169 protein-coding genes, 6 tRNA genes, 1 rRNA gene, 1 other RNA gene and 9 pseudogenes (1 of these 186 cut by a window edge) are annotated in these 205,666 nt (G+C 57.5%); 71 read left to right on the forward strand and 115 right to left on the reverse strand.

Translation table 11 applies throughout. From position 1 onward, the window contains the following. From K5I40_RS03510 to K5I40_RS03550, 9 genes are all read right to left on the reverse strand, one after another. Window positions 1-1,287, reverse strand: partial view of an HlyD family type I secretion periplasmic adaptor subunit gene (locus K5I40_RS03510; RefSeq protein ID WP_138369819.1) — the 5' portion only. The gene continues 78 nt to the left of window position 1, outside the view; 1,287 of the gene's 1,365 nt are visible here — the first part of the coding sequence; its start codon is at window positions 1,285-1,287; the stop codon falls past the left edge of the window. Further along, window positions 1,274-3,460 carry a type I secretion system permease/ATPase gene (locus K5I40_RS03515; protein WP_138369818.1) on the reverse strand — a complete coding sequence of 729 codons (2,187 nt, stop codon included), beginning with the start codon at window positions 3,458-3,460 and terminating at the stop codon, window positions 1,274-1,276. The genes K5I40_RS03510 and K5I40_RS03515 overlap by 14 nt, the downstream gene beginning before the upstream one ends. A gap of 103 nt (window positions 3,461-3,563) precedes the next feature. Then, complete coding sequence (locus K5I40_RS03520; RefSeq protein ID WP_039032033.1) at window positions 3,564-4,913, reverse strand: TolC family outer membrane protein; 1,350 nt, start codon at window positions 4,911-4,913, stop codon at window positions 3,564-3,566. A 171-nt stretch (window positions 4,914-5,084) separates the two neighbouring features. After that, window positions 5,085-7,400, reverse strand: a complete 2,316-nt coding sequence (locus K5I40_RS03525; protein WP_251929484.1) for a retention module-containing protein — start codon at window positions 7,398-7,400, stop codon at window positions 5,085-5,087. 279 nt (window positions 7,401-7,679) lie between these two features. Further along, window positions 7,680-8,021: a hypothetical protein gene (locus tag K5I40_RS03530; RefSeq protein ID WP_039032618.1), complete on the reverse strand. Its 342-nt coding sequence runs from the start codon at window positions 8,019-8,021 to the stop codon at window positions 7,680-7,682. 26 nt (window positions 8,022-8,047) lie between these two features. Continuing rightward, window positions 8,048-9,994 (reverse strand): cyclic di-GMP receptor LapD, encoded by a 1,947-nt coding sequence (gene lapD, locus K5I40_RS03535; RefSeq protein ID WP_223073691.1) that lies wholly within the window; start codon window positions 9,992-9,994, stop codon window positions 8,048-8,050. 9 nt (window positions 9,995-10,003) lie between these two features. Next, window positions 10,004-10,438, reverse strand: a complete 435-nt coding sequence (locus K5I40_RS03540) for a transglutaminase-like cysteine peptidase (RefSeq protein WP_251929482.1) — start codon at window positions 10,436-10,438, stop codon at window positions 10,004-10,006. Window positions 10,439-10,467: 29 nt separating this feature from the next. Then, the gene (locus K5I40_RS03545; RefSeq protein WP_251929480.1) at window positions 10,468-10,695 is read right to left on the reverse strand and encodes a hypothetical protein; all 228 of its coding nucleotides are present in this window, start codon (window positions 10,693-10,695) and stop codon (window positions 10,468-10,470) included. Window positions 10,696-10,704: 9 nt separating this feature from the next. Continuing rightward, a complete protein-coding gene (locus K5I40_RS03550) occupies window positions 10,705-12,366 on the reverse strand; it encodes a Mur ligase (protein WP_223073690.1) in 1,662 nt (553 codons plus the stop codon). 115 nt (window positions 12,367-12,481) lie between these two features. Here K5I40_RS03550 and K5I40_RS03555 point away from each other — a divergent pair, with 115 nt between their 5' ends. From K5I40_RS03555 to ypdK, 6 genes are all read left to right on the forward strand, one after another. Further along, window positions 12,482-13,387: a S9 family peptidase gene (locus K5I40_RS03555; protein ID WP_223073689.1), complete on the forward strand. Its 906-nt coding sequence runs from the start codon at window positions 12,482-12,484 to the stop codon at window positions 13,385-13,387. Beyond that, on the forward strand, window positions 13,384-16,701 hold the full coding sequence (locus K5I40_RS03560) for a CapA family protein (RefSeq protein WP_223073688.1): 3,318 nt from the start codon (window positions 13,384-13,386) through the stop codon (window positions 16,699-16,701). Before K5I40_RS03555 ends, K5I40_RS03560 begins: the two co-directional genes overlap by 4 nt. A 94-nt stretch (window positions 16,702-16,795) precedes the next feature. Further along, window positions 16,796-17,140 carry a hypothetical protein gene (locus K5I40_RS03565; protein WP_223073687.1) on the forward strand — a complete coding sequence of 115 codons (345 nt, stop codon included), beginning with the start codon at window positions 16,796-16,798 and terminating at the stop codon, window positions 17,138-17,140. Next, entirely contained in the window at window positions 17,137-18,582 is a 1,446-nt protein-coding gene (locus K5I40_RS03570) for a hypothetical protein (protein WP_223073686.1), read from the forward strand. Before K5I40_RS03565 ends, K5I40_RS03570 begins: the two co-directional genes overlap by 4 nt. A 247-nt stretch (window positions 18,583-18,829) precedes the next feature. Then, on the forward strand, window positions 18,830-19,750 hold the full coding sequence (gene lpxP / locus K5I40_RS03575; RefSeq protein WP_223073986.1) for a kdo(2)-lipid IV(A) palmitoleoyltransferase: 921 nt from the start codon (window positions 18,830-18,832) through the stop codon (window positions 19,748-19,750). 352 nt (window positions 19,751-20,102) lie between these two features. Beyond that, on the forward strand, window positions 20,103-20,183 hold the full coding sequence (gene ypdK / locus K5I40_RS24065) for a membrane protein YpdK (protein WP_353620503.1): 81 nt from the start codon (window positions 20,103-20,105) through the stop codon (window positions 20,181-20,183). Between the two features lie 52 nt (window positions 20,184-20,235). Here the strand turns inward: ypdK and alaC are convergent, their stop codons facing one another. Continuing rightward, entirely contained in the window at window positions 20,236-21,468 is a 1,233-nt protein-coding gene (gene alaC, locus K5I40_RS03580; RefSeq protein ID WP_139563323.1) for an alanine transaminase, read from the reverse strand. A gap of 386 nt (window positions 21,469-21,854) precedes the next feature. On the opposite strand from alaC, the gene K5I40_RS03585 reads away from it, so the two are divergent. Together K5I40_RS03585 and K5I40_RS03590 are read left to right on the forward strand one after the other, a co-directional pair. Continuing rightward, a complete protein-coding gene (locus tag K5I40_RS03585) occupies window positions 21,855-23,552 on the forward strand; it encodes a sensor histidine kinase (protein ID WP_223073685.1) in 1,698 nt (565 codons plus the stop codon). A 12-nt stretch (window positions 23,553-23,564) separates the two neighbouring features. Further along, the gene (locus tag K5I40_RS03590; RefSeq protein ID WP_139563324.1) at window positions 23,565-24,302 is read left to right on the forward strand and encodes a LytTR family DNA-binding domain-containing protein; all 738 of its coding nucleotides are present in this window, start codon (window positions 23,565-23,567) and stop codon (window positions 24,300-24,302) included. 40 nt (window positions 24,303-24,342) lie between these two features. On the opposite strand, the gene glk is transcribed toward K5I40_RS03590, so the two are convergent. Beyond that, window positions 24,343-25,308, reverse strand: coding sequence for a glucokinase (gene glk, locus K5I40_RS03595; protein ID WP_039032608.1), 966 nt, complete (start codon window positions 25,306-25,308; stop codon window positions 24,343-24,345). A gap of 204 nt (window positions 25,309-25,512) precedes the next feature. Here glk and K5I40_RS03600 point away from each other — a divergent pair, with 204 nt between their 5' ends. Beyond that, complete coding sequence (locus K5I40_RS03600; RefSeq protein WP_223073684.1) at window positions 25,513-26,748, forward strand: ion channel protein; 1,236 nt, start codon at window positions 25,513-25,515, stop codon at window positions 26,746-26,748. Here K5I40_RS03600 and ipdC read toward each other — a convergent pair whose 3' ends face one another. Beyond that, window positions 26,749-28,404 carry an indolepyruvate decarboxylase gene (gene ipdC / locus K5I40_RS03605; protein ID WP_039032606.1) on the reverse strand — a complete coding sequence of 552 codons (1,656 nt, stop codon included), beginning with the start codon at window positions 28,402-28,404 and terminating at the stop codon, window positions 26,749-26,751. A 184-nt stretch (window positions 28,405-28,588) separates the two neighbouring features. On the opposite strand from ipdC, the gene mgrA reads away from it, so the two are divergent. Together mgrA and K5I40_RS03615 are read left to right on the forward strand one after the other, a co-directional pair. Beyond that, on the forward strand, window positions 28,589-29,587 hold the full coding sequence (gene mgrA / locus K5I40_RS03610; RefSeq protein WP_223073683.1) for an L-glyceraldehyde 3-phosphate reductase: 999 nt from the start codon (window positions 28,589-28,591) through the stop codon (window positions 29,585-29,587). Window positions 29,588-29,713: 126 nt separating this feature from the next. Next, window positions 29,714-30,058: a DUF2502 domain-containing protein gene (locus tag K5I40_RS03615; protein WP_039032604.1), complete on the forward strand. Its 345-nt coding sequence runs from the start codon at window positions 29,714-29,716 to the stop codon at window positions 30,056-30,058. Between the two features lie 29 nt (window positions 30,059-30,087). Here K5I40_RS03615 and K5I40_RS03620 read toward each other — a convergent pair whose 3' ends face one another. After that, the gene (locus K5I40_RS03620) at window positions 30,088-31,329 is read right to left on the reverse strand and encodes an Nramp family divalent metal transporter (protein WP_223073682.1); all 1,242 of its coding nucleotides are present in this window, start codon (window positions 31,327-31,329) and stop codon (window positions 30,088-30,090) included. Window positions 31,330-31,673: 344 nt separating this feature from the next. On the opposite strand from K5I40_RS03620, the gene K5I40_RS03625 reads away from it, so the two are divergent. After that, window positions 31,674-32,861: a NupC/NupG family nucleoside CNT transporter gene (locus tag K5I40_RS03625; RefSeq protein ID WP_039032602.1), complete on the forward strand. Its 1,188-nt coding sequence runs from the start codon at window positions 31,674-31,676 to the stop codon at window positions 32,859-32,861. A 52-nt stretch (window positions 32,862-32,913) separates the two neighbouring features. On the opposite strand, the gene K5I40_RS03630 is transcribed toward K5I40_RS03625, so the two are convergent. The 3 genes from K5I40_RS03630 to K5I40_RS03640 form a co-directional block, all read right to left on the reverse strand. Beyond that, on the reverse strand, window positions 32,914-35,097 hold the full coding sequence (locus K5I40_RS03630) for an EAL domain-containing protein (protein ID WP_223073681.1): 2,184 nt from the start codon (window positions 35,095-35,097) through the stop codon (window positions 32,914-32,916). A 202-nt stretch (window positions 35,098-35,299) separates the two neighbouring features. Continuing rightward, a tRNA-Ala gene (locus tag K5I40_RS03635) sits at window positions 35,300-35,375 on the reverse strand. 41 nt (window positions 35,376-35,416) lie between these two features. Further along, window positions 35,417-35,492, reverse strand: a tRNA-Ala gene (locus K5I40_RS03640). A 220-nt stretch (window positions 35,493-35,712) separates the two neighbouring features. Between K5I40_RS03640 and K5I40_RS03645 the strand changes: the two genes are divergently transcribed. Beyond that, window positions 35,713-36,072 carry a YfeC-like transcriptional regulator gene (locus tag K5I40_RS03645; RefSeq protein WP_039032600.1) on the forward strand — a complete coding sequence of 120 codons (360 nt, stop codon included), beginning with the start codon at window positions 35,713-35,715 and terminating at the stop codon, window positions 36,070-36,072. Window position 36,073: 1 nt separating this feature from the next. Further along, window positions 36,074-36,460: a YfeC-like transcriptional regulator gene (locus K5I40_RS03650; protein ID WP_039032599.1), complete on the forward strand. Its 387-nt coding sequence runs from the start codon at window positions 36,074-36,076 to the stop codon at window positions 36,458-36,460. A gap of 41 nt (window positions 36,461-36,501) precedes the next feature. Here the strand turns inward: K5I40_RS03650 and gltX are convergent, their stop codons facing one another. Beyond that, the gene (gltX, locus tag K5I40_RS03655; RefSeq protein WP_039032598.1) at window positions 36,502-37,917 is read right to left on the reverse strand and encodes a glutamate--tRNA ligase; all 1,416 of its coding nucleotides are present in this window, start codon (window positions 37,915-37,917) and stop codon (window positions 36,502-36,504) included. Between the two features lie 257 nt (window positions 37,918-38,174). Between gltX and K5I40_RS03660 the strand changes: the two genes are divergently transcribed. From K5I40_RS03660 to K5I40_RS03685, 6 genes are all read left to right on the forward strand, one after another. Further along, window positions 38,175-38,250: transfer RNA gene (locus tag K5I40_RS03660), tRNA-Val, on the forward strand. A gap of 44 nt (window positions 38,251-38,294) precedes the next feature. Beyond that, window positions 38,295-38,370, forward strand: a tRNA-Val gene (locus tag K5I40_RS03665). A gap of 48 nt (window positions 38,371-38,418) precedes the next feature. Continuing rightward, window positions 38,419-38,494, forward strand: a tRNA-Val gene (locus K5I40_RS03670). A gap of 3 nt (window positions 38,495-38,497) precedes the next feature. Continuing rightward, window positions 38,498-38,573: transfer RNA gene (locus tag K5I40_RS03675), tRNA-Lys, on the forward strand. 29 nt (window positions 38,574-38,602) lie between these two features. Then, a non-coding RNA gene (locus tag K5I40_RS03680) (RtT sRNA) lies at window positions 38,603-38,727 on the forward strand. Window positions 38,728-38,847: 120 nt separating this feature from the next. Further along, on the forward strand, window positions 38,848-39,192 hold the full coding sequence (locus K5I40_RS03685; RefSeq protein ID WP_039029645.1) for a FlxA-like family protein: 345 nt from the start codon (window positions 38,848-38,850) through the stop codon (window positions 39,190-39,192). A gap of 49 nt (window positions 39,193-39,241) precedes the next feature. Here the strand turns inward: K5I40_RS03685 and K5I40_RS03690 are convergent, their stop codons facing one another. From K5I40_RS03690 to K5I40_RS03710, 5 genes and pseudogenes are all read right to left on the reverse strand, one after another. Continuing rightward, window positions 39,242-40,126 carry a LysR family transcriptional regulator gene (locus K5I40_RS03690; protein WP_223073680.1) on the reverse strand — a complete coding sequence of 295 codons (885 nt, stop codon included), beginning with the start codon at window positions 40,124-40,126 and terminating at the stop codon, window positions 39,242-39,244. Between the two features lie 45 nt (window positions 40,127-40,171). Continuing rightward, a complete protein-coding gene (locus K5I40_RS03695) occupies window positions 40,172-40,339 on the reverse strand; it encodes a XapX domain-containing protein (protein ID WP_039029647.1) in 168 nt (55 codons plus the stop codon). 57 nt (window positions 40,340-40,396) lie between these two features. Then, the gene (locus tag K5I40_RS03700; protein WP_223073679.1) at window positions 40,397-41,653 is read right to left on the reverse strand and encodes a nucleoside permease; all 1,257 of its coding nucleotides are present in this window, start codon (window positions 41,651-41,653) and stop codon (window positions 40,397-40,399) included. Between the two features lie 49 nt (window positions 41,654-41,702). Further along, a complete protein-coding gene (xapA, locus tag K5I40_RS03705; protein WP_223073678.1) occupies window positions 41,703-42,536 on the reverse strand; it encodes a xanthosine phosphorylase in 834 nt (277 codons plus the stop codon). Window positions 42,537-42,695: 159 nt separating this feature from the next. Continuing rightward, window positions 42,696-43,627: pseudogene (locus K5I40_RS03710) on the reverse strand (LysR family transcriptional regulator). An 89-nt stretch (window positions 43,628-43,716) separates the two neighbouring features. Here K5I40_RS03710 and K5I40_RS03715 point away from each other — a divergent pair. After that, a complete protein-coding gene (locus tag K5I40_RS03715) occupies window positions 43,717-44,715 on the forward strand; it encodes a bile acid:sodium symporter family protein (protein WP_039029651.1) in 999 nt (332 codons plus the stop codon). Here K5I40_RS03715 and K5I40_RS03720 read toward each other — a convergent pair. The 3 genes from K5I40_RS03720 to zipA form a co-directional block, all read right to left on the reverse strand. Then, a complete protein-coding gene (locus K5I40_RS03720) occupies window positions 44,712-44,927 on the reverse strand; it encodes a DUF3820 family protein (RefSeq protein WP_039029652.1) in 216 nt (71 codons plus the stop codon). The genes K5I40_RS03715 and K5I40_RS03720 overlap by 4 nt on opposite strands. A 1-nt stretch (window position 44,928) precedes the next feature. Beyond that, entirely contained in the window at window positions 44,929-46,944 is a 2,016-nt protein-coding gene (ligA, locus tag K5I40_RS03725; protein WP_223073677.1) for an NAD-dependent DNA ligase LigA, read from the reverse strand. Window positions 46,945-47,013: 69 nt separating this feature from the next. Continuing rightward, on the reverse strand, window positions 47,014-47,997 hold the full coding sequence (zipA, locus tag K5I40_RS03730; RefSeq protein ID WP_139563333.1) for a cell division protein ZipA: 984 nt from the start codon (window positions 47,995-47,997) through the stop codon (window positions 47,014-47,016). Window positions 47,998-48,227: 230 nt separating this feature from the next. Between zipA and cysZ the strand changes: the two genes are divergently transcribed. The 5 genes and pseudogenes from cysZ to crr all read left to right on the forward strand — a co-directional run bounded on the left by cysZ (window position 48,228) and on the right by crr (window position 53,069). Then, window positions 48,228-48,989 carry a sulfate transporter CysZ gene (cysZ, locus tag K5I40_RS03735; RefSeq protein WP_039029655.1) on the forward strand — a complete coding sequence of 254 codons (762 nt, stop codon included), beginning with the start codon at window positions 48,228-48,230 and terminating at the stop codon, window positions 48,987-48,989. Between the two features lie 154 nt (window positions 48,990-49,143). Further along, entirely contained in the window at window positions 49,144-50,115 is a 972-nt protein-coding gene (gene cysK / locus K5I40_RS03740; protein ID WP_039029656.1) for a cysteine synthase A, read from the forward strand. 378 nt (window positions 50,116-50,493) lie between these two features. Continuing rightward, window positions 50,494-50,751 carry a phosphocarrier protein Hpr gene (gene ptsH / locus K5I40_RS03745; protein WP_000487600.1) on the forward strand — a complete coding sequence of 86 codons (258 nt, stop codon included), beginning with the start codon at window positions 50,494-50,496 and terminating at the stop codon, window positions 50,749-50,751. A gap of 44 nt (window positions 50,752-50,795) precedes the next feature. Further along, window positions 50,796-52,522, forward strand: a pseudogene (ptsI, locus tag K5I40_RS03750) (phosphoenolpyruvate-protein phosphotransferase PtsI). A 43-nt stretch (window positions 52,523-52,565) separates the two neighbouring features. Further along, window positions 52,566-53,069 (forward strand): PTS glucose transporter subunit IIA, encoded by a 504-nt coding sequence (gene crr / locus K5I40_RS03755; protein WP_039029658.1) that lies wholly within the window; start codon window positions 52,566-52,568, stop codon window positions 53,067-53,069. A 48-nt stretch (window positions 53,070-53,117) separates the two neighbouring features. On the opposite strand, the gene pdxK is transcribed toward crr, so the two are convergent. The 10 genes and pseudogenes from pdxK to K5I40_RS03805 form a co-directional block, all read right to left on the reverse strand. Continuing rightward, window positions 53,118-53,954 carry a pyridoxine/pyridoxal/pyridoxamine kinase gene (pdxK, locus tag K5I40_RS03760; RefSeq protein WP_138369794.1) on the reverse strand — a complete coding sequence of 279 codons (837 nt, stop codon included), beginning with the start codon at window positions 53,952-53,954 and terminating at the stop codon, window positions 53,118-53,120. Between the two features lie 5 nt (window positions 53,955-53,959). Further along, window positions 53,960-54,871, reverse strand: a complete 912-nt coding sequence (gene cysM, locus K5I40_RS03765; RefSeq protein ID WP_039029660.1) for a cysteine synthase CysM — start codon at window positions 54,869-54,871, stop codon at window positions 53,960-53,962. Between the two features lie 114 nt (window positions 54,872-54,985). After that, window positions 54,986-56,080, reverse strand: coding sequence for a sulfate/thiosulfate ABC transporter ATP-binding protein CysA (cysA, locus tag K5I40_RS03770; RefSeq protein ID WP_039029661.1), 1,095 nt, complete (start codon window positions 56,078-56,080; stop codon window positions 54,986-54,988). After that, entirely contained in the window at window positions 56,070-56,945 is an 876-nt protein-coding gene (gene cysW, locus K5I40_RS03775; protein ID WP_039029662.1) for a sulfate/thiosulfate ABC transporter permease CysW, read from the reverse strand. Before cysW ends, cysA begins: the two co-directional genes overlap by 11 nt. Further along, a pseudogene (gene cysT / locus K5I40_RS03780) lies at window positions 56,945-57,777 on the reverse strand (sulfate/thiosulfate ABC transporter permease CysT). The gene cysW and the pseudogene cysT overlap by 1 nt, the downstream one beginning before the upstream one ends. Then, entirely contained in the window at window positions 57,777-58,793 is a 1,017-nt protein-coding gene (locus tag K5I40_RS03785; RefSeq protein ID WP_223073676.1) for a sulfate ABC transporter substrate-binding protein, read from the reverse strand. The pseudogene cysT and the gene K5I40_RS03785 overlap by 1 nt, the downstream one beginning before the upstream one ends. Before the next feature lie 162 nt (window positions 58,794-58,955). Continuing rightward, window positions 58,956-59,855, reverse strand: a complete 900-nt coding sequence (locus K5I40_RS03790) for a Dyp-type peroxidase (RefSeq protein ID WP_223073675.1) — start codon at window positions 59,853-59,855, stop codon at window positions 58,956-58,958. A gap of 93 nt (window positions 59,856-59,948) precedes the next feature. After that, window positions 59,949-60,524: an RpoE-regulated lipoprotein gene (locus K5I40_RS03795; RefSeq protein WP_223073674.1), complete on the reverse strand. Its 576-nt coding sequence runs from the start codon at window positions 60,522-60,524 to the stop codon at window positions 59,949-59,951. A 62-nt stretch (window positions 60,525-60,586) separates the two neighbouring features. After that, complete coding sequence (locus K5I40_RS03800) at window positions 60,587-61,036, reverse strand: DUF2919 domain-containing protein (protein ID WP_223073673.1); 450 nt, start codon at window positions 61,034-61,036, stop codon at window positions 60,587-60,589. Further along, complete coding sequence (locus K5I40_RS03805; protein ID WP_032613000.1) at window positions 61,023-61,448, reverse strand: GNAT family acetyltransferase; 426 nt, start codon at window positions 61,446-61,448, stop codon at window positions 61,023-61,025. The genes K5I40_RS03800 and K5I40_RS03805 overlap by 14 nt, the downstream gene beginning before the upstream one ends. A gap of 212 nt (window positions 61,449-61,660) precedes the next feature. Here K5I40_RS03805 and amiA point away from each other — a divergent pair, with 212 nt between their 5' ends. Together amiA and hemF are read left to right on the forward strand one after the other, a co-directional pair. Next, the gene (amiA, locus tag K5I40_RS03810) at window positions 61,661-62,536 is read left to right on the forward strand and encodes an N-acetylmuramoyl-L-alanine amidase AmiA (RefSeq protein ID WP_223073672.1); all 876 of its coding nucleotides are present in this window, start codon (window positions 61,661-61,663) and stop codon (window positions 62,534-62,536) included. Next, window positions 62,536-63,435, forward strand: a complete 900-nt coding sequence (gene hemF, locus K5I40_RS03815) for an oxygen-dependent coproporphyrinogen oxidase (RefSeq protein ID WP_223073671.1) — start codon at window positions 62,536-62,538, stop codon at window positions 63,433-63,435. The genes amiA and hemF overlap by 1 nt, the downstream gene beginning before the upstream one ends. Window positions 63,436-63,513: 78 nt before the next feature. Here hemF and maeB read toward each other — a convergent pair whose 3' ends face one another. Continuing rightward, the gene (gene maeB, locus K5I40_RS03820; protein ID WP_039029670.1) at window positions 63,514-65,793 is read right to left on the reverse strand and encodes an NADP-dependent oxaloacetate-decarboxylating malate dehydrogenase; all 2,280 of its coding nucleotides are present in this window, start codon (window positions 65,791-65,793) and stop codon (window positions 63,514-63,516) included. A gap of 292 nt (window positions 65,794-66,085) precedes the next feature. Between maeB and tal the strand changes: the two genes are divergently transcribed. Beyond that, a complete protein-coding gene (tal, locus tag K5I40_RS03825; protein WP_039029671.1) occupies window positions 66,086-67,036 on the forward strand; it encodes a transaldolase in 951 nt (316 codons plus the stop codon). A gap of 19 nt (window positions 67,037-67,055) precedes the next feature. Then, window positions 67,056-69,044 carry a transketolase gene (gene tkt, locus K5I40_RS03830; RefSeq protein ID WP_039029672.1) on the forward strand — a complete coding sequence of 663 codons (1,989 nt, stop codon included), beginning with the start codon at window positions 67,056-67,058 and terminating at the stop codon, window positions 69,042-69,044. 87 nt (window positions 69,045-69,131) lie between these two features. On the opposite strand, the gene K5I40_RS03835 is transcribed toward tkt, so the two are convergent. The 3 genes from K5I40_RS03835 to aegA form a co-directional block, all read right to left on the reverse strand. Then, window positions 69,132-70,175, reverse strand: coding sequence for a DUF1176 domain-containing protein (locus K5I40_RS03835; RefSeq protein WP_138369787.1), 1,044 nt, complete (start codon window positions 70,173-70,175; stop codon window positions 69,132-69,134). Window positions 70,176-70,300: 125 nt separating this feature from the next. Further along, window positions 70,301-70,876, reverse strand: coding sequence for a GDP-mannose pyrophosphatase NudK (gene nudK, locus K5I40_RS03840; RefSeq protein ID WP_039029780.1), 576 nt, complete (start codon window positions 70,874-70,876; stop codon window positions 70,301-70,303). 65 nt (window positions 70,877-70,941) lie between these two features. After that, a complete protein-coding gene (gene aegA / locus K5I40_RS03845; RefSeq protein ID WP_223073670.1) occupies window positions 70,942-72,891 on the reverse strand; it encodes a formate-dependent uric acid utilization protein AegA in 1,950 nt (649 codons plus the stop codon). Window positions 72,892-73,088: 197 nt separating this feature from the next. On the opposite strand from aegA, the pseudogene narQ reads away from it, so the two are divergent. Continuing rightward, window positions 73,089-74,782: pseudogene (gene narQ / locus K5I40_RS03850) on the forward strand (nitrate/nitrite two-component system sensor histidine kinase NarQ). Between the two features lie 200 nt (window positions 74,783-74,982). Beyond that, the gene (gene acrD, locus K5I40_RS03855; protein ID WP_138369784.1) at window positions 74,983-78,096 is read left to right on the forward strand and encodes a multidrug efflux RND transporter permease AcrD; all 3,114 of its coding nucleotides are present in this window, start codon (window positions 74,983-74,985) and stop codon (window positions 78,094-78,096) included. Between the two features lie 111 nt (window positions 78,097-78,207). Here the strand turns inward: acrD and ypfM are convergent. Continuing rightward, a pseudogene (gene ypfM, locus K5I40_RS03860) lies at window positions 78,208-78,261 on the reverse strand (protein YpfM); the annotation flags it as partial. A gap of 389 nt (window positions 78,262-78,650) precedes the next feature. On the opposite strand from ypfM, the gene K5I40_RS03865 reads away from it, so the two are divergent. From K5I40_RS03865 to K5I40_RS03875, 3 genes are read left to right on the forward strand one after another with little or no spacing between them, the layout of a single operon-like run. Beyond that, the gene (locus K5I40_RS03865) at window positions 78,651-79,007 is read left to right on the forward strand and encodes an ArsC family reductase (protein ID WP_039029677.1); all 357 of its coding nucleotides are present in this window, start codon (window positions 78,651-78,653) and stop codon (window positions 79,005-79,007) included. 3 nt (window positions 79,008-79,010) lie between these two features. Beyond that, window positions 79,011-80,138, forward strand: coding sequence for a succinyl-diaminopimelate desuccinylase (gene dapE / locus K5I40_RS03870; RefSeq protein ID WP_039029678.1), 1,128 nt, complete (start codon window positions 79,011-79,013; stop codon window positions 80,136-80,138). Window positions 80,139-80,164: 26 nt separating this feature from the next. Then, window positions 80,165-80,362 carry a YpfN family protein gene (locus tag K5I40_RS03875; RefSeq protein WP_039029679.1) on the forward strand — a complete coding sequence of 66 codons (198 nt, stop codon included), beginning with the start codon at window positions 80,165-80,167 and terminating at the stop codon, window positions 80,360-80,362. Between the two features lie 38 nt (window positions 80,363-80,400). Here K5I40_RS03875 and ypfH read toward each other — a convergent pair whose 3' ends face one another. From ypfH to dapA, 6 genes are all read right to left on the reverse strand, one after another. Beyond that, the gene (ypfH, locus tag K5I40_RS03880; RefSeq protein WP_039029680.1) at window positions 80,401-81,096 is read right to left on the reverse strand and encodes an esterase; all 696 of its coding nucleotides are present in this window, start codon (window positions 81,094-81,096) and stop codon (window positions 80,401-80,403) included. 73 nt (window positions 81,097-81,169) lie between these two features. Beyond that, window positions 81,170-83,170 (reverse strand): tRNA(Met) cytidine acetyltransferase TmcA, encoded by a 2,001-nt coding sequence (locus K5I40_RS03885; RefSeq protein WP_286011590.1) that lies wholly within the window; start codon window positions 83,168-83,170, stop codon window positions 81,170-81,172. A gap of 15 nt (window positions 83,171-83,185) precedes the next feature. Beyond that, a complete protein-coding gene (locus K5I40_RS03890) occupies window positions 83,186-84,055 on the reverse strand; it encodes a neutral zinc metallopeptidase (protein ID WP_223073667.1) in 870 nt (289 codons plus the stop codon). Between the two features lie 123 nt (window positions 84,056-84,178). Beyond that, window positions 84,179-84,892, reverse strand: coding sequence for a phosphoribosylaminoimidazolesuccinocarboxamide synthase (purC, locus tag K5I40_RS03895; RefSeq protein WP_139563344.1), 714 nt, complete (start codon window positions 84,890-84,892; stop codon window positions 84,179-84,181). 109 nt (window positions 84,893-85,001) lie between these two features. Next, entirely contained in the window at window positions 85,002-86,036 is a 1,035-nt protein-coding gene (gene bamC / locus K5I40_RS03900; RefSeq protein ID WP_223073666.1) for an outer membrane protein assembly factor BamC, read from the reverse strand. A 16-nt stretch (window positions 86,037-86,052) separates the two neighbouring features. Continuing rightward, entirely contained in the window at window positions 86,053-86,931 is an 879-nt protein-coding gene (dapA, locus tag K5I40_RS03905; RefSeq protein WP_138369780.1) for a 4-hydroxy-tetrahydrodipicolinate synthase, read from the reverse strand. Between the two features lie 145 nt (window positions 86,932-87,076). Here dapA and K5I40_RS03910 point away from each other — a divergent pair, with 145 nt between their 5' ends. Next, window positions 87,077-87,646 (forward strand): glycine cleavage system transcriptional repressor, encoded by a 570-nt coding sequence (locus tag K5I40_RS03910; RefSeq protein ID WP_039029686.1) that lies wholly within the window; start codon window positions 87,077-87,079, stop codon window positions 87,644-87,646. Continuing rightward, the gene (bcp, locus tag K5I40_RS03915; RefSeq protein WP_039029687.1) at window positions 87,646-88,116 is read left to right on the forward strand and encodes a thioredoxin-dependent thiol peroxidase; all 471 of its coding nucleotides are present in this window, start codon (window positions 87,646-87,648) and stop codon (window positions 88,114-88,116) included. Before K5I40_RS03910 ends, bcp begins: the two co-directional genes overlap by 1 nt. Window positions 88,117-88,251: 135 nt before the next feature. On the opposite strand, the gene K5I40_RS03920 is transcribed toward bcp, so the two are convergent. Beyond that, window positions 88,252-89,313, reverse strand: coding sequence for an AI-2E family transporter (locus tag K5I40_RS03920; RefSeq protein WP_138369778.1), 1,062 nt, complete (start codon window positions 89,311-89,313; stop codon window positions 88,252-88,254). A gap of 222 nt (window positions 89,314-89,535) precedes the next feature. On the opposite strand from K5I40_RS03920, the gene bepA reads away from it, so the two are divergent. Both bepA and arsC read left to right on the forward strand, forming a co-directional pair. Next, window positions 89,536-90,999: a beta-barrel assembly-enhancing protease gene (gene bepA / locus K5I40_RS03925; RefSeq protein ID WP_223073665.1), complete on the forward strand. Its 1,464-nt coding sequence runs from the start codon at window positions 89,536-89,538 to the stop codon at window positions 90,997-90,999. 11 nt (window positions 91,000-91,010) lie between these two features. Next, window positions 91,011-91,370, forward strand: coding sequence for an arsenate reductase (glutaredoxin) (gene arsC, locus K5I40_RS03930; protein ID WP_039029690.1), 360 nt, complete (start codon window positions 91,011-91,013; stop codon window positions 91,368-91,370). Window positions 91,371-91,403: 33 nt separating this feature from the next. Here the strand turns inward: arsC and K5I40_RS03935 are convergent, their stop codons facing one another. From K5I40_RS03935 to K5I40_RS03950, 4 genes are all read right to left on the reverse strand, one after another. After that, window positions 91,404-92,105: a DnaA inactivator Hda gene (locus tag K5I40_RS03935; protein WP_071886429.1), complete on the reverse strand. Its 702-nt coding sequence runs from the start codon at window positions 92,103-92,105 to the stop codon at window positions 91,404-91,406. A gap of 95 nt (window positions 92,106-92,200) precedes the next feature. Beyond that, window positions 92,201-93,490 (reverse strand): uracil permease, encoded by a 1,290-nt coding sequence (gene uraA / locus K5I40_RS03940; protein ID WP_039029691.1) that lies wholly within the window; start codon window positions 93,488-93,490, stop codon window positions 92,201-92,203. 93 nt (window positions 93,491-93,583) lie between these two features. Next, entirely contained in the window at window positions 93,584-94,210 is a 627-nt protein-coding gene (upp, locus tag K5I40_RS03945) for a uracil phosphoribosyltransferase (protein ID WP_032613066.1), read from the reverse strand. A gap of 227 nt (window positions 94,211-94,437) precedes the next feature. Further along, a complete protein-coding gene (locus K5I40_RS03950; RefSeq protein ID WP_223073664.1) occupies window positions 94,438-95,868 on the reverse strand; it encodes a 6-phospho-beta-glucosidase in 1,431 nt (476 codons plus the stop codon). A 278-nt stretch (window positions 95,869-96,146) separates the two neighbouring features. Here K5I40_RS03950 and purM point away from each other — a divergent pair, with 278 nt between their 5' ends. The 4 genes and pseudogenes from purM to ppx all read left to right on the forward strand — a co-directional run bounded on the left by purM (window position 96,147) and on the right by ppx (window position 101,608). After that, window positions 96,147-97,184 carry a phosphoribosylformylglycinamidine cyclo-ligase gene (gene purM / locus K5I40_RS03955; RefSeq protein WP_039029693.1) on the forward strand — a complete coding sequence of 346 codons (1,038 nt, stop codon included), beginning with the start codon at window positions 96,147-96,149 and terminating at the stop codon, window positions 97,182-97,184. After that, on the forward strand, window positions 97,181-97,822 hold the full coding sequence (purN, locus tag K5I40_RS03960; protein WP_039029694.1) for a phosphoribosylglycinamide formyltransferase: 642 nt from the start codon (window positions 97,181-97,183) through the stop codon (window positions 97,820-97,822). Before purM ends, purN begins: the two co-directional genes overlap by 4 nt. Window positions 97,823-98,003: 181 nt before the next feature. Then, window positions 98,004-100,063 (forward strand): annotated as a pseudogene (ppk1, locus tag K5I40_RS03965) (polyphosphate kinase 1). Window positions 100,064-100,066: 3 nt separating this feature from the next. Beyond that, complete coding sequence (gene ppx, locus K5I40_RS03970; protein ID WP_039029696.1) at window positions 100,067-101,608, forward strand: exopolyphosphatase; 1,542 nt, start codon at window positions 100,067-100,069, stop codon at window positions 101,606-101,608. Between the two features lie 8 nt (window positions 101,609-101,616). On the opposite strand, the gene K5I40_RS03975 is transcribed toward ppx, so the two are convergent. Beyond that, a complete protein-coding gene (locus K5I40_RS03975) occupies window positions 101,617-103,857 on the reverse strand; it encodes an EAL domain-containing protein (RefSeq protein WP_223073985.1) in 2,241 nt (746 codons plus the stop codon). A gap of 348 nt (window positions 103,858-104,205) precedes the next feature. Between K5I40_RS03975 and K5I40_RS03980 the strand changes: the two genes are divergently transcribed. Next, the gene (locus K5I40_RS03980; RefSeq protein WP_039029698.1) at window positions 104,206-104,412 is read left to right on the forward strand and encodes a YfgG family protein; all 207 of its coding nucleotides are present in this window, start codon (window positions 104,206-104,208) and stop codon (window positions 104,410-104,412) included. Window positions 104,413-104,439: 27 nt separating this feature from the next. On the opposite strand, the gene K5I40_RS03985 is transcribed toward K5I40_RS03980, so the two are convergent. Next, entirely contained in the window at window positions 104,440-105,324 is an 885-nt protein-coding gene (locus K5I40_RS03985) for a LysR family transcriptional regulator (protein WP_138369773.1), read from the reverse strand. 98 nt (window positions 105,325-105,422) lie between these two features. Between K5I40_RS03985 and K5I40_RS03990 the strand changes: the two genes are divergently transcribed. Beyond that, window positions 105,423-106,604, forward strand: coding sequence for an MFS transporter (locus K5I40_RS03990; RefSeq protein WP_223073663.1), 1,182 nt, complete (start codon window positions 105,423-105,425; stop codon window positions 106,602-106,604). Here the strand turns inward: K5I40_RS03990 and K5I40_RS03995 are convergent. After that, a complete protein-coding gene (locus K5I40_RS03995; RefSeq protein WP_139563349.1) occupies window positions 106,601-107,326 on the reverse strand; it encodes an SDR family NAD(P)-dependent oxidoreductase in 726 nt (241 codons plus the stop codon). The two genes, K5I40_RS03990 and K5I40_RS03995, sit on opposite strands and share 4 nt — an antisense overlap. Window positions 107,327-107,546: 220 nt before the next feature. Here K5I40_RS03995 and K5I40_RS04000 point away from each other — a divergent pair, with 220 nt between their 5' ends. From K5I40_RS04000 to K5I40_RS04010, 3 genes are read left to right on the forward strand one after another with little or no spacing between them, the layout of a single operon-like run. Next, window positions 107,547-108,008, forward strand: coding sequence for a DUF6130 family protein (locus K5I40_RS04000; protein WP_223073662.1), 462 nt, complete (start codon window positions 107,547-107,549; stop codon window positions 108,006-108,008). Window positions 108,009-108,043: 35 nt separating this feature from the next. Next, window positions 108,044-108,298 (forward strand): DUF1471 domain-containing protein, encoded by a 255-nt coding sequence (locus K5I40_RS04005; RefSeq protein WP_039029703.1) that lies wholly within the window; start codon window positions 108,044-108,046, stop codon window positions 108,296-108,298. A gap of 9 nt (window positions 108,299-108,307) precedes the next feature. Then, the gene (locus tag K5I40_RS04010) at window positions 108,308-109,057 is read left to right on the forward strand and encodes an alpha/beta hydrolase (protein WP_223073661.1); all 750 of its coding nucleotides are present in this window, start codon (window positions 108,308-108,310) and stop codon (window positions 109,055-109,057) included. 60 nt (window positions 109,058-109,117) lie between these two features. Here the strand turns inward: K5I40_RS04010 and guaA are convergent, their stop codons facing one another. After that, window positions 109,118-110,695 (reverse strand): glutamine-hydrolyzing GMP synthase, encoded by a 1,578-nt coding sequence (gene guaA, locus K5I40_RS04015; RefSeq protein WP_138369767.1) that lies wholly within the window; start codon window positions 110,693-110,695, stop codon window positions 109,118-109,120. Between the two features lie 68 nt (window positions 110,696-110,763). Then, entirely contained in the window at window positions 110,764-112,230 is a 1,467-nt protein-coding gene (guaB, locus tag K5I40_RS04020) for an IMP dehydrogenase (RefSeq protein ID WP_039029706.1), read from the reverse strand. A gap of 159 nt (window positions 112,231-112,389) precedes the next feature. On the opposite strand from guaB, the gene xseA reads away from it, so the two are divergent. After that, entirely contained in the window at window positions 112,390-113,763 is a 1,374-nt protein-coding gene (xseA, locus tag K5I40_RS04025) for an exodeoxyribonuclease VII large subunit (RefSeq protein ID WP_223073660.1), read from the forward strand. Here the strand turns inward: xseA and K5I40_RS04030 are convergent, their stop codons facing one another. Next, complete coding sequence (locus K5I40_RS04030; protein WP_039029708.1) at window positions 113,764-114,897, reverse strand: MFS transporter; 1,134 nt, start codon at window positions 114,895-114,897, stop codon at window positions 113,764-113,766. 158 nt (window positions 114,898-115,055) lie between these two features. Between K5I40_RS04030 and K5I40_RS04035 the strand changes: the two are divergent. Beyond that, window positions 115,056-116,074 (forward strand): annotated as a pseudogene (locus K5I40_RS04035) (M4 family metallopeptidase). Further along, entirely contained in the window at window positions 116,075-116,425 is a 351-nt protein-coding gene (locus K5I40_RS04040) for a protealysin inhibitor emfourin (RefSeq protein ID WP_039029710.1), read from the forward strand. Here the strand turns inward: K5I40_RS04040 and K5I40_RS04045 are convergent. The 13 genes and pseudogenes from K5I40_RS04045 to K5I40_RS04105 form a co-directional block, all read right to left on the reverse strand. Continuing rightward, window positions 116,422-116,640, reverse strand: a complete 219-nt coding sequence (locus K5I40_RS04045; RefSeq protein WP_223073659.1) for a zinc ribbon domain-containing protein — start codon at window positions 116,638-116,640, stop codon at window positions 116,422-116,424. The genes K5I40_RS04040 and K5I40_RS04045 overlap by 4 nt on opposite strands. 52 nt (window positions 116,641-116,692) lie before the next feature. Beyond that, window positions 116,693-117,727 (reverse strand): Gfo/Idh/MocA family oxidoreductase, encoded by a 1,035-nt coding sequence (locus tag K5I40_RS04050; RefSeq protein WP_223073658.1) that lies wholly within the window; start codon window positions 117,725-117,727, stop codon window positions 116,693-116,695. A 59-nt stretch (window positions 117,728-117,786) separates the two neighbouring features. Continuing rightward, a complete protein-coding gene (locus K5I40_RS04055; RefSeq protein WP_138369762.1) occupies window positions 117,787-119,340 on the reverse strand; it encodes a peptide MFS transporter in 1,554 nt (517 codons plus the stop codon). A gap of 308 nt (window positions 119,341-119,648) precedes the next feature. Beyond that, window positions 119,649-121,120 (reverse strand): annotated as a pseudogene (der, locus tag K5I40_RS04060) (ribosome biogenesis GTPase Der). A 110-nt stretch (window positions 121,121-121,230) separates the two neighbouring features. Next, complete coding sequence (bamB, locus tag K5I40_RS04065) at window positions 121,231-122,409, reverse strand: outer membrane protein assembly factor BamB (RefSeq protein WP_039029715.1); 1,179 nt, start codon at window positions 122,407-122,409, stop codon at window positions 121,231-121,233. A 10-nt stretch (window positions 122,410-122,419) separates the two neighbouring features. Further along, the gene (locus K5I40_RS04070) at window positions 122,420-123,040 is read right to left on the reverse strand and encodes a YfgM family protein (protein WP_039029716.1); all 621 of its coding nucleotides are present in this window, start codon (window positions 123,038-123,040) and stop codon (window positions 122,420-122,422) included. 13 nt (window positions 123,041-123,053) lie between these two features. Further along, window positions 123,054-124,328: a histidine--tRNA ligase gene (gene hisS / locus K5I40_RS04075; RefSeq protein WP_223073657.1), complete on the reverse strand. Its 1,275-nt coding sequence runs from the start codon at window positions 124,326-124,328 to the stop codon at window positions 123,054-123,056. Between the two features lie 91 nt (window positions 124,329-124,419). Beyond that, window positions 124,420-125,538: a flavodoxin-dependent (E)-4-hydroxy-3-methylbut-2-enyl-diphosphate synthase gene (gene ispG / locus K5I40_RS04080; protein WP_039029718.1), complete on the reverse strand. Its 1,119-nt coding sequence runs from the start codon at window positions 125,536-125,538 to the stop codon at window positions 124,420-124,422. Window positions 125,539-125,568: 30 nt separating this feature from the next. After that, window positions 125,569-126,576 carry a cytoskeleton protein RodZ gene (gene rodZ, locus K5I40_RS04085; protein WP_223073656.1) on the reverse strand — a complete coding sequence of 336 codons (1,008 nt, stop codon included), beginning with the start codon at window positions 126,574-126,576 and terminating at the stop codon, window positions 125,569-125,571. Window positions 126,577-126,868: 292 nt separating this feature from the next. Next, window positions 126,869-128,035 (reverse strand): bifunctional tRNA (adenosine(37)-C2)-methyltransferase TrmG/ribosomal RNA large subunit methyltransferase RlmN, encoded by a 1,167-nt coding sequence (locus tag K5I40_RS04090; RefSeq protein ID WP_139563359.1) that lies wholly within the window; start codon window positions 128,033-128,035, stop codon window positions 126,869-126,871. Window positions 128,036-128,204: 169 nt separating this feature from the next. Beyond that, the gene (ndk, locus tag K5I40_RS04095) at window positions 128,205-128,636 is read right to left on the reverse strand and encodes a nucleoside-diphosphate kinase (RefSeq protein WP_039029721.1); all 432 of its coding nucleotides are present in this window, start codon (window positions 128,634-128,636) and stop codon (window positions 128,205-128,207) included. Window positions 128,637-128,791: 155 nt separating this feature from the next. Beyond that, window positions 128,792-131,131 (reverse strand): peptidoglycan glycosyltransferase PbpC, encoded by a 2,340-nt coding sequence (gene pbpC / locus K5I40_RS04100; protein WP_255588836.1) that lies wholly within the window; start codon window positions 131,129-131,131, stop codon window positions 128,792-128,794. Further along, window positions 131,118-136,076 (reverse strand): alpha-2-macroglobulin, encoded by a 4,959-nt coding sequence (locus K5I40_RS04105; protein WP_223073655.1) that lies wholly within the window; start codon window positions 136,074-136,076, stop codon window positions 131,118-131,120. The genes pbpC and K5I40_RS04105 overlap by 14 nt, the downstream gene beginning before the upstream one ends. Before the next feature lie 284 nt (window positions 136,077-136,360). On the opposite strand from K5I40_RS04105, the gene K5I40_RS04110 reads away from it, so the two are divergent. The 4 genes and pseudogenes from K5I40_RS04110 (at window position 136,361) to K5I40_RS04125 (ending at window position 142,039) form a co-directional block, all read left to right on the forward strand. Next, window positions 136,361-137,905: a PTS transporter subunit EIIC gene (locus tag K5I40_RS04110; RefSeq protein ID WP_223073654.1), complete on the forward strand. Its 1,545-nt coding sequence runs from the start codon at window positions 136,361-136,363 to the stop codon at window positions 137,903-137,905. An 11-nt stretch (window positions 137,906-137,916) separates the two neighbouring features. Next, the gene (locus tag K5I40_RS04115) at window positions 137,917-139,284 is read left to right on the forward strand and encodes a 6-phospho-alpha-glucosidase (RefSeq protein ID WP_039029724.1); all 1,368 of its coding nucleotides are present in this window, start codon (window positions 137,917-137,919) and stop codon (window positions 139,282-139,284) included. Window positions 139,285-140,424: 1,140 nt separating this feature from the next. Beyond that, window positions 140,425-141,266, forward strand: a pseudogene (sseA, locus tag K5I40_RS04120) (3-mercaptopyruvate sulfurtransferase). Between the two features lie 2 nt (window positions 141,267-141,268). Next, on the forward strand, window positions 141,269-142,039 hold the full coding sequence (locus K5I40_RS04125; RefSeq protein ID WP_223073652.1) for a MurR/RpiR family transcriptional regulator: 771 nt from the start codon (window positions 141,269-141,271) through the stop codon (window positions 142,037-142,039). 19 nt (window positions 142,040-142,058) lie between these two features. On the opposite strand, the gene sseB is transcribed toward K5I40_RS04125, so the two are convergent. From sseB to trmJ, 11 genes are all read right to left on the reverse strand, one after another. Further along, entirely contained in the window at window positions 142,059-142,835 is a 777-nt protein-coding gene (sseB, locus tag K5I40_RS04130) for an enhanced serine sensitivity protein SseB (RefSeq protein WP_223073651.1), read from the reverse strand. Between the two features lie 94 nt (window positions 142,836-142,929). Next, entirely contained in the window at window positions 142,930-144,216 is a 1,287-nt protein-coding gene (pepB, locus tag K5I40_RS04135) for an aminopeptidase PepB (protein WP_039029727.1), read from the reverse strand. A 59-nt stretch (window positions 144,217-144,275) separates the two neighbouring features. Next, complete coding sequence (gene iscX, locus K5I40_RS04140; protein ID WP_032613119.1) at window positions 144,276-144,476, reverse strand: Fe-S cluster assembly protein IscX; 201 nt, start codon at window positions 144,474-144,476, stop codon at window positions 144,276-144,278. Between the two features lies 1 nt (window position 144,477). After that, on the reverse strand, window positions 144,478-144,813 hold the full coding sequence (gene fdx, locus K5I40_RS04145) for an ISC system 2Fe-2S type ferredoxin (RefSeq protein ID WP_039029728.1): 336 nt from the start codon (window positions 144,811-144,813) through the stop codon (window positions 144,478-144,480). Window position 144,814: 1 nt separating this feature from the next. Beyond that, a complete protein-coding gene (gene hscA / locus K5I40_RS04150; protein ID WP_223073650.1) occupies window positions 144,815-146,665 on the reverse strand; it encodes a Fe-S protein assembly chaperone HscA in 1,851 nt (616 codons plus the stop codon). Between the two features lie 14 nt (window positions 146,666-146,679). Beyond that, window positions 146,680-147,195, reverse strand: coding sequence for a co-chaperone HscB (gene hscB, locus K5I40_RS04155; RefSeq protein WP_138369753.1), 516 nt, complete (start codon window positions 147,193-147,195; stop codon window positions 146,680-146,682). A 77-nt stretch (window positions 147,196-147,272) separates the two neighbouring features. Beyond that, on the reverse strand, window positions 147,273-147,596 hold the full coding sequence (iscA, locus tag K5I40_RS04160; RefSeq protein WP_039029731.1) for an iron-sulfur cluster assembly protein IscA: 324 nt from the start codon (window positions 147,594-147,596) through the stop codon (window positions 147,273-147,275). A gap of 15 nt (window positions 147,597-147,611) precedes the next feature. Next, window positions 147,612-147,998, reverse strand: coding sequence for a Fe-S cluster assembly scaffold IscU (gene iscU, locus K5I40_RS04165; RefSeq protein WP_032613127.1), 387 nt, complete (start codon window positions 147,996-147,998; stop codon window positions 147,612-147,614). Window positions 147,999-148,021: 23 nt separating this feature from the next. Further along, window positions 148,022-149,236, reverse strand: a complete 1,215-nt coding sequence (iscS, locus tag K5I40_RS04170) for a cysteine desulfurase (RefSeq protein WP_039029732.1) — start codon at window positions 149,234-149,236, stop codon at window positions 148,022-148,024. Window positions 149,237-149,476: 240 nt separating this feature from the next. Then, window positions 149,477-149,968, reverse strand: coding sequence for a Fe-S cluster assembly transcriptional regulator IscR (gene iscR, locus K5I40_RS04175; RefSeq protein WP_008502158.1), 492 nt, complete (start codon window positions 149,966-149,968; stop codon window positions 149,477-149,479). A gap of 235 nt (window positions 149,969-150,203) precedes the next feature. After that, entirely contained in the window at window positions 150,204-150,932 is a 729-nt protein-coding gene (gene trmJ / locus K5I40_RS04180) for a tRNA (cytosine(32)/uridine(32)-2'-O)-methyltransferase TrmJ (RefSeq protein ID WP_039029733.1), read from the reverse strand. Window positions 150,933-151,056: 124 nt separating this feature from the next. On the opposite strand from trmJ, the gene suhB reads away from it, so the two are divergent. Continuing rightward, window positions 151,057-151,863, forward strand: coding sequence for an inositol-1-monophosphatase (gene suhB, locus K5I40_RS04185; RefSeq protein WP_138369752.1), 807 nt, complete (start codon window positions 151,057-151,059; stop codon window positions 151,861-151,863). Between the two features lie 62 nt (window positions 151,864-151,925). On the opposite strand, the gene K5I40_RS04190 is transcribed toward suhB, so the two are convergent. Both K5I40_RS04190 and K5I40_RS04195 read right to left on the reverse strand, forming a co-directional pair. Continuing rightward, window positions 151,926-152,891 (reverse strand): nickel/cobalt transporter, encoded by a 966-nt coding sequence (locus K5I40_RS04190; RefSeq protein WP_223073649.1) that lies wholly within the window; start codon window positions 152,889-152,891, stop codon window positions 151,926-151,928. Beyond that, the gene (locus K5I40_RS04195; RefSeq protein WP_223073648.1) at window positions 152,882-153,520 is read right to left on the reverse strand and encodes a DUF1007 family protein; all 639 of its coding nucleotides are present in this window, start codon (window positions 153,518-153,520) and stop codon (window positions 152,882-152,884) included. Before K5I40_RS04195 ends, K5I40_RS04190 begins: the two co-directional genes overlap by 10 nt. A gap of 123 nt (window positions 153,521-153,643) precedes the next feature. Between K5I40_RS04195 and csiE the strand changes: the two genes are divergently transcribed. Beyond that, complete coding sequence (gene csiE / locus K5I40_RS04200; protein WP_223073647.1) at window positions 153,644-154,921, forward strand: stationary phase inducible protein CsiE; 1,278 nt, start codon at window positions 153,644-153,646, stop codon at window positions 154,919-154,921. On the opposite strand, the gene K5I40_RS04205 is transcribed toward csiE, so the two are convergent. From K5I40_RS04205 to K5I40_RS04220, 4 genes are all read right to left on the reverse strand, one after another. Beyond that, window positions 154,918-156,054 carry a 3-phenylpropionate MFS transporter gene (locus K5I40_RS04205; RefSeq protein ID WP_138369749.1) on the reverse strand — a complete coding sequence of 379 codons (1,137 nt, stop codon included), beginning with the start codon at window positions 156,052-156,054 and terminating at the stop codon, window positions 154,918-154,920. The genes csiE and K5I40_RS04205 overlap by 4 nt on opposite strands. A gap of 72 nt (window positions 156,055-156,126) precedes the next feature. Next, window positions 156,127-156,972 carry an aldose 1-epimerase gene (locus K5I40_RS04210; RefSeq protein WP_223073982.1) on the reverse strand — a complete coding sequence of 282 codons (846 nt, stop codon included), beginning with the start codon at window positions 156,970-156,972 and terminating at the stop codon, window positions 156,127-156,129. Further along, a complete protein-coding gene (locus K5I40_RS04215) occupies window positions 156,969-158,411 on the reverse strand; it encodes a sugar porter family MFS transporter (protein ID WP_223073646.1) in 1,443 nt (480 codons plus the stop codon). The genes K5I40_RS04210 and K5I40_RS04215 overlap by 4 nt, the downstream gene beginning before the upstream one ends. Window positions 158,412-158,481: 70 nt before the next feature. Beyond that, window positions 158,482-161,757 (reverse strand): DUF5107 domain-containing protein, encoded by a 3,276-nt coding sequence (locus K5I40_RS04220; protein WP_223073645.1) that lies wholly within the window; start codon window positions 161,755-161,757, stop codon window positions 158,482-158,484. Between the two features lie 114 nt (window positions 161,758-161,871). Between K5I40_RS04220 and K5I40_RS04225 the strand changes: the two genes are divergently transcribed. Continuing rightward, window positions 161,872-163,068: an ROK family protein gene (locus K5I40_RS04225; RefSeq protein ID WP_223073644.1), complete on the forward strand. Its 1,197-nt coding sequence runs from the start codon at window positions 161,872-161,874 to the stop codon at window positions 163,066-163,068. A 127-nt stretch (window positions 163,069-163,195) separates the two neighbouring features. Continuing rightward, on the forward strand, window positions 163,196-163,618 hold the full coding sequence (locus K5I40_RS04230) for a DoxX family protein (RefSeq protein WP_039029743.1): 423 nt from the start codon (window positions 163,196-163,198) through the stop codon (window positions 163,616-163,618). A 48-nt stretch (window positions 163,619-163,666) separates the two neighbouring features. On the opposite strand, the gene glyA is transcribed toward K5I40_RS04230, so the two are convergent. Then, window positions 163,667-164,920, reverse strand: a complete 1,254-nt coding sequence (gene glyA, locus K5I40_RS04235; protein WP_223073643.1) for a serine hydroxymethyltransferase — start codon at window positions 164,918-164,920, stop codon at window positions 163,667-163,669. A 303-nt stretch (window positions 164,921-165,223) separates the two neighbouring features. Between glyA and hmpA the strand changes: the two genes are divergently transcribed. After that, the gene (gene hmpA, locus K5I40_RS04240; protein ID WP_223073642.1) at window positions 165,224-166,414 is read left to right on the forward strand and encodes an NO-inducible flavohemoprotein; all 1,191 of its coding nucleotides are present in this window, start codon (window positions 165,224-165,226) and stop codon (window positions 166,412-166,414) included. An 86-nt stretch (window positions 166,415-166,500) separates the two neighbouring features. On the opposite strand, the gene glnB is transcribed toward hmpA, so the two are convergent. From glnB to purL, 5 genes are all read right to left on the reverse strand, one after another. Further along, the gene (gene glnB / locus K5I40_RS04245; RefSeq protein WP_039029746.1) at window positions 166,501-166,839 is read right to left on the reverse strand and encodes a nitrogen regulatory protein P-II; all 339 of its coding nucleotides are present in this window, start codon (window positions 166,837-166,839) and stop codon (window positions 166,501-166,503) included. A 79-nt stretch (window positions 166,840-166,918) separates the two neighbouring features. After that, a complete protein-coding gene (glrR, locus tag K5I40_RS04250; protein WP_223073641.1) occupies window positions 166,919-168,256 on the reverse strand; it encodes a two-component system response regulator GlrR in 1,338 nt (445 codons plus the stop codon). After that, complete coding sequence (gene qseG, locus K5I40_RS04255) at window positions 168,253-169,029, reverse strand: two-component system QseEF-associated lipoprotein QseG (protein ID WP_039029748.1); 777 nt, start codon at window positions 169,027-169,029, stop codon at window positions 168,253-168,255. The genes glrR and qseG overlap by 4 nt, the downstream gene beginning before the upstream one ends. After that, window positions 169,026-170,459 (reverse strand): two component system sensor histidine kinase QseE/GlrK, encoded by a 1,434-nt coding sequence (gene qseE, locus K5I40_RS04260; protein ID WP_176556469.1) that lies wholly within the window; start codon window positions 170,457-170,459, stop codon window positions 169,026-169,028. The genes qseG and qseE overlap by 4 nt, the downstream gene beginning before the upstream one ends. Before the next feature lie 579 nt (window positions 170,460-171,038). Continuing rightward, window positions 171,039-174,926, reverse strand: a complete 3,888-nt coding sequence (gene purL / locus K5I40_RS04265) for a phosphoribosylformylglycinamidine synthase (RefSeq protein WP_223073640.1) — start codon at window positions 174,924-174,926, stop codon at window positions 171,039-171,041. Window positions 174,927-175,193: 267 nt separating this feature from the next. Here purL and mltF point away from each other — a divergent pair, with 267 nt between their 5' ends. Further along, complete coding sequence (gene mltF / locus K5I40_RS04270) at window positions 175,194-176,744, forward strand: membrane-bound lytic murein transglycosylase MltF (RefSeq protein ID WP_251931000.1); 1,551 nt, start codon at window positions 175,194-175,196, stop codon at window positions 176,742-176,744. Here mltF and tadA read toward each other — a convergent pair. Genes tadA through murQ form a run of 4 tightly spaced genes read right to left on the reverse strand, consistent with a single transcriptional unit; the run spans window position 176,632 to window position 180,097 of the window. After that, entirely contained in the window at window positions 176,632-177,171 is a 540-nt protein-coding gene (gene tadA / locus K5I40_RS04275; protein WP_072036654.1) for a tRNA adenosine(34) deaminase TadA, read from the reverse strand. The genes mltF and tadA overlap by 113 nt on opposite strands. A gap of 30 nt (window positions 177,172-177,201) precedes the next feature. Beyond that, entirely contained in the window at window positions 177,202-177,837 is a 636-nt protein-coding gene (yfhb, locus tag K5I40_RS04280; protein ID WP_039029753.1) for a phosphatidylglycerophosphatase C, read from the reverse strand. A 3-nt stretch (window positions 177,838-177,840) separates the two neighbouring features. Next, on the reverse strand, window positions 177,841-179,193 hold the full coding sequence (locus K5I40_RS04285; RefSeq protein WP_138369740.1) for a PTS transporter subunit EIIC: 1,353 nt from the start codon (window positions 179,191-179,193) through the stop codon (window positions 177,841-177,843). 10 nt (window positions 179,194-179,203) lie between these two features. Next, complete coding sequence (gene murQ, locus K5I40_RS04290; RefSeq protein ID WP_138369739.1) at window positions 179,204-180,097, reverse strand: N-acetylmuramic acid 6-phosphate etherase; 894 nt, start codon at window positions 180,095-180,097, stop codon at window positions 179,204-179,206. Window positions 180,098-180,214: 117 nt separating this feature from the next. Here murQ and K5I40_RS04295 point away from each other — a divergent pair, with 117 nt between their 5' ends. Next, the gene (locus K5I40_RS04295) at window positions 180,215-181,063 is read left to right on the forward strand and encodes a MurR/RpiR family transcriptional regulator (RefSeq protein WP_039029756.1); all 849 of its coding nucleotides are present in this window, start codon (window positions 180,215-180,217) and stop codon (window positions 181,061-181,063) included. Between the two features lie 56 nt (window positions 181,064-181,119). Then, a complete protein-coding gene (locus K5I40_RS04300; protein WP_039029757.1) occupies window positions 181,120-181,380 on the forward strand; it encodes a YfhL family 4Fe-4S dicluster ferredoxin in 261 nt (86 codons plus the stop codon). On the opposite strand, the gene acpS is transcribed toward K5I40_RS04300, so the two are convergent. The 12 genes from acpS to rseD form a co-directional block, all read right to left on the reverse strand. Continuing rightward, window positions 181,377-181,757: a holo-ACP synthase gene (gene acpS / locus K5I40_RS04305; protein WP_139563378.1), complete on the reverse strand. Its 381-nt coding sequence runs from the start codon at window positions 181,755-181,757 to the stop codon at window positions 181,377-181,379. The genes K5I40_RS04300 and acpS overlap by 4 nt on opposite strands. Then, complete coding sequence (gene pdxJ / locus K5I40_RS04310) at window positions 181,757-182,488, reverse strand: pyridoxine 5'-phosphate synthase (RefSeq protein WP_039029759.1); 732 nt, start codon at window positions 182,486-182,488, stop codon at window positions 181,757-181,759. The genes acpS and pdxJ overlap by 1 nt, the downstream gene beginning before the upstream one ends. A 61-nt stretch (window positions 182,489-182,549) precedes the next feature. Further along, window positions 182,550-183,257 (reverse strand): DNA repair protein RecO, encoded by a 708-nt coding sequence (recO, locus tag K5I40_RS04315; RefSeq protein ID WP_039029760.1) that lies wholly within the window; start codon window positions 183,255-183,257, stop codon window positions 182,550-182,552. An 11-nt stretch (window positions 183,258-183,268) separates the two neighbouring features. Further along, window positions 183,269-184,174: a GTPase Era gene (gene era, locus K5I40_RS04320; RefSeq protein ID WP_039029761.1), complete on the reverse strand. Its 906-nt coding sequence runs from the start codon at window positions 184,172-184,174 to the stop codon at window positions 183,269-183,271. Next, window positions 184,171-184,851 (reverse strand): ribonuclease III, encoded by a 681-nt coding sequence (gene rnc, locus K5I40_RS04325; protein ID WP_039029762.1) that lies wholly within the window; start codon window positions 184,849-184,851, stop codon window positions 184,171-184,173. Before rnc ends, era begins: the two co-directional genes overlap by 4 nt. A 223-nt stretch (window positions 184,852-185,074) precedes the next feature. Further along, a complete protein-coding gene (gene lepB / locus K5I40_RS04330; RefSeq protein WP_138369736.1) occupies window positions 185,075-186,049 on the reverse strand; it encodes a signal peptidase I in 975 nt (324 codons plus the stop codon). Window positions 186,050-186,065: 16 nt separating this feature from the next. Then, window positions 186,066-187,865, reverse strand: a complete 1,800-nt coding sequence (gene lepA / locus K5I40_RS04335) for a translation elongation factor 4 (RefSeq protein ID WP_039029764.1) — start codon at window positions 187,863-187,865, stop codon at window positions 186,066-186,068. A 183-nt stretch (window positions 187,866-188,048) separates the two neighbouring features. Then, on the reverse strand, window positions 188,049-188,525 hold the full coding sequence (gene rseC / locus K5I40_RS04340) for a SoxR-reducing system protein RseC (protein WP_223073639.1): 477 nt from the start codon (window positions 188,523-188,525) through the stop codon (window positions 188,049-188,051). Beyond that, window positions 188,522-189,475: a sigma-E factor regulatory protein RseB gene (rseB, locus tag K5I40_RS04345; RefSeq protein ID WP_138369734.1), complete on the reverse strand. Its 954-nt coding sequence runs from the start codon at window positions 189,473-189,475 to the stop codon at window positions 188,522-188,524. The genes rseC and rseB overlap by 4 nt, the downstream gene beginning before the upstream one ends. Further along, window positions 189,475-190,125 (reverse strand): anti-sigma-E factor RseA, encoded by a 651-nt coding sequence (gene rseA, locus K5I40_RS04350; protein WP_039029767.1) that lies wholly within the window; start codon window positions 190,123-190,125, stop codon window positions 189,475-189,477. Before rseA ends, rseB begins: the two co-directional genes overlap by 1 nt. Window positions 190,126-190,156: 31 nt before the next feature. After that, the gene (gene rpoE / locus K5I40_RS04355) at window positions 190,157-190,732 is read right to left on the reverse strand and encodes an RNA polymerase sigma factor RpoE (RefSeq protein ID WP_032613187.1); all 576 of its coding nucleotides are present in this window, start codon (window positions 190,730-190,732) and stop codon (window positions 190,157-190,159) included. Continuing rightward, window positions 190,729-190,797: a rpoE leader peptide RseD gene (rseD, locus tag K5I40_RS24070; RefSeq protein ID WP_231313890.1), complete on the reverse strand. Its 69-nt coding sequence runs from the start codon at window positions 190,795-190,797 to the stop codon at window positions 190,729-190,731. Before rseD ends, rpoE begins: the two co-directional genes overlap by 4 nt. A gap of 358 nt (window positions 190,798-191,155) precedes the next feature. Here rseD and nadB point away from each other — a divergent pair, with 358 nt between their 5' ends. Continuing rightward, on the forward strand, window positions 191,156-192,775 hold the full coding sequence (gene nadB, locus K5I40_RS04360) for an L-aspartate oxidase (RefSeq protein WP_139563383.1): 1,620 nt from the start codon (window positions 191,156-191,158) through the stop codon (window positions 192,773-192,775). Here nadB and K5I40_RS04365 read toward each other — a convergent pair. Beyond that, complete coding sequence (locus tag K5I40_RS04365; protein ID WP_223073638.1) at window positions 192,760-193,497, reverse strand: tRNA(1)(Val) (adenine(37)-N(6))-methyltransferase TrmN; 738 nt, start codon at window positions 193,495-193,497, stop codon at window positions 192,760-192,762. The two genes, nadB and K5I40_RS04365, sit on opposite strands and share 16 nt — an antisense overlap. 132 nt (window positions 193,498-193,629) lie before the next feature. Here K5I40_RS04365 and srmB point away from each other — a divergent pair, with 132 nt between their 5' ends. Beyond that, entirely contained in the window at window positions 193,630-194,958 is a 1,329-nt protein-coding gene (gene srmB / locus K5I40_RS04370) for an ATP-dependent RNA helicase SrmB (RefSeq protein ID WP_223073637.1), read from the forward strand. Window positions 194,959-195,006: 48 nt separating this feature from the next. Here the strand turns inward: srmB and grcA are convergent, their stop codons facing one another. Beyond that, complete coding sequence (gene grcA, locus K5I40_RS04375; RefSeq protein WP_039029771.1) at window positions 195,007-195,390, reverse strand: autonomous glycyl radical cofactor GrcA; 384 nt, start codon at window positions 195,388-195,390, stop codon at window positions 195,007-195,009. Between the two features lie 314 nt (window positions 195,391-195,704). On the opposite strand from grcA, the gene ung reads away from it, so the two are divergent. Then, a complete protein-coding gene (gene ung / locus K5I40_RS04380) occupies window positions 195,705-196,394 on the forward strand; it encodes a uracil-DNA glycosylase (RefSeq protein WP_223073636.1) in 690 nt (229 codons plus the stop codon). An 88-nt stretch (window positions 196,395-196,482) separates the two neighbouring features. Here ung and K5I40_RS04385 read toward each other — a convergent pair whose 3' ends face one another. Beyond that, window positions 196,483-197,583 (reverse strand): tRNA/rRNA methyltransferase, encoded by a 1,101-nt coding sequence (locus K5I40_RS04385; protein WP_039029773.1) that lies wholly within the window; start codon window positions 197,581-197,583, stop codon window positions 196,483-196,485. Window positions 197,584-197,789: 206 nt separating this feature from the next. Between K5I40_RS04385 and trxC the strand changes: the two genes are divergently transcribed. The 5 genes from trxC (at window position 197,790) to K5I40_RS04415 (ending at window position 203,511) form a co-directional block, all read left to right on the forward strand. Beyond that, window positions 197,790-198,209, forward strand: coding sequence for a thioredoxin TrxC (trxC, locus tag K5I40_RS04390; protein WP_039029774.1), 420 nt, complete (start codon window positions 197,790-197,792; stop codon window positions 198,207-198,209). Window positions 198,210-198,280: 71 nt separating this feature from the next. Next, entirely contained in the window at window positions 198,281-198,979 is a 699-nt protein-coding gene (tapT, locus tag K5I40_RS04395) for a tRNA-uridine aminocarboxypropyltransferase (RefSeq protein WP_223073635.1), read from the forward strand. Window positions 198,980-199,014: 35 nt separating this feature from the next. Next, window positions 199,015-201,678 (forward strand): bifunctional acetate--CoA ligase family protein/GNAT family N-acetyltransferase, encoded by a 2,664-nt coding sequence (gene pat, locus K5I40_RS04400; RefSeq protein WP_223073634.1) that lies wholly within the window; start codon window positions 199,015-199,017, stop codon window positions 201,676-201,678. A gap of 110 nt (window positions 201,679-201,788) precedes the next feature. Then, on the forward strand, window positions 201,789-203,144 hold the full coding sequence (gene pssA, locus K5I40_RS04410; protein WP_039029777.1) for a CDP-diacylglycerol--serine O-phosphatidyltransferase: 1,356 nt from the start codon (window positions 201,789-201,791) through the stop codon (window positions 203,142-203,144). Window positions 203,145-203,175: 31 nt separating this feature from the next. Then, the gene (locus K5I40_RS04415) at window positions 203,176-203,511 is read left to right on the forward strand and encodes a YfiM family lipoprotein (RefSeq protein WP_171029952.1); all 336 of its coding nucleotides are present in this window, start codon (window positions 203,176-203,178) and stop codon (window positions 203,509-203,511) included. Here the strand turns inward: K5I40_RS04415 and K5I40_RS04420 are convergent. The 3 genes from K5I40_RS04420 to rrf form a co-directional block, all read right to left on the reverse strand. Then, window positions 203,508-204,815 carry an MFS transporter gene (locus K5I40_RS04420; protein WP_139563387.1) on the reverse strand — a complete coding sequence of 436 codons (1,308 nt, stop codon included), beginning with the start codon at window positions 204,813-204,815 and terminating at the stop codon, window positions 203,508-203,510. The two genes, K5I40_RS04415 and K5I40_RS04420, sit on opposite strands and share 4 nt — an antisense overlap. A 151-nt stretch (window positions 204,816-204,966) precedes the next feature. After that, entirely contained in the window at window positions 204,967-205,407 is a 441-nt protein-coding gene (locus tag K5I40_RS04425; protein WP_251929516.1) for a DUF4385 domain-containing protein, read from the reverse strand. A 128-nt stretch (window positions 205,408-205,535) separates the two neighbouring features. Further along, a 5S ribosomal RNA gene (gene rrf / locus K5I40_RS04430) occupies window positions 205,536-205,651 on the reverse strand. Window positions 205,652-205,666: the final 15 nt, after the last annotated feature.

The following is a 205,666-nucleotide window of genomic DNA, read 5'->3' on the forward strand; positions in this document are numbered from 1 at the left end:
AATGATATCCACCGACGCCACCATCCCCGGAATAATCAACAGCGGCTTTTCATCCGTGCCGAGGTGGTTTTTGTCGGTACGCAGACGAATCACATAAAAACTCTTCCCGTCTTTGTCGGTCACCGTATCGGGGCTGATCTGCTCCAGCGTACCCTTCAGGCCGCCATAGATGGTGTAGTCGTAGGCGGTGAACTTCACCGTCGCCTCCTGTCCCGGACGTAAAAACGCGATGTCCTGCGGACGGATTTTTGCTTCCACCAGCAGTTTGTCGTCCAGAGGAACAATCTCCACCAGGTCGTTGCCCGGCTGGATCACGCCACCGATGGTGTTTACCATCAGCTGCTGCACCACGCCCCGCACCGGTGAGGTCACCAGAGTACGGTTCACCCGGTCGGAAATCGCCTTGCCCGAGGCCTCGATTTTACTGAGATCGGTTCGCGCCTCGTTGAGCTGCCCCAGCGCTTCGCTGCGATAACGCCCGCGCGTTTCGCCGACCTTGCTCTCAATCTCCTTGATGGCCGCTTCCGCCCGGGGAATGGCGAGGGTCACGGAGTCGAGCTGTCCCTGGGTTTCCACCACGCCGCGACGCAGGCGGAGCACTTCAACTTTTGAAATTGCCCCTTTAGCCACCAGCGGTTCAGACATGGCGACCTCCTGCTGCTGCAGCGCCAGGCTGCGGCGGTACTGGCTGGCCTTGCCCTGGAAGTCGAGCAGTTCCTGCTTCTTCTGAATAAGCTGTTCGTTAAGCCCGGCCAGTTCGCTCTGAATGCGTTTGTTGACGCTGGCGAACAGCTCCATCTCGCCGCTGGCGATATCCGGCGCCTGCTTCACAATCTCCGGCGCCAGGGTCAGGGTTGTGGCATCGTTCAGCTGCGCGGTCAGACGCTGGATGCGCGCCTGCAGCGCCAGCCTGTCGGCCTCGCTCTCTCCGGCGTTGGAACGAAACTGGGTATCATCCAGACGCAGCAGCGGCGCGCCGGCTTTCACCACCTCGCCTTCGTGGACAAAGACCTCCGCAACGATCCCCCCTTCGAGGTTCTGTACTTTTTGCAGGCGGGAGGAAGGAATAGCCCGCCCTTCCCCGCGCGTCACCTCGTCGATACTGGCCAGCGACGCCCAGAGGATCATGGCGATAAAGAAGGCGAAGATAGCCCAGAGCGTGACGCGCACCACCCGCGGGGCATCGTCCAGCAGGGCTTTGTTAACCTCGTTGGTGGTAAAGGGCGCGGGCTGTTTATCTCCTGACAGCCAGCTCATCAGGCGGCTAAGCGTCTCAACGATTCGCATGAATTTGTCCTTTTTTCAGCGCACTCATGACGCTCTCTTTCGGACCGTCGGCAATGATTTTGCCGTTGTCGACGATAATCAGACGATCCACCAGCGTCAGCAGCGACGCACGGTGGGTGACCATCAGCAGCGTTTTGTTGGCGATCGCCGGCACAAGCGCCTTTTTGATCAGATCTTCGCTGGTGTTATCCATTGAACTGGTCGGTTCGTCCATCAGCAGCACCGGCGGGTCGAGCAGCAGCGCCCTCGCCAGCGCGACAGCCTGCCGCTGACCGCCGGAAAGACTCATCCCCCGTTCGCCCACCTGCATGTTGTAGCCGGACGGGTGACGACGGGCAAACTCGTGTACGCCGGTCAGGGTGGCCACCCGCAGCATGGTTTCCTCGTCAACGTAGCTGGCGCCGTAGACCAGATTGTCGCGCAGGGTGCCGCTGAACAGATGGATATCCTGCGGCGCGTAGCCAATGTTATGGCGCAGATCGTGAACATCAATCTGGCGGGCATCGATACCGTCAATCAGCACATTGCCGCTGTTCGGCTGGTAAAAACCGACCAGCAGTTTCGCCAGGGAGCTTTTACCCGACCCGCTGCGCCCGATGATGCCCACCTTTTCTCCGGGCTGGATCGTCAGAGAGACATTGATGAGCGAAGCATACTGATTGCCAGGGTAGATAAAGGTCACATCGCGCAGCTCAATCGCGCCGGAGAGGGTTTCCCGCTTCAGCGGCACTTCGTCGTCCTGCACTTCCTGCTCAAGATCCATCATCCGGTCGATGGTGGCTTTGGTCATCCGCGCGCGCTGGTAGCGGGTGATCAGGCTGCACAGCTGGCCGATGGGCATCATGGCGCGACGGTGCAGCAGATAGCAGGCGATCAGCCCGCCCATGCTCAGGTTGCCGCCAATAATGATGTAGACCCCGGCCACGATCAGGGCCACGCCGCTGAACTGCTGCAGCCAGGCGGTAAAGTTTACCGCCACGTACGAGAGCGACTTCACCCGCAGCTCCAGCTTGCTCAGCTGGCCGGTAAGGTGCTCCCACTGATACTGGCGCTCGCTCTGGGCGTTGTTGATCTTGATGGCATCCAGTCCGGTGAGCGTCTCCACCAGCATCGCCTGACGTTCGTTGGAGAGCTGATAGGTTTTCTTCACCCGCGACATCAGCGGGCGCTGGATCAGCCAGTTCACCAGCAGGGCCAGCGGATAGGAGAGCAGCGGGATAAACACCAGCGGGCCGCCGATGATGCCAATCACCAGCAGGATCAGCAGGGTAAACGGAAAGTCGATAAAGGCGGTGAGCGTCAGGGAAGAGAGGAAGTCACGAATCGACTGGAACTCCTGAAAGTTCTGCGCGAAGCTCCCCACCCGCTGCGGGCGAAGCTTCATCTTCATGCCCAGCAGCCGCTCGAACAGCGCCGAGGAGACCACCAGATCGGTTTTCTTACCGGCCAGATCGAGACAGATGCCCCGCAGGATCTTCAGCACAAAGTCGAACACAAAGGCGATGCTGACGCCGATGGCCAGCACCCACAGGGTAGCGGTGGCCTGATTAGGCACGACCCGGTCATAGACGTTCATCACAAACAGCGGGGCGCTGAGCGCCACGAGGTTGACCAGGAAACTGGCGACCACCGCATCCAGATAGAGGAATTTCGACAGCCTGAGCGTGTCCTGGAACCAGGATTTGGTGCGCGGCAGCGTAGCCGTCGGCTGGGCGTCAAACTCATGCTCCGGGGAGATAAAAATCGCCCGGCCGCTGTAATTCTCCGCCAGCGTCTCTGGCGAGACGGTGATTTCACCGCCCTCCGTTTCGCTGGGCAGCAGGCGCGCGCGCTGCTGTTCATCCCAGCCAATGAGCACTGCGGCCTGGTTGTTCTTCAGCAGCAGAATGGCAGGCAGAGAGAGCGCGGTGATGTTTTCCAGCCCGCGCTGCACCACCCGCGCCTTGAGCCCGGCCCGGCCGGCGGCGCGCGGAAAGGTCTCCGTCGTCAGGGTGTAGGCGTCCAGCGGCAGCCCGGCGGTCAGCACATTACGGCTGGTGACGACGTTGTGCAATTTACAGACGATCATCAGCGCGTCCAGCAGCGGATCGTCATGGCTTTGCCGCGGATCCTGTCTGCCCTGCGCCTGCGGGGTCATCTCTATGCGATCGGAGGAGTCAATATCAGGCGTCATTCTCTGCCTCAGTGTTCTGCAGACGGCGGTCGCAGATGTAAAAAAGAGAGGGTTGTTGCCGTTTATCCTGCCAGCAACAACCCCGTCAGCCTTTCAGGGCGCCTTACTTTAATTCAGGCAGTTCTGCCTGGGAAGATTTCGCTTGATCGAGCGGCTCGGCGGCCGACGGAGCCTGAATATTCAGGTTCTTGAGCAGTTCACCGGTACGGGCGCTGATGCGATAGGTGGTAAACATATCGACGAACTGCAGCTCGACGTAGCGGCGCTGGGCGCTGAACACTTCGTTTTCGCTGTCCAGCATATCGAGCAGGGTACGGTCGCCAAGGCTGAACTGCTCCTGATAGGCGCTACGCACCTGCACGCTGCGATCGGCGTACTCTTTGGCGATCGGCACCTGCTGACCGGCATTTTTCAGGGCGTTCCAGGCCAGACGCAGATCTTCGTTCAGCTGACGCTGGGCGTTGTTTTTCACATCCTGCGCCTCTTTCATTTTGTAGGCGTATGAGGTGAGCGTCGCCTGGTCGCTGCCGCCGTTGTAAAGGTTGTAGCGCATGCGCAGCATCGCCTGCCACTCCTGGCTGTGGCCGCGGGTACCATCGATGTTGTTATCCATGGTACGCCCGACTTCGACGTTCACATCCGGATAGAAGCGCGATTTGGCCGCCTCATACTGCTGGCGGGTCGCTTCCACGTCGGCATCAGCCTGTTTCAGCAGCGGGTTATTTTCCAGCATCACGGTACGCGCGGCATCCAGGGAAGCGGGAACGGCGATTTTAGCGGGCATCACCAGGGTGTCAGGCTCTTTGCCGGTGATGCTCTGATAGTTGGCGCGGGAGTCTTCGAGGTTGGTTTGCTCGGTCAGCAGGTTGTTGCGCGCCTGTGCCAGACGGGCCTGGGCCTGCTCGAAGTCCGCCTGACGGCCGACGCCCTGCTCGGTACGCAGGCGGATCTGGTCGAACACGCGCTCGTGGTTTTTGAGGTTATCTTCCGCCAGCGCCACCATCTTCTGGCGCATCAGCACATCGAGATAGGTCTGGATCGCCTGCAACGCGGTAGATTCGCTGGTATTCAGCACCGTCCAGGCCCGGGAATTGACCGTGGCTTTCTGGCGGCCGACTTCGCTGGTGGTGGCAAAACCGTTGAACACATTCTGGCGCAGGTTGATAGCGGACTCGCTGCGATGCAGATCGCGCAGGTGGTCGCCTGCGGCGCGGGTGCTGGCATTATCGGTCTGCTCCCAACCGGTGCCTGCGGTGAGATCCAGCGTCGGGAGATAGCCGCCTTTAGCTGCGCGGAGATCCTGATCGGCGGAGTATCGGCTGTTAACCGAGGCGTTAACTTCCGGGTGCCATAGCAGGCTATCTTTCACCGCCTGCTCAAGCGTCGTGGCCTGGCTGTGTGTGGCGCTCAGCACCAGAGCTGCGCCCATAACGAACTGACTATACTGTTTCATCTTGTCGACTTTCCTTCATATCCCTTGATTGTTGGTCAATATCCACCAGAGAAAATCCCATTAGACCGAGGGAAAAAATGCGTCCTGCGATTTTGCGGTCAGACGGGATCCGTCGTCTGATCTGAATAATGTGTGCCGCGCAGAGCCAGACTGCCCCTGCGCGGCGACCTGTCAGGCATGATCTTCCGGTTTGGCGATCAGGTTATCGAGCATCGCGTCGTTACCGCCGTCATAGCCATCGGTTCCGGCGATCTCGCTGCCTTCAGCGGGAACATGCTCGACTTCCGCCGGGCCATCCGCCGTGTCGCTCTGCGGCCCCGCCTGGATCAGCGTGCTGAGATCGTTGTGCTCCTCGTCATGGATCAGATCGCTGAAGTTCAGCTGCTCCTGCTGATCCGTACTCTGGAGCGTGAGGGTCTCGCTTTGCGCAGCATCCGCGTGATCGGCCGAGGCCGTCGGCATGCTGCTATTATCCGCCGCCGTGGTGCTGAGCAGCAGATTGTCGTCATCGATTAACGATGCGGCGTGCTCCGCGCTCGCCAGACTGTGGTCTGCGTCATGGTCATCAGCCGTCAGGCTGCTGTGCGCCTGCTTCTGATTGTCTTCGTCGCTATCCGCATGATGCTCCTCAACGCTGTGTGCGGCCATCAGCGGATGATCGTCCACGTTGTCATCGGCGTGCTCTTCCCCGCCGTGTGACCCGCTGACAAAGGTCCCGCCCTCTTTGCCGTCGACGGTAAAGTCGGTGTCATGATGCTCGGCGGCGGATGAGTCTACTACCAGGCCAATCTCCCCGAAATCGCTCTGGCCGTTTGGCAGCTCAACGCTTACCTGGCCGTTGAAGTGCGAGGTGTCGTTATCAAAGGTCAGGGTGTAGGTCTTATCCTCAGCGTTGTAACTGACGTCCGCATAGTTGCCGGTAAAGGTCGCGTTTTCCGGGATCCCGCTCAGCGTGATGCTGTTAAGGTGGTCGCTGCTGTCCGACGTTTCGAGATTGACATCCAGGTTCAGCGTTACCGTGTAGCTGACGGTGGTATTGCCGCCGAGCTCAGAAGACGGGCCATCACCAAATACGACCCCTTCGATACCGTTGGCATTATGGAACGGTGATTTCCCGGTCTCGTTATCGACAATATGCAGGTTATCTATGTCATTGTTCTTACCATTCTGTGGATGTTCGACCCCGGTAACGGTGTAGTCAGCCTCATTACCCTGAACAAAGATATAGTCCTTACCCGCCTCGCTTTGCGGTACGCCCTGGTTGCCGGTAATACCGTTGACCGGCCTGAACTCATATTTATCCTCCGGCCAGTCGCCCTGCTGGTAGTAACCCCCGGTGTGATCTCCGACCACAAAAATATCGGTGTAGGTTTTGTCGCCGTTGTTGGCGTTGGCGTTACCCTGGCTGTTGTAGTAGTGGATCTGATCCGGGCTATCGGCCTTAGGCACGAAGTCGCCAGGGATCTTGCCATCCGGGCTATCCGGAGTCAGCCAGACGTGCACGTTGCTGCCGATGGCCACAATCACGCCGTTCTGGATGTCGTAACCGTTAGGATCGCCGCTACCGCCGTTAACGTGGATGATCTTGTCGTCCGTTGTCTCGGAGGTTTTATTGCCCGGGGTGACGGTGACGGTTAGTTTGACGTCGGCGTCGGCGTCGGCGTCTGAATCGGCGTCGGCGTCAGCATCGGCGTCAGCATCCGCATCGGCATCCGCGTCGGCGTCAGAATCTGCGTCGGCATCGGCATCTGCGTCAGAATCCGCATCCGCATCCGCATCCGCATCGGCATCAGCATCAGAATCCGCATCGGCGTCTGCATCAGCATCCGCGTCGGCATCAGCATCTGCATCGGCATCCGCGTCCGCATCGGCGTCCGCATCCGCATCCGCATCGGCGTCGGCATCGGCATCTGCGTCAGCGTCAGCGTCTGCATCAGAATCGGAGTCCGCATCCGCATCCGCGTCCGCATCAGAATCCGCGTCCGCATCAGAATCGTCAGTGTCGAGCAGCGTTAACTCTTCCGGGGGTTCGTCGTCGGGGAAATCAAGCCCGACCGTTGGGTAGCCCGCATTGGGGTCAACAATTTCAGCGGTAAGATCGAGCACGACGTGGGTATGTGACCCGCCGCCGCTGCCGCCTGGCTCGCCGCCAGTGTTACCGGATTGTGGACCTGCAGCTGGTGCCTCCAGGGTTTGCGTCGGGTCCTGCCCGTCGGCAATTGCCTGCTGGATGGCAGCAATATCTTGCTGCTGGGCCGCCGCGTCTGGCGTGACGACGTGCCCTGAGCTGTCCCACTGGGTGTCACGGCCCAGATCCAGCTGTTTACCGTCCGCCAGAGATAAGGTAATTGCGCCAGTCGCTCCCGTCTGGACTTGTTCTCCTTCGAGAACGCGGTCGCCTTCGGTCAGTAAACGCTTGCTGCCGTCAGGGCTGACGGCAAATACTTGTCCGATTACGGCTTTGACGATCCCGGATACGCCACTCATATATTGTCTCCCTCAATCTTTTTCTCGCCCAATTCATCCATTGCTCAGGCTCAGAATGCGAAAAGAGTATTTAATCTGTATTGATAATTCGCTGTGCAACTATAACTACGATACGCCTTTCTGCCGCTGATTTATTGATTCAGATTCAGGTCAGAGCAGGATATTAATAGATGCCATGAATAAACAGGAATCGAAAAAGGTCAGCACTATCAAAATAGGGGAGTCTGAAAAATAACCCTCTATTTCGTGCTGATTAATTTAGTCACGTAATAATAACGGCTAAATAAGGCCTTCATCGTCATCGGCAATTAATCCCTCCAGCCCACTCAGCGAGCGACGCGCCTGCGCACGGCTGGTGAGTTTGGCCTGTGCGGCTGGCGGCAGGTCGGTGATGGTGATCACCCCTTTGCTCATCAGCACCTCGATCAGATCCTCCAGCACACGCACCATCTCAAGGTCGCTTTGCCGCAGCTGATACAGCGTGGCTTCTCGGGTATCGCGCTGGCGCAACCACTCGTCAATCTCAGGCGTACAGAGATCGTGCTGTTCCGTCATTGCGGGAAAAGGTGTCAGTTCCACCCGAATTATTCGTCTTTCCGTATCGCGTTCTAAGTAATACATTTTCAGCCTCTCATTAGCCTTTGCGGTTAATTTCCACCCAGCGTACTGGCATCAGCGAAATAGCGCCCCATCGCGCCATATAACCCCATTTTTTCGAGGGTCGCCAGTTCGCCCGCTGTTTCCACGCGCTCGGCAATTAAGGGAAGATTAATCTGGCGGGCGGCCCAGTAAATTGCCTCAATAAACAGTTTTTTATCGTCTTCGCTGTCTAAATCGCGAATATAACTGCCATCAACTTTAATCCAGGCCAGACCCCATTGCGGTAAATTGCCGATAAGGTGGAAGCGTCCTCCAAAATGCTGGATCCCCAGACGACAACCCAGCGCCTTCAGGCGACTGACCAGCACGTTCACCCGCTCGACGTCGGGCAGTTCATTCTCATCCAGCTCAAACGTCAGCCAGTTTGCCAGCTGCGGCGCGCTTTTCAACGGCTGCAACAGGGCGTTGAGGCTCTGGTCGTCCGCGACGCTGGCACCGCTGATGCTGAGCGCCAGCGGGCGCGGCGATTTTGCCAGCTCACCCAGGGTCTGCTGGAGCATCACGATGTCCATGCGACGGCTGAGGTCGAGGCGGTGGATCCACGGCATAAAGCGCCCCGCTGGCACCAACTCACCCTCCTCGGTTTTGATGCGGGCGAGGATCTTATGGTGCAGCACCACATGCCGGTTATTGCACTCGTAAACCGGCTGCGAGAAGAGCTCGAAGCCACCGCGGGTCAGCACCGCATCAAGACGGGTGTACCAGCTGTGATGATCCTCTTCGCTCCCGGTATCCGCTGCGGTATCGGGCGTGGCAAAGATGCGCATCTCGGTTTCGGCTCTCGCCAGCGCCTGGTCCGCCTGGGTCAGCACCGCCTGCGGGGTATCGCCAACGTTAAACGGCACCAGCGCGAAGTGCGCCACCGGCGTCACGTCGCTCATGCCCATCTCAGAAAGCGCCTTCAGCTGCGTGCTGAGGGTGTTGCGCAGATTATCGAGATCCTGGCCCAGGATCTGCGGGGCGATAATGGCAAACTCCCCGCCGCGCACGCGGGCTAAAAAGCCCTCGTTGTGGAAATAGTTGCGCTGCAGGCCGCTCAGAATATCCGCCACCGCCACCAGCAGCTGGTCAGATTTGGCTCCGCCAAGACGCTGGTTCAGGCCCATCAGATCCTGCACCCGCAGCAGCATAATATGACCGGCAGCGTTCTCTTCATCGCTCAGGCGAGACTGCAACTGCATGTCAAATGCCCGGCGGTTGCTCAGGCCGGTCAGGCTGTCGTGATAGGCCTCCTGACGCAGCGCTTCGGTGCGCCGGGCCTGCTCGCTGAATAATACCTTGAGCTGCGTCACCATCATGTTGGTGGCATCCACCACCCGGCGCAGTTCGGGGGTTTTCGGCAACGCCTGAATGTTGAGGAACTCGCGACGGCAGATAGCCATCGCCTGTCCGGCAATATAGTTAAGCGGACGCAGGGCGCGGCTTAACATCAGCGTAGCCGCCAGCACAAACAGCAGGCTGCAGCCGATCAGCCATAAAAAGCTGGCGACGATGCTGTTCCACAGGCGGGCCAGGGCGAACATCGGATGGCTGACCACCTCCACCCGGGCGGCCTGGGTCCAGCCCCGCATCACTATGGCATCGCCTTCACCGGGGCTGAGGTTCACCATCCGCACAAACCACTGCGGCACGCGGGTGCTCTGGGGAATGTCGCTGCGCTCGAAGATCGGTTTATTGGTTTTAATGTCCACCACGCGAATGCGATAGAAATAGCCGCTGTCGAAGATGGAGTTCACCATCAGCTCGGTCATGGTCGGATCGTCGATATGGGTCGTCAGGGAGAGGCCCAGCGCCGTCGCCGCGTCCTGCGCGTGGGCGCTGAGCTGATTGCGGTACTGATCCCGTGAGCTTTCCAGGGTAACGAAAAAGTTGCCGCAGAAAATGACGAGCGTAAATAAACAGATGCCTATCAGTAGCTGTTTATAAAGAGACATGGCCCTATCCTATTCATTAATTACAAATCCTTCTGCACGCATTCGGGTGAGAAGATCCTGCCAGCGGGAGAGCCTTTTGCTGTCACCCACGCGTTTGTTGCCGCCGGACTGCGGCAGCCACAGCCCTTCGCCGTTAAACGCATAAACCGGAAGCAGGTCGGTTCGCTGTGTGGCCGGCAAGATGGCGGTTTTCAGATTATCCAGAACCAGCGGGATCGCCGTGGGGGTGGAATACCATGTCACCACCATGTGCGCCTGGTTCAGTTCAAGTGCCTTAACATAGGTAATACGTAACTGGTTTGCCGGAACGCCCATTTCGCGCAGGGTGAAATATTTCGCCAGCGCAAAGTCCTCGCAGTCCCCTGCCCCCTTACGTAAAAACTCAATCGGCGTGGCCCAGTAATCCTGCTGCTTCCAGACGACGATATCATCGCGAAACGCCATGCGGGCGTTAAAAAACTGGTTAACCCGGTTTAGCCTGTCCTGGATCGATCCTGAGACGGCTGCTTAAGCAAGGCGGCCCACTCGTCAATCCGCTGCCGGGCGGCCGGGGTCGCCGGGCCATACAGCCGTTCGGTACGGGTGCTGATGGCGCTGAAATCCCACCCGGCGCCAAGCCCGGGGGAGATAACCAGCAATACCACCAGCCAGAGCGACAGCCAGCGTCGACAGCTCACGAAACGGGAACGAGAAAGCCGCATGGCGCTGGCTTACTTCTCGCCTGACCGGGCAAGCCAGCGCTTAAGGTACGCGACATAGCCGGAAAGGTAGTGCTCAACGTCGTCGATCCGCACCCGGTAGCTATGGTGACGAATGAAAAAGCTGCCGACAATGCGTGGCGGATTTTTGAAGAACATCGCCAGTTCCGGCCAGAAAAAGCCGTTCGCCAGATAGCGGGCGCGGGTCTCCAGCGCCTCGTTGAATACCGCCATATCAAAACCCGCCAGCAGATGCTTATGCGGCGATGTTTCAAGCCGCGTAATCATCCCCGACGCCGCCATCATCAGCTCCAGCAGGGTGGGATACGTGGTGACGCGGTTCTGCACGAAGTCGAGGTGGTCGCGCACGTTATCCAGCCCAAACCGGTAGTAGCGCTCCAGCGGCCGGTAGAGCGTCAGCTCGTTGACGCAGTAGCTGAGCCAGTGATCGTGGGCCTGCCAGTGCTTTTGCGCAATAAAATGATCCATCGCCCGCTCGACCATCTCCAGCCAGCGCGGGGCCTGAGTCAGGCCGTAAAGACGCATCAGGGCAAACGCCGCTTCACCGTCGTAATAGATAATGCGGTGTGCCGCCTTCAGGGAGAGATCCCCGGCGTTCAGTATGTGGACAAACCCGCCCGTCTTACGGTCCTGCATATAGCCGATCCCGTTCGCCAGCCGCGCCATCTGCGCCAGATACTGATTATCGCCGGTCAGCTCGCTGTATTTCGCCATCGCCAGAATGCACACCGCGTTGCCGCCAAGCTTAATTTCATCCCCGGTATCCACCAGGAAATCGGCGTCACTGCCATCGGGAAGCCGGTAAGTGCGAATAAAGCTGCGGCAAAGATCCTGGAGCGCCCGTTCGATGGCCGCTCGTTGTTCCGGCTGCTGCGTCACCTCCCACCCTTCAAGTAGCGCATAGGTGGAGCTGGCGTGACGCAGGGCGTTATAGGTCGGAATAGCGCGATCGAAGCAGGGGAACCAGCCGTACTGGTAGCGCCCGGAAGGGGTAATCTGGCGTGCGAGATAGTCGGTGGCGGAGGCGATCATCGGCTCCAGCGCCATCGCCTGCCAGTCGGGAAGCTGGCGGTAGCCGCTGTTACGCCCGGTTGATTCAATGGGCAGCAACCGTTCGCCGTCGCAAAACAGCGCCTGAGTGGTAAAGCGCCAGAGCGTCTGGTCAGGCTGCTCCGGCCATGTCAGCAGCGCGCCGAAGCGGCGGCGGGAAAAATGGGCCAGGTTGTTGGCATTGGGCGTAGCGACACCGTGGTCGCCGTGATAGAGCAGCGCGTTGGCTGCGATCTCCTGCTCCAGCATCGCGTAGCGAAACGCCGGATCCAGGCTCAGGCCAAAGCGAAAATAGTTACGTTTGGTTTTGGCTAAACGCGCCTGCAGGTTATCCCAGCGCAGGGCCTGTACCTTATCGACAAGATCTACCCGCAGCCAGCAAACCTCGGTGCCGCTCTTTCGCTGCCACTGCTGCAGCGCCTGTGCGCCCTGCTGCCAGGCCTGATCGAAGGTGTCGCCGCACCCCTGCACAATATGCGCACGGCTCTGGCTGTCGGAAGCACTAAAAAAGATCGCCCAGGCGGGGCAGATCGACGGTTTGGGCGCGACGTCCAGCAATTCCATCGCCGGGCGGGTTTGCGCCAGTAATTGGCTGAGCGGCATTTGTACTCCTGATAACGCCTGAGGAAACCCTGTCAGAAAAATCTTAATCGATGATACCATTATGTATGACAAGATGTGTATTCTGTATGTCTATTGTTTCTCCCGGGGCGGTGTTTTGAGTCGATGTTTCGCGGTGTGGATCCTGCTGCTGGTCAGCGTTTTTGCTTACGCTGATACGCCGCTGCTGTGGAACCAACCGGCCTCCCGACAGCACTGCCCGACCGGTAACGATGCCCTGTGGGTACAGACTCCGAACGGCAACGCCTGTATGCGCTATTTCAGCGCAGGAAACCTTCAGGCCGCCCCGCTGGTGGTGGTGATACTGAAAGGCGATCGCGTCTCGCAGATTGAGCGCCCACCCGAATCCATTCCCGGCAATACCGCAGCCGATCAGCGCCGTCAGGCCCGGGCCATCCTGCGCCAGACCGGGTTGCCCACGATTATTATCGCCCGCCCCGGCACCTACGGCTCCAGCGGCAACCATTATCACCGTCGTCAGGCTGAAGAGTTCCAGGCGATAGATGCCGCCCTCGATGCCATCAAAGCCCGCTACGGTATCCAGCGCTTTATTCTGAGCGGACACAGCGGGGGCGCAACCGCCGCGTCGGCGCTGTTAGCCACCGGTCGCCGGGATATCGACTGCGCGGTGCTTACCTCCGGCGCCTGGGGAATACTGGAGCGGGCGCAGCGCATCCGCCAGCGGCGCGGTGAAGCCCCTGCCCCTGGGCTGGACAATACCGGACTTCCTCACCCCTGGGACCCGCTCGACCATATCAGCGGGATCGCCGCAGATCCCTTCCGGCTGATCCTGGTGATCGGTAATCCGCAGGATCGCACTACGCCTTTCGATCTGCAGGCACGCTTTGCCGCTGCGCTGCGCGAGCATGGTCACCGGGTGGAACTGCTCGAACGCCCCGCTGTCCCGCCGCACTACCACGATCTGAAGGGTAACGCCGGGATCACCGCCATTCATCTTTGTCCGCAACGCGGATACGCCACAAAAGCAGGAATAAGCTCATGAGTCAGCAAGGTGCTGAGACGCCACCCCGGGGATGGACCGCCGCCGACCTCGAAAAATTGCCCGGTGGCGTCTGGCACAATCGACCGGAGGCAGGCTGGCAGGCCTGCGACATCGCCATTTTTCATGACAAGACGCCGCCCACCCGTCCCTGCCTGTTTATTGCCATGGATACCGACACCTGGCTGCAGGGCTCCGGCAATACCGGCATTTACGCGGGCTGGAACGATACTCATCTTTCGCTTTCCCGCCACGCCTCGCGCTACTGCGGGGCGATTGTTCAGCGCAGGCTCGACGGGCTGCCGCCAGACTTCCCCCAGCTGGTGGTCGGCAATAGCTATGAGGCGCTGCAGTGGCTGGGGGAAGAGGCGCGGCGACGGCTGGACGGTAAGCTGGTGGCGATCACCGGTACGGTAGGGAAAACCTCCACCAAAGAGATGCTGGAGAGCATTCTTGCAACCCGCATGTCGGTGGTGGCGAGTCACGGCAACCACAACACCCGCACCGGCGCCTCGGTGACTCTGGCCCGGACCGTCTGCAACCCGCAGGCGGTGGTGATGGAAGTGGCGATCTCGGCCCTGTGGATGCGCAACGGCGGGCTCGGCCCGCGCATCAAGCCGCATATCGTCATCATCACTGAAATCGGCATGACCCAAGTGGGGAAGAACGTTACCTCTTTAGATGACGTGGCGCGCTTTAAAGCACGCATCAGCCACGGCCTGATCCCGGGCGGCTACGCCATTTTGAACCGCGATATGGCCGGGTATGAGACCCTGGCCGCGAGCGTCACCCGCGACGGGGCCCGCATCATCAGCTACGGTTTTCACCCTGATGCAGACGCGCGCATTACGGCGTTTACCCCGGATGGCAACGGCAGCCTGGTTACCCTCAACTTTCGCCAGCAGAGCCTGAGTTACCGGCTGGCCGTGCCGGGCAAGGGGGCTGCACTTAACTCGGTGGCCTCGCTTATCGCCGCCGACCTGCTCGGGGTGAGCCTGCCGGAGATCGTCACCAACCTTGAAGCCTGGCACAGCGACGGCCAGCATATGGGTATTACCTGCCTCACGCTGCCGGAGGGCGGGGCCGTCACGCTGATTGACGACAGCTACAACGCCGAATACCTCTCCATGCTCAACGCCTTCGAGGTGGCCGGGCAGCGCGCCCGGGATAGCGGTGGTCGGGTGGTTGCCCTGCTGGGGCGGATCGTCAACCTCGGCGACCAGTCCGACGCGATCCACCGCTCGCTGGCGGAGCCGTTGCTGGCGGCGGGCTGCGGGAAAGCATTTTTGCACGGTGAGGAGATGGCAGCCCTGCACGGTGCCCTGCCGGAGACGATTCGCGGCGGCCACTTCCGCACTGCGCAGACGCTGGTGGATGCCGCGGCACCGACGCTACGCGACGGCGATATCGTGCTGGTCAAAGGCAGCGTGCGCAACTCTGACTTCAACCGGGTCATCAGCCTGCTGAAAACCCGTCTCGCTGCGCCACCAGCCCTGAAAAAAGAGCAGACCGCCCGCCTGCTGGTGAATCTCGCCACCGGCGAAACGCGGGTATCCGAACTGAGCGACAGCATCTTTGCGCCGACCTATCTCAGCCAGCTGTTGCTGACCACCTGCGTGGCGGAGCGGCTGCTGATAAAAGAGATGACCCTCGAAACGCCTGTTGAAATGCACGGCATCGCCGCCCACGTCCTGAAAGGTAATCCGGCGCTAGGCCTGCCGCGGGGCAGCACGGTGACCCTGAAGTCGCTGTTGCAGGGGATGCTGATTCATAACGCCTGCGACGCTGCCATTCACATCGCGGAACAGCTGGCAGGCAGCAGCGCCGGGGCGTTGACGCAGCTCCGTGAGCTGATGGGTGAGCGGGCGATGGCGCATACCCACATCAATAACGTCTCCGGCCGCCCGCGTCCCGGCCAGCGCACCACGCTCAGGGATGTCGCCAGGCTGCTGTACCATTTCTACCTGCGCTACCCGCACCTGCTGTCGTGGTTTGCTGAGCACGAGGCGGCCATCGGCGAGCACGTGTACCGTAAAACCGCCAACCTGTACAGCAACGGCAGCGCCTGGGGACAATTCAGTGCCGGACGCTGGGGCTTTGCGCTGCAGTGGATCGCGGGCGATCTCTGGCTGGCCTGCGCCGCCGGGGCGGATGACGCCTTTCATCTTGACTATCTGCTGGATGAGCTGCTCTCCCGGGCGGATGGCGCGCAGCCTGCACCGGTCCCCGTCGAACGCCAGATCGACAAACCCGCAGCGACAATTACCCTGCTGGGGGACACCTATTTTGGCGAGTGGTACACCCGCAAGCGTCAGCGGCGCGGTATCGATGATGCCCTGCAACGCTACGGATACGATCACAGCTTTGCGGGCATCGCCCCGCTGCTGCGCGGCAGCGATTTTACCCTTGCCAACTTCGAAGCGGCCCTTGCCACCGACCTGAGCGCCAGCCCGGAAGGCCGAAAAACATTCTGCCTGGCCGGGGATCCGCAGGCCTCTGTTGCGGCCCTGCGCAAACAGGGCATCGACGCGGTGGCGCTGGGCAACAATCATGCCATGGACGCCGGACTGCCGGGTCTGCACAGCACGCTGGCGGCGTTTAGCGACGGGGGCATCGCCACAATCGGGGCCGGACTCAATGCCCAGCAGGCGCACGCCCCGCTGGTGCTGACGGTAGGCGACAGGCAGTACAAGATTTTTAGCGCCTACTGGTACCGACGCTTTATGGAGCAGGAGTGCGCCTTCTATGCCCGCCCGCGCCGGGCGGGCGTCGCCTGTCTGAGCGGTGGGCTGACGGAACAGCTGCGTCTGGAAAAAACGAGCGCACGCCCGTCCACCACCATCGTGCTCGCCCACTGGGGGCTCGACTACCGCTGGACGACGGCGGGACAGCGTGCGCTGGCGCAACGCCTGAGCGAGGCCGGAGCGGATCTGATTATCGGTTCCGGGCCGCATATGCCCGGCGAAGCGGCCCGCCTCGGCGAAAGCCTGGTGCTCTACAGCATCGGCAACGGGGTGTTTAACAGTAACGGCGAGTATCGGGAACGCGGTATGCCGCCGTATGGTTTTATCGTCCGCCTGCTGCTTGGCGAACAGGTGCCGCAGATCCAACTCCTGCCGATCCTGACCGACAATAAAAAGACCTTCTGGCAGCCCCGCCCGGTTAACGAGGCTGAATTCACCGATCTGATCGCACACCTGACCGCTCAGGGAATGCCCATTATCCGGGAGGAAGCCTCCGGCGCGGGCTGGCGCGCGGTATGTGAAGAAGGAGAGTACAAGCTGATCATGACGCTGGATGCGTATGTAGAACAGTAAGCAGAATTTTTAAGCGATACAGCTACCTGAATGAAAATTCCCGATTACAGTTAAAAGACGTCACTCCGCTGTGCGACAGAGTCAGGACCTACTGATGAGCGTGCCACTGCAAAAAATGCCCCGCTGTGGGATGGTGTTGTTAGCGCTGCTGCTGGGCGTAAGCGGTTGTGCTTCCCATGATAAAAACCCCAGCCGGGCGCGCGTGGCGCCGAAGTATGTTCTTCCCGCACCTGTGCAGCCCGCCTATAGCGCACCTGAACCTTTCCTCAGCGCGCCAGAAGAAGCCCCCTCGCCGCCGGTAAAAGTCAAAAAACGGCCGTCGGTTAAAGCCGCAGAACAGTCAGCGCCACGGGCGTTGCCGGTGCTGGACAATTCATTGCCAGAGCAGATCTGGCAGCCGGCTGTTACCCGTCAGACCAGCTTGGAGCTTAAATCATGACGGAACGCGCTGTCGGTGAACTGGAAAGCCGGACGGATATCAAGCGCCCGACGCTGCCGCTGTGGCAAAACGCGCTGGTTATTCTCCTTACCCTCACCTACCTCATCTGCGAGCTGGCGTTTAACTCGCGCCTGCTCGATCTGGTGGGCAGTCTTTCCACACCCGATGACATCCACAGCATGGAGCGCTACGGGCGGGCATTAACCGCCATCGCCGCTGCCCTGCTGGTGTTTCAGCTGGTGCTGGCGGGTAACGCCTGGCTGAAAAAACGCGGCGTTGAGTTTCCCGCCCCCTGGGTGACCGGCATGGTGTTTTCGCTGTGCCTGCTCACCGGCGTGGTGACCTGGCAGATGGTGGAGTGGGTGATTGAGCGCCAGGTCGCGCAGAGCACCGGCGAGTTTCGCCAGAAGTCGATGCTGGCCCAGCTCTATCAACAATCGTTAATTGACGGACACCAGACGCTGGAGGGGATCCCGCTTGACGACGACGGCAGCCAGCGTGACACCTGGACCAGCCCCTCCGGGAAAGCGTTTCTGGCGATGCTGCCGCTGCTGATGAGCTCGGTCAGCCGCTATCACGAGCTGCTTGAGCGGGAGGCCGGGCAAAACCTGCGCGACAGCATCAGCGTCCAGGAGGGCGGTCTCCTCGGCTATTACAAGCTCTGGCTGGCCGTGCGTGGGGAAATTTATAAAGACTATCTCGGCTATAACAGCGCCACAGAGACAAAGGGGCTTTATAACGGCGTGGCGATCCCGGCCCGGCTCGACTGGGAATCGTTTTTTATGCTGGAGGTCGTGCAAAACACGCTGCGTGATAAGCTGGCTCTCCCCCGGGACACCCGGGTCAGGCCTGAATACCCGAAAGATGACGCCCTTAAACAGTTTGCGCAGGATCTACAGGCCCCCCATCTTGATCACGCCATGCATCAGCAGCTCCCTCGCCTGCAGGCAGCGCTGGCCAGCTACGGCGTGGGCGGGGAAAATGAAAAACGGGGTGAGGATGCGGCGCGGGCGGTGATTGTTCCCCCCATTGCGCTGATGTTCTCCCTGCTTGGGGCTCTCACCCACCTGGCAAAACTGCTCTACCTGCTGCTTCTGCCCTTAAGTGCCGCCCTGCTGTATATCGCCCCCTGGCGCCCGGTTCGTCTGGTCAACCGCCATCCGCTGATCTTTCCGGTAATGTTGATCTGCCTGCTGCTCGGCCTGTGCAGCGTGATGAATAACAGCATCACCGCCTCTCCGGCCTATCAGTCTTTGCGGCATGCGTTGCAGGGGGCGGAGGTGACCATTACCGACGCGCCCTCCTCCCTGCGTGGCGACACGCTGCTGCGGGTGATCCACGCCGTCAGCATCGGGCAAAGTTACAGCTATCCGCTGAATCACGCCCTACGCCAAAACGTGCTGCTCGACTTTGATTTTGGATATGAAACACGTAATGAATAAGTCTCCATCAGGATAAAAACGGGCCTCTGTTTTGGTTATTTTAATGCTGGTTTTTTGAGCAAAAAGTAGTGTTAGCAGTTAAGATATATCAGTGCTACATTACGCCGCCCAAAGGCGTCAGCCGTTTTTCAGACCATGAGTATGTACGGCAACAGCCCGGAACCATTAGTATTTACGCGAGTCATAAAAGCAGTACGGCGTAACGCCACTCTGGCGCTACCTACACACTCTTCATAAAGGTCGTTTTATCTTGTCTCAATGCAAATTCACACTCACCCTTTTGCACCCCCGTTACTGGTTTACGTGGTTTGGTCTGGGTGTCCTGTGGCTGCTCGTACAACTCCCCTACCCGGCGCTGAGCTGGCTGGGTGCTACTCTCGGGAGTATTTCACGTCGTTTTCTGAAACGCCGGGAGTCCATCGGCCGCAGAAACCTCGAACTCTGCTTTCCGGCGCTCTCCCCCGAAGAGCGCGAACGTCTGATTACTGAGAATTTTAAATCCATCGGCATGGCGTTGCTGGAAACGGGGATGGCCTGGTTCTGGCCGGATCGCCGGGTACGCAAGCTGTTTGATGTTGAAGGGCTGGAAAATTTGCAGCGCGCGCAGGCTAAAAACCGCGGCGTGATGGTCATCGGCGTTCACTTTATGTCGCTGGAGCTGGGTGGCCGGGTGATGGGCTTGTGCCAGCCGATGATGGCGACCTACCGTCCGCATAACAGCGCCCTGATGGATTGGGTGCAGACGCGCGGGCGCATGCGCTCCAATAAAGCGATGATCAGCCGCAACAACCTGCGCGGGCTGGTCAGCGCCCTGAAAAAAGGGGAAGCGGTCTGGTTTGCGCCGGATCAGGACTATGGCCGCAATGGCAGCAGCTTCGCCCCCTTCTTTGCGGTGAAGGATGTGGCGACCACTAACGGCACATTCGTGATTCAGCGCCTCTCAAAGGCGGCGATGCTCACCGTCACGATGGTCAGAAAAGCCGATAAGAGCGGCTATCGCCTGTTCATCATGCCGGAGATGGAAAACTATCCGCAGGAAGAGGTGGCCGCCGCGGCTTACATCAACAAGGCGATCGAGAACGAGATCATGCGTGCCCCGGAGCAGTATTTATGGGTGCATCGCCGCTTCAAAACCCGCCCTGTCGGTGAACCTTCCCTCTACCGTTAGCCCCAAAACAGAGGTTAGTTTCTGCGTGAAACTAACCTTTTCAATCACCTGTAATCACCCTGATTTATCGTTAGCAGGCTATGTTGCCGAAGGGCAATTTATTACGCCGCGAAATCAATCTGTCGCCGTTCCACGACACTCGTAAGTCGTGGAAATTATTTAAAAAAATGCCCCTTGTCACTCCTGAAATTTAGGCGTACATTAGCGCCGTCTGGCTACCTGAAAGCACAGAATTCTGAGCTGGAGTCGCTGCCAAAACGGGGATAATTCTCATTTCCGCCCTGGACCGACTTCACCTCTCTATAATCAGTTGGACTCTGTTTTTAATGCGTATCACGAAATACGCGGAGCGATGAACGTGAAATATTTCTTGATGGGTTTTTCAGTGATTTTGTTCGCCTGGGTCGGCACGTTTGCCCTGATGATGAACTGAGCAAAGAAAATGTAGTCAAAAAACAGGCGCCTGAGGCGCCTGTTTTTTTTGGTTACTGTTCCGGCGCGGTCTTTGCGGCCTGCGGCAGCAGCCCGTCGGCGCGGAACATGCCCTTAATGCCCCTCACCGCCTGACGAATACGGTCGCTGTTCTCAATCAGCGCGAAACGCACGTGCGTGTCGCCGTAGTCGCCAAAGCCAACGCCCGGGGAGACGCACACTTTCGCGTCCTGCAGGAGTTTTTTGGCAAACTCCAGCGATCCCATCGCGGCGTAAGCCTCCGGGATCTTCGCCCAGACGTACATTGAGGCTTTCGGCATCTCGACCATCCAGCCTGCTTCATGCAGCCCTTTGACCAGCACATCACGACGACGCTTGTACTGGGCGGCAATGTCCTTCACGCACTGCTGATCGCCTTCCAGCGCTGCAATCGCCGCCACCTGCAGCGGGGTGAAGGTGCCGTAGTCGTGGTAGCTTTTGATGCGCGCCAGGGCGTTCACCAGGGTCTTGTTGCCGACCATAAAGCCGATACGCCAGCCCGCCATGTTGTAGCTTTTCGACAGGGTGAAGAACTCCACCGCCACGTCGCGCGCGCCGGGAACCTGCATGATCGACGGCGCTTTCCAGCCGTCATAGACGATATCGGCATAGGCCAGGTCATGCACCACCAGCACGTCATAGCGCTTCGCCAGCGCCACGACCTTCTCAAAGAACTCGAGTTCGACACACTGGGCGGTCGGGTTTGACGGAAAACCGAGGATCATCATCTTCGGCTTCGGATAGCTTTCGCGGATGGCGCGTTCCAGCTCGTTAAAGAAGTCGACGCCTTCCACCAGCGGAACAGAGCGCACCTGCGCCCCGGCGATGACCGCGCCGTAAATATGGATCGGGTAGCTGGGGTTCGGCACCAGTACGGTGTCGCCGTGGTCCAGGGTCGCCAGCATCAGATGCGCCAGCCCCTCTTTCGACCCAATGGTGACAATGGCTTCGCTCTCGGGGTCGATCTCAACCTGATAGCGGTCCTGATACCAGCGCGAAATGGCGCGGCGCAGGCGCGGAATGCCTTTGGAAGTCGAGTAGCCGTGGGTGTCCGGGCGCTGGGCGACGGTACAGAGCTTTTCCACGATATGCGGTGGCGTAGCGCCGTCGGGGTTACCCATGCTGAAATCAATAATGTCTTCGCCGCGCCGACGCGCAGCCATTTTCAGTTCAGCGGTGATGTTAAATACATACGGGGGAAGACGATCGATACGCGAAAAACGGCGTTCAGGACTGGAGTCAGCCATAAATTCCTCAGATTACGTTAGCGCCCGGACCGTCCGAGCGACGTCGCCACGAATGTGGCGTGCTTAGAAAATAACCTGAAAAAATTCGTCTTGTCGAGAGGGGAGAAATAAAAAAATAACGTAGCGCTAAAACAGGAACTCTGCTCGGGTAAAAACGGGAAGCGATTATGAAAAGAGGCATTTTCAATGCCATTTAGTTAACATTTTAATATCAGTACAGTTACGACTTTTGGATTATTTTTTCCCTTCAGACCCCTTTGCGCGGCAACGAAGTCAATCCCCTTTCATTTTTATGGTTTATCCCCATTTGATAAAAAGGACGGATAACTGGTCATTGGGCGTCAGGTTTTTTATCATGGTTCTTTCCCGTTTTCCCAGGTTTCCCCGTGCACGAAATATTCAATATGCTGCTGGCGGTTTTCGATCGCGCGGCATTAATGCTGATTTGCCTGTTCTTCCTCATCCGCATCCGCCTGTTCCGCGAGCTGCTGCATAAGTCTGCCCACTCGCCGCGAGAGCTGCTGGCGGTCACCGCCATCTTCTCGATGTTTGCCCTGTTCAGCACCTGGTCCGGGGTGCCGGTAGAGGGATCGCTGGTCAACGTGCGGATCATTGCCGTGATGTCCGGCGGGATCCTGTTTGGCCCGTGGGTGGGGATCATCACCGGGGTTATTGCCGGGACGCACCGCTATCTGATTGATATCGGCGGCGTGACGGCGATCCCCTGCCTGATCACCAGCATCATTGCCGGCGTGCTGTCGGGGGTGATTAACCGTAAGATCCCAAAAAAGCAGCACTGGAAAGCGGGCATTATCGCCGGGATGGTCTGCGAAACCCTGACCATGATCCTGGTGGTAGCGTGGGCGCCGACCGTTGAGCTTGGGCTGGATATCGTCTCGAAGATCGGCATCCCGATGATTCTCGGCAGCGTCTGCGTGGGCTTTATCGTGCTGCTGGTGCAGAGCGTGGAGGGCGAAAAAGAGGCCAGCGCTGCCCGGCAGGCCAAGCTGGCGCTGGATATCGCCAATAAAACGCTGCCGCTGTTTCGCGATATTAATGCCGAATCCCTGCGCCAGGTGTGCGACATCATCCGCCGCGATATTGACGCCGATGCGGTGGCGATCACCAACATCGACCGGGTGCTGGCCTACGTGGGCGTAGGGGAAGCTAACTACCGGGATAACGACGATACCGTCAGCCCCACCACCCGCCAGGCGATCAGCGGCGGTAAGATCATCATCAAGAACAACGATGAAGCCCACCGCACCCCGGAGATCCACTCCATGCTGGTGATCCCGCTGTGGGAAAAAGGGGTGGTCACCGGCACGCTCAAAATTTACTACTGCCACGCGCACCAGATTACCTCCTCCTTACAGGAGATGGCGGTCGGGCTGTCGCAGATTATCTCCACCCAGCTGGAGGTCTCCCGAGCCGAGCAGCTGCGGGAGATGGCAAACAAGGCAGAGCTGCGCGCCCTGCAGAGCAAAATTAATCCCCATTTCCTGTTCAATGCCCTGAACGCGATCTCCTCGTCGATCCGCCTGAATCCGGACACCGCCCGCCAGCTGATCTTCAATCTCTCGCGCTATCTGCGCTACAACATTGAGCTGAAAGACGACGAGCAGATCGACATCAAAAAAGAGCTCTATCAGATCAAGGATTACATCGCCATCGAGCAGGCGCGGTTTGGCGATAAGCTCACCGTCATCTACGACATCGATGAAGAGGTGAACTGCGTGATCCCGAGCCTGCTGATCCAGCCTCTGGTGGAGAATGCCATTGTTCACGGCATTCAGCCGCGCAAGGGCAAAGGCGTGGTGACGATAAGCGTGGCCGAGTGCGGTAACCGCGTGCGGGTGGCGGTGCGCGATACCGGACACGGGATCGACCCGAAAGTGATTGAGCGGGTGGAGTCCAACGAGATGCCCGGCAATAAAATTGGTCTGCTGAATGTCCATCACCGCGTTAAGCTGCTCTATGGTGAAGGGCTGCACATCCGCCGCCTTGAGCCGGGAACCGAGATCGCGTTTTATGTGCCGAATGAACGCTCCGCCGTTCATGCCCAGCCGTTGTTGTTGCCTTAGAGGGAGTGACGCATGAAAGTCATCATTGTGGAAGATGAAATACTCGCTCAACAGGAGCTGAGCTGGCTGATTAAAGAACACAGCCAGATGGAGATTGTCGGCACCTTTGAGGACGGCCTGGACGTGCTGAAATTTTTGCAGCACAACCGGGTCGACGCCATTTTTCTGGATATCAACATTCCGTCCCTGGACGGCGTACTGCTGGCGCAGAACATCAGCCAGTTTGCCAGCAAGCCGTTTATCGTCTTTGTCACCGCGTGGAAAGAGCATGCGGTGGAGGCCTTCGAGCTGGAGGCGTTCGACTACATTCTGAAGCCTTATCAGGAGTCGCGGATCGTCACCATGCTGCAGAAGCTGGAACACGCCTGGCAGCAGCAATCCGGCGCGGAGCAGGTCGCGGCCTCACCGGTGACGCGTGAAAATGACACCATCAATTTGATCAAGGACGAGCGCATCATCGTGACGCCGATGGACGACATCTATTACGCCGAAGCGCACGAGAAGATGACCTTCGTCTATACCCGCCGCGAGTCGTTCGTCATGCCGATGAACATCACCGAATTTTGCGCCAGACTGCCGACGAGCCACTTCTTCCGCTGCCATCGTTCGTTTTGCGTGAATCTGAACAAGATCCGCGAGATCGAACCCTGGTTCAATAACACCTACATTTTGCGGCTGAAGGATCTGGATTTTCAGGTGCCGGTAAGTCGCAGCAAGGTGAAAGAGTTTCGCCAGCTGATGCACCTGTGAAGGGAGTGCCCCGGTGACGGACGTCACCGGGGACGGGCTGTTACAGTACCTGGCCCAGCGTCTGACGCAGATGCGCACCAGAGCCCAGCAGGCCCGGGTTGTCATGGACGATCAGGTACACCGGGATATCCCGGACGTAATCGCGGAAGCGGCCTTTATCTTCAAATCCGCCGCGGAAACCGGATGATTTAAAGAAGTCGAGGAAGCGCGGCACGATCCCGCCCGCGATATAAACCCCGCCAAAGGTGCTGAGATTCAGCGCCAGGTTGCCGCCAAAACGCCCCATGATGACGCAGAACAGCGACAGCGCGCGACGACAATCGGTACAGGAATCTTCCAGCGCGCGTTCGGTGACGTCTTTCGGCTGCAGATTTTCCGGCAGACGGCCGTCAGATTTCACGATTGCCCGGTAGAGATTCACCAGGCCCGGGCCGGAGAGCACGCGCTCTGCGGATACGTGGCCGATCTCCGCGCGCAACTCTTCAAGGATAATGCCCTCTTCTTCGCTGTTTGGCGCGAAATCCACGTGTCCGCCTTCGCCCGGCAGGCTGATCCAGCGTTTGTCGACGTGCACCAGATGCGAGACGCCAAGGCCGGTGCCTGCGCCATAGACGGCAATTGGCTTACCTTCAACCGGCTCAGTACCGCCGAACTGGATCAGATGCTCCGGCTTTAACATCGGGATCGCCATCGATACCGCGGTAAAGTCGTTAATAATTTCCAGATGGGCGAAACCGAGGTTGGCTTTCATTTCGGCAATAGAGAATGCCCAGGTGTGGTTGGTCATCGCCACCCAGTCGCCGGTAATCGGGCAGGCAATAGCGATACAACCATCCTCAACGCTGACCTCATGCTCCGTCAGATAGACACGAACCACCGCTTCCAGGCTGGGATAATCCAGCCCGGAATAGGTTTTGGCGCGGGAGATTTCGCCGGTATTGACGTCACATAACGCCAGACGCGCGTTAGTCCCCCCTACATCACCTACCAAAGCATACTTTGTCATTCTTCTACTGCTCCGCTAAAGTCAAAATAACTGATTGGCACACTCTAAATTCAAGGCCCGAGAACAACAACGACCTGAATAAAAGCACCCCAGGATTATCGATCTTCGTCACAGAATAACTTTACCGTTTCAGCACCATTTGCACTATTACCATAAGGCTGAGAGTGCAAAGTAAAGACAGCCATTTTCTACAAGGAAATCATCATGCTCCATCCGCGAGCCAGAACGATGCTGCTGCTGGCCCCTCCTGCCCTGATTATTGGCGTGGCATCCAGTCTGATTCTGATAATCATCATGAAGGTTGCCTCGGTGCTGCAGTCGCTTTTGTGGACCTCTTTACCCTCCACAATCGGTCTTAGCGCGAACTCCCCGACGTGGATTATTCTGACCCTGACCCTGACCGGTATCGCCGTGGGGCTGGTGATCCGTTATACCCCGGGCCATGCCGGGCCCGACCCGGCCACAGAGCCGTTGATTGGCGCGCCGGTCAACGCCGCCGCCCTGCCGGGGCTGATAATCGCCCTGATTATCGGTCTAGCGGGGGGCGTCAGCCTCGGGCCTGAGCATCCGGTGATGGCAGTAAACATCGCCCTGGCCGTCGCCGTAGGCGCGCGCGTCTTTCCCCGGGTGAACGCCCTGGACTGGACCATTCTTGCCTCTGCCGGCACCATCGGCGCGCTGTTCGGCACCCCCGTCGCGGCGGCGCTGATTTTTTCCCAGACCCTGAGCGGCAACGCGGAGATCCCGCTCTGGGATCGGCTGTTCGCCCCGCTGCTCGCCGCCGCAGCGGGCGCGCTGACCACCAGCCTGTTCTTCCATCCCAACTTCTCGCTGCCCATTGCCCACTACAGCCAGATGCAGCTGGTCGATATATTTAGCGGCGCAATTGTTGCCGCCATCGCCATCGCGCTGGGTATGGTGGCGGTGTGGTGTCTGCCACGCCTGCACCGGCTGATGCATCGTCTGAAGCATCCGGTACTTATTCTCGGGGTCGGCGGATTTATTCTGGGGATCCTGGGCGCCATCGGGGGCAACATCACCCTGTTTAAGGGGCTGGACGAGATGCAGCAGATGGCTTTCAGCCAGATCTTCAGCGTGTCGGATTATCTGCTCTTTGCGCTGATCAAACTGGCGGCGCTGGTGGTGGCGGCGGCATGCGGTTTTCGCGGCGGGCGCATTTTCCCGGCGGTGTTTGTTGGCGTCGCGCTGGGATTGATGCTGCACGAGCACGTTGATGCGGTTCCGCTGGCGATCACCATCTCCTGTTCCATTCTGGGCTTGGTTCTGGTTGTCACCCGGGATGCGTGGCTGAGCCTGTTTATGGCGGCAGTGGTGGTGCCGGACACCAGCCTGCTGCCGCTGCTCTGTATTGTGATGCTGCCCGCCTGGCTGTTGCTGGCGGGCAGACCAATGATGATTGCCGGGCGTCAGGAGAAATAATCAGGCGCTTTTACGCGCCTCCAGCGCCTGGAGAATGCCGCTCAGCAGCGGCGGAACGTCGGCTTTCGGCAGCATGACCTCAATCAGCGACAGCCGTTCCGGGTGCCCCACTCTCTCCAGCACCTCCTCCAGCTGCACCGTCTCGCTGACCCGCCAGCACTCGGCCTGACAATTCAGGCTGAGGGCCTGCGGGATCTGCGTCCAGTTCCACAGCGCAATGTCGTTATAGCGCTGGTTCGGACCGTGAATGGCGCGCTCCACCGTATACCCTTCGTTATTGAGCACCATGATCACCGGGCGCTGCTTGTCACGCAGCATCGAGCCCAGCTCCTGAATGGTGAGCTGTGCCGCGCCGTCGCCGGTAATCGCAATCACGCGGCGATCCGGGCAGGCAGTCTGGGCACCGTAGGCGGCGGCCAGGGTGTAACCAATCGAGCCCCAGATCGGCTGCACGATAAAGTTCACCTCATCCGGCAGCCTCAGCGCGCCCGCACCAAACGCCGAGGTGCCCTGGTCGGCCAGAATAATATCCCCCGGACGAATATAGGTTTGCAGGGTTTTCCAGAAGCTGTCCTGGGTCAATGAGCCTGGATGAACCGCATGCAGCTGGCGTGCCGGGCGTGGCGTGCTGCTGGTGTTGGCATACTGGTGGCACAGGCTGGAGAGCACTTCAATGGCCTGGGTCATCGGGATGCCGGTGTACCAGACATCGCCGATGCGCGAGGCGTGCGGCTGCACGTCGATGGTCTGCTGAGGAGTGAGTTTGTGGGTGAAGCCGGCGGTGAGCGTATCGGTGAAGCGCGTGCCCACGCAGATCACGGTGTCAGCGCCTTCAATGGCCTCGTTGACGTCGGCCGCGCTGGCGGAGCCGCTGTAGGTTCCCGCAAAGCCTGCTTTGCGCTCGTCAAAAATGCCTTTCCCCATCAGCATGGTGGCGTGGGCGACGGGCGTCTGGTCCACCCAGCGCTGCATCTGGTTTTTCAGGCCGTAGCGCAGGACCAGGAAGTCGGCCAGCAGCGCGATGCGATCGCTTGCGGCCAGCCGTTTTTCCGCCGCCTGACGGAATGCATCCAGGCGGAAACTGTCACTTTCATAAATTCGGTCAATGAGCGCGCTTACTGGCGGAGTGGCAGGTTTCTTTGCCACGTCGGCAGGCAGCATGATGTAGCCAGGGCGGCGCTCACGGAGCATTTCGGTCAACACCCGGTCAATTTCATAGCAGGCGTTCTGTTCGGTCAGGTGCGCCTGCGCCACGGTCACGGGCTCACTCATCTTATAGAAATGACGAAACTCACCGTCACCGAGGGTATGGTGCAACAACTCCCCTTTTTTCTGCGAGGCGCTGCCCGGTGCGCCGACGATATGCAGTACCGGAACATGTTCAGCGAAACTGCCCGCGATGCCGTTCATGGCACTGAGCTCGCCAACCCCAAACGTCGTCAGCAGCGCGGCAAAACCCTTGCAGCGCGCATATCCATCAGCGGCGTAGGCCGCATTCAGTTCGTTGGCACAACCTACCCAGCCAATATCCGGGCTGGCGATAACGTGATCGAGAAACTGCAGATTGTAGTCGCCCGGCACGCCAAACAGATGATCGGCACCACAATCTGTAAGACGGTCCAGCAGGTAATCGGCGACGGTGTAGGGGGTATGCATGACAGTTATCCTTATAATGTTGACTTCAATTTGAGTATTGAAGAAGCGTGATAGCTGTCCAGGAATGGCGATAATCAGCGCTTGGAAATAATGCTTTACGTATTTTCGCGGGGTAATCTGCTTGCCTGACGTTTAGTGTAAACGTATACACTGAATGACATTCTGACGCAGAGGGGCAAGACTCATGGTTTATCAGGCGGATCAAAACCGTTATCAGTCAATGGTGTATCAACGATGCGGGCAAAGCGGTCTTAAGCTCCCTGCTATCTCCCTGGGGCTGTGGCACAACTTCGGCGATGCCACGCTGATTGAAAACAGCCGTCAACTTTTACATCGTGCCTTTGACCTGGGCATTACGCACTTCGACCTTGCCAATAACTACGGTCCACCGCCGGGTTCGGCAGAGCGTAATTTCGGACGGATTTTACAGGAAGATTTCAGCGCCTGGCGCGATGAGCTGATCATCTCAACCAAGGCGGGCTACACCATGTGGGACGGCCCCTACGGCGACTGGGGCTCGCGTAAGTATCTGATCGCCAGCCTCGATCAGAGCCTGAAACGGATGGGGCTGGAGTATGTCGACATCTTCTATCACCACCGTCCCGATCCGGAAACGCCGTTACAGGAGACGATGAAAGCGCTCGACCATATCGTACGTCAGGGCAAGGCGCTGTACGTCGGGCTGTCCAACTATCCGGCAGAACTGGCGCGTCAGGCCGCTGAAATCCTCGATGACCTGGGCACCCCCTGCCTTATCCACCAGCCGAAATACTCCATGTTTGAACGCGCGCCGGAGGCGGGTTTGCTGGACGTGCTTAAGGATAAAGGGGTGGGCTGCATTGCCTTTTCTCCGCTTGCGGGCGGCCAGCTAACCGACCGTTATCTGAACGGCATTCCGGCAGATTCCCGCGCCGCCAGCACCAGCCGCTTCCTGAACCCGGACCAGATAACCGATGAGAAGCTGGCGAAAGTGCGTCAGCTCAACGCCCTGGCCGAACGCCGGAACCAGAAGCTGTCGCAAATGGCGCTGGCGTGGGTGCTCCATCAGGAGCCCGTCACCTCGGTCTTAATTGGTGCCAGCAAAACGGCGCAAATTGACGATGCGGTGGGGATGCTGGCGAATCGCCATTTCACGCCTGAGGAACTTCAGGAAATAGAATTAATTCTGAAAAGCACAAATTAAACGCGCTTTTAGCAAAAAGTGCTACGCCTTCTGAATTAGGAGTTAAAGCGATTATCCGGGCCTTTACCGCCCCTTAAAATTGCGTTAACAAGCCGATTACGGCTCCGATCGTGAAGGAGAATAACCATGTTCAGGTCCCTGATTCTGGCAGCAGTATTAATGGCTTCAGCCCCGCTGGTCGCTAATGCTGGCGAAATCACCCTGTTGCCATCCATAAAATTACAAATTGGCGATCGTGATAATTATGGTAACTACTGGGACGGCGGCGGCTGGCGTGACCGCGACTACTGGCGTCGTCATTATGAATGGCGTGATAATCGCTGGCACAGACATGATAACGGCTACCACCGTGGCTGGGATAAACGTAACGCCTACGAGCGCGGCTATCGCGCAGGCTGGAGCGATCGTGATGACCATCGCGGCCCTAAAGGTCACGGGCGTGGTCATGGCGGACACGGCCATCGTCACTAATATAAAAAAGGCGCCTTACGGCGCCTTTTTTACAATCCTAATGCAGTCCCGATAAGCAACCACAGATTCAGGGCCACCACCAGCACCACTATTGCCCACCCGGTCCGTTTCACCGTCACACTGTTCACCAGATCGCCCATCAACTTTTTGTCGCTGGTAAAGACCAGCAGCGGCACCAGCGCCAGAGCAATACCGAAGCTCAACAGCACCTGGCTCATCACCAGAATGCGCGTCGGATCCAGCCCCATCAGGATCACAATAAACGACGGCAGCATGGTGATCGAGCGGCGCACCCACAGAGGAATGTGGAAGCGCACAAAGCCCTGCATCACCACCTGCCCCGCCAGCGTGCCCACGACGGTAGAAGAGAGACCCGCCGCCACCAGACTCAGACCAAAAATAGTGGCTGCCGCATGGCTGAGTAGCGGTTCCAGCGTCAGGTAGGCCTGGTCGAGATCGGCAATACCGGTATGGCCGTTGAAATGGAACGCCGCTGCGGCGGTAGCCATCATCGCCAGATTGACAAACCCGGCGATGGTCATGGCGATCGCCACGTCCCATTTTGTCGCAGAGTAGCGCTCATGCCGCGAGCCTCCGTGCAGGTTCTGGGTCAGCGACGAGTGCAGATAAATGACGTGCGGCATAATGGTCGCACCCAGCACCCCGGCCGCAAGGAACACCGCTTCGGTGCCAGGAAGGCTCGGGATCGCCATCCCTTTCGCTAACTGTGCAAAGTCAGGCCGGGAGAAGATCAGCTCCACGATATAGGCCGCCGCCACGAACAGCAGCAGGCCGCCAATCACTTTCTCCAGCGGCTTTTGCCCGCGTCGTTGCAGCATCAGAATAAGGAAAGTGGCAATACCGGTTAATACCGCACCCTGCAACAGCGACACGCCGAGGATCAGCTTAAAGCCGATGGCCGCCCCGATAAACTCCGCGAGGTCGGTCGCCATGGCAATAATTTCAGCCTGCACCCAGTAAAACCAGACCAGCGGACGCGGATAGTGGTCGCGGATCTGCTCCGCGAGGTTTTTCCCGGTAGCGATACCCAGTTTTGCCGACAGCACCTGGATCATCATCGCCATCAGGTTGGCCCAGACAACCACCCACAGCAGTTTGTAGCCAAAGCTGGCCCCGGCCTGGATGTTGGTCGCAAAGTTACCGGGATCGATATAGCCAATGGCGGCAATAAACGCAGGTCCCATTAATGCGAACCGCATTTTGCGTGCTGCTCTGCCACTGCTACTCTCATCAACGCGACTATTGCTCATTTTTGCCTCAGAAATATAGCCTTTGCTATGTTTAATGCTATCAAAATGCGAATGATTATCAAGTTCATTTAAAAGGGTTATAGTGATTGCACCGATAGCGAAGAACGATAAGCAGGCTGAGTCGTGGATAAGTTGACGGCGAAAATGCACGCAACCTTTGTGAAGCGTAGCACACAAACTTAACTTTTAATTCATTTACACAACATAACGAAAATGTATCGTATGTCACTATTTTTGAGACTCGTCACAGGACTCAACGATAGTGTGGCTTTGATCTCGTTTTCTTTACGCTTGTTTCATAGAATGTGCAGCGAAATTAAACCTGCCTCATATTTGGAGCAAATATGGACCGCGTCCTACATTTTGTCCTGGCACTTGTTGTCGTTGCCGTGCTTGCGTTGCTGGTCAGCAGCGATCGCAAAAAGATCCGCATTCGCTATGTTGTTCAGTTACTCGTTATTGAAGTATTGCTCGCCTGGTTCTTCCTGAACTCAGACGTGGGGCTGGGCTTCGTAAAAGGCTTCTCCGAGATGTTCGAAAAACTCCTCGGATTCGCTAATGAAGGGACCAACTTCGTGTTCGGTAAGATGAACGACGAAGGTCTGGCGTTCTTCTTCCTGAAAGTGCTGTGCCCAATTGTCTTTATCTCTGCCCTGATCGGTATCCTGCAGCACATTCGCATTCTGCCGATTGTGATCCGCGCTATCGGTACCGTGCTGTCTAAAGTGAACGGCATGGGCAAACTGGAGTCTTTCAACGCCGTAAGTTCCCTGATCCTCGGTCAGTCTGAGAACTTCATCGCCTATAAAGATATCCTCGGCAAAATGTCCCGCAACCGCATGTACACCATGGCGGCCACGGCAATGTCTACCGTTTCCATGTCTATCGTGGGCGCGTATATGACCATGCTGGAGCCAAAATACGTGGTTGCTGCGCTGGTTCTGAACATGTTCAGCACCTTTATCGTTCTGTCACTGATCAACCCGTACCGCGTGGATGAGAGTGAAGAGAACCTGCAGATGGCTAACCTGCACGAAGGCCAGAGCTTCTTTGAAATGCTGGGTGAATACATCCTGGCAGGCTTCAAGGTTGCGGTTATCGTTGCGGCGATGCTGATCGGCTTTATCGCGCTGATCTCCGCGCTGAACGCCCTGTTTGCTGCCGTGCTGGGTATCTCCTTCCAGGGCATTCTGGGTTACATCTTCTACCCGGTAGCCTGGGTGATGGGTGTGCCTGCAAGCGAAGCGCTGCAGGTGGGCAGTATTATGGCAACCAAACTGGTGTCTAACGAATTCGTCGCAATGATGGATCTGCAGAAAATCGCCGGTTCCCTCTCCCCGCGCGCCGAAGGCATTCTGTCCGTCTTCCTGGTCTCTTTCGCTAACTTCTCTTCCATCGGCATCATCGCCGGTGCGATTAAAGGTCTGAACGAAGAGCAGGGTAACGTGGTTTCCCGCTTCGGCCTGAAACTGGTTTACGGTTCTACGCTGGTCAGCGTCCTGTCTGCGTCTATCGCCGCACTGGTACTGTAATCAGCATAAAAAAACCGGGGATGATAAGTCCCCGGTTTTTTTCGCCTGTCATTTACTGAAGCGGTTGCGGTTTGCCGACCAGATATCCCTGCAGATAGTCCACCCCCGAGGCGAGCAACTTTTCGCGCTGCTCCTCCGTTTCGACAAATTCCGCCACCACGCACAGGGAGCGGGTCTTCGCCAGATTGCAGATGGATTTCACAATCATCGCATCCATGCTGTCGCTGCAGATATCCTTGACGAAGCAGCCATCAATTTTAATGACGTCCGCCTCCAGGCGCTTGAGCCGCTCGTAGTTGGCGTAGCCGGTACCGAAATCGTCGATGGCGATTTTAAAGCCGTACTGACGCAGCTGCTGAATGTTGGCGATACTGACTTCCGAGTTGGAGAACGCCTGCTCTTCGGTCACCTCGATAATCACCGACTGCGGCCTCACCCCGTAACGTTCAAACAGAGTAATGATCTCTGCCGCCACCTCTTTTTGCATCAGCGTCAAGGGCATCAGATTCACGGAAAAACGCGCGCAGCAATCGTCTGAGGGATGCTCCTGCAGCCAGGCCAACAATGATTCAACCACGCCGATATCGAAGCGGCGGCTCAGGTTAAACTGCGCTACCAGCGGCAAGAACTTATCAGGCGTTAAGAGCTCACCCTCACTTTCCAGGCGAGACAGGATTTCGTGATAACCCGCGCCATCGGCTTGCTGAATGGGTTGCGCGTACAGGCGTAATCCCCCCTCATCCAGCGCCCGCTTGATGCGACTCAGCATCAGCACGCGCTCTGTCGTCTGGCCTGAAACCGTTTCAAGGCTGTTATTCAGGGAGAGAACCTGATTCGCCGAGCAGGCTTTTTCCGCCAGCCAGCTTAACTGGCCCAGCGTGTGATACAGGCTTTCTCCGCCGTTAGACTCCACGCCGCCCCAGGCGCCGCCAAATTCAATATCCAGACCGATATTGTTCCAGTAAATTTTGCGGCTGTTCATGTAATCAATGATGTGCTGCAAGCGCGCCCCGGTTTCCGGCCCGCTGAGCACCACCACCAGCTCATTACCCGGGATCTGGAAAACCTGCTCATTGGCCATCAGCAGCGGCTGGAGCTGGCGAATGATGGCCCGTTTGCACTGCACGCGCATCATCAGGCCATAGTGACGGCTCAGGAACTCCAGATTATCCATCCGTAAACAGCACAGGGTGACCTCTCTGTTATCACTCAGGAAGCACTCCAGCGCGCGCAGGTTACGCAGTCCCGTCAGGGGATCGATCAACGCCCTCTCCTGCCAGCCACGTTTAAGCCATTCGCTGCGCTGAAAAATACGAGACATATAAACCAGACAGATAGCGAAGGAGATCAGCACCGACAGCACGAACGCCAGTGAGTAGCCGTTCTGCACGCCCTGTAAAAAATTGCTGTTATAGGTGAGCAGCAGCAGTGTGCTCAACGCCCAGCCCAGCGAGATGAAAGGATAGCGGAATCGACTCACGCCTAAGGTGAACAGAATGAATATCACCGGTACCAGGTAGCCCGCAATAATATCGGAAGTAAAAGGCAAACAGAGCAGAAGCAAGAAAGCGGCAAGCAACAGAAGTAATACGGATGTAAATATTTGGTTGCGAAATGAAAATGAATTATTAATATTCCGCCGCCAGAAAGCGCGCGCATAATTCGGATTAATAATCATTCTTAAAGGATAATAGAACAGCATGGTGAAAATCAGAACGGCGCAAATCAGGCTCTGAATATCCACGATGTGATATATGACGGAACCTCTGTCAGAGAAATTAGCAAGGGTAACAGGGAAGTCACAAAAATAACCGGCAAGAAACATTGAGAGTTTTATTGCCAGGGGTAAGGCAAATCCTAACCAGAAAATGCGCGCCCCAAGAAAGCGGCTGGGTATCTGATAGCGCCAGCGCGAACCAAGCAGCCAGCGCAGGATCCCGCAGACCAGCAGCGTGCTAAACACCTGACAAAACAGCAAAATAACATCCTGCTCCGGCGATAATTGAAGGTTCCACTGGTTAATTATGGCGAAACTAATAACGATCGGAATAATTGCCTGGCGACCAAATAATAATATTATCGCCAGCATGACGCTCAGCGGCATCCATGCCAGATAAACCTCAAAACCATCGATAACAGATTTCGGTGAAATAAGACGGGAGAAAGGGACGAAGACGAGGCATAACGCCAGGGCGAGCGTGAAGCTCTTTAAGTTAATATTAATTTTAGTATTCATTAATTTTGTTAAACTATTTACCTGGCGATATTAATTTCACATAAATACTATTTCCTTTAAAAAGGCAATTCAAGTTCAAGGCCGGGAAATAGCATTTCCTGACTAAGAATTTACCTAAACAAGATTTATTTACAGGAAAAAGAGATAAACGGTTTATTGCAGGCATAAAAAAACCCCCGCCATTCGGCGAGGGTTTAAATTTTGGTGGAGCTAAGCGGGATCGAACCGCTGACCTCTTGCATGCCATGCAAGCGCTCTCCCAGCTGAGCTATAGCCCCACAGTTTTCTTTACGCACCAGACTCTGTTGGGTTCAGAGTTTGGTGGAGCTAAGCGGGATCGAACCGCTGACCTCTTGCATGCCATGCAAGCGCTCTCCCAGCTGAGCTATAGCCCCATCGCGTAAAGCGTGTCGTGTTGACGGGCGGCATAATATGAATTCCATTGCTGAGTGTCAACGGCAAAATCTCACACTGTGGTTCAACCGCTGAAAATTCATGCAAATGAATCACATTGCGAGGGTGCTCGCAGCCATGAGTTAATCTTGTCACGTTTTCCAGTAAAACGGTGTTATAAAATGAGCCACTAATTACCCACACTCTTACTCAGGAAATTGCATGATCAAGGAACGAATGACGCCGGAAGAGCTGGCCCGGCTCACAGGCTACAGCCGACAGACCATCAATAAATGGGTGCGGAAAGAGGGTTGGTCCACATCGCCAAAACCCGGTGTTCAGGGCGGTAAAGCGCGGCTGGTGCATGTGAATGAGAAAGTTCGGGAGTTTATTCGCAACGCACGCAGAGCCCCGGATGTGGTGCCCTCACCTGACGTTTATGCAGATAACTCGCTGCAGGCCCTGCTGATCACGCTGGCCAACGAAATGACACCCACGGAACAGAAACAACTGACCTCTTTATTACTCCGGGAAGGGATCACCGGATTGTTGCAACGCTTAGGGATCCGCGAGCAAAAATAATATGAAAAAATTACGTAGCAAAATGACCACCGAAGAGCTGTCGGATACGCTGGGGGTCGCCAGGCAAACCGTTAACCGCTGGGTACGCAAGAATAACTGGAAAACGGAAGGCATTAATGGCGTTAAAGGCGGTAAGGCGCGTCTCATTCATATTGATGCACAGGTGCGCGAGCACATCATGAACATCCCCGCCATTCGTAAACGACAGGCTAACTATCAGCTTGCTGAAACCGCGGCCAGCTATGAGCCCGTTGCCGTGCTGCGACAGATTATCGATGCGCTGGAAAATATGACTCCGCCTGAACAGGAGCGGCTTGCCGTTTTGCTGGCTCGGGAAGGGATACAGGGTTTTCTGGTGCGGCTGAACATTCATCAGCCAGAGGAATAAAAAACGGCAGGGAAACCTGCCGTTTTGTTTTTGCTTTCTGATTACTGCTGGCTTTCGCGCTCAGCAATAAAATCGAGCGCTCTGTTGATACGCGCCACGCTGCGGGTTTTACCAATCGCGTGTACGGTAACGTCCAGCGCCGGGGACTGACCGGCACCGGTAACAGCGACACGCAGCGGCATGCCCACTTTACCCATCCCGACTTCCAGCTCATCTGCTGTCGCCTGAATGGCATTATGGACATTCTCAGCGCTCCAGTCGGTAATGGCAGCCAGTTTATCGCGAACCACTTCCAGCGGCTGACGCGCAACCGGGCGCAGGTGTTTCTTCGCGGCGTCGGCGTCAAACTCATCGTATTCTTCATAGAAGTAACGGCAGTTTTCCGCGATCTCTTTCAGGGTTTTACAGCGCTCGCCCAGCAGTTTGATCAGATCGGCCAGCTGTGGACCGTTGCGGGTATCGATGTTCGCCTGCTCAATATGCCACTGCAGCTGGGTCGCAACGTACTCTGGCGGCAGAGTATTGATGTAATGATGGTTCAGCCACAGCAGTTTATCGGTGTTGAACGCACTCGCAGACTTACCTACCGCGCTCAGGGTAAAGAGCTTGATCATCTCTTCACGGCTGAAGATCTCCTGATCGCCATGGGACCAGCCCAGACGCACCAGATAGTTCAGCAGCGCTTCCGGCAGGTAGCCGTCATCGCGATACTGCATCACGCTGACCGCGCCGTGGCGTTTGGACAGTTTTTTACCGTCGTCACCGTTGATCATTGAAACGTGCGCATAAACCGGTACAGGTGCATTCAGCGCTTTAAGGATGTTGATCTGACGTGGGGTGTTGTTGATATGGTCTTCGCCACGCACCACGTGGGTGATCGCCATATCCCAGTCATCAACCACAACACAGAAGTTATAGGTTGGTGAGCCGTCGGTACGGCGGATAATCAGATCGTCCAGCTCCTGATTGCTGAATTCGATCGGGCCGCGGATCTGATCGTCAAAAATGACCGAGCCTTCCTGCGGGTTAGCGAAACGCACTACGCAGGGTTCGTCCGCCGCGTGGTGTGAATGATCGTGACGGCAGCGGCCGTCGTAGCGTGGCTTTTCGTTATTCGCCATCTGCTCTTCGCGCAGCGCTTCCAGACGCTCTTTCGAGCAGTAGCACTTATAGGCAGTGCCCGCTTCCAGCATGTCATCAATAACGGCGTTGTAGCGATCAAAACGTTTGGTCTGGAAATAAGGGCCTTCGTCCCACTCCAGATTAAGCCAGTTCATACCATCCATAATGGCTTCGATTGCTTCCGGCGTGGAGCGTTCAAGATCGGTATCTTCGATACGCAGCACAAACTCACCGCCCTGGTTGCGAGCAAACAGCCAGGAATAGAGAGCAGTACGCGCACCGCCGACGTGCAGGTAGCCTGTCGGGCTTGGCGCGAAGCGAGTTTTGATTTTCATGAAGTGGCCTTACAGTGATAAAGATGCCGACAACCGGCATATCCTGGAAACTAAAGTGGGCAATATTCTATCACTCCAGCCTGATTCCTCAATCTTGTTGCTGTCAGATCGTTCTTTGTAGCCGTTTTTGTTTAGAAATCATGCATCACAGGTGGTTTTGCGATCGTTTTGTTTAATTTTACGACGAACGAACAAAATCTTTAGAAAAGGCGTTGACTCATTTTCAACTCTCCCTATAATGCGACTCCACACAGCGGGGGTGATTAGCTCAGCTGGGAGAGCACCTCCCTTACAAGGAGGGGGTCGGCGGTTCGAACCCGTCATCACCCACCAACTACTTTATGTAGTCTCCGCCGTGTAGCAAGAAATTGAGAAGTGGGTGATTAGCTCAGCTGGGAGAGCACCTCCCTTACAAGGAGGGGGTCGGCGGTTCGATCCCGTCATCACCCACCACTTTCTCGCCAGCTGGATTTCTTGCAGTAGTAAATGAAGTACCGAAGTGGGTGATTAGCTCAGCTGGGAGAGCACCTCCCTTACAAGGAGGGGGTCGGCGGTTCGATCCCGTCATCACCCACCACTCGGGTCGTTAGCTCAGTTGGTAGAGCAGTTGACTTTTAATCAATTGGTCGCAGGTTCGAATCCTGCACGACCCACCAATGTAAAAAAGCGCCCTAAAGGCGCTTTTTTGCTATCTGCGATATGGAAGATTCGAACCTGCTGCAGGTTCGAGCCGAACAGAGTGAGGCACCGGAGCCGTTACGGCGACGGCCCGAAGGGCGAGCGAAGCGAGTCATCCTGCACGACCCACCAATGTAAAAAAGCGCCCTAAAGGCGCTTTTTTGCTATCTGCAATCCCTACCAGTTCAGGTAGATATTCTCAAGTCCTTCAATTTTCTGCCGATACCTCTTCTTTAGGCAGAGGAAATCAGCATGACAACCATTCAGGCATCCACACCCTCAATACAAACAAAAAGCAGCGGCAGCAGCAGTGGCTCCGCCGGTAGCGACATTGCATCGCAAATTAGCCGCCTCACCTCACAAATTACTAAACTGACCAAACAGCTGAAAGACGTAGCTAACGGCAGCGGCACGGCGGAAGAGAAACAAACCCAGCAGGACCTGCTGCAGGCGCAGATCAGAATGCTGCAGGCGCAGTTGGAGCAGCTGCAGCGTCGTCAGGCGGAAGAAGCCCAGCAGAAGCAGGACAAACAGCAAGGTAAGGTGGAAGGCGTTAACTCCCCTTCCGCTGAGCATCAGATTGATATCTACGTCTGACGCAGCTTAAAACTGTGCAGGCCAGATGCAGCGCCTGCACAATTTCTGTTTACGCGGTCAGCGCCGCGATCAGTTTTGCCATCGCCCCCGTCAACTGCTGCTCTTCGTAAACGACATACAAATCCGCCGGAATACGCTCCTCAAGCGGACGGAACACCACGCCGGGCCAGTTCATCTGCGCATAGCTGTCGGCGATAAGCGTAATCCCCAGACCCATGCTGATCATAGCGAGTACGGTTTGCGGCTCCATCACTTCACGCACCACCCTGGGTGAGAAGCCAGCGCTCTGACAAACCCGCTGCAAAAAGGCCCAGTCGGTGTGCATGGCGGGCATGGTAACAAAACACTCATACCGTAACGCCTCTAGCGGCACGACGTCACGGGCGGTCAGAGCATGATCCTCCGGCATCGCTACCAGAAATGACGACTCGTGCAAGCGTACACGGGTAAATCCCGCCATCGGCTCCGTCGCCATTCGCCAGATGCCCGCATCCAGCTCGCGTCTTTCCAGCAGCGCCATCTGCTTTGCAGGCATTTTTTCCCGGAAAATCACCTCGATGTCAGGATGCGTTTTCAGAAACTGGTGCATAACAGGGCGCATCTTTCCCCACATCGCCGTGCCCACCACGCCAAGCTCAATTCGCCCTGCTTCACCCCGCCCAATCTGCTCTACCCGCGCCAGAATCTGGTTCGCACTGGAGAGCAAGCGACGTGACTCTTCCATCAGGATTTTACCGGCATGGGTTAATGTCACACTGCGGGAGTGGCGAAGAAACAACAGCGTACCGAGCTGCTGTTCCAGCTCTTTGATATGCATACTTAAGGGGGGCTGGGACATGTTAAGACGGGCCGCAGCCCGTCCAAAATGCAGTTCTTCTGCCACGGCGAGAAAGTAACGCAGCAGCTTTAGATCGATGCGGGTTGTTCGTTCCATCACCCCTGCGCTCCTTACAGAAAAGAGAGTAACGGAACGAATTTATCACACCGCCTGGCGAAAAATGAATTGAACCGCAATGTAACCAAGGTACATAAATACGATAGAAAGCACGCCGGGTAAAACATTGGGCGCCGGAATAGGTAACCGGCATAAGGTGAATAACGCCCCGATACCGAAACCAATGCCCGATGAGAAAAGAATGTCTTTCATACACTGTCCCTGCTGATTAAATGGACTGGCGAGCATCCCCTCGCCAGTAAAAATGCCCTAGTGGGTCAAAGACTGAGCCGCTAACGCTTCAGGCTTATGCTGATATTTGAAGCACACCGCAAAGATCGCTGCCAGCGCCAGGGTATAGGCCGCAAACAGCAACCAGATGGTTTGCCAGTCTTTAACGCCCTCCACCGAGAAGTAATCCACCGCCATTCCGCTCAAAATGGAGCCGACCCAGGCGCCGACGCCATTCACCATGGTCATAAACAGCCCTTGCGCGCTGGCGCGAATGGTGGAGCTCACCTCCTGTTCGACGAATACCGAGCCCGAAATATTGAAGAAATCGAACGCGCAGCCATACACAATCATCGACATCAGCAGCAGAACCACGCCTGTTGGAGACGGATCGCCAAAGGCAAAGAAACCAAAGCGTAAGGTCCAGGCTAGCATGCTCATCAGCATCACGGTTTTGATGCCATAACGCTTCAGGAAGAACGGGATGGTCAGGATGAAGCCCACCTCTGCCATCTGCGAAACGGAGAGCAAAATGGAGGGATACTTAACGACAAAGCTCTCAGCAAACGCCGGGTCGCGGGCAAAATCGTGGAGAAACGGGTTGCCAAAGACATTGGTGATTTGCAGCACCGCGCCAAGCATCATCGCGAACAGAAAGAAGATGGCCATCCGCGGATTTTTAAACAGCACGAAAGCATCCAGACCGAGCTTGCTGATGAGCGTGGTCGCCACTCTCTTTTCAGCAACCGGGATCTTCGGTAGCGTCAGCGCGTAGGAAGACAGCAGCAATGAGGCACCCGCGGCGATAAACAGCTGCGTGCTGCTCAGCTCGAGGCCCATCAGACTCACCGTCCACATGGCGAGAATAAACCCTAACGTGCCAAACACCCGCACAGGCGGAAAGGCCGTAACAGGATCCTTTCCTGCCTGGGCAAGACACGAATAGGAGATGCTGTTCGAGAGCGCAATGGTCGGCATATAGGCCATGGCGTTAATCAGCATCACCCAGAACATAGTGTCCGGATCGGTCACGGTCGTCGCATACAGCAGCATTCCGGCGCAGACCAGATGACACAGCATGTAGGCCCGTTCGGCACGCAGCCATTTGTCGGCAATAATTCCCATAATGCCGGGCATGATAATCGCCGCCAGCCCTTTGGAGCTGTATACCATGCCGACGTTGGCACCGCTAAAATGGAGGGTGTTAATCATGTATGACCCCAGGGTGACAAGCCAGCTTCCCCAGATGAAATACTGCAAAAACGACATGATCTTCAGTCGAGAGGTTATACCCATTTTTTATTCCTTGCCGCAGAGGCTAAGCCCCTTTTCAGGGGCATGGGTATCAGGCCAATTTGCGTAAGAAGCCGCAAATCAGGTTGATAAAGTTTTGCCGGGAGAGTTCAGCGGCGGCCAGGGTTTGCGCATGGGAAAGCTTAATGTCGCCCAGCCCTTCCGCCAGGTTGGTAATGGCCGACACGGCAACCACCTTAAGCCCGCAATGGCGAGCGGCAATCACCTCCGGCACCACGGACATTCCTACCACATCCCCGCCAAGGATCTGCATCATGCGGATCTCTGCCGCCGTTTCGAAGTTTGGTCCCGGATACGAGACAAACACCCCTTCGGTAAGCGGGAAGCCCTCTTCAGCGGCCACCGCCTGGAGCAGCGCGCGATAATCGGCGTCATAGGCATTCGCCAGGGAGAAGAAACGCTCGCCATAACGATCGTCGTTCAGACCCACCATCGGCGTTCCTGGCATAGTGTTGATGTGATCGCTTAACGCCACCAGGCTGCCTGGGCCCACGTTGGGGCGCAACGAGCCTGCGGCATTGGTGCAAAACAGCATCTCGCAGCCCAGCAGTTTGAGCGTGCGGATCGCATCGGTCATCACGCTCATCCCACGCCCTTCATAGAAATGTCCGCGCCCTTTCATGCACGCCACCGGAACACCTGCCAGATGACCGAGCACCAGCTCGCCGGCATGCCCGTGGACCGTACTTACCGGGAACCCGGGCAGCTTCTCGTAAGAGATGGCCACTGCGCCTTCAATTTGCTCTGCCAGGGCACCTAAACCCGAGCCGAGGATCAATGCCACACGTGGCGTAAAGCCGGGTTTGTAACCGCGAATAATGTCTGCGCTATAGCCGGGATTTGGCGAGAAATGAGAGTGGCTCATGGGAAGTCCTTATTATGAGTAAATGTGGGTACCGCCTTTTTATAGCGAGAGGGAGGGGCCCTTTACCAATACACTTTTCCGTGTCGATCGATACAGGTTCTGTATTGATTCAAAAGAGAATTCAGCATCGCCAGCCGGGAGGCTGGCGAAGAAGAAGTATTACGAAGAGATCTGATACAGCGGGTTTTGCACGCGCCCGGCGGTGAGTTCACAGGCCTGCATCCGCACCACGTCCCACAGCGCCTGAGCTGCGGTGGAGAGCGAACGATTTTACGTCGCACCAGCATCAACTGTCGCTCCACCACCGGGGTGAGGCGTTTTACCTGCAAATGGCTTCCCTGCGGCAGGGGCAGCGCCAGGGCGGGTAATACGCTGATGCCAATCCCCGCCTCGACCATCGGAAACAAGGTCGCCGGATGGCCGATCTCCTGCACAATATCCGCCTCAACCGCAAAACCCGCCAGCGCGGCGTCAATCAGCGGTCGGCTCCCGGAGGCGTAATCCTGTAAGACCAGCCGCTGGGCATGAAGCTCCTGCCAGCCCACCGATTCTCGCCCGGCGAAGGGGTGATCGTCGCGGCACAGCAGCAGGAAAGGCTCCGACAGCACCGTCTCACACTCAAGATCGGTTGCCGCACCGGGATCGATAACGATGCCAAAATCCACCTCCCCCTGGCGAATGCTCTCCAGTACCCACTGCTGGGGGCGGTCGTGGAGAACAAATTTGATATCCGGGTAGAGGTGATTGCTCCGGGCAATACAGTGGGGGATGAGATGCGCTGAAATGGTCTGGCTGGCGGCCACCCGCACGGTGCCGGAGAGCTGCTGCCCTACCCGGCCCGCATCCCGTAGCGTGCTGCTCAGCTCATCCAGCAGTCTTTCGAGACGCGCGGCCAGCTGCTGGCCCGCCTCCGTCAGCACCACTTCCCGCGTAGTACGATCGAGTAGCCGCACGCCGGCCTGCAACTCCAGCTCTTTCACGCTGTGGCTCACCGCCGACTGGCTCAGGCCAATCATCTCTCCCGCGCGGCTGAAACTCTTCGCCTGCGCGACGGTGACAAATACACGAAGTTGCCGCAGAGAGTAATTCATCTGTTTTACTCATGAATTGATGCAATAAATCAATTTTATTTCTCAAACAGATAAAAGCACAATAGCGCTATCTGTTTTCAGGAGCGTTTATGAAACTTTTCCGCATTCTCGATCCATTCACTATCACCCTTATCGTCGTGGTACTGCTCGCCTCCTTCTTCCCTGCCCAGGGTGGCTTTGTCCCCTTTTTTGAAGGTTTGACTACCGCCGCCATCGCGCTGCTGTTTTTTATGCATGGGGCAAAACTCTCCCGCGAGGCGATTATCGCGGGGGGGAGCCACTGGCGACTGCATCTGTGGGTGATGTGCAGCACCTTTGTTGTCTTCCCCGTGTTAGGCGTGCTGTTTGCCTGGTGGGCGCCGGTTAACGTCGATCCGGCGATCTATACCGGCTTCCTGTACCTCTGCATATTGCCGGCGACGGTGCAGTCGGCGATCGCCTTTACCTCCATGGCGGGGGGCAACGTGGCGGCCGCCGTCTGCTCGGCGTCAGCCTCCAGCCTGTTGGGGATTTTCCTGTCGCCGCTGCTGGTTGGGCTGGTGATGAATATGCACGGCGCGGAAGGAAGCCTGGATCAGGTGGGCAAAATCATGCTCCAGCTGCTGCTGCCGTTTGTGCTGGGTCATCTTTCCCGTCCGTGGACCGGGGCCTTTGTGGCGAAGCATAAGAAGTGGATTGCCAAAACCGATCAGTCATCGATTCTGCTGGTGGTCTATTCCGCGTTCAGCGAAGCCGTGGTGAATGGTATCTGGAATAAGGTGGGGGTTGGTTCGCTGCTGTTTATTGTGGTGGTCAGCCTGGTACTGCTGGGGATTATCATTGCCATCAACGTCTTTGCCGCCCGCCGCTTTGGCTTTAACAAAGCCGATGAAATCACCATTGTCTTCTGCGGTTCGAAAAAGAGCCTGGCAAACGGTATCCCGATGGCCAACATTCTGTTCCCGACCTCGGTGATCGGGATGATGGTGCTGCCGCTGATGATCTTCCACCAGCTGCAGCTGATGATTTGCGCGGTGCTGGCACGTCGCTACAAACGCCAGACCGAGGAGTTGCAGGCCCGGGAGCAGGCCCGCACGGCAAAAGTTTAAGGACGTCTCAGGGGCTGAACCAGCTGGGTCAGCCCTTCGGTTTTAATCAGTAACGTTAGCGCCATCAGCTCGCCAAGATGCCCGGCAGGAAATTGATCCTTACGGGCAAACCACAGCAAATACTCTTCCGGCACATCAATCAGCCGTCGGCCTTTGTACTTGCCGAACGGCATTTCGGTGTTGGCTATCTCGATAAGCTGCGCTTTATCCACGTTACTCTCCTAACAGACGCAGCATTTCGGCTTCGTCAATCACGTCAATCCCCAGCTCCTGCGCTTTGGCCAGCTTGGATCCCGCCGCTTCACCGGCAATCACCAGGTCGGTTTTCTTCGACACGCTGCCTGCCACTTTGGCCCCCAGCGCGACCATCCGCGCTTTAGCATCATCGCGGGAAAGCTGGCTCAGGCTGCCGGTCAGCACCACGGTTTTACCGGCAAACGGGCTGTCGATCTCTTCGGCGTTGATAACCTGCGGCGCAGGCCAGCGAATACCTTCGTTCAGCAGCTGGCCGATAACCTCGCGGTTGCTCTCTTCCGAGAAGAAGTTAAAGACGTGGGTCGCAACCACGATGCCGACGTCCGGCACCTTTTGCAGCTCGTCGATGGAGGCCTTCTCAAGCGCCTCAAGCGTACCGAAATACCCGGCCAGCCCGGCAGCGGTTGCCTCGCCCACTTCGCGAATACCTAACGCATAGAGGAAACGGGCAAAGGTGGTCTCTTTGGCTTTTTCCAGCGCGTCGGCCACGTTCTGTGCGGACTTCGGCCCCATGCGATCCAGGCCGGTCAGCTTGCCCGGCGTCAGGCGGAACAGGTCGGCAGGCGTATGGACGTACTCTTTCTCCACCAGCTGATCGATGATTTTGTCGCCCATGCCGTCAACGTCCATCGCCCGGCGGGAGACGAAGTGTTTCAGCGACTCTTTGCGCTGGGCACCGCAGACTAATCCGCCGGTACAGCGGGCAACGGCTTCGCCTTCGACGCGCTCAACGTCGGAACCACACACCGGACAGTGGGTCGGGAACTCTACGGCGCGCGTATCGTCAGGGCGTTCTGACTCCACCACGTTCACCACCTGCGGGATCACGTCCCCGGCGCGGCGGATCACCACTTTATCGCCGATACGCAGCCCCAGACGGTCGATTTCGTCAGCGTTATGCAGGGTCGCATTGCTGACCAGCACCCCGGCCACCTGAACGGGCTCCAGACGCGCGACCGGCGTTATCGCCCCGGTACGGCCCACCTGAAACTCCACATCGCGCACGAAGGTCATCTGCTCCTGCGCCGGGAACTTAAAGGCTACCGCCCAGCGCGGCGCGCGGGCGACAAAGCCTAACTGCTCCTGCAGCGCGAGGGAGTTCACTTTGATGACCACGCCGTCGATATCAAAACCCAGCGTCGGGCGATCGGCTTCGACCTGACGGTAAAACGCCAGCACCGCTTCCGGCGAGTCGCACAGCTGAACGCGGTTACTGACCGGCAGGCCCCAGGCCTTAAACTGCAGCAGGCGGCCCAGGTGGGTATCAGGCAGCTCGCCCCCCTCCAGGATGCCGACGCCGTAGCAAAAGAAAGTGAGCGGTCGCTTCGCGGTGATGCGCGGATCCAGCTGGCGTAGCGAGCCTGCGGCGGCGTTGCGGGGGTTAGCGAAGATTTTGCCCCCGGTGCGGCGCGCCTCTTCGTTGATTTTTTCAAAGCCCGCCTGTGGGAGGAACACTTCGCCGCGCACTTCGAGACGGGCCGGAATGTTCTCGCCATGTAACTTGAGCGGAATAGCGCGGATGGTGCGCACGTTGGCGGTAATGTCCTCGCCGGTGGTGCCGTCGCCGCGGGTAGCCGCGCGGATCATCACCCCGTTTTCGTACAGAATGCTGACGGCCAGGCCATCCAGCTTCAGTTCGCAGCACCAGCTCAGGGCATCGGTCTGCTTCAGGCGATCCTGCACGCGTTTGTTGAAGGCGAGGAAGCTCTCTTCGTCGAAGACGTTATCCAGCGACAGCATCGGCACTTCGTGACGTACCTGGCTGAAAAAGGCCAGCGGTGCCGCCCCGACGCGCTGGGTAGGCGAGTCCGGCGTGATTAGCTCCGGGTGCTGCGCTTCAAGCTCACGCAGCTCACGCATCAGACGGTCATACTCCGCGTCCGGCACTTCTGGCGCATCCATCACATGATAAAGATATTCATGGTGGCGAAGCGTGGTTCGCAGTTCGGTAAGTTGTTGTTCGATTGAGTCCATGTCGCACCATTAATGAGAAAAACCCCCGACATGCGGGGGTTGAGGAGGTGTGAAACAAAACGCGGACGTTTACGCGTTAGCTTCTTTAACTTCGCGGATGCGGTCCTGATATTCGCGCAGTTTCTGCGGCGTCATCATTCGACGCTGATCGTCGAGCACCATACCGCCGACTTCATCGGCGATGTGCTGGGCAGACTGCAGCATCAGCTTAAAGTTTTGCAGTTCATCGCCATAAGACGGCACCTGCATAAAGATCGTAATACCCGGCGTGGTGAAATCACCGGTCATCTCAGGATCAAAGGTTCCCGGATTAACCATGTTCGCCAGGCTGAACAGCGAAGGACCGCTGCCATCAGGGCTGAGATGGCGATGGAAAATATTCATGTCGCCAAATTTAAAGCCAGCCTGATGAATGCTGTTGAGCAGCACTTCACCGTTAATGGTCGTGCCCTGGTGGGCCGCCACGCTCATGACAATCACCGTCTCTTTACGCTGCGGTTTTTCAACCACTGGCGCAGCTTCGACAACCGGCTCTGGCTCTGCGACAGGCGCTGGGGCGGGTTGCGGCGCAGGAGCTACCGGCTGTGGAGCCTGCTGCACGACGGGTTGAGGCTGCGGCTGAGGTTCAGGCTGAGCGGCATACTGCGGCTGTTGCACCGGCTGCTGACGCACAGGTTCATGCTGCTGCGGTTGCTGCTGCGGCTGGTGTACCGGTTCGGCCACAGGCTGCGGCGCAGCCGGACGTGGCTGAGCAGATGCGTAAGGCGGCTGGTACTGATGCTGCGGAGGCTGACGAGGCGCTTCATGCTCCCCATGGCCTGCGCCGGGCGCAGTATTAGCCCGATGAACGCGTACTTCACCCACACCCTCGTCTTCCGTCTCGTCGATATCGTCATCGCTATCGTCGTCACGGTTAGACTTCATGCGCTTCAGTGGGCGATCGCGAAACATAGAAGAGCGCTCTTTACGGCTGGTCCAGAAACCATGTACCAGTAAAGCGATTATGGCGATCGCGCCAACAATGATTAATATCAGACGCAAATCCTGCATCATTATATTCTCTGTTGTTCTAACACCTTGCCACCACGGCAAACATTTACTCACTAAGAGTATTTGCCGATTACGTCAAGTGCAAGTGCGTGCAGAGCATTCGCAGCATAAAGATGAACTAAATCGTGCTTTTTGCTGTTTTTTCGAACATTTCTGAACTGGTCAACGTGCCGCAACTGGCTAATATAGGCAGGCAATTTCACTGGTTGTGATAAAAGGAGCTCAACCTGGTTATGGTTTCATCGACATCTTCCCCTCCACGCAGCGGCGTCTGGTACTTTTCCCAGGGCTGGAAACTGGTTTCATTGCCCGGCATCAGACGTTTTGTAATCCTGCCTCTGCTGATCAACATTCTGCTGATGGGTGGCGCCTTCTGGTGGCTGTTTACCCGCCTCGACACCTGGATCCCGGCGCTGATGAGCCATGTTCCCGACTGGCTGCAGTGGCTGAGCTATCTGCTGTGGCCAATCGTCATCATTTCGGTTCTGCTGGTGTTTGGCTATTTCTTCTCGACCATTGCCAACTGGATTGCGGCCCCCTTTAACGGTCTGCTGGCCGAACAGCTTGAGGCCCGGCTGACGGGCGCCACGCCGCCTGACACCGGCGTGCTGGGTATCATGAAAGATCTGCCGCGCATCATGAAGCGCGAGTGGCAGAAGCTGGCGTGGTATCTGCCGCGCGCCATCGTGCTGCTGCTTCTCTACTTTATACCGGGGATCGGCCAGACCGTTGCGCCCGTGCTGTGGTTCCTGTTCAGCGCCTGGATGCTGGCCATTCAGTATTGCGACTACCCGTTCGATAACCATAAGGTACCGTTTAAAGAGATGCGCACTGCCTTGCGCAGCCGTAAGGTGGCCAATATGCAGTTTGGCGCGCTGACCAGCCTGTTCACCATGATTCCGTTCCTGAATCTTTTCATCATGCCGGTGGCGGTCTGCGGCGCGACGGCGATGTGGGTCGACTGTTATCGAGACAAACACGCGTTGTGGAAATAAGTTAAAAAAAGGGGTGGCTTATGCCATCCCTTATTCCATACTGATCCCCATTATTTCCTTGCAGCATATAGATATGCGAATTCCTTACTTCCCCATACTTTTGCAACAGGTATGCTGGGTCGGTATCCCAATTTCAAACAGTTAAGGACAGGCCATGAGTAAGATTTTTGAAGACAACTCGCTGACTATCGGTCACACGCCCCTGGTTCGACTGAACCGTATCGGTAATGGACGCATTCTGGCTAAGGTGGAATCTCGTAACCCAAGCTTCAGCGTAAAATGCCGTATCGGTGCCAATATGATTTGGGATGCGGAAAAGCGTGGCGTGTTGAAGCCTGGCGTCGAGCTGGTTGAGCCAACCAGCGGTAACACCGGGATCGCGCTGGCCTATGTTGCCGCAGCGCGCGGTTATAAGCTGACGCTGACCATGCCTGAGACCATGAGTATTGAACGTCGCAAGCTGCTGAAAGCTCTGGGCGCAAATCTGGTCTTAACCGAAGGCGCTAAAGGTATGAAAGGCGCTATTCAGAAAGCCGAAGAAATTGTTGCCAGCGATCCGGCAAAATATCTGCTGCTCCAGCAGTTCAGCAACCCGGCTAACCCGGAAATTCATGAGAAAACCACCGGTCCGGAAATCTGGGAAGATACCGACGGTCAGGTTGATGTCTTTATTTCAGGTGTGGGTACCGGCGGTACGCTGACTGGCGTTAGCCGCTATATTAAAGGCACAAAAGGTAAAAAGGATCTGATTACCGTTGCCGTTGAACCAACCGATTCTCCGGTAATTGCCCAGGCGCTGGCCGGTGAAGAGCTGAAGCCAGGCCCGCATAAAATTCAGGGTATCGGCGCGGGCTTTATTCCGGGCAACCTGGATCTGAAACTGATTGATAAAGTGGTGGCTATCACTAACGATGAAGCTATCTCTACCGCACGTCGCCTGATGGAAGAAGAAGGCATTCTGGCAGGTATCTCTTCCGGTGCTGCCGTCGCCGCCGCGCTGAAATTACTCGAAGATGAAACCTTTACCAATAAGAATATCGTGGTTATTCTTCCATCGTCGGGTGAGCGTTATTTAAGTACTGCACTGTTTGCCGATCTCTTTACCGAGAAAGAACTGCAACAGTAGTGCCAGAATGTAAATATCGCGTAAAAAAGCACCCATATGGGTGCTTTTTTGTGGCCTGCTTCAAACTTTTATCTCTTCCGGCATTGCTCAACCCCGTTGGCTCTGGTATTTAAGCTGACAATTATTTTGAAGCACGAAATTAATCGTTGCAGGAATTCCCGCTGCTGAATCGATTTTATGATTTGGTTCAAGTCTTGCTTTCGCGGCATAATGTTTAATGTCGAGCGAGACGTCAGCAGCCTGACATGCCAGCACCGGATATGTTTGACACTTTGGTGTCACGTGCCGTTGAGCCGGTGCTAACAATACAGGCTAAAGTCCTGCCGCCAGGCTAGACTTTAGTTCCACAACACTAAACCAATAAGTTGGGGAAATACAATGTTCCAGCAAGAAGTTACCATTACCGCTCCGAACGGTCTGCACACCCGCCCTGCTGCTCAGTTTGTTAAAGAAGCAAAAGGCTTCACTTCTGAGATCACTGTGACTTCCAACGGCAAAAGCGCGAGCGCAAAAAGCCTGTTCAAACTGCAGACTCTGGGTCTGACTCAGGGCACCGTTGTGACCATCTCCGCTGAAGGCGAAGACGAGCAGAAAGCAGTTGAGCATCTGGTAAAACTGATGGCTGAGCTCGAGTAAGTTTCCGGGTTCTTTTAAATATCAGTCACAAGTAAGGTAGGGTTATGATTTCAGGCATTTTAGCATCCCCGGGTATCGCTTTCGGCAAAGCACTGCTGCTGAAAGAAGACGAGATCGTCATCGACCGGAAAAAAATTTCTGCTGATAAGGTAAATCAGGAAGTTGAACGTTTTCTGAGCGGCCGTGCAAAAGCATCTGCGCAGCTGGAAACGATCAAAACTAAAGCTGGCGAAACTTTCGGTGAAGAAAAAGAAGCCATCTTCGAAGGGCACATCATGTTGCTCGAAGATGAGGAGCTTGAGCAGGAAATCATAGCCCTGATTAAAGATAAAGGCATGACGGCGGATGCCGCTGCGCATGAAGTTATCGAAGGTCAGGCAACTGCCCTGGAAGAGCTGGACGATGAATACCTGAAAGAGCGTGCGGCTGACGTGCGTGATATCGGTAAGCGCCTGCTGCGCAACATCCTCGGCCTTGCCATCATCGATCTGAGCGCCATTCAGGATGAAGTTATCCTGGTTGCTGCTGACCTGACCCCGTCAGAAACCGCACAGCTGAACCTGAACAAGGTGCTGGGTTTCATCACTGATGCCGGTGGCCGTACCTCCCACACCTCTATCATGGCGCGTTCTCTGGAGCTGCCAGCCATCGTGGGTACCGGTAGCGTCACCGCTCAGGTTAAAAACGACGACTATCTGATTCTGGATGCCGTAAACAATCTGGTTTACGTCAACCCAACTAACGAAGAGATCGAAAAACTGCGCGCGGTTCAGGAGCAGGTTGCGACTGAAAAAGCGGAGCTGGCTAAGCTGAAAGATCTGCCAGCCATCACCCTGGATGGTCATCAGGTTGAAGTGTGCGCAAACATCGGTACCGTTCGCGACGTCGATGGCGCTGAGCGCAACGGCGCGGAAGGTGTTGGTCTCTATCGTACTGAATTCCTGTTCATGGACCGTGACGCCCTGCCAACCGAAGAAGAGCAGTTCGCTGCCTATAAAGCGGTTGCTGAAGCCTGTGGCTCCCAGGCCGTTATCGTCCGTACCATGGACATCGGTGGCGACAAAGAGCTGCCGTACATGAACTTCCCGAAAGAAGAGAACCCGTTCCTGGGCTGGCGTGCCGTGCGTATCGCGATGGATCGTAAAGAGATCCTGCGCGACCAGGTCCGCGCTATCCTGCGTGCGTCCGCTTTCGGTAAGCTGCGCATCATGTTCCCGATGATCATCTCTGTTGAAGAAGTGCGCGCACTGAAGAAAGAGATTGAGATCTACAAACAGGAACTGCGTGACGAAGGTAAAGCATTCGATGAATCCATCGAAGTTGGCGTGATGGTGGAAACCCCAGCCGCAGCAACGATTGCCCGTCATTAGCGAAAGAAGTCGATTTCTTTAGTATTGGTACCAACGATTTAACCCAGTACACCCTGGCAGTTGACCGTGGTAATGATATGATTTCACATCTTTACCAGCCAATGTCACCGTCCGTCCTGACGCTTATCAAGCAAGTTATTGATGCTTCTCATGCGGAAGGCAAATGGACTGGTATGTGTGGTGAGCTTGCAGGCGACGAACGTGCTACACTTCTGTTGCTGGGTATGGGTCTGGACGAATTCTCTATGAGCGCCATTTCCATCCCGCGCATTAAGAAGATCATCCGTAACACGAACTTCGAAGATGCGAAGGTATTAGCAGAGCAGGCTCTTGCTCAACCGACAACGGACGAGTTAATGACGCTGGTTAACAAGTTCATTGAAGAAAAAACAATCTGCTAATCCACGAGATGCGGCCCAATTTACTGCTTAGGAGAGATGGCTAATGGGGTTATTTAGTAAACTGTTCGGTGACAAAGGCAACAACGACACCGGAACTATTGAGATTGTTGCTCCGCTGTCTGGTGAAATCGTCAACATCGAAGACGTGCCGGATGTCGTGTTTGCAGAGAAAATCGTGGGTGATGGCATTGCTATCAAACCAACCGGTAACAAAATGGTTGCACCGGTAGATGGTACCATCGGTAAGATCTTTGAAACCAACCACGCATTCTCTATCGAATCTGATAGCGGTATTGAGCTGTTCGTTCACTTCGGTATCGACACCGTCGAGCTGAAAGGCGAAGGCTTCAAGCGTATCGCTGAAGAAGGCCAGCGCGTTAAAGTTGGCGACCCGGTTATTGAATTCGATCTGCCACTGCTGGAAGAGAAAGCCAAGTCTACCCTGACTCCGGTTGTTATCTCCAACATGGACGAAATCAAAGAACTGATCAAACTGTCCGGCAGCGTTACCGTGGGTGAAACCCCGGTTATCCGCATCAAAAAGTAATTTTTAGCCGCACAGAGAAATGGCGCCTTCGGGCGCCATTTTTGTTTGTTACGCGGGTAAAACCAGCTCGTCGTAACCCTTCTCCTGGGTGTACTGCATGACCTGCGTCACCCTGTCCCCTGCCCGGCTTATCGCCGCCGCCACGCTCTCCTGCTGTACCAGCGCACTCACCAGCTCAGAACAGAAGAGATCGCCGGTGCCTTTCAGATCGGCTTTGATACGTGGGTGCGCGCTGACCGTCACGTTATCGTGGGAAACCAGCACCACATGAATAGCGTCCGCATCGCCACTTACAGGGGCGCTGGTGATCGCCACCCACTGCAGGGTATCGGAAAGCAGCCCTTTTGCGGCGGCAATGGCGCTGTCGTTATCGCGACAGGTTTTTCCGCTGAGCACTTCCAGCTCGTAGACGTTCGGCGTAATCCCCTGCGCCAGCGGCAGCAGATGCTGGCGGTAGGCTTCCGGGATTTCGGGTTTAACGTAGGTTCCGCTGTCGGTGTCGCCAATCACCGGATCGACCAGAATAAGCAGGTCGGGATGCTGCACCTTCACCGCGCGCAGCCAGTTTGCCAGCAGGATAATCTGGCTGGCGCTGCCCATATAGCCGGTAGTGACCGCCTTCAGCTCGCGCAAAATGTCACGCTCTTCCAGCGCTTTCAGGTAACCGCTGAACCATTCGTCGGGGATCACCCCGCCGTAAAAGGTGTCGTAGTGCGGAGTATTACTGAACAGCACCGTCGGGACCGCCGTCACGTTAAGACGATGCTGGCGGATATTGGGTACCGCAATGCTGTTACCCACGCTGCCGTACACCACCTGGGACTGAACCGCCACAATATCGCTCTGCTGCGCCCGGGTTTTATCCCGGAATAAAATCATCTCCATCGCGTTTAGATCCCTGCGCCCTGCGCATAGCTCTCCTCACCAAAGACGCCGGTAGATAAATAGCGATCGCCGCGATCGCAGATGATCGCCACGACTACCGCGCCGGGCACTGCCTCTGCAATCCGCAGTGCACCCGCTACCGCGCCGCCAGAACTGACGCCGCAGAAAACGCCTTCGCGCACGGCCAGTTCACGCATGGTATTTTCCGCCTCGCGCTGGTGAATATCCAGCACCTGGTCCACAAGCTGGGCATTAAAGATGCCCGGCATGTACTCCGCAGGCCAGCGGCGAATACCCGGGATGCTGCTGCCCTCTTCCGGCTGCAGGCCGACAATGGTGACCGCCTTTTCCTGCTCGCGCAGAAAACGGGAGACACCGGTGATGGTGCCCGTGGTGCCCATGCTGGAGACGAAATGGGTGATGCGCCCTTCGGTCTGCTGCCAGATCTCCGGCCCGGTGGTGGTGTAATGCGCGTAGGGGTTATCAGGATTATTGAACTGATCGAGCAGCTTGCCTTCACCGCGCTCAGCCATCGCTTGCGCTAAATCGCGCGCCCCTTCCATGCCCTGCTCTTTGGTCACCAGAATCAGCTCGGCACCGTAAGCGCGCATCGCGGCACGGCGCTCCTGGCTCATGTTGTCCGGCATCAGCAGCTTCATGCGGTAGCCTTTAAGCGCGGCAATCATCGCCAGCGCAATGCCGGTATTCCCGCTGGTCGCCTCGATCAGCACATCGCCCGGTTTGATTTCTCCGCGCTTTTCCGCCTGGACAATCATCGACAGCGCAGCCCGATCCTTGACCGAACCCGCCGGGTTGTTGCCTTCCAGTTTGATCCAGATTTCGCTGCCGTTGTCCGGCCCCATGCGCTGCAGTTTGATCAGGGGGGTGTTGCCGATGGTTTGTTCGAGTGTATTCACGATTTTTACTCAATAAAAAAGCCGGGTGGCGCTTCGCTTACCCGGCCTACATCCGTATTTTTGTAGGCCCGGTAAGCGTAGCGCCACCGGGCGATAAACATGGTCAATAAACTATCAGGCAGATTCCGCCAGAGCAAGATCTCCCCGCGTCTCGATGCGATCATTATCGTGATAAATACGCGCGTGTTGCAGACCGACAAACAGGCGTTCACCGCGGTATGGCGGCTCTTCGTCGCGCATCACCACCGTCAGCGGTTCGCTGTACCAGCCGAGCGGCTGCACCACCAGCTGGGTATAGTGACCTTTCGGGCTGGCTTCCAGCACCTGTACCGGCAGCGGCGAGTCGAGGCTGGTGCGGCGGCTGACGTCCACTTCCCACGGGCGCAGGAAGAGATCCACCGGCCCCTGATACGCAGGCGTATAGCCGAGCGGCCAGCGGTGGGCGCCGACGTGGAACTGACCGCCGCGGATGTTGCCGTGCAGACGGTTCACTTCGCCCATAAACTCCAGCACGAAGCGGGTTGCCGGCTCGCGCCACAGTTGATCGGGTTCATCGACCTGTTCGATATTCCCCTGGCTCATCACCACCACCCGGTCGGCCACTTCCATCGCCTCTTCCTGATCGTGGGTGACGAAGACGCTGGTGAACTTCAGCTCTTCGTGCAGCTGACGCAGCCAGCGGCGCAGCTCTTTACGCACCTGCGCATCCAGCGCGCCAAAAGGTTCATCAAGCAGCAGAATTTGCGGCTCAACCGCCAGGGCACGGGCCAGGGCCACGCGCTGTTTCTGGCCACCGGACAGCTGCGCCGGATAGCGATCTGCCAGGTGAGCCAGCTGTACCATCTCCAGCAGTTTGGTGACTTTCGCCTTGATGGTCGCGGCGTCCGGGCGTTCACGACGCGGCAGCACCGTCAGGCCGAAGGCGATATTGTCGAACACCGTCATATGGCGGAACAGGGCGTAATGCTGGAACACGAATCCCACCTTACGATCGCGCGCGTGCAGGCGGCTGACGTCGGTGCCGTGGAAACGTATGTGCCCGCTGGTCTGGTGCTCCAGACCAGCGATAATACGCAGCAGCGTGGTTTTCCCGGAGCCAGACGGCCCCAGCAGCGCCACCATTTGTCCGGAAGGGATATCCAGCGAGATATCGTTCAGCACCTGGGTGCGACCAAAGGACTTCTTAATATTGGCAATCTCAATGCTCATGATTTCCCTCCTGATGCTGGCGTTTGGCCTGATTCTCTAAACGCCACTGCACCATACTCTTTAAAAACAGGGTCAAAATAGCCATCAGCGTCAGCAGGGCTGCGGCGGTAAAGGAACCGACGGTGTTATAGTCCTGCTCCAGCAATTCAATTTGTAACGGCAGCGACAGGGTTTCGCCGCGGATCGAGCCGGACACTACCGACACCGCGCCAAACTCGCCAATCGCGCGGGCGTTGGTCAATACCACGCCATACAGCAGCGCCCAGCGGATGTTTGGCAGGGTGACGCGGCGGAACATCTGCCAGCCGGATGCGCCCAGCAGAACCGCCGCTTCATCTTCGTTGCTGCCCTGACTTAACATCACCGGCACCAGCTCACGCACTACAAACGGACAGGTGACAAAGACCGTGACCAGCACCATGCCCGGCCAGGCGAACATGATCTGCAGGTTATGTTCATCCAGCCAGCCGCCCAGCGGGCCATTGGAGCCGTAGAACAGCAGATAAACCAGACCGGCGACCACCGGCGAGACCGCGAACGGAATGTCCAGCAGGGTCAGCAGCAGCTGGCGGCCCGGGAAGTCAAAGCGCGTCACCAGCCAGGCCAGCAGGATGCCAAACACCAGGTTCACCGGCACGGTAATAAGGGCAATCATGACCGTCAGCCAGATCGCATGCAGCATATCCGGATCGGCCAGGTTTTGCAGCGCGGGCATAATCCCCTTGCTGAACGCCTGGACAAAGATGTAGACCATCGGCACGACCAGAATGAAGGCCGATACCAGCACGCCGGTGCCGATCAGCACCCACTTTCCCCAGTTAATGCGGGGGGCGTCGTAGCGTTTCAATTGAGTAACTTCCGCCATTAGTGACCTACCACGCGTCGACCAAAGCGACTTTGCAGAGTGTTAATCGAGAACAGCAGCAGCAGCGAGGCTGCGAGGATCACCGAGGCAATGGCGCTCGCCGCCGGGTAATCAAACTCCTGCAAACGGACAAAAATCATCAGCGAGGTCACTTCAGTTTTCCACGCGATGTTACCGGCGATAAAAATTACCGCGCCGAACTCACCGAGGCTCCGGGTGAATGACAGCGCCACGCCTGCCAGCAGGGCCGGAGAGAGCTCGGGCATAACCACTTTGCGGAAACTCTGCCAGCGCGTCGCGCCCAGGGTCTCTGCCGCTTCTTCGTATTCCGGACCTAACTCTTCCAGCACCGGCTGCACGGTACGCACCACAAACGGGATGCTGGTAAAGGCCATCGCCACCGCAATGCCGAGCCAGGTGTAGGTCACTTTGATATCAAACTTCGCCAGCCACTCGCCGTAAAAACCGTTAACGGAGAACAGCGAAGCGAGCGTTAAGCCCGCCACCGCCGTCGGCAGCGCGAAGGGTAAATCCATCAGCGCATCCAGCAGCGTGCGGCCCGGGAAGCGGTAGCGGGTTAAGATCCACGCCATCAGCAGGCCGAATACGCCATTGAAGATGGACGCGACAAACGCCGACAGCAGCGTCACTTTATAGGCCGCCACCACCTGCGGGTTGCTGATCACCTCCCAGTACTGGACCAGCTCATCTCAGAGAGCTGAACCACCAGCGCGCTGAGCGGTAATAACAAAATCAGACAGACGAACAGCAGGCTGGTCCCGAGGCTTAAGGTAAAGCCCGGCAGCACACGTCTGGAGGAAACTGCAAACATTACTTACGCCCCGCCGCCAACAGTTTGTCTAACTCACCGCCGCTGACGAAATGGGTTTTCATCACTTCAGGCCAGCCGCCAAAATGGTCTTCCACACGGAACAGGTCGGTCTGCGGGAATTTATCTTTCAGCTTGTTCATCACGTCCGGGTTGTTCACGCGATAGTAATAATCGGTGATCACCGTCTGGGCCTGCGGGCTGTAGAGATAGTTCAGATAGGCTTTCGCCGCCTTCTCTGTGCCGTTGGCTTCGACGTTTTTATCCACCCACGCCACCGGGAACTCCGCCAGCACGTTGGTTTTCGGGATCACCACTTCAAAGCCCTGGGCTTCGTACTGCTTACGGATGTTGTTCACTTCCGATTCAAAGCTGATCAGCACATCACCCAGACCGCGCTCCGCGAAGGTGGTGGTCGCCCCGCGCCCGCCGGTATCGAACACTTCGACGTTTTTCAGGAACTGGGTCATGAACTGTTCGGTTTTGGCTTTATCGTTGCCGTCCGCTTTGTCCGCGGCGCCCCAGGCGGCCAGATAGGTGTAACGGGCGTTGCCGGAGGTTTTCGGGTTCGGGAAAATCAGCTTCACGTCTGAACGCACGAGGTCGTTCCAGTCGTGAATGTTCTTCGGGTTCCCCTTACGCACCAGGAAGCCCATGGTGGAGTAGAACGGCGAGCTGTTGTTCGGCAGACGGCTCTGCCAGTCGGCAGGGATCAGCTTGCCTTTGTCGTGCAGGATCTGCACGTCGGTAATCTGATTATAGGTGACCACATCGGCCTTCAGCCCCTGCAGAATGGCCAGCGCCTGCTTCGACGAGCCGGCATGGGACTGCTTGATCGTCAGTTTGTCGCCGTTATTGTCTTTCGCCCACTGCTGTTCGAATGGCGGGTTCAGGGCGGCAAAGAGCTCACGCGAGACGTCATAAGAGCTGTTCAACAGCTCGGTTGCCTGCGCCTGCGCGGCCAGCAACACGGAAGCTGCCAGCACCAGAGATCCTTTTTTCAGTACAGTAACGGCCATTGCGCACCCTTAAGATGTGATGATTTTCTAAGGGTCATCATATTTATAACGAGTACTAAAGGAGTAACGGTTTTATATACCGTTTAGTGATTTGGAAGCAGAAAAGAGAATAAGCATTAATCCCCTCTCCCCACAGGGGAGAGGGTCAGGGTGAGGGGGCTTTTATAACGCCAGCAGACGCTCGATGGACGGTGCAAAGTAGTAGCCGCCGGTCACCGGTTTGGTGAAGCGCAGCATTGCGTCGCGCTTGCCGTCGGTGTCGCCAAACATGCTCAGCAGCTGCTGTTCGATGTTGTACAGGCGTGCGCAGTAGGCGCAGAAGTAGAGGCCATTTGTCCCGCTGGCGGTGCCGTACGGCAGGCTCTGGCGGACAATCTTCAGTCCTTTGCCGTCCTCTTTCAGATCCACGCGGCTCAGGTGTGAGGTCGCCGGGCGGTCGTCGCCGTCGATCTCTTCGTTGGCCTCTTTGGTGCGGCCAATCATCATCTCCTGGTCGTGCACGCTCATGCGGTTAAGCTGCTTGAGGTTGTGCTCCCAGCGCTGAACGAACACGTAGCTGCCTCCCGCATCCACGCCCTCTTTGATCACCGCCACTTCACGGCGGGTCTCATCCCCTACCGGGTTTTCGGTGCCGTCAACGAAGCCGCTCAGATCGCGCTCTTCCACCCAGCGGAAACCGTGGATCTCTTCTTTTACCTCAACGCAGTCGCCAAAGGCAGCCATCGCGGCCTGGGCAATGGAGAAGTTTACATCGTGACGCAGAGAGAGAATATGGATCAGCACGTCGTACTGGGTGGCCGGGGCCAGACCTTTACCGTAAGGGACAAAGTCCTTCAGCTCTTCTGCCCCTTCCCCGCCGCTCAGCTGACGCCAGACGTCGTGGCCAAACGCCACCACCGCGCCGCAGTGCGCATCCGGGAATTTGGCCTGGAAGGTGGCCACGTTATCAATAAAGACTTTGCTGGCCGCACGCAGGGCATCGGTATCCCCTTTGACATTGGCTTCGATCCAAATCGCCGCGCGGCAATGTTCTGGCAAAATGCCACTCTGAACCTGAGACATCGCTCCTCCTGAAAAAAAGATGCCACGAAGTCGTGGCATTGTTGGCGGCGATTATACCCGCTTTTTTAACGAGGCGGCTTGTCCAGGCGCAATTTACTGCTGCCAGATAATTTTGCTGACTTTCCAGTTTTTCAGCGCGTCGTCAGAAGGCATCAACCCTTCCGGGCCGTTCCAGGTTCCGCTGAACTGATAGCTGATGTGCTGGCTGCCTTCCGCCTTACACTCCACCGCCACGCTCTCTTCGTTCGGGGCGCTGGCGCAGTTGCCGTAGGCCTTCTGATACAGGTCGCTGAACGGGGTACCGACCTTCACGCCGCTGTCGGTTTCAACGTCGCTGTCCAGCACTTCGATGCGCGTCACCGTGTTTTTGTCACCGTTAATTACCATCGCCAGCTGGTCATCTTTCAGCGCTTCGAAATAGTGCACGATGTTGCCGTTCTGTGTTTTCATGCCGCTGCGCAGCCGGTAATCACCGCCCAGTGCCGATTCGATGGCGCTCTGTTCCAGCGGCGTGGCGGCGGTGAGATTTCCGACGCCCTGCTCGGTCACGTCGGTGGAGGAGCCGAACCAGTTCCAGGGATAGGCCGCAGACCAGTTAACGGCGGAGAGCGTTGAACAGCCCGTCAGGACAACGGGGAGCGCGCATAACAGTAAACGCAGCGATTTCATCGGGAGTTCCTTTCTGGTTATTTGAACGCTTGTTGGAGTACAGCATCGCTAAAAAGTGCCGTTTAATCTTTCTCAGGCGTAAAACAGGCGCGCAGACGGGGGTTGGTCAGCAGCCACAGCAGCGCCACAATATCGGCCACCACCAGTGTAATCCCCACGCCGCTCAGGGCTTCCCCTTTCAGCCACAGCAGGGGCTGCCAGCACAGCAGAACGCACTGGGCAAGGATCAGCAGCCCGCGAAGAGCCTGCCACAGGCGCGGCCAGAGATGCCGCCGCCCGCTCAGCATAAAGGCCAGCACCGCCGGGATCCCCGGCAGCAGCCCCAGCCAGAAGTTATCGTGATCGGGATAAAACAGGTTCAGCAGGGTGTTGCCCTGATCGCGGGAAGCCCCGGCCATCACGAACAGCACCCAGGTACGGGCCTGAAGCAGCAGCACGCACCAGAACAGAAACGGCAGGCGGACCCGGCCGTGGCTGTCGTAGTCGCCCGGGTGGAAATCAATACTCTTCATCTTCTATCAGGCGCTTGCCCAGCGTCAGTACGTCGGCATGTTCATAGTTAAGACGCTCGTACATGCCCAGCACCATGTCATTATCTTCCCGCACCATGATCTGAATTTTTGGACAGCCGCGGGCGATCAGTTTCTTTTCCAGACGATTAAGCAGCGCGTTAGCGATGCCGCGTCCGCGAAATTCCGGGTGCACGCCCAGGTAGTACGCCGAGCCGCGATGCCCGTCGTAGCCGCCCATCACGGTGCCCACCACTTCACCGTTGACCTCCGCCACCAGGAACAGACTGACGTCATGATTGAGTTTGCGCTCGATGTCCATCTCCGGATCGTTCCACGGTCGCAGTAGCTCGCAGCGCTCCCAAAGGGTGATGACCTCTTCGAAGTCTGCCTGGCGAAAAACGCGTATCTCCATGGTATTAACCGCCTTTTTGGGTTCAAAAACAGTGATTATGACGCGAACGCCCTCTTTCGCCAATATCCAGCGAAAAACGCCTGAAAATTTGGCATAATGGCACTTTGTCACGTATTGAAATGAAAAGTAAAACAATTCGCCACATGGACTGTCGTAACGGAAAAGACGATACGATATAACACCAGGACCCCAATTTTTACAATTCAGGCCGCATGAGCACATTCAAACCATTAAAAGCACTCACATCGCGTCGTCAGGTTCTCAAAGCGGGGCTGGCGGCCTTAACGTTAACAGGCATCGCAAAGCAGGCTCAGGCAAAAGAAGAGAGCACGCTCAAAACCAGTAACGGACACAGCAAGCCTAAAACCAAAAAAGCCGGGGCGAAGCGTCTGGTGATGCTCGATCCGGGCCACGGCGGCATTGATACCGGCGCCATTGGCAAAAACGGTTCGAAAGAAAAACACGTTGTGCTGGCGATTGCAAAAAATGTCCGGTCGATTTTACGCAGCAACGGCATTGACGCCCGCCTGACGCGCTCCGGCGATACCTTTATTCCGCTGTACGACCGCGTGGAGATCGCCCACCAACACGGCGCGGATCTGTTTATGTCGATCCACGCGGACGGCTTTACTAACCCCTCGGCGGCCGGCGCATCGGTGTTTGCCCTCTCGAACCGTGGCGCCAGTAGCGCCATGGCAAAATACCTCTCCGACCGGGAAAACCGCGCGGATGAGGTGGCCGGGAAGAAAACCACCGACAAAGATCATCTCCTGCAGCAGGTGCTGTTTGACCTGGTCCAGACCGATACCATCAAAAACAGCCTGACGCTCGGGTCGCACCTTCTGAAGAAGATTAAGCCGGTGCACCGTCTGCACAGCAAAGGCACCGAGCAGGCGGCGTTTGTGGTCCTGAAATCGCCGTCGATCCCGTCCGTGCTGGTGGAAACCTCCTTTATTACCAACCCGGAAGAAGAGCGTCTGCTCGGCACAACGGCGTTTCGTCAGAAGATCGCCAACGCGATTGCCTCCGGCATTATCAGTTACTTCAACTGGTTCGATAACCAGAAAGCGCACTCCAGGAAACGTTGATGAAACCCAATGCACATCTGGTCAAAGCCTTCCTGCTGCAACTGCAGGATGACATTTGCCAGAAACTGAGCGCCGTCGATGGCGGTGAATTCCAGCAGGATGAGTGGCAGCGCGAAACCGGCGGCGGCGGGCGCAGCCGCGTACTGCGCAACGGCGGCGTATTCGAGCAGGCCGGGGTTAACTTTTCCCACGTGCACGGCGACGCGATGCCCGCCTCTGCGACCGCGCACCGCCCGGAACTGGCAGGCCGCAGCTTTGAGGCGATGGGCGTCTCGCTGGTAGTCCATCCTCATAACCCGTTCGTACCCACCAGCCACGCTAACGTGCGCTTTTTTATCGCCGAAAAACCGGGTGCTGACCCGGTGTGGTGGTTTGGCGGCGGCTTCGACTTAACGCCTTTCTACGGGTTTGAAGAGGACGCGGTGCACTGGCACCAGACCGCCCACGACCTGTGCCAGCCCTTTGGCGAAGAGGTCTACCCGAAGTACAAAAAGTGGTGCGATGACTATTTTTACCTCAAGCACCGCGACGAGCAGCGCGGCATTGGCGGCCTGTTCTTTGACGATCTGAACACCCCGGACTTCGATACCGCCTTCAGCTTTATGCAGGCGGTCGGCAATGGCTACACCGACGCCTACCTGCCGATTGTCGAACGGCGCAAGAACCACGATTACGGCGTGCGCGAGCGCGAGTTCCAGCTCTATCGCCGCGGGCGTTACGTGGAGTTTAATCTGGTGTGGGATCGCGGCACGCTGTTCGGCCTGCAGACCGGCGGACGCACGGAGTCGATTCTGATGTCGATGCCGCCGCTGGTGCGCTGGGAGTACAGCTTTGAACCGAAAGAAGGCAGCCGCGAGGCTGCCCTGAAAGAGTTTATTAAGGTTCGGGACTGGATTTAATGCCGGGCGGCGCTACGCTTGCCCGGCCTACTAAACCCGTAGGTCGGGTAAGCGAAAGCGCCACCCGACAAACAGCGCTTACAGCGGCTGCGTCTGCGCCTCTACCACCGCCAGCGCCACCATGTTCACAATACGACGCACAGAGGCAATCGGGGTTAACACATGCACCGGTTTCGCCACGCCCATCAGCACCGGCCCCACGGTCACCCCTTCAGAACTGGAGACGCGCAGCAGGTTGTAGCTGATACGCGCCGCTTCCACATTCGGCATGATCAGCACGTTGGCTGAGCCTTTCAGCGGGCTGTCCGGCATGCGTTCGTTGCGAATGCTCTCCACCAGCGCGGCGTCGCCGTGCATTTCCCCGTCGATCATCAGCTCCGGCGCGCGCTCGCGTACCAGTTCCAGGGTCTGGCGCATTTTGCAGGCGGCAGCCGATTTGGATGAGCCGAAGTTGGAGTGCGACAACAGGGCCACTTTCGGTTCGATACCAAAGCGACGCACCGTTTCCGCCGCCATCACGGTGATCTCCGCCAGCTGTTCCGGGGTTGGATCGTCGTTGACGTAGGTGTCGGCAATGAAGGTGTTGCCGCTTGGCAGCAGCAGCGCGTTCATCGCCCCGGCGGTATGCACGTTTTCGCGATAGCCGAAGATCTCCTGTACCACGCTGAAGTGCTCGTGATAGTCACCAATGGTGCCGCAGATCAGCGCGTCAGCCTCGCCGCGGTGAACCATGATCGCCCCGATCACCGTAGTGTTGCTGATCACCGCCCGCTGGGCCTGCTCCTGGGTGATCCCCCGGCGCTTCATGATTGCGTAGTACTCGTTCCAGTACTCTTTAAAGCGCGGATCGGACTCATTGTTGACGATCTCAAAGTCCACGCCCGGCTTGATCTGCAGCCCCAGCTTCTGGATACGCATCTCGATCACGCTCGGACGGCCAATCAGGATCGGCTTCGCCAGCCCCAGGCTCACCAGCTCCTGAGTGGCGTGCAGGACGCGCGCCTCTTCCCCTTCCGCCAGCACCACGCGTTTTGCGTCCGTGCGCGCCTGGGAGAAGATCGGCTTCATAAACAGGTTGGTTTTGTAGACGAATTCGGTGAGTTTATCGACGTAGGCGTCAAAGTCCTGAATCGGGCGCGTCGCCACGCCGGAGTCCATCGCCGCCTTCGCAACCGCCGGAGCGATCTTCACGATCAGGCGCGGATCGAACGGTTTAGGAATGATGTAGTCCGGGCCGAAGCTCAGATCCTGATCGCCATAGGCCGAGGCCACCACTTCGCTCTGCTCGGCGTGGGCCAGTTCGGCAATGGCGTGAACCGCAGCCAGCTTCATCTCTTCGTTGATGGCGGTGGCGCCGACGTCCAGCGCGCCGCGGAAGATGAACGGGAAGCAGAGAACGTTGTTCACCTGGTTCGGATAGTCAGAGCGGCCGGTACAGATAATGGCATCCGGGCGCACCGCTTTTGCCAGCGGCGGCAGGATCTCCGGCTCCGGGTTGGCCAGGGCGAGGATTAACGGCGCGCGCGCCATCTTCATCACCATCTCTTCGCTGAGCACTTTCGGGCCCGAGCAGCCGAGGAAGATATCCGCCCCGTCCATCACTTCTGCCAGGCTGCGCTTGCCGTCGTCTTCCACGGCGTAGGCGGCTTTGGTCTCCGCCATATTGGCTTCGCGGCCCTTGTAGATCACCCCTTTGGAGTCGCAGACCACGATGTTGTGCTTCTGCATGCCCAGCGCCACCAGCAGGTTCATACAGGCGATGGCTGCCGCACCTGCGCCGGAGACCACCATGCGCACGTCAGAGAGGTTTTTCTCCACCACCCGCAGGCCGTTGAGGATGGCGGCGGTGCTGATGATGGCCGTCCCGTGCTGATCGTCGTGGAACACCGGAATGTTCATGCGCTCACGCAGCTTCTGCTCGATATAGAAACATTCCGGCGCTTTGATGTCTTCGAGGTTGATGCCGCCAAAGGTCGGCTCCAGCGCGGCCACCACGTTGATGAATTTGTCCGGGTCGAGCTCGTCCACTTCAATATCAAACACGTCGATACCGGCGAATTTCTTGAACAGTACGCCTTTCCCTTCCATTACCGGTTTACCGGCCAGCGCCCCGATATTGCCCAGCCCCAGTACCGCCGTACCGTTGGAGATCACCGCCACCAGGTTGCCGCGGGCGGTGTATTTGTAGGCCGCCAGCGGATCTTTTTCGATTTCGAGACAGGGCGCGGCGACGCCAGGCGAGTAGGCCAGCGCCAGGTCGCGCTGGGTGGCGAGAGGTTTGGTCGGAGAAACCTGAATTTTGCCTGGTACGGGGAATTCATGAAAATCGAGGGCACTTTGTTTCAACTGCTCATCCATTGTAGGGTTCCTTTCACTTATCGTTAAAAAGGGTGATGTAGTTATGGTCCTGATGTTCACCCTGGCGTGGCGGACAGTATCGCCGTTGACCGCCGTTCAAACTTTGAAGGCTGCCAAACTCTGACCATCCAGAAACAAAAATTGTTATCAATTTATAACAATCATGTTACCTGCCCAACGAAGCAAGACCATGCTCGTCTGCTATGCTTTTTTGTTAAGTACGTCGCGAAATTCACAGAAGTGTGTTTCTAAGCACTCCATCAACTCTTTTATTTATAAGGAGTAATCATTTATGAACCAACTAGACGGCATCAAACAATTCACCACGGTCGTTGCAGACAGTGGTGATATCGAATCCATCCGCCACTACCAGCCCCAGGATGCGACCACCAACCCGTCGCTGCTGCTGAAAGCCGCCGGCCTGGCGCACTTCTCGCACCTGATTGACGACGCCATCGCGTACGGTAAAGGACGCGGTAAAACCAAAGAACAACAGGTTGCCGAGGCCAGCGACAAGCTGGCGGTGAATATTGGTAGCGAAATTCTGAAAAGCATTCCGGGGCGCGTCTCCACCGAAGTGGACGCCCGCCTCTCCTTTGACCAGGAGAAAAGCATCGCCAAAGCGCGGCACCTGGTGCAGCTCTACGAGGCGCAGGATGTCGAGAAGTCGCGCATTCTGATCAAGTTGGCCTCCACCTGGGAGGGGATCCGCGCCGCCGAAGTGCTGGAAAAAGAGGGGATCAACTGCAACCTTACCCTGCTGTTCTCCTTCGCTCAGGCACGCGCCTGCGCCGAAGCCGGTGTGCATCTGGTTTCCCCGTTCGTCGGGCGTATCTATGACTGGTATCAGGCCCGCCAGCCGATGGACCCTTACGTGGTGGAAGAAGATCCCGGCGTGAAATCCGTTCGTAATATCTACGATTACTACAAGCAACACCGCTATGAAACCATCGTGATGGGTGCCAGCTTCCGCCGCACCGAGCAGATCCTCGCCCTCACCGGCTGCGACCGCCTGACCATCTCCCCTAACCTGCTGAAAGAGCTGCAGGACAAAGATGAGCCGGTTATCCGCCGCCTGGTGCCGTCCTCGACGGTGCTGCCAAAACCAAAACCCATGACCGAAGCCGAATTCCGCTGGGAGCATAATCAGGACGCCATGGCGGTCGAGAAGCTGTCAGAAGGGATCCGTCTTTTCGCGGTCGACCAACGCAAACTTGAAGATCTGCTCGCCGCCAAACTGTAACCTTGCCATGGAGTGAACTATGTCCCGTAAAGAGTTAGCCAATGCCATTCGCGCCCTCAGCATGGATGCCGTGCAAAAAGCCAATTCCGGCCATCCAGGCGCACCTATGGGCATGGCCGATATCGCCGAAGTGTTGTGGAACGACTTCCTGAAACATAACCCCAACGACCCGACGTGGTACGACCGCGACCGCTTTATTCTCTCTAACGGTCACGCCTCGATGCTGCTCTACAGCCTGCTGCATCTCTCCGGCTATAACCTGCCGCTGGAAGAGCTGAAAAATTTCCGTCAGCTGCACTCGAAAACGCCGGGACACCCGGAGCTGGGGTATACGCCAGGCGTCGAAACCACCACCGGGCCACTCGGTCAGGGGCTGGCGAATGCGGTTGGGCTGGCGATTGCCGAGCGCACGCTGGCGGCGCAGTTTAACCAGCCGGGACATGAAATTGTCGATCACCATACTTATGTGTTTATGGGCGACGGCTGTCTGATGGAGGGGATCTCTCACGAGGTCTGCTCTCTGGCGGGCACGCTGGGTCTGGGCAAGCTGATTGGTTTCTACGATCACAACGGCATCTCCATTGACGGCGAAACCGAGGGCTGGTTCACCGACGACACCGCCAAACGCTTTGAAGCCTACCACTGGCACGTGGTGCATGAGATTGACGGCCACGATCCCGAGGCGCTGAAAGCGGCTATTCAGGAAGCGCAAAGCGTGACGGACAAACCGTCGCTGATTATCTGTCGTACGGTCATCGGATTTGGTTCCCCGAACAAAGCCGGGAAGGAAGAGGCCCACGGCGCGGCGCTGGGCGAAGAGGAAGTGGCCCTGACCCGGCAGAAGCTGGGCTGGAAATACCCGGCCTTCGAAGTGCCAAAAGAGATCTACCAGGCCTGGGATGCCCGCGAGGCGGGCGAAAAAGCCCAGAAAGAGTGGAACGACAAATTCGCGGCCTACCAGAAGGCGCACCCGGAGCTGGCCGCTGAGTTCAGCCGTCGCATGAGCGGCGGCCTGCCTGAGGACTGGGAAGAGACCACCCAGGCGCTGATTGAGAATCTACAGGCTAACCCGGCGAAAATCGCCACCCGTAAGGCGTCGCAAAACGTCCTTAACGCCATCGGCCCGAGCCTGCCGGAGCTGCTGGGCGGCTCGGCGGACCTGGCGCCCAGTAACCTGACGATCTGGTCGGGTTCCACCTCGATCAAAGAGGATCTTGCCGGGAACTACATTCACTACGGGGTGCGCGAGTTCGGGATGACCGCCATTGCCAACGGTATCGCCCATCACGGCGGGTTTGTACCTTATACCGCCACCTTCCTGATGTTCGTGGAGTATGCGCGTAACGCCGCGCGTATGGCGGCGCTGATGAAGGCCCGGCAGATCATGGTCTATACCCACGACTCCATTGGTCTCGGGGAAGATGGCCCGACTCACCAGGCGGTGGAACAGCTGGCCAGCCTGCGTCTGACGCCGAACTTCAGCACCTGGCGTCCTTGCGATCAGGTCGAAGCAGCGGTGGGCTGGAAGCTGGCGGTGGAACGTCATAACGGCCCGACGGCGCTGATCCTCTCCCGTCAGAACCTGGCGCAGATCGAACGTACCCCGGAGCAGGTGAAAAACATTGCCCGCGGGGGGTATATCCTCAAAGACAGCGGCGGCAAGCCGGACGTGATTTTGATTGCCACCGGTTCGGAGATGGAGATCACCGTCAAGGCGGCCGAGAAACTCACCGCCGAAGGCCATGCGGTGCGGGTGGTGTCGCTGCCTTCCACGGATATCTTTGATGCCCAGGATGAAGCCTACCGCGAGTCGGTGCTGCCTTCAGACGTGACGGCGCGTGTGGCCGTTGAAGCGGGGATCGCGGATTACTGGTACAAGTACGTCGGGCTGAAGGGGGCAATCGTCGGGATGACCGGCTACGGTGAATCCGCTCCGGCCGACAAGCTGTTCCCGTTCTTCGGCTTTACCGTGGAGAACGTGGTAGAGAAGGCGCAGAATTTGCTTTAAGTGCCTCGCCCGGCGGCGCTATGCTTGCCGGGCCTACAAGGTCAACGTCATTTCGTAGGCCGGGTAAGCGCAGCGCCACCCGGCTTTTTAACGCGTAATCCACAGCGTCGGCCATGAATCCGGGCCATGCCAGTTATCGCAGCTTGGCTCTTCGGCATAGCGCACCAGACGGAAGCGCTGCCCGCTAAAACGCCAGCGCGTCTGGATACCGCAGTCTGCAATGCCCCGGCCCAGCGCCAGGGTGGTCAGCTCGCGGCTCTTCTCATCAAAACTGGCGTTCATTAACTCCATCTCGCTGCTGTCGCTCGACGGCACAAAAGGCAGGCGCAGGCGCACCACGTGTGAAGCGAACGGCTTTTTACGCGAGACCAGCCAGGCTAAATCGACGGTGTTGTATGCCCCCGCCTCGCAGCTGACTATCAGCAGCGCTTTGTCATCCGTTAAGGCGGTGACCCGCACTTCACGACGCGCCGGGTCGAGGGAACACTGGCTGTTATTGATGCGCCAGGTGCCATAGTCCAGTAGATCGCTGCGCTCCTCGCGGGTAAGCGGCGTCGGGGTCGGGTTCACCACGGCCACCTCTTTCAGCGCAGGTGCGGGCGGCACGCTCAGCGGCGGCTGCGCGCCTTTGTTGATCCACGCTGTTTCACTCCCGCCACGCTTTTGCTGGGCGTCGATAAACTGCAGCGCCTCTTTCAGCCCATCCAGAGAGATCGTCTGCTTGCCGTCGGCAAGGGTGATGGCCCTTTTTTGCTGCAGGGTGGTCAACAGGGCGGTAATGGTGGCGGCATGGTCAGTGGTCAAGCGCCACGGGGTAATTTTCCAGTGCGGGGGATCGAGGCGCAAGGGCTCGCCGTCAAGCAGCAAGCGGGGCGCGATGGCGGGCTGTTTAGGATCGGGCGTTTCCAGCCCACCGAGATCGATACGCAGCACCGCATCGGTTTTCGCCCCGGCGCTGCGGCTTAAGGTCATCACCAGCCCGTTGTGCTCGCCGGTGTTGCGCGCGATGCAAAAGTTCTGGTTATTGCAGGTCACCTGCCAGTCAGTGAACGACTGCTGTGCAGGTGCCGCCCGGGCCAAAGACGCAGGCAGCACGCTGAGCATGAAAACAAGTAAAAGGCAGTGACGCATGAATAGCAGGATCCCGGAAGCAATGACTGGACAGACAGACCGTATCTTCCTGCTCATAACGGGGTAGCTCAATCAGATTTATCGGATAGATTTATATAAAATACATCTTATTAACGGTAATAAGATCAAGCCATTAACCCGGAACTTTGCAAATATTGCAATAATATCACCGTTTTGCCGTCCCGTATTTCACCCGATTGTATCATCGCAAGTGCCTGAACGAAGGGCAGTTCCAGCACCTCAATCTCTTCATCTTCAATCCCGCCGCCCTCCCCGGCGCGCCGGGCGTCGCTGTATTCCGCCACGAAGAAATGGACGATCTCTGTTACTCCGCCCGGGGACATATAGAGCTCAAACACTTTACGCGCCTCGCCGACCACAAAGCCGGTCTCTTCAACCGCCTCTTTGCGAATGCATACTTCCGGCTCGTCGTTGTCCAGCAGCCCGGCGCAGGCTTCAATCAGGCGTCCGTCGGGGTTGCCGTTCACCCAGGTGGCGATGCGGAACTGGCGGATCAGCACCACGCTCTTCTTCTCACGGTTATAGAGCAGGACCGTGGCACCGTTGCCGCGATCGTAAACTTCGCGTTTGTGGCGTACCACTTCGCCGTTACGCCGCGTCAGGTCGTAGGTAAGGTTACGCAGGATGAAATAGTTATCCGAAAGGCACTTGTCTTTAATTAGTTCAATTTTCACGGTAATACGGGCTCCGTTGCGCATCATGCCGGTCATACTACGCTGCGAAGCCCGCATTGTCGCCCGTCGGGTTAATGGACGACTCCAAGCCAGTCGGCGATCCCCTGGGCGGCATGTCGCCCTTCGGCCATCGCCGTCACCACCAGGTCGGCGCCGCGCACCGCGTCGCCACCGGCAAAGATCTGCGGGTTGCTGGTCTGATAGCGGTAGCGTGATTCGATGCTGGCGGCAATCCGCCCCCAGTCATCCACCTCCACACCCTGCGCCTGCAGCCAGGGCATCGCATGGGGGTTAAAGCCGAAGGCCATAATCACCGCATCGGCAGGCATGACAAACTCGCTACCCTCAACCGGCACCGGACGGCGGCGGCCCTGGGCGTCGGGTTCACCCAGTCGGGTGCGCAGCAGGCGGATGCCGTTTACCCGGCCATTATCATCAAGGGTCAACTCCACCGGCTGGACGTTGAATTCAAAAGTCGCGCCTTCTTCTTTAGCGTTCTTAACCTCTTTCTTCGAGCCCGGCATGTTGGCTTCATCCCGGCGATAGGCGCAGGTGACGTTTGCCGCCCCGTGACGCAGGGCGGTACGCACGCAGTCCATCGCCGTATCGCCGCCCCCCAGCACCACCACGTTCAGCCCGGCGGTATCAACAAAGGGTTCATCCGCTGATGACGGCAGTCCCATCAGCTGGCGGGTATTGCCCACCAGGAACGGCAAGGCATCGTAGACCCCCGGGGCATCCTCATGAGGAATGCCCGCTTTCATCGAGCGGTAGGTGCCCACGCCGACAAACAGGGCGTCGTAATCGCTGAGCAACTGCGTAAGCCGGATGTCTTTGCCCACCTCGCAGTTGAGCTCAAAGCGGATGCCCATGGCGGTGAAGATCTCCCGGCGGCGGGCCAGCAGGGATTTATCCAGCTTAAAGGCCGGAATGCCGAAGGTGAGCAGGCCGCCGATTTCCGGATGACGGTCAAATACCGTGACGCCGATCCCGCGGCGGATCAACGCGTCGGCGCAGGCCAGCCCGGCAGGTCCGGCCCCGATAATCGCCACCTTTTTATTGACCGGCGCGACCTGGCTCAGATCCGGCCGCCAGCCTTTGGCCAGCGCCTGATCCGAAATATAGCGCTCGATGTTGCCGATGGTCACCGACCCGGCCACGTCGCGCACCGTGCAGGCCCCTTCGCAGAGTTTGTCCTGCGGGCAGACCCGGCCCGTGATTTCCGGCAGGCAGTTGGTCTGATGGGATAACTCTACCGCAGCGTCGATATCCCCCGCTTTTACCCGCTCGATCCACTGGGGAATATGGTTGTGCAGCGGGCAGGTCCATTCGCAGATCGAATGCTCGCCACACTTCAGGCAGCGGTCTGCCTCCCGCTGCGCCTGCGCCGGGCGGAACGGCAGATAGATTTCGTCAAAATTACCCGCCCGCGCTTCGGGGGTGAGCTTATCCGGCTCGCCGCGCGCTGGCAGCGCGTTCATCTGCTCGCGTTTGCTAAAGGTTTTGCTCACGCTCGCCGACCGGGTCTGCCACGGCTGGGCCTCTTGCCGCGCGGTGCGCAGTCGCCTGGCACGAGCCAGCTGGTTCAGGTTTTCGGGGGTGACCAGCGACAGGGCATCTGCCGGGCAACTCTCCACGCAGGCGGGGCCCTGCGGGCGTTCAGGGCAGAGATCGCACTTCTGGGCAGTGGCCGCAAGGGGCGTGGTGACGATCTCCATGGTGCCAAACGGGCAGGCAACCACGCAGGCTTTACAGCCGATACATTTGTGTCCCTCCACCTGCACGCTGGCATCCACCCGGCTGATGGCCCCGTTCGGGCAGCTCTGCATACAAGGGGCGTTTTCACAGTGATGGCAGGTGACGGCGCTACGCTTACTGCCCTCTTTCACCACCGTGATGCGAGGGGTAAACTGGCGCTGGCTGAGGACGTGTTGCTCATTATTATGTGCCATGACGCAAGCGACCTCGCAGGCATAGCATCCAATACATTGCTGGCTATTTGCCATAATAAAACGGTTCATGACGATTCCCTTGCAGGCTCTGATAACCTTATTCTTTTAATGGAATAGTGTATTTACCCACCGCAACGGTAACAGGCAATGTTCATTTGCCCAGGAACGGGAAATATTTCGCCTGAACCTGTGTCAGATCAATTAATTTCATCACGAGTGAAATTACGTTTCATTCCTTTAAGACAAGGCTTATCAGGACGCGATTAGTGAGAGTTAAACAACCTGTTTCACGCAGCCTTGCCCGGGCCTTTTTCTCCATCATCGCCCTCTCTCTGCTGACCAGCGCCATCGCGCTGTTTACCCTCGCCAGCGGGCAGCGTGATGCCGAGGCGATCAACCTGGCCGGCTCGTTGCGAATGCAGAGCTATCGCCTGGGATACGATATCCAGCGGGGCAGCGTCGACCTGCTGCCGCATCGCAAAATCTGGCAGCAAACCCTCAACGCCCCTGCCCTGCTCACCCTGAAAAGCTGGTATGTGCCGGACGAGGTAAAGGAGCGCTATCGCCAGCTGCAGATCTCATGGCAGGCGGTGGATCAGAAACTCGCTCAGGGTGATTACGTCTGGTATCAGGGCCAGATGGACGCATACGTGGCGCGTATCGACGCTTTTGTTCTCTCCCTGCAGCACTACGCCGAACACAAGATCCGGCTGGTGTTCGCCATCTCCCTGGCGGGCGGGACGGGTATTTTCCTGCTGGTGTTTATCACCCTGCGCCGGATCCGCCGGCAGGTGGTCGCCCCGCTCAATCACCTGGTGACCTCCAGCCTGCAAATCGAGCAAGGCCACTTTGATACCCCGGTGCCGGATACCGATCTGCCCAACGAGCTTGGCCTGCTCTCCCGCACCTTCAATCATATGTCGACGGAACTGCACAGCCTGTACCGCTCGCTGGAGAGTTCGGTTGAGGAGAAGACGCACCATCTGCACGAAGCCCACCAGCAGCTGGAGATGCTGTTTACCTGCTCCCAGGCGCTGAATACCGGCAAGATAGACAGCCACTGCTTCCGCAACATCCTGCACATAGTCTGCGAATATACCGGGATAAATTATCTGGCCCTGCACACCAGCGACGGCTGGCAGATGCAGGAGGGCGAAGCCGCAGCGCATCTCGACACCCAGGTGCTGCCGGTGGTGATGCTGGAGACCCGCTTCGGCGAACTGCGCTGGCAAAGCGAACAGCGCGCCGTTCCGGTGCCGCTGATGAAGAGCGTCGCGACGATGCTTGGCCGGGGCCTGTTTTCCAACCAGGCGCAGAAGCACTATCACCAGCTGCTGCTGATGGAGGAGCGCGCCACCATCGCCCGCGAGCTGCATGATTCCCTGGCGCAGATGCTCTCTTATCTGCGTATCCAGCTGACGCTGCTCAAACATGCGGTGCCGGAGGAGAACGAAACGGCGCAGGCGATCATCACCGATTTCTCCCGGGCGCTGAATGCCGCCTACCGCCAGCTGCGTGAACTGCTCACCACCTTCCGCCTGACGCTGAACCAGGCCAATCTGCCGGCCGCGCTGCAGGAGACGCTGGAGGATTTACAAAAACAGACCGCCGCCCGGCTGAGCCTCGACTGCCAGCTTTCGTCGCTGGCGCTGGATGCGCAGATGCAGGTGCACCTGCTGCAGATTGTCCGGGAGGCGGTGCTGAACGCCATCAAGCATGCGCAGGCCAGCGAGATTACGGTCAGCTGCGTCACCGACCCGGACGGCAGCCACAGGGTGACGATCTGCGATAACGGCATCGGGATTGGCGATGCCAGCGAGCCGCCGGGTCACTACGGCCTGAACATTATGCGCGAGCGCGCCGAACGCCTGGGGGAACCCTGAGCTTCTCGCAGCCGCCGGACGGCGGTACCCAGGTCAGCGTCAACTTTCGATCTTCAACTACCATCGAGGGTAAATAACGGTAAAAACAGGCGGGGAGTCATCTTTCAGCCGCGCGGATGAACAATACTCACCGCTGCACAACGGGCGATGGCGCGGAGAAAGCGCATGATAATTTACATTATCTCCTTTATTTCTCCACGTTTGACATCCCCCTTACCGCTAGAGTTATGCGGGCTATAAACCATTACGACGCGCAGCAAAACGAGGTCCTACTTTAATGGCGAATTTTTTCATCGATCGCCCCATTTTTGCCTGGGTGCTGGCAATTCTGTTGTGTCTGACCGGCACGCTGGCTATTTTTTCCCTTCCCGTTGAGCAGTATCCCGATCTGGCTCCGCCTAACGTGCGGATCACGGCCAACTATCCGGGAGCATCCGCGCAAACCCTGGAGAACACCGTCACCCAGGTGATTGAGCAGAACATGACGGGCCTCGACAACCTGATGTACATGTCGTCCCAGAGCAGCGCCACCGGCCAGGCGTCGATAACCCTGAGCTTTACCGCGGGCGCCGACCCGGATGAAGCGGTGCAACAGGTGCAGAACCAGCTGCAGTCGGCCATGCGTAAGCTGCCGCAGGCGGTACAGAATCAGGGCGTGACGGTGCGTAAAACCGGCGATACCAACATCCTGACCATTGCGTTTGTCTCCACTGACGGCTCAATGGATAAGCAGGATATCGCCGACTATGTCGCCAGTAATATTCAGGATCCGCTGAGCCGTATCAACGGCGTGGGGGATATCGACGCCTACGGGTCGCAATACTCGATGCGTATCTGGCTCGACCCGGCGAAGCTCAACAGCTTCCAGATGACCGCGAAAGACGTCACCGACGCCATCGAATCACAGAACGCGCAGATTGCGGTGGGCCAGCTGGGCGGAACACCGTCCGTGGACAAGCAGGCGCTGAACGCCACCATCAACTCCCAGTCGCTGTTACAAACCCCGCAGCAGTTCCGCGATATCACCCTGCGCGTCAATCAGGATGGATCCGAGGTGCGTCTGGGGGATGTCGCCACCGTGGAGATGGGGGCCGAGAAGTACGATTACCTGAGCCGCTTTAACGGCAAAGCGGCCTCCGGGCTGGGCGTTAAGCTGGCCTCCGGCGCTAACGAGATGGCCACCGCGGAGCTGGTGATCGACCGTCTCGATGAGCTGTCGCACTATTTCCCCCACGGGCTGGAATACAAAATCGCCTACGAGACCACCTCGTTCGTGAAGGCCTCCATTGAAGATGTGGTGAAAACCCTGCTGGAAGCCATCGCCCTGGTATTCCTGGTGATGTATCTGTTCCTGCAAAACTTCCGCGCAACGTTGATCCCGACCATCGCCGTCCCGGTGGTGTTGATGGGCACCTTCACGGTGCTCTACGCCTTTGGCTACAGCATTAACACCCTCACCATGTTCGCGATGGTGCTGGCGATAGGCCTGCTGGTGGATGACGCCATCGTGGTGGTGGAGAACGTCGAACGTATCATGAGCGAAGAGGGACTCTCGCCCCGTGAAGCCACACGGAAATCGATGAAGCAGATCCAGGGCGCGCTGGTGGGTATCGCCATGGTGCTGTCGGCGGTCTTTGTGCCGATGGCCTTCTTCGGCGGCACCACCGGGGCGATCTACCGCCAGTTCTCAATAACCATCGTTGCGGCGATGGTGCTGTCGGTGCTGGTGGCGATGATCCTCACCCCGGCGCTGTGCGCCACCCTGCTTAAGCCGCTGCATAAGGGCGAGCAGCACGGTCAGAAGGGGTTCTTCGGCTGGTTCAACCGCATGTTTAACCGCAACGCAGCGCGCTACGAAGCGGGCGTGGGGCGGATCCTGCAACGCAGCCTGCGCTGGATGCTGATCTACGTTCTGCTGCTGGGGGGCATGGTCTTTATGTTCCTGCGCCTGCCCACCTCGTTCCTGCCGCTGGAAGACCGGGGCATGTTTATCACCTCGGTACAGCTACCGAGCGGCTCGACCCAACAGCAGACCCTGAAGGTGGTGCAGCAGGTGGAGTCGTACTTCTTTAACAAAGAGAAAGACAACGTGCTGTCGGTCTTTGCCACCGTGGGCTCCGGCCCCGGCGGGAACGGGCAGAACGTGGCGCGTATGTTTGTCCGCCTGAAAGACTGGGATGAGCGTGATGCCAAAACCGGGAGCTCGTTCGCCATTATCGAGCGCGCCACTAAAGCCTTCAGCCACATTAAAGAGGCGCGGGTCTTTGCCAGCAGCCCTCCGGCCATCAGCGGGCTCGGCAGCTCGGCAGGCTTTGACATGGAGCTGCAGGATCACGCCGGAGCCGGTCATGACGCCCTGATGGCCGCCCGCGACCGGCTGCTGGAGCTGGCCGGGGAAGAGCCTTCCCTGACCCGCGTGCGCCACAACGGTCTGGACGACAGCCCGCAGCTGCAAATCGATATCGATCAGCGCAAAGCGCAGGCGCTGGGCGTCTCCATCGACGACATCAACGACACCCTGCAAACCGCGTGGGGCTCAAGCTACGTGAACGACTTTATGGATCGTGGCCGCGTGAAGAAGGTCTATGTCCAGTCGGCGGCTAAATACCGCATGCTGCCGGACGATATCAACCTGTGGTATGTGCGCAATAAAGACGGCGGCATGGTGCCCTTCTCGGCCTTTGCCACCTCGCGCTGGGAGACCGGTTCACCGCGTCTGGAGCGCTATAACGGCTACGCTGCGGTAGAGATTGTCGGGGAAGCCGCGCCGGGCGTCAGCACCGGTACCGCCATGGATACGATGGAAAATCTGGTGCAGCAGCTGCCTGCCGGGTTTGGCCTCGAGTGGACCGCCATGTCCTATCAGGAGCGCCTCTCGGGTGCCCAGGCTCCGGCATTGTATGCCCTGTCGCTGCTGGTGGTGTTCCTGTGTCTGGCCGCGCTGTATGAGAGCTGGTCGGTGCCGTTCTCGGTAATGCTGGTGGTTCCGCTGGGGGTGATCGGCGCTCTGCTCGCCACCTGGATGCGCGGCCTGGAAAATGACGTCTACTTCCAGGTGGGGCTGTTAACGGTCATCGGCCTGTCGGCGAAGAACGCCATTCTGATTGTCGAGTTCGCCAACGAGATGAATGAAAAAGGTCACGACCTGATGGCCGCGACCCTCGAAGCCTGTCGCCAGCGTCTGCGGCCTATTCTGATGACCTCCCTGGCGTTCGTCTTTGGCGTGCTGCCGATGGCAACCAGCTCCGGTGCGGGGTCCAGCAGCCAGCATGCGGTGGGTACCGGGGTGATGGGCGGGATGATCTCGGCGACGATCCTCGCCATTTACTTCGTGCCGCTGTTCTTTGTTCTGGTGCGTCGACGTTTCCCGTTAAAGGAACGACAGAAATAAGCTACTGAAAATAAAAAAGGCGTCCTTACCGGACGCCTTTTTTGTGTGTTTATTTTCACACTATTGTTATTAACTAATTAAGTGCTCTTGCAATTCTTGCTGAATGTCATTACGAAGCATGCCTTCGATAAAATCTTTCCAGTTCCCCAGTTCACGTTCAATCATAACTACCTCTCTTATTATTATGGGCCATTCTACGAGAATATATCATCATTGTGAAGACTTTTTAATCAGTGGTACTGCTCTACCCCCGTTGGTACGACTGGCTTGTAGATAATATGGGTCCTTCTCCATAAATTTTATGTGACCAACTGCAATATTTTGAAATAACCTTGATCGAGGGTGAGATGTTTATTTACTCCCTATTCTTACTAAACTTTTTCGCCGTTGGACTTCTATGCGATAAAGATGAAATAATATTCATGACCTGTGCACTTTTTATGCCGCAGTTGAATATTCAATAATGTAATAAAACAAATGTGTTATATTTCCGCAAACCTTTAATCATCGAAAATACTGAGCAACTGCCCACTTTTAAGACAAAAGGATTCACCATGACCACCCTGTACGGCATCAAAAATTGCGACACCATTAAAAAAGCCCGCCGCTGGCTGGAGCAGAACAACGTTGACTACCGTTTTCACGACTATCGCGCTGACGGCCTTGATGCTGATTTGATGCAGAAATTCATCGCCGAGCTCGGCTGGGAAGCCCTGCTGAACACCCGCGGCACCACCTGGCGTAAACTGGATGAATCCCTGCGCGCCAGCATCAACAATGCGGACAGCGCCGCGGCGTTAATGCTTGAAATGCCAGCAATCATCAAACGCCCATTGCTCTGGGCGCCCGGTAAGCCTATGCTGCTGGGTTTCAACGAAAATCAATACCAAACCTATTTTATTGAGGTGTAGTCTATGTCATGCCCGGTCATTGAGCTGACTCAGCAGCTTATTCGCCGCCCTTCCCTGAGCCCCGATGATGCGGGTTGTCAGGCTCTGATGATCGAACGCCTGCGGGCGATTGGTTTTACCGTCGAACCGATGGATTTTGGCGACACGCAAAATTTCTGGGCCTGGCGCGGTCAGGGTGAAACACTGGCGTTTGCCGGCCATACCGATGTGGTGCCAGCCGGGGATGCCGACCGCTGGATCAATCCGCCTTTCGAACCGACCATCCGCGACGGCATGCTGTTTGGCCGCGGCGCGGCGGACATGAAAGGCTCCCTGGCGGCGATGGTGGTTGCCGCCGAACGTTTCGTGGCGCAATACCCGAACCATAAAGGCCGTCTGGCGTTCTTGATCACCTCTGATGAAGAGGCCAGCGCTAAAAACGGCACCGTGAAGGTGGTTGAAACGCTGATGGCGCGCAACGAACGTCTGGATTACTGCCTGGTGGGCGAGCCGTCCAGCACCGAAGTGGTGGGTGACGTGGTCAAAAATGGCCGTCGCGGCTCCATCACCTGTAACCTGACCATTCACGGCGTGCAGGGTCATGTGGCCTATCCGCATCTGGCCGATAACCCGGTACATCGCGCCGCCCCGATGCTCAACGAGCTGGTCGGGATCGAATGGGATAAGGGCAACGACTATTTCCCGCCAACCAGCATGCAGATTGCCAACATTCAGGCCGGTACCGGCAGCAACAACGTTATCCCTGGCGATCTGTTTGTGCAGTTTAACTTCCGCTTCAGCACCGAGCTGACGGACGAGATGATCAAAGCCCGCGTGGTGGCCCTGCTGGAGAAACACCAGCTGCGCTACAGCATCGACTGGTGGCTGTCCGGCCAGCCGTTCCTGACCGGACGCGGTAAGCTGGTGGATGCGGTGGTTAACGCTATCGCGCACTATAATGAAATTAAACCGCAACTGCTGACCACTGGCGGAACCTCTGACGGACGCTTTATTGCCCGCATGGGTGCACAGGTGGTCGAACTTGGGCCGGTGAACGCCACGATTCATAAAATCAATGAATGCGTGAACGCCGCAGATTTGCAACTGCTGGCCCGTATGTATCAACGTATCATGGAGCAGCTCGTCGCCTGACGGTTGCCCCAAAGAAGGATAAGCGAATGGACTGGCTGGCTAAATACTGGTGGATCCTGGTACTGGTTTTTCTGGTAGGCGTGCTGCTGAACGTGATCAAGGATCTCAAGCGCGTTGACCATAAGAAATTCCTCGCCAACAAACCTGAACTCCCTCCCCACCGTGATTTTAATGACAAGTGGGATGATGAAGACGACTGGCCGAAGAAAGACCAGAAAAAGTAACGCCTTCACCCTCTCCCCGACGGGGAGAGGGTTATCCGCTAAAAGAATTCAACAATATCGTCATCATTCGGCTTGCCGCCGCTGAGCGCTTCATCGAAGTAGTGTTTCGGCACGGTATACCGCAGGTGATCCAGCGCAAACTGAACGCTGCGATCGTCAATGGCGTGGCCCAGATCGTCGACAATATCCAGCGTCACATCGCCCCCTGCGCGGATCAGCGCTTCCTGAGCGGCAACCGCATGGGAAAGCTCGATCACGCGATCTTCCCCGCCGTGGATCAGATGGATAGTGGTTTTCGTGGTCGCCTGCTCGGGCAAGGTCGCATAGCGACCGTTGAAAGCAATCACCCGAGAGACCAGGCCCGGCTCCGCCTTTACGCTCTCCAGCGCCATGATCGCGCCCTGAGAAAAACCAATCAGCGCGGTGGCATCTGACTTCACCCCGCTCTGCTGCTGCCAGTAACGCACCGTTTCGACAAAGGTCGGCATGATGGCATCCACCCGCCCCTGACGGCTCTCTTCGGTCACGTCCTGCACCGAAAACCACTGGCGACCGTTCGGGCCGCACGGCTGAGGACCGCCCACGCTGACCACCAGAGCGTCGGGAAACAGCGGCGCAAACCAGCTGCCAATCTGCCCCATATTGACCGGGTTATCGCCGACGCCATGAAACAGCAGCAGCAGCTGTTTGGCCGGTTTATCGGGGCTCTGGACAACAAAATGGTCATGTTTCATGGCAGTCTCCTTAATTGATAAGCGGGATTCTACGCCTGACAGGCAGAATGAACATGCCAGTTTACTGATGAAGTCATTGAAAAAATTGCCATTGCAAAACAGTCTGTTTCAGCTCCTGACAGCGTGGGTTGTCCAGCTGGGCCAGCGCCTGACCCGCCTCGCTGCGCAGATAGCTCAGCAACGCCTTGCGCCCGCTCAGCCCCAATATCTGGCTGAGGTCGCTGTCATCCATGCCCCGCTCGATTTTGCCCCGCAGGCCGGCGAGCGGCAGATCGATCGTGTGCAGCAATCGCGTCAGACTGGCGAGCGACGCGGTGAGCGGGCGGTGCGCAAAAGCAAACCCGGCCAGCTCCAGCCAGTCATCATCATTAAGGGTAGCTTCCCCTGCAGGCTGTACCGGGATCTTTTCACCGTTCCAGCGCTCAATTACCGCAGCATCGCGGCACAGCCGATGATGCTCACGCTGGCACAGCGCCTGCCCCGCCGCGCTGAGCGGCAGGATCGCCATCGCGGTGAAGCAGCCACTGCTGGCTTCGCGGTGACTTCCCATGCGTACCAGCACAAATCCACAGCGCTGCCAGAAGCGCCACAGCTCGTCGGTGTAGCCGAAGCTGACGGAAAGGTAGTCGAGGCTCTCCTGCTGGCGGCTACTGGCCACCAGCGCCTGACCAATGCCTTCACGCTGGCGGGCAGGATGGACGGCCACCCGGGTTACCCGTCGGGCGGTGAGCGTCGCCGCCTGAGGTGAGCCGCCGTGGGCTGCTAAAGATTGCGCCACCAGATTGCCGCGCGGACGCCGGTAGCCCGCCCACACCGCCTGGCTGAGCGTCGGGCTCAGACCGCCCTCCTCCACCAGCCACAGCGCGCCGCAGACGCTCTCCCCGGCGCGGGCGACGGCAAAATGCTGCCCGGGGGCATCCATCATGCGCCGCAGATCCAAGGGTGACGTTCGGTAGTGGGCGGCGCAGAGCAGTTTGTAGACGGCGGTCGGCAGCGCGGGCTCGCGGCTCCAGGCCTCATGCTCCAGCGGCATATAACTGATTCCGCCCTGCGGAACGCGGTCGTCGGGCTCATCATCAAACAGCAGGACATCCGCAATAATGCGCTCCAGCGGACAGCCTGCGGCCCAGCGCACCGGGGCGGAGAGCGTGAAGTAACGCAGCCCGGCAAAACGGGCGCAGAATTTCAGTAAAAAGCCCCGGCCGGTGCCTTCGTAGCCCTGCACCGTAGTGGTGAGCAGAACGCGGGGGAAGCGCGTCACCAGCCGCTCCAGCAGCGGGCCGGGAATGGCTGCCGCCTCATCGACAATCAGCCAGTCGGCGTGCAGATCCGAAGCCAGCAGCGCATCCGGGGCTATAAAGTGGTAGCGCTCGCCGCCAAAGCGGGCAATGACCTCCGTCGCCGCTCTGGCGGGGGCGGTGACAATGGCGTTGCCGGCAATGCGCTGCAACAGCATGCCCGCCAGCGCCGATTTGCCGCGCCCGCGCGGGGCGGTCACGGCGGCGACGCCTTCGGGCATCGTCATGAGTTGGTCGAGAACAGCCGCCTGCTCGCTCTGCGGTTCGCCGCTGGCCGGGTGCCAGGCGGGTGCCGGTGCGGATGGCGTAAAGCTAAAAGGCTCGCCCTGCTGCCAGCGTAATACCAGCGGATCGCGCAGGATGTGGCGGCAGAAGCGGTGAATAAAACGCGGCGTGGGGATGGGCTCCGGGCTGTCGCTCCAGCGCAGTGAATCCTGGTCGGATTCCTGCGGCCAGCGCGCCAGATCGGGCGTGAGTAATACCAGCACGCTTCCGGCACGCAGCGTGCCCGCCACGGCGGCAAACGCCGAGACGTCAAAGCCCTGTCGGGCATCGAAGATAGCGTGCAGAAACTCGCGGCCCAGCAGTTGATGCAGCGCCTGCGGCGCGCAGGAAGGCAATTGCGGAGCGTCAGGGCCAATCCACAGCCAGTCCCCGGGATAGTGTCCTTTCAGCAGCAGCGCCTGCTGCTGCGTCCAGATGTCATCTCCGCTCAGCACCAGCAGCCGCCGGTGCCCCTCCCGCGCCAGTTGTTCAGGCAGGCCTGATAAATTCATCCCTGACATTGAGGATCAGATTGCCTTGCCGAAGGTATTGCATTGCGCCGGATCGCCGCCGTCAAAACCTTTTTTGAACCAGCTGTAGCGCTGTTCCGACGTGCCGTGGGTAAAGCTGTCCGGCACGACGTGACCCTGACTTTGCTTTTGCAAACGGTCATCGCCAATGGCGTGGGCGGCGTTAAGTGCCTCTTCCAGATCGCCCGCTTCCAGCACCCCCTCCTGCTGCATACTGTGGCCCCAGACGCCGGCAAAGCAGTCGGCCTGCAGTTCCATGCGCACTGACAGGGCGTTCACTTCTTCCTCGCTGGCATTCTGCTGGAGCTGGCGGACTTTAGGCTCAATCCCGAGCAGTTTTTGCACGTGATGACCCACTTCATGGGCGATGACGTAGCCCTGGGCAAAGTCGCCGTCGGCGCCCAGTTTGCGTTTCATGTCATCGTAGAAGGAGAGATCGATATAGACGGTAGAATCAGCAGGACAGTAGAACGGCCCCATCACCGATTGCCCGGTACCGCAGCCGGTGCGCGTGGCGCCGCGATACATCACCAGCTTCGGCTGCTGGTAGGTCCGGCCCATTTTGTCGAACAGCTGGCCCCAGGTATCTTCCGTTGTAGCGAGGATCACCGAGGTAAACTTCGCCGCTTCATCTTCGTTCGGGCTGATGGATCGCGGAGACTGATACTGTTGCTGCTGCATCGGTTGCCCGGTCAGCAGCCCGCTGAGGTCGACGCCGTAGTAGCCCGCCACCACCACAACCAGCAGGATAATGATGCCGCCCTTGCCGCCAGGTAAACGAAAACCCGGGCCGCCCATGGATGGGCCACCGCCGCCACTACGTCTGTCTTCTACATTGTCGCTTTCGCGACGTCCTTGCCAACGCATAACCACCTCGAAAAATATCATCCTAATAATAGGTAGATCGTAGGCGGTTCGGGACAAGATTACCACTGGAAACAGGGGTGAGATGCCAGAGGACCTTTCGCTCCCCTGGCAGAAAAGGCAGGATTAGTCGAGATTGACGCCCAGACGGTGGGCAACGGCTTCATACGCTTCGATTACGCCGCCGAGGCTTTGGCGGAAGCGGTCTTTGTCCATTTTATCCAGGGTCTCTTTGTCCCACAGGCGGCTGCCGTCCGGGGAGAATTCATCACCCAGCACCACCTCGCCTTTATACAGTCCGAATTCCAGTTTGAAGTCGACCAGGATCAGGCCCGCGTCGTCAAACAGCTTCTTCAGCACGTCGTTGGCTTTGTAGGTCAGTTCCTGCATGCGCGCCAGGTTCTCTTTGCTCACCCAGCCAAAGGTTTCGCAGTAAGATTCGTTGACCATCGGATCGTGCATGGCGTCGTTTTTCAGGAACAGGTCGAACAGCGGCGGATTCAGCTCGATACCCTCTTCGATACCCAGACGCTTCACCAGGGAGCCCGCGGCGCGGTTACGAACGACACATTCGACCGGCACCATATCCAGCTTCTTCACCAGACACTCCGTATCGGACAGCAACGCTTCCATCTGCGTCGGGATGCCCGCTTCTTCCAGCTTGCTCATAATGAAGTGGTTGAACTTGTTGTTCACCATCCCTTTACGGTCAAACTGCTCAATGCGCGCGCCATCTCCTGCTGACGTATCATTGCGGAACTCGAGCACCAACAGATCCGGGTTTTCCGTGCTGTATACGGTTTTCGCTTTGCCACGATACAACTCAGCTTGCTTCTGCATCTTCATTACTCCTGGTGTGATGATTTGTGTTCAAAACTGGAGATATTATGCCACGCACACGTTTGCGTAGCACGAAAATTAAAAGGGCTGGAGTAACCAGCCCTTTTTTTTACTTGCTGAAGGCTGCCTGGAGGACAGCGACCAGCGCATCGTTCTGCGACTGGGTCAGCGTATGGCCTTTCGGATCGATAAACTGCAGGCTGCTACGGTTATCCAGATCGCCGACCTGAAGTTTGTAATCGCCAGAGGACAGTCCCGGATCGCGTACGCCCAGCGCTTCCCAACTGCTGTCAGACAGCGGCTTGTAGGTGAGCGTCATGCTGCCGGTTGAACGGGTGCTGTCGGTTACTTTCATGCCGACGCGCTCAAGGGTGGATGGCAGGCGCTGCCAGACCTGGTTGAACGGGCCACGCACCACCAGCATTGGCAGACCAGTATCGTCGGCAGCGCTCTGCACGTCGAAGGTCGCGCCATTGCGGCTCTGAGCGGCATTAGCAGCGTCGGTGGCGTTCTTGTCGAGCCCCGCAGCAATGACGTTAAGCAGTTCGGTGCTGTAACGCTGCATGGATGCCGCGTCTGCAACCGGTTTGCCCGCCTGCTCCAGGTTCAGCAGTTTAACCACCACCGCCTGCTGATAACCCTGAGGTTTAACAGAGACTTGATAGCGTCCACGGTACTGTTGATCTTCGTCCAGACGGTTCCATTCGATCCAGTCTGTCGACAGCGTCTGGCTGGCGTCGTCGCGCTGAGTAATCGCGTAGTTCTTCGACTGAAGGACGCTAACCACCTGCGGCCACAGCGTGGCGTTACGCGCGCTTTCAACCTGCAGCGTTGCGGTATCGCCAGTGAACTGAGTACGCGCCCCGCTCACCAGCGCCAGAGGCTGTGCTGGCGGACGAATATCAAGCGCTTTGCCTACCGCGCCGCTGCCGTTGGTGACCGGAATGTTGTAGTCGCCATTCTGAATCGGCAGGATCATGCCAGCAGGTGCATGAAGTTCAGCAAGCGGCGCGGCATCCAGATAGGATTCGTCACCACTCACCTGGCGCTTGTAGCGTGAATCTGAGCTACAGGCCGCGAGCAGCATAACAAGCGAAACACCCGCAACCTTCGCCAGGCGCGACTTCTGTACTGAGTAAGCCATCAAATCTCCCTAAACTTTACAGCAGACCGGCATGCTTAAGCGCGCTCGTGACCGTTTCGCGACCGTGGTCGGTAATCGGGGTCATTGGCAGGCGCAGCGTATCGGTCGCTACAAGTCCCAACTCCTTACATGCCCATTTCACTGGGATCGGATTGGGTTCGACAAATAATTTGTTGTGCAGCGGCATCAGACGCTGGTTAATCAAGCGCGCTTCATGGAAATGACCGGCCGCAGCCAGTTTACACATTTCAGCCATATCGCGGGCTGCAACGTTGGAGGTCACGGAAATCACGCCGTGGCCACCGAGCTGCATAAAGTCCAGCGAGGTCGCATCATCGCCACTCAGCAGAATAAAGTCGTCTGAAACCAGCTCTTTGATCTGATGAACGCGGCTTAAGTTCCCGGTCGCCTCTTTAATACCGATAATATTTTTTACTTTCGCGAGGCGGCCTACCGTTTCTGGCAGCATATCGCAGCCAGTGCGCGACGGCACATTATACAGAATTTGTGGCAAGTCAGTATGTTCAGCGATGGCTTTGAAATGCTGGAACAAACCTTCCTGGGTCGGGCGGTTGTAGTATGGCGTGACCGTCAGGCAACCTACCACACCACTGTCGTTGAAACGCTGGGTCAGGCTGATGGCTTCCGCGGTCGCGTTGGCGCCCGTACCGGCGATAACCGGGATACGCCCGTCAGCCAGTTCGAGAGTCATCATGACCACTTCGCCATGCTCTTCATGGCTCAACGTTGCAGATTCACCGGTAGTCCCTACCGAAACAATCGCCGAGGTTCCGCTGGCGACATGATAATCAATCAGTTTCTTCAGGCTTGACCGGCAGACATTACCTTTCTCATCCATCGGTGTTACAAGCGCGACAATACTTCCCGTGAACATGGGCCATCCTCTGTGCGTACAAGAGCCTCAATGGTACGTTTGGTGCTGTAATAAAAGCAAGCGACGTGAGGCCTCCAGGTTATTGTATGCCGGTTTTTTTTATGCTTTCCTTAGAAAGACTAAACCACGCAAAGGAAGAACAGGTTTGACAACCTCATCACAACATTACCTGGTTATCACTGCGCTGGGTGCCGACAGGCCGGGGATTGTGAACACCATCACCCGCCACGTCAGTAGCTGCGGCTGCAATATCGAAGACAGCCGCCTGGCGATGCTGGGTGAAGAGTTTACCTTCATCATGCTGCTTTCCGGGTCGTGGAATGCGATCACCTTAATTGAATCGACCCTGCCGTTAAAAGGCGCAGAGTTGGATCTGCTGATCGTGATGAAGCGCACCACCGCGCGCCCGCAGCCGGCCCTGCCCGCCACCGTATGGGTGCAGGTGGAAGTGACGGACTCCCCGCATTTAATCGAACGCTTTACCGCCCTGTTTGACAGCCACCAGATGAATATCGCTGAGCTGGTTTCGCGTACTCAGCCGGGTGAAGTCGGCACCGTGCCTAAACTGTTTATTCAGATCACCGCGCACAGCCCGGCGTCGCGCGATGCGTCAAATATCGAGCAAGCGTTCAAAGCCCTCTGTACAGAACTGAATGCGCAAGGCAGTATTAACGTCGTCAATTATTCCCAGCATGAACAGGATGGAGTTGAGTAATGAATCCACTGAAAGCCGGTGACATCGCACCGAAATTTAGCTTGCCCGATCAAGACGGTGAGCAAGTAAATTTAACCGACTTCCAGGGACAGCGTGTACTGGTCTATTTCTACCCGAAAGCCATGACCCCAGGCTGTACCGTACAAGCCTGCGGCTTACGCGATAACATGGACGAGTTGAAAACTGCTGGCGTTGAAGTGCTGGGTATCAGCACCGACAAGCCGGAAAAACTGTCTCGCTTCGCCGAAAAAGAGCTGCTGAACTTCACGCTGCTGTCCGACGAAGATCACCAGGTCTGCAACGCGTTTGGCGTCTGGGGTGAGAAAACCTTTATGGGTAAAACCTATGACGGTATTCACCGCATCAGCTTCCTGATCGACGCTGACGGCAAGGTCGAACACGTGTTTGATGATTTCAAAACCAGCAATCACCATGATGTGGTGCTGGAATGGGTTAAAGCGAACGCCTGAAGGTAAATGCAAAACGGCAACCTGAGTTGCCGTTTTTAGTGTTTGCTCCCTCTCCACGTGGGAGAGGGTCGGGGTGAGGGCGTCAGCCCGCACAAAACCTTAGGCCGGGTAAGCGTAGCGCCACCCGGCAAAAAACTACTCCTCTACCGCCGGCACATCCGGCCATGCGTGAACCACCGCTTTAATCAGCGTTGCCAGCGGGATCGCAAAGAACACGCCCCAGAATCCCCATAATCCGCCAAAAATGACCACCGACAGGATAATGACCAGCGGGTGCAGGTTCACCGCTTCCGAGAACAGCACCGGCACCAGCAGATTTCCGTCCAGCCCCTGAATGATCAGATAAACAACGAAACAGCTCCAGAACTCCGTACCCAACCCAAACTGGAACAGCGCCACGCCCACCACCGGAATGGTGACCACAAAGGCTCCGATATAGGGGATCAGCACCGAGAAGCCGACCAGTACCGCCAGCAGCAGGGAGTAGTTCAGGCCGAAGATCAGGAAACCAATCCAGGTGGCGACCCCAACGACAATCATCTCCAGCACCTTGCCGCGGATGTAATTGGTGATCTGCTGGTTCATCTCCTTCCACACCTGCCCTGCCAGGCCACGGTTACGCGGCAGAACGCGACGCACCGCGTTAAGCATCTGCTCTTTATCTTTAACCAGGAAGAAGACCATCAGCGGCACCAGCACCAGATAGACCGCCAGCGTCAGCAGGCCCACCAGCGACGCGAGGGAGAATTTCACCACCGTATCCCCCATCGTCATGATGCGGGTACGCATGTTTTCAGCCATCGCATCAATAATGCCCGCGTCCATCAGGGCCGGATAGCGGCGCGGCAGGGTGGCGGAAAAGTCAGACAGTTTGCTCAGCATCCCCGGCATGTCGCGGATCAGGTTTATCCCCTGCTGCCAGGCGATAGGCAGAACCACAAAGGACATCACCATTAATATGCCGACAAAAAAGACCAGCACGATGATGCTGGCCCAGCGGCGGGAGCAGCCAATATTTTCCAGCCGGACGGTAGGCCACTCCAGCAGATAGGCGAGCACAATCGCCACCAGCAGCGGTGCCAGCAGCCCGCTAAAGAAGAAGAGGATGCCAAATCCGGCAACCAGAATAACCAGTAAAGCAATGGCTTCGGGATCGCTAAAGCGTCGGCGGTACCACTGCATTAATAACTCGAGCATACAACCCTTCCCTGAAGATGTTGGCTGGACGTAAAGGGTGAATTGTATCGAAGAGTTAATGAAAAGACTTTCGCTTTTTCGTGCTCTGTCACAAAACGCAAAAGCCTGAAAAGAGGGATTTTCTTATCGCCCTGACGCGAATACACTGGCAGAGCAGCCGCAGATGAACGATATGCGGGTTCTTCGGTCAAATTAGCACACCCACCAGACAGGACAGAGGTTATGTTCAGGCAGTTGAAAAAAACGTTGGTTGCGACGCTCATCGCTGCGCTGACCGCTGGCCAGATGATGCCAGCCTTCGCTGACTCTGCAGACTCATTGCCGGATATGGGCACCTCGGCAGGAAGCACGCTCTCCATTGGTCAGGAGATGCAAATGGGCGACTTCTATGTGCGCCAGCTGCGCGGCAGCGCGCCGCTGATTAACGATCCGCTGCTGGTGCAGTACATCAATTCGCTGGGGATGCGTCTTGTCTCCCATGCGAATTCGGTCAAGACGCCTTTCCACTTCTATTTAATCAATAACGACGAGATCAACGCCTTCGCCTTCTTCGGCGGCAACGTGGTGCTGCACTCGGCGTTATTCCGCTATGCCGATAACGAAAGCCAGCTGGCCTCGGTCATGGCGCACGAAATCTCCCACGTCACCCAGCGCCACCTGGCGCGAGCGATGGAAGATCAGAAGCGCAGCGCCCCGCTCACCTGGGTGGGCGCGCTGGGCTCTATCCTGCTGGCGATGGCCAGCCCGCAGGCGGGTATGGCGGCGCTGACCGGTACTCTGGCGGGAACCCGTCAGGGGATGATCAGCTTTACCCAGCAAAACGAACAGGAAGCCGACCGCATCGGTATTCAGGTGCTGCAGCGCTCCGGGTTTGACCCGCAGGCGATGCCGGGCTTCCTCGAAAAATTACTCGATCAGGCGCGCTACTCTTCACGCCCGCCGGAAATTTTGCTCACCCACCCGCTGCCGGAAAGCCGTCTTTCGGATGCGCGCAACCGCGCCAACCAGATGCGTCCGGTGGTGGTGCAGTCTTCGCAAGATTTCTACATGGCGAAGGTCAGAACCCTCGGCATGTATAACTCCGGGCGTAACCAGCTGACCAACGATCTGCTGGATGCCCTGAACAAAGGCAACGTCCGTGAGCAGCGGGCGGCCCAGTATGGGCGTGCGCTACAGGCGATGGAAGCCAGCAACTACGACGAAGCCCGCAAGAACCTGCAGCCGCTGCTGACCGCTGAGTCAGGGAACGCCTGGTATCTCGATCTCGCGACCGATATCGATTTAGGGCAGAAAAAAGCCCAGGATGCGATTAACCGCCTGAAAGGTGCCCGCGATCTGCGCAACAACCCGGTACTGCAGCTCAACCTGGCGAACGCTTACTTACAGGGTGGACAGCCGCAGGACGCCGCCACGCTCCTCAACCGCTACACCTTCAGTAATAAGGATGACCCTAACGGTTGGGATCTGTTGGCCCAGGCAGAAGCCGCGCTTGGCCATCGCGATCAGGAGCTGGCTGCCCGGGCCGAAGGTTTTGCCCTTGCCGGACGCCTGGATCAGGCCATCTCCCTGCTGAGCAGCGCCAGCTCGCAGGTAAAACTCGGCAGTCTGCAACAGGCCCGTTACGATGCCCGCATCGATCAGCTGCGCCAGCTGCAGGAGCGCTATCGCCCGTATGAAAAGATGTAAAAGGAGAAAAGATGTCTGACGCGGTTACGATCTACCATAACCCTCGCTGCTCAAAGAGCCGTGAAACCCTGAACCTGCTCAAGGATAACGGCGTTGAGCCGCAGGTGGTGCTCTATCTGGAGACGCCGCCGGATGCCGACACCTTGCGCACGTTGCTTGGCCAACTGGGGATGTCCAGCGCCCGGGAGTTAATGCGCCAGAAAGAGGAGCTTTACAAAGAGCTGGGCCTGGCGGACAGCGCGCTCAGCGAAGCGCAACTGATCCAGGCGATGGTGGAAAATCCGAAGCTGATTGAGCGCCCGATTGTGGTGGCGAACGGTCAGGCACGGATTGGTCGTCCGCCTGAACAGGTACTTGAGATTGTGAAGTAAGCATGAAGTGGCCCGGTAGCCTGTGCGCCGGGCCTACAGATTGAGGATGTCTTTTACAAAAGGAATGGTTAATTTCCGCTGGGCGGTGATGGAGGCTTTATCCAGCTGATCGAGGGTCATAAACAGCGTACGCATCTCGCGATCCAGACGTTTTAACAGAAAACGCCCCACGTCTTCCGGCAGTTCAAACCCACGTAACCGCGCCCGCAGCTGCAAAGCCTGCAGCTTATCTTCATCGGAGAGCGGCTGTAATTTGTAGATTTGTCCCCAGTCGAGTCGTGAAGCCAGATCGGCCAGCCCGAGATTCAGCTGACGCGGAGGACGATCGCCGGTGATCAGCAGCCGGGTTTTCCCGGACTCCAGAATGCGGTTATAGAGATCAAAAATCGCCATTTCCCACAGTTCATCCCCCGCCACGCATTCGATATTGTCGATGCAGACCAGCGACAGCTGCTCCATCCCATCAAGGACTTCCGGCACAAACCAGGTGCGTTTATCCAGCGGCACATAGCCGACCGCATCCCCGCGCTGGGAAAGCTCGGCACAGGCAGCGTGCAGCAGATGGCTGCGTCCCGCGCCTTCGCGCGACCAGATATAGATGTAACCGCTGTGCTCCTGGCGCAGCACGTTTTGCAGTGCAGCCAGTAAAGAGGGGTTATCGCCCGGCCAGAAACTCGCGAAAGTTTCGTCGTCGGGAAGATAAAGTGGCAAAGAGAGCTGTGCCGGTGCGTTCAGAAATACCTCAACCAGGTCTTACTCGGAATCGGCCCAGAGTTTAACACGGAACAAGCGGGGAGAGAACCGGGCGGATCGGCCGCCCGGTTAGACGATCAATGAGAGACTTTTTCGCTCTCTTCCGCGTCCAGGACCACTTCTTCCGGGCGCAGAACGGAGATCAGTTTGAAGATCAGGGCCAGGCCTACACCGACGATGGTCGCCAGCGCCATGCCCTTCAGCTCGGCTGCGCCAATGTGAACCTTCGCGCCGCTCACGCCGATGATCAGGATAACGGAGGTCAGGATCAGGTTCTGCGCTTTGCTGTAGTCCACTTTGGACTCAATCAGCACGCGGATACCGGAAGCACCAATTACCCCGTACAGCAGCAGAGAAACACCGCCCATCACCGGCACCGGGATGATCTGGATGGCTGCAGCCAGTTTACCCACGCAGGAGAGCAGGATGGCGATGATCGCCGCGCCGCCGATAACCCAGGTGCTGTACACGCGGGTAATAGCCATCACGCCGATGTTTTCACCGTAGGTGGTGTTTGGCGTAGAGCCAAAGAAGCCGGAGATGATGGTCGAGAAACCGTTGGCAAACATCGAGCGGTGCAGGCCCGGGTCGCGGATCAGGTCGCGCTTGACGATGTTCGCCGTCACCACCAGGTGACCAACGTGCTCGGCAATGACCACCAGCGCCGCAGGCAGAATGGTGAAGATGGCAAACCACTCAAAGCGCGGGGTGTAGAAGGTAGGCAGCGCGAACCAGTGGGCCTGGGCAATTGGCGTGGTATCCACAACGCCCATGGCGAAGGAGAGCGCATAGCCCGCCAGCACGCCAATCAGGATCGGGATAATCGCCATAAAGCCGCGGAACAGCACGGAGCCAAAGACCGTCACGCCCAGCGTCACCAGCGAGATGATAATGGTTTTGGTGTCCGGCGCCTGGCCGTCGGCAGGCAGCAGCCCCGCCATGTTTGCCGCAACGCCCGCCAGCTCAAGGCCGATGACGGCAACGATTGCGCCCATCGCCGCAGGCGGGAACATCACGTCCAGCCAGCCGGTACCCGCTTTCTTCACAATGAAAGCCACCAGGCAGAACAGCACGCCGCACATGATGAAACCGCCCAGCGCCACTTCATAACCTAACGGCAGCAGCAGCAGGACCGGAGAAATAAATGCAAAGCTGGAACCCAGATAGGCAGGGATTTTGCCTTTACAGATAATGAGATACAGCAGCGTCCCGATGCCATTAAACAGCAGCACGGTGGCCGGGTTAATGTGGAACAGAATAGGCACCAGCACGGTTGCGCCAAACATCGCAAACAGGTGCTGCAAACTAAGCGGGATAGTCTGTAAAAGTGGCGGTCTTTCACTCACCCCGATAGCACGGCGCGTCATAGATTCTTCCTCAAGTGTTGTTTGTTTTAAGCGGTTGGGTTTTTTATTCAAAAAAAGCCGACTATCAAAGTCGGCTTCTTTTTCGTTATTCACTTATTTAGTACCAAAAATCTTATCGCCAGCATCGCCGAGGCCCGGGATGATGTACCCGTGCTCGTTCAGCCCCTGATCGACAGACGCGGTGTACAGCTCAACGTCCGGATGCGCTTTTTCCAGCGCGGCAATACCTTCCGGCGCGGCAACCAGCACCAGCACCTTGATGCTGCTGCAGCCGGCGTTTTTCAGCAGGTCGATAGTGGCGATCATGGAACCACCGGTCGCCAGCATTGGGTCAACGACCAGCGCCATACGCTCGTCGATGTTGGACACCAGCTTCTGGAAATACGGAACCGGCTCCAGCGTCTCTTCGTTACGGTAGATACCCACCACGCTGATACGCGCGCTTGGCACGTGCTCCAGCACGCCTTCCATCATGCCCAGACCCGCACGCAGGATTGGCACAACGGTAATTTTTTTGCCTTTGATCTGCTCAACCTGTACCGGGCCGTTCCAGCCTTCAATGGTCACCGTTTCGGTTTCCAGATCGGAGGTTGCTTCATAGGTCAGTAAGCTGCCAACTTCAGAGGCCAGTTCACGAAAGCGCTTAGTGCTGATGTCATGCTCACGCATCAGGCCCAGCTTGTGTTTAACGAGTGGGTGTTTCACTTCCACAATCTTCATTCTCTTTCTCCTTCGGGTGGCAGCCACAAAAAAAATCGCCGGATTATACCGCTTTTTGCGGACAGCGCCATACCCATCTTGCTTGACGTACATCAAGCAAAGTGATTTAGAGACAAAAAAAGCCGGAGACAGGGCTCCGGCTTGGGTGCGGGATCTGCCCGGTGGCGCTACGCTTAAGCGGGCCTACGTGTAGTGTAGGCCGGGTAAGCGTTAGCGCCACCCGGCAACTAAAGGTTCTCTCCGTTGCTGGCGATCACCTTCTGATACCAGGCGAACGACTTTTTCTTGCTGCGATTCAGCGTGCCGTTGCCTTCGTTGTCTTTATCCACGTAGATAAAGCCATAGCGTTTTTTCATCTCGCCCGTTCCGGCAGAGACCAGATCGATGCAGCCCCACGGGGTGTAGCCCATCAGATCCACGCCATCCTCCTCCACCGCTTTTTTCATCTCGCGGATATGGGCGCTGAGATAGTCGATGCGGTACTGGTCGTTCACCGTGCCGTCGCTCTCCAGCACGTCGATGGCGCCAAAACCGTTCTCGACAATAAACAGCGGCAGCTGGTAGTGATCCCAGAACCAGTTCAGGGAGTAGCGCAGCCCCACCGGGTCAATCTGCCAGCCCCAGTCCGACTTCTGCACGTATGGGTTGGAGACCAGGCTTTTGCTTTCGTCATAATCCAGCTGCGGGTTGTCGTCCGTCGCTTTGGTGGCAAACGACATGTAATAGCTGAAGCCAATGTAGTCCACACAGCCCTGCTTCAGCGCCGCTTTATCCTCTTCGGTGATATCCAGCTCAAAGCCGCGACGGGCGAAGTAGTTGAGCAGATGCTGCGGATAGGCTCCGCGCACGTGCACGTCGGTGAACCAGTAGCGGCGGTGCATGGCATTCATCGCCATCATCATATCGTTCGGGGCGCAGGTCAGCGGATAGATTGGGCACATGGCGATCATACAGCCGATACGCAGGGACGGGTTGATGTCGCGTCCGGCGTTCACCGCCAGGGCGCTCGCCACTAGCTCATAGTGCGCCGCCTGGAACATCACCGGCTCGCGATCTTCACCCGGCTGATAGTGCAGGCCGGAGTTAGTAAAGGGTGCGAAATCCTCGTGGAAGTTGGCCTGGTTGTTGATCTCGTTAAAGGTCATCCAGTACTTCACTTTGTGCTGATAGCGCTCGAACACGACGCTGGCAAAGCGCACAAAAAAGTCGATCAGCTTGCGGTTACGCCAGCCGCCGTACTCTTTCACCAGGTGATAAGGCATTTCGAAGTGCGAGAGGGTGATCACCGGTTCGATGCCGTGCTTCAGACACTCATCAAACAGATCGTCGTAAAACTTCAGCCCCGCCTCGTTAGGTTGCAGCTCGTCGCCTTTGGGGAAAATACGCGTCCAGGCAATGGAGGTGCGGAAGCATTTAAAGCCCATCTCCGCGAACAGCTGGATATCTTCTTTGTACCGGTGATAGAAATCGATGGCTTCGTGGTTGGGGTAGTTTTTGCCCGGCAGCACGCCGTCGGTGATTTCGCGGGGGACGCCGTGTGCGCCAGCGGTCATCACGTCTGCAACGCTCGCGCCCTTCCCGCCCTCCTGCCAGCCGCCTTCAAGTTGATGCGCCGCCACCGCGCCGCCCCACAGAAAACCCTCTTTGAATCCTGACATGCGATATCCCTCATTCAGCGTTAATTATCGGCAAAAAGAGTACAGAAACCGGTTTCAGTGAAATGATGTGCATTCCCTGGCAGGGTTGCAAGAATAAGAATGTACCCGGTTTCATTTTCGTGAACGAGTTCATGTTTGCGTGCTAAGGCGTGATTTTTACTGGATTTTCACGGGCGCTATTTTCTGTTGCAGAATGGGCTCGCAAACGTTTGCCTGGACTGTTAGAATTGCGCCGATTTTTCTTACTATCGCAATGCAATCGCGTGGGGACTTGAGCCGTGACCAACAAAACTTCTCTCAGCTACAAAGATGCCGGTGTTGATATTGACGCAGGTAATGCGCTGGTTGACCGTATCAAAGGTGTGGTGAAAAAGACCCGCCGCCCGGAAGTGATGGGAGGTCTGGGAGGATTCGGCGCACTGTGCGCGCTGCCGCAAAAATACCGTGAACCGGTTCTGGTCTCAGGCACCGACGGCGTGGGCACCAAGCTGCGTCTGGCGATGGATCTGAAACGCCACGACACCATCGGCGTTGACCTGGTCGCGATGTGCGTCAATGACCTGGTTGTTCAGGGCGCTGAGCCGCTGTTCTTCCTCGACTACTACGCGACCGGCAAGCTGGACGTGGATACCGCAGCCAGCGTAATCAGCGGCATCGCCGAAGGCTGTCTGCAGTCTGGCTGTGCGCTGGTGGGCGGTGAAACTGCCGAAATGCCGGGCATGTACCACGGCGAAGATTACGACGTTGCTGGCTTCTGCGTGGGCGTTGTCGAAAAATCAGAGATCGTTGACGGCAGCAAAGTGACCGACGGCGACGTGCTGATCGCCCTGGCGTCCAGCGGACCACACTCTAACGGCTACTCCCTGGTGCGCAAAATTGTCGAAGTGAGCGGCTGCGACCCCCTCACCACCGAGCTGGAAGGGAAACCGCTGGCCGATCACCTGCTCGAACCTACCCGTATCTACGTGAAATCGGTTCTGGAGCTGATTGAGAACGTGGACGTTCACGCTATCGCCCACCTGACCGGCGGCGGCTTCTGGGAAAACATCCCGCGCGTACTGCCGGACAACACCCAGGCAGTGATCGACGAGTCTTCATGGCAGTGGCCTGCGGTATTTAACTGGCTGCAGGATGCCGGTAACGTCAGCAATCACGAGATGTATCGCACCTTCAACTGCGGCGTGGGGATGGTTATTGCCCTGCCGGCAAGCGAAGTGGACAAAGCCCTGGCGCTGCTGCAGGCGAAAGGTGAAAACGCGTGGAAAATCGGTATCATCAAAGCGTCTGATTCCGAAGAGCGTGTGGTCATTGAATGAAAAATATAGTGGTGCTCATTTCCGGTAACGGAAGTAATTTGCAGGCTATCATCGATGCCTGCAAACAGCAGAAGATCAACGGCACCCTCCGCGCAGTATTCAGTAACAAGGCCGATGCGTACGGCCTTGAGCGTGCCCGCGATGCGGGCATTGCCGCGCATGCGCTCAGCGCCTCCCAGTTTGCCAGCCGCGAGGCCTTTGACCGCGAGCTGGTGCAGGAGATAGACGCCTACGCCCCGGACGTGGTGGTACTTGCCGGCTATATGCGCATCCTCAGCCCGGCGTTTGTTGCGCACTATGCCGGGCGACTACTGAACATCCACCCTTCCCTGCTGCCAAAATATCCTGGCCTGAACACCCATCGTCAGGTGCTGGATAACGGCGATGAAGAGCACGGTACCTCGGTCCATTTCGTCACTGACGAGCTGGATGGCGGCCCGGTTATTCTGCAGGCGAAAGTGCCGGTATTTGCAGGCGACAGCGAAGAGGATGTCACCGCCCGGGTGCAGGCCCAGGAGCACGCCATCTACCCGCTGGTGGTCAGCTGGTTTGTTGACGGTCGTCTGGAAATGCGCGACGGCGCCGCCTGGCTGGACGGCGCGCCGTTACCCCCGCAAGGACATGCGGCAGAAGAATAGTATATTTGTCGGGTGGCGCTTCGCTTACCCGACCTACTTAACTAACTCTCTATTTTGCCTCAAAAAATAATTTAACTGTCATACTTTTCTGACACAGTTGGACATATTGTGGAAATGCTCGCCATAATAAAGGCGAGACGGATTTACCACGTCCTGTGATTGAACTGGAGTGTGAGTAGTAATGGGTCAGGAAAAGTTATACATCGAGAAAGAGCTAAGCTGGTTAGCATTCAACGAGCGCGTGCTTCAGGAAGCGGCGGATAAAACTAACCCGCTGATTGAGCGCATGCGTTTTCTGGGGATTTACTCCAATAACCTGGACGAGTTCTATAAAGTTCGCTTTGCTGAACTGAAGCGCCGAATCATCATTAGCGAAGAGCAGGGTTTAAACTCGAACTCGCGTCATCTGCTGGGCAAGATCCAGTCCCGCGTACTGAAAGCCGATCAAGAGTTTGATAGCCTCTATAACGAATTGCTGCTGGAGATGGCGCGCAATCAAATCTTCCTGATCAACGAGCGTCAGCTCTCGGTCAACCAGCAGAGCTGGCTGCGTCACTATTTCAAACATTATCTGCGCCAGCACATCACCCCGATCCTGATTAACCGCGAAACCGATCTGGTGCAGTTCCTGAAGGATGACTACACCTATCTGGCGGTAGAGATTATCCGCGGCGACAGCATCCGCTATGCGCTGCTGGAGATCCCGTCAGATAAAGTCCCGCGCTTTGTCAATCTGCCGCCGGAAACGCCGCGTCGCCGCAAGCCGATGATCCTGCTGGATAACATTCTGCGCTACTGCCTGGACGACATCTTTAAAGGCTTCTTCGACTACGATGCGCTGAACGCCTACTCCATGAAGATGACCCGCGACGCGGAGTACGATCTGGTGCACGAGATGGAGGCCAGCCTGATGGAGCTGATGTCCTCCAGCCTCAAGCAGCGTCTGACGGCCGAGCCGGTGCGCTTTGTCTATCAGCGCGATATGCCCGATGCTATGGTCGAGATGCTTCGCGAGAAGCTGACTATCTCCCGCTACGACTCCATCGTGCCGGGCGGTCGCTACCATAACTTCAAAGACTTTATCGGCTTCCCGAACGTTGGCAAAGCCAACCTGGTGAACAAGCCGCTGCCGCGCCTGCGCCACATCTGGTTTGATAAGTTCCGCAACGGCTTCGACGCCATTCGCGAGCGCGACGTCCTGCTCTACTATCCGTACCACACCTTTGAGCACGTGCTGGAACTGATGCGTCAGGCGTCGTTCGACCCCAACGTGCTGGCGATTAAAATCAACATCTACCGAGTGGCGAAAGATTCCCGCATCATCGATGCGATGATCCACGCTGCCCACAACGGCAAGAAAGTGACCGTGGTCGTTGAACTGCAGGCGCGTTTCGACGAAGAGGCCAACATCCACTGGGCCCGTCGTCTCACCGAAGCGGGCGTGCACGTGATCTTCTCCGCCCCTGGCCTGAAGATCCACGCCAAGCTGTTCCTCATCTCCCGTAAAGAGGGCGATGACGTGGTGCGTTATGCCCACATCGGCACCGGTAACTTCAACGAAAAAACCGCACGCATTTATACCGACTACTCGCTGCTGACCGCCGATGCGCGGATCACCAACGAGGTGCGTCGGGTGTTTAACTTTATTGAAAACCCGTATCGCCCGGTCAGCTTCGACTATCTGCTGGTCTCCCCGCAGAACTCCCGTCGCCTGCTGTATGACATGATCGACCGTGAGATCGCCAATGCGCAGAAGGGCCTGCCTTCTGGCATCACGCTGAAGCTCAATAACCTGGTCGATAAAGGGCTGGTGGATCGCCTGTATGCTGCGTCCAGCTCAGGGGTGATGGTTAACCTGCTGATCCGCGGTATGTGCTCCCTGATCCCCGATCTCGAAGGGATTAGTGAAAATATTCGCGTCATCAGTATCGTCGACCGCTATCTCGAGCACGATCGCATCTATATTTTTGAGAACGGTGGCGATAAACGCGTCTACCTCTCCTCAGCCGACTGGATGACGCGTAATATCGATTACCGTATTGAAGTGGCGGCACCGCTGCTTGATCCACGGCTGAAGCAACAAATTCTTGATATCATTGACTTATTGTTAAGTGATACTGTAAAAGCACGCTATATCGATAAAGAACTGAGTAACCGCTATGTGCCGCGCGCAACCGCCGTAAGGTGCGCGCACAGCTGGCGATTTACGACTATATCAAATCACTCGAGCAACCCGATTAACCTATGCCGATAAACGACAAGACCCCACGACCGCAGGAGTTTGCTGCGGTCGACCTAGGTTCTAACAGCTTCCACATGGTCATCGCCCGTGAGGTGGATGGCGCAATGCAGATCATCGGTCGTCTGAAGCAGCGCGTCCACCTGGCTGACGGCCTGGGTGCGGACAATATGCTCAGCGAAGAGGCGATGGAGCGCGGGCTGAACTGCCTGTCATTGTTCGCCGAACGTTTGCAGGGCTTCACCGCATCAAGCGTCTGCATTGTCGGAACCCATACCCTGCGCCAGGCGTCGAACGCCACGGAATTTTTAAAACGCGCTGAAAAGGTGATCCCCTACCCTATTGAGATCATTTCGGGTAACGAAGAAGCCCGTCTGATTTTTATGGGCGTGGAACATACGCAACCTGAAAAGGGCCGCAAGCTGGTGATTGACATCGGCGGCGGCTCGACGGAGCTGGTGATTGGCGAGAACTTTGAACCGCACCTGGTTGAAAGCCGCCGGATGGGCTGCGTCAGCTTTGCCCAGCTCTATTTCCCGGGCGGTGTTATCAGCCGGGAGAACTTCCAGCGCGCGCGTATGGCGGCGGTACAGAAACTGGAGTCCCTCGCCTGGCAGTATCGTCTGCAGGGCTGGAACGTGGCGCTTGGCGCCTCGGGTACCATCAAAGCGGCGCACGAAGTGCTGGTAGAGATGGGCGAAAAAGATGGCTTTATCACGCCAGAGCGTCTGACCATGCTGATGGAAGAGGTGATCAAGCATAAGAGCTTTGATGCCCTGAGCCTGCCGGGTCTGTCCGAAGAGCGCAAAGCGGTCTTTGTGCCGGGTCTGGCAATCCTGTGCGGCGTGTTCGATGCGCTGGCAATCCGTGAGCTGCGTCTGTCCGACGGAGCGCTGCGTGAAGGCGTGCTGTATGAGATGGAGGGCCGCTTCCGTCACCAGGATATCCGCAGCCGTACCGCCCAGAGCCTGGCCAATCAGTACAATATTGACCGCGAACAGGCCCGACGCGTGCTGGAAACCACGATCCATATGTACGATCAGTGGGAAGCCCAGAATCCGAAACTGGCGCATCCGCAGCTGGCAGCTCTGCTTAAGTGGGCGGCAATGCTGCATGAAGTGGGGCTGAACATCAACCACAGCGGGATGCATCGCCATTCGGCCTATATCCTGCAAAACAGCGACCTGCCCGGCTTCAACCAGGAGCAGCAGACCATGATGGCCTCGCTGGTACGCTATCATCGTAAAGCCGTTAAGCTGGACGAGTTGCCGCGCTTTACGCTGTTCAAGAAAAAACAGTTCCAGCCGCTGATCCAGCTGTTACGTCTGGGCGTGCTGCTGAACAACCAGCGCCAGGCGACCACCACGCCGCCAACGCTGACGCTCACCACGGACGATAACCACTGGACGCTGAGCTTCCCGCACGACTGGTTTAGCCAGAACGCGCTGGTTCTGCTGGATCTGGAAAAAGAGCAGCAGTACTGGAGCGCCGTCACCGGCTGGTGCCTGAAAATTGAAGAAGAGCGCTCGCCGAACGTCGCTGCGTAACCCTCCCCTCAGGCGCTCTGACTGAGCGCCTCTGTCATCAACACATTTTCCAGCGGCACGGGTTTCCCAATCAAATAGCCCTGAAAATAGTCAATGCCCATCGCCTCGGCGGCATCGCGGATCTCTTCGCTTTCAACATACTCCGCCACCACCAGCATCTTTTTCATCCGCGCCAGATGGCAGATGGAGGCAACAATCTGATAGTCCAGGCTGTTGCTGACGATGTTACGGATAAAGCTGCCGTCGATCTTGAGGATATCGGCATCGACATTTTTCAGGCGCGCATAGCTGGCGTAGCCGGTACCAAAATCATCAATGGCAATCCGGCATCCCATCTGCTGTAAGTGATTCACGGTCTGCATCGCCAGCCCGGCATTGCCAAAACTGCTGCTCTCGGTGATCTCGAAGATCAGCTGCCAGCTCTCAACAGAATATTTTTGCAACATCCGGCTGACCTCAAGCGGCAGCTGGGCCCGGCAGACGGACGTTGGCGAAAGATTGATAGCGAACCGCTGTGCCGGCAGCGCTTCCCGGTTATCCGCCATAAACTGAAGCGTCTTCTCCAGCACCAGCAAATCGATGCGCGACGAGAGGCCAAACTCCTGAGCAACCGGCAGAAACACATCGGGCGAAATCAGTCCGTCGTCGCCATTTTGCAGACGAAGCAGGATCTCGTGATAGTTATCGCCGCGAATGCCCTGTACCGGCTGCGCCAGCAGGGTAAATTCGTCTTTTTCCAGCGCCCGCTGCAGGCGGTTCATCATCTCGACTTTGTCTTTCAGGCCGCGCTGAAGATTAATGGCGCCGCGCTGCTGCAGGTTTTCCGGGTGATTGGTCGCCAGAGAGAGATCCGCAATGGTGCTCAGCTCGCCCAGCAGCAGATAGAGATGCACCACCGGGGAACGCACATAGCAGTAGCTGACCCCCACCGGTGGCTGGAGCGGCATTCCGTCCCAGATAAAGCGGAAACGCTTGATGTGCAGATCCAGTTCGTCAATGCGGGACTGATGCATTTCGGTATTCAACCGCAACACCAGATCGTGACCCGACAGCTGATACACGCACTCATCTGATTCCAGGTATTCATTCAGCCACGCGGCCAGCTTCTGTTTGTACTGGATACGCAGCAATACGCCGTAGTTACGCCCCAGAACCTCCAGTTCCGGAATGCGCAGGAAGCAGAGCACCGACCAGGGCTTCTTTCCAAGGGCACGGTTGAGCGCACGCAGGTTGGGCATGTGCACTACCGGGTCGAGGAACGCCAGACGCCGGGCGCGAATATTCACTTCCCGCTGACGCGTCGCCAGCATCGCCATATAAACTACCACGAAGGTAAAGACCAGATAGCTGGATGACGTAATGGTGAGCTGGATGTCGTAACCCTGCGACCAGGGAATATAGCGGTAGAAATAGTGAATGGAGAGGATCAGCACCGGGGTCCAGATCAGAGACATCAGCTTGTAACCGAAGCGCATCGAGCCCCACAGCATCACCGGCATCAGCAACGACAGCGTGTAGTTGGTACTAAAGATGGTGCTGTTTTCATTGATAGGCCACAGCAGCAAGGAGAGCAGCGAGCTGGTTGCTACTATCCAGATAATAACTTCCGTCACCGTCACCTTGCTGTCAATCTGGTGCGCAATCTGGGAGATCAGGCTGCGCAGATAGCGGGGGTGGCGGAGGGTGCGGATAACCAGGTAGCAGAACGGCACCCCGGTCAGACAGCCAACCAGCAATCCCTGATAGTTAATCAGCGAGCGGATGCCGATGGTGTTGATACCCACCAGATCGAACCTTGTCTGATAGACGCCAAGGTAGACAGCAAACTGAAACAGCAGCAGGAAAATGGTGGCCGGGCAGAACATTTGCCAGAACAGACGCTGCGCCATCAGCCGTCCGTCGCCGTATGAGACCCGGTTCCGACGCGGCGCAAAGACCTTATATCCGCCCCAGCTGAGCGTTATCGGGATCAGGTAATGCGCCATGGTAACGGCGGTTTCGTAGCCGCCGATCGAGGGGTAGTAGCGCAGGAAGAGCGAAAGCATAATGCCAGGCACGGCCGCCATGCCATAAAACAGCATCAGCGAGAGCAGAAACGCCAGGGGCATGTAATAGAGCACCACAACGTGACCCTCCACCTGGGTGTAGGTTGTGGCATGACGTACAATAGGCAGCAGGAGCACCGGCAGGAGCAACGGCAGTCCCCACCAGTGGTCTTTGTATTTTTTGTATAACGCGAAAATAGTCATAGATGCCATAGTAAACCCGCTCATCCAGGGGGGTAGTTCAGACAGGCATCCAACCTGACAATGTTGCCGTGCAGACGAAATATCGATTACACGAAAGGAATAAAGATTTTAGTTAGCAACGGCGAGTGACATTTGACTTAAATCAAACATATTAATATCGATAAATAATATTCACGCTTTTTAACCCTACTTTTGTGCTAATTATCAATGGCGTAAATAAACTTATTATTATACATAACAATAAATGGGTGAGTTGTTGACGGAATTTTACATTAGGATTAATTGACCCCTGCCCGCCCGTATGCCTTAATGGCGTACCGCCCGCATGGTATTTTCAGGAAAACTACAGTGAGTCAGGCCACACGTATGCGAAGACGACATCGGTTTAACACTCGGATGACGCGTATCATACTGCTTATCAGCCTCTTCTTTTTCGTCGGCCGCTTCGTTTATTCTTCTATTGGTGCGTGGTATCACCATCAGGAGAAAAAGCAGGCCCAGCAATCCAGCCTCTCCGTCGATTACGCCGAGCGTTCCCCGTCGACAATTAATTAATCGTTTGGATTTTGTTGGTTAATTTAATTATTCCGCAGGCTGTAATAATCGAATAATTTCGCTAATTCCTTTGCTCAGAATTTTATCCTGACGCATTACGATGGCCAGCTGGCGCTGTAATACCGGCGTAAGCGACCGCACGCATAACCCCTGCCTGTCTTCCACGCAATCGACCGCCATTCGGGGAATGATGCTGTATCCCAGCCCGACACGAACCATACGCTTGATCGCTTCGATACTGCCGGATTGCATAATCGGCTGCGCTTCCACGCCGCTTGCCTGAAACCAGGCGTCGATCACCAGGCGCGTACTGCTTCCCGCACTGAACGCGATAAAGGGCCGATCCTGCAGATGCTCTGCGGTCAGCGTGTCAAATTGCGCCTGCTGTTCCCCGGCGGCGATAAACACAAACTCCTCATCCATCACCGGGGCGATCGCCAGCGCCGAACCGGCTGCCGGGAGCGTCACCAGCCCCAGATCGAGACGGTTCTCCTCGATAGCGCGAACGATCTCAAGGGTGTTGCCGGTAGTGACGCCGACCCGCAGCAGCGGATGCGACTGACGCAGTTCCTGCAGGAGCGGTGGCAACAGGTGAATGCAGGCCGTCGCGCCCATTCCAAGGGTGATGGTTCCGCTCACTTCCTGGCTGAACGCGGCCACGGAACGTATCGCCTCATCCACCGCCCGCCCGATGCGCTCGCCGTGGGTTAATAACGCCAGCCCGGCCGCCGTGGCTTTAACACCCCGCCCGGTACGCTCAATCAGTCGCGCCTGCAGAAACTGCTCCAGCTGGCGGATCTGCAAGCTCACGGCCGGCTGCGAAAGCCCGAGCACATCCGCAGCGGCAGAAAAACTGCCCCGCTGCACCACCAGGCGAAAGGTCGCCAGCTGTCCCAGATTCAGCGTCGTCATTACAAAGTTTCTCTTATAGGAGCCATAAACGCCCGGGCCTGCCTGCGCCCTGATGCAGTGGATATGCTCAGGATAACTCCCTGATGGAATGAAAGATAATGAAAAACCCTGCCATACCTCGCGCCATCCCGCTTACCACCGGCTGTAACCAGCTTATCAACTGGGGGATCTCCTTTTATATGCCGGGCACCTTTGCCCGGGCGATCGCCGCTGATACTGGCTGGTCTTCTGTGCAAATTTACTCGGGCCTGACGCTCGCCATGCTGGTGATGGCCGCTCTCTCGCCCTTTGTTGCCTGCCTTCTGGCGCGAGCCGGGGGCCAGCGCGTGGTGATGACAGGCTCTCTGCTGATCGCCGTTAGCAGTTTGCTGATGGCGGCGTCGCACTCCCTCGTCGCCTGGTACAGCGCCTGGATATTGACCGGCATCGGCATGCGCCTGGCGCTATACGACGCGCTGTTTGCGGCGCTGGTCAATCTCTACGGCCAGCAGGCGCGGCGGACTATCTCCCGCGTCACGCTGGCAGGCGGGCTGGCCTCGGTGGTGTTCTGGCCGCTGGGCGAGGCGCTGCTGACACGCATGAGCTGGCGTGACGCGCTGCTCGTTTATGCCCTGTTCGGCTTGCTGAGCGCTGCGTTAACCCTGTCGTTACCCAATCAAACGCGCCCTGTCGTCAATAAACCTGTCGCAACGGGCGGGGGAGAGGATCGGCGCAACGGCTGGCTGTACGCCGCGTTTATCGCACTGATCACCTTTGTCTCTAACGGCACCTCCACGCATCTGCCGGAATTTATCGCCAGCGTCGGCCTGCCGATTGCCGTCGGCATGCTTTGGGGCATCGGGCAGACCGGCGCACGCTTTCTGGAGGTGATCGCCGGAGCGGGGCTCACTCCGCTGCGCCTCACGCTGCTCACCGCACTTGCGATGCCGGTCTGCTTTTTGCTGGGTCTGAGCAGCCTGCTATGGCTCTGGTCGGCCGCCGGTTTTGTATTGGGCTACGGGGCGATTAACGGTCTGGTAACCATCGTAAAAGCGACCCTGCCCTTGCAGCTGTTTGCGCCTGAAGAGTACGCCAGACGCACCGGGGTGCTGCTGATCCCCGCCCAGCTGATGGCGGCGGCCTCCCCGCTGGCTTATGCCTGGCTGAACCGGGCGCTGGGCGTGATGGGCGCAATGTGGATTTCGTGGGGGTTAACGCTGGCGATCGCCGGGCTGGCTGTGGCCATTGTGAAGAGCCAGGCAGTGCGTGATGGTGAGGGCATCCCTGCCCTCAGCGACTAAAGGACAAATCCGCCGTCAATGGTCAGACTTGAACCGGTCATGTAACCGGAAGACTCACCGGCAAGCCAGGCTGCCAGCGAGGCGATCTCTTCCGGCTTACCGATACGTTGCAGGGGGACGAGCGGAGTAATCTGGTCCACCATGCTGGCTGTCATATCGGTGGCAACCGGCCCCGGCTGGATGTTGTTTATGGTGATGCGCCGTGGTGCCAGATCCAGAGCGAGGTTTTGCACCATCGATGCCACCGCCGCTTTACTCATGGCGTAAACGCTGCTGCCCGCATGGCCCGTGCGCACCGCGGTATTGCTGCCGATGGTGATAACTCTTCCCCCTTCAGCCATCGTTTTTACCGCCGCCTGAATAGCGAGAAAGACGCCGCGCACGTTGACGGCCAGGGTAGTATCCAGATCCGCCAGCGCATACTCCTCAATCGTCCCTGGGCGAAGCACACCCGCGTTCACCACGGCAACATCCAGCCTGCCGTAGCGGTGCAGCGTCTTATCGACTGCCGCCTGGATTGCCGCCGCATCAGCGCTGTCGGCTTCTATAGCTATCGCCTGCCCGCCCTGGCGTTCAATGGTTGAGACCACGTCCTGCGCCCTGTCGGGACGAGATACCCATGTGATGGCTACCCGGTAGCCGTCGTGCGCCAGACGTGCCGCAATGGCCGCCCCGATACCGCGCGCCCCGCCGAAAACCAACGCTACTTTTTCGTGATTCATGATGGTCATTCTCCTGTTTGCTTAAGCACCCACCCGGGTGCCTCTGCAGACACCATGCCAGCGAAAATGCCCCCGCGCTTGCGCGGAATGTATCGCACTGTATCCACACCCTCCTGCTTACGCAGCCATACAAAAAAGCCGCCCACAGCAAACAGACCCGATACATAAAAATGGTTTTCTGTATCTGTCGCCATTGATGACCTGAAGAGGAGATACCCGAATGATGCGTCGACATTTACTGCTCGCTCTGTTCGCACTGACATCAGCCTGCACCTGGGCCGCGCCGTTAAGCGGCCTCAGCGCGGCTGATGTTAACGGCCCCGCCGCCGTTGCTCCGCCCGAACAGCCCCAGCCTCCGGCGAAGCTGATTGTGGATCCGCCCCTGGCAGGCCCGCTGAGTAAAGGCGCGGTCTTTATTCAGTACCGCACAGAGAACATGCGTATTGAACCGGTGTTCGGGCCCGAGGCGCTAAAAGTAACGCCGCGCATCGGCCATATCCACGTCATCGTGGATGACAACCCCTGGCACTGGGCGGACGCCAGCGGCGAGCCGGTCATTCTGGTAGGCCTGCCTGCAGGCTATCACAAGGTAACCATTATTCTTGCCGATCCAACCCATAAGCCTGTCGATCGCAAAACCGTCGAATTTACCGTGCCGCCGCATGCTGCGGCGATGCACTGAACGCAACCACTCACTTATTTTTAAGGGTTTTAACCATGAAAACATTACTGATTGCTGTCCTGACCTTCACTGCTGCCATGACGTCATCCGCGTTCGCGGCCCAGGAAATTAACCAGGCCCAGGGGCAACAAAAGATCGGCACTGTTTCCGACAGTAGCGGCGCATCGTCGCTCGCGGATCTGGAGGCAAAACTGCAGGCCAAAGCAGACAAAGCGGGCGCCAGCGCGTTTCGCATTACCTCCGCCGGGGGAAATAACACCCTGTCAGGCACCGCCGACATTTATCGTTAAGGCTAAATCATGAAAAAACGGTTTACACACACCCTGATGGCCAGCCTGCTGCTGGCCTCTGCCAGCGGCGCTGCGCTGGCGAATAACGATAAAACCGTGGTGCTGGTGCACGGGGCTTTTGCCGACGGCAGCAGCTGGAACCGCGTGATCAGCGACCTGCAACGCCAGCATATCGACGTCATTGCCGTTCAACTGCCGCTCACCTCGCTGCAGGACGATGTGGCCGCCACCCGGCGCGCCATCGCCCGGGCTCAGGGGGATGTAGTGCTGGTGGGGCACTCCTGGGGCGGCACGGTCATCAGCGAGGCGGGTAACGATGCGCGGGTTAAATCGCTGGTGTATGTGGCGGCGTTTGCCCCGGACTCGGGCCAGTCGACGGCGGACCTGGCAAACAGCTTCCCCGCCCCGCCGGGCAGCGCAGGCATCGCCAAAACCGCAGACGGTTTCCTCTATCTGCCTGGCAAATCGGTACGCCAGGATTTTGCCCCGGACATTCAGGCCGCAGAGCAAAACACGCTGGTGGCAACCCAGGGCCCGATCCGCGCGGAGGCTTTTGCAGAAAAGGTGACCCACGCGGCCTGGCACGATAAGCCGAGCTGGTATGTGGTGAGCAAAAATGACCGGATGATCAACCCGGATCTGGAACGCGCGATGGCGAAGGCGATCGATGCGAAAACCAGTGAGGTGGCGGCAAGCCATGTTTCAATGGTGAGCCATCCCGAGGAGATTGCCCGGGTGATTGAGCAAGCGGTGAAATGAGACCGGCGAAAAAAAGCCCGCGAGAGGCGGGCTTGATTTTTAACGCTTAACGGGCGGGAATTATTCCCACTCGATCGTTGCTGGCGGCTTACCGCTGATGTCATACACCACGCGGGAGATACCGTTCACTTCGTTGATGATGCGGTTAGACACACGGCCCAGGAAGTCATACGGCAGATGCGCCCAATGCGCGGTCATAAAGTCGATGGTCTCTACCGCACGCAGGGAGACAACCCAGTCGTACTTGCGGCCATCGCCCATTACGCCAACGGAACGAACCGGCAGGAACACGGTGAACGCCTGGCTCACTTTGTTGTACAGGTCGGCTTTGTGCAGCTCTTCGATGAAGATCGCGTCGGCGCGACGCAGCAGGTCGCAGTACTCTTTCTTCACTTCGCCCAGCACGCGCACGCCCAGACCCGGACCCGGGAACGGGTGACGGTAAAGCATGTCGTACGGCAGACCCAGCTCCAGACCGATCTTACGCACTTCGTCTTTGAACAGCTCACGCAGCGGCTCAACCAGACCCATCTTCATCTCTTTCGGCAGGCCGCCCACGTTGTGGTGAGATTTGATGACGTGTGCTTTACCGGTGGCAGACGCCGCGGACTCGATCACGTCAGGGTAGATGGTGCCCTGCGCCAGCCACTTCACGTCTTCCAGCTTCAACGCTTCTTCGTCGAACACTTCAACGAACACGCGGCCGATGATTTTACGTTTGGCTTCTGGATCGTTTTCGCCTTCCAGCGCGTCGAGGAAGCGCTTCTCGCCTTCAACGTGAACGATATTCAGGCCGAAGTGGTCGCCAAACATGTCCATTACCTGCTGGGCTTCGTTCAGACGCAGCAGGCCGTTGTCCACGAAGACGCAGGTCAGGTTTTTACCGATGGCGCGGTGCAGCAGCATCGCGGTTACGGAGGAGTCAACGCCGCCGGACAGGCCGAGGATCACCTTGTCGTCACCCACCTGCTGGCGGATACGCTCAACGGCGTCGTCGATAATTTTTGCTGGTGTCCACAGGGCTTCACACTGGCAGATATCGCGAACAAAGCGCTCCAGCATGCGCATACCCTGACGGGTGTGGGTCACTTCCGGGTGGAACTGCACGCCGTAGAAGCGTTTTTCTTCGTTCGCCATGATCGCGAACGGACAGGTTTCGGTGCTGGCAACGGTCACAAAGTCGGACGGGATCGCGGTGACTTTGTCGCCGTGGCTCATCCAGACGTCGAGCAGCGGTTTGCCGTCGGCGGTCAGGGAGTCTTCGATACCGCGGATCAGGGCGCTGTCGGTCTGTACTTCAACCTGCGCGTAGCCGAATTCACGCTCGTTTGAACCTTCGACGTGACCACCCAGCTGCATCGCCATGGTCTGCATGCCGTAGCAGACGCCGAACACCGGCACACCGGCTTCGAATACGTACTGCGGCGCGCGCGGGCTGTTGTCTTCGGTGGTGCTTTCCGGGCCGCCGGAGAGGATGATGCCGCTTGGATTGAACTCGCGAATCTGAGCTTCCGTAACATCCCACGCCCACAGTTCGCAGTAAACGCCCAGCTCACGCACGCGACGTGCCACCAGCTGAGTATATTGAGAACCGAAATCGAGGATGAGAATGCGATGTTTATGAATGTTTTCCGTCATTGACGCTAATTCCGAGGCAAGTGAAACAAAAACAGAGCGCCCGGCTTAGAGCCGGGCGCGGAAATTAATCAGGAGCCCATACGGTAGTTCGGAGACTCTTTGGTGATCGTCACGTCGTGAACGTGGCTTTCCTGGATACCCGCACCGCTGATACGCACGAATTCCGCTTTAGTACGCAGCAGGTCAATGGTACCACAGCCGGTCAGGCCCATACAGGAGCGCAGGCCGCCCATCTGCTGGTGGATGATCTCTTTCAGGTAGCCTTTATAGGCCACGCGACCTTCGATACCTTCCGGCACCAGTTTGTCAGCGGCGTTGTCGGTCTGGAAGTAACGGTCGGAGGAGCCTTTGGACATCGCGCCCAGGGAACCCATACCGCGGTAGGATTTATAAGAACGCCCCTGGAACAGTTCGATTTCGCCCGGAGACTCTTCGGTACCCGCCAGCATGGAACCGACCATGACCGCTGCCGCACCGGCCGCGATGGCTTTGGCGATGTCGCCAGAGAAGCGGATGCCGCCGTCAGCGATAACCGGAATGCCGGTCCCTTCCAGCGCTTCGACCGCGTCGGATACGGCGGTGATCTGCGGAACGCCTACGCCGGTCACGATACGGGTAGTACAGATGGAGCCTGGGCCAATACCTACTTTCACCGCGCTGCAACCCGCGTCGGCCAGGGCACGCGCGCCCGCGCCGGTCGCTACGTTACCGCCGATGATCTGCAGGTCCGGATATTTTGCACGGGTTTCACGAATACGTTGCAGCACGCCTTCGGAGTGGCCGTGGGAGGAGTCGATCAGCAGGACGTCAACGCCCGCAGCAACCAGCGCGTCAACGCGCTCTTCGTTGCCGGCGCCCGCGCCAACTGCCGCGCCGACGCGCAGACGGCCATGCTCGTCTTTACAGGCGTTGGGTTTACGTTCTGCTTTCTGGAAGTCTTTAACGGTGATCATGCCGCGCAGGTGGAAGCCATCGTCCACAACCAGCGCTTTTTCAACGCGTTTTTCGTGCATTTTGGCGAAGACCACGTCGCGGGATTCACCTTCACGTACGGTGACCAGACGCTCTTTCGGAGTCATGTAGACGCTGACCGGCTGGTTCAGGTCGGTGACGAAACGCACGTCACGACCGGTGATGATGCCCACCAGTTCGTTATCGGAGGTCACAACCGGGTAGCCTGCGAAGCCGTTACGCTCGGTCAGCGCTTTCACTTCGTGCAGGGTGGTGGTTGGCAGGACGGTTTGTGGGTCGGTAACGATGCCAGATTCATGCTTCTTCACGCGGCGAACTTCTTCCGCCTGGCGCTCGATAGACATGTTTTTATGAATAAAGCCAATGCCGCCTTCCTGAGCCAGGGCGATAGCCAGGCGCGCTTCAGTCACGGTGTCCATTGCCGCGGAGAGCATAGGAATGTTCAGGCGAATGGTTTTGGTCAACTGCGTGCTGAGGTCGGCAGTATTCGGCAGAACGGTGGAATGAGCGGGAACGAGGAGGACGTCGTCAAACGTCAGTGCTTCTTTAGCAATACGTAGCATGGGCAATATCTCTGACCTGGGTGGTTAAATATTGCCGTGGCATTATACAGAGCGTAACCGATTGCATCTACACTTTTTTATAAAAAATGCTTGCGATTGCCTCTTATCGGGTTACTATCGACTGAATAACCTGCTGATTTAGAATTTGATCCCGCTCACATGTTATCCTCCCAGTCCCCCTCAATTTTTACCGTCAGCCGCCTTAATCAGACGGTCCGTTTGCTGCTTGAGCAGGAAATTGGCCAGGTGTGGATTAGCGGAGAGATCTCCAATTTCACACAGCCAGCTTCCGGTCACTGGTACTTCACCCTGAAAGACAACACCGCTCAGGTGCGCTGCGCGATGTTCCGCAACAGCAACCGGCGGGTGACGTTCCGGCCGCAGCACGGGCAGCAGGTGCTGGTTCGCGCCAGTATCACTCTGTACGAGCCGCGCGGTGATTACCAGATTATCGTCGAAAGCATGCAGCCTGCGGGTGAAGGACTTCTACAGCAGAAATATGAGCAGCTGAAAGCCGCGCTTTCAGCAGAAGGGCTGTTCGATCAGCAATATAAGCAGCCGCTCCCCTCCCCTGCCCACTGCGTGGGGGTGATCACCTCGAAAACCGGCGCCGCGCTGCATGACATTCTGCACGTGCTGAAACGCCGCGACCCTTCCCTGCCGGTCGTGATCTACCCAACCGCCGTTCAGGGCGAGGATGCACCGGGGCAGATTGTTCGCGCCATACAGCTCGCTAACGCCCGTCAGGAGTGTGACGTGCTGATCGTCGGGCGCGGCGGCGGCTCGCTGGAAGATCTCTGGAGCTTTAACGACGAGCGGGTCGCGCGGGCGATTTTTGCCAGCCGGATCCCGGTGGTGAGCGCCGTCGGCCATGAAACCGACGTCACCATCGCCGATTTTGTCGCCGACCTGCGGGCACCAACGCCGTCCGCGGCAGCAGAAATGGTGAGCCGGAACCAGCTGGAACTGCTGCGCCAGATCCAGAACGGCCAGCAGCGCCTCGAGATGGCGATGGACTATTTCCTTGCCAACCGCACCCGTCGCTTTACCCAGCTTCATCATCGCCTGCAGCAGCAGCACCCGCAGCTGCGTCTGGCGCGCCAGCAGACCGTGCTGGAACGCCTGCGCCAGCGAATGAACCTCGCGGTGGACAACCAGCTTAAACGCGCGGTGCAGCGCCAGCAGCGCACCGCTCAGCGTCTGAATCAGCAGAACCCGCAGCCGCGCATCTGGCGCGCGCAGACGCGTATCCAGCAGCTGGAATACCGGCTGGCTGAGAACGTGCGCGCCCGCCTCGGCAGCACCCGCGAGCGCTTTGGTAATGCGGTCACCCATCTTGAAGCCGTCAGCCCGCTTTCAACGCTGGCGCGCGGTTACAGCGTGACCACCGCCACCGACGGCAAAGTGCTGAAGCAGACGAAACAGGTCAAAGCCGGGGATGTGCTCACCACCCGGCTGTCAGACGGCTGGGTAGAGAGCGAAGTGAAAGGCGTAACGCCGGTGAAGAAAACGCGCGCGCGCAAAAAAGCGTAATTATTGTTGGCCGTCCGGCGTGACGGCAAGCATCACCCAGGACAGCCCGGAAAAAATGACCAGCGCGACCGCTGCGCCCGCCATTCCCAGCAACAGGCCAAACACCACGGAGCCGACAATTTGCCCGGCTGCCAGCATCAGAAAAGCCATACTGACCCCCACAGCCGGTGACGGATGAGCGATAACCGCCCCCTGCACCAGCAGTACGCCGGATAAAATAACGTATCCCGCCCCGCTCATCGCCACCACCGGGACGAGCCACCAGGCAAACCCTTCACTTAACGCCAGAGCCAACAGCGAAGCGGCCATGAAAATCTGCGATCCCCGGTAAACGCCCCGCATCCCGATACGTTTTTCCGCACTACCGGTAAACACGGCCAGGATCCCTGCCCCGCCGCTCACCAGCCACAGAACCCGCGTGACGGCGCTATCAAGCCCGCTATGATTCCTGAGCAGCTCCGGGCCAAAACTCCACCAGGCGGCGCTGGCAACGCCGCTCACAAAAGCAATACTTAACAGGCGGAACATTCCCGGCTTGCGAAGCGACTCGCGCCAGGATGGCGTTTGTTCACGCTTGCGCGAAGCCAGACCCGGCAGATAACGCCAGGCTGCCAGCAGGCAGAGCAGTGCCAGCAGGGCAAAGACGATACAGGCCGCCCGCCAGCCGCCGGGCATAAAAAGCAGAACCGGCACCGAGAGGATGATCCCGGCGCTTGTTCCGGCATTAATGACGGTATTCACCAGGGTCTGGCGATCCGGGGCAATGGTGTCATTTACGGCCCCGGCAAGCGCGGGTGAGGCCAGGCCAGAACTCAATCCGGCAATAAATAATCCTGTCGCCAGGGTAAGCGGCAGCGCCGAGAAAGCCAGAATAATCAGCCCGCCTGCGGCCGTGGCGGCGGCCAGCAAAGCCGGTACGCGAGGGCCATAGCGACTGGTGAGAAAAGAGGCAAAAAATACTGACAGGCAATAAGCCGCATAGCTGCAGGCTGCAATCAACCCGGCAACCTGGGGTGAGAAAGGAATGTCCTGACGGATATCGGGCAGCATCAACCCCCAGGAAAATCTCGCCATGCCGTATGTCACCGCGATTAATGAGAACCCGGTTATACCCAGTGCGATCGGTCTGTTCATTACGCTCCTCTTATTGCCGCTGTAAAAAACCTAAACGCTGAGAAGGCGTTGTGCCAGTTTTTACCGGTACGAATACTCCGACTTCTCCCCGCCCCCGGCTTCATCATTTACACTGAAAGTGTTTCTTTTTTCGGCATTGCCAGAAACAGGAGAGAAGCATGACCCGAATTCACAGCGTGATCCCGCCCTATATTCTTCGTCGTATTATTGAGAGTGGCTCTGAGCCTCAACAGCGTTGCGCCCGCCAGACGCTGACGCATGTACAAACGCTGATGGCCCATATGCCAGGTAAACCCGCCGCGCCGCACGTGAATAAAACCGGGCAGCTGGAGCGTGATATTTATGATGCAAAACAGGCCCAGGAACTGCCTGGCATTCAGGTGCGTTATGAGGGGCAGCCGTCAAACGGGGATATTACTGTCGATGAAGCCTATGATTATTTAGGTATCACCCATGAATTTTTCTGGAAAATTATCACCGCGACTCGCTGGATAATAAAGGGCTGATGCTGACGGGCACCGTTCATTATGGGCGGGAATATCAGAACGCTTTCTGGAATGGTCAGCAGATGGTGTTTGGCGATGGCGACGGCGAGATATTTAACCGCTTCACCATTGCCATTGACATAGTGGCGCATGAACTTAGCCATGGGGTGACCGAAACCGAAGCCGGGCTAATCTACTTTGAACAATCGGGCGCGCTGAATGAGTCTTTATCGGACGTTTTCGGCTCGCTGGTGAAACAGTATCACCTGAAGCAAACGGCTGATGAAGCCGACTGGCTGATTGGTGGAGGACTGCTGGCTGAAGGGATCAACGGCAAGGGGCTACGATCGATGTCAGAGCCCGGCACCGCCTATAACGATCCGCTGCTCGGAAAAGATCCGCAGCCCGCGCACATGAAAGACTTTATCAAAACGCGCGAAGATAACGGCGGCGTGCATCTTAATTCAGGCATTCCCAATCGCGCGTTTTATCTTGCTGCAACGGCCATTGGCGGCAACGCCTGGGAGAAAGCCGGTTATGCATGGTATGACACGGTTTGCGATCGACAGCTGGCGCAAGATGCAGATTTTGACGCCTTTGCGAAACTGACGGTTGCCCACGGTGAAAAGCGATCGGGTGGTGACGTCGCAGCTGCCATTGAGCAAGCCTGGAAACAGGTGGGAGTGTTGTAAATGCAGGTTCCGGAACTGACCGATGACGCGGTCGTCGAGCTGGCGCGTGAAGGCGGCGTGGCCTATATCCCCCATCTCAGCGGGTTGCGGCGAATCGCTCTCTCGACGCTTAACAGTGCACAGCGCCAGCGCGTGGTGAACATACTTCAGCAGGCGATTCCTCGTGGAGAGCCGCCCGGCCAGCCGTCGTCACCCGGCGGCGGCGACCAGCGCTATTTTCGCATTCAGATAATCTGGACCCGGCACAATCAGGCGCAATACACCGACATCATCGTGCTGGTTCCCGAACAGGAAGCGCCAGAGTCGCTGGTCGAACTCTGGCAAAAAGGCGAAGGCTGCGTATGCGATTAGTCAGCCGTGACGAACTCCACGCGCTTTTTCGAGATCAGTCCGTGGCCGTTCTGGCAGAAATAATCCACCGCACCGCAGGCTTTTAACACCTGGAGTGGCTGATGGCACTCCGGGCAGCGGGCTTCCAGGGCAATATCTTTATTGCAGCTCTCGCAGTGCGCCACACCGTTTTGCGGCTCCAGCTCTGCGTGACATTCCGGGCAGGTAATCGACATGATGACTCCTTTGAAGGATATTCAGTACTCAATCGATTTTACCACGATGCGCTCAGTGAGGGCCACGCAGCTGCTGCTGTAATCTCAGCAGGAGCTCAACCTCTTCCAGCCGCCGCTGCGTTGTGCGGCTCACCTCCTGCGGGTCGCGTTCAAACAGGCTCTGCTCCCCCAGAATGTGTTCCGCCAGGCAGTTGGCGTAAATCGTGCCGCCAAAGCGCCAGCACTGAACCTGCTCGCCGTCGGTCAGCGTCAGCACATCCTCCGCCCCACGCCGGTCGTGATTGATGATGCGGCCGTCCCGCAGGTGCAGGCGCAGACCTTTTTGCCCGCCAGTCGGTCCGGCATATTTGTTCAGCCAGATATCCACCGGCACGCCGCCCATCGTCCCCTGAAGATGCGCCTCGCCTTCCGCGGTGGTCATATCGCCTCTGGCGATATCGCGCCCCAGCCGATCTCTGGCCGTCACGACCTGTAAAGCAAGCTCGCCGCTGCCGCCCAGATACCGCACCGTCTCGCGCATCATCGCCAGCACGTGGGTGCCGATATCCAGGATCACCCCATCCGGATGGCGAAGCGTCCGGGTATCCGGCTCGCCGGTGGCGAAGTTAAGCGCAATGGGCTCCCCCGCCGCGTTAAACCCGCTTGGCTCCTGCAAAAAACCCTCGATGCTGACGATATCAGAAAGGTGTCTGACCAGCCCCAGGCGCACCAGGTTTATGCGCGCCATCCAGTGATCGAGCGCCAGCACCCGGGCGGCCGCCTCCGGGTTCGCCAGCAGCGATCTCAGCTTTTCGGTCTGGCCCAGGGTGGCGACGATCGGTTTTTCGACCACGATGCGTGGGATGGAAGACGCCAGCGCCTGCTCAAGCACGTCAAAGTGTTGTAGCGATGCGGTGGTGATAAAAAGCGTATTGAGGGGTCGGGCAAGAAGGTCGGCAAGGGTTGGAACTCGCGTAACGCCATCCAGGGTTTTCGCGGGCTGGATATCAAATCCCGGACAGGGAAGTGATTCAGCAAAGGTACGTTGTAATGCGGGCAAATAGGCGGTTTCGACTACCGCGCCAAGTCCAACAAACCCAATCTGCATCTGAACCTCTTTCGTTGCATTGCCGGCGCGTAACCACGCCCCGGCAATGTCGGTCAGATTCAGGCGTTAGTTACGGGTTTCGGCTCACTTTTCGTTTGCGCATTTTCCAGCATACGACGCACCGGAACAATGAGCACCGTCAGAACGGCGGCACAAATCAGCAGAGCAACGGAGCAGCGCGCGAAGAGATCCGGCAGCATATCCAGCTGGTCGGCCTTCACGTGGCCGCCAATCAGGCCCGCCGCCAGGTTGCCCAGGGCGCTCGCGCAGAACCACAGCCCCATCATCTGGCCGCGCATTCTTTCCGGAGCCAGCAGGGTCATGGTCGCCAGACCAATCGGGCTCAGGCACAGTTCACCGAGGGTCAGCATCAGGATACTGCCCACCAGCCAGAACGGAGAAACGCCTGCCCCACCGTTACTGAGGACGTTCTGCGCCGCCAGCATCATCAGGCCAAAGCCGCCTGCCGCGCACAGAATACCGATCACGAACTTGGTGATGCTGCTCGGGCGAATGTTGTTGCTCGCCAGCTTCGGCCACGCCCAGCTAAAGACCGGCGCCAGCAGAATAATAAACAGGGCGTTAATCGACTGGAACCACACGGCCGGGATTTCGAAATCACCGATCATGCGATTAGTGTAGTCGTTGGCAAACAGGTTAAACGACGTCGGTTTTTGCTCGAACGCAGACCAGAAGAACGCCGCAGACACCAACAGGATGAAGCAGACCAGCAGTCTGGCGCGCTCTTTACGGTTCAGGCCGGCAAAGACAAACAGCCAGATGAAGTAGAGGGCCACCGAGGCGGCAATGAAGTAAACCAGCACGCTGGCCACGGCAACCGGGTTAATTACAATCACGCCCTGGGCGATCAGAGTGACGATAATCGCGACACCCGCTGCCAGCGCCAGCAGCCAGCCGCCAACACCGTTTTTCTTCACCACCGGGCTGTTCCAGGTGGAGTCCAGCCCCACTTCGCTGTCGTAGCGTTTCATCGCCGGAACGGCAAACAGGCGGAAGATAACCAGCGCGACCAGCATCCCGATGCCGCCGATGCCAAAGCCCCAGTGCCAGCCGTGAGATTTAATCAGCCAGCCGGAGATCAGCGGCGCGATAAATGAGCCCATGTTGATGCCCATATAGAACAGCGAGAAGCCGCCGTCACGACGCGCATCGCCTTTCTTATACAGGGTGCCGACCATTACCGAGATACAGGTTTTGAACAGGCCCGAACCAAGGACAATAAACATCAGGCCGATAAAGAACAGGTTGTTGCCCATCACCGCAGACAGCGCAATCGACAGGTGGCCGAGCGCGATCAGAATCGAACCGTACCAGACCGCTCTCTGCTGTCCGAGCCAGTTATCCGCCAGCCAGCCGCCCGGCAGCGCGGCCAGGTACATGGTGCCGGCAAAGATACCGACGATGGCGGAGGCGTTTTCACGCGCCAGCCCCATCCCGCCGTCATAGACGGTGGCGGCCATAAACAGGATCAGTAGTGGACGAATGCCATAAAACGAGAAGCGCTCCCACATCTCGGTGAAGAACAGCGAGCCAAGTGGATAAGGATGGCCGAAGAAAGTTCGGCTTTCGTTTTTATTAACAGAGGATTGCATAATTCTCCCGAGATGATGTGTCGTCGTGCTTGTAAACACCGGAGGTCAGCCACGCAGAGAGTGTTCTGGCGGCTTTTTTACATCCGGCGAAATGTTATTTAACCATTTGATAACCTGAGGCTACTTTTGTCCAGCCCCCACCCCACCACCAAAAGATGAAAATTCGACAATCGTCTTATTTCTTAGATTTTATGTTGGATAAACATGAATAGTGATTGACATCACATCAATAATTATTCGTTGCTTTCAGAGGAGTTGAGGCATAAAAAAACCCGCGACAGGCGCGGGTTTTTCAGCAGATCGGCTAATTATTTGCTTTTCTTGATGTGTTTAATCAAACGCTTACGCTTACGCATCTGGTTCGGGGTCAGGGTGTTGCGTTTGTTGGCAAACGGGTTGTCCCCTTCCTTGAACTGAATGCGGATCGGCGTACCCATCACGTCCAGCGATTTGCGGAAGTAGTTCATCAGGTAGCGTTTGTAAGAATCGGGCAGATCCTTCACCTGGTTACCGTGGATAACCACGATAGGCGGGTTATAACCCCCCGCGTGGGCATACTTCAGCTTCACGCGACGACCGCGCACCAGCGGTGGCTGATGGTCTTCTGCCGCCATGGTCATGATGCGGGTCAGCATCGCGGTACCCACACGACGGGTGGAGCTGTCGTAGGCTTCGCGAACGGATTCGAACAGGTTGCCGACGCCGCTGCCGTGCAGGGCAGAGATAAAGTGCACGCGGGCAAAGTCGATAAAGCCGAGACGGAAGTCCAGCGTCTCTTTCACCTGCTCACGTACTTCATTGCTCAGGCCATCCCACTTGTTGACGACGATAACCAGTGAGCGCCCACTATTGAGGATAAAGCCGAGCAGGGAGAGATCCTGATCGGAGATGCCTTCACGGGCATCGATAACCAGCATCACCACGTTGGCGTCTTCAATCGCCTGCAGGGTTTTGATTACCGAGAATTTTTCCACCACGTCGGTGATTTTGCCGCGCTTACGCACGCCCGCGGTGTCGATCAGCACGTATTCACGCTCGTCGCGCTGCATGGGGATATAGATGCTGTCGCGGGTCGTGCCCGGCATGTCGTACACCACCACGCGGTCTTCACCGAGGATGCGGTTAGTAAGTGTGGACTTACCTACGTTCGGACGACCAACAATCGCCAGCTTGATCGGCAGATCCTGCGGGTTGAAGTCGTCTTCAGGCTCTTCTTCGCCCTCTTCACCTTCTTCGAACTGCGCCCAGTATTCTGCATCTTCATCGACCTCTTCCGGCGGGCTGATCTCGTCAACGTACGGCAGGAGTGCGGTTTCCAGCAGGCTGGTCACGCCACGGCCGTGAGAGGCGGCTATCGGATAGATGTCGCCCAGGCCCAATGACCAGAAATCCGCCATCGCCTGATCGGGATCGATGCCGTCAGTTTTGTTTGCCACCAGGAAAGTGGCTTTTTCACGCGAGCGCAGGTGCTTGGCGATAGCCGAGTCAGCAGGCATCAGGCCCGCACGCGCGTCGACCATAAACAGCACGATGTCGGCTTCTTCAATCGCCAGCAGGGATTGTTCCGCCATGCGGGTTTCAACGCCGTCCTCTGTACCGTCGATACCACCGGTATCGATACAGATAAACTCACGACCTTCCACTTCGGCACGACCGTACTTACGGTCACGCGTGAGCCCCGGGAAATCCGCAACCAGCGCATCACGGGTGCGTGTTAAACGGTTAAAAAGAGTGGATTTTCCAACGTTCGGCGCCCGACAAGCGCGACCACAGGTACCATGTTTAAAGCCTCATAAAATTCGATATCACGTCGCGTTTGCGGCGTTTTTTAAAAAATCAAAACGGCCCCTGAAGCAACAGGAGCCGTTGAGTATACTACAACCGCGGTGATTAACGCGTGATCGCGTACAGCGTACCGTCTTTTGCCTGGATCAGCAGTTTGCCGTCAACCGATACCGGCTCGGTCAGGAAACCGGAACTGTCGACTTTCTCCTGGGCAACAAAACGACCGTTGCTCGGGTCAATCCAGTGCATGTAACCTTCGCTATCACCCACCACCAGGCTGCCGTTATAGAGCGCCGGTGCGGTCAGCAGACGGTGCAGCAGATCGCTTTGCGTCCACAGCGTCACGCCGCCTTCAGTGCTCAGGGCCAGCAGGCGGTCGTTCTGATCGACCAGATAGATGCGGTTGCCGTCGACGATGAAATCATTCACCGAGCCCAGCTCACGTTTCCACATGATCTGGCCGCTACGCAGATCCATCGCGGTCAGGTTGCCGTTATAGGCCAGGGCATACACCACGCCGTTGACGATAACCGGGGTGGTATCCACGTCGCTCAGACGGTCGATTTCGGTCGGACCGGTAGCCTGAGAGATACGCTGCTGCCAGATCAACTGGCCCTGCTGCATCAGCACGGCGCTGACGCGACCGTTATCACCGCCCACGATGGCAGCACCAAACGCGGTGGCCGGAGCAGATTCACCGCGCAGGGAGAGCGCAGGCATATCCAGGTTTACGGTCCACTTCACCGCGCCGTCAGTTTCGTTCAGCGCCTGAAGCTGGCCGTTTGCGGTATGTACCAGCACCATGCCATCGCTGACGACCGGACGAGAGAGTGCTTCGCCAGCCACGCGGGTCTGCCAGGCAATGGAACCATCGCTGGCGTTAAGGGCATAGACCTGGGCCTTCTCGCTACCGATATAGACATGGCCACCGGCAACCGTTACGCCACCTGACAGCAGCGCTGGCGTGCGTGACAGCCAGCCGCTTTTCTCGGCGAGGTTAACCGACCAGACTTCTTTGCCGTCATCGGCGTTCAGGGCTTTCACCGTGCCTTTGCGGTCAGCCGCATAGACAACGCCGTCCGCTGATGCCGGGTGCAGGTTAGAGTAGAAATCACCAATACCGCCGCCCACGGAGGTGCTCCAGGCGGTGGATGGCTCAAACTGGTTTTCAACCGTCGGCAGTGGCGACATGGTGACAACATCTTCTTCGCCGCTGAACAGTGAACAGCCGCTCAATAACGTAACGGAAAGCAGTCCTGGCAGAAGTAATTTACGCAATTGCATCGGGTCCCTCTCAGACGGACAAATTATTTATTTTCATCTGCAGCATTTCGCTCAGCGCTGGGGAGGCGTTACTTTTCACGCCCGCTTCCCACGCGCTGCGCGCGCCCTGTTTGTCACCTTTGCTCAGCAGTGCTTCACCACGCAGGTCGGCGACAATAGCGGCAAAACCTTCACCTTTAACGCTATCCAGCGTCTTCAGCGCTTCGTCAGCTTTCTTCTGCTGAACCTGAATACGGGCAAGGCGCAGATTGATAACCGCTTTCAGGTTATCGTCTTTAGCTGCTGCCAGACCCTGCTGCAGCTGTGCTGCCGCTTTATCCAGTTCATTTTTATCAACCAGCTGCTGCGCCACTTCCAGCGACGCCAGCGCGCCGTAGGTGTTTTTATTGTCAGCGGCAAATTTCTCTGCCGCCGTCAGCGTTTGCGGCTGATCGGCGCGGATTGCGCTCACGGTATTTTCATACTGTAAGGAAGAACCGCGCGCCGAATCGACCTGATGACTGTTCCAGTAACGCCAGCCCACCAGCGCGCCAATACCTAAAATTACCCCAACAGCCAGGGCTTTGCCGTTTTCGGCAAAGAAGCGTTTGATCGCATCAACCTGGTCGTTTTCGTTCTCGTAAATTTCCACGCAGTCCTTCTCCTTAGCCCAGTAGAGTGCGCAAGTGCGCCGCAACGCCGTCCTGCGTTACCGTTGTTTGCTCACCAGAGCGCAGATCTTTCACTACGACTTCGCCGTTAGCCACTTCTGACTCGCCGAGTACCAGTGCGATACGCGCGCCCCACTTATCGGCACGGGCGAACTGTTTCTTAAAGTTGCCGCCGCCGTGGTTGGTCATCAGCTTAGCGTCCGGCAGCGCATCGCGCACGCGTTCAGCAAGCTGCATTGCCGCAGACTGCGTTTCCGCACCTGAGGCTACCAGGTATATATCGACAACAGGATCGGCTTTAAATTCCGGATTAACTGCCTGAACTAACAAAACAAGTCGCTCCAGGCCCATGGCAAAGCCAACTGCAGGTGCAGGACGACCGCCTAACTGCTCCACCAGGCCGTCATAACGACCGCCGGCACAGACAGTACCCTGTGATCCGAGGCTAGTGGTGACCCACTCAAATACGGTGCGGTTATAGTAGTCGAGACCACGTACCAGACGCTGGTTAACCGTATAGGTGATTCCGGCGCCTTCCAGCAGTTTGCACAGACCGGCAAAGTGTTCGCGGGAGTCGTCATCCAGGTAATCGCCCAGCGCAGGCGCATCGTTCAGCAGTGCCTGTACGTCCGGGTTCTTGGAGTCCAGCACGCGCAGCGGGTTGCTGTACATACGGCGTTTGCAGTCTTCGTCCAGCTTCTCTTTGTGCTGTTCCAGGAAGGCCACCAGCGCATCGCGGTAGTTAGCGCGCGCTTCAAGAGAACCGATAGAGTTCAGCTCCAGCGTAACGTGCTCGGCGATGCCCAGCGCACGCCACCAGCGCGCGGTCAGCATGATCAGCTCAGCGTCGATGTCCGGACCCTGCAGGCCAAAGGCTTCGACACCCAGCTGGTTAAACTGACGGTAGCGGCCTTTCTGCGGACGTTCGTGGCGGAACATCGGGCCGATATACCACAGGCGTTGCTCCTGATTGTACAGGAGACCATGCTCGATGCCGGCGCGTACACATCCCGCCGTACCTTCCGGACGTAAGGTCAGGCTGTCGCCGTTACGATCCTCAAAGGTGTACATCTCTTTTTCAACCACGTCGGTGACTTCGCCGATAGCGCGTTTGAATAACGGGGTCTGCTCTACAATCGGCAAACGGATTTCGCTGTAACCGTAGCTGCCGAGCACCTGTTTCAGGGTGCCTTCAATGCGCTGCCAGATGGCGGTCTCGCCAGGCAGATAATCGTTCATGCCGCGAATGGCTTGAATATTCTTTGCCACGTTTGTTCTCTTTCTATAGACAAAAATGAACCCTGGGGTTCGTAACCGAAGGGTTCAATCATACACAGGAAGCAGACCGCTTCCCATCACGTTATTTTTCGACCTGGAGCACGCTGATGCGCTGCGCTTCATCCAGCATGGCCGCTTTGGCGCGGATACGGGCTTCAAGCTGATCAATCATGTCGCCATTATCCAGACGATCTTTGCGAACGCCATCTTCATAGAGACCACTTTTCTTGTTGCCGCCCGTAACGCCAAGTGTTGACACCAGCGCTTCACCCGGACCGTTCACCACACAGCCGATGATCGAGACGTCCATTGGGGTGATAATATCTTCCAGACGCTGCTCAAGCGCATTCACGGTACCAATGACATCGAACTCCTGGCGCGAACAGGTCGGGCAGGCGATAAAGTTGATGCCGCGGGCACGAATACGCAGGGATTTCAGAATGTCGAAACCGACCTTAATCTCTTCCACCGGATCGGCGGCCAGCGAGACGCGCAGGGTATCGCCGATGCCTTCGTTCAGCAGCAGACCGAGGCCAATGGCTGATTTCACTGCCCCACTGCGTGCGCCACCGGCTTCGGTGATCCCGAGGTGCAGCGGCTGGTCGATCTGCTTCGCCAGCAGGCGATAGGATTCGACGGCAAGGAAAACATCGGAGGCTTTCACGCTGACTTTGAACTGGTCGAAGTTCAGACGATCGAGATGATCCACATGACGCATAGCGGATTCGAGCAGCGCCTGCGGCGTCGGCTCGCCATATTTTTCCTGCAGATCTTTTTCCAGAGAACCGGCGTTTACGCCGATGCGGATGGGGATGTTCTTGTCGCGGGCGCAATCAACTACCGCGCGGATACGCTCTTCGCTACCAATGTTGCCGGGGTTGATACGCAGGCAATCGACGCCGTACTCCGCCACTTTCAGCGCGATACGGTAATCGAAGTGAATATCGGCAACCAGCGGAACAGAGACCTGCTGCTTGATAAGCCTGAACGCTTCTGCCGCATCCATCGTTGGCACGGAAACGCGGACAATGTCTGCGCCTACACGTTCTAATGCTTTGATCTGATTGACCGTCGCTTCCACATCCGTGGTGCGGGTGTTGGTCATCGACTGAACGGCGATGGGGGCACCATCGCCAATTGGCACATTCCCGACGTAAATACGTTTCGATTTTCTACGTGGAATAGGAGCCTGGTTATGCATGGAAAATCTCCCGCGTTGCCTGTCTGTTACTTACTGTGCTGCTGATTGTTCGGCATTTACGGTCAGACGCGCAACCTGGTTAGTTCTGATAAAACGGCTCAGATCGACAGGTTTACCCTGGAACTGGATCTGCACCGCAGCCGGAGCACCAATCTTGAGCTTGTACGGCGCCTGGCCTGTCAGATTTAAATTCCCGTCTTTACGCTGCAGGCCGCTGAACAGCTTTTTGCCCGTTGCATCGGTCACTTCCAGCCAGCAATCGGCGGTGAAGTTCATCACCAGCGCGTTCGGGTCGGCAGTTGCCGCCGCCACGCCTGCCGGATCGGAAGGCAACGTCTGAGTGGCATCCGCCGTTGCCGCAGGCGCGGTTGCAGGTGCCGCGTCAACGTTAGCCTGAGATGGCGAAACTACCGCGTTGTCTGCGGGTGCCTGCGCCGTCTGTTCGGCGGTTGGCGCAGCACTCTGCGCCGTTGCCGTATCCTGAGTGCCGGTTGCTGGTGCTTGCGTTTCGCTGGCGGTCGCAGAAGCATCGGTATTCAGCGGGATGCTCTGGGCACCATCGCCCGCTGAGTTGTTCAGCTCGGCTGAAGTCTGATCGGCCATGGTGGTGATCTCTTCCTGCTGCGCCTTGTGGTTCTGCCACCACCATGCGCCCGTCAGGCCGATCACCACAAACAGCACCAGCCAGGTAAAGCTCATCAGCCAGCCATCACGTTTTTTACGACGCTTGCCCAGGGAAAAACTCTGCATCGGCGCGACTTTCGCCGCTCTGACCGGTGCCTGTTTTTCCATCATTGGCAGCAGTTCCTCTTCAGGGATATGCACCAGTTTCGCATATGAGCGGATATAACCACGCAGAAACGTTGAAGCAAGATCGGCAGGAGCCTTATCTTCTTCAATATCGCGGACCGTGGAAACCTTCAGACATAAGCGCTCCGCAACGACTTGCTGGCTTAGTCCGAGTTGTTCACGGGCGTTGCGAAGACGAACGCCAGTGGAAAGTGCTGCATTTTGGTCGTGAGTGGCTTCAGTATTCATTCGCTACAACTAATGGTACGTGAAAATTGAGGATCCTGGCGCCGGTGAGTCACAATGCCACCCGCACCGCGAAACTTCTGGTCAGTTAACCTTAGTAAGACCGCATAACCCTGTCAGGTTTACATTGGCAGAGGCGGCTTGTCAGTGAGGCTAAACTGTTGTTGCGTCGTTACATACTGCCTTAAAGTCATATAAAACGCACCGTAATTATTACCCATAAACCGGCGCAATGACTGTTTATTCGCATCCGCAGCCGCCACGGCGCAATTAACGCGCCGTGACTGCATAATAATTACACGGACTTGATAGCGATGGACTCGCCCTGCATACGTTTACGCAGCGTACGCTTGGTACGGTCGATAACGTCACCGGCCAGCTGACCGCAGGCGGCATCGATATCATCACCGCGGGTTTTACGCACGATAGTGGTAAAGCCATACTCCATCAGAACCTTGGAGAAACGGTCGATACGGCTGTTTGAGCTACGGCCATACGGAGCGCCCGGGAACGGGTTCCATGGGATCAGGTTGATCTTGCACGGCGTGTCTTTCAGCAGTGCCGCCAGCTCGTGAGCGTGCTCGGTCCCGTCGTTGACGTGATCCAGCATGACGTACTCAATGGTGACGCGTCCCTGGTTGGCGTTGGACTTCGAAATGTAGCCGCGAACCGAGTTCAGGAAGGTCTCAATGTTGTACTTCTTGTTGATTGGCACGATCTCATCGCGAATGGTGTCGTTTGGCGCGTGCAGCGAAATAGCCAGCGCAACGTCAATCATATCGCCGAGCTTATCCAGCGCGGGCACAACACCTGAAGTGGAGAGCGTAACGCGACGTTTGGACAAGCCAAAACCGAAGTCGTCGAGCATGATTTCCATCGCCGGAACCACGTTAGTCAGGTTCAGCAGCGGCTCGCCCATCCCCATCATCACCACGTTGGTGATAGGACGGGTGCCGGTGACTTTTGCCGCACCGACGATTTTCGCCGCGCGCCACACCTGGCCGATAATCTCAGATACGCGCAGGTTACGGTTAAAGCCCTGCTGCGCCGTGGAGCAGAATTTACACTCCAGCGCACAACCCACCTGGGAGGAGACGCACAGGGTAGCGCGGTCGTCTTCCGGGATATAAACCGTCTCAACGCGCTGGTCGCCAACCGCAATCGCCCACTTGATGGTGCCATCAGCAGAACGCTGCTCTTCCACCACTTCCGGCGCGCGGATTTCGGCCACGTCTTTCAGCTTGTTGCGCAGCACTTTATTGATGTCAGTCATGTCATCAAAGTTGTCGCTGCAATAGTGGTACATCCATTTCATGACCTGATCGGCACGAAACGGCTTCTCGCCCATCTCTTTGAAGAACTCGCGCATCTGCTGACGGTTCAGGTCCAGCAGGTTGATTTTTCCATTTTTATTGGGAACCGCAGGAATGGCGACTTCGGAGGTGTTAACTAATTCAGACATAATATTTTCCGGCCTCGTTGTTACACGTTATGGCCCGTGGAGGGTTGAAAAGAAACGCCCCGGAAAGCGGTCTGCTCGTCCGGGGCGTTGTATTGTACAAAGTCTGGTACAGGGATGCCACGTTTGCACGCGGCATTTACGAAAATAATGTGTAAACGAAACCGTTAAATTAACGGGTACGTGGACACACTTCGCCTTCTGCGAAGAAGTAGGCGATTTCACGTTTAGCAGATTCTACGGAGTCGGAACCGTGGGTGCCGTTCTCGGTGAAGCTGTCAGCATAATCTGCGCGCAGGGTACCTGCCAGCGCGTTGTCCGGGTTAGTTGCACCCAGCAGATCGCGGTGACGCTGAACGGCATTTTCGCCTTCCAGTACGGAAACCACGATTGGGCCAGAGGTCATGAACTCAACCAGGCCATCGAAGAATGGGCGACCTTCGTGCTCAGCATAGAAACCGCGAGCCTGCTCAACGGTCAGATGCAGCATTTTGGTACCAACAATTTTGAACCCTGCCGCTTCAAAGCGCGCAAAGATGCTGCCAATAACGTTTTTTGCCACCGCGTTTGGCTTGATGATGGAAAAAGTACGTTCAATAGCCATGATTACCTCTGTGATTTGTTCTGTTGTTTTGCATTCATGCGAAATATATGGCGCGGATTATAATGAGCATTGGCGCCATTGCCTATGGATGCATGTAACATTTTTTTAAAATAAGACGAGTTTTAACAACAGATCCTTGCCGAAACGCGTTTTTTTCATTGCAGGGTGAAATCCACGGTCGCCACCTGCCCCGCCTCATCCATCACCAGCAGTTGATAATCCCCTGCCTTTTCAAGGCGCAGCGTATATATCCGCCCCTGGACATTCAGCGGTTCGCCGTTGAGAAACCACCAGCGCGGTCCGTCGCTGCCGCTAACCTGCAAAGGCAGCGAGACCTGCGACTCGCCCGGCAGGCGCTTAATCACCGCCCCCTGGCGAATGCCGGAGAGCAGCAGCGGCGCCGGGAAGGCCTGGTTCAGCGGTGGGCAGGCTGTTGACGCAGGCGGAATGCGCGACGAGCGCCGCTCCGCCTGGGGCAGCCAGGGCTCCAGCGGCAGCGGCCAGACGTCCACGCTTTTTTCCTGCGCCTGCGGGCAGTCCGCCGCTACCCGTTTGCCGCTATTATCGAGCCAGACCGGGAAACGAATGCCGCGAATGCCCTCCTGCTCCGGCAGCAGCAGCGTCGGCGGCTGGCTTCCTTCAAGCAGCCACGTCGCGAGCCGACGGCGGCAGTTGCTGTCCCCCTCCGGCAGCGACTGCCCGCCCGGCCAGCAGATCACCCCGCGGCTCACCGATTCAGGGCGCGGATCGCGCGGCAGACGCGCTTCCTCCAGCGCCGAGCGCGACTGCAGTAGATTGTTGACCTGATTCAACACCGGTACGGCGCTGGCAAAGCCAAACTGCCCGGCCACCGGGGTGCCGTCCGGCCTGCCGGTCCAGATGCCAATCACGTAGCGCGCGTTCACCCCTATCGCCCATGCGTCACGATAGCCGTAGCTGGTGCCGGTTTTTACCGCCAGCGGCACCACCTGCGCAAGGGCGCTGTCCGGCAGCGGCTGCGCTTCGTTCGCCAGAATGCGCCGGATGATCCACGCGGACCCCGGCGACAACAAGGGCCGTTCGAGCAGCGGATCTGCTGGCTGTAAACGCAGTTTCCCTGCACGACCCTGCCGGGCAAAGGCGCTGTACGCTGCGGCAATATCCTCCAGACGCGCCCCGGCCCCCCCCAGGATCAGGGAGAGGTTCGGCTGAGCGCCAGCAGGCAGAAGAAGCGGTAATCCGACGTTACGCAGCATCCCGGCAAACTTTTTCGGCCCGTAGGCCTCCAGCATCTGAACGGCGGGCAGGTTCAGGGAACGCACCAGCGCCTCGCTCATGCTGATCGGACCGTGAAAGCCGCTGTCAAAGTTACCCGGACGGTAATCACCGGTGCGTCGCGGCACATCCTGCAGCAGCGAGGCCGGGTGGATCAGCCCGTCATCCATCGCCAGGCCATAGACAAACGGCTTCAGCACCGATCCCGGGGATCGGATCGCGCTGACCATATCCACATGGCTGAAACGGCTGTCGTCGTTGATGTCCACCGATCCTACCCAGCCGCGCACTTTCATATTGGTATGATCCACAACGATCATCGCCAGCGAACTGCGGGGTGGCAGGCGGGACTTCCAGTTCAGGGCCAGCTCTTCCAGCTGGCGCTGCAGCGTGGCATCCAGAGTGGTCACCACTTTGCTGTCCCGGCTTTTGCCCAGCATCATGCGCGAGAACAGCGGCGCAAGCTGCGGCATCTGCCGGGGAGCCAGCCAGACGGGTTCTTCCTGCGACTCTTTAACCTGACGCGCAGACCAGACGCCCTGAGAGGCCATGCGGTTGAGGACTTTATTGCGCGCCGCCTCGGCACGTTGCGGCCAGCGGTCCGGGCGTAAACGGCTCGGCGCCTGCGGCAATACGGCAAGCAGCGCGGCTTCGGAGTAGCTCAACTGCGCAGGGGATTTTCCCAGATAGGCCCAGCTTGCGGCCCCCACGCCCTGCAGGGTGCCGCCAAACGGGGCGCGATTGAGGTAGAGCGTCAGGATGTCACGTTTAGAGAGGTGCCACTCCAGCTGGAACGCCCGCCAGAGCTGGCGGACTTTACCGCCCAGCGTGCGGGAATGGGGATCCAGCAGACGGGCCACCTGCATGGTCAGCGTACTGCCGCCCGAGATCACCTTCCCGGCAATCAGATCCTGCCAGGCAGCGCGCAGTACCGAAAAGGGATTGACGCCCGGATGATCCCAGAACCAGCGATCTTCATACTGGATCAGCGCCTCAAGATAGCGTGGCGAAACCTCTTCGATGGTGACCGGATAACGCCAGATCCCGTCGCGATCGGCAAAGCGCCACAGCGGGATGCCTTTTTCGTCCACCACCACGCGAGCCGGGTTGACCTCATGTAACGGCAGCGGCCACAGGCGATCGGCGGCAACAACGCTGCCCCAGAGCAGAAGAAGCGCCCCCGCCAGCCACAGCCAGCGGGAGCGTAACAGAGCGCGAACCCGCACGTTACGGAACGACAATCAGCGGGCCGCTGGCCGCACCTGTTGCCCGCCACTGCGGTACGTACATCGATTCCACCATCGGCACAGGCACCGCGTAGGTTCCCGGCGTAACGGCGCGCGCCAGATAGACCAGCGTCACCGGCTGGCCTTCATTGACCGGTACGGCGGCGACAAAGCGGTCGTCGCGGAACTCCATATGCTGGATATCGGCCTGCTGCATCTGGCTGAGCAGGTTTTGTACCTCACTGCCGCTCTCCTGCAGGCTGGCGCTGCTGCTGGCGAGGTTCTGGTTTTCCAGCTCCAGCCCCGCAGGCAGCAGATCCACCACCAGCGCATCCGGCACGCTCTGGGTGGCAGTGACGTTCAGCCAGACCAGCACCAGCTCGCCGCTTTTCAGGGAGGAGAGCGACTTGCTGCTGCCATCGGTTGCCAGGATCTGGCGCTCAATTTTCAGCACGTTCGAGGCAGGCTGTGGGGCGTACTGCGGATAGCCGCTGCTGTCCAGACGCAACCACAGCGGCGCGGTACCGGTGTTAGTCACCTGCAGCGCCGCCAGCTGGTCGGCATTGAGGTTTTGCACCTGCGGTTTATCGCCCTGAATGCTGCCTTCCCTCACCGACGTGGTGGCCTGCCAGGCTCCGGAGAGCGTCTGCAGGGAACGTCCCGCCAGGAAGAGGGAATTACTCTCCTGGGTCGAGAGCCAGCGCTGGATGAAAGCCTGCTGGGAAAGCACGGTCAGCAGCGCGTTCTGGGCATCCGGCAACAGTTTGTACTCTTCCAGCAGGCTGAGCATCATCGCGTTATCGCGAAGCGGGCTGCCGTAATCGGCCAGCCAGTTTTGCGTCTCGCTGCGCGGCGTTTTGATGGCCAGATCCAGCGCCTGCTGGCTGCGCGGCGCATCGCCCATCAGCTTCAGCGCCATCCCCAGCTGCATCAGCGGCAGGCCTGATTTGGCCTGGGCATGACGCTCCCAGATTTCGCGCAGCGCGCCCAGCGGAGCTTTCTGCTGGCGTGCCAGCACCAGCGCGGCATAAGCCTGAACGGCGAACTTGCTGCCCTGGGTATCTTCGCTATAACGAATCGCCATCATGCCCGGATCCTGCAGGTAGCGCAGCAGGCGGTTGTTGGCATTGGTGATGGCATCAGCCGGTACGCTGTAACCCAGCTCCTCTGCCCGCACCAGGAAATCGGTGACGTAAGCGGTGAGCCAGTACTCTTCCGGGCCATTTTTATCCCACAGGGCAAAACCGCCATCGTCGCGCTGCATCTGCAGCAGGCGGGAGATGCCGATCTCGATAGCCGCCCGACGCTTGTCGTCGCTGTCGCCCTTGATGCCCAGCGCATTCAGCTGGGCGGCATTGGTATAGAGGGACGGGAACAGGCCGCTGGTGGTCTGTTCCAGACAGCCATACGGATAGGCCTGCAGCTCGCGGATGTAACGGGCCAGGTTAAGCGGCGGCTTGCCGCTGAGCATAAGCTGTCCCTGTAGCGTCAGCGGGGAGAAATTAGCGAGCTGTTCGGTCGGTACATGCCAGCTTTCGCCTGGATTAAGCATGGTGCCGGTATTCACCGTCTGCGCCGGGAACGCCGGGCGCACGCCGATTTTCCAGCTCTTCTGCTGCGGGGCAAAGGTTTCGCCTGGAAGCATCAGCCCGCTTACCTGGGCGGCGATTTCGCCCTCGCCGTAGCCGTCCAGCGCCCGCACCGGAATAAACAGCGTATAGCGTTCACCCGCGCCCAGCTGGATCGGCTGCGGCTGGGCACCTTCCAGCGCCAGGTTGCCGCCCGCGGTCAGGGCTACGTTCAGGGTCTGCGGACGATCGGTGAGGTTGGTCAGATCCAGCGTCAGCCTTGCGTTATCGCCGCTGGCAAGGAAGCGCGGCGTGTTCAGCTCGGTGATAACGGGTGCTGCGACGATGATTTTGCTCTCGCTGCTGCCGAAATCGTCATCGGTCCAGGCCTGGGCCATCAGACGCAGCTCGCCGTTAAAGTCGCCAATCGGTAACGAGACGGTGCCCTCCCCGTTGGCATCCAGCTCTACCGGCTGCGCCTGCTGGGCGATAATGGTGACATGGTTAACCGGCGGTTTGCCGCCACGCTTAAGTTCATCGCCATCGCCGCCAAAGCGCAGCGACGCCAGTCGGCCCTGGCCCTCAATCACCTGGCCGTAGATATCGTAGATGTCCGCGCCATAGCGCTTCTGACCAAAGAAGGCCTGCCAGGGATCGGGAGTGACGTAATCGGTAATGTTCAGCACACCGCTGTCCACCGCTGAGACCAGAACATTGACTTTTTGCGGAGCCGCACCCTCCTTAACGCTGGCTTTTACTTTCACCGCCAGCGTCTGGTTTGGGCGCATTTTTGGCGGGTTTTCCAGGGCGATGCTCAGGCGACGACTTTCGTCACCCATCGGCAGGTGCAGCAAGCCTACCGCACGTTTTGGCGTGGCTGATTTGGATTTATCGCCAGGGCGAACCACCAGCGTGGAGAGGTACAGATCGTGGCGTTTCCAGGCTTTATCCACCGGGATCGTCATATCCAGCCCCTCGGCAGGCACGTCGATCTCTTTCCACCACAGCGGCCCTTCGCTGGATTCGATCATCGCGTAGCCTTTACCAGCCGCCGGTGCGGCAATGTGCAGCTTAATAGTGTCCCCAGGCTGATAGGCCGGTTTATCCAGCTTCATGGTGACGCGGTCCGGACGCGTCACGCCGGAGCCGTCGCTGTTGTCCTGCCAGCTGTGACCTGCCCAAAAGCGAACGCTGCTGACCGCGTCGTCCGGGGCTTTTACCTCCAGACGATAGGAGCCCCACTCCACCGGGAAGCTCACTTTTCCGGTTTCGTCCGCGGCCAGATCCAGCGCCTGCTCGCCTTCAATCAGATCTTTTTGATCAAACTGGGACTGCCAGCCCTCGCTTTCCGACCAGTTCCACGAGTAGTCCCGACGCTCGCGGATCAGGCGAACCTGCAGGCCGGAGACCGCTTTTTTCGCTCCGCTGGCATCGGCATAGACGATATCGAACCCGGCCTGGCTGTTCTCCTCAACAATCGGCTGGTTGACGGTGGTGTCGGTGCGGTAGTCATAGACCGCTTTGCTGGCGAACTGCGGACGGATGCCCGGCAGGGTTGCCGCTGGCCAGACCGCCTGCTCCGCTCTGCGGGTCACCGGACGTCCGCCGGACTCCAGCAGGCTGGCCTGCAAAATTACCTGCAGCGGAGAGTGCGTCTCTTTCCACTGGCTTTCGCTGGTCACCTGCCCGCGCCCCTCCTCATTGAGGGTGAGCTGCACTTCATCCAGGCTACGGCTCAGGTTCTCTTCGGCGATGTCGCCAAACTGGAAGCCCGGCAGTGCGGCCACGGCCTCACGCAGCGGACGCAAGAACATCTGCCCCTGCAGGCTGTTGCCGTTGGCAGGGGCGCCGTACAGGTAATACCCCGTCACGTCGAAGGCGATATCATCCTGCGGCGCGACCGGCACTTTTTGCCCGGCGATATTCAGCGCCATGCGTTCCGGCATAAAGTCTTCGACGTGGAAATCCCACATCCGCTGCTGGTTATCGCCGGTGCTGGCGCGCACGTGCCACATTCCGGTCTGCGCCCCGCTATCCAGTTGATAGTTAAAACGATACAGGCCGTTTTCCGGCTGGCTGACCACCGTGCGGGCCACCTGGCCGTCCGGGCGCAGCACCTCCAGCTTCACGGGCTGGTCGGGCAGCGGCTTGCCGTCGCTGTCGCGCAGCAGGCCGTTAAGGATCAGCGTTTCGCCCGGGCGGTAGAGATCGCGCGGACCAAACATAAAGAACTGTTTACTGAAGCCCGGCGCGCCGGAGATGGCGAACTCCGCCAGATCCAGCGCCGGGAGCGTTAAATCCAGCATCGTGGTCTGCCCGTCTTTACGGGCGAGGAGCAGCGCCGCCTCTTTATCGGTCTGCAGCGTCGCGTGGCCGTCGGCGTCGCTGGTGGCCTGGGCCAGCGTCTGCCCTTTATCGTTCAGCAGCTGTACCTCAATGGCCGATTGCGCCGCGCCATTCTCCAGGCTCTGGGTAAAGATATCCAGCCGGTTATGGTAGCGGTGCGCGGAAAGGCCAATATCGCTGAGGGTAAAGAGCGTGGCGGCGTTGCTGTAGTTATAGTGCCCGGCCTGATTCATCACCGCGATGTAGACCCCCGCCTGCTGTAACGGCTTGATGTCCGCCAGCGGCAGGAGCAGTTTCTCGCGCGTGTTGCGCGCCGGGTTCAGGTCGAAGCGGCCGGTATAGACCAGCTCGGCCATCTTAAGCAGATTGTCGGATTCCCAGTTGGTGAGCGAGCTGCGGTACTCCCACTGGCTGACGAAGGCGGCAAGCGATTCCGGTTTGATCCGGTAGAAATTCACATCAACGTTATTGACGTTCAGCGCCATTACCGGCAGCCCTTCGACGACCTTGCCCGGCAGCAGCGAACCGCGGCTGGCGAAGCCCACGCTCGGCTCTATATCGCGGGTGGTAATGGTTTTTTCGATGTCGCTGCCTAGGGTGGCTTTATTCAGCCCGAGCAGCGCACTTTCGACGGTGACCACCAGGTTACGATTTGGCTCCAGGTGACGCAGGCGCAGCTCTTTCAGGTTAGGCGCCAGCTCCCATGCGCCGTCGACCTTGCCGCTTTTTTTATCGACCACGTGAACCGCGCGGGCGAAGTCCTGGGCGGGATCGAGGGGAACGGAGAAGGTCAGCACCAGGGCGGCGGCACCGTCCAGCTGAACTTCAGACGCATCCAACAGGGTCAGCGCTTTGCCCTGACTTTGTGTCGCCAGTTTTTCCAGCGTGGCGCTGTCAGGTTTTGCCGGTACAGCCGGTTGCGTGGTGGAAGCAGCCGCCGCGGCGGGGGCCTGTGGTTTGGGCATATCGTCGCTGTTGTCACAGCCGACAAGCGCAAGTGAAGTGAGCAGCGCTAATGAAAGTGCAGCGAAGCGAAACGGTTTCATCCTTTATCCCTGGCCTCGCGGGCCTGTTGGTCGACGTCGGGTTAATTATTATCCGCAAGTTTCATTAATACAAAAGCATTGATTCCAATTCTGGATAACGCCTCGCAAAGTCATGATTCGCGAAAAAATCCGGCTGTTACGGCGATCACAGCGCGTAACGTTACATGTAACCTTTTACGTCATTTGTTTTTAAAACAATAAGATAGCTGGATAAACAAGCGTTTACCCTGCTAGTTTTATTATCAGACGCACCCTGAGTGCGCGGTTCAATAAGAGAGAACGTTATGAAACGAGCCGTGAACGCCCTACAAAATTTCGGAAAATCATTATACGGTCCGGTACTCATCCTGCCGATTGTCGGTCTGTTTATCGCCTTTGGGAATGTGCTGGGTAACGGCGCTCTTGCCGGGTATCTGCCATTCCTCGGCCATCCGCTGATCCAGAGCATCGGCCAGCTGATCGCCAAATCCGCCGTCTCGGTGCTGGTTAACCTGGCGCTGGTGTTCGCCGTGGGGATCCCCATTGGTCTGGCGACCCGTGACAAGGGTTACGCGGCGCTGATTGGCCTGGTGACATTCGTGGTGTTTATCAACGCCATGAACGTCACGCTGCAGTTGCAGGGCGCGCTGGCACCCGCGGACCAGATGAAAGCCGCCGGGCAGAGCATGGTGCTGGGGGTGCAGGTACTGGAGATGGGCGTGTTCGCCGGGATCCTCACCGGTGCGCTGTCGGGCTACCTCTATAACAAATATTCCAGCGTGCAATTTAACGGCGCGATGGCCATCTACTCCGGTCACTGCTTTGTCGCCATCATCATGCTGCCGGTCTCGATGCTGCTGGGCGTGGTGATGAGCGAGCTGTGGCCGTTCGCCCAGGACGGTATCAGCGCTGCGGCTTTAGCCATCAAAGGGGCCGGGCCGTTTGGCGTCGCGGTTTACGGCTTCCTGGAGCGCATCCTGGTGCCAACCGGCCTGCATCATCTGGTCTATACCCCGTTCCTCTATACCGAACTGGGCGGGACCCAGGAGGTGTGCGGCGCCACCTATCAGGGCGCGCGTAACATCTACTTTGCCGAGATGGCCTGCCCTGACGTGAAGCAGCTCAGCAGCACCGTCGTCTGGGATGCCCGTGGAATTAGTAAAATGTTTGGCCTGCCTGCCGCCGCGCTGGCGATGTATGTCACCGCGAAACCGGAGCGTAAAGCCGCAGCGAAAGCCATTCTGATCCCGGCGGCGCTGACCTCGTTCCTGGTAGGCGTTACCGAGCCGATTGAGTTCTCCTTCCTGTTCGTCGCCCCGCTGCTGTTCGTGGTGCATGCGGTGCTGACCGGGATTGGCATGATGCTCTTCTACCTGCTCGGCGTTCACGCCATCGGCGCTAACGGCATTATCGATTTCGTTCTCTACAACCTGCCGCTGGGTACGGAGAAGTCCAACTGGCCGATGTACATCCTGGTCGGGCTGATCATGTTCACCCTCTACTTCGTTATCTTCCGCTTCCTGATCCTGCATTTCCGTATGAAGACGCCGGGGCGCGAGGAAGAAGATCAGGAGACGCGTCTGTACAGCAAGCAGGAGTATCAGGCTAAAGGCAGCAACGACGGCTTAGGCGAGGCGATCATCGTCGGCCTCGGCGGGCGCGACAATATTGATGTGGTGGATAACTGCTACACCCGTCTGCGCGTCACGGTTAAGGATGTCGCCATCATCGACGAGCCACGGCTCAAGGCGACAGGCGCGAAAGGCGTCATCAAGCAAGGTAATAACGTTCAGGTGGTCTACGGGCTGCATGTCAAAAAAATGCGAGAAGCGGTCGAGACGATTCTCTGAAGGAGACAACTATGTTTACACCCCCATTTATTCTCTCTATCGCCGGTGGCGGCAGCACCTACACGCCAGGGATTGTGAAAAGCCTGATGGTGCGACTGGAAGATTTCCCGCTGGCGGAAATTCGCCTCTACGACATTGATGCCGGGCGGCAGGACACCATCGCCCCGGTGGTGGAGAAGGTGATCCGCGATCACAGCCAGAGCATCAAATTTACCGTCACCAGCGACCCGGAAGTGGCCTTCAGCGGGGCCCATTTCGTCTTCGCCCAGATGCGCGTCGGCCAGTACAAAATGCGCGAGCAGGATGAGAAGATCCCTCTGCGCCACGGCGTGGTCGGCCAGGAGACCTGCGGCCCGGGCGGGCTGGCGTATGGCTTACGCACTATTTTGCCGATGGTTGAGCTGATCGACATGGTCGGGCGCTACGCCCACGAAAAAGCGTGGATCGTGAACTACTCCAACCCGGCGGCCATCGTCGCAGAAGGGGTGCGCCGCCTGCGTCCGGACGCCCGGGTGCTGAACATCTGCGATATGCCGGTTGCGGCAATGCGTAACATGGGGGCCATTCTCGGCGTGGATCGCCACAAGCTGGAGGTGGATTACTTCGGCCTGAACCACTTCGGCTGGTTTACCCGCGTGCTGGTGGATGGCGAGGACAAACTGCCGGAACTGCGTCGCCATATCGCTAAATTTGGTCTGCTGACGGAAGACGCGGCCAAAACCGACCCGCAGCACTCGGATCCGTCATGGGTGAAAACCTGGCGCAACATCAAACCGATTATGGATAACTTCCCGGAGTATCTGCCGAACCCGTATCTGCAGTACTACCTGATGCCAAACCAGATCGTGGAACATCAGAACCCGGACTATACCCGCGCCAACGAAGTGATGAACGGTCGCGAGAAAAAGCTGTTTGCCGCCGCTGAAGAGTATAAGCGTACCGGGATCCTGCCGGACGCCTTCCACGTGGGCGTCCACGGTGAGTTTATCGTTGAGGTAGCCCGTTCGCTGGCGTTTAACCTGCGCCAGCGCCATCTGGTGATGGTGGAAAACCAGGGGGCAATCGTCAACCTGCCGTACGACGCAGTGGTGGAAGTGCCGGCCTATATCACCAGCGAAGGCCCGGAACCGATCCGCATCGGCCAGGTGCCGCTGTTCCACCAGACCCTGCTGCAACAGCAGCTGGCATCAGAGCAGCTGCTGGTGGAAGCCACCATCGAAGGCAGCTACGAAAAAGCGCTGCAGGCGTTCACCCTGAACCGCACCGTGCCGACCATGGAGCACGCCAAAGCGATTCTGGATGAGATGATTGAGGCTAACCGTGAATACTGGCCTGCCCTGCAGCAAGCGTGGCAGGATGGGGAAGCGGTGAAAAAATAAGGTGCTGCTGAGGAGACAGTAACTTTTTATTTTATTCATCATTTAATGGCACGTAAGCATTAAATTATTCATTCAATGCCGCACAGGTTTTTAAACTATGTGCGGTATTTTTACATCATAACGCAATAATAATCCCCTCTTCAAACCTCACAGTCTATCGTTCCCAATCCGTTCAGATTAATGTTACGCATCATTAATAATCCATCTAGGTTATATTTCAAAAGATTAACATAAATACAATTGATATCATTGAGGTGTATTTAGTGGCTCCTTCATAAAGATAATAAATCCACTCCACAATAAGACCTCTTGACCACACACAGAAAAACACATAAACATCAAGAAATTACATTATTTTTGTTTTATCTAAAAACGTCTAATGAAGTGCAAGAGGAAAATTGTCCTAAAAAAACATAGACTATTGAACGCGAATGCTATTTATTATCACTCGCTGTTGATTGTCATTCTTATAAGAAAACATGCTCAATACTGTCAGGGAGACTGGAATGTCATTCTATGAATTTGCATATATGCCTGTATTTTATTCATTAATGTCTTGCTGCATTTCTTTCATTTTTAAAAAGAAAGTAAGGTCAATAAAATATGACATCGTAACTGTGTTCATTACATGTCCAGTAATTTGTTTTACATATCCTTTTATAAATTACTGGCTTGGTAATGCATACCATTTCTTCGACAACTTTGTTCTGTATTGTTTTCTGTCAACAGTCATATCAATTGCGGTAATGCTCGCTGTTTACTTCATATACAGGAAACTGAAATGAGAAATTTAAATTCAAAGGAACTGAAATTAATAGCCGGTGCAGGCGATCCTCTCACCGATCAAAACTCTCAGTTAATACGGCAAATCATGGTAGGTGCCGGATGGGGCATGATGTGGGGGGTGCCTATGGGATTTCCCGGTATGGCCGCAGGCGCAATAACTGCGACGACTCAAACCGTTTTGCAGGGAGCTACGTCAAGGATGCCAGTCAACGTTCCCATTCCCAGAGTTCCGATGGGTCCAACCTGGAATGGCAGTAAATAACAGGGCCTTGCTCGCGAGTTGAACGTGGTTCGCTTGTCGGTGTCAGAAAAAACACCGACAATCCATTAATGGATTCATTTATGGAGGCAACCATGTCCACCTCATATTTTGTCGCAGCCGAGTGGCTGATTGAGCACAGTGATGACCCTGAAGTCCAGATCCTCGACGCGCGCATGGCGCCGCCGGGACAGGAGCATCGCGACGTACCCGCGGAATACCGCGCCGGGCATCTGCCGGGGGCGGTATTTTTTGATATCGAAGCCCTCTCCGATCACACCTCTCCCCTGCCGCACATGATGCCGCGCCCGGAAGCCTTTGCGGTGGCCATGCGCGAATTGGGCGTCAGCCACGATAAGCACCTGGTGATTTACGATGAAGGGAATCTCTTCTCCGCACCGCGTGCCTGGTGGATGCTGAAAACCTTTGGCGTGGAAAAAGTGTCGATTCTGGCGGGGGGTCTTGCGGGCTGGCAGCGGGCAGAGCTGCCGCTCCAGCAGGGCGATGTCTCCCTGCCGGACGGCGATTTTGAAGCCACCTTCGATGCCGGGGCCATCAAGCGTGTGACCGACGTGCTGCTGGCCAGCCACGAAAAGACCGCGCAAATTGTTGATGCCCGCCCAGCCCCACGTTTTAACGCCGAGGCTGACGAACCGCGTCCGGGCCTGAAGCGCGGCCATATCCCCGGCGCGTATAACGTGCCTGGGGCGATCTGGTGTTTGAGGGCGAGCTGAAAACTACCGACGAGCTACGCGAGATTTTCACCCGTCAGGGGGTGGATCTGCATCAGCCGATCGTTGCCAGCTGCGGATCCGGCGTGACCGCCTGCGTGGTGATCCTGGCGCTGGCCACCCTCGGCAAAACCGACGTCACGCTCTATGACGGCGCGTGGAGTGAATGGGGCGCCCGGGACGATCTGCCGGTTGAACCGGCGTAATAATGGATAACCGACTGGCGACACTGCTATCGCGCGGGGAGTCACTGACCCGCGCAGAGTATCGCGTGCTGGCCCATCTGACCGAGCATCCGCTGCTGGTGGGCCATATCACGGTGCGGGAGCTGGCGCAGGCGACCTTTGTCTCCACCGCCACCATTATGCGCCTGTGCCGCAAGCTGGGGTTCAGCGGTTTTAGCGAGTTCACCTGGCACTGCAAGCAGCTGCTGAGCGATACCCCGCACATCACCGCCGAAACCCGCCAGCCTGCGGAACTGCCCGCGCTGTTTAGTCAGTTTATCGCCAACTATCAGCAAACCTTTCAGTGGGCGACGGCGGAAAAGCGCCGCCACTTTGCCGAGCTGCTGCGGGAAAAAGAGAGCTTTTTCCTCTACGGCGCGGGCTTCTCCTATCTTTTCGCCGAGTACCTGACCAAAAAATTGCAGGTGCTGGGCAAGACGGCGTTTATCTCCGGCCCCGGCGACAGCCGCAATATCTTCCTCAGCAATGCCTCGCGTTATCAGGTTTTCATCGCGGTTTCGCGCAGCGGTGAGACGGAACAGGTGCTGGATAAGGCGCGGATCGCGCAGAACGTGGGGATGACGGTGGTGGCCTTTACCCGCGCGTCGGCAAACACCCTGGCGGGGATGGCGGATCTGCATTTTGCGCTGTACGACGAAGCGGTGCATTTCGCCGCCGAAGCCGCAGGGGTGACGTCGTTTGAGTCGAATCTGGTGCTGCTGATGGATTTACTGCTGCTGGAAGCAACGGGGTGAGCGTTCACCCCGTACGGGTTCAGATAATGCGGTTGTTTTTGAAATCGCGCAGGAAACCACCCCAGCGGCGTTCATAGAACGGGGTGATGTGCTCGGTGATGAAGTGGCTGATGCCCTCCTCCCCTTTCACTACCCGGCAGATATCGATCGGCTCGTCGCCTGGCAGGGTGTCGGTCGCCACGCTGCCCGTAGCCTGAATGATCTCTTCAATCTCGCCATCCGCCTCAATACCAATCAGCAGGATGGGCTGTTCGTCGGCCTGCTCTTTGATGGAGCAGAGAAACGCCCGTTTCACCGGTTTGAGGGTTTTGAAAAGCTGGGTCAGGGAGTCAATCATCTGCGCCGGTGGCTCGGCCACTTCAGACAGCAGCAGCGATTCACCGCCCTCCAGCACCTTCTGAGTGCTGAGCGGGTTGCCCTCATCGCCAATCAGATGGCTGATTTCGCGCGGGGTGAACTCTTTCCCGGTCGGCAGTTTGGCGTTGAGAAACAGGGTTTCGCCCAGCGTCATCTCAAACAGGGTGCGCACCGGCATCACCACGAACGCCTGCTCATCCTCAACGGCTTGCTGTAAGGCTTCAAGGGAGGAGAAGAACGGGATCACCGAGGTGCCGTCATCTTTTTCCCAGTGCAGCAGATCCAGCGCGCTGTCCTCTACAACCTGCTCGCCTTCCGCCGCTGTACCCGGCACCCAGACGGTGGACTCCAGAAGGGTGCGGAAAAATGCCGGACGATGGGCAGGCTCGGTGGCCGCTTTCTCCAGCAGGGTTTCTAATTCGTTTTTGGTTTCTGACATAAACTCACTACTTGTAAATCGCCCGGCGGCGCTGCGCTTGCACGGGCCTACGGTCTTGTAGGCCGGGTAAGCGCAGCGCCACCCGGCAAGACCATTACTCTGCTGTCAGCAGGTTCGCAATGGTACGCACACCCAGACCGGTAGCGCCTGCGGACCACTGCTCAACCGCGGCTTTACGGTAGGTTGCGGAGCAGTCGATGTGCAGCCAGCCTTCGCGGTAGTTCTCAACGAAGTGCGACAGGAAACCGGCGGCGGTGCTCGCCCCTGCCGGGTAGGCCGCGCTGGCGGTGTTGTTCAGCTCGGCAAAGTTCGACGGCAGCTGGCTGCGGTGGAACTCGGCCAGCGGCAGACGCCAGAAAGGTTCGTTCTCGGCGGCGGCGCTCGCCAGCAGGCGGTTTGCCAGCTTATCGTCGAAGCTGAACAGCGCGTGGTAGTCGTTACCCAGGGCGGTTTTTGCTGCACCGGTCAGGGTCGCCATGTCGATGATCAGCTCTGGTTTCTGGGCTGAGGCATCGATCAGGCCATCCGCCAGCACCAGACGGCCTTCGGCGTCGGTGTTCATCACTTCGACGTTCTTGCCGTTGCGGTAGCGAATGATGTCGCCGAGCTTAAAGGCGTTACCGCTGACCATGTTGTCAGCGCAGCACAGGTAAAGCTTCACGCGTTTGTTCAGGCCGCGGGTGATAGCAAATGCCAGCGCCCCGGTGATGGTGGCTGCGCCGCCCATGTCCGACTTCATGGAGTCCATGAACGCGCTCTGCTTCAGGCTGTAGCCACCGGTGTCAAAGGTGATGCCCTTCCCGACCAGGCAGGCGAACACAGGGGCCGTTTTATCACCGGTTGGGTTGTAGTCCAGCGCCAGCAGCACAGGAGGACGCTCAGAGCCGCGGCCCACGGTGTGGATGCCCATGTAGTTCTGCTCGCGCAGATCTTCGCCCTTGGTGATGCGGTAAGACATGTTGTCGCCCGCCACGCCGCACAGCAGATCCACCGCGCGCTGCGCCAGCTGCTCCGGACCCAGCTCTTCCGCCGGGGCGTTGATAGTATCGCGCACCCAGTCGATAATCTTCAGGCGGCTTTCCAGCTCGCGCTTACCCGCTTCATCGAGGTTTGCCCACTCGATTTTACGGCTGCCTTTCGGCCCTTTGTAGCCCGCCCAGAAGGCCCAGCTGCGATCGGTGTCCCAGCCTTCACCGTCCAGTAACACATGTTTGATGCCCAGACCGTCAATTTTGCGCGCCGCGCGCTGGATCAAACCTGTATCGTCGCTGCCGTTCAGGTGCAGGGTAATGCCGTCGTTATTAATGCTGTAAGTGGCTTTTTCACCCCAGCGCGCATCGGCAGGCTGAGTAGAGAGCGTAATCTTCATCGCTTCGGTCATTTTATTTTTCCTTATTAGCAACAAGCAAACGGGCCGCCTGAAGGCAGCCCGTTACGTTTTTATTCTGCTTCGTCCAGCCAGACTAACAGAATCGCCTCCAGAATTTTTTCATTGGATGCGTTGGGATCGTCGTCAAACTCTTCCAGATCGCAAATCCACTGATGCATATCGGTGAAGCGTACGGTCTTCGGATCGAGATCCGGGTTGGCGTCGTACAGCGCCTCGCCGATTTCACGGCTGTCTGTCCACTTCAGTCCCATATTAATGCTCGCGTGCGTGGTTAAGCGTATAACGCGGAAGTTCGACCACCAGATCTTCATCGGTGACGCGTGCCTGACAGCTCAGGCGGCTTTCCGGCTCCAGACCCCATGCTTTATCCAGCATGTCGTCTTCATCTTCCGTGCTCTCCGCCAGGGAGTCAAAGCCCTCGCGGACGATGCAGTGACAGGTTGTGCAGGCACAGGATTTTTCACAGGCGTGTTCCACTTCAATACCGTTACGCAGGGCAACGTTAAGGATGGTTTCGCCGGTCTCAGCTTCCAGAACTGCGCCATCCGGACAGAGGTCCGCATGTGGCAGAAAAACAATCTTTGGCATATTAAACCTCGTCCACGGAGTGGCCTTTCAGCGCGGTACGGACAGACTGGTCCATACGACGAGCGGCGAACTCCTGGGTTTGTTTATCAACGTTTTTAATCGCTTGTTCTATGGCGTCAGCGTCATCGCCTTCGGCTACCGCAATCAGTTGTGCGACGGCGTCGTCAATGGCCTGACGTTCAGCGGCGCTTAGCAGCGCGGCATCAGCAGTGAGTGCGCTGTTCAGGCTTTCCAGCACGCGTGCGGCTTCGACTTTCTGCTCGGCCAGCATACGCGCCGAGACATCCTGCGCAGCAAAACTCATTGAGTCCTGAATCATGGTGGCGATTTCACCATCGGTCAGACCGTAGGACGGTTTCACCTGAATGGAGGATTCGACACCGGTCGATTTTTCCATCGCCGTGACGCTCAGCAGGCCGTCCGCGTCCACCTGGAAGGTCACGCGGATATGCGCCCCGCCCGCAGGCAGCGCCGGAATGCCGCGCAGCGCGAAGCGCGCCAGCGAGCGGCAGTCCTGAACCAGCTCGCGCTCGCCCTGCAGCACGTGGATGGACATCGCGGTCTGGCCGTCCTTAAAGGTGGTGAACTCCTGCGCGCGCGCCACCGGAATGGTGGTGTTACGCGGGATCACTTTCTCCACCAGGCCGCCCATGGTTTCTAAACCAAGCGACAGCGGGATGACGTCCAGCAGCAGCATTTCGCTGTCCGGCTTGTTGCCGACCAGGATATCGGCCTGGATAGCGGCACCAATGGCAACCACTTTATCCGGGTCGATGGAGGTTAATGGCGTGCGGCCAAAGAACTCGCCCACACGCTCACGCACCAGCGGAACGCGGGTTGAACCGCCCACCATCACCACGTCCTGCACCTCTTCTGCCTCAACGCCCGCATCTTTCAGCGCGCGGCGGCAGGCCAGCAGGGTGCGTTTCACCAGCGGGGCAATCAGTTCATTGAACTGCTCGCGGCTGATGTCGCCTTTCCAGCCCGCCACCTCAACGGTGACCGAGGTGGCATCGCTGAGGGCGATTTTGGCGGCAGTGGCGGCATCCAGCAACTGACGTTGCAGACGCGCATCGCTGCGATCGACGATCCCCGCCCGCTCACAGAGGTGATCCGCCAGCAGGTGGTCGAAGTCGTCGCCGCCGAGGGCAGAATCGCCGCCGGTGGCCAGCACTTCAAACACCCCGCGGCTCAGGCGCAGAATGGAAATATCAAAGGTCCCGCCGCCAAGGTCGAAGACCGCGATTACCCCTTCCTGACCGGAGTCGAGGCCGTAGGCAATCGCCGCAGCGGTCGGTTCGTTGAGCAGGCGCAGCACGTGCAGGCCTGCCAGACGCGCGGCGTCTTTGGTACCCTGACGCTGGGCGTCATCGAAATAGGCCGGAACGGTGATCACCACGCCGTCGAGTTCGCCTTCCAGCGTCGCGGTCGCGCGAGCGGCCAGCGCCTTGAGGATATCGGCAGAGACGCGGATCGGGTTCAACAGACCGGCACGGGTGGCGATCATCGGCAGACCGTTCTCACTGGCCTGCAGCTGATACGGCAGATGCGGGTAACGGCTCTGGATATCCGCCAGCGAGCGGCCCATCATCCGTTTTACAGAGCTGATGGTGTTGGCTGGATCCTGAGCGGCGTTGGTGCGGGCATCATAGCCCACGCTGTGGCCCTGGGACTGATAGTGGACCACAGAAGGCAGCAGGTGCTGACCCTGCGCATCCGCCAGCGTTTCAGCCTGGCCGCTGCGCACGGTCGCCACCAGCGAGTTGGTGGTGCCTAAGTCGATACCTACCGCCAGACGACGCTGGTGCGGTGCGGCACTTAAGCCCGGCTCACTAATTTGTAATAAGGCCATAATCGCTTCCGAAATTAAAAATCGAGCAGCTTTTCTTCGAGTTGTTCAGCGCTGCTTCGCAGTTTATCGAGAAAACGCAGCTTGCGTACACTGTCCGCCGCCACGTCCCACGTCTCGTTATTCAGTTGGTCAACCATCTGCTGATGGCGGGTATCGAACATCCCTTTTACACGCTTGATAAAGCGCTCAAGGCGGGCTTCGTCTTTGGCGTGTTCGATCTCATCCAGCTCTTCGCGAAGCTCCAGCTGTTCCATCAGGAACGCGGTGTCGCGGACGGTGTGTTGCTCACTGGAGAGGTCAAACCCGTGACGCGAGAGCAGATATTCTGCCCGGCTCAGCGGGTTGCGCAGGGTTTGCCACGCCTGATTGATGGTCGCAGAGTGCTGCACCGCCGCCAGTTGCTCCGCCTGCGTGCCGCTGGCGAATTTATCCGGGTGATACTGACGTTGCAGATCCTGGAAACGGGCCGCCAGCGCCTGAGTATCAATTTCATACCCGGCTGGTAACCCAAAGAGGGTGAAGTAATCCATAACAATCTCAGGGTTAGCTGATTAAAGCAAACCCCACACACAGCCTGGCTGCGGTGGGGTTAACAGGTGATGCGCAATTATACGTGGAAGCTTTCGCCGCAGCCGCACTCGTCTTTCACGTTCGGGTTAGTAAACTTAAACCCTTCGTTGAGGCCTTCTTTTACAAAGTCCAGCTGAGTGCCGTTCAGAAACTGCAGGCTTTTACCATCGACCACTACCTTCACGCCTTTGTCTTCGAACACGGTATCTTCCGCCGCAGGTTCGTCAACAAATTCCAGTACATACGCCATACCGGAACAGCCGGAGGTGCGTACACCCAGTCGCAGGCCAAAGCCTTTGCCACGGTTTGCCAGAAAGGAGCTTACTCGCGCGGCAGCGCTGTCGCTAAGGGTAATCGACATAACAACCTCAACTAATTATTTTGCGTCACGTTTGCTTTTGTAATCCGCGATTGCGGCTTTGATCGCATCTTCCGCCAGGATAGAGCAGTGAATTTTTACCGGCGGCAGTTCGAGCTCATCAGCAATATCGGTATTTTTAATCGCCTGCGCTTCGTCCAGAGACTTGCCCTTCACCCACTCGGTGACCAGGGAGCTGGACGCGATTGCGGAACCGCAACCGTAAGTCTTGAAGCGCGCGTCTTCAATGATACCTTCATTGTTGACTTTAATCTGCAACTTCATCACGTCGCCACAGGCTGGTGCACCCACCATGCCGCTGCCCACGCTGTCGTCGCTGTTGTCGAAAGAACCTACGTTACGTGGATTCTCGTAATGATCGATAACTTTTTCGCTGTATGCCATGCTGAATTCTCCTTACAAACCGATTAGTGATGTGACCATTCAATGCTGTTCAGATCCACGCCTTCTTTGAACATTTCCCACAGTGGAGAAAGGTCACGCAGACGGCCAATGGAGTTGCGAACCAGATTGATGGTGTAGTCAATCTCTTCATCGGTAGTGAAACGACCTAAAGAGAAGCGGATAGAGCTGTGTGCCAGTTCGTCGGTCATGCCCAGCGCACGCAGTACGTAGGACGGCTCCAGGCTTGCGGAAGTACACGCAGAACCGGAAGAGACGGCCAGGTCTTTCAGCGCCATGATCAGCGACTCGCCTTCAACATAGTTGAAGCTGACGTTGAGGATGTTCGGTGCGCCCTGCTCGAGATCGCCGTTCAGATACACTTCTTCCATATCTTTCACGCCTTCCCACAGACGGTTGCGCAGCGTACGCAGGCGCGCCATCTCGGTTTCCATCTCTTCTTTGGCGATACGGTAAGCTTCACCCATGCCAACGATCTGGTGAACAGGCAGCGTACCGGAACGCATGCCGCGCTCGTGACCGCCGCCGTGCATCTGGGATTCGATACGGATACGTGGCTTACGACGCACGTACAGTGCACCGATACCTTTCGGGCCATAGATTTTGTGGCCGGAGAAGGACATCAGATCCACTTTCAGCTGGCTCAGGTCGATAGGCAGTTTGCCCACGCTCTGGGTCGCATCAACGTGATAGATGATGCCGCGCGCACGGCACATTTCGCCGATAGTCGCGATATCCTGCACCACGCCGATTTCGTTGTTCACGTGCATGATGGAGACCAGAATGGTGTCGTCACGCATTGCCGCTTCGAGCTCTTTCAGGTCGATGATACCGTTGCGCTGTGGCGCGAGGTAGGTCACTTCAAACCCTTCACGCTCGAGCTGACGGCAGGTGTCCAGCACGGCTTTGTGTTCGGTTTTGCTGGTGATGATGTGCTTGCCTTTTTTCTGATAGAAATTAGCAGCACCTTTGATCGCCAGGTTATCGGATTCGGTTGCGCCTGAGGTGAAAACAATTTCACGCGGATCGGCACCAACCAGCTCGGCAATCTGATTACGGGCGATATCTACCGCCTCTTCAGCATGCCAGCCAAAACGGTGTGAACGGGAAGCCGGGTTACCAAAGTTTCCGTCCAGGGTGAGACACTGCATCATTTTCTCGGCAACACGCGGGTCCACCGGCGTGGTTGCGGAGTAATCGAGATAGATCGGTAATTTCATTGCTCTATAAACTCCGTACATCGCTTCAATGCAAGGAATCAGGCAACCGGCTGGATGTACGACCGAGTACACGGGGTGCTTCCACCCCGGCCTGATTCTGAAAATCTTTATAGTTTTACCCTAACTGTTTTGCGGTGCAGCAAGGCGACAAGCTTGTGAATCCCGGGAGCTTACATCAGTAAGTGACTGGGATGAACAAGCGCAGCCAACGCAGCAGCGCCCCGAAACAGGACGGGTAAATTAGGCGCGCAGCTTAACGTCGATAGCGTCTTGCGCGCGGGTGCTGCGTTGTGAATCATGGCTATGCTGACGACCAGATACGTCCAGCACTTCCTGGTTATTCACCAGCTCACCAAGGGTGATGTTGTTCAGGAAGCCGGTCAGACGGTCGCTCAGATCGCGCCACAGCGCGTGAGTCAGACACTTGTCGCCGCCCTGACAGCCGCCTTTACCCTGGCAACGGGTCGCGTCGACGGATTCGTCAACTGCGCTAATCACTTCGCCAACGGCAATACTGCCCGCGTCTTTACCTAACAGATAACCACCGCCAGGACCGCGAACGCTGGAAACCAGGCCATTCTTACGCAGTCGGGAGAAAAGCTGTTCCAGATAAGAGAGGGAGATCCCCTGACGTTCAGAAATATCAGCCAATGGAACCGGGCCCGCTTCGGAGTTGAGCGCAACGTCCAGCATCGCGGTCACGGCATAACGCCCTTTAGATGTCAGTCTCATGTCTTACTTAACCTCAAACTCGCCCCTGCCCGGGGTTTTTTATTGTAAAGTGGGGGTATTGCATAGCAGGGCCAAGTCTGACATTCCTGACTAAAATGGTCAACTATTTACTTGACTGTTTTAGTCAGGTATTTAACCTTCTGTGCGCTCATTGGTTTTTGCCCGGCGGCGCTTCGCTTGCGCGAGCCTACGGGTTTTCCAGGCCGGGTAAGCGCAGCGCCACCCGGCACCAGCACTACTCTTTATTCTTCTGCTCAATCGACGCCAGAATACCGCGCAGGATGTTCAGCTCCTGGCTTTCCGGGCGGGCGCGGGTAAAGAGGCGACGCAGGCGGTTCATCACCTGCCCCGGATGACCGGCGCGGATGAACCCGGTGGCGAGCAGGGTCTGCTCCAGATGACCGTAGAAACGCTCCAGATCGTCCACCAGCGGGTACGGCGTCTCTTCATGCTCGACCGCAACCTCTTTTTCCTGGGTTGCCAGCCAGGCCATGCGCACTTCATAAGCGATCACCTGTACGGCCATCGCCAGGTTCAGCGAGCTGTACTCCGGGTTGGCGGCAATGGCGACGTGATAGTGGCACTTCTGCAGCTCTTCGTTGGTCAGCCCCACACGCTCGCGGCCAAACACCAGCGCAACCGGCGCATGTTGGCCTTCGCTGATGCTTTTCAGCCCGCACTCGCGCGGATCGAGCATCGGCCATGGCAGCGTGCGCGAACGCGCGCTGGTGCCCACCACCAGGCTGCAACCCGCTAAGGCTTCATCCAGGGTGTCGACGATCTGGGCATTGCCGATCACGTCGCTGGCGCCTGCCGCGAGGGCGATAGCCTGAGAGTCGGGTTTGACCAGCGGGTTAACCAGCCAGAGGTTAGTTAAGCCCATGGTTTTCATAGCGCGGGCTACGGAGCCCATGTTGCCGGTATGCGATGTTTCGACCAGCACGATTCGGATATTTTGCAGCATAATTTTTCTGAGTCTGGAGAATATTCGGTGATGTTATCATAAACGGAAGACATATTCCGATCCCGCTGCTATACTCTGCGCCGTTTTCGTTTCCCCGTTCTTTAACATCCAGTGAGAGTAACCGATGCAACATCCAATGTTGACCATCGCCGTGCGCGCAGCGCGCAAGGCGGGTAATGTAATTGCCAAGCACTACGAAACACCAGATTCCGTAGAAACCAGCCAGAAAGGCAGCAATGACTTTGTGACCAACGTCGATAAAGCCGCAGAAGCGATGATTATCGAAACCATTCGCAAATCTTACCCGCAGCACACCATCATCACCGAAGAAAGCGGTGAGCACGCAGGCGAAGATCAGGATGTTCAATGGGTTATTGATCCACTGGATGGCACCACCAACTTCGTTAAACGTCTGCCCCACTTCTCTGTCTCTATCGCCGTACGCATCAAAGGCCGTACTGAAGTGGCGGTGGTTTACGATCCAATGCGTAACGAACTGTTCACCGCGACCCGCGGTCAGGGCGCACAGCTGAACGGCTACCGTCTGCGCGGCACCAACGCTCGCGATCTGGATGGCACCATCCTGGCGACCGGCTTCCCGTTCAAAGCCAAACAGCACGCCCCTGCCTACATGAAAATTCTGGGCAAACTGTTCACCGAGTGTGCTGACTTCCGCCGCACCGGCTCTGCCGCGCTGGATCTGGCCTACGTTGCCGCTGGCCGCGTGGATGGTTACTTTGAAATCGGCCTGAAGCCATGGGACTTCGCTGCTGGCGAACTGATCGCCCGTGAAGCTGGCGCGCTGGTTTGTGATTTCACCGGTGGCCACAACTACATGCTCTCCGGCAACATCGTTGCAGGTAACCCACGTGTGGTGAAAGCTATGCTGGCGAACATGCGTGACGAACTGAGTGAAGCGCTGAAGCGCTAATCTGGTTGGTTTTGCCCGGTGGCGCTAACGCTTACCGGGCCTACAAAACCCGCCCGGCATTGTTAAAACGGCCTTAGCCCCCTGCCCACCGGCACCGCACTGACCCACATCGTTACCGCCGCCACCAGCAGTACCACGCCTCCCGCTAATGCCAGCGTCGTCCAGCCTATCTGTCGCCACAGTACCGGCGTTTTATTGCCGCTGAGCCTGACCGCCAGCTGACGAAAACCGTGCACCAGCAACGCCAGGGACGAGATAGTCAGCCCCGTTCCCGCCGCCATCGCCAGCGCCGAGGCCACGCCCCAGCTGAACACGCCGATCACCTTACTGAACAGCAGCACCATAATGGCCCCGGAACAGGGTCGCATGCCCATCGACAGAATAATCATCAGCCGCGCCCGCCAGTCGTCAGCGCGCTGGATCTGCGTTGGCGTGGGCAGATGCTGATGCCCGCAGCCGCAACTGGCGTCGTGAACGTGGTGCGGGGTAAAGGCTTTGAAGGTGGGTTTACGCAGCAGCGCGCGCAGTTTTTTCAGCGCCCGCCAGCAGAGCATCAGCCCCAAAACGCCCACCAACGCGTAGCTGCCCTTCTCCAGCCAGAAGCTGCTCATATGCAGATCCCGGGCCGGAAGCTGCAGGAGCAGCAATACCCCCACCACCAGGCCGATCGCCACGCCGCCCTGTAATAAAGAAGAGGCCAGGGTTAGGCCGATGCTCGATTTCAGTTTTGAGGGATGGGTCGCCAGCCAGGTGGTAATGACGATTTTGCCGTGCCCCGGCCCCAGCGCGTGCAGCACGCCATAAAGGAAGCTGAAGATCAGCAGCGAACCGCCCGCCGCCGTGGGATTTTCTGCCACCGCTTTCAGCAAACCGCTCATCTGCTGGTTAACATCCCGCTGCCAGAGAATGCTCTGGCGCATCACCTGCGGCCACGCCTGCCACAGCCACACGGCGCCCGCCACAGACAGAACGAGGAACAGCGCCAGCGGCCAGAGATGCCATCCGCGACGCATACGCATTACTGACATTGCAGCGTCACCGTCTGGGCAAACTGTTTACCGAGATCCATATCCTCCGGCGGGGCGTCGTCTTTATCCAGCGAGCTGGCAAAGTTGAGCGTCTCATCGCTGGGCTCGGGGGTGTTAACGTTGAGCGCGCACTGGCTTTGCAGCCCGTCAGGCAGGGTCACGTCGCTATCCTCCGCGTAGCTCATGTCGACGTAGTAAGAGGGATCGAAGGTCGAGAAACTGTACTTTTGTCCGGCCAGCGGCTGAGGCTCCGCCAGGGGCAGAATAAAGGTCAGCACCGCCTGATGATCGACGCGGCTCATACCGTATTGGGTGGGTCGGTTAAGGAATTTCACCTTCTCCCCGTTATGCCAGAACTCGGTAAAGTAGTGCTGGCCGAGCACGTTGGCCATCACCTCCGCCGCCAGCTTTTTCCAGATCTCATCCCCCGGCTTTGCGTTTCCGGCGTCATACAGCAGGTCTGCTGATGTTAATTCGTCCATCACCCAGCGCATTTTAAGGCCGGTTATCTGCTCGTCTTTCACCATAATCTGCGTTTTCAGAGTGATAAAACTGTGAGGGTGCGCGGCGGCGGCAAAAGACAAAACCGCCAAAAATAGCGCAGTTGCGCTGCGTTTAACTATTTGCATCTCTTCCTCACGTCAAAAATTCTGTGATGTTCGCCTGCATTCCTGAAGGAAAGCCCCGCCAGGGCGCTCCCGGGCGACATCCTTTAGCTATTCTTATCGGACACTCTAACTGGAACCCGACAGATGATGACGACACTTGAAATGCCATCTGCACTTTCCAGTTCGCAGCGCCGCTGTCAGGTTCTGTTGATGCTCTATGTGCCAGGTTTCCGCGCCACCGTGCAACGCATCGGTGAAATCAATGGTGTGGATGATACCATTGCCCGGCAGGATATCGCCGAGATGCGTACAGAGATCCAACGCTACCACCAGCTCGACATTGCGACTCAGCATGATGGCTGCTACCAGCTAGAAGGTAGCCACCTGAACCAACGTTTATGCCTTTTACACTGGCTGCGCCGGGCATTACGCCTCTGCCCCCACTTCATCGCGCAGCAGTTTACCCCATCTCTTAAAATCGCGCTAAAGCAGCTCGGCATTGCCCGCACGTTATATGACGACACCAACCTGCGGGCGCTGGTCAATTTCTGCTCCCGCCGTCTGCAACGGCAGTTCGAATGCCGTGACGCGCAGTTTTTACAGCTCTATCTGCAGTACTGCCTGCTCCAGCACCATCTGGGTCAGACGCCGCAGTTCACCGTGGTGCAGCGTAACTGGACCCAGTCGCGTAACGAGTATCTGATGGCGCAGGAAATTGTGCGCCACTGGCAGCGCCGCGTGGTGCAGGTACCCCACGCCGACGAACAGCTGTTTCTGGCCCTGCTGTTTATGATGCTGCGCACCCCCGATCCCCTGCGCGATGGCCATCAGGAAGATGAGCGTCTGCGCCGCACCATTACCCGGATGATCGAGCGCTTTCGTGGACAAACGGGGATGCATTTCAGCGACGAGCAGGGGCTGACCGATCAGCTCTATATTCATCTTGCCCAGGCGCTGGACCGATCCCTGTTTGGCATTGGTATCGACAACAGCCTGCCGGAGGAGATCCACCGTCTCTATCCCCGCCTGATGCGCACCACCCGGGACGTGCTGTTTGAGCTGGAAGCGGAGTTTGGCCTGCGTTTCTCTGAAGAGGAAGCGAGCCTGGTGGCGGTGATCTTTGGCGCCTGGCTGATGCAGGAGAGCGATCTGCATGAAAAGCAGGTGGTGTTACTGACCGGCGAGGATAAGGCGTGCGAGGAGCTGATCGAACAGCAGCTTCGGGAGCTGACCCTGCTGCCGCTCAACATTCGCTACGTGACGTTACAGTCTTTTCAGAAGGACGGTGCCCCGCGCGAAGCGGCCCTGGTGGTGACGCCGTACACCACCGCCCTGCCGCTGTTCTCGCCGCCGCTCATCCACGCCGTCGAGGCGTTGAATGCGCAGCAGCAGGAACATATTCGCGCCATGCTGGAATCTTAGCGCGCTGCAACCCGCGGACGGAGCAGTCCCGCGGGCAGCGCCACCAGCGCCATCACCCAGAAGACCCCGTGACCGAGATGCTGGTAAAGGAAACCGGCGAACACGGTCATGATCGCAATACTGCCCCCCATCGCCACCGCTGAGTAAACGGCCTGCAGGCGGATCACGTCGCTGCCTTCACGCGCCGCGATATAGCGCATCGCCGCCAGATGGCACACCGTAAAGGTGCCGCAGTGCAGGATCTGGGCGACAATCAGCCACGGCAGTTCGGTGGTCCAGCCCATGATCCCCCAGCGTACTACGCCGCAGACGGCAGACAGCAGGAGCAGATCCCGGGCGCCGAAGCGGCGGAACAGTCGGTTGCTGAGGGCAAAGATGATCACTTCGGCCACCACGCCCAGCGACCAGAGATAGCCCACCGCAGACGCCGAATACCCGGCCCCCTGCCAGTAGATGGCGCTAAAGCCATAGTAGGCGGCATGCGCCCCCTGCAGCAGACAGACGCAGGCCAGGAAACGCCAGCTCTGGGCGACAAGCGTCCGCCAGGCCGGCCAGCCCGCACTCTCCTGATGACGGCTCTCCCCCTGCGGCATCACCGACGGACGCAGCAGCATGCCGAGCAGCATCGACAGAATGCCGACGCTCAGCAGCGCCAGGATAGCGCGATAGTCGTACAGGCTGACCAGCTTGCCCACCAGCGCCGAGCCAATCACAAAGGCAATGGAGCCCCACAGCCGCACCCGCCCATAGTCCATGGTGATCTGTTTTTGCCAGGTGTTGGCCAGGGCATCGGTCAGCGGAACCAGCGGCGAGAAGAAGAGGTTAAAGCCCACCATCACCACCATCAGCCAGGCAAACTGCTGGCTGACCCAGAAGCCTGCCAAAAAGACGAGGGTGAGCAGCGCCAGCACGCGCACGGCTTTAATTAACAGAGAGGGATCGCTGACGCGCGGTGCGATAAGCAGGCTACCGAGAAAACGTGCCACCAGGCCCGAGCCCAGCAGAAGACCGATCATCTCCGGCGTGAGGCCGATGCCCTTGAGCCAGACGCTCCAGAAAGGCAGAAAAATACCGTAGCTAAAAAAGTAGGTGAAATAGCTGAGCGCCAGCCAGCGTGTGGAATGCAAAACCATGAATCCCTCCCGTTTTGGAGGCGATAGTCTGGCGGTAAAAACCGGCTGGCGCAAGCGGGTATTAACAGCTGATTAACAGTTGCGGCGGGCACTTTCGACGGCAATTTCCATCGCAAAATGGCTGCTCTCTCCCGGGCCTAATGCCACCAGCCCAGGCTGCCCGGCCATATGATGGGCGTTGACCGGATGGCTCTGAGGCTCAAGGCATAAGAATGATTTACCCGACATTCTGAACAGCATCAGCCACGGAGTTTGCGCTCTGATTGTGACATTCATCACATCACGTTCAATCGTCGCCACGCCGTTCCAGCCGGAATAGCCGACGTTCAGCCAGCGATCCCCGCCGTGCCGGGGCGCGCTGAAATCATTTTCGGATGGGATATCGCCCTGCCACGCCAGCGGTAAATGGTGCTCACCTTCCGGCCAGTAGCCGCTGGCTGAAAATTGCAGGCGGCTGTACTTATCAAAACAGAACCACGGATGAAAGCCCAGGCCATACAGCATCGGCTCCTGGTCAAGATGGGTGAGCGTCAGCTCCGCCCGCAGGACGTTCTCACGCAGCTGATATCGCAGTTCCGCCCGATAATCAAAGCCGCACGCATGCTGGCGGCGCAAGGTCAGCAGACATTCCGTTCCGGTAAGTGAAGCCACCTCCCAGCGCGACTGCCAGCCGTCGCCGTGGAGGAAAAAGCGTTCATCGACCGGGCTTTGCGGCAACACTCTTTCCCGCCCCTTAAACCTGAAGCGATTACCCGCCACCCGGTTCGCCAGCGGCAACATCGGAAACAGCGCGCTGTCGCCTCCCCCCCATAACACCGGCTGTCCGCAGGCCAGGGAAAAGAGCGCCTGTAGCCCGCCGCCCTGCGGATTAACGCGCATCCGCAGATGCGCGTTTTCTATCAACAGTAAGTCCATCAGTGCGCGCGCCCGGCATGACCCGCAGAGGCCACTTTGCTGTGCTGTTTCTCCAGCTGTTCCTCCAGCGCCTCCAGCGTTACGCCTTTGGTCTCCGGCACTTTACGCAGGATGTAGAGATATCCCGCCGCGCAGATCGCCCCGTAGAGCAGGAAGCTACCCGCCGCACCCAGCCCGGCATTGAGCAGCGGGAAGGTGTAGGTCAGCAGGAAGCAGGCAATCCACAGCGCCAGGGTGCCCATCGACATCGCCAGGCCGCGCACGCGGTTAGGGAAGATCTCCGACAGCAGCACCCAGGTGACCGGGGCCAGCGTCAGGGCGTAGATAGCAATCGCCGCCAGCACCAGCAGCAGCACCGGCCAGCCCATGATGTTCATGGCGTAGGCGCTGGCAATCAGCACGTAGATAATGGTCAGGCCCGACGCGCCCAGCAACATCAGCTTGCGGCGGCCGATCTTGTCCACCAGCGGCAGGGCCGCGAGGGTAAAGACGAGGTTTATGATGCCGGTTGCCACAATCGATTTCAGGGTGTCATTGATATCAAACCCGGCGGAGGCGAAGATCTCCTGGGCATAGTTGAAGATCACGTTGATCCCGCACCACTGCTGGAACATCGCCAGCACCATGCCGATGATAACGATCGGCTTCACCGACGGCTGTAACAGCGTAAAGAAGGCCACTTTCTGGCTGTCTTTTGCCAGGGTGTGGGCGATCTCTTTTAAGGTCTGGCTGGCGTACTCCGCGGTGCCGATACGCTCCAGCATGGCGCGGGCACGCTCTGGCTTACCGGCCTTCATCAGCCAGCGCGGGGATTCCGGTACAAAAAACATCAGCACCAGAAACGCCAGGGCAGGCACCAGCTCTGCACCAAACATCCAGCGCCAGCCGGTTTGACCGTTCCAGGTCTGGACGATGGCCTCCTGAGTGGCGCCTGCCGCTACCGGCTCGGCAATCATCAGATTAATCAGCTGGGCCGCCAGCACGCCCACCACGATGGTCAGCTGGTTGATGGCGACGAAGCGGCCACGCTTTTCCGCCGGGCTGACTTCGGCGATGTAGAGCGGGCTCAGGGCGGAAGCCAGGCCGATCCCCACGCCGCCGACAATGCGGTAGACCACGAACATATCAAAACTGCTCGCCACCGCCGTGCCCCACGCCGAGGCGCTGAACAGCACCGCCGAGAGGATAAGCGGACGCTTGCGGCCAAATTTATCGGCGCACCAGCCGGAGATCAGGGCCCCGAAGATACAGCCCACCAGCGCGGAACTCATCGCCCAGCCGGACTGCGCCGGGTCGGTAATGGAGAACCAGGCTTCATAGAAGGGTTTGGCTCCGCCAATCACCACCCAGTCGTAGCCAAACAGGAGTCCACCGCAGGCGGCGACCAGACAGATTGTCCAGACGTAGCCCATTTTCAGTTGTGTCTGCGCGCTATTATTCATGTTGATTCCTCTTTAAGGGAAACGCAGGGTACAGAGGGTAACAGGTGGGTTTCCCCACCTGCGAGGTCGGTTAATGGAAAATGCCCGTGGCCTGCGCATGCTGAATCAGATGCGCTTTGTCATGGGCCGGATGGAGCGCCAGTAAGGCCCCCAACTGGCGTTTGCAGGCTGCGATATCGCCCAGCCCGGCATAGCCCAGCGCCTCGATGAACAGGCAGTGTTGCTGATGCTGATGACCGGTTGGGGTATCCAGCACCACCAGATCCGGCAGCGAGACCGCAAAGAAATCCGCTTCCGGGACGTCATCCCGATGGGCTTCCACCCACGCCAGGAAGCCCTGGAAATGACGCTCCGCCGCCGCGCTGTCGCCCAGCTGGCGCAGCGCCATCCCCCGCCAGAAGAGGTAATCTGCGGGCTGATCGTTGTAGTAGCGTCCGGCATCAAGGGTTGAACCGCCCTGGGCCGCCCGGGTAAAGCAGCGCTGCGCTTCATCCCCGGCATCAATTTGCGCATGGCAATACCCCAGCAGATACCAGATATCGTTGTCGGTTTGCCCCGGCAGACGCCCCTCCCCCAGGTTGTGCGGATAGCACAGCGCCGCCTGCAAGAAAGCTATCGCTTCGCGGTACTCGCCGCGCCCGGTATGCTGCAGGGCCAGATGCTGCTGGTTGAGCAGATACTGCCCGGTCACTTTGCCTTCCCCGCCCTCCCACGGATGGAACTGACGCTCCTGCAGCACCTGCGCCGCAAGGCTATAGCGCCCGGAACAGTTCCATAAGCTCAGCAGCTCAGCGGTGAGGTCATCACGCTTAAGGGCGACGTTTTCCCGTTCGGAGAGCATGGCGAGGCGCTTCGCCAACGGCTGGCCGGTGAGTTTATTGAGATAATCAAGCTCGAAAAGAAAACGCGGATTCTCCGGCTCCAGCGCCACGGCGCGCTGCAGGTAGTCTTGTGCCAGCGCCAGGTTGTGCTGTTTATTCCAGGCGTAGATCCCGAGCAGGCGGTGCGCGGGCGCAAACTGCGGCTCCTGCTTCAGGGTGAATTCCCAGCAGCTCACCGCATCGTCATAGCGGCGTTTGCTGTACCAGAAGCAGCCCAGCAGATAGCGGGCAAACGGATCGTCGTGCAGGGTTTGCAGCATCTGCACTTCATCGAGAGCGTTCGGGAAGCGTACCCGCTTGGCCTCGCACTGGCGCGCCGCCGCAATATAGCGGACGCGGGTGGCAGGCTCGTCGCTTAGCGCGGCCCGCCACAGCTGAGGCAAGGTCTCCTGACAGTCGAGCAGATCCAGCATTTCGCGGGCGGCGTCGGGCATACCCATGGAGGTTAACCAGCCCGCCAGCACGCAGGCATTGGCCCCGCGACGCCCGGTGACCTGCAGCAGTTTGTCTCGCGAAGCCGCGTCCCGGCTGATTGCCCAGCGCGCATAGTGCAGGGCGTAGCTCAATGGATGAGTGTCCAGACAGCTCTGGATGTACTCCAGCGCGGCGCCTTCCCCCTGAACCTCCGCCAGGGCGAGCGCTTTGAGCCCCATCGCCAGATTATTACCGGCATTGATCCCGAGGCTGATATCGACTTTTTCCAGCGCGTCGGCAGAGTTGCCACGCTTCATCGCCAGCCGCGCCAGCGACCAGAACGCCGCGTCACGGCAGTTGCCGCTCCACGAGGCTTTGTAGTAGTGCTCCCATGCGGCATCGTCCTGCCCCTGCCGCTCCAGCGCCGTCGCCAGCAGCTGGCTGGCTTCACCATCGCGCGGGTTTTTATTCAGACGGTGGGCGCGAACCAGCGCGGCTTCGGCGCAGCGTTGCGCCTGCGCCCAGTCGGCGCGATTGAGGGCTAAATTACCCAGCGCCACGTTGTTGCGGTAGTCGTTGGCATCCAGCGCCAGCGCCCGGCGGTAGTAATCCTCCGCATAGCGGCTGGCGTGGTTGTACTGCTCCAGATGCTGACCGATGAAATAGAGCTCATCGCTGTTGCTAATCTCCTCCGGCATCGCTGGCGCGGTAGCCGGGTCCGGCAGCGGCGTCTCCTGCGGGATGTGCTCCAGATAGTGCAGCAGCATGCGGCCCGAGGCGTCTTTTACCCTCAGCGTTAAGCGTTGCGGCCACGCATCCGGCAGCGCCTGCTGCCAGCTTTCGCCCGGCATCAGGGTCAGCTGCGTTTCCCATACCGGCTGGTCGTCGGCGGTCAGCTCGAGGCGCACGTCGTTCAGCGGCGCGATGGCGTAAAGACCAAGGTGAAGCTGCTGCTCGCGGCGTTCAAGCTGCAGCGCCAGCTCGGTACTGGCGTTCTGCACCTGCCCCAGCTCGCTGTAGGGCAGGAAATTCTGCACGAAGATTTTCTCTTCATAAGGCGCAAGCCAGGTGAAATCGGGCTGGTTATCGGTAAAGACCCCGGTCATCAGCTCGATATAGGGGCCGTTTTCATCGGTGAGATTGCGATCCCAGGCGCGGCCAAAATCGTCATGGCCCCAGCTCCACTGCTTTTTACCCGGCGAGACGTGGTGATCGGCGACGTGCAGCAGGCCGCCCCGCTCGCCGTGATGGTATGCCCCGACAAAGTCGTAGTCCGATTTTTCAGCCATGTACGACGTCGGCACCGGCACGTTTTTGTAGCGGGAAATATCCACCCCCGCCGAGTAGTCGACTTTATAGTAGGTGCCGGTGGCGATGGGGAAAGCAGAGACCGCGCGCTTGCCGTGGTCAAACACCGCCGTGACGTCCGGCGGGAAGACGCTCTGATGATCGTCCCCGCCCTTCACTGCCGGGTTTGCCCACCACAGGAAGTGGCGCGGCGTGGCGTTGCCGTTGAAGACTTTGCCGGTGATCTCAATCAACGCCCGGTCAGGGTACAGGGTGAATCCGGTCATCACCTGCAGGCCGCGCATCGGTTCGGCCTCGCCCATCCAGACGGTTTGCGCTCCGTTATCCTGCTGCTGGAAGGTGACGTCGACAGGCATAAAGGTGGTTGGGCGATGGTGCTGCGGCCAGTTAAACTCGATCCCACCGGAGATCCATGGCCCCAGCAGGCCCACCAGCGCCGGTTTCACCACTTCGTTGTAGTAAACAAAATCCCGTTGCTGCACTTTGTCATACGCACGATGAATACGTCCGCCCAACTCCGGCAGCAGCATGATGCGGATATAGTCGTTTTCCATCCACACCGCCTGGTAGTCGCGGGGCTCCCGAACGCCGGTCAGGGTATCCGTCACGCCGTAGGGGTAGACCGCGCCAGAGGAGCCCTGGTAGACGCGCTTTTCCAGGAACATCGGGTTGGTATCTTCTGCGCCGGTGGTCCACGTCGGTAATGCGACGGTCTCCCGCCAGACCTTCACTGCTCCAGACATATTCACTCTCCAGTAAACAAATAACAGTAAAAAGCGATAAGATGGCAGTGTAGAGAGGAATTCGGCGCGCTGATTACGTAATGCTCACGCAATATAATTAACGGAGTTTAGTGAATGCAGGTATCCGGTCTGAACAACAACAGGGTGCGACGGCATAACCGCCGCACCATTATGTCGCTGGTATGGCGCTACAAACGCCTGAGCAAATCGCAGCTGGCTCAGTACACCGGGCTCTCTATTCCGGCGGTGAGCAAAATCCTGGATGAGCTGGTGGCGGACAAAAAGCTAGGGCATTCCAGTGAAAATCTCAGCACCCGGGGAATGAACAGCGGCCATTATCAAATCCCGGATGATGGGCCATTGATACTCTGCATGAATGTCAGCCCCACCAGCATTGAGAGCCAGCTGATCGACGCCCGCATGTTGCCATTGGGCGAATTTCGCTGGACCGACGTCAACGCCCAGACGCCCGAGGCGCTGTTGCAGGCGATTGAAAACCTGTGGCAGCAGCAGCGCAAACAGTGGCCAGGGCAGCGCATCAATCTGGCATTAGGCATCCACGGCCAGGTTGATACCGCCACCGGTGTGTCGCAGATCATGCCCCAGTCACCCTGGAAAAAACCGGTCGAAATTAAGTATCTGCTGGAAGAAAAGCTGGGCATCACGGTGATGGTGGATAACGACTGCGTGATGCTGGCCCTGGCGGAGAAGTGGCAAAACCCGGACAACCGCGACGATTTTTGCGTCATCAACGTCGATTACGGTATCGGCTCCTCGTTCGTGATTAACGGCCAGGTCTATCGCGGGACGCTCAACGGCAGCGGGCAAATCGGCCACACCATTTTCGATCGCGACGGCGTGGCCTGCGCCTGCGGGCGTTACGGCTGCCTGGAGACGGTCGCCTCGTTATCCGCCCTGAAAAAGCAGGCGCGCCTGTGGCTGAAATCCCAGCCCGGCTCCCTCGGCCTTGACCCCGATACCCTCACCAGCCTGCAGCTGATTGAGGCCTGGCGGCAGGGAGACGTGAAAATCCAGCGCTGGGCAGACGAGGCCGCCAACGCCATCGGGCTGACGCTCTACAACCTGCTCAATATCCTCAACATCAATCAAATCTGGTTCTATGGCCGCAGCTGCGCCTTTGGCGAACGCTGGCTCGAAACCATCAACCGCCAGATTGGGTTTACCCCCTTCGATCACGGCGACGCGGTGCGTAACCGGCAAACGGAGATCGCCTTCGGGGGCTTAACCCGGCAGCAGCAGATTATCGGCATCGGGTATCTGTTCGTTGAAGATGCGCTGGCGGCAGGCTGACGGAGAACATGCTGAAATGTCGGGAATTTAAATCATCCTGATGGCTGATTTATGAACAAAACCTGAATGGCGGGCCGGCATTCTGTGTATTAGCTTTAAGATAAATCCCACCCACAGCGAGCCTGCCATGAACACATTACGGTATTTCGATTTCGGTCAGTCCCGGGCGCTGATCCTGCTGATTGCCCGCCTCGCCCTTATCGCCCTGTTTATTATTTTTGGCGTGCCCAAGATGTTCGGTTTTGACGGCACGGTGCAGTATATGGAGAAGCTGGGCGCACCCATGCCGACGCTGGCCGCCATTGTGGCGGTGATCATGGAAGTGCCCGCCGCCATCCTGATCGTGCTCGGCTTCTTTACCCGTCCGCTGGCAGTGCTGTTTGTCTTTTATACCCTGGGGACGGCGGTGATTGGTCACCACTACTGGGATATGAGTGGCGATGCGGTGATGCCGAATATGATTAACTTCTTCAAGAACATCAGTATTGCCGGCGGGTTTCTGCTGCTGGCGGTCGCCGGGCCGGGAGCTATCTCCATCGACCGGCGTTAGCCATAAAAAAAGGCCGCATACGCGGCCTTTTTATTCAGCAAAGCAGACTTATGCGTAAACCGGGAAGCGCGCGCAGATATCCAGCACTTTCGCCTTCACGCGTTCGATAACGGCTTCGTCGTTGATGTTGTCCAGCACGTCACACATCCAGCCAGCCAGCTCTTTGACTTCCGCTTCTTTAAAGCCGCGGCGAGTCACAGCCGGAGAACCGATACGGATACCGGAGGTCACAAACGGGCTCTTCGGATCGTTTGGTACGCTGTTTTTGTTAACGGTGATGTTAGCGCGGCCCAGGGCAGCGTCAGCTTCTTTACCGGTCAGGTTTTTATCCACCAGATCCAGCAGGAACAGGTGGTTTTCAGTGCCGCCGGAAACCACTTTGTAACCGCGGTTCAGGAACACTTCCACCATCGCTTTGGCGTTTTTAGCAACCTGCTGCTGGTAGACTTTGAACTCTGGCTCCATCGCTTCTTTCAGCGCCACGGCTTTGGCCGCGATAACGTGCATCAGCGGGCCGCCCTGCGCGCTTGGGAACACGGCAGAGTTCAGTTTCTTATACAGATCTTCGTCACCGCCTTTCGCCAGGATCAGGCCACCGCGTGGACCCGCCAGGGTTTTGTGGGTGGTGGTGGTCACAACGTGCGCGTGTGGAACCGGGTTCGGGTAAACGCCTGCGGCGATCAGACCGGCAACGTGCGCCATGTCCACGAACAGGTAAGCACCGATGCTGTCTGCGATTTCACGCATTTTAGCCCAGTCAACCACACCGGAGTAAGCCGAGAAGCCGCCGATGATCATCTTCGGCTTGTGCTCTTTGGCCTGTTTTTCCATGTCTGCGTAGTCAATTTTACCGGACTCATCGATGCCGTAAGGGATGATGTTGTACAGCTTGCCGGAGAAGTTAACCGGGGAGCCGTGAGTCAGGTGGCCGCCCTGCGCCAGGTTCATACCCAGAACGGTATCGCCCGGCTGCAGCAGTGCGGTGTAGACCGCGAAGTTAGCCTGGGAGCCAGAGTGTGGCTGCACGTTAGAGTAGTCAGCGCCAAACAGCTCTTTGGCACGATCAATCGCCAGCTGTTCAACGATATCAACATACTCGCAACCGCCGTAGTAGCGCTTGCCCGGGTAACCTTCAGCGTATTTGTTGGTCAGCTGAGAGCCCTGCGCCTGCATAACGCGCGGGCTGGTGTAGTTTTCGGAGGCGATCAGTTCGATGTGCTCTTCCTGACGTACTTTTTCCTGCTCCATAGCCTGCCACAGTTCGGCATCATAATCGGCAATGTTCATTTCACGCTTTAACATCCGCATCTCCTGACTCAGCTAACAAGTAAATTTTGGCCTTAAAAGGCAGTCCTGATGGACGACGGGCAACAGTATAACTGATTAGCAGAGTGATAACAGGTCTTGACAAACGATTTTACGCAAACGTTTACCTGCCCGCCACGCAAGGGTTTGAGGAATAACGCCCTCGCCCCGCAAAACGGATTTCTTTTCAGGTTTGTGATGCAGTTAATTCATGTTGCAAAGAACCATTTACAACGCAGGGTTATTTTTTATAAGATGCATATAAAATACATCATTAAAGTAACATTTAAGGAAGTTGCTATGTTAGACGCTCAAACCATCGCTACCGTGAAAGCCACTATCCCCCTGCTGGTTGAAACCGGTCCTAAGCTCACCGCCCATTTTTACGATCGCATGTTCGCGCACAACCCGGAGCTCAAAGAGATTTTCAACATGAGCAACCAGCGTAACGGCGATCAGCGTGAAGCGTTGTTTAACGCCATTGCCGCGTATGCCAGCAACATTGAGAACCTGGCGGCGCTGCTGCCTGCGGTGGAAAAAATCGCCCAGAAACATACCAGCTTCCAGATCAAACCCGAGCAGTACAATATTGTTGGCGGCCACCTGCTGGCCACCCTGGACGAAATGTTCAGGCCCGGCCAGGAGGTGCTGGACGCCTGGGGCAAAGCCTACGGCGTGCTGGCAAACGTCTTTATCAACCGTGAAGCGCAGATCTACAGCGAAAACGCCAGCAAACGTGGCGGCTGGGAAGGCACCCGCGCCTTCCGTATCGTGGAGAAAACCCCGCGCAGCGCGCTGATCACCAGCTTTGAATTTGAGCCCGTCGACGGCCAGCCGGTTGCCGATTATCAGCCCGGTCAGTATCTGGGCGTGTGGCTGAAGCCCGAAGGCTTCCCGCATCAGGAGATCCGCCAGTACTCCCTCACCCGCAAGCCGAACGGCAAAAGCTACCGCATTGCGGTGAAGCGCGAGGAAGGTGGCCAGGTTTCGACATGGCTGCACAACGACGCCAGCGTCGGAGATGTGGTGCATCTGGCCGCGCCTGCGGGCGACTTCTTTATGGCCGTTGAGAGCACCACCCCAGTGACGCTGATCTCCGCCGGTGTGGGCCAGACGCCGATGCTGGCGATGCTGGATACTCTGGCGAAAGGGCAACACAGCGCGCAGGTTAACTGGTTCCACGCCGCAGAGAATGGCGAAGTGCATGCCTTTTCTGATGAAGTGAAAACCCTTGCGGCCACGCTGCCGCACTTCAGCGCGCATACCTGGTATCGCCTGCCGTCGGATGACGACCGTGCCGCAGCGCGTTTCGACAGTGAAGGCCTGATGGCGTTAAGCGAGCATGAAGTTCTGTTCAGCGCACCGGATATGCAGTTCTACGTGTGTGGTCCGGTGGCATTTATGCAGTATGCCGCGGCGCAGCTGATTGAGTTGGGCGCGAAGAAAGAGAACATTCACTACGAGTGCTTCGGCCCGCATAAAGTGCTGTAATGCAAAAAGCCCCTCTCCGGAGGGGCTTTTTTTTGCCCGGCGGCGCTTCGCTTGCACGGGCCTACGGGTAATGAACGGCGCGGGGATTAAATCGCCGCGTCGTCTTCTTCGCCGGTGCGGATACGGATGACGCGCGATACGTCAAAGACGAAGATCTTGCCGTCACCGATTTTACCGGTCTGCGCGGTGCGGATAATGGTATCCACGCAGGTTTCCACGATGTCGTCCGACACCACGATTTCAATCTTCACCTTCGGCAGGAAATCGACCATGTATTCCGCGCCACGGTAGAGCTCAGTGTGGCCCTTCTGACGACCAAAGCCTTTCACCTCTGTCACCGTCATGCCGGTGATGCCGACTTCCGCCAGCGCTTCACGTACATCATCCAGTTTGAAAGGTTTAATAATCGCATCAATCTTTTTCATGGTGGTCCTTAAACTTATGCCTGTCAGCTGCCTCGTAATCGGTTGCTCACAGTATCATATTCAGGCGGAATTTAGGGTATCACTCTTTAAAATCGTTTGCTTCCAGCTCGTGGCGCGACAGCAGCTTATAAAACTCGGTGCGGTTACGTCCGGCCATCCGCGCAGCATGGGTCACGTTGCCTTTGGTGATCTGCAGTAACTTACGCAGATAGTTAAGCTCAAACTGGTTGCGGGCCTCGACGAAGGTCGGCAGGGCGGTGTTTTCCCCCTCCAGCGCCTGCTCTACCAGCGCATCGCTGATCACCGGCGAGGAGGTCAGGGCCACGCACTGCTCAATGACGTTCACCAGCTGACGCACGTTGCCGGGCCAGCTGGCGGTCATCAGCCGCTTCATGGCGTCTGTGGAGAACGCCCGGACAAACGGCTTGTGACGCTCGGCGGACTGGCGCAGCAGCTGGGTGGCCAGCAGGGGAATATCTTCTGCCCGCTCCGCCAGCGCCGGGATCTTCAGGTTAACCACGTTAAGACGATAGAAGAGGTCTTCGCGAAACTCGTTGCGCGCCATCGCCTTGGGCAGATCCCGGTGGGTGGCGGAGATAATACGCACGTCGATGTCGATATCGCGGTTACTGCCGAGCGGCCTGACTTTGCGCTCCTGCAACACGCGCAGCAGTTTGACCTGCAAGGGGGCGGGCATATCGCCAATCTCATCGAGGAACAACGTGCCGCCTTCCGCCGCCTGGAACAGCCCTTCCCGGCTGCTGACCGCCCCGGTGAAGGCCCCGCGGGCATGACCAAACAGCTCTGATTCCAGCAACTGTTCCGGCAGCGCCCCGCAGTTGATGGCGATAAAGGCTTTTTTGCCGCGCGGGCTGGCGTTGTGAATGGCCTGGGCGAGGATCTCTTTCCCGGTGCCGCTCTGGCCGTTAATCAGCACGCTGACGTCAGACTGCGCCACCATGCGGGCCTGCTCCAGCAGACGCAGCATGATCGGGCTGCGGGTGACTATCGTCTCCCGCCACGTCTCGTCCCCGGACGGCGCGGCGTGCTCCAGGGCATCATCAATGGCTTTATACAGCGCGTCTTTGTCCACCGGCTTGGTGAGGAAGCTGAACACCCCCTGCTGGGTGGCCGCCACCGCATCCGGAATGGAGCCGTGGGCGGTGAGAATAATGACCGGCATACCGGGCTGGAGCTTCTGGATCTCGGTGAACAGCTGCATGCCGTCCATCTCGTCCATCCGCAGATCGCTGATGACCAGATCGATCTTCTCGCGCCCCAGCACTTTCAGCCCTTCCTGACCGCTTTCGGCGGTCACGACGCTGTAGCCCTCGCTCACCAGACGCATGCCCAGCAGCTTCAGCAAACCAGGATCGTCATCCACCAGCAAAAGATGCGCAGGTTTTCGGCTTGTCATGGCTTTCCGTCCTCTTGTTTCGGGGCATCGCTGTTCGGCTCTGTCGCATCACCCTCGGTGCCGGCGGGCGACGTGGCGCTCTTCGGTGCATCCGGCAGATAGTTACTGACCGGCTTACGTGTGGAGAGCTGGCGTTCAATATCGGTCAGGTTCTCCAGCTTGCGGGTGGTGGTATCCAGCTGCGCGCGCAGATATTGCTGCTGCTGGCGCAGGGTGTCCAGCTCACCGTCGGTGGTCTGTTGCAGCTTACCGTAGCGGGAACGCTCCTCCGCCAGCTGCAGCTGCAGCACCTGCCCGTGTCGCCACAGCTGATACAGCGGGCGCACCTGGGGCGGGATCTGCGGGCTCAGCGCATCCAGCCGGGTGGTCAACTGGCGACGCTCCACCGGGTTAATTTTGGCATTCGCCAGCAGGAGCCCGCGTTTAAAGCTCTCCTGCCAGGTATCATCGGTCCAGCCCCGGGCCTCTGCACGCGCCGCGGCGGGTGAGAGACGATCCGCGCAGTCCATGCCGCGCAGCCAGTAAAGCGGGTTGCTGTCGGTCTCCTGGCCGTGCAGCTGCCAGATATTATTGCAGTCGGTAGACAAGAAGTCCGCCAGCTGATGCTCAGGCAATTTTTCATCCTGCTTGCCGCTAATAGCGCTGGTTGGCGCGTGGGTGACGCACCCGGCCAGCAGCAGGCAGGGAAGGCTCAGGCGGATAAAGTGACGGGAAAACACCGCGTTAATGGCGCGGGAAAAGACGTGTGACATACTCACCAGACTTAGATTCATTTTAGTGATTTATCCGACTCAAGCGGCAGTTCGATGCGAAAGCACACATCGGTATGGTCATCATTGACAAGATTAAGCTCTCCCTGCATACGACGGATACAGTCGCGGGCAATACTCAGCCCCAGGCCGCTTCCCTTCACCGCCCCTTTTCGTTGATGACTACCCTGGAAAAAGGGTTCAAAGATCATCGTTTTTTCATCGTCAGGGATCGGGCTTCCGGTGTTGGCGACATCGATACAGACCCGCGAGCCGCGCGTAAAACTGCGAACATAAATGGTACCGGATTCAATACCATAGTGCACCGCATTGGAATAAAGATTATCCAGCACGCTCATCAGCAGCATCGGTTCGGCTAAACAGGCGGGCGTCGCCAGCGACAGTTCAGTATGCATCATTTTAGCCCGTGCAGGCAGGCTGTGGGCCGAGAGCACCATATCCACCAGCGGCGCGAGCTCCACGCGCTCAAGCTCCGGGATGCCGTCGGCCAGTTTACGGTTGTAATCCAGCAGTTGCTCGATCAGCTTTTGCAGGTTGCGGCTGCTGGCATCGAGGATCTCGACAATCTCCCTTTGCTCCGGCGTCAGCGGCCCGGCGACCTCATCGGCCAGCAGTTCGGTGCCCTCACGCATGCTGGCAAGGGGCGTTTTCAGTTCGTGGGAGATGTGGCGTAAAAACTGGTGGCGCTGGGATTCGAGCCACGACAGCCGCTCGGAAAGCCAGATAATGCGTTGCCCGACCGAACGTAACTCGCGCGGGCCGGTAAAGACCACGGTATTGCCCAGCGAGCGCCCCTCCCCCAGCCGGTTAATCATGCGCTCAATGCCCTTAACCGGGCCGATGATCATGCGGGTGAAGAGCAGGACTAGCCCCAGGCTGACCAGAAACAGCACCAGCGCCTGCCAGCCAAAGAACTGGCCGCGCTCGGCGATCTCCTGCTGGAGCTGCTGACCGCGGGAGAAAATCACCGAGCGGGTCGTCTGTACCATCTCGGTATTGGCGCTTGCAAAGGCCTCCAGCCGTAAGGCGGACTGGGCATCAGGGCCGCTGTTGATGCACTGCAGCTGGGACAGCGCGTTGATATCCTGGCGCAGCGTCTGGTAGAGCTTATCGTCGGGCAGGACACCCGCGTGGGCATCGAGCATTTCGCTGTAGCGTTTACGCTGGTTCTGATACACCCGCGCAAGGGTTCTGTCGTCGAGCACGCAATACTGCCGGTAGCTGCGCTCCATCTCCAGCGCGGCATTGGTCATCGCTTCGCTGCGCCGGGCATCAATCAGGGTGGTTCGGTTGGTGAGCGCCGCCTGCGCGCTGAGCGCGTTCAGGCTCTGCCATGCCTGCCATGCCAGCACCAGCAAAGGTAGCAGGATCAGCAGGAAGGCCATCATGACTAACTGTCGTAAGGAGCGAGGGAAAACAGGCCAGCGTTTCAACGCATTACTCTCTGTCGCGAGGGAATAAGGGGATGCTAGCCGGACAAGAGTTCAGATACAACAAAGCCGGGTTAAAAACCCGGCTTTGTTATGGAATGAGGCGGTGCCTAACTCGACGTTTCGCCCTGGGTCTGATAAAGCAAAGCTATGATCAGTAGTTGGACGGCAGGCACCTTTTTGTGCGTCATTCGAAGTTTATGTAGCGCGTCCCGAAGGGGCTGACATAAGAGAGTGAATGAGCCACTGGTTATTATTATGCAACAGATGTGCCATAATGCAAATATAAATATTAATGACCTGAAAAATAAGAATTTTTATGGCGTGATGTAGTAATTTCGCAGGGTATGGTTTTCAGGCTATCTGTCGCTTATTAGCAACACCCTGAACAGGTTATTGCGGGGTTTATATAAATCAATGAGTTAAGTGTCTCTTTTTAGAGACAGTGGGGAATGTGAGTTGTCGCACATTTGCGACACTTGAAAATATGCCGGGCGGCACTGCGTTTGCCCGGCCTACAAACTCTACTCCGGCCTTTGTAGGCCCGGTAAGCGAAGCGCCACCGGGCACAACGGTGAGAGCTTAACCCAACTGCTTACGCGCGTTGCGGAAGATACGCATCCACGGGCTGTCCTCGCCCCAGTTCTCCGGGTGCCAGGAGTTGCTCACGGTGCGGAACACGCGCTCAGGGTGCGGCATCATCACGGTTACGCGACCGCTTTCGCTGGTCACCGCGGTGATCCCGTTGGCGGAGCCGTTCGGGTTTGCCGGGTAGTTTTGCGTGACCTTGCCGAAGTTATCGACAAAGCGCAGCGCCACCAGACCTTTGCTCTCCAGCTCGGCCAGATGCGCGGCGTTACGCAGCTCAACCTGCCCTTCACCGTGGGATACGGCGATTGGCATCTGCGATCCCACCATACCCTGCAGCAGCAGAGACGGGCTCTGGGTCACTTCAACCAAGCTGAAACGCGCTTCGAAGCGATCGGACTGGTTACGCACAAAGCGCGGCCAGGCTTCGCTGCCCGGGATCAGCTCGCGCAGGTTAGACATCATCTGGCAGCCGTTACACACGCCCAGCGCCAGGGTCTGCGGACGGTGGAAGAAGGTTTCGAACTCATCGCGAACGCGTTCGTTGAAGAGGATGGATTTCGCCCAGCCTTCGCCCGCGCCCAGCACGTCACCGTAAGAGAAGCCGCCGCACGCCACCAGCGCCTGGAAATCGGCCAGACCGGTGCGGCCTGCCAGCAGGTCGCTCATGTGCACGTCGATAGCATCGAAGCCTGCACGGTGGAAGGCTGCCGCCATCTCGACGTGGGAGTTGACGCCCTGCTCACGCAGCACGGCCACTTTCGGACGTGCGCCACGGGCAATATACGGCGCGGCAATGTCTTCGTTGAGGTCGAAGGTGAGTTTAACGTTCAGGCCCGGATCGTTGTCGTTGGCTTTCGCCTCGTGCTCCTGATCGGCGCACGCCGGGTTGTCGCGCAGACGCTGCATCTGCCAGGTGGTTTCTGCCCACCACATACGCAGCGTGGAGCGGCTTTCGGCAAAGACCGTCTGGCCGTTGGCGTCGATAACAAAACGATCCCCGCTCACCGCTTTACCCAGATAGTGCACGCAGTCGCCCAGACCATGCTGCGCCAGCAACGCCTCCACCGCGTCGCGATCCGCTGCACGCACCTGAATCACCGCGCCCAGCTCTTCGTTGAACAGTGCAGCCAGACGATCGTCGCCCAGAGAGGCGATGTTTGCCTCAACGCCGCAGTGACCGGTGAAGGCCATTTCTGCCAGGGTAACCAGCAGGCCGCCGTCGGAGCGGTCGTGGTAGGCCAGCAGTTTACGCTCTGCAACCAGCGCCTGAATGGCGTCGTAGAAGCCTTTCAGCTGTGCTACGTCGCGCACGTCAGCCGCGTTGTCGCCCAACTGGCGATAGACCTGCGCCAGCGCGGTCGCGCCCAGCGCATTGTGGCCTTTACCCAGGTCGATCAGCAGCAGGGCGTTGTCTTCGGTGGCGAGCTGTGGCGTGATGGTGTGGCGCACGTCTTCCACGCGGGCAAAGGCGGTGATCACCAGCGACAGCGGAGAGGTCATCTCGCGCTGCTCGCTGCCTTCCTGCCAGCGGGTTTTCATCGACATGGAATCTTTGCCCACCGGAATGGTCAGGCCGAGAGCAGGACAGAGCTCTTCACCCACCGCTTTCACCGCTTCGTACAGCCCGGCATCTTCGCCCGGGTGACCGGCTGCGGCCATCCAGTTGGCGGAGAGCTTGATACGTTTGATGTCGCCAATGTGGGTGGCGGCAATGTTAGTCAGCGCTTCGCCTACTGCCAGACGGGCAGAAGCCGCGAAGTCCAGCAGGGCAACCGGGGAGCGTTCGCCCAGCGCCATCGCTTCACCGTAGTAGCTGTCGAGGCTGGCGGTGGTCACCGCGCAGTTCGCCACCGGTACCTGCCACGGGCCAACCATCTGATCCCGGGCAACCATGCCGGTCACGGTGCGGTCGCCGATGGTGACGAGGAAGGTTTTCTCCGCGACGGACGGCAGATGCAGAACGCGGTTGACCGCGTCGGCCACGGTGACGCCCTGCAGGTCGAGCGCTTTACCGCTGGCTTTGCGGGACTCAACGTCGCGGGTCATCTTCGGCGTTTTGCCCAGCAGCACGTCCAGCGGCAGATCAATCGGCTGGTTGTCGAAGTGGGTATCGCTTAAGGAGAGGTGCATCTCTTCGGTGGCTTCGCCGATCACCGCGTACGGCGCGCGCTCGCGGCGGCACAGCTCGTCAAACAGCGGCAACTGCTCTGGCGCCACGGCCAGCACATAGCGTTCCTGGGATTCGTTACACCAGATCTCCAGCGGGCTCATGCCTGGCTCATCGCTCAGGATGTCGCGCAGGTTGAAGCGTCCGCCGCGGTTGCCGTCGCTGACCAGCTCCGGCATGGCGTTGGACAGACCGCCCGCGCCCACGTCGTGGATAAAGAGGATTGGGTTGGCATCGCCCAGCTGCCAGCAGCGGTCGATCACCTCCTGGCAACGACGCTCCATCTCCGGGTTGTCACGCTGGACGGAGGCAAAGTCGAGATCCGCGTCAGACTGGCCGGATGCCATAGAAGAGGCTGCCCCGCCGCCCAGACCGATGTTCATCGCCGGGCCACCCAGCACGATCAGCTTCGCGCCAACAACGATCTCGCCTTTCTGCACGTGATCGGCGCGAATGTTGCCGATCCCGCCTGCCAGCATGATCGGCTTATGGTAGCCGCGCAGCTCTTCGCCGTTGTGGCTGTCCACTTTCTCTTCATAGGTACGGAAGTAGCCGTTCAGGGCCGGGCGACCAAATTCGTTGTTGAACGCCGCGCCGCCCAGCGGGCCGTCGGTCATGATGTCCAGCGCGGTAACAATACGCTCTGGCTTGCCGAAATCTTCTTCCCACGGCTGTTCAAAGCCCGGGATACGCAGGTTGGAAACGGAGAAACCGACCAGACCCGCCTTTGGTTTTGCCCCACGACCCGTTGCGCCTTCGTCACGGATTTCACCGCCGGAACCGGTCGCAGCACCCGGCCACGGCGAGATCGCCGTCGGGTGGTTGTGGGTTTCAACCTTCATCAGGATATGCGCAGGCTCCTGATGGAAGTCATAGCGCCCTGCTTCGCGATCGGCGAAGAAGCGGCCCACCTCGGAACCTTCCATGACCGCGGCGTTGTCTTTATAGGCCGACAGCACGTGGTCAGGGGTTTTCTCCATGGTGTTCTTGATCATTTTGAACAGCGACTTCGGCTGCTGCTCGCCGTCGATAATCCAGTCGGCGTTGAAGATCTTGTGACGGCAGTGCTCAGAGTTAGCCTGCGCGAACATATAGAGTTCGATGTCGTTCGGGTTGCGGTTCAGCTTAACGAACGCATCCTGCAGGTAGTCAATTTCATCTTCCGCCAGCGCCAGGCCTAAACGCAGGTTGGCGTCAATCAGCGCCTGACGGCCTTCGCCCAGCAGATCCACGCTCTGGACCGGCGCAGGCTGGTGGTGAGAGAAGAGCTGCTCTGCATCGTCGAGAGAGGCAAACACGCTCTCCATCATACGGTCATGCAGCTCGGTTGCCACAACGGCCCACTGGGTGTCGGTAAGGCTGGAGGCTTCAACGTAATACGCCACGCCCCGCTCCAGACGGCTAATCTGGCTCAGACCACAGTTATGGGCGATGTCGGTTGCTTTAGAAGACCAGGGGGAGATGGTGCCAGGGCGAGGCGTGACCAGCAAAAGTTTACCGTTCGGGGTATGGCTGCTCAGGCTTGGGCCATACTTCAGCAGGCGTTCCAGTCGGACCATCTCGTCTGCCGACAGAGGCGCGGTCAGGTCAGCAAAATGGACATACTCAGCGTAAATATTGCTTACCGGAAGGTCGGCCGCCTGAAAACGTGCCAGCAGTTTGTTGATACGGAAGGCAGACAGTGCAGGCGAACCACGCAGAATTTCCATCATAAGTCTCTCGTCTTCGAAGCGCCGGAGGCGCTTACAGTGTGCGCAAGGGGGGAAAACGGGCGCCATTATAGTGGATCCTGCGCGCCGACGAAACCGTTTGCGTCGTAATAAAATCGTTGCTGGCATTTAGCAACAAATGTTGCCGCGCCTGCTAATAAGTTGCCAAGTGGCGTAACTTTGCGCAAAATGCCGCGAAATCTTTGGTAATACTTGTTTTAACTGTGGCCAATACTAACCAGGATAATACACAGCATATAGAATCAACTTATTGAAAAATTAAAGATTAATTACCTGTTCATCGGCATCGTCACCCTGCTGCTGGCAGCGGCCCTCTGGCCATCAATCCCCTGGTTCGGTAAAGCCGAAAATCGCATCGCCGCCATCCAGGCGCGGGGGGAGCTGCGCGTCAGTACCATTGTCTCTCCCCTCACCTACAGTTCGGTAAACGATAAAGTCATTGGACTGGATTACGAACTGGCGCAGCATTTTGCCGACTACCTGGGCGTGAAGCTGAAAGTTACGGTGCGCCAGAACATCAGCCAGCTGTTTGACGACCTTGATAATGGCGATGCCGATCTGCTGGCCGCAGGCCTGGTCTATAACAGCGAGCGCAGCAAAAATTATCAGCCAGGCCCGACCTACTACTCTGTCTCGCAGCAGCTGGTCTATCGCGTGGGCAGCCTGCGCCCGCGCACCCTTGCCGGCCTTACCGCCGATCGGCTTACCGTCGCCCCCGGCCATGTGGTGATTGACGACCTGCGGGCGCTGAAAGAGAAAAAGTACCCTGACCTCAGCTGGAAGGTTGATGAGAAGCTCGGCACCACGGCGCTGCTGGAGCAGGTGACGGACGGGAAACTGCCCTACACCATCGCCGACTCGGTTGCCATCAGCCTGTTCCAGCGCGTTCACCCGGAGCTGGCCGTGGCGCTGGACGTCACCGACGAGCAGCCCGTCACCTGGTTCAGTCCCCTTGACGCCGACCAGACGCTCTCCGCCGCCATGCTCGATTTCTATAACGGGATGAATGAAGACGGCACCCTGGCGCGTCTGGAAGAGAAGTACCTCGGCCACGGCGACGATTTCGACTATGTCGATACCCGCAGCTTCCTGCGGGCGGTGGATAACGTCCTGCCGGAGCTGAAACCGCTGTTTGAGAAGTACGCCCAGGAGATTGACTGGCGTCTGCTGGCCGCGATTTCGTATCAGGAGTCTCACTGGGATGCGCAGGCCACCTCGCCAACCGGCGTGCGCGGCCTGATGATGCTGACCAAGAACACCGCCCAGAGCCTGGGCCTCACCGACCGTACCGACGCCGAGCAGAGCATCAGCGGCGGCGCGCGCTACCTGCAGGATATGATGGCGAAAGTGCCGGAGACGGTGCCGGAGGAGGAGCGGATCTGGTTTGCGCTGGCGGCCTATAACATGGGCTATGCCCATATGATCGACGCCCGCGCCCTGACCGCGAAAACCAAAGGTAATCCGGACAGCTGGTCAGACGTAAAGCAGCGCCTGCCGCTGCTGAGCCAGAAGCCGTATTACAACAAGTTAACCTATGGCTATGCGCGCGGCCACGAGGCGTACGCCTACGTGGAGAATATCCGCAAATACCAGATAAGCCTGGTGGGATATCTGATGGAGAAAGAGAAAGAGGCGCTGACGGAGCAGCAGCTGGCGCAGGCCTATCCGGTGGTGTCACCGGATGAGCTTACTCACCCGATAACTTCGATTCTGCCTTTTGCTGCTTTTTCTGCTGACGCCGCATTCGAAAGAAGTCACTTAGCAACGCCGAACACGCTGGTGCCAGTACCCCTCCAATAATGTTGACCTGATGATTCATGCCGGGGTGGCTGAGCACGTCCAGCAGCGAACCTGCCGCGCCGGTTTTTTCATCCCGCGCGCCATACACCACCGTGCCAATCCGGCTGTGGATCATCGCCCCGGAGCACATAACGCAGGGTTCGAGGGTGACATACAGGGTGGTATCCAGCAGGCGGTAGTTTTGCAGCACCAGGCCGCCCTGGCGTAAGGCCATAATTTCAGCGTGGGCGGTGGGGTCATGGCGACCAATCGGACGATTCCAGCCCTCGCCAATCACCTGATTGTTGTGGACCAGCACGGCACCAACCGGGACTTCGCCTTCATCCCAGGCGCGTTGGGCAAGCTGGAGCGCGTGGCGCATCCAGTATTCATGATTAAGTTCAGGGTCGGACAACGCAGCATACTCCAGTCTGAAAAGCGGGCGCATTATACACACCCGCTATGCATAATCACACAATCATTCCAGTTGCTGCAGTTCGCCCAGCGGCGTGACGCGCCAGCGGTGCTGGCAGAAGTAGAGCAGCGGGTTATCCTGTTTGCTGTCGCTGTAGCCGCTGTAGAGCCGCAGCGGGGTGCCGATTTTTTTCTCCAGCTGCACCACCTTCTCGTGGCCGAGGCAGCGCATGGTCAACACCCAACCGCCGTAAGCGCGGCCAATCTGGGTGGCGATCAGGTTAACGCGCGGCAGCCAGGGGGTATCGAAATAGACCTGTTCCACCAGCGACTGCGGCGAGCCGGTGATCAGCCAGATATCGGCGTCGTTGGCATCCAGGTAATTTGTCAGCCGATCCTGTACTACCGGAAATGCGGTGACATGCTCGCGAAACCAGCTGACAAACTCTTTCTCCAGCTGTTTAAGCCGGGCTTCGCTGTGGCCGAAGGTGCAGCCCCACAGCAGCAGGCTCATCGGCCAGCGGGCGGCGCGCCCTTTCACCAGCAGCACGCAGCCCACAATAGGTAGCAAGGGCAATACGAGCAGGGCATTCAGGGGCTGTCGGCGCAGTAAATAGCGCATAAAGGTACCGAACATATCCTGCTGATGCAGCGTTCCGTCCAGATCAAAAAAGACAACGCGACGCTCGTTATTTGCCAAACCTTACTCCTCTGGATCGTTAAACCCTAACAGCCAGGTAAACAGGAACCCGGCGATCACCGCTACCAGATAGCCTAACAGATAGAGCATGACTTTTCCGGTCACGATGGTTAATGCCAGCGGTAAACCGGAAATGCCAAAGGTGATCACGGTGGCGACTTTCCAGTAACCGATCAGCGCCCCGCCAACCGCGCCACCCAGACAGGCACCGATAAACGGCTTGCCCAGCGGCAGGGTGACGCCGAAAATCAGCGGCTCGCCAATGCCCAGCAGACCGACCGGCAGCGCCCCTTTGATCACCTTTTTCAGGCGTTCATTGCGGGTTTTCATCAGCACCGCAATCGCCGCGCCGATCTGCCCGACCCCGGCCATCGCCAGAATAGGCAGCAGGGCGTTGTAGCCGTGGGCCTGCACCAGCTCAACGTGGATCGGCACCAGCCCCTGATGTAAACCGGTCAGCACCAGCGGCAGGAAGGTACCGGACAGCACCGCGCCCACCAGGAAACCACCGCGATCGATAGCCCAGGAGGCACCGTGAGCGATGGATTCTGAGATCCAGCCACCCAGCGGCTGCAGGACAATAATTGCAATGCCCCCGGTGATAAGAGTGGTCAGCAGCGGGTTGAGGATCAGCTCCAGCGAGCCCGGCAGGGCGTTGCGCAGCTTTTTCTCGATCCAGCACATCAGCACCACCACCAGCAGCACGGCGATCACCCCGCCCCGCCCCGGCTGCAGCGCTTCACCAAACAGAGTGATCTGCGCCAGCTGCGGGCTGGAGAGAATGCCGGCCATCACCCCGCCTAACGCCTGCGAGCCGCCAAACACTTTGGCGGTATTAACCCCGACCAGAATGTTCATGATGGCGAAGACCGCGCTGCCGAAAATGCCCAAGATCCCGAGCAGGTTTGGATAGTGCGTCGCAAAATCCCCGACAATGTCCGGGCGCTTGAGGATATTGATAATCCCGGTAATCAGCCCCGAGGCAATGAACGCCGGAATAAGCGGAATAAAGACGTTAGCCAGCATGCGCAGCGCATCGCTCATCGGGGCTTTGTATTTGGCCTTGGCCTGGGCTTTGGTGCGCTCGGCATCATCGATGACCGCCCCGCCCATCAGCGAACGCATGGCGTCCACTACCTGCGCGGCCTTGCCGGGGCCGACAATCAGCTGATGCTGCTCCCCTTGTTTTACATAACCGCTGACGCCGGGCAGTTTTTTCAGGGTAATTAGATCGAGCTTGTCGTCATCCTGAACCTCCACCCTCACCCGCGTCATACAGTTTTCCAGACGCAGTATATTTTTCTCTCCGCCGATCCCCGCAAGAATACCGCTGGCGAGCGCTGCTGTTTTTTCCATGTACGCCTCTTTAGTTTTCTAATGCCGCACGTAAGAATCCCTGATGCGCGTCAAGCCTGGCGCGCGCCGCAGCGGCATCCAGCCCGCTTAAGATCATCAGAATGGCCGGTTTAACGTCATAACCGGTCTGTTGCAGAACCTGTTCCGCCTCTTCGCGGGAGGTTCCCGTGGCTTCGACCACCATGCGGCACGCCCGGTCGATGAGCTTCACGTTAGTGGCTTTCATGTCGACCATCAGGTTCTGGTAGACCTTGCCGAACTTCACCATCGCCCCGGTGGAGATCATGTTGAGCACCAGCTTTTGCGCCGTGCCGGATTTCAGACGAGTGGAGCCGGTTAACGCCTCCGGGCCCACCACCGGCGAGATGGCGATCGCAGCCACCTGAGCAATGGGTGAACCTGGATTGCAGGAGATGGCCACGGTGGTGCAGCCGGTCTGGTTGGCATACTCCAGCCCGCCAATCACGTACGGCGTGCGCCCGGAGGCGGCCAGCCCGACCACCAGATCCTTCGCGGTCAGGCTGAGGGCTTTGAGATCGTCCTCACCGAGCTGTTTGCTGTCCTCTGCCCCTTCCACCGCTTTCAGCAGCGCGCCCGGGCCACCGGCAATCAGGCCGATCACCAGGCCATGCGGCACGCCAAAGGTCGGCGGGCACTCGGAGGCATCCAGTACCCCCAGACGTCCGCTGGTGCCTGCTCCCATGTAGATGATGCGCCCGCCCGCTTTCAGCGCCTCTGCGGCGGCATCCACGGCTTTTGCCACCTCGGGCAATGTCTCTTTCACTGCCTGCGCGACCAGCGTATCCTGTTGGTTAAAGCGATGAACAAGGTCAAGCGTGGAGAGTGCGTCCAGGTCCAGGGTTTGTGGGTTGCGGGATTCTGATACCAGTGAGCCGAGATTCATTTTTTGTACCTCAAGAATTTTTAATTCATAATAGTCGCATTATAATGGAATATAAAATTCATTCAGGCGAGCAGAATTCGCATTTGCTGCAGTCATCACATTTCGCCAGGAGTCCTTATGAACTGTTTAATTCGTATCCGCCAGCGATACGCGGGTTTTGCCCAGAGCGATAAAAAACTGGCGGATTTTTTACTCTCTCAGCCCGATCGCGCCCGCCACTTAAGCTCTCAGCAGCTGGCAAGCGAGGCGGGCGTGAGCCAGTCCAGCGTGGTGAAATTCGCCCAGAAGATTGGTTTTAAAGGCTTTCCCGCATTAAAACTGGCGCTCAGCGAGGCGCTGGCCAGTAATCCGAATCCGCAATCCATGCCGGTCCATAACCAGATCCGCGGCGACGATCCGATGCGTCTGGTAGGGGAAAAGCTGATCAAGGAGAACGTGGCGGCAATGCACGCCACCCTCGATGTTAACAGCGAAGAGAAACTGCTGGAGAGCGTGGCCATGCTGCGCGCGGCAAGAAGGGTTATCCTTACCGGCATTGGCGCCTCCGGGCTGGTGGCGCGAAACTTTGGCTGGAAGCTGAATAAAATCGGCGTGATTGCGATAGTCGAACAGGATATGCACGCCCTGCTGGCCACCGTGCAGGCGATGGAGCCTGACGATCTTCTGCTGGCCCTCTCCTACTCCGGCGAACGCCGGGAAATCAATCTGGCCGCCGACGAAGCGCTGCGCGTGGGCGGTAAAATTCTGGCGATCACCGGCTTTACCCCCAATGCACTGCAGCAGCGGGCCACGCGCTGTCTGTATACCATTGCTGAAGAGCAGGCCACCCGCAGCGCGGCGATCTCCTCCACCAGCGCGCAGATGATGCTCACCGATCTGCTGTTTATGGCGCTGGTTCAGCAGGATCTGGAGCATGCCCCGGAACGTATTCGACACAGTGAGGCGTTGGTAAAAAAACTGGTTTGAGCAGACAATGAGCGTATAATGCCCGCCCTGTTTGTGTTGTTTCTGAGAATTTCCTGATGGCGCTGTTAATCACCAAAAAATGCATCAATTGCGATATGTGCGAACCCGAATGCCCTAACCAGGCAATCTCTATGGGGGAGAGCATTTATGAGATTAACAGCGACCGCTGCACCGAGTGCATTGGCCATTATGAGACGCCAACCTGCCAGAAGGTGTGCCCGATCCCCAATACTATCCTGAAAGATCCGGCACATCCTGAATCGGAAGAGCAGCTGTGGGACAAATTCGTGCTGATGCACCACGCCGATAAGATTTAACTTTCGATGAGCACCGTGGCGCAGGCGTAATGGCGCTCATCCGCCAGCGTCACGTGCATATGCGCCACGCCCAGCTTCTCCGCCAGCTTTAACGCCTCGCCCCACAGCCGGAGGCGCGGTTTGCCCAGCTCATCGTTAAACACTTCGAACTGATTGAACGCCAGACCGTTGCGGATCCCGGTGCCGAAGGCTTTTGCCGCCGCCTCCTTCACCGCAAATCGTTTGGCAAGAAAACGCACAGGCTGCTGGTGCGTTTCCCAGATGGCCCACTCGTTATCGCTGAGCACCCGACGGGCAAGGCGATCGCCGCTGCGGGCAATCACCGCTTCAATGCGGGCGATCTCAACGATATCCGTGCCTAAGCCAAGGATAGCCATTACTTGCGGGCTTCCTGCATCAGGCGTTTCATCTCAGATACCGCCTCTTTCAGGCCGCTCATCACCGCGCGTCCGATAATCGCATGGCCGATGTTCAGCTCGTACATCTCCGGGATCGCCGCGATGGCTTTGACGTTGTGATAGGTCAGACCGTGGCCGGCATTCACCTTCAGGCCCAGACCGGCGGCATAGGTTGCCGCTTTGGCGATGCGATCGAGCTCTTTGGCCTGAGTGGTTTCATCTTCGGCATCGGCGTAGCAGCCGGTGTGGATCTCAATGTACGGCGCGCCAACGTCGGCTGCGGCTTTGATCTGCGCTTCATCGGCATCGATAAACAGCGACACGAGGATCCCGGCGTCGGCCAGGCGCTTGCAGGCGTCACGCATCTTGTCCAGCTGACCGGCCACATCCAGCCCACCTTCGGTGGTCACTTCCTGGCGCTTTTCCGGTACCAGGCAGCAAAAATGGGGTTTAGTCTCAACGGCAATCGCCAGCATCTCTTCGGTGACGGCCATCTCCAGATTCATGCGGGTGTCCAGGGTCTGACGCAGAATGCGCACGTCGCGATCGGTGATATGACGGCGATCTTCGCGCAGGTGCACGGTAATGCCGTCGGCGCCCGCCTGCTCGGCGATAAAGGCCGCCTGGACCGGATCGGGATATGCAGTACCGCGCGCATTTCGCAGCGTGGCAATGTGGTCAATGTTGACGCCTAACAGTAATTCAGCCATGACAATCCTCGGTTTTATTTGCTTCGTTTCCCCTCTCCCTCAGGAAGGAGGACTCAATACGTTAACGCTTCGGCATAAACTGCCGGAATAATTCGCGGCTCTTTAACGGCTTGCCACCAAGATACGGCTTGAGCGCAATTCGGGTAAAGCGTTTTGCCGCCCGCAGGGTGCTGACATCCGGAAATTCGCGTTCAGCCAGCGCCCGAAGGTCCCGTCCGGTGAAGGTATTGTTGTCGATGACCACGCTGGCGATAAAGCCCTTCTCTTCACGATAACGGTAGGTCATGGTGTCCTCTACCGGGTCACCGCTGCCTGCACAGTGCAGAAAATCGACGCCGTATCCCAGATGCCCGAGCAACGCCAGCTCAAAGCGGCGCAGCGTCGGTTCCGGCGAGCCGGTGGTGCCCGCCAGCGCCTGAAGACAGTGCAGATAGTCGAAAAAGAGTTCAGAGAAGCGGGTCTCATGTTCAAGCACGCGCGTGATGAGCTCGTTAACATAGAGACCGCTGTACAGCGTAATACCAGAGAGGGGGAGCGCCAGAGAGACGGCTTCAGCACTGCGCAGGGTTTTCACTTCCCCACGCCCGCCAAAGCGGACCAGCAGCGGGGTGAAAGGCTGCAGAGCACCCTTCAGATTAGAACGTTTGGAACGTGCGCCTTTGGCAACAAGGCGCACGCGGCCTGACTCTTCCGTGAAGACGTCCAGCATCAGGCTGGTTTCGCTCCAGGGACGACTATGCAGTACAAAAGCGCGCTGCCAGCCTTCCACGTTTTAGTGGCTTAGACGTCGTCGCCGTAACCAAGACTACGCAGCGCGCGCTCGTCATCGGCCCAGCCAGATTTCACTTTCACCCACAGTTCCAGGTGAACCGGCGCTTCAAACATCTCCTGCATGTCCTTGCGGGCTTCAATACCGATGGTTTTGATTTTGGCACCTTTGTTACCAATTACCATCTTCTTCTGCCCTTCGCGCTCAACGAGGATCAGCCCGTTGATGTCGTATCCGCCGCGCTCGTTAGACTGGAAACGCTCGATTTCCACAGTAACGGAGTACGGCAGTTCAGCGCCGAGGAAACGCATCAGCTTTTCACGGATGATTTCAGACGCCATAAAGCGCTGAGAACGGTCGGTGACGTACTCTTCCGGGAAGTGATGAATCGCTTCCGGCAGATGCTTACGCACGATGCCCGCGATAGTGTCGACGTTCAGACCGGTCTCGGCAGACAGCGGTACGATATCGAGGAAATTCATCTGGCTGCCCAGCCACTGCAGATGTGGCAGCAGGTCGGCTTTTTCCTGCACGTTGTCAACTTTGTTGACCGCGAGGATCACCGGCGTCTTACCGTCGCGCAGCTTATTCAGCACCATCTCGTCGTCCGCCGTCCAGCGGGTGCCTTCGACAACGAAAATCACCAGCTCAACGTCGCCGATAGAGCTGCTCGCCGCCTTGTTCATCAGGCGGTTAATGGCGCGTTTCTCTTCCATATGCAGACCCGGGGTATCGACATAAATTGCCTGATATGCCCCTTCGGTATGGATACCGACAATACGGTGACGGGTGGTCTGCGCCTTACGGGAGGTGATGGAAATCTTCTGTCCCAGCAGATTATTCAGCAGGGTTGATTTGCCGACGTTCGGACGTCCGACGATGGCAATAAACCCACAGTAACTTTTTTCTTCGCTCATTCCAGCTCCAGCATTTTTAACGCCTGTTCGGCGGCAGCCTGTTCCGCCTTACGACGGCTTGAACCTGTGCCAACCACCGGTTCACTCAGGCCACTGACCTGGCAATGGATTGTAAATTCCTGATCGTGTGCTTCGCCACGAACCTGCACCACCAGATAAGATGGCAGCGGCAGATGGCGACCCTGCAGGTACTCCTGCAAACGGGTTTTTGGATCTTTCTGTTTATCACCCGGGCTGATTTCATCCAGACGCGTCTGATACCAGTTGAGGATCAGCTGCTCGACCGTCTGGATATCGCTGTCGAGGAAAACGCCACCGATTAACGCTTCGACCGTATCCGCGAGAATAGATTCACGACGGAAGCCGCCGCTTTTCAGTTCGCCAGGCCCGAGTCGCAGGCATTCACCCAGTTCAAATTCACGGGCAATTTCGGCAAGCGTATTGCCACGTACCAGCGTTGCGCGCATGCGGCTCATATCACCTTCGTCCACACGCGGGAAACGGTGATAAAGCGCATTGGCAATAACAAAACTTAAAATGGAGTCGCCCAGGAATTCGAGTCGCTCATTGTGTTTGCTGCTGGCACTGCGATGGGTTAATGCCTGTTGCAACAACTCCTGATGATGAAAAGTGTAGCCCAGCTTCCGTTGAAGCCGATTAATTACGATGGGGTTCATGCGATACCAATAGAATAAATGCGTCAAAAATGCAGCACACGAAACCGTCCTGAAAAAGCCAACGCGGTTTCGTGTGCCGTGGCACTGAATCAGCGCCAACCTTAAACTTCGGGGGAATATTCTATACGCAACGACAGGGGTTGTCGTTAGTCTGAAGAGATTTATCAGTTAAATAATTCACGTAGCCTCTAATTAAAGAGGCTACGTATTCATTTATCAGGTATTAATGGATACCGCCGATACGATTTAACCGTACGCCGGTTGGCCATTCGCCTTCCTGCTTCTCAAAGCTCATCCAGATAGTGGTCGCTTTACCGACCAGGTTCGCTTCCGGCACAAAGCCCCAGTAACGGCTGTCCGCGCTGTTATCGCGGTTATCACCCATCATGAAGTAATGTCCCGGCGGCACGATCCAGGTCGCCAGCTGCTGCCCCTGCTGCTGATAGTACATACCCAGCTGATCCTGAGCGATGGAGACGGTCAGGATACGGTGCGTGACATCGCCCAGGGTCTCTTTACGCTCGTTCAGACGAATACCGTTCTCTTTGGTTTCGCCTTTCGGCAGCTGGAAGAAGCCGCTGGTCGCTTCGCCGCCGTTACGACGGGCAAACGTCTGTACGAAGTCGCTTGGCTCAACGCCGGAATAGGTCACCGGTAATGCGCTGCCGCACGCGGTACCGGAACTGCAGCCAGGCTGAACCGTCACCTCTTTGGAAACCGGATTATAGGTCACCTTGTCACCCGGTACGCCAACGGTACGTTTGATGTAATCCAGACGCGGATCGTCCGGATATTTAAACACCACGATATCGCCGCGTTTCGGATGACCGGTTTCGATCAGCGTTTTCTGGTAGATCGGATCTTTGATGCCGTAAGCAAACTTCTCTACCAGAATAAAATCCCCGATCAGCAGCGTTGGCATCATCGAACCGGATGGGATCTGGAAAGGTTCATAGATAAACGAACGCACCACCAGCACAATGGCCAGCACCGGAAAGACCGAAGCGCCCGTTTCCAGCCAGCCCGGCTTAGGGCTGACTTTCTTCAGGGTTTTCGCATCCAATTGATCGCCCGTGGCCGCCTGTGCAACGGCCTGACGTTCGCGACGTTTCGGCGCAAAAATAAACTTATCCAGACACCACAACAGCCCCGTCACCAGGGTGGCAATCACCAGGATCAGGGCAAACATGTTCGCCATGCCAACTCCTTAAGGATTATTTTCCGTCTTTACCCACGTGCAGAATGGCGAGGAACGCTTCCTGCGGCAGCTCAACGTTACCGACCTGCTTCATGCGTTTCTTACCTTCTTTCTGCTTCTGGAGCAGCTTTTTCTTACGGCTCACGTCACCGCCATAGCATTTTGCCAGAACGTTTTTACGCAACTGTTTCACCGTAGAACGGGCAATGATGTGGTTACCAATGGCCGCCTGAATCGCGATGTCGAACTGCTGGCGAGGGATGAGCTCTTTCATCTTCTCGACCAGTTCACGACCGCGATACGGGGCATTGTCGTTGTGGGTGATCAGCGCCAGCGCATCAACACGCTCGCTGTTAATCAGCACGTCCACACGCACCATGTTAGAGGCCTGGAAGCGCTTGAAGTTGTAATCCAGCGACGCATAACCGCGGGAGGTAGACTTCAGACGATCGAAGAAGTCGAGCACCACTTCCGCCATCGGGATTTCATAGGTCAGAGCCACCTGGTTACCGTGGTAGACCATGTTGGTCTGCACGCCACGTTTTTCGATACACAACGTGATGACGTTACCGAGGAACTCCTGCGGCAGCAGCATGTGACACTCCGCGATTGGCTCGCGCAGCTCATGAATGTTGTTCAGCGGCGGCAGCTTGGACGGGCTGTCGACGTAGATAACCTCTTTGGAGGTGGTCTCTACTTCGTAAACTACCGTTGGGGCCGTGGTGATCAGATCCAGATCGTATTCACGCTCCAGACGCTCCTGGATGATCTCCATGTGCAGCAGGCCGAGGAAGCCGCAGCGGAAGCCGAAGCCCAGCGCCGTCGAGCTTTCTGGCTCGTAGAACAGAGATGCATCGTTCAGGCTCAGTTTGCCGAGCGCGTCACGGAAGTTCTCGTAATCATCAGAGCTTACCGGGAACAGGCCCGCATAAACCTGCGGTTTCACCTTTTTGAAGCCTGGCAGCGCTTTATCTGCCGGGTTACGGGCACCGGTCAGGGTATCGCCCACTGGCGCACCGAGGATGTCTTTGATCGCACAAACCAGCCAGCCTACCTCGCCGCATTTCAGCTCGGTACGGTCAACCTGTTTTGGCGTGAAGATACCCAGACGGTCAGCGTTATAGACCTGTCCGGTGCTCATCACTTTGATCTTGTCGCCTTTACGCATGGTGCCGTTTTTAATACGCACCAGCGAGACAACGCCGAGATAGTTATCGAACCAGGAGTCGATAATCAGCGCCTGCAGCGGAGCATCAGCATCGCCTTCCGGTGCCGGGATGTCGCGTACCAGACGTTCCAGCACATCGGTTACGCCCACGCCGGTTTTGGCCGAGCAGCGCACGGCATCGGTCGCGTCGATGCCGACGATATCTTCAATCTCTTCCGCTACGCGCTCAGGATCGGCAGCTGGCAGGTCGATTTTGTTCAGAACCGGCACCACTTCGAGATCCATTTCCATCGCGGTATAGCAGTTCGCCAGGGTCTGGGCTTCTACGCCCTGCCCGGCATCAACCACCAGCAGCGCGCCTTCACAGGCCGCCAGCGAACGGGAAACTTCATAAGAGAAGTCAACGTGGCCTGGGGTGTCGATAAAGTTGAGTTGGTAGGTTTCACCGTCAGACGCTTTATAGTCGAGCGTAACGCTCTGCGCTTTAATGGTAATACCGCGTTCGCGTTCCAGGTCCATGGAGTCCAGAACCTGGGCTGCCATTTCACGATCAGACAGGCCACCGCAAATCTGGATAATACGGTCAGACAGCGTCGACTTACCGTGGTCAATGTGAGCAATGATCGAAAAGTTACGTATGTTCTTCATATAGTTAAATAATTATGCCTTACGAATTCCTGGAGGCCGCTGTTCTTAGCCTGACGTTTTTCAGTGCGAAAACGCAGCATTCTACACTACATCTCCTTCACCAGGAAATGCTCTTCCAGCAAGCTTAGCGCGAAGATCCGGCGTTTTCTTTTATGAGATGTAAATAAAACAAAGCCCGGTACATCACCGGGCTTCTGAAGAGAGCGTTTCGACGCGAAGTTCATCGGGTGGCAATCCGACGCTGAGAATAACGGGCTGCCACTCTTCACGCACCGCGAGCATTGAAGAGAAGCCGCGGGCCAGTAAAAAGCCACCTACTCCGCCCAGCGCTGCGCCACACATGGCGGCCAGATCGGTAGCAAACAGCACCTGGAACAGACCGCCCAGGGCAAACAGTCCCACCAGCGGCGAAAGATACACCAGCATGGCCGAGCCAAGCAGGCTGCCTTCGGCGATCCCTAATTCGACTTTCTGGCCTTCGACCAGCGGTTCTGCGCTGGGGACGCTGATGGTGTGTGAGGTCTGCGGCCCGAGTTTGTTCAGCACCCGGCTGCCGCAACCGGCGCGAGAGGCGCAGCTGTTACAGGATGCTTTAACATCACAGCTGACCAGCGCGACGCCCTTCTGCCATGAAACGACAGTTGCCCACTCTTTGATCATTGTGCAGCCCTGAATTTAATACTGTCGGCGATACGCTTAGCCGTTTGCGGCGGTAGCTCACCTACAACGGTGATCTCTGCGTTATCGCGTACCGTGGTACTGACGGTGCGACGCCCGGTGCGCAGCATCTGATCGGCGCTGACCGGGGTTGCCCGGTTGATGTTCACCGAGAAGCTAAACAATCCGTCGGAGTAAAGACGGGATTCAACGGGGGTATCAATGGTCGGCAGCTGGCGTCGGCTACTGGAGACTTCGCTGAAGCCCTGAGGGATCCAGTTTGGTGCCCAATTAAAGTTGATGGTATCCCCCACCGGCACGGAGAGCAGCGGCGGCAGATTGGCTTTTGCCAGATTCTGCATGCTGTTCCCAACCTGATCATCAATGGTGAAGGAGATCACCCGGAACTGCTCCAGGGTCTCGCCATCGCGATCCAGCAGATCGACCCGCATTGGCAATTTGGTCTCTGCATCCATCCAGACGATATAGCTGTAACGCGTTCCGTCTCTTGCGACCACACGCAGAACCTCGCAGAGCCGGTCGGCGATACGGGTACGTCCTACGGAAATAAAGTCGTAGTAAGGAGACAGACGCTTGAAGTCGGTATAGATAAGCGAAGGCAGGGAATCAACGATGTAATCGCCGTTCAGCGTAAAGGGCTCAAGACCCGGCTCAAAATAGCTGATTTCATTGCCTCGCTGCACGACTTCGCGGCGCGGACCATCCATCTGCAAAAGCTGGGCAAGCGGCTGTTTATCAAGACGGGCATGGCGATAGCGTAACGACTCTACACCTTGCTTATTGATACTGATAAAAGACAGCTCGTAGTTGAGTGACTGGCTGGCCTGGTTCATTTGCTGCAACAACGCCCCGGACGATACATCAGCCGAGGCGTTGACAGTGAACAACAGGCTACCCGCCATCAGAGACATGGCGCACCAAAGTTGCTTCATTACTGCGATTGCGTTCCTAAAGTTTGGTTTCCTGGCACTTGCACAGCAGCCTGCTGCGTTTGCGCCTGTTCAAACTGAAGCTGCTCGGAATGCAGGCGACGCTGCAATTCATAGTCCTGCAACATCGCATTAATGCGACGGCGCTGCTCCTGTACCTGCTGCTGCTGACCGGCACCTGCCGATGCATCAGAAGGAATACCCAGGCTTACCGGGCTGGCTTTGCCCATCATCGGCAGTGTGTTGAACACTGGCGCTTCAGGTTGCTGGCTCACTTCAGATTGAGTGTTATAGTGCTGGACACCAACAATAACTGCAAGCGATACGCAAGCAGCCACTCCCATTTGAGTCAGTTGACTCGCCCAGGGACGCACTTTGTTCCAGAACGGCATCTTCTGCCACAGGTGCGGTGCAGGTTGGGCTTCAGGGATCAGCGGAGTGGCCTGAGAAACAGGCTCGTTCTCAATGGCAGCCATTACGCGAGCTGAGATATCAAAATGGAGGACATCGCTGGTATCGCCGCGCAGGGTATCGCGAATGAGATGATAACTCTCCCAGGTTTTTTGCATCTCAGGAGAGCGAGAGAGCTCGTTGAGCATCTCACTGTCCAGCGTTTCACCATCCATCAAAGCGGAAAGTTGTTCTTTCTGCATGCCTAATACCTTTTCCAGTATCCCGCTATCGTCAACGCCTGATAAGCGGTTGAACTTTATTATCAATAGCTTCTCGCGCACGAAATATCCGTGAGCGAACCGTACCGACCGGGCAATCCATGATAGCGGCTATCTCTTCATAGCTCAGGCCATCTAACTCCCGCAACGTAATTGCCATGCGTAAATCTTCCGGGAGCGACTCGATGGTGCGAAAAACTATTTGTCTCAGTTCTTCTGACAACATTAAGTTCTCAGGGTTCGAAATTTCTTTCAACGCACCGCCGCTTTCAAAATTCTCTGCGTCGATGGCGTCTACATCGCTTGAAGGCGGACGGCGGCCCTGAGCGACGAGGTAGTTCTTCGCCGTATTGACGGCAATACGGTACAGCCAGGTATAAAAAGCACTATCTCCCCGGAAAGATTCCAGCGCGCGATAGGCCTTAATGAAAGACTCTTGCACCACATCAGGAACATCTCCTGACGGTACATAGCGGGACACCAGACTCGCCACCTTATGCTGGTAGCGCACCACCAGTAGGTTAAAGGCTTTCTGATCTCCCTTCTGGACCCGTTCAACCAGAATCTGGTCCGTTAACTGCTCGCTCATCCGAGGTAATGTCTCCCCAAACCTAAAATCCACGCGTTATCGAAACGCCACTCCAAACACTGCACTGTGAGCAAGCAGTTGCTTTGAGGGTCTTTTTTTCAAATAGTTCCGTCACGCCTTTGTTTTTGTTAATCACGTCGCAGACCGTTCATTTTCTATCATTATAAGTCTGATAACGATACGCACCCAGTTTCTGATAAGAAATGGTATTTTCCCGCTTGCAGGGTAACGCAAGACGGGCTTTATTTCACCACAAAATCTGAAGCTAACGATCTGCTTCGCAAAATATTTTCGCTCTTTTTATCGCGCATCTCTTCTCGAGTCCTGTTTAGCCGTTGCAACCAGCATTAAAAAAATACGTGCGATTCATCGCATTCAGGTGCTATGCTGACCAAACACTGTTTAGTAAATTAAACAAACATCATGAACGCAATTTCCGAACTCTCCTGTGACGTACTGATTATCGGCAGCGGCGCCGCCGGCCTTTCACTGGCGCTGCGACTCGCCCCACACCAGAAAGTGATTGTCCTCAGCAAAGGGCCTGTCAGCGAAGGCTCTACCTTCTATGCCCAGGGCGGAATTGCCGCGGTGTTTGATGAAACTGACAGTATCGACTCCCATGTAGAAGATACCCTGATTGCTGGCGGCGGTATTGTGGACAGACACGCGGCAGAGTTTGTCGCCAGCAATGCCCGACACTGCGTGCAGTGGCTCATCGATCAGGGCGTGCTGTTTGATACCCACGTGCAGCCGAACGGGGAAGAGAGTTATCACCTGACGCGTGAGGGCGGGCACAGCCACCGCCGGATCCTGCATGCTGCCGATGCCACCGGTAAGGAAGTCGAAACGACACTGGTCAGCCAGGCGTTAAACCATCCAAACATCCAGGTTCTGGAACGCAGCAATGCGGTGGATTTAATCATCTCCGATAAGATCGGCCTGCCGGGCACACGGCGTGTCGTGGGTGCCTGGGTCTGGAACCGTAATAAAGAGAAGGTAGAAACCTGCCGGGCAAAATCGGTCGTACTGGCGACCGGCGGTGCCTCTAAGGTGTATCAGTACACCACGAACCCGGATATTTCGTCAGGCGACGGCATTGCCATGGCCTGGCGCGCGGGCTGTCGCGTTGCCAATCTGGAATTCAACCAGTTCCATCCCACTGCTCTCTTCCATCCGCAGGCACGCAACTTTTTACTGACCGAAGCGTTACGCGGTGAAGGCGCGCACTTAAAACGCCCGGACGGCACGCGCTTTATGCTGGACTTCGACGAGCGCGGCGAGCTGGCTCCGCGCGATGTCGTGGCCCGCGCCATTGACCATGAGATGAAGCGCCTCGGCGTGGACTGCATGTATCTGGATATCAGCCACAAGCCCGCAGATTTTGTGCGGCAGCACTTCCCGACCATCTATGAAAAACTGCTGGGACTCGGCATCGACATTACCAAAGAGCCAATGCCTGTGGTGCCTGCGGCGCACTATACCTGCGGCGGCGTGATGGTCGACGATCATGGCCGGACCGATGTCGACGGGCTATATGCTATCGGCGAAGTCAGTTACACCGGCCTGCATGGCGCAAACCGTATGGCTTCAAACTCCCTTCTGGAGTGCCTTGTGTACGGCTGGTCGGCGGCGGAAGATATCGCAAAACGTATGCCTTACGCCCGCCAGGCGGAAAAGCTGCCCGCCTGGGATGAAAGCCGCGTGGAAAATCCGGATGAACTGGTGGTGATCCAGCACAACTGGCACGAGCTGCGACTCTTTATGTGGGATTACGTCGGGATTGTGCGTACGACAAAACGTCTGGAACGCGCCCTGCGCCGCATTACCATGCTCCAGCAGGAAATTGACGAGTATTACGCGCACTTCCGCGTATCCAATAATTTGCTGGAATTACGTAACCTGGTGCAGGTGGCGGAGCTGATTGTGCGCTGCGCAATGATGCGTAAAGAGAGCCGCGGGTTGCATTATACGCTCGACTACCCGGAGCAACTTGAACACTCCGGACCGTCCGTGCTCTCACCGCTGGCTCACATAAATAAATAGAAGGGGTGGGTCAGCGCCGTGTAGTCATCGGAATAACGCTGATCCGGCCCGCGGATCACCAGCCTGTCGCTGAAGCACTCCCCCTCTTTCGGCGACAGCGCCAGCAGTACCCGGTGCGGCAGCCTGCCGTCGGTCTCCGCGATATCGGTGCGCAGGCGTAAAAACCAGCCCATCTCCAGCGCACTGGCAATAAATGCGCTGCCCGCATTCTCCGGTAACACCACGCAGAAAAATCCCTCTTCGGAGATCAACCCGGCGGCACAGGCTAACAGCGCGCTATGATCGAGCGAACCGGTATACCGCGCCTGCTCTCGCTCGGGAGTGGCGCACTCGACGCCAGGTTCATAATAAGGAGGGTTGCTGACAATTAAGTCATAACGGGCCGTTTGCTCTGGCGCCCAGGCAAGAACATCCGCACAATGAAGTGATACGCGCGAAGCCCAGGGGGATTCCGCCACGTTTTCGGCTGCCTGCTCAGCGGCCTGCGGATCCAGCTCCACCGCATCAAGGGTGACCGCCTGCTCGGTGCGCTGCGCCAGCATCAGGGCCAGCAGTCCGCTGCCGCTGCCAATATCAAGGATACGTTTAACGCCTGCTACCGGTGCCCATGCCCCCAGTAAGATGCCATCAGTGCCGACTTTCATTGCACAACGATCGTGGGCGACAAAAAACTGCTTAAAAGTAAAACCATCGCGGCGCAGCTGCGCTTTGAGTTGAGACATGTCAGAGCAACCTTCAAAATGAAACGGGTGTAGCATAGGTGAAAGCGCAACGACGGAAAAGGGATATCCACACAAACAGATGAAGATTGCAGCCGTAACGTCTATAATCAGCGCCCCACACAGAGGTAGAACATGACTGTAACGACATTTTCCGAACTTGAACTCGACGAAAGCCTTCTGGACGCGCTCCAGGAAAAAGGCTTTACACGCCCGACCGCTATTCAGGAAGCGGCTATTCCGCCTGCACTGGAGGGCCGTGACGTGCTCGGTTCAGCGCCAACCGGCACGGGTAAAACGGCAGCCTATTTGCTGCCTGCGTTGCAGCATCTGCTGGATTTTCCGCGTAAAAAATCAGGTCCGCCGCGTATTTTGATCCTCACCCCGACCCGTGAACTGGCGATGCAGGTTGCCGATCACGCGCGTGAGCTGGCGAAGAACACCCACCTGGATATCGCAACCATTACCGGCGGCGTGGCCTATATGAACCACGCCGAAGTGTTCAGTGAGAACCAGGATATCGTCGTCGCGACGACCGGGCGTCTGCTGCAATACATTAAAGAAGAGAACTTCGACTGCCGTGCGGTCGAAACGCTGATCCTTGACGAAGCCGACCGTATGCTGGATATGGGCTTTGCGCAGGATATCGAGCACATCGCCGGTGAAACCCGCTGGCGCAAGCAGACCATGCTCTTCTCCGCAACGCTGGAAGGCGATGCGATTAAAGATTTTGCCGAGCGTCTGCTGGAAGATCCGGTTGAGGTGTCTGCCACTCCGTCAACGCGCGAACGCAAGAAGATCCATCAGTGGTATTACCGTGCCGATGACATTGAGCATAAAACAGCCCTGCTGATCCACCTGCTGAAACAGCCGGAAGCCACGCGTTCTATCGTCTTTGTACGCAAGCGCGAGCGTGTACATGAGCTGGCGACCTGGCTGCGTGAAGCGGGTATCAATAACTGCTATCTCGAAGGTGAGATGGTGCAGATTAAGCGTAACGAAGCCATCAAACGTCTGACCGATGGCCGCGTGAACGTGCTGGTGGCGACCGACGTCGCGGCGCGCGGTATCGATATCCCCGATGTCAGCCACGTCTTCAACTTCGATCTGCCGCGCACTGCGGACACCTATCTGCACCGCATTGGCCGTACCGGTCGTGCTGGTCGTAAAGGTACCGCCATTTCGCTGGTCGAGGCGCATGACCACCTGCTGCTGCAGAAAATTGGTCGCTACGTTGACGAGCCGCTGAAAGCCCGCGTGATCGACGAACTGCGTCCGAGCACCCGTGCGCCAAGCGAAAAAATGACGGGTAAACCGTCCAAGAAAGTGCTCGCGAAACGCGCCGAGAAAAAGGCGAAAGAAAAAGAGAAACCGCGCGTGAAGCAGCGCCACCGTGATACTAAAAACGTGGGCAAGCGTCGTAAGCCTGCTGGCAGCGCGCCAGAAACTCAGAAAGAAGAGTAAAAAAAGCCGGGTTAAAACCCGGCTTTTTTATTATTACGCTGGCAAGGATTACAGGCTGGCGGTAAAGGTACGGGCAATAACGTCACGCTGCTGTTCGGCAGTCAGTGAGTTGAAACGTACTGCATAGCCTGAAACACGGATGGTCAGCTGCGGATATTTTTCCGGATGCTTAACGGCATCTTCCAGCGTTTCACGACGCAGCACGTTAACGTTCAGATGCTGACCGCCTTCAACGCGGACTTCCGGTTTGATTTCCATCGGGATTTCGCGATATTCGATTTCGCCCAGGGCGTTAACCTGAACCACTTCGTCTTCAGCAAAGCCTGCTTTTGCGCATACGCAGCGCGCTTCGCCTTTCTCGCTGTCCAGCAGCCAGAAAGAGTTCAGCAGGTCGTCGTTTGCAGCTTTAGTAATCTGGATACCAGTAATCATGTGATGCCTCCCTTAGACTACAATATTGGGTGTGCCCTGTTCGTCAGGGCAATTGGTAAAACCATTGTTGCTTGAGTGTATATATATCAGCCAAGCCCCCGCCATTCCTTGATATAAATCAACAAAAACCACACCAACATAAGGGTGATAGATGGAGATTATTGTTTTATATCAATTTTCACCCAAGCCTGATTTAAAATAATTTTGTAAATTTTAAATATTTTTCAGCATGATAGCGTTTTCTCCGCCGTCAATTTTGCGCCCCCGGCATAAGCAGTTAAGCTAGGGGGAGAGAAAATTCGCAGGAGAGCGAGATGACAACATCTTTAACCTGGCACGATGTGCTGGCCGAAGAAAAAAAACAGCCTTACTTCGTTAATACCCTGAACACGGTTGCCGCCGAACGTCAGGACGGCATCACCATCTATCCGCCTCAGAAAGATGTGTTTAACGCCTTTCGTTTTACCGAGCTCGCCGATGTCAAAGTGGTGATCCTGGGGCAGGACCCCTATCACGGGCCGGGTCAGGCACACGGTCTGGCGTTTTCTGTGCGACCGGGCGTTGGCATTCCCCCTTCCCTGCTGAACATGTATAAAGAACTCGAAGCCTCCATCCCCGGCTTTACCCGACCAGCTCACGGTTATCTGGAAAGCTGGGCGCGTCAGGGTGTGCTGCTGCTTAACACCGTATTGACGGTTCGCGCCGGGCAGGCCCATTCTCATGCCAGCCTCGGTTGGGAGACGTTTACCGATAAAGTCATTAGCCTGATTAACCAACATTGTGAAGGCGTGGTGTTTTTACTCTGGGGATCGCACGCACAGAAGAAGGGGGCGATTATTGATACTCAGCGCCACCACGTGCTGAAAGCGCCGCACCCGTCACCGCTGTCAGCGCATCGCGGCTTTTTTGGCTGCAATCATTTTGTGCTGGCGAATGAGTGGCTGGAAAAACAGGGCGAAAAGCCGATTGACTGGATGCCGGAATTACCGGCTGAAAGCGAATAATAAGTTGTTGTAGGCCGGGAAGGCGAAGCCGCCACCCGGCGCATTGCCCGGCGGCGCTACGCTTGCCGGGCCTACGAATAAAGCGAAATTACGCTTTGTTCTGACGCCACCACTCCGCCAGCAGAACGCCGGTCGCAACGGATACGTTGAGGCTCTCAACATTGCCGGTGCCATCGATAGAAACGCTCAGATCGGCGCTGGAGAGTGCCGCGTCAGTCAGACCATCACGCTCCTGACCCAGTACCAGCACCATCTTACGCGGCAGCGTCGCTTTAAACAGCGGCGTAGTGCCTTTGTGGCTGGAGGTGGTCACAATGGCGTAACCCGCTTTACGGAACTGCTCGATCGCTTCCAGAACGCTGTCGCCGGTAATCGGTTGAACGTGCTCCGCGCCACCTTCCGCAGTACGAATTGCCGCGCCGGATTCCAGCAGAGCAGCATCCTGCAACAGAACGCCTTTGACGCCGAAATGGGCGCAGCTGCGCATCATGGCACCGAGGTTATGCGGGTTGCCTACGTCTTCCAGGGCCAGCACGCAGTCATCTTCGCCAGCCTGGCTGACCCACTGCTTAACGGTGGTACCGTTACGTTTCTTGATCAGGAAGCAGACACCGCCGTGATGCTCGGTGCCGGACGCTTTGGTGATCTCAGCGTCGTCTACCACGTGGTAGGCTTTGCGGTTGGCCGCCATCCAGCGCAGCGCTTCTTTGAAACGCGGCGTCACGCTCTGGATAAACCAGGCGCGCACGATGCAATCAGGACGGCTCTGGAACAGGGCCTGACAGGCGTTTTCGCCATAGACGCGCGTCTCTTCCGCACGCTGACGGCGGATCACTTCCGGATCGATAACCGGTTTATCGGCCATGCTGCCGTGATCGACAGGTGCCTTAGACTCATCGCCCGGCGCGCGGGAAACGGTGCGCCACGGTGAGGCGTCACGGTTAAAGTCGTCGCGTTTGAAATCATCACGCTTGCGGTCGTCACGTTTACGATCGTCGCGTTTGCGGTCATCACCGCGGCTGTTTCTCTCATCGCGGGCGGGGCGACGGCCACCGTCTGCACGAGATGGCCCTGGACGCCCGCCACCCTTTCCGGTACGCGGATTTTCGGTGCGTTTATCAGAGTCATCATCACTGCGGACATACATCACTTTGACCTTGCCGCTTTTGTTTTTCAGTTCGTCGTTCATGCTTTTCTCCACCAGCGCTGCGCGAAGCGCGCAGATTACCCGATGTCCCCGCGCATAGCCATTACTTCGTATAAAAGCCTGTGACTATTGTTCTCATTGAATAAAACGCATTGTCGTTTCAAACAGTGTCGTTGATAATATGTAACATCTTAGAAACATAATCGGCATCCTGCCGCTTTGTCCCCCTGCTCTACCTGAGGTTAGTTATGAATACCGTATGTGCCAACTGCCAGGCTCTTAACCGCATTCCGGATGATCGAATTGATGATGGAGCAAAATGCGGACGCTGCGGTCATGAATTGTTCGATGGTGACGTGATTAATGCTACCGGCGAAACTATGGATAAACTGCTGAAGGATGATCTGCCGGTTGTTGTCGACTTCTGGGCACCCTGGTGCGGCCCGTGCCGTAACTTTGCGCCCATTTTTGAAGATGTCGCTGAAGAGCGTAGCGGTAAAATGCGTTTCGTGAAAGTGAACACCGAAGCCGAACGCGAGCTAAGCGCCCGCTTCCGCATTCGCAGTATTCCGACCATCATGATTTTCAAAAATGGTGAAGTCGTCGATATGTTGAACGGTGCCGTTCCAAAAGCCCCGTTTGACAGCTGGCTGAACGAATCCCTCTGATATTCCGGGGCACGTAACTTGTGCCCCGCCCTAGCCTCTGCGAGAATGGCGTTTTTTCTGCGCCCTCCCCCATGACTGATAACGCCGTACTGCAATTGCGCGCCGAACGCCTGGCGCGTGCGACCCGACCTTTTCTTGCCCGTGGTAACCGCATTCGTCGCTGTCAGCGCTGCCTGTTGCCGCTTAAGCAGTGCCTGTGCGCGACCCTGACTCCCAGCCATGCCGATAGCCGTTTCTGCCTGGTGATGTTCGATACCGAGCCGATGAAACCCAGCAATACCGGACGTCTCATCGCCGATATCTTACCCAATACCGCCGCCTTCCAGTGGTCACGCACCGAGCCGCCTCAGGCGCTGCTCGATCTGGTTGCCAGCCCCGATTACCAACCGATGGTGGTGTTCCCGGCCTCTTACGCCGGAGAGACGCGCCAGGTGATTACTAAGCCCTCCTCCGGCAAGCCGCCGCTGTTCATCATGCTGGACGGCACCTGGACCGAGGCGCGCAAAATGTTTCGCAAGAGCCCGTATCTGGATGCCCTGCCGGTGATCTCCGTCGATTTGTCACGCGTCTCGGCTTATCGACTGCGTGAAGCCCATGCCGAAGGCCAGTACTGCACTGCCGAAGTGGCTATTGCCCTGCTGGATCTGGCGGGAGATGTTCAGGCGGCGAGCGCGCTGGGCGATCACTTCACGCGTTTTCGCGAACGCTATCTGGCGGGAAAAACCATTCATAAGGGAAGCATCACAGCGGCCGAGCCGGAAAGCGTTTAAAATCATCAGGTCACTCGCCCTTTCAGGAGACCTGTATGAGCCAGCGCGGGCTAGAAGCCTTACTCCGCCCTAAATCCATCGCCGTAATTGGCGCGTCGATGAAACCCGAGCGCGCCGGTTATCTGATGATGCGTAACCTGCTCGCTGGCGGCTTTAATGGCCCGATACTGCCGGTAACTCCCGCGTATAAAGCGGTACTGGGGGTGCTTGCCTGGCCGGACGTGGACAGCTTGCCCTTCATCCCCGATCTTGCGGTGCTTTGTACCCATGCCAGACGCAATATTGCGCTGCTCGAAGCGCTGGGGAAAAAGGGCTGTAAAACCTGCATTATTCTCTCTTCGCCCCCAGAGCAGCAGGCGGAGCTGTTGGCCTGCGCTACGCGATACCAGATGCGGCTTCTGGGGCCAAACAGTCTGGGCCTGCTGGCGCCGTGGCAGGGGCTAAATGCCAGCTTCTCTCCCGTTCCAATACGTAAAGGAAAACTGGCCTTCATTTCCCAGTCGGCTGCGGTCTCTAATACCATCCTCGACTGGGCGCAGCAGCGCGAGATGGGCTTTTCATACTTCATCGCGCTGGGCGATGGCCTGGATATTGACGTGGATGAGCTGCTGGATTTTCTGGCGCGGGACACCAAAACCAGCGCTATCCTGCTCTATCTTGAACATCTCAGCGACGCACGGCGCTTTGTCTCCGCGGCCCGCAGCGCATCACGCAACAAACCGATTCTGGTGATCAAAAGCGGACGCAGCCCTGCCGCCCAGCGTCTTTTGCACTCCCATTCCGGGATGGATCCGGCATGGGATGCCGCTATTCAGCGCGCCGGCCTGCTGCGCGTTCAGGATACCCACGAACTCTTTTCTGCGGTCGAAACGCTCAGCCATATGCGTCCGCTTCGGGGTGAACGCCTGATGATCGTCAGCAACGGTGCCGCACCGGCAGCGCTGGCGCTGGATGAACTCTGGCTGCGAAACGGGAAACTGGCCACGCTCAGCGAAGAGACCCTGCTGCGCCTGCGTGAGGCGTTGCCGCCCGGCGTGGAACCTGGCAATCCGCTCGACTTACGCGACGATGCCAGCAGCGAGCGCTACCTTAGCGCCCTGAATATTCTGCTGGATAGCCAGGATTTTGATGCCCTGATGGTTATTCACTCTCCGAGCGCCGTGGCACCGGGTAGCGAAAGCGCCCGTGCGCTGATTGATATCGTGAAAAAGCATCCGCGTGGAAAATACGTTTCGCTTCTGACCAACTGGTGCGGCGAATTCTCGTCCCAGGAGGCGCGACGTCTTTTCAGCGAGGCAGGACTGCCTACCTACCGTACCCCGGAAGGCACCATCACCGCGTTTATGCATATGGTGGAATACCGGCGTAATCAGAAACAGCTCCGGGAGACGCCTGCCCTGCCGGGGAATCTGACGGCCGACACGGGTCATGCCCATGACCTGTTACAACGTGCCATTGATGATGGCGCGCGTTCGCTGGATACCCATGAAGTACAGCCGATCCTCACCGCCTATGGCCTGCATACCCTGCCTACCTGGATTGCCAGCGACAGCGCGGAAGCGGTGCATATTGCCGAGCAAATCGGTTATCCGGTTGCCCTGAAACTGCGTTCACCTGATATCCCGCACAAGTCCGAAGTCCAGGGGGTGATGTTGTATCTGCGTACCGCGGCGGAAGTTCAGCAGGCGGCGGACGCCATCATCGATCGCGTCAAAATGACCTGGCCTCAGGCGCGGATCCACGGCCTGCTGGTGCAAAGCATGGCCAACCGTGCGGGCGCGCAGGAGTTGCGGGTAGTCGTGGAGCACGATCCGGTCTTCGGGCCGCTGATCATGCTGGGCGAAGGGGGCGTGGAGTGGCGTCCTGAAGAGCAGGCGGTTGTTGCCCTGCCGCCGCTGAACATGAACCTGGCGCGCTATCTGGTGATCCAGGCCATCAAGAGTAAAAAGATCCGCGGGCGCAGCGCCTTACGACCGCTGGATATCGCCGCCCTGAGCCAGTTTCTGGTGCAGGTATCAAACCTGATTGTCGATAGCCCGGAGATCCAGCGTCTGGACATTCACCCTTTACTGGTATCAGGCAGCGAACTGACGGCGCTGGATGTCACGATGGATGTGGCGGCCTATACCGGCGATCGCGAAAGCCGGCTTGCCATCCGACCTTATCCGCATCAGCTGGAAGAGTGGGTAGAGATGAAAAATGGCGAGCTGTCGCTGTTCCGGCCTATTCTTCCGGAAGATGAACCGCAGCTTCAGCGCTTTATCGCACAGGTCACCAAAGAAGATTTGTACTACCGCTACTTTAGCGAAATCAATGAATTTACCCATGAAGATTTAGCCAATATGACGCAGATCGACTACGATCGGGAAATGGCTTTTGTTGCCGTCCGGCGCACTGATGAGGGCGATGAGATCCTCGGCGTTACACGTGCCATCTCCGATCCGGATAACGTTGATGCGGAATTTGCGGTGCTTGTCCGCTCCGATCTGAAAGGTCTCGGGCTGGGAAGACGGTTACTCGAAAAGCTGATTGGCTATACGCGCGATCACGGACTGATCCGCCTCAACGGCATTACTATGCCTAACAACCGCGGCATGATCGCCCTGGCGCGAAAACTGGGCTTTGCGGTTGATATTCAGCTTGAAGATGGGATCGTCGGGTTGACCCTGCAGCTGATGCCAGCAGGTAAACAAGAGTAAGGTACTGGAAATGTTGACCACTTTAAACGGCACTGGTGGTATGATTGCCCGCTTCTGTTGTCTGCATAGTACATATAATCCTTCAATGAACAGAGAAGAAACGCACTGTGATGTTGTCAAAATTTAAGCGTAATAAACATCAACAACACCTTGCTCAACTACCGAAGATTTCTCAGTCAGTTGATGATGTAGAGTTCTTTTATGCTCCCGCCGATTTTCGGGAGACGCTACTGGAAAAAATTGCCAGCGCAACGCATCGTATTTGCATTATTGCTCTATACCTTGAACAGGATGAGGGCGGCAGCGCGATTTTACGCGCCGTTTACGAGGCCAAACGTCAGCGTCCTGAACTGGATGTCCGCATTCTTGTCGACTGGCATCGCGCCCAGCGCGGTCGTATTGGCGCGGCTGCGGCCAACACCAATGCCGACTGGTACTGTCGCATGGCGCAGGAAAACCCGGGCGTAGACGTGCCGGTGTATGGCGTACCGGTTAACACCCGCGAAGCCCTTGGCGTCCTCCACTTCAAAGGCTTTATCATCGATGACAGCGTGCTGTATAGCGGCGCGAGCCTGAACGATGTCTACCTGCATCAGCTGGATAAATACCGTTACGATCGTTATCACCTGGTGCGCAATGCCCGCATGGCTGACGTCATGTTTGAGTGGGTGGATCAGAATCTGGTACACGGCCGCGGCGTAAATCGTCTTGACGATCCGAACCGACCAAAAAGCCCGGAGATCAAAAACGACATCCGTCTTTTCCGTCAGGAACTGCGCGATGCCATGTTCCATTTCCAGGGTGATGCGGATAATGAACAGCTTGCGGTGACCCCGCTGGTGGGCCTGGGCAAATCCAGCCTGCTGAATAAAACCATCTTCCATCTTATGCCATGCACCGAGCATAAGCTGACCATCTGCACACCTTACTTCAACCTGCCGGCCGTGCTGGTGAGAAATATCATCCAGCTGTTACGCGACGGTAAGAAAGTGGAAATTATTGTTGGCGACAAAACCGCGAACGATTTCTTCATCCCGGAAGATCAGCCGTTTAAGATCATCGGCGCCCTGCCTTATCTGTATGAGATCAACCTGCGCCGCTTCCTGAGCCGCCTGCAGTATTATGTGAATACCGATCAGCTGGTTGTGCGTCTGTGGAAAGATGAAGACAACAGCTATCACCTGAAAGGGATGTGGGTTGACGATGAGTGGATGCTGCTGACCGGTAACAACCTCAATCCACGTGCCTGGCGCCTGGATCTCGAAAATGCCATTTTGATCCACGATCCACGCCAGGAGCTGGCCGCTTCGCGCGAGCGTGAGCTGGAACTGATCCGGACCCACACTACGGTGGTTAATCATTATCGCGATCTGCAAAGTATTGCTGACTATCCGGTGAAAGTACGTAAGCTTATTCGCCGTTTACGTCGTATTCGAATCGACCGGTTGATTAGCCGCATCCTGTAATTTTCAGCCCTGTCATTGACGGGGCTTTTTTATGGAGGTCGTTGTGCGTTATTTCCTGTTAACAGGCTGTCTGGTTCTGTGCGGATGCAGCCATATGGCTCAGGATAGCTGGTCTGGTCAGGACAAGGCGCAACACTTTTTAGCCTCGGCGATGCTATCGGCTGCGGGAAATGAATATGCCCAACGTCAGGGGTATAGCCGCGACCGGAGCGCTGTCTACGGCCTGATGTTTTCGGTTAGTCTGGGAGCATCAAAAGAGCTCTGGGACAGCCGCCCGGAGGGAAGCGGCTGGAGCTGGAAAGATTTTGCGTGGGACATAGCCGGTGCGTCGACCGGCTATGCCGTCTGGCAACTGGCCGAGCACTAAAGACGAACACCTTTGCCTTTTCGGTGCAGCATCAAAGAGACAATAAAGGCCAGCGCTCCCATTAGCGTGACGTACCAGAAAAAGATCGTCTCACTCCCCATCGATTTTAATGACAGGGCGACATATTCCGCCGAGCCGCCAAAGAGTGCGTTAGCCACCGCATACGACAACCCAACACCCAGGGCACGCACCTGAGCCGGAAACATCTCAGCCTTAAGAATACCGCTGATAGAGGTGTAAAAACTGGCAATAATCAGCGCGACCATAACCAGTGCAAAAGCGGCATAAGGAGATGAAACATGCTGGAGAGCGGTCAGAATGGGCACGGTGCATAACGCCGACAAGCCGCCGAAAATCAGCATTGAGCTACGACGGCCAATCTTATCCGACAGCGCGCCGATAATGGGCTGAATGAGCATAAAGACAAAAAGCGCTACCGTCATAACCATACTCGCCACGTTCGCATGCATACCTGTGGTGTTGACCAGATACTTCTGCATATAGGTGGTGAAGGTATAGAAGGTGAGCGAACCGCCAGCCGTAAAGCCGAGCACCATCAAAAAGGCCTTTCGGTTACGCCATAGACCTTTAAATGAGCCCGCCTCTTTTAGCGTTCTCACCTCTTTTCGCGACGTTTCTTCCAGCTGACGGCGTAACCACAGCGCCACAACAGCAAGCACTGCGCCGAGCGCAAAGGGAATACGCCATCCCCAGGCACGGAGATCTTCATCACTCAATACCTGTTGCAGGATCACCACGGCCAGGATCGCCAACAACTGGCCACCTATCAGCGTCACGTACTGGAAGGAGGCATAAAAACCTTTACGTCCTTCCACTGCGACTTCACTCATATATGTCGCGCTTGTGCCATATTCTCCCCCGACGGAGAGCCCCTGGAACAAACGCGCCAACAGCAGTAATGCCGGTGCCCATGTGCCGATAGTTTCATACCCGGGCAGACAGGCGATCACCAGTGAGCCAAAACACATCATGCAGACGGAGATCAGCATGGAGGTTTTTCGTCCTTTTCGATCGGCAATGCGGCCAAACAGCCAGCCGCCAATCGGACGCATCAGAAAGCCTGCCGCGAAAACGCCTGCGGTTTGCAGCAATTGGGTAGTGGTGTTGCCTGATGGGAAGAAGATATGGGCAAAATAGAGCGAGCAAAACGAGTAAACGTAAAAATCGAACCACTCAACCAGATTGCCTGAAGAGGCACCGACGATTGCCCAAATCCTGCGGCGAGTATCGCCGTCTGCACTTTTATTACTATCCGTATCTGTACTTGCTACGGTTTCTGTCATTTTAAATCCCCTGTCTTACATTGCGGGCCATTGCACCCATTCCAGTAAAACCAGATTTAAAATTTAACGTTAGGTAAAAAAATGTTTCTATTATGTTTCATTTGATTTTGTGATACGCATCATAAAACGAGCAATACCGGAGGCCATAACATCATCCCCACTTTTTTTGATGCGCTTGTTTTCTCTGTAAATAATCTTCATCAGCACGAATTTTATCCCACCATCCTTTGAACACTTTTGCCGCTTCGGCTTTAACAGGATCGTGATCTAAGGGACGAACATTGCGTTCATCATCGTACTTTTTTCCGCCTTTATGGTTGGCGTAGCGTCTGGCGCGGGTATACCCCATCTGGATAAATTTTCTGGCCATATCCATACCAACAAAATCGTCTTGCTGGCGGTACTGCTCAAAAAGCGCGTAAATTTCCTGCGCAGATTTTGTCGCAACCTCAGCATTTTTGTATCGCCAGTGGGGCAGGATTTCACTTTTGTAAGGTTCAACCAGCAGAACGCCCTGCTCTCCCCGCCCTACCCGGTAGAGCTCAGGGTGGTCACGAAAGTTTGTACTGGCGAAATCTTGTTGGTAGTTAATGGTGGGTTCGGCAAAATAACCTCGCTGACGGTGCGTATCTTATTATTTTAGCCAGAGATTGGTGAGTTTGCCTGCGCGCACAAACGCAAAAAGCCCGTCCTTGCGGACGGGCTCTTGGCTTGTTTGATGCCTGGCAGTTCCCTACTCTCGCATGGGGAGACCCCACACTACCATCGGCGCTACGGCGTTTCACTTCTGAGTTCGGCATGGGGTCAGGTGGGACCACCGCGCTACAGCCGCCAGGCAAATTCTGTAATCT

The organism is Leclercia sp. LTM14 (genome assembly GCF_023736175.1).
Lineage (GTDB): Bacteria > Pseudomonadota > Gammaproteobacteria > Enterobacterales > Enterobacteriaceae > Enterobacter > Enterobacter barmai.

Coding starts and splice junctions, on each gene's coding strand:
- K5I40_RS03515 (WP_138369818.1), bottom strand. CDS start 3,460: ATGACGCCTGATATTGACTCCTCCGATCGCATAGAGATGACCCCGCAG.
- K5I40_RS03520 (WP_039032033.1), bottom strand. CDS start 4,913: ATGAAACAGTATAGTCAGTTCGTTATGGGCGCAGCTCTGGTGCTGAGC.
- K5I40_RS03525 (WP_251929484.1), bottom strand. CDS start 7,400: ATGAGTGGCGTATCCGGGATCGTCAAAGCCGTAATCGGACAAGTATTT.
- K5I40_RS03530 (WP_039032618.1), bottom strand. CDS start 8,021: ATGTATTACTTAGAACGCGATACGGAAAGACGAATAATTCGGGTGGAA.
- lapD (WP_223073691.1), bottom strand. CDS start 9,994: ATGTCTCTTTATAAACAGCTACTGATAGGCATCTGTTTATTTACGCTC.
- K5I40_RS03540 (WP_251929482.1), bottom strand. CDS start 10,438: ATGGCGTTTCGCGATGATATCGTCGTCTGGAAGCAGCAGGATTACTGG.
- K5I40_RS03545 (WP_251929480.1), bottom strand. CDS start 10,695: ATGCGGCTTTCTCGTTCCCGTTTCGTGAGCTGTCGACGCTGGCTGTCG.
- K5I40_RS03550 (WP_223073690.1), bottom strand. CDS start 12,366: ATGCCGCTCAGCCAATTACTGGCGCAAACCCGCCCGGCGATGGAATTG.
- K5I40_RS03560 (WP_223073688.1), top strand. CDS start 13,384: ATGAGTCAGCAAGGTGCTGAGACGCCACCCCGGGGATGGACCGCCGCC.
- K5I40_RS03565 (WP_223073687.1), top strand. CDS start 16,796: ATGAGCGTGCCACTGCAAAAAATGCCCCGCTGTGGGATGGTGTTGTTA.
- K5I40_RS03570 (WP_223073686.1), top strand. CDS start 17,137: ATGACGGAACGCGCTGTCGGTGAACTGGAAAGCCGGACGGATATCAAG.
- ypdK (WP_353620503.1), top strand. CDS start 20,103: ATGAACGTGAAATATTTCTTGATGGGTTTTTCAGTGATTTTGTTCGCC.
- alaC (WP_139563323.1), bottom strand. CDS start 21,468: ATGGCTGACTCCAGTCCTGAACGCCGTTTTTCGCGTATCGATCGTCTT.
- K5I40_RS03590 (WP_139563324.1), top strand. CDS start 23,565: ATGAAAGTCATCATTGTGGAAGATGAAATACTCGCTCAACAGGAGCTG.
- glk (WP_039032608.1), bottom strand. CDS start 25,308: ATGACAAAGTATGCTTTGGTAGGTGATGTAGGGGGGACTAACGCGCGT.
- K5I40_RS03600 (WP_223073684.1), top strand. CDS start 25,513: ATGCTCCATCCGCGAGCCAGAACGATGCTGCTGCTGGCCCCTCCTGCC.
- ipdC (WP_039032606.1), bottom strand. CDS start 28,404: ATGCATACCCCCTACACCGTCGCCGATTACCTGCTGGACCGTCTTACA.
- mgrA (WP_223073683.1), top strand. CDS start 28,589: ATGGTTTATCAGGCGGATCAAAACCGTTATCAGTCAATGGTGTATCAA.
- K5I40_RS03615 (WP_039032604.1), top strand. CDS start 29,714: ATGTTCAGGTCCCTGATTCTGGCAGCAGTATTAATGGCTTCAGCCCCG.
- K5I40_RS03620 (WP_223073682.1), bottom strand. CDS start 31,329: ATGAGCAATAGTCGCGTTGATGAGAGTAGCAGTGGCAGAGCAGCACGC.
- K5I40_RS03625 (WP_039032602.1), top strand. CDS start 31,674: ATGGACCGCGTCCTACATTTTGTCCTGGCACTTGTTGTCGTTGCCGTG.
- K5I40_RS03630 (WP_223073681.1), bottom strand. CDS start 35,097: ATGAATACTAAAATTAATATTAACTTAAAGAGCTTCACGCTCGCCCTG.
- K5I40_RS03645 (WP_039032600.1), top strand. CDS start 35,713: ATGATCAAGGAACGAATGACGCCGGAAGAGCTGGCCCGGCTCACAGGC.
- K5I40_RS03650 (WP_039032599.1), top strand. CDS start 36,074: ATGAAAAAATTACGTAGCAAAATGACCACCGAAGAGCTGTCGGATACG.
- gltX (WP_039032598.1), bottom strand. CDS start 37,917: ATGAAAATCAAAACTCGCTTCGCGCCAAGCCCGACAGGCTACCTGCAC.
- K5I40_RS03685 (WP_039029645.1), top strand. CDS start 38,848: ATGACAACCATTCAGGCATCCACACCCTCAATACAAACAAAAAGCAGC.
- K5I40_RS03690 (WP_223073680.1), bottom strand. CDS start 40,126: ATGGAACGAACAACCCGCATCGATCTAAAGCTGCTGCGTTACTTTCTC.
- K5I40_RS03695 (WP_039029647.1), bottom strand. CDS start 40,339: ATGAAAGACATTCTTTTCTCATCGGGCATTGGTTTCGGTATCGGGGCG.
- K5I40_RS03700 (WP_223073679.1), bottom strand. CDS start 41,653: ATGGGTATAACCTCTCGACTGAAGATCATGTCGTTTTTGCAGTATTTC.
- xapA (WP_223073678.1), bottom strand. CDS start 42,536: ATGAGCCACTCTCATTTCTCGCCAAATCCCGGCTATAGCGCAGACATT.
- K5I40_RS03715 (WP_039029651.1), top strand. CDS start 43,717: ATGAAACTTTTCCGCATTCTCGATCCATTCACTATCACCCTTATCGTC.
- ligA (WP_223073677.1), bottom strand. CDS start 46,944: ATGGACTCAATCGAACAACAACTTACCGAACTGCGAACCACGCTTCGC.
- zipA (WP_139563333.1), bottom strand. CDS start 47,997: ATGATGCAGGATTTGCGTCTGATATTAATCATTGTTGGCGCGATCGCC.
- cysZ (WP_039029655.1), top strand. CDS start 48,228: ATGGTTTCATCGACATCTTCCCCTCCACGCAGCGGCGTCTGGTACTTT.
- cysK (WP_039029656.1), top strand. CDS start 49,144: ATGAGTAAGATTTTTGAAGACAACTCGCTGACTATCGGTCACACGCCC.
- ptsH (WP_000487600.1), top strand. CDS start 50,494: ATGTTCCAGCAAGAAGTTACCATTACCGCTCCGAACGGTCTGCACACC.
- crr (WP_039029658.1), top strand. CDS start 52,566: ATGGGGTTATTTAGTAAACTGTTCGGTGACAAAGGCAACAACGACACC.
- pdxK (WP_138369794.1), bottom strand. CDS start 53,954: ATGGAGATGATTTTATTCCGGGATAAAACCCGGGCGCAGCAGAGCGAT.
- cysA (WP_039029661.1), bottom strand. CDS start 56,080: ATGAGCATTGAGATTGCCAATATTAAGAAGTCCTTTGGTCGCACCCAG.
- cysW (WP_039029662.1), bottom strand. CDS start 56,945: ATGGCGGAAGTTACTCAATTGAAACGCTACGACGCCCCCCGCATTAAC.
- K5I40_RS03785 (WP_223073676.1), bottom strand. CDS start 58,793: ATGGCCGTTACTGTACTGAAAAAAGGATCTCTGGTGCTGGCAGCTTCC.
- K5I40_RS03790 (WP_223073675.1), bottom strand. CDS start 59,855: ATGTCTCAGGTTCAGAGTGGCATTTTGCCAGAACATTGCCGCGCGGCG.
- K5I40_RS03795 (WP_223073674.1), bottom strand. CDS start 60,524: ATGAAATCGCTGCGTTTACTGTTATGCGCGCTCCCCGTTGTCCTGACG.
- K5I40_RS03800 (WP_223073673.1), bottom strand. CDS start 61,036: ATGAAGAGTATTGATTTCCACCCGGGCGACTACGACAGCCACGGCCGG.
- K5I40_RS03805 (WP_032613000.1), bottom strand. CDS start 61,448: ATGGAGATACGCGTTTTTCGCCAGGCAGACTTCGAAGAGGTCATCACC.
- amiA (WP_223073672.1), top strand. CDS start 61,661: ATGAGCACATTCAAACCATTAAAAGCACTCACATCGCGTCGTCAGGTT.
- hemF (WP_223073671.1), top strand. CDS start 62,536: ATGAAACCCAATGCACATCTGGTCAAAGCCTTCCTGCTGCAACTGCAG.
- maeB (WP_039029670.1), bottom strand. CDS start 65,793: ATGGATGAGCAGTTGAAACAAAGTGCCCTCGATTTTCATGAATTCCCC.
- tal (WP_039029671.1), top strand. CDS start 66,086: ATGAACCAACTAGACGGCATCAAACAATTCACCACGGTCGTTGCAGAC.
- tkt (WP_039029672.1), top strand. CDS start 67,056: ATGTCCCGTAAAGAGTTAGCCAATGCCATTCGCGCCCTCAGCATGGAT.
- K5I40_RS03835 (WP_138369787.1), bottom strand. CDS start 70,175: ATGCGTCACTGCCTTTTACTTGTTTTCATGCTCAGCGTGCTGCCTGCG.
- aegA (WP_223073670.1), bottom strand. CDS start 72,891: ATGAACCGTTTTATTATGGCAAATAGCCAGCAATGTATTGGATGCTAT.
- acrD (WP_138369784.1), top strand. CDS start 74,983: ATGGCGAATTTTTTCATCGATCGCCCCATTTTTGCCTGGGTGCTGGCA.
- K5I40_RS03865 (WP_039029677.1), top strand. CDS start 78,651: ATGACCACCCTGTACGGCATCAAAAATTGCGACACCATTAAAAAAGCC.
- dapE (WP_039029678.1), top strand. CDS start 79,011: ATGTCATGCCCGGTCATTGAGCTGACTCAGCAGCTTATTCGCCGCCCT.
- K5I40_RS03875 (WP_039029679.1), top strand. CDS start 80,165: ATGGACTGGCTGGCTAAATACTGGTGGATCCTGGTACTGGTTTTTCTG.
- ypfH (WP_039029680.1), bottom strand. CDS start 81,096: ATGAAACATGACCATTTTGTTGTCCAGAGCCCCGATAAACCGGCCAAA.
- K5I40_RS03885 (WP_286011590.1), bottom strand. CDS start 83,170: ATGAATTTATCAGGCCTGCCTGAACAACTGGCGCGGGAGGGGCACCGG.
- K5I40_RS03890 (WP_223073667.1), bottom strand. CDS start 84,055: ATGCGTTGGCAAGGACGTCGCGAAAGCGACAATGTAGAAGACAGACGT.
- purC (WP_139563344.1), bottom strand. CDS start 84,892: ATGCAGAAGCAAGCTGAGTTGTATCGTGGCAAAGCGAAAACCGTATAC.
- bamC (WP_223073666.1), bottom strand. CDS start 86,036: ATGGCTTACTCAGTACAGAAGTCGCGCCTGGCGAAGGTTGCGGGTGTT.
- dapA (WP_138369780.1), bottom strand. CDS start 86,931: ATGTTCACGGGAAGTATTGTCGCGCTTGTAACACCGATGGATGAGAAA.
- bcp (WP_039029687.1), top strand. CDS start 87,646: ATGAATCCACTGAAAGCCGGTGACATCGCACCGAAATTTAGCTTGCCC.
- K5I40_RS03920 (WP_138369778.1), bottom strand. CDS start 89,313: ATGCTCGAGTTATTAATGCAGTGGTACCGCCGACGCTTTAGCGATCCC.
- bepA (WP_223073665.1), top strand. CDS start 89,536: ATGTTCAGGCAGTTGAAAAAAACGTTGGTTGCGACGCTCATCGCTGCG.
- arsC (WP_039029690.1), top strand. CDS start 91,011: ATGTCTGACGCGGTTACGATCTACCATAACCCTCGCTGCTCAAAGAGC.
- uraA (WP_039029691.1), bottom strand. CDS start 93,490: ATGACGCGCCGTGCTATCGGGGTGAGTGAAAGACCGCCACTTTTACAG.
- upp (WP_032613066.1), bottom strand. CDS start 94,210: ATGAAGATTGTGGAAGTGAAACACCCACTCGTTAAACACAAGCTGGGC.
- K5I40_RS03950 (WP_223073664.1), bottom strand. CDS start 95,868: ATGTCAGGATTCAAAGAGGGTTTTCTGTGGGGCGGCGCGGTGGCGGCG.
- purN (WP_039029694.1), top strand. CDS start 97,181: ATGAAAAATATAGTGGTGCTCATTTCCGGTAACGGAAGTAATTTGCAG.
- ppx (WP_039029696.1), top strand. CDS start 100,067: ATGCCGATAAACGACAAGACCCCACGACCGCAGGAGTTTGCTGCGGTC.
- K5I40_RS03975 (WP_223073985.1), bottom strand. CDS start 103,857: ATGACTATTTTCGCGTTATACAAAAAATACAAAGACCACTGGTGGGGA.
- K5I40_RS03985 (WP_138369773.1), bottom strand. CDS start 105,324: ATGACGACGCTGAATCTGGGACAGCTGGCGACCTTTCGCCTGGTGGTG.
- K5I40_RS03990 (WP_223073663.1), top strand. CDS start 105,423: ATGAAAAACCCTGCCATACCTCGCGCCATCCCGCTTACCACCGGCTGT.
- K5I40_RS03995 (WP_139563349.1), bottom strand. CDS start 107,326: ATGAATCACGAAAAAGTAGCGTTGGTTTTCGGCGGGGCGCGCGGTATC.
- K5I40_RS04000 (WP_223073662.1), top strand. CDS start 107,547: ATGATGCGTCGACATTTACTGCTCGCTCTGTTCGCACTGACATCAGCC.
- K5I40_RS04005 (WP_039029703.1), top strand. CDS start 108,044: ATGAAAACATTACTGATTGCTGTCCTGACCTTCACTGCTGCCATGACG.
- K5I40_RS04010 (WP_223073661.1), top strand. CDS start 108,308: ATGAAAAAACGGTTTACACACACCCTGATGGCCAGCCTGCTGCTGGCC.
- guaA (WP_138369767.1), bottom strand. CDS start 110,695: ATGACGGAAAACATTCATAAACATCGCATTCTCATCCTCGATTTCGGT.
- guaB (WP_039029706.1), bottom strand. CDS start 112,230: ATGCTACGTATTGCTAAAGAAGCACTGACGTTTGACGACGTCCTCCTC.
- xseA (WP_223073660.1), top strand. CDS start 112,390: ATGTTATCCTCCCAGTCCCCCTCAATTTTTACCGTCAGCCGCCTTAAT.
- K5I40_RS04030 (WP_039029708.1), bottom strand. CDS start 114,897: ATGAACAGACCGATCGCACTGGGTATAACCGGGTTCTCATTAATCGCG.
- K5I40_RS04040 (WP_039029710.1), top strand. CDS start 116,075: ATGCAGGTTCCGGAACTGACCGATGACGCGGTCGTCGAGCTGGCGCGT.
- K5I40_RS04045 (WP_223073659.1), bottom strand. CDS start 116,640: ATGTCGATTACCTGCCCGGAATGTCACGCAGAGCTGGAGCCGCAAAAC.
- K5I40_RS04050 (WP_223073658.1), bottom strand. CDS start 117,727: ATGCAGATTGGGTTTGTTGGACTTGGCGCGGTAGTCGAAACCGCCTAT.
- K5I40_RS04055 (WP_138369762.1), bottom strand. CDS start 119,340: ATGCAATCCTCTGTTAATAAAAACGAAAGCCGAACTTTCTTCGGCCAT.
- bamB (WP_039029715.1), bottom strand. CDS start 122,409: ATGCAATTGCGTAAATTACTTCTGCCAGGACTGCTTTCCGTTACGTTA.
- ispG (WP_039029718.1), bottom strand. CDS start 125,538: ATGCATAACCAGGCTCCTATTCCACGTAGAAAATCGAAACGTATTTAC.
- rodZ (WP_223073656.1), bottom strand. CDS start 126,576: ATGAATACTGAAGCCACTCACGACCAAAATGCAGCACTTTCCACTGGC.
- K5I40_RS04090 (WP_139563359.1), bottom strand. CDS start 128,035: ATGTCTGAATTAGTTAACACCTCCGAAGTCGCCATTCCTGCGGTTCCC.
- ndk (WP_039029721.1), bottom strand. CDS start 128,636: ATGGCTATTGAACGTACTTTTTCCATCATCAAGCCAAACGCGGTGGCA.
- K5I40_RS04105 (WP_223073655.1), bottom strand. CDS start 136,076: ATGAAACCGTTTCGCTTCGCTGCACTTTCATTAGCGCTGCTCACTTCA.
- K5I40_RS04110 (WP_223073654.1), top strand. CDS start 136,361: ATGAAACGAGCCGTGAACGCCCTACAAAATTTCGGAAAATCATTATAC.
- K5I40_RS04115 (WP_039029724.1), top strand. CDS start 137,917: ATGTTTACACCCCCATTTATTCTCTCTATCGCCGGTGGCGGCAGCACC.
- K5I40_RS04125 (WP_223073652.1), top strand. CDS start 141,269: ATGGATAACCGACTGGCGACACTGCTATCGCGCGGGGAGTCACTGACC.
- sseB (WP_223073651.1), bottom strand. CDS start 142,835: ATGTCAGAAACCAAAAACGAATTAGAAACCCTGCTGGAGAAAGCGGCC.
- pepB (WP_039029727.1), bottom strand. CDS start 144,216: ATGACCGAAGCGATGAAGATTACGCTCTCTACTCAGCCTGCCGATGCG.
- iscX (WP_032613119.1), bottom strand. CDS start 144,476: ATGGGACTGAAGTGGACAGACAGCCGTGAAATCGGCGAGGCGCTGTAC.
- fdx (WP_039029728.1), bottom strand. CDS start 144,813: ATGCCAAAGATTGTTTTTCTGCCACATGCGGACCTCTGTCCGGATGGC.
- hscA (WP_223073650.1), bottom strand. CDS start 146,665: ATGGCCTTATTACAAATTAGTGAGCCGGGCTTAAGTGCCGCACCGCAC.
- hscB (WP_138369753.1), bottom strand. CDS start 147,195: ATGGATTACTTCACCCTCTTTGGGTTACCAGCCGGGTATGAAATTGAT.
- iscA (WP_039029731.1), bottom strand. CDS start 147,596: ATGTCGATTACCCTTAGCGACAGCGCTGCCGCGCGAGTAAGCTCCTTT.
- iscU (WP_032613127.1), bottom strand. CDS start 147,998: ATGGCATACAGCGAAAAAGTTATCGATCATTACGAGAATCCACGTAAC.
- iscS (WP_039029732.1), bottom strand. CDS start 149,236: ATGAAATTACCGATCTATCTCGATTACTCCGCAACCACGCCGGTGGAC.
- iscR (WP_008502158.1), bottom strand. CDS start 149,968: ATGAGACTGACATCTAAAGGGCGTTATGCCGTGACCGCGATGCTGGAC.
- trmJ (WP_039029733.1), bottom strand. CDS start 150,932: ATGCTGCAAAATATCCGAATCGTGCTGGTCGAAACATCGCATACCGGC.
- suhB (WP_138369752.1), top strand. CDS start 151,057: ATGCAACATCCAATGTTGACCATCGCCGTGCGCGCAGCGCGCAAGGCG.
- K5I40_RS04190 (WP_223073649.1), bottom strand. CDS start 152,891: ATGTCAGTAATGCGTATGCGTCGCGGATGGCATCTCTGGCCGCTGGCG.
- K5I40_RS04195 (WP_223073648.1), bottom strand. CDS start 153,520: ATGCAAATAGTTAAACGCAGCGCAACTGCGCTATTTTTGGCGGTTTTG.
- csiE (WP_223073647.1), top strand. CDS start 153,644: ATGATGACGACACTTGAAATGCCATCTGCACTTTCCAGTTCGCAGCGC.
- K5I40_RS04205 (WP_138369749.1), bottom strand. CDS start 156,054: ATGGTTTTGCATTCCACACGCTGGCTGGCGCTCAGCTATTTCACCTAC.
- K5I40_RS04215 (WP_223073646.1), bottom strand. CDS start 158,411: ATGAATAATAGCGCGCAGACACAACTGAAAATGGGCTACGTCTGGACA.
- K5I40_RS04220 (WP_223073645.1), bottom strand. CDS start 161,757: ATGTCTGGAGCAGTGAAGGTCTGGCGGGAGACCGTCGCATTACCGACG.
- K5I40_RS04225 (WP_223073644.1), top strand. CDS start 161,872: ATGCAGGTATCCGGTCTGAACAACAACAGGGTGCGACGGCATAACCGC.
- K5I40_RS04230 (WP_039029743.1), top strand. CDS start 163,196: ATGAACACATTACGGTATTTCGATTTCGGTCAGTCCCGGGCGCTGATC.
- glyA (WP_223073643.1), bottom strand. CDS start 164,920: ATGTTAAAGCGTGAAATGAACATTGCCGATTATGATGCCGAACTGTGG.
- hmpA (WP_223073642.1), top strand. CDS start 165,224: ATGTTAGACGCTCAAACCATCGCTACCGTGAAAGCCACTATCCCCCTG.
- glnB (WP_039029746.1), bottom strand. CDS start 166,839: ATGAAAAAGATTGATGCGATTATTAAACCTTTCAAACTGGATGATGTA.
- glrR (WP_223073641.1), bottom strand. CDS start 168,256: ATGACAAGCCGAAAACCTGCGCATCTTTTGCTGGTGGATGACGATCCT.
- qseG (WP_039029748.1), bottom strand. CDS start 169,029: ATGAATCTAAGTCTGGTGAGTATGTCACACGTCTTTTCCCGCGCCATT.
- purL (WP_223073640.1), bottom strand. CDS start 174,926: ATGATGGAAATTCTGCGTGGTTCGCCTGCACTGTCTGCCTTCCGTATC.
- tadA (WP_072036654.1), bottom strand. CDS start 177,171: ATGCGCCCGCTTTTCAGACTGGAGTATGCTGCGTTGTCCGACCCTGAA.
- K5I40_RS04285 (WP_138369740.1), bottom strand. CDS start 179,193: ATGGAAAAAACAGCAGCGCTCGCCAGCGGTATTCTTGCGGGGATCGGC.
- murQ (WP_138369739.1), bottom strand. CDS start 180,097: ATGAATCTCGGCTCACTGGTATCAGAATCCCGCAACCCACAAACCCTG.
- K5I40_RS04295 (WP_039029756.1), top strand. CDS start 180,215: ATGAACTGTTTAATTCGTATCCGCCAGCGATACGCGGGTTTTGCCCAG.
- K5I40_RS04300 (WP_039029757.1), top strand. CDS start 181,120: ATGGCGCTGTTAATCACCAAAAAATGCATCAATTGCGATATGTGCGAA.
- acpS (WP_139563378.1), bottom strand. CDS start 181,757: ATGGCTATCCTTGGCTTAGGCACGGATATCGTTGAGATCGCCCGCATT.
- pdxJ (WP_039029759.1), bottom strand. CDS start 182,488: ATGGCTGAATTACTGTTAGGCGTCAACATTGACCACATTGCCACGCTG.
- era (WP_039029761.1), bottom strand. CDS start 184,174: ATGAGCGAAGAAAAAAGTTACTGTGGGTTTATTGCCATCGTCGGACGT.
- rnc (WP_039029762.1), bottom strand. CDS start 184,851: ATGAACCCCATCGTAATTAATCGGCTTCAACGGAAGCTGGGCTACACT.
- lepB (WP_138369736.1), bottom strand. CDS start 186,049: ATGGCGAACATGTTTGCCCTGATCCTGGTGATTGCCACCCTGGTGACG.
- lepA (WP_039029764.1), bottom strand. CDS start 187,865: ATGAAGAACATACGTAACTTTTCGATCATTGCTCACATTGACCACGGT.
- rseC (WP_223073639.1), bottom strand. CDS start 188,525: ATGATCAAAGAGTGGGCAACTGTCGTTTCATGGCAGAAGGGCGTCGCG.
- rseB (WP_138369734.1), bottom strand. CDS start 189,475: ATGAAGCAACTTTGGTGCGCCATGTCTCTGATGGCGGGTAGCCTGTTG.
- rseA (WP_039029767.1), bottom strand. CDS start 190,125: ATGCAGAAAGAACAACTTTCCGCTTTGATGGATGGTGAAACGCTGGAC.
- rpoE (WP_032613187.1), bottom strand. CDS start 190,732: ATGAGCGAGCAGTTAACGGACCAGATTCTGGTTGAACGGGTCCAGAAG.
- nadB (WP_139563383.1), top strand. CDS start 191,156: ATGAACGCAATTTCCGAACTCTCCTGTGACGTACTGATTATCGGCAGC.
- K5I40_RS04365 (WP_223073638.1), bottom strand. CDS start 193,497: ATGTCTCAACTCAAAGCGCAGCTGCGCCGCGATGGTTTTACTTTTAAG.
- srmB (WP_223073637.1), top strand. CDS start 193,630: ATGACTGTAACGACATTTTCCGAACTTGAACTCGACGAAAGCCTTCTG.
- grcA (WP_039029771.1), bottom strand. CDS start 195,390: ATGATTACTGGTATCCAGATTACTAAAGCTGCAAACGACGACCTGCTG.
- ung (WP_223073636.1), top strand. CDS start 195,705: ATGACAACATCTTTAACCTGGCACGATGTGCTGGCCGAAGAAAAAAAA.
- K5I40_RS04385 (WP_039029773.1), bottom strand. CDS start 197,583: ATGAACGACGAACTGAAAAACAAAAGCGGCAAGGTCAAAGTGATGTAT.
- trxC (WP_039029774.1), top strand. CDS start 197,790: ATGAATACCGTATGTGCCAACTGCCAGGCTCTTAACCGCATTCCGGAT.
- tapT (WP_223073635.1), top strand. CDS start 198,281: ATGACTGATAACGCCGTACTGCAATTGCGCGCCGAACGCCTGGCGCGT.
- pat (WP_223073634.1), top strand. CDS start 199,015: ATGAGCCAGCGCGGGCTAGAAGCCTTACTCCGCCCTAAATCCATCGCC.
- pssA (WP_039029777.1), top strand. CDS start 201,789: ATGTTGTCAAAATTTAAGCGTAATAAACATCAACAACACCTTGCTCAA.
- K5I40_RS04415 (WP_171029952.1), top strand. CDS start 203,176: ATGGAGGTCGTTGTGCGTTATTTCCTGTTAACAGGCTGTCTGGTTCTG.
- K5I40_RS04420 (WP_139563387.1), bottom strand. CDS start 204,815: ATGACAGAAACCGTAGCAAGTACAGATACGGATAGTAATAAAAGTGCA.